Consider the following 224,245-nt stretch of genomic DNA (forward strand, 5'->3'; position numbering starts at 1 on the left):
GAGGGTTCATTCATGCGTTACGACATCGTCACGGCTGGCGCGGCGGATTTCGCGGCGGCAGTACCGGATCTTGCCCAGGTTCTGGCTGCGTGCGTCGCCAACGGGGCCGCCGTCGGCTTCATCCCGCCCCTGGACCTGGACAGCGCCGCCGCCTTCTGGCGCGGGCAGGAAGGGGCCGTGCGGTCGGGGGAGAAGCAGATATTGCTGGCCGTGACGCAAACGGGCCACATCATCGGCACCGTCACCCTGGCGCTGGCACCACAGGTCAACGGCACGCACCGGGCGGAGATTGCCAAGATGCTGGTGCATCCCGATGCGCGGCGTCAGGGGGTGGCGGCCAGCCTGCTGAAACGCGCGGAGGAGGTGGCACGGTCCAAGGGCCGCCGGCTTCTGGTGCTGGACACGCGGGAAGGCGATGATGCCGAACGGCTTTATGCCCGCCTGGGCTGGCAAAGCTGCGGCACCATCCCGGATTATGCCCTGAATGGCGACGGCAGCAGCCACACGACCCATGTCATGTATCGGCAACTGCCCGTAGCGCCCGCCGGCCTGACCATCGAACCGGCCAGCCCCGATGCCCAAGACGCCATCCCCCTGATCGACGCCCTGTCCGCCGATCTGGCCGCCCGTTTCGGCAGCGACGGGCGCGGCGGGCTGGCCGGATGGGACGCGGTGGCAGACCGATCCCTGTTCGCCTTGGCGCGTCTGGACGGGGTGCCCATGGGCTGCGGTGCCGTGCGACCGTTGGAGGGGGAGGTGGCGGAGATTAAGCGCATGTATGCCGTGCCGGGCAGCGCCGGCGTGGGTGCCGCGGTTCTGTCCTTTCTGGAGGATGGGGCGCGGCGGCTGGGCTATCGCCGGCTGGTGCTGGAAACACGCTGGGCCAATGACCGGGCTGTCTCCTTCTACCGCCGCCATGGCTACCGGCTTGTCCCTAACTACGGTTCCTATCAGGGACGGTCGGAATCCGCCTGTTTTGGCAAGATATTGTAGGCCAAACCCACTGCCGCCCGTACAGGTTGACGCAAAGGGCGCATCTGGTCAGGATGCGGCCCAGTGGATACCAGTGTTTGGGGGGAGTGGGAGATGGCACGGCTGACGGATCGCGTGGCCCTGATCACGGGGGCGGGCAACAATATCGGTCGGGCCGTGGCCCTGGCCTTTGCCCGCGAAGGGGCCGACCTGATCCTGCAATATGAGGATGACGCCCAGTCCAATGCCGTCAGCGAACTGTCGCGGGAGGTGGAGCGCCACGGTCGCCGCGTGCTGGCGCTGCGCACCGACGTGACCAATGCCGACGGCGCCTATGGGCTGGTGGAAACCGCCGTCACGGGCCTGGGCCGCGTCGATATCCTGGTCAACAATGCCGGGCTGCGGCCCGCCATCTCCTTCATCGACACCACGGCAGAACAGTTCGACATGGTGATGGCGGCCAATGTGCGCTCGGCCTTCATGATGACGCGCATGATCCTGCCGCTGATGTTCGCGCAGAATTACGGGCGGATCGTTACCACCGTATCGGATGTCGCCTATCACGGCGCCCCCGGCTACACGCTCTATGGCGCCGCCGCCGGTGCGCTGCTGGGCTTCACGCGCAGCCTGGTCCACGATATCGGCCCACGCAACGTCACCGCCAACTGCGTGGCCCCCGGCGCTATCGATCCCAAGGCGGGGTCCGCCGTGGCCCAGGCCGGGGTGGACGCCCTGCGCCGCGCCCTGCCCAGCCAGCGCCTGGGCAGCGTCGATGATGTCACGCCCGCCTATCTGTTCCTGGCGTCCGACGATGCCCACCACATGATCGGCCAGTGCATCAGCCCCTGCGGCGGGGCCGTGATGCTGTAATTACGCATGGATCGGATCATCCGGCCCCGTCAGGTCCGGGTAACCCGTCACCCAGGCATTCCCGTCCTCCACATGGACCCCGGCCCCGAACCGGCGCAGCAGGTCCAGCGCCGGTTCCATCTCCGGCAGCATTGTAACACCCGTCCGCCCCGGACTGTTCAGCCCGGCCAGCAGCAGGCCCATCCCTTCCGCCGCACCCAGCCCTTCATGCAGGGCCGGCAGCGGCCATGGCGTGCCGGTGATGGCACCCGGCAGCAGGTCAGCCCGGCGCAGGGTCAGTCGCGCGCCCACCCGTTCCAGCGCCGGGCGCAGCCCCGCCAGCGACACCGACTCGGCGGCCAGAACGGCTGTGACATCATGCGCAGCCAGCGCGCCGGCCAGCAGCGGCACCGCCCCCGGTCGCGGCCCCAGTTCCAGGACCCGGCCCGGTTCGCGCCATCCACCCATCCCCCTTCCCTGTATCCGCCAGGCCTCCGCCCTCTCAACCATGGCACCAAGGGCCGTCAGAGCATGCGCCAGCGCGTCCAGCCCGTCCGTGTCACGGACATGCACATGCGCGCCGCCCCGCGCCAGGGCGGCCAGGATCAGGGCCAGGGAGGGCAGGTCGATCGCAGACATGATCCGGCCTTCGGTGGAGGATTTATGGGGACCGGGCATAGCATGGACGGACGGCACCGCAAAGCATGCCGGCCCCGTTTCAAAGGCCCCGCATGGCCGCACCACGCGCGAACCGTGACAGTTCCGTTTGACAGGGGCGCGAAGCCATGGCAGATGCGGCCTGAACCGCGGCGCATGTCCTGGCGCGCGTGATTGACGGAGGTATTGCCGTGGCCAAGGCCGAGTGGGGTATCAAGCGCATCTGCCCGAATTGCGGCGGGCGTTATTATGACATGAAGAAGGACCCGCCGACCTGCCCGTCGTGCGGTACCGTGTTCGATCCCGAAGCGCTGCTGAAGTCGCGCCGCGCCCGTCCCATGCCGGTGGAGGACACCAAGAAGGTGGTCGCCCCGCGTGACGATGAGGAAGCGTTGGATACGGAGGTCGAGGAGGAACTGGACGAGGCCGCCGATATCGCCGATGACGATGTCGATGTCGCCGACGCGCTGGAAGCCGACGAGGTCGATGACGGCGTGGTCGAGGACGAGGACGTCCTGTTGGAAGATGCCGACGAGCTGGATGACGGCGACGACATGGGCGAAGTGGTCGATGTCGAGGGTGAGGAGGAGGTCTGATCCTCCGCCATTTGGGCCGGCGATGTCAGAAATCCGTCACCGGCCCGAATTTTCTGCTTGCATCCCTGCGCGAGTTTCTAGATAAACCCGCGCACGGCGCCGACGACCCAGACAGCGCCAAAAGTTTCGGGGCCATAGCTCAGCTGGGAGAGCGCTACAATGGCATTGTAGAGGTCAGCGGTTCGATCCCGCTTGGCTCCACCAAATTCAGAGGCCCCGCCGGTGACGGCGGGGCCTTTGTCGTTTTGGGGTGCGGACAGATGACGGGGCCACTTCGGGCCGGGAGAATGGGGCCACCAAGGCCGATCATCCAGCTTTTCCCCCATCACCGTCGCGATTTTGTCCTGCTCCGGCTCCATTGTTTGCAGATTTGCAAGTAACACCCGCCCAGTGGCTCCATGCCACCGGTCTCGGGCGGCCTTTGCCCTGTTACAATCTTGCCCCTATAAGTGCCGGCCAGGGGCGTTACTTGGTTGTCGAAATCCCAACCCCGAATGGACTAGCCAAAACGGATATGAATTCACGGATCGGCCCCAGGCCGGTCACGGCGAAGCCATGATCGGGCGGGTAAATCCAAATGCAGGGGCGGCAACCATCCTTTGTGGATCGAGAGAAAATGTCTGGTAGCTTGCGGGCGGGTACGCCCAACGATGATACGCTGCTTTCCCAGTCGCCGCGCGACACGCTGGCCGGCGGCGCCGGTGACGATATCTATGATGTCCTGCATTACGGCACCATGGTGCGGGAGCTGCAGGATGGTGGCCACGATGTGGTGGTCACCCATATCGACTACGTCCTCCCCGACTTTGTGGAGGATCTGGTCCTGGACTATGCCACGCGCGGGCATCAGCCCAACCCGGCCAGTGCCGGCGCCCTGATCGGCATCGGCAACCGTATGGACAACACCATCGCGGGCAACGCCCTGAACAATGTCATCAAGGGCATGGTCGGCAATGACACGCTGCTGGGCAATGGCGGCGATGATGTCCTGGAGGGCGGTGACGGCAACGACCTGCTGTCCGGCGGGTCCGGCAATGACACGCTCTATGGCGGGGCCGGCAATGATGACCTGGCCGGCGGCATCGGTGACGATGTCATCATCGGCGGGGCCGGCGATGACCGTATCTTCGGCAATGATGGGCTGGATGTGGTCCGTTATGAAGGGCGCCTGGGCTTCATCGGCGGTGACCATGCCTATATCCGGGACGCCAATGGCGGCATTACCGTCAGCAGCGTGAATGGCGATGGCGTCGACACCCTGACCGGGGTCGAACTGGTGGTGTTCGGCCTGGATGTGCTGGTCAACAGCCTGCCCACGCCCGGCACAGCCCGCACCGGCTTTGACGAGAAGCTGTATCTGTCCATGAATGCCGACGTGGCCAATGCCGTCCGCAATGGCAGCATCGCCAGCGGCCTGGAACATTTCCGCCAGTTCGGGGAACGGGAGGGGCGTGATCCCAATGCCCTGTTCGACACGGACTATTATCTGGCCAACAACAGGGATGTGGCCGCCGCCGTGGCGCGCGGGCAGACCACGGCCTGGTCGCATTACAGCAATTACGGCTGGAAGGAAGGGCGCGACCCGTCGGCCTATTTCAATACCCGCGCCTATCTGGAGACCAATGACGATGTCGGGGCCAGCGGCATGAACCCGCTGCTGCATTTCCTGCATATCGGCGCCGACCAGGGCCGTCTGGCCCAGCTGTCGAACAGCACGCTGGACTGGATCGGGTGACACCATCGCCAGATGGGAACAAAAAAGCCGCGACAACCGCGTCGTTTTGTCCCGCGACAGGGGGCAGAACGGGGCGTAGCAGTGAAGGGTGGCCGTGCCGGTGACCGGGCGGCCATTCCCTTATCCGCGCAGCCGCTTTTATACAGGTGCGTCATGTATGTTGTTTATATGCTGCTGGGCATGCTGGTTGGCCTGCCCTTTGCCGGTGTCTTCTATTACGCCATCTGGATGTTCCTGGCCGGTGGTGATCCCGGCGGCGGGGACAGCAGCCCCTTCTGATCCCCATGCGCCACCTGACGGCCCTGATCCTGACCTTCGCCACGCTGACCATTCCAGGTTCGGCACAGCAGACGCGTGCGCCAGGCGTTGCGGCGGATGACAGCCGCCAGATTGTCGATATTACCGGCCCGCCCTGGAACAGCATCGCGCGGGTACAGACCAATATCGGCGGCAAATGCACCGGCACCGTGATCGGCCCCCGTCTGGTGCTGACCGCCGCCCATTGCCTTTACAATCCCCGCACCCGCCGCTTGCTACAGGCAGGGTCACTGCATGTGCTGTTGGGATATGAGCGGGGGGATTACAAGACCCACCTGACGGTCGATGTCCTGCACGTCCCCGCCGCCTATGATGGGACGAAGCCGGGGGAGAGTGTGCGCCATGACTGGGCCCTTCTGCGCCTGTCGGGGCCGGCGGATGTCCCCGTCCTGGCCCCCGCCCCCCGCGCCGCCGCAGCCGGCGACAGCGTGGCCCTGGCCGGGTTCAGCCAGGATCGTGTGCATCTGCTGATGGCCGACCGGGATTGTGCAGTAACGGCACAAGGCAAACCGGCGGGACCGGGTGGAATGCTGATCTTCCATTCCTGTTCGGCCAGCCGGGGCACCAGCGGCGGGCCGCTGCTGGTCCACACCGATGGGCAATGGCGGGTGGGCGGCGTGAATGTCGGCATTACCGCCCAGGCCGGCAATCTGGCCATCTGGCCCGACGGGCTGGACAGCGCCATCAAGGCGCTTTCTGCACCCTAATACTAACGGTCAAAATTCTTGACCGTTAGCATCCGCGCCGACTGGCGCGGCGGCGGCCCATGCCGCCGAAGCTGAAAATGCCGATGAGTCGGCATTTTCAGCAGCTGGTATAATGCGGGCAAGGCTTTCCCCGCATTGCGGAAATAGCCTATAGTCGCCGCGACGAGTTTTCCCATCGCCCGTGGAAAGAACTGCTGCCTATGCCCGACCCGATGTCCGGCGACGATCTCGACCGTTCCTCCATCCTGTCCGTACCGGTCCAGGTGTCGGTCCGCCTGGGCCGCCGCCGGCTGCGCATCAGCCAGCTTCTGCGCATGGGGGCGGGCGATGTGGTGGATCTGGAGCGCGTGGTGGGCGACCCGGTGGATGTCTATGTCAATGACCGTATGGTGGCGCGGGGTGAATTGGTGGTGGTCGATGGCCGTCTGGGCCTGACCATTGTGGAACTGATGCCCCAGGCCACCCGTGGGCGTGAACCGCTGGGCCCCGGCCCCGGTGAATGACCGGGGCTGTCATGGACAATGCGCCCAAACGCATCCTTCTGATTGATCCGGACGCCGCACTGCGCCAGACCCTGGCCGAACAGCTGGCACAGCAGGAAGGAATGCTGCCTGTGCCTGCGGCCACGGGGGAGGCGGCGCTGGCCATCCTGGCCGATCATGGCGCCGATGCCGCCCTGCTGGACGGGGTGCTGGCCGCTGAAGGCCTGATCCCGGCGCTGCGGGCAGGCGGCCTGACGGGGCCGCTGGTCCTGTTGCTGCCGGCGGGCATGGGCGTGCCGGCGGGGGCGGATGATCATCAGGACAAGCCGATCCGCCTGGGCACGCTGCTGGCCCGGCTGAAAGCGCTGCTGCGTCAGGCGGCGATCGTGCAGGCGGCGACCGCCCTGTCGGTACGGATCGGCCCCTATCATTTCCTGCCGGCGGCCAAGCGGCTGGAAAGGGGGGACGGTACCGCCATCCGCCTGACGGAAAAGGAAACGCAGATCCTGGATCATCTCTGCCGTTGCGGCGGCATGGCCGCGCGGCAGGACCTGCTGGACAATGTCTGGGGCTATGGCGCCGGCATCGATACCCACACGCTGGAAACCCATATCTACCGCCTGCGCCGCAAAATCCGGACGGGCCTGGGCCAAGATCCCCTGCTGCTGCGGGTGGATGGCGGCTATCGACTGACGCTGGAGCCTTTGCCGGCATGACGCCCCCTTCCCGCCGTGCCCTGCTGGCCCTGTTCGCCCTGTCGCCACTCGCCGCCTGCTCATCCGGTCCAAGGCCGGAGGATGAGGAAGGGTTGCCGCCCGACCTTCCGCCCCTGCCGGCGGTGCGGCGCATCGTGCTGTTCCATGCCAAAAGCGGTGAACGCGCGGATGTGGTCTATTTCTACAACAATGCCTATGACCCGCGCGCCATGCAGAAGATCGAACTGCTGCTGCGCGACCGACGGACGGGGCAGGTGGGGCGCATCGACCCGCTGCTGATGGATTTCATGTTCGACCTGTTGCAGCGCACGGGCCTTCCGCCTTCCACGGAGGTACAGGTGACGGACGGGTTCCGTTCCCCCGGCACCAATGCCGATCTGGTGCGCGACAATCCCAATGCCGCCCGCGAAAGCTATCACCTGCAGGGCCGGGCCATGGATTTCAAGGTGCCAGTCCTGCCCGGCCCGGCCCTGGGCGAAATTGCGAAAACCATGCAACGGGGCGGCGCCGCCTATTACCCTTCGACCGGCCATACCCATATTGATACAGGCCCCAACCGCACCTGGAAAACGCGATGAGGCGCTGGCTGCTCGCGCTTGCCATTCTGCTGCCGCTGACCGGGTGCAAACCGGTCCTGACGGCGCGCGTGCCCATCCTGCCCACCGGTAATGAGCTGCCCGCCGGGGCGGTACCCCGCGACCTGCCCACCGGCACCGGCGACACGCTGACCGTCACCGAGGAGAAGATGCGGGTGGGCATGCGCTATGTGGTCAGCGCGCCGGGCGGCCGCGTCGGCTCTATCGCGTTCGAACCCGTGCCCGACATCCCGCTGACCCGCATCCAGGTGCCGGGCGGGGAGGCGCGTGCTGTCTTCCTGGCTCAGGGCCGCGTGACCCAGGCCGGGCTGGAACGGCTGCTGCACGGCACCCGCCATGCCAAGGATCTGGCCCGCACCCTGACCGAGGGCGTGGGCAATGCAGAGGAACACTACCTCTTCGCCTTCTTCGCCCTGATGCGACAGGGCACCGACGCCCCGCGCCTGGCCCTGGTCCAGTGCGGGGTCAGCCATTCCGGCCAGGAACCCATCGCCAAGGCGTTTCAGGCGCAGGCCGCCCGCCAGGGCCTGAAACTGGACGCCGATGGCGACCTGATCCGCCTGCCCAACCGTGATCTGGCCCTGTCGGTGCTGTTCCAGGGCCTGCGCGACGCCCTGGCCAACGGCGACTGCCGCGCGGACTTACCGTTGCAGCTTCCTGATCTGTGACCATGACCTACCCCATTTAAGCACTCGTGACCGCCATTCCACCCGTGTGATGGCGCGCTTCATGTGGTAGGGATACGGCGACCGGCTGCCCATTCCTGGGGGTCGGGTCCGGTGCTTCGCGGATGGAACTGGTCAGGCCATGACGATGATGAGCGGCACCCCGGCCATCGTGCCGGAGGTGGGGCGCAGCCCCGATCCCGCAGCCGGCGCGCGGCGCCTGCTGGCGCGGTTGCGCGATGTCATGGCGGGCAGCGGGTCGGCACAGGACCGGCTCGACAAGATCGTGATGACCATCGCCCATGAGATGGCCGCCGACGTGTGCTCCTGCTACGTCATGCGCGCGGGCGAGGTGCTGGAACTGTTCGCCACCATCGGTCTGAACCCGGACGCCGTGCACAAAACCCGCATGCGGGTGGGCGAGGGTCTGATCGGCGATGTGGCGGCCCATTCGCGACCCATCGCCCTGGCCAATGCGCCCAGCCATCCCAATTTCGCCTATCGTCCCGAAACGGGTGAAGACCCGTTCAATGGCTTCCTGGCCGTGCCAATTGTGCGCGGGGGCCGCGTACGCGGCGTGCTGGCCATCCAGCACAAGGACCGCCGCGATTATGACGAACAGGAAGTGGAGACTTTACAGACCATCGCCATGATCGTGGCCGAACTGGTGGTCGTGGGCGAACTGGTCGACAGCCGCGAATTGTCGGTGGTCAATGATCTGGTCCTGCTGCCGTCGCGCGTGGAGGGCACCAGCCTGAACCGGGGCGTGGGCATGGGCGTGGCCGTGCTGCACCGGCCACAGCTGACCATCCGGCAGATGGTGGCCGATGATCCGGAGGCGGAGCTGGCGCGCCTGAAAGAGGCCGTGACCAGCATGCATTCGGCCATCGATCAGATGCTGATCGCCGTGGGCGAGTCTGACAGCGAACATGCCGAGATCATGCAGACCTACCGCATGGTTGCTGCCGACCGCGGCTGGCTGAACCGCATCCGGGAGGCGATCCGGTCGGGCCTGACGGCGGAAGCCGCCGTACAGCGCGTGCAGGACGACAATTCCACCCGCATGGCACAGGTGGCCGATCCCTACATCCGCGACCGGCTGCTGGACCTGAACGACATCACCAACCGGCTGTTGCAGCATCTGGCCGGAAAGCCTGTCGTGGCCACGGGCGGCACGCTGCCGGATGAGTTCGTGCTGGTGGCCCGCAATCTGGGTCCCGCCGAACTGCTGGATTATGACCGCCGCCGCCTGCGCGGGCTGGTGCTGGAGGAAGGGTCGGCCTACAGCCATGTGGCCATCGTGGCCCGCGCCCTGGACATCCCCGTGGTGGGACAGGCCGCCGACATCCTGCGCCGGGTGGAGCCGCTGGATTTCCTGATCGTCGATGGCGACAATGGTCAGGTCTTCGTGCGGCCTGCCGACGATATCCAGGCCGTGTTCGTGGCCAGTCTGGCCGCGCGCCAGCGCCGGCAGGCCGAATATGCCAAGCTGCGCGAACTGCCCGCCGTCACCCGCGACGGGCAGGATGTGAAGCTGATGCTGAATTGCGGGCTGCTGATCGACCTGCCGCATCTGAAGACGACGGGGGCGGATGGGGTCGGTCTGTACCGCACCGAAATCCCCTTCATGGTCCGCCCCTCCTACCCCGATGTGGCGACCCAGTTCGAGAATTACAGCAAGGTGCTGGAAGAGGCGGGCGGCCTGCCCGTCAATTTCCGCACCCTGGATGTGGGCGGTGACAAGACCCTGCCTTATTTCCCGGAGCTGGGGGAGGAGAACCCGGCACTGGGCTGGCGCGCCATCCGCATCGGTCTGGACCGGCCCTCCATGCTGCGCAAGCAGTTGCGCGCCATGCTGATGGCCGGGGCCGGGCGTGACGTGCGCATCATGTTTCCCATGGTCGCCACGGTGGCCGAATTCATCCAGGCCCGCCGCATCCTGGACCTGGAGGTCAAGCGTCTGAAGGATGCTGGCAATCCGGGTCCGTCCGCCCTGAAGGTCGGCGTGATGATGGAGGTGCCGGCCCTGCTGTTCCAGCTGGACGCCCTGCTGCCGCTGGTCGATTTCATGTCGGTCGGGTCGAACGACATGTTGCAGTATCTGTTCGCCAGCGACCGTGGCAATCCCATGATGAACAACCGCTACGACCTGCTGTCGCCGGCCCTGCTGCGCGTGCTGAAAATGCTGGTCGAAAAATGCGGGGAGGCGGGGGTGACCTTGTCGCTGTGTGGGGAAATGGCCAGCAAGCCGCTGGACGCAATGGCCCTGCTGGGTGTGGGCATGCGCCATCTGTCCATGTCGGCGCCGGCCTTTTTCGAGGTGAAAAGCATGCTGCGCTCGCTGCATGCAGGTGACCTGGCCGCCTATATGGATCAGCTCTATCACCTGCCCGTCCGCAGCCTCCGGCCGTACCTGAAGGCCTATGCGGCTGATCACGGTGTCCGCTTGGGGTAATGCCGGAAGCACCGGGCGCGTGGGTTGCGCGAACCCGCTCCCCGTTGCTAAGAGAAATAGCGTAAGGCACAGGGTCAAAGCCGGCGGGGAACCATGGGCGACCAGTACGGACGACAGCAGGATATGCGCGACATGCGCAATGGCGGTGCGGCCACAACGGCACCGGAGCCAGAGGCGCACCATGCCCATTCGTCGGGCCCCCGCCATGTTGGCGAGGCGCTGAAGGCCCGGCGTGAGGCGCTGGGCTACAGCCTGCCCGATCTGGCCGCCAATCTGCGCATCCGCCTGAACTTCCTGGAAGCAATCGAGGAAGGGCGCTGGTCCGACCTGCCGGGCCACGCCTATTCCACGGGCTTCCTGCGCTCCTACGCCCAGATCGTGGGGCTGGACCCCGGTGCCGTGCTGCTGCGGTTCAAGCAGGATGCGGCAGGGCATGAGCCGGCACCGGAGCTGTATTTCCCCGAACCCGTGAATGAAAGCCGCGTACCCGGCGGGGCCGTACTGCTGATCTCCGCCCTGCTGGCGCTGGGCGTCTATGGCGGCTGGTATGTGCTGTCGGCGGCGGACCGGTCGGTGGGCGATCTGGTTCCGGCCCTGCCGGAACGCCTGTCCAAGCTGATCTATGGCGATGGCACCGTCGTGGAGCCGCCGCCCACCCCCACCACCGTCCTGAACCAGGGACAGGTGGAGGCGCTGGTGGAGGCAGCACCGCCATCGGCACCGGAGGTGGGGTCGGCCACGACGACCGGCCTGCCCGCCGCCCCGCCCATGCCCCCCGCCAGCTCGGCCACGCCGCTGCCCGCCACCGACACCACGCCCGTGGCCCAGGGCCCGGCGACGGAGGAGGATAGCGAGGTGCCGCAGCTGCCCGACCTGGGTCAGGCCCCTGCCCCGACCACAGCGCCTGAACCCGCCACGCCCGATGTGGAGCCGGTGGCCGCCGGTGAGGTATCGGGTACCCCCGCCGCGCCGGCCGCCAACGCCCCGCCCGCGACCACCGAACAGGTGGTGCCCACGGGCCGCGTCTTCGGTCTGGCGGAAGGAAAGGTGCGCGTCACCATCCGCGCGGTGGAGGATAGCTGGATCGAGGTGCGCGACGGCAAGGGCACGCTCTGGGCCTCGCGCGTGCTGCGCCGGGGCGACCTGTTCCGCGCCCCCGACGTGCCTGGCATGGTGCTGAACACCGGCAATGCCGGCGGCCTTGTCGTGTCGGTGGATGGCCGCGACCTTGCCCCGCTGGGCGCCAAGTCCCAGGTATTGCGCAGCGTCCCCCTGGCCCCCGAGGCACTGGCGGCGCGGTAACAGGACACCTGATGCGGATCATCTCGCGCCGGACCCTGAAGGAACATTGGGAGATGCCGGGGCGGGCCGATAGCGAAACGCCGCTGACGGATTGGTACAATATTGTCCGGCGTGCCGATTGGGCCGATACTGCGGCGGTGAAGGCGCAATTCCGGTCAGCCTCCTTCGTTGGTGACCGGGTTGTTTTCAACATTGCCGGCAACAAATACAGGCTGGTTGCCGGCATCGACTATCGCTACCGGACCCTCTATGTGAAGTGGGTCGGCACCCATGCCGAATATGACAGGATCGACGTCAGGGAGGTGTGAGACATGGAAATCCGTCCAATCCGATCCGACGCCGACCATGCGGCCGCCCTTGCCGACATCGACAAGCTGTGGGGTGCCTCACCTGACAGCGATGACGGCGCCCGGCTGGAGGTGCTGCTGACCCTGGTGGAGGCTTATGAGGAGGTCCATCACCCGATCCCGGCCAGCGACCCGGTCAGCGCCATCCTGTTCATGATGGAACAGCGCGGCCTGCGGACCGAAGACCTGGAACCGATGATCGGGCGCGGCAAGGTGGCGGACGTGTTGAACCGTCAGCGCCCGCTGACCTTGCCAATGATCCGCCGGCTTTCCGCCGCGTTGCATATCCCGACCGACATCCTGGTGCGCCCCTACACCGTCAAACGCGCAGCCTGACCCTGAATCCACCGACCAAAAGAGCATCATGAGCCCCAACCACGATCCCGCCGCCCATCGTCCCTGGCGTCAGATTCAGCGCCGCAAGTCCCGTCAGGTGCGGGTCGGGTCGGTACTGGTGGGGGGCGATGCGCCGATCACCGTGCAGACCATGACCAACACGTCCACCGCGGACGCCAAGGCCACGATCGAGCAGATCCGGCGGGCGGAGGAGGCGGGTGCCGATATCGTCCGCGTCTCCTGTCCGGATGAGGAAAGCACGGCGGCCCTGGGTGAGATCGTGCGTGCGGCACAGGTGCCCATCGTGGCCGACATCCATTTCCATTACCGCCGCGCCATCGAGGCGGCAAAGGCCGGTGCCGCCTGCCTGCGCATCAATCCCGGCAATATCGGGTCGGCGGAACGGGTGCGGGAGGTGGTGCAGGCGGCCAAGGACCATGGCTGTTCCATGCGGATCGGCGTCAATGCCGGCAGCCTGGAACGCGAGTTGCTGGAACGCTATGGCGAGCCCTGCCCGGAGGCGCTGGTCGAAAGTGCCCTGACCCATGCCAAGATTCTGGAAGATCATGATTTCCGGGAGTTCAAGATCTCCGTGAAGGCGTCCGACGTCTTCATGGCCGTCGCAGCATATCAGGGACTGGCCGAATCTTGCGATTACCCGCTTCACATCGGCATTACGGAGGCGGGTGGGCTTCGCGCCGGCACCGTGAAATCCTCCATCGGCCTGGGTATGTTGCTCTGGTCCGGTATCGGCGACACGATCCGCGTCTCCCTTTCCGCCGATCCGGTGGAAGAGGTGAAGGTCGGGTATGAGATGCTGAAAAGCCTGGGCCTGCGCCGCCGGGGTGTCACCGTCATTTCCTGCCCCTCCTGCGCGCGCCAGCAGTTCGACGTGATCAAGACGGTGGAGGTGCTGGAAGAGCGCCTAGCCCATATCACCACGCCGCTGACCGTCTCCGTCATCGGCTGTGTCGTGAATGGGCCGGGCGAGGCGACCATGACCGATATCGGCTTCACCGGCGGCGGCAAGGGCACACATCAGGTCTATCTGGGCGGCGTCCCCGCCCACCGCCTGAAGGATGAGGCCATCGTCGACCATCTGGTAAAGCTGGTGGAAGAAAAGGCCGCCGCCATCCGCGCGGGGCAGTGATACCCGATCCCCGCTATTGGCTGTGATCAGCGGTAACGCTTAAGTTTTATGTGCCTGCGGGGGATGTGGACAGGGCCGGAACTGCTGACTTCCGGCTCTGTCCGCGCTATGATGCACATCATCATCGTCAGACCTGCGCCCCCCTTCGCAATTTACCCGCTTTCGCAGCGTTGGGGGGGCGTCATGGAACACCCCCTTGTTTTATGTTTCATTTGGTTGCACGAAGCCGATTCCTGGCCGGAGCAGACCTGTCGCTGCCTCCGAATTCAGCCGGGCTTGGGGATGGGAAACACGCCCTGACGTCCGGCAAGCTCGCGCTATTACAGCCATCCGCGCTTGCGGAAATACCAAAGCGGCAGGACAGCGGACAGCACCATCAGGCCCAGCGCCAGCGGATAGCCGAAGCTCCAGTCCAGTTCCGGCATATGCTCGAAGTTCATGCCATAGATGCTGGCCACCAGCGTCGGCGGCAGGAAGGCGACGGACGCGACCGAGAAGATCTTGATGATGTTGGTCTGCTGGATATTGATCACGCCCAGCGTGGCATCCAGCAGGAAGTTGGTCTGCATGGCCTGGAAGGCCGCATGTTCGACCAGTGAATGCACGTCGCGGCCAATGGTCTTCAGCCGTGATTTCTGGTCCTTGTTCATGCGCGGGCCCGTTACGGTGGTGGCAAAGGCCACCAGCCGTTCCAGGCCGGCCAGACTGTCACGCACCTTCTGCGTCAGGTCGCCGGCGCGGCCCACGGCGGTAATGACGGCGCGCATCGACACGGTGGTGGGTGGACGGCGGCGCACATGGGTACGGTCCACCACCTGATGGCGCGGCGCCTTGGCCCCGTCGCGGATGGCCAGCGTTTCCACTGTCCGGTCCTCGTGATCGGCGAAGACCCTGTGCGACAGCCGGTCCAGATCGGCCGTGACCCGTTCCAGAACGTCGGCGGCCCGGTCCACCACGGCCTCCAGCAGGCCCAGGAACGCCTCAATGGGGCAGGTCACCAGCTCCGGCTGCTTCAGGGCGCGGGCCGCGAAGATGGCGAACCACAACGGTTCGGTATAGCGGATGGTGACCAGCCGGTCCGGCGCCAGCACGAAGGTCAGCAGCCCGCGTTCCAGTGGGCCCGTGGCGGAGCGCACGATGACGGGCGTGGTCATGAAGGCCACCTCCCCCTCGGTATAGAGGCGCGACGAGGTTTCGATCTCGTTGATATCTTCCAGGGTCGGCAGGTCCGCCGACAGCAGGTTGGAAACGGTCAGCCGCTCCATCTCGTCCGGGTGCAGCAGGTCAAGCCAGACCGCGCCCGGGGGAATGGCATCCCCCGGACCCACGGCCTGGGCCGTCAGGCCGCTGGCGTCCCGGACGTAGGCCGTAATCAAAGGCCGATCCCGGCGGGCAGCGGCACACCGGCGCTGCGGCAGGCGGCGGTGACGGTATTGGCCAGCAGACACGCAATGGTCATCGGGCCCACCCCGCCCGGCACCGGCGTGATGGCCCCGGCCACCGACGCCGCCTCGGCATAGCAGACATCGCCGACGATGCGGGTCTTGCCGGCGGCTGCCGCCACCGGATCACGGGCCGGCACGCGGTTGATGCCGACATCGATGACCACGGCCCCTTCCTTGATCCAGTCACCCTTGACCATTTCCGGGCGACCCACGGCGGCGACCAGGATGTCGGCCTCACGGCAGACAGCGGCCAGATCGCGGGTGCGGGAATGGGCGACCGTGACGGTGCAATCGGCCTGCAACAGCAGCTGCGCCATCGGCTTGCCCACGATGTTGGACCTTCCCACGACCACGGCATGCATGCCGCGCAGATCCTTCACCGTATCCTTCAGCAGCATCATGCAGCCCAGCGGCGTGCAGGGCACCAGGGCCGGCAGCCCGACCGACAGGCGCCCGGCATTGACCACATGGAACCCGTCCACATCCTTGGCCGGATCGATGGCCGACAGCACGGCCTGGGTATCGATATGGCCGGGCAGCGGCAGTTGCACCAGGATGCCGTGGATCGACGGATCATTGTTCAGCTGGTTGACCAGCCGAAGCAGCTCATCCTGGCTGGTGGAGGCATCCAGCCGGTGGGTGACCGAATGCATGCCGGCCTCAAGGGTCTGTTCGCCCTTGTTGCGAACATAGATGGCGCTGGCCGGATCCTCACCCACCAGCACGACGGCCAGACCGGGGACCACGGCATGGGTGGTGCGCAACTGCTCCACGGCGGCGCCGATGCGTGCGCGCAAGCCGGCGGCGAAGCCCTTGCCATCGATGATGCGTGCCTCGGCCATATCCGGTCTCCCCGTTCTTTCAACAATAAGGTGGCTACAGCCCGCCCAGCCAGTCACTCAGCCGGGGTATCAGGGCCTCTGTCTCGCCGGCAACGAATAATATCTTTGACCGGTCCGTGCCACCCGCGACGACGCCGATGCTGCTTTTCGGAATTCGCCACGCTTTGGCCAGCAATTCGATGATCGCGGCATTGGCCTTGCCATCCTCGGGCACGGCGGTGACCGCGATCTTCACCTGTTGGCGCCCATCCGCCCCTTCCGCCACGCCCTGTACCGCATTGCGGCTGGCCCGCGGGGTGGCGCGGACAAACAGCCGCACGCCGCCCTGGGCCGGTTCCAGCGGCGGCCGGACAGCCATCAGATGATCCCGTAATTCAAGATCAGGCGCTGGACGAACATCACGATCAGGATCAACACCACGGGCGACAGATCGACCCCACCCAGATTGGGCAGGACATTGCGGATGGGCCGCAGGGCCGGCTCCGTCAACCGGTACAGCACATCAGAGATCATATAGACGGCGCGGTTGCGGGTGTTCACCACATTGAAAGCGATCAGCCAGGACAGGATGGCCGAAATGATCAGCACCCAGACATAAAGATCCAGCGCCACATAAAGGATTTCGGCGACGGTGCGCAGCAGCGGGTCCATGTTCATCCCATGTCCGGTGGGCGGGCGGCGGATACCGCCCCGCATCTGTTGTGGAACGTAATGTCGCGACCCCGCCCTGTCCACCCCCGCGCGGGTCCGCCCCGGATTGGGACCATGGGGCCATGCACCGAAAGTGGGACCGGCCCGTGATGGCATGCTTGACAGGGCGGGGCCGGATACGCATTATCCGCGCCACTTCGGGGGCCTGCCGTTCTGGTGGGTTCATGGTGCGGGGCCGTAGCTCAGCTGGGAGAGCGACGCGTTCGCAATGCGTAGGTCGGGAGTTCGATCCTCCTCGGCTCCACCATTCCTCCGGGTTTCCGATCAGACATGATTTTCGGGTTCGGCAGATGCAGCGCTGTTCCGGCATGGCCGACCTGATATGCTGGTATCCACGCCCTTTGGCGGGAAGACAACAGCATGCCCACTGAAATCCGGCACATCATCTTCACCAATGAAGAGGTGATCCGCGCGGTCGTGGATTATCACCGCCGTTCGGGAAACCCCCTGCCGTCAGGCAGCATCATCCGCCTGGAAATCCAGACGGAGCCGCAGGTGCGCTGCGCCCTGCATATCGGGCTGGATGACGGGGCGCGGCAGGTGCAGTGGATCGACAATCCCACGCTGGCCGCCTGCCTGATCTTTTACTGCATCAATCAGCGCATCCCGCTGCCCACCAAATCGGCCAAGCAGCTGCATATGATGAACGACAAGGTCACCCTGGTTGTTCACAAGAATGCCCAGACCGACCGGGGCGGCGCGCGGGTGGCTTGATTTGACCGGAGCGCCCTATTGTTGCAGTGCGGTGAATATAGACAGCCTGCAATGACGGGCGCACCATGCCTGCCACCTTCCACCATGGCGGTCCCAGCCCCATGATTTCAGGCACGGCAAACCGGTCCGACGATCCCATGCCCCCGCCCGCGGAAAGCACCCCCGCCCTGTTGCAACCCCTGCTGCCTTGGTGGCGGGCGCTGCCCCGCGCCGAAGGGAGTTTGCCGCTCTGGACCGGTGAACTGGTCTTCGATCTGAAGCCCTGGCTGGGCCATCTGCTGATGGCACGGTTCCCGCGTGACGGATCGGGGGCGCATTACACGCTGTACGGTTCGGGGCTGGTCGAATTCACGGGCCGCGACCTGACGGGGCGGGGCCTGCGCGATGCCAGCAAATCAGCGGGTTTCAAGCTGACCGCCGACAGCTATGTGACGGCGCGGCAGACAGGTCGCGCGCATTGGAGCCGGGTCCGCGTCGATCTGCCGGGCGGGGACACGGTGCGCTATGACCGGCTGCTGCTGCCCTTTGCCTGTGCCGATGGCGATGCCCGCGTCCTAGGCGCCATCCGTTTCGACCGCCGCCTGCCCCGGCATTGGGATGCCGATGACATGCGCCTGTCGATCGAGCAGGAGGCATTGCTGGCGTGAGGGGACGACGCCGGGGTTTCCGCGGAGCGGCTTCGCAGCTCTGCGCTACGCCATGTAATGCCCCAGCGACAGGAAGTTTTCCTTCGTCGTGGCATCCACGGGCAGTTCCCGTTCCAGCACCCGTTCCGCCACGCGCGCAGCGATGGCGTCGAAGCCGGTGAGCTGGCTTTCAATGCTGTAACTTCCCCGGCCCGCCCGGATGGTCAACTGCATCCAGCCGCCGGACTTGTCCTTTTTTGTGGAATAGTAGCGCAGCTTCACGCCCGTGATCTGATCCCACCGGACCATGATCATGAAAAAGCCGCTGGGCAGGATCAGACCCTCTTCCGTCACGCGGCAGGCGGCACCCCGCCGGGCCAGCGTCCGTAGCCCCAGCCAGCCGAACAGGCCGGCCCCCGCCAGCAGCGGCACCGCCACCAGCGGGTGGGCATCGAACCCGACCAGGGTGAGCGGGCCCAGCGTCACCGCCAGGCCCCCCGCCGCCCGCAACCCATCGGCCTTCAGCGCATCGGCCGGGTAGCGGCCGAACCCCGGTTCCGTCACTTGGACATCCCGTGGGCGCGCAGGATGAAGGCCTGGGACAAGGCCACTTCCTTCAGCTTGTCGAAGCGGCCCGTGGAGCCGCCATGGCCCGCACTCATCTCCGTCTTCAGCATCAGGACATTGTCGTCGGTCTTGTAGACGCGCAGCTTGGCCGCCCATTTGGCCGGTTCCCAATAGGTGACACGGTAATCATTCAGCCCCGCCGTGATCAGGATCGGCGGATAGAGCCGCTTGGTCACGTTGTCATAGGGGCTGTAGGTCTTCATGACATCATAGATTTCCTTGATATTGGGATTGCCCCATTCCGGATAATCACCCGTGGTCAGGGGCAGGGTATCGTCGAACAGGGTGTTCAGCACATCGACGAAGGGCACATGCGCCACGGCCCCGGCAAACATACCGTCGGATGCCATGTTCAGCACGGCCCCCATCAGGGTACCGCCGGCCGACCCGCCCTCAATGCTGATCTGGCCGGGGCTGGTATAGCCCTGGGCCACCAGGAACTGCGCCACATCCAGGAAATCGTTGAAGGTGTTGGGCTTGTTGGTCAGGCGCCCGGCATCGTGCCAGGGGCGCCCCATCTCCTCGCCCCCGCGTATATGGGCGATGGCATAGACGAAGCCGCGATCCAGCAGGCCGATGCGGTTGGTGGAGAAGCCGGGTTCCATGGCGATGGAGTAGGAGCCATAGCCATAGAGATGCATCGGCGCCTTGCCGTCCTTCTTCACATCCTTGCGATAAACGATGGAGACGGGGATGGGCGTGCCGTCCCGCGCCGGGGCCATCAGCCGTTCGGAAGTGTAGAGCGAGGGATCATAACCGCTGGGGATTTCCTGCACCTTGCGCGTCGTCAGGGTGCGGGCGGCCAGGTCATAGTCGAAGACGGTCGGCGGCGTCACCAGCGAGTGGTAGCGGACGCGGAGCGTGCCCGTCTCATACTCCTCGTTATTCATGCCCGACACGGCGAAGGCGGCATCGGGGAAGGCGATGGTGTGCGATCCGCCCTTATTGTCCAGCACCCAGACCTGCTGCGTGCCGTCCTGCCGGCCGAACACCACCAGCCAGTCCTTGAGTGTCAGCAGACCCGTCAGATATTGCCGGTCGCTGCCGGCCATCACCTCTGTCCAGGATTTCTCCGACCAGTCATTGATCGGGGTCTTCACCAGACGGAAATTCAGATGCTTGTCATTGGACAGGATCCACAGGCTGTCGCCCTGGTCGGCCACGGAATAGAGATGGTTCTCGCGGCGCGGGATCACCGGCTTGGGTTTGTCCGTCGGGTTGTCGGACGGGATCAGCAGGGTTTCGGACGCGACCAGCGTGCCCGACCCGATCTCAATGAAGCGGCCCGACTGGCTTTCGCCGATGCCGACCCACCAGGACGGGTCCTGTTCCTCATAGACCAGGGTACCTGCATCGGCCTTCGCACCCAGGACCGTACGCATCACCTGCTTTGGCCGCTGGCTTTCATCTTTTAGCACATAGAACAGGGTCTTGTTGTCGGCGGCCCAGACCACGGAACCGGACGTGCCGGGGATCGGCTCGCCCACGAACTGATCATTGGTCAGGTCTTTCACGACGATGGTGAAGTTTTCCGAACCATTGTCATCAAAGCTATAGGCGAGATACCGGCCATCGGGGCTGGGTTCCAGCGCCTCGACATCATAGAAGTCCTTACCCTTGGCCAGTTCGTTCACGTCCAGGATGGTCTTCTCAGCACCCTCCGCCTCGCCCTTGGCGCGGCGCACGAAGGTGGGGTGATCCTGCCCGGCGGCAAAGCGCGACTGGTAGATATAGCCACCCCTGGGATAGGGGACGCCGGTATCGTCCTCCTTCACGCGGCCCTTCAATTCGCCGAACAGGCTGGCGCGCAGGCCGTCCTCCTCCTTGCCCAGGACGGTGTCGGTATAGGCGTTCTCCGCCTTCAGGTAATCCAGCACATCGGCGTCATCGACCTTGGGATAATCCTTGTCACGCAGCCAGTCATAGGGATCGACCCAGGTCTCGCCATGGCGCACATGCTCCACGGGCACCTGTTTGGCCACGGGCGGTGCGGGGAACAGGCTCTGGCGCAGCGGGGGCAGGTCGGTGGCGGTCTGCGGGACGGGCATCTCGGCGTTTTTCCTTGGCAAGGTCACATAGGCCAGCGTGGTGGCCCCGACCAGGGCGGCAAACAGGATCAGGATGCCGGGCCGGCGCGGCCCGCCCCCGGAATGATGGCCCGATGACATATGCGACACCCCGATAATGGTTGACGGTTGGCCGCAGGATAGGGCCGCAGATTGGAAGCGCCAATGCTGAAATCCAGGCGGACCCATCATTTAGGGCAGGCATCGGCACCCGAAACGATTTATAGTGGTACCCAATATAGATCGCCGCCCGATCCGGTTCCCGCCGCCAAACGGTGGAACTGGCTGGAGCGGTATACATTTGTTTCAATCTGGTGTTTCGCCAGACATTCAGCAGGAAGCCCGTCCAATGGGGGGCGGGTCGGTCGCATGGCGGCGGATGGAACGGGGTCAGGGCTTTGGTTGATGACGATTTCCTGTTCGCGGAGGATGGCACCCTGAAGGGTGCGCCTGCCGCGCTGCCGGAAAGCCGCCAGCCGGACGGCCCGCCCTGGCGCATCCTGATCGTCGATGATGACGAAGAGGTGCATTCCGTCACCCGCTATGCCCTGCGCAAGGTCCGCTTCCGCGACCGCCCGCTGGAGTTGCTGTCGGCCTATTCGGCGGCACAGGCGCTGACCATGTTGGCGGCAGAGGCTGACGTGGCCCTGGTCCTGCTGGACGTGGTGATGGAGACGGATGATGCCGGCCTGCGTCTGGTCCGCGCCATCCGCGAGGATTTGGCCGATACCGCCATCCGCATCATCCTGCGCACCGGACAGCCGGGTCAGGCGCCCGAGGAACGGGTGATCGTCGATTACGACGTCAATGACTACAAGGCCAAAACTGAACTCACCTCGCAGAAGCTGTTCACGACGGTGATCGCGGCGCTACGCGCCTATGACAGCATCACCACCATCGAGGCCAACCGCCGCGGCCTGCGCCGCATGATCGCGCTGGATGACCGGCTGCGCCCCGATATGGGGATGGAGGCCTATGCCCAGACGGTTCTGGAACAGGCCGGCCCCATCCTGGGTGCCAATGCCTGCGGTCTGGCCTGTGTCGTGGAGGGGGTGGAGGGCTGGTCCATCGGCGGCACCCGTTTCCGGCCCTTGGCCGCCACGGGCCGTTTTAGCGATATGACAGCGGTCCCGGAAGGCAGCCCCCTGCATGAACGGCTGCTGGCCGCCCTGGCCGACCGGCGCACGGGCGTGGCCGGACAGACGGCCACGCTCTACATGCCCGGCCCCGATGGCGGGGCCTTCCTGGCCATTCTGGATTGCGACCGCGTGCTGATGCCGGCAGATGCGGAGATGCTGGGCGTTCTGACGGCCAAGTTCGCGGGTGGGCTGGTCAATCTGGTGCTGTACGAACAGCTGAGCCAGGCCAATACCGACCTGCGCGCCCTGACCCAGACGCTGGAACATCGCGTTGCCGAACGCACCCGCGAGCTGTCGGAAGCCAATGCCAAGCTGGAGACGCTGGCCAGCATCGACAGCCTGACCGGTATTCTGAACCGCCGCCGCTTCATGGAACTGGCGGAGGCGGAATGGGATCGCTGCACCCGCTATGGCCGCGCTTTCTCTCTGTTGCTGCTGGACTTGGATCAGTTCAAGCGCATCAATGACAGCCATGGCCACGCCGCCGGCGATACCGCAATTCGCGTTGCCGCCGAACGGGCGGGCAGCAGCCTGCGCACCACTGATTGTCTGGCCCGGTTCGGGGGGGAGGAACTGGTGGTCATGCTGCCGGAAACCGACCTGCCGGCGGCCCTGCTGGCGGCAGAACGCATCCGCAGCGCCATCGGCACCCATCCTGTCCTGCATGAGGACAAGGCCATCCCGCTGACCACCAGCATCGGCGTCGCCTCCTGGCGGGGGGATACGGAAACGCTGGCCCAATTGCTGGACCGCGCCGATCAGGCGCTGTATCAGGCGAAGCTGCAGGGCCGCAACCGCGTGGAAGCGTCCCGCGTCACCGTTTCCTGAAGGCGTTCATCGACCATGCCCCTGACCGCACCGGCCTTTCCCAGGCCCCTGCACGCTGTTGTCTTCGATATGGACGGGCTGCTGATCGACACGGAACGCCATGTACGTGAGGCGACGCTGGGTGCCGCACTGGATGTGGGGCGGCCCATGGAAGACGATTTCTATGCCGGCATCATCGGTACGCCCTGGCCGGAGACCCTGGCCATGCTGAAGGATTATTTCGGCGGGCAGGACGGGTTCGACCGGTTCCGCGCCCATTTCGTCCCCCGGATGGAGGCCTTGCGCCAGGGGGTGGAGATGATGGCGGGCGTGGTGGAACTGCTGGATCATCTGGACGCGCTGGGCCTGCCCAAGGCGGTGGCGACCTCCACGGGCCGGGAAAAGGCCGATGAACATCTGCGCCATGTCGGCATCCATCACCGGTTCGACGCCATCGTCACCCGCGACGATGTCACGCGCGGCAAGCCACATCCCGAACCGTACCTGACGGCAGCCAGGCTGCTGGGTGTTGATCCCGCCCATTGTCTGGCGCTGGAAGACAGCCATAACGGCATCCGCTCCGCCCATGGCGCCGGCATGATGGCCGTGATGGTGCCCGACCTGCTGCCCGCCACAGACGAGATGCGGTCGCTGGCCATGCATGTGGCGGAAAGTCTGCATCAGGTGCGGGGAATGCTCTAGGCTTTCGTTTTCCTCAAGCGCCGGCACTGTTTTTGGTCAACCCAAAACAGCTCTAAGCCGGCTCCCGACGCTCTTCCGGCGGGGGGATGGGGCGGCCTAGGCGGGCCCAGACGGCGCGGCGTTCGTCGGGCGTCATCACGCCCCAGCGCATGATCTCTTCCAGCAGCCGCTTGCAGCCCAGGCAGGATTGCCGCTTGCGGTCCAGGTCGCAGCGCCGGATGCAGGGGCTGGGCACATAATCGTCGGGATCGGGAACCTGCACCTGGATAACCATCCTAATTATCCCCCCATCGCGGCGGCCAACAGCGCGCCGCTGACAAAGGCAGCCTCTGCCCGCGCCTCCAGGCACCAGTCGCCACAGGCCCCGATGCCCAGCGTGGCATCCAGCAGGAAGCCGTCGGTCAGCGGCCTTGTCGGCAGGGCATAACGCCAGCGATGGGCACTGATCAAGGCCGGATCGTTACCGATGCCCGTTGCGGTGCGGAATGCCGGCAGCAGGGCCGCCGCCACCGCGTCTGCCGCATCCTCCAGATGCCGGATGGACCAGTCGGGAGCGGCATGGGCCACGAAGCTGGCCCCCCCGGCCCGGCCCGGCTTGGCCCCGTCATGGGCGATCCAGGACAGGGGCCGATCCTCTGCCCCTGCACCCGCGACGAAGGCGGCGTCCCAGGCGGGCAGTACTGCCTGATCGAAGCCCAGCATCAGGGCCCAGCACGGGGCCATCACAGCTTCGCCCGCGCGCGCGGCCAGGGCGGGGGCGACGGGCGACAACAGGTCCACGGCCTGGGGCGACGGAACCGCGATGATGACAGCGGCAAACGGCCCTTCCACCACCCCATCCTCCATCCGCAGATGCCAGTCACCGGGCTCGCCTGTGATGGTGATGGCGCGGCGGTTGAAACGGGGGCGGGCCGCATCGGGCAGGCGGGCGATCAGACCCTGGAGAATGCCATTCATGCCGGGCACGCCCACGAACCGTTCCACGGGATGCGGCTCCACCCCGCCTTCGGCAGTCAGGCGCACGATATGCCCGGTCCAGGGCGCGGCATGGCCATCAGCCACCAGCCCGTCCATGACACGGCGCAGGCCGGCATCGCGTACCGTCAGATATTGCCCGCCATGGTCAAAGCGCCAGCCATCGGCCCGCCGCGTGGACAGACGCCCGCCCGGTCCCCGCCCCTTGTCGAACAGGGCGACGGCCATCCCCCGCTGCGTCAACGACAAAGCCGCCGACAGACCGGCAAGGCCGGCGCCGATGATGGCGATGGGGTGGGCGGAGGCAGGGTTCTGCATGATCGTTCCGGTCTGCGGGGATAAGGTGCGGTGCCAGATGGGGTGCCGCCGCCGCGTGTCCAGGGTGTAAAGGCGAGAATCTGTTCGGCTACCGCCCATACTATGCTTGTGCGTCATGGCACCAGGGGCCATGGAATGGTAACAATAGTCCATTCATTGAGGCCGCGAGCAGGCGATGGACGGTACGACCGGCGCAGAACGGCCCCCCACCTCCCCGGACCGCCTTCGGGCGCGTTATCCGATACTGTCCCCCTGGCTGGCTTTGCCGCTGGCACTGGCCGGGATGGCGGCTCTTGCCGTGACCTTGCTGCGGCCCGAAGCGGCCCTGCCCGCCGGGGTCAACCCCTGGCAGCCGGCGGCCCTGGCCTGTGCCGGTCTGGCGGTATTGCTGCTGCTGGCCGTCACCATCCATGCCGCCTGTCAGCAACGATCCCAATCCATCCGCGAACGCCAGGAACTGCGCGACGCCAATGCCGCCCTGGTGGCGCAGGTGACGCGTCAGCAGGCGGTGATGGACCGGCTGGCACAGTCGGAACGCAAATACCGCGAGATTTATGAGACGGCGATGGAGGGGATGTTCACCATCGACATCCCCGGTCGTTTCCTGTCCGCCAACCCCGCCCTGCTGGCCATGCTGCGCTATGACAGCCTGGAGCAATTGCAGGCGGAGGTGCAGGACGCCACCGTCAGTTTCTATATGGATCAGGACAACCGGGAGGCAATCACCCAGGCCCTTCTGACGCAGGAAGAGGTGGGCAGCGTGCCCGTCGAACTGCGCCGCCGCGATGGGGAAGGCTTCTGGGTCGCGATTTCCGCCCGCATCATTCGCAATGCCGATGGCAGGGCCGTGGCCTTCCAGGGCAGCGTGCGCGACATCACGCAATGGCGCCGCGACCGGCAGGCCATGGAGGCAGCATTGGACGCCGCCGAAATGGCCAACCGCGCCAAGTCGGAATTCCTGGCCAACATGACGCATGAGTTGCGGACACCGCTGAACGCCATTATCGGCTTTTCAGAGATCATCGCGACGGAGGCCATGGGGCCGATGGGCCAGCCCGCCTATCGCGAATATGCCCATGATGTCCATGACAGCGGCCAGATGCTGCTGTCGCTGATCAACGACATCCTGGACCTGTCCAAGATCCAGGCCGGCAAGAAGGAATTGTCGGAAAAGCTGGTGGATGTGCCCCGCCTGATCCGGTCCAGCATGCGCCTTGTCGCCGAACGTGCCGACAAGGGCGGGGTGCTGCTGGAGACAGAGATGGAGGCGGAATTGCCGCCCGTGCGCGCCGATGAGGTGGCGTTGAAGCAGATCCTGTCCAACCTTCTGTCCAACGCCGTGAAATTCACGCCCCAGGGCGGCAAGGTGGTCTGCGGCGCCCGGGTGGAGGCCGATGGCGGCATGTCGCTTTATGTCCGCGACAATGGCATCGGCATGCGCGAGGAAGATATCGCGACCGCCATGGAGCCGTTCCGCCAGATCGAGGGCAGCCATTCCCGCTCCGCCGGTGGCGTGGGGCTGGGTCTGCCTTTAGTCCTGGCGCTGGCCCGTCTGCATGGCGGCGACGCCACGCTGGAAAGCACCATCGATATCGGCACCACCGTCACCGTCATCCTGCCGCCCACACGGGTGCAGGCCATGCCCCTGGCCTTCCTGCGCTCCGTCATTCCGGCATAGGCCGGCATAGAGATGTCGGGGACCAAGCCTTCAGGACCTCAACCATCGCCATTTACATCCGATCCCGGATGGATTAGTCTTCGCGCCGAAACAAGCCGGAGCCTGACGCCCATGGATTTGAACCCGCACATCTGACCGCCGCCCCCACCGGGGGCCGTCTCATGTCCGACCTGGGTTCCATCCATGCCGCATTGGCTTGTGGCCGAGGGGCTGTGCTTCACGCATGGTCCTGACCGGCCTTTGATCGACGATCTTTCCTTTTCCATCGCTGATGAACGGGTCGCCCTGCTGGGTGGCAACGGGGTTGGCAAGACGACCCTGCTGCGCCTGCTGACGGGGGCCTTGCAGCCCGCGCGGGGCCATGTCGCCCGACGGGGCCGGCATTTTCATTGGCCGCAACTGACCCAACCGGGGCAGGTGGTGGGCGACCTGCTACCCGATGATCCGGGCCGGGCGGCGGCGTTGGCACGCCTGGGCCTGCCGCCCGACCTGCCGGACGCGCTGCCGCTGGACCGGCTGTCGGGCGGGCAGGTGGCGCGGCTACGGCTGGCGGCCATCCGGTTGAAGCGGCCCGATCTTCTGATCCTGGACGAGCCGGGCAATGACCTGGATGAAGGGGGGCGGGCGCTGCTGTCCGATCTGATCCGGAACTGGCGCGGCGGGTTGCTGCTGGTCAGTCATGAGGTCGGGCTGCTGTCGTTGTCCGACCGTATCCTGGACCTGTCGCCCTTGGGCCTGCGCAGCCATGGTGGGGGCTACCAAGGTTGGCTGGCTGCCAGGGAGGCCGAGCGGCAGGCGGCGGAACGCGCCCTGGCCGATGCCGGCAAACAGGCCCGTCTGGTGCGGAAAACGGCACGGGAGGAGGCGGCCAGGGCCGCGCGACGGGCGCGCACCGGCAAACAGGAAAGGGCACGCGGGTCGAACGCCCCCATCCTGATGGGCATGCGCCGCGACAATGCCGAACGCGCGGCATCGGCCCGGCGCATCAAGGGGGAGCGGCAGATGCAGGCTGCCAGCATGGCGTTGGACCAGGCGCAGGGTCGTCTGCCACCACCCCTGCCACCCCTGGACATGGCCATCGGCCCGTCTGCGGTCCCGGCGGGCAGGGTGCTGCTGCGGGCAGAGGGGCTGTGCCTGTCGCGCGGCGGGCGGGAACTGTGGCGCGACCTGTGCTTAACCATCGCCGGCCCCGCGCGCATCGCCCTGACGGGGCCAAACGGGGCGGGGAAAAGCAGTCTGCTGGACTGTCTGACCGGTTGCCTCACCGCCGATGCCGGCAGCATCACCCGTGCGCCTGGCCTGCGTCTGGCGCGGCTGGATCAACGTCTGGCTGCCGCAACGGATGACACGCCCCTGTCGCTGTCCCGCGCGGCACAGGCGGGGCAGGCGGAGGAGGCGATCCGTGCCGGTCTGGCCCGATTCGGCTTCCGGGCGGGGGCAGCACTGGTGCCACTACGCCTGCTGTCGGGCGGCATGCGGGTGCGCGCACATCTGTGCGCCGCGCTGGGTGGCCCGGTGGCGCCGCAGCTTCTGTTGCTGGACGAACCGGCCAACCATCTGGACCTGGAAGGGCGGGCAGCCTTGCTGGAGGCGCTGAACGCCTATGATGGCGCCGTGATCCTGGTAAGCCATGACCGGGATTTCCGCCGCGCGGTCAACACCGAATGGGAGATCGCGATTCCGGCCTAAAACCAAAGGTAATGCTGCTTACCGGCACGATCGGCCATAAGCGAATAATTACCCTATGTCTGATACAATGTTAACGAGTAAATCATTTGATGGTCATACGACCAACCATTAGTCTCTCCGCATCCTAGCAGGCACGCGGCGCCCATCCCGGCCCGCCGCGTGCCCACCAGCCAAAGCGGAGGGGATGGGAATGAGCGATATCCTGGATATAGCGATTGTCGGTGGCGGCGTGACCGGCACCTATTGCGCCTGGCGCCTGACCGGCGATCAGGGGATCACGGGCGCCAAGGTGGCGATGTTCGAATATAGCGACCGTATCGGCGGCCGGCTTTATACCAAGACCATTCCCGGCATGCCCAACATCGCCGCCGAACTGGGCGGCATGCGCTATATCCCGCCCAGCGAGGATAACGACGCCTCCAACCAGCCGATGGTCAGCAATCTGATCGACGCGCTGGGCCTGCCGTCGCATATCTTCCTGATGGGCAATCCCAAGCCGGGTCCCGACGGGCAGCCCATCGGCGAGAAGGACAACATCTTCTTCCTGCGCGGCAAACACTTGAAGATGAAGGAGCAGTCGGACCCGGACAAGGTACCCTATAACCTGTCCTGGAACGAACGCGGCAAGAGCGTGAACGACCTGCAGGTCTTCGCCTTCGATCTGCTGGTGCCTAAGAACAAGCGCAATTCGCTGGATGCGCTGATGGAAACCACCGTGTTCGGCCACCCGCTCTACACCTACGGTTTCTGGAACCTGATGAGCCAGACCCTGTCGTCGGAGGCCTATCAGTTCATGAAGGATGCCGGCGGCTATGACGCGAATGTCGCCAATGCCAATGCCGTGGCCCAGCTGCCGGCTACCGAATATGCCAATACCAGCGGCTTCAAGGCCATCACCGGCGGCTATCAGCGCCTGCCCCTGACGCTGGCGGAAAAGGCGGCGGCACAGGGCACTGACATCCACATGAACCGCCGTATTTCCCGCATCGAACGCGATCAAGACGGCCTCTACCTGCTGACCGTCGTGGAGACGGAAACGAAGCTGGTCTATGCCGACTTAGGCGGGTTGCGCGAGGTGACCAAGGACAAGGAGGGCATGGAACCCAGCATCGTGAAGGCCAAGGATATCATCCTTGCCCTGCCGCGCCGGTCGCTGGAACTGATCGAATGGGTGGAATGGAAGCAGCCCGACGTGAAGGCCATGGTCAGTTCCGTGCTGATCCAGGACGCGTTCAAACTGCTGCTGGCCTATGATTATCCCTGGTGGGAGGCGCAGGGCCTGGTGGCCGGGCGTTCCATCACCGACCTGCCCGTCCGCCAGATCTATTATTTCGGGACGGAGGAGGATCAGCCGCACGGGGAGAAGGGCAATACCCGTTCCCTGTTGATGGCGTCCTACAATGACATCACCACCGTCCCCTTCTGGAAGGGTCTGGAAAAGGGCGCCCCCTTCCTGGGTCGCCTGCCCGAAGGCGTGAAGGGTGTGGCCAAGGAGAAGTCAGGATCGGGTGAAGAAGGCACGCCCATCCCGCTGGCCGAATGCATCGCCACCGACGCCATGGTCTCCAGCGCGCATTCACAGATCCTGGCCGTCCACGGTCTGGTCGATGTCGATAAGCCCTATTCCGCCATCTATCACGACTGGTCGGGCGACCCGTATGGCGGCGGCTGGCACGAATGGAAGGCGGGTTTCCGCTACGACAAGCTGATGCCCGCCATCCGCCAGCCCGTGTTGAAGGATCGCGTCTTCATCTGTGGCGAGGCCTATTCCAACAATCAGGGCTGGGTCGAAGGCTGCCTGCAGACCGCCGAGCATGTGCTGCTGGAAAAGTTCAACCTGCCCTGGCCCGCCTATCTGGCGCATCTGAAAGACAGCCAAGCAGAGGTTCTTGGACCGTAAGTCATTACTTACGGAAGGGGCGCCCGACAGGCCGGGCGCCCCTTCTTCCCCATCCGGCATATCCGCATTCCTAGCCCACGGGAGATGGCGCCCATGAATCCGCTGCCCACAGATTTCACCGTTTCCGACTATCTGATCCAGCGCCTGCACGAGGTGGGGCTGCGCGATGTCTTCACGGTGCCCGGCGATTATGTCGCCCGCTGGTTTGACTATATCGATGACAAGGCCCGCAATGTCGGCGCGCAGCTGAACCGATTGGGCTGCCGGTCAGAGCTGGAGGCGGGATATGCCGCCGACGCCTATGGCCGCATCAACGGCATTTCGTGCGCTGCCGTCACCTATGGCGTCGGCGCCTTCTCCCTGATCAATCCGGTGGCCGGGTCCTATGTCGAGCGCGTGCCGACGGTCGCCATTTCCGGCAGCCCCGGCACCGGGTCGACCGACCGGCCCTTCGCCCGCACCTACAAGATCCTGCTGCACCATGCGACGGGCAATTACGAGGCCGACCGCGACGCGTATGAGGACATCACGGCGGAAGCCATCATCATCAGCGATGCCGTCGAGGCCCCTTCCATGATTGATGGCGCCCTGGGGGCTGCCCTGTCGGAAAAGCGCCCCGTCTATATCGAGATTTGGCGGCAATTGTGGGACGCCCCCTGCGCCAAGCCGGAGAAGCCCCTGGTCATCCCGGCCTTGCTCGAGGATGCGGATTCCGTGGCCGCCGCCGTCAAGCATGTGGCCGGCCTGATCAAGGAAGCCGCCAAGCCCCTGTTCTGGGGCGGGATCGAGGTGCAGCGTTATGGCCTGCAAAACGGTTTCGCCGACTTGGTGGATCAGACGGGCGTCCCCTATGTCACCAGCCTGCTGGCCAAAAGCCTGCTGGCCGAAACCCATCCCGGCTTCATCGGCACCTATACCGGCCCATCCTCCGACTATTGGACCTATACGACGGTCGAACAGGCCGATCTGGTGGTGGTGACGGGCGACCTGCTGACCGATGATTATGAAGGCTTCGTGGGCAAGGATTTCAGCAGCATGATTGTCGCCTATGACAATCAGGTGCGGGTGGGCGAGGCCTATTATTTCGGCGTGCCGATCAAGAGCTTCATCGAGAAACTGTCCGAAGCGCTGAAGGACACGCCCAAGCGTGAACCCTGGGCCGTGAAGGGGCCGGCGGTGATCGACCCGGATTTCAAGCCCTTCCCGCCGGACATCATCACCTATGCCCGCTTCTTCCAGCGCATGTTGACCTGGGTCGATGCCGACATGACCCTGGTGCCCGATGAAAGCAGCAGCATGTATGTCAGCTGCAACATCCCGGTGAACCGGGCCAATGGCTTTGTGTCGGAAGCGGCCTGGGGCAGCATCGGGTATGCGTCGGCAGCCGCGCTGGGCCTGTCGGTGGCGGCACCGGATGCGCGGCCCGTGGTGTTTGCTGGCGATGGCGGGTTCCAGATGGTGGCGCAGACGGTCAGCACCATGGCCGTCTATAAGCGCAATCCCATCATCTTCGTGATGGCCAACACCATCTATGGCATCGAACAGGCCCTGACCAACGACAAGGCCTATACCGAGGGCCAGCCCTTCAACCCGTTCAACGTCATCCCCTCTTGGGATTACGCGGCCCTGGCCGTGGCGCTGGGTGCCAAGGGCGTGGCCGTAACCACCCTGACGGAGCTGGAAGACGCGCTGTCGACGGTGAAGGCGGATACGCAGTCGGTCTGGCTGGTGCAGGTCAACCTGCCCGCTGACGACATCCCGCAGGAAATCCTGCGCCTGGCCACCAACCAGGGTCCGACCAAGCCGTAAGGTGTTTGGGGCGGGTGCCACCACCCGCCCCCCTTTCTTACACAAACAGCATCTGGTCACCGGGCCGCACCTGGCCCAGCAGGGTGACCATGCCCGTCGTTTCGACATTCAAATCGGGACGCAGTACCGGCTCGCGGATGCCCAGGGCCCGCCAGCCCATCTCACAGGCCAGGAACGCCACGCCTAGCTCGGCACAGGCGGTCAGCAATTCATCGAAGGTACCCACACCGCGATGGGCCAGCGTGTGGTCGCGCGCCTCCGGGCTGGTGCCATCGTCGGAGAAATCCAGCCGTTTCCAGCCTTCGCGGGCCAGCAGGGCCGGCAGGGCGCGCCCGGTAAAAAACAGGGTCACGGGCCGTCCCGTGGCCACGGCGGCGGCGGCGGTGACCAGGGCATAATGCACACGGTCATAGCCCCCGGACTGGATCACCAGCACCAGACCCCATTTACCGTCGGACATGCGAGGGCTCCCCAGCGTGGTTTCACTTATGGTGGGAAAGATCGATGTAGGTCGGGTGGGTGCCGCAGACAGGGCAATCCGGATCACGGCGGATTTTCACGGTCCGGAACCCCGTCTCCAGTGCTGAATACATCAGCAGGCGGCCCGACAGGCTGTCACCGATCCCCAGCAGTTCCTTCAACACCTCGACGGCCTGAAGGCTTCCCATTGTTCCCGCCAGGGCACCCAGAACCCCGCCTTCCGAACAGGACGGGATCATGCCGGGCGGCGGCGGCTCGCGGAAAATGCAGCGATAGCAGGGGTGCGGGTCGCCACAATGCGCCTTGAAGGTGGATAGCTGCCCGTCAAAACGCAGCATGGCCGCACTGACCAGCGTCCTGCCCGCCAGATAGCAGGCATCATTCAACAGGAAGCGGGTCGCGAAATTGTCGGTACCATCGGCCACGACATCATAGCCGGCGATGATGTCCAGAACGTTGGACCGGTTCAGGCGGGTCCGGTGGATTTCCACCTTCACATCCGGATTGATGGCGGCGATACGGCCCGCCGCACTGTCCACCTTGGGCACACCGATGCCGGCGGTATCGTGGATCACCTGACGCTGCAGATTCGACAGGTCCACGGTATCATCATCGACAATGCCGATGCGTCCCACCCCGGCGGCAGCCAAATACAGCAGCATGGGGGCACCCAGGCCGCCCGCGCCGACGATAAGGGCGGACGAAGACAGCAGCTTCGACTGCCCCTCCCCACCCACCTCACGTAGCATGATATGGCGGGCGTAACGGTCGATCTGGCTGTCAGACAGGTCCAGCATAAAGGGCTTCCTCAGGCGGCGAACAGGTCGCGGACGAGAAGATACAGAGGGTGATCGGGTTGCGCCACCAATCGGATGGTCATACCCAGACAGACAACCACCAGCAGCGGCCGCACCAGTTTGGTGCCAAAGCGTAGGGCAGCGTGGCTGCCGGCCCAGGCGCCGATCACCTGTGCCACGGCCATGATCAGTCCGGCCTTCCAGACGATCTGCCCGCCCAGCGCGAACACGCCCAGGCTGACGACGTTGCTGGTGAAGTTCAGCAGCTTGGTATTGGCAGTGGCGCGACGCATGTTCATGCCCAGCAGCGCCACGCAGCCGAGCGCAAAGAAACTGCCCGTGCCCGGCCCGAAAAACCCGTCATAGAAGCCGACCGCGAACCCCACCGTCAGGCTGAAGGCCGGCAGGGTCATGCGCGCCTTTGCCTCCATATCGCCGACCCGTGGGCTCAGCAGGAAATAGACGGCGATGGCGACCAGCAGGATCGGGATCACTGCCGTCATGAAGCCGGTCCCCGTCAGGCGCACCACCATGGTGCCCGTGGCCGACCCGGCAAAGACGCAGGCGACCGGGAACGCCATGGCCTTCAGTTCGATCTGTCCCGCCCGCCAAAAGGTGATGGTGGCCATGGCGGTGCCGAAACTGCCCTGCAACTTGTTGGTGGCCAGTGCCGCCGCCGGCGGCATGCCTGCGGACAGCAGGGCCGGAATGGTGATCAACCCACCCCCGCCGGCAATGGCATCGACAAAGCCGGCCAGCAGTGCGGCACAGGCCAGGAAGACCAGAAGGTCGGTGGTGAGCAGTTCGGTCAAGATCAGGCCCGCGAGCGTGGGGAAAGTACCGCGATACTGTTACGGGGTGCGAGCGATTGGGGGAAGGGCGAAGGGGCAGAGGACAAGCAGTCCCGACAGGGTTGACCATCAAATCTAATAGGACCAACCTTGAGGCTCAGAAGGGGCAGTGCCCAACGGAGTGCCGACCATGCGCGAAATTCAGTCCACCGAAGCGACAGCCCAGCTTTCAGCGATTCTGGACGCGGTCGAGCGTGGCGAGACGGTCGCCATCACCCGGCAGGAACGGCGTATTGCCCGTCTGGTTCCCGAACCAACCCATCACCAGGAACGAGCGGCCAAGGCAGTTGAAGCATTGCGTGCGTTCGGACAACGCAACGGCTCGATCAGCGCTGACGAACTCATTTCTGCCCGACGCGAAGGGCAACGCAGTTGATGCCTTTTGTGCTTGATGCCTCTATGGCTGCCAGTTGGGCCTTCGGGGATGAAAGCTCTACGCTGTCGCAACAGGTATTGATCCGCTTGACCAGGGAATATGCGGTCGTTCCCGCGCTCTGGTGGTTCGAGATGCTGAACATCGTCGCGATGAACGAACGCCGTGGGCGGCTGTCCGCTGACTTGTCCGCCGAGTTTCTGGCCCTGCTTCATGGTCTTGATATCGAGGTTGATCAAAGCACGGATCAGGCCGTGATTTTGTCATTGGTCCGAGAGTACAGGTTGACGGCATATGACGCTGCCTATCTGGAGCCGGCGGTGCGGGAACGACTGCCACTGGCCACATTCGACCGGGAACTGGCCAAGGCCGCACAACAAGCCGGTGTGACGCTGCTGACGGCATGAGCACCGATTACCCTCGCTCCCCGCTCCCGCGTTTGCTAAGAAGGTGGTTCCAGTCGAAATCGGGCGGGATGGCCGGGATGGCGGAACATGGCGCGGATGGGTGGCGGGATGTTGCCCGCCGGGACCGCTGATCCCATGTGTTGGTGATCATGGTCCAGATACATGCAAGCTGTGTCGCCATTGACGGAATGGCCCTGCTGCTGCGGGGGCCGTCGGGGTCGGGCAAATCCGATCTGGCCCTGCGGCTGGTCGATGAAGGGGCGCGGCTGGTGGCCGATGACCGCGTCGATCTGATGTCCGACGGCAAGGGCGGGCTGATCGCCCGCTGTCCACAGCCCATCGCGGGATTGATGGAGGTGCGGGGCCTGGGCGTGCTGCCCGTGCCTGTCATCGATGCCGCCCCTGTAGCCCTGATCGTCGATCTGGGCACGGACGAGGAACGATTGCCCGATCCGGGGTTTGACATCGTGGCCGGTGTCGCCGTGGCGCGCATCCGCCTGAACCCGTTCCATGTCTCCACCCCCGCCAAGCTGCGTCTGGCCATGGCCGCCCTGGCGCGCGGCTGGCCGCTGGTGCCGGGGGAAAATGCCTGGCGCGGGCTGGTGGCTGCCGCGGCCGCGCAGGGCACGCCAGGGGGCCGGGCATGAGCGAGGCCAGCGCGCTGGGTCCCGATGGCCGCCTGCCCATCGTGGTTGCCACCGGCATGTCGGGCGGGGGCCTTTCCACGGCCATGAAATGCCTGGAGGATCTGGGCTATGAGGCGGTCGACAATCTGCGCCTGTCACTATTGCAGCCGCTGGTCAGCCAGCCGCATGACCGGCCCCTGGTGATCGGCATCGACAGCCGTACCCGCGATTTCAACGCCCAGGCCCTGCTGGCCCAGATATCGGAACTGCGCGCCCGGCCCGACCTGCGCATGCGGGTCCTGTTCATGGATGCCCATGCCGATGCCTTGCAGCGGCGTTATACCGAGACGCGCCGGCCCCACCCGCTGGCCGCCGACCGGCCCGTTCTAGACGGCATCGCCACCGAACGCCTGCTGATGCAGCCGCTGCGCGATGCGGCGGACGAGGTGGTGGACACCACCAACTTCTCCGTCCATGACACGCGCCGGCACCTGACGGGCCTGTTCCGGCTGGATGGCGGGCCGGGCCTGTCGATCTTCGTGACCAGCTTTGCCTATCGCCATGGCGTCCCGCGTGAGGCCGATCTGGTCTTTGACGTGCGGTTCCTGGACAATCCGCATTGGGACCCGGTCACCCGCCCCCTGACGGGGCTGGACCAGCCGGTGGCCGATTACATCACCCGCGATCCCGACTGGCCGGAATTTTTCGGCAATCTGACGCGGCTTCTGGAACCCTTGCTGCCCCGCTATGTGCGGGAGGGCAAGCATTACCTGACCATCGCGGTCGGCTGCACAGGCGGTCGTCACCGGTCGGTCTTCACCACCCATCTCCTGGCCCACTGGCTGAAGGAGCGGGGATACAAGGTGGGCGAGGCGCATCGCGATCTCGACCGCAAGGCGCAGGTGCCGCCCGTACCCGAAGATCGGGCGGCCACCGGCACGAACCTGAGGGAAAGCGCATGATTGGCTTGGTCCTTGTCACCCATGGCAACCTGGCTGTGGAGTTCATCGCCGCCATGGAGCATGTGGTGGGCCCACAAAAACAGGTCTGCGCCGTCTGCATCGGACCGGAAGACGACATGGAGCAGCGGCGCAACGACATCCTGGCCGATGTCGCCAAATGCGATACCGGCGACGGCGTCGTTGTCCTGACCGACATGTTCGGCGGCACGCCCTCCAATCTGGCCATCTCCATCATGGACCGCGCCAAGGTGGAGGTGATCGCCGGCATGAACCTGCCCATGTTGATCAAGCTTGCCTCCATCCGCAAGACGGGGGCCGACCTGAAAAGTGCGGTGGCTGCCGCACAGGAGGCGGGTCGCAAATATATCAACGTCGCCTCCGCCCTGCTGTCGGATGGCTGAACCTTTCAACGCGGAAAACAACCCCTGATGAGCGAAAGCATCCTGCCGCCCGACGCGCTGTCCCGCACCGTCACCATCCGCAACCGCCGCGGTCTGCACGCCCGCGCCGCCGCCAAATTCGTGAAGCTGGCCGGTGATTTCGACGCGATGGTAGAGGTGGAGCGCGCCGACAATATTGTATCTGGCGTATCAATCATGGGCCTGATGATGCTGGCCGCCAGCATCGACACCACCATCGATATCCGCACCGCCGGCCCGCAAGCGCGCGAGGTGCTGGACGCGCTGACCAAGCTGGTTGACGATAAGTTCGGCGAAGACTGAAGAAGAACAAGTTCCGGGGAGTAGCCGCCCATGACCACGCGACAGCAGCCGGGCCTGACAGGCACGGAGGCCGGATCCACGGCTGAACGGACCCTGCGCGGCCTGGGCGTATCGCCCGGCATCGCCATCGGCCCCGCCCATGTCATGGAAGCGGGCGCCATCCAGGTGCCCGAATATAATGTCGCCGAAACGGCGGTGGCGGACGAGGTTGCCCGGTTCCATACCGCCGCCGAAAAGGCGCGCCGGCAGCTGGGCAAGCTGAAGGCCAAGGCCGGCACCCTGCCCGCCGATGCCGCCGCCGACATGGCCATCCTGCTGGATGCGCATCAGGCCATGCTGACCGGATCACGCCTGATCCGGGGGGTGGAGCGGCGTATCCGTGCCGAACGCCTGAACGCCGAGTCGGCGGTGCAGCAGGAGATCACGGTCCTGGCGCAGAGCTTTGCCGCCATGGACGATGCCTATCTGGCCGCCCGTGTCGCCGATGTTCGGGAGGTGGGCCGTCGTCTGATCCGCAATCTGATGGAAACGCCCTATCAGGCTTTCTCACGCTTGCCCAACGGCGCCATCATCCTGGCCGAGGAACTGTCCCCCGCCGACACAGCCCTGTTGGACCCGCGCCGCATCGGCGGCTTTGCCACCGTGCTGGGCGGGGCGGAGGGGCATACGGCCATCATGGCCCGTTCCCTGTCGCTGCCCGCCGTCCTGGGCGCCGCCGGCCTGTTGCAGGGGGTGGAGACGGGTGATCTGGTGGTGGTGGATGGGCGCGCGGGCCGCGTCCTGATCAACCCGTCCGAAGATGTGCTGGCCGATTACCGGCAACGTCAGGCCCTGTGGAAGGCCGAGCGGGAGCAGTTAAAGGCCCTGGCCGGCCTGCCCGCCATCACCCGCGACGGCACATCCCTGACCCTGAACGCCAATCTGGAACTGCCGCGCGAGATGGAAAGTGCCCGCGACGCCGGGGCCGCCGGTGTGGGTCTGCTGCGGACCGAATTCATGTACATGAACCGCGAGGACCTGCCGGGCGAAGAGGAACAGTATCAGGAGTTGCGCGACCTGATCATTGCCATGGAGGGCAGGCCCGTCACGGCCCGCACCCTGGATGTGGGCGGTGAAAAGCTGGCGGGTGCGCTGGCCGACCGGTTCGCCACACCGGCCAACCCGGCACTGGGCCTGCGCGCCATCCGCCTGGGTCTGAAAGAACCGAAGCTGCTGGAGACGCAGCTGGCGGCCATGCTGCGGGCCGGGGCGCATGGGCCCATCCGAATCCTAGTGCCGATGATCAGCAACCCGTCGGAAATGCGCAAGGTCCGCGAACTGATGCGCGCCGTGGCCCGCCGCCTGTTGCGCCGGGGCCATGCCATTGCCGACCCGCTGCCGCCGCTGGGCGCCATGATCGAGATACCGGGGGCGGCCCTGGCCGCCGACAGCTTGGCCAGCGTGTCCGATTTCTTCGCCATCGGTACCAATGACCTCATCCAGTATACACTGGCCATCGACCGTGGCGATGAACAGGTCGCCTATCTCTATGACCCACTGCACCCTGCCGTGCTGCGTCTGGTGCAGTTCACGGTGGAGGCGGCGGGACGCGCCGGCATTCCGGTTTCCGTCTGTGGCGAAATGGCAGGCGACCCGCGCTATGCGGCATTGCTTATGGGGCTGGGGGTGCGCGAGCTGTCTATGGCGCCGGGCAATCTGCCCCTGGTGAAGCGCCGGGTGCGCGGCTTGGACCTGCGCGAGGCGACGCGGCGGGCCGGCATGATCATGAGCCAGACCGATGGCGGGCGCATTGCGGCACTGCTGGATGATTTCAACGAAGCGTTGGGGTAAAAGGGATAATTATCCCTATCCGCCCGTACCCATGCGAGGGCCGCCGATGACGCCATGGACCTGTAAAGCGCTCGCCCTGGCCGCCCTTCTGGCCATGACCGGACCCGCCGCTGCCCAGGCCGACCTGACCATCCGGGAGGAACGGTCGGTGACGGTGGATGGCACGCCAGAGGTGTGGCAGGTGGCCTGGCTCGGCCCCGTACGTGATTATTGCGAGGCGGTAAGTCCGGAAGTCGCCATGACCCCCGCCTGTGCCCTTTTCGCCCGTGGACAGGCAGGCCGCCTGTTACTGCGCCGGCTGCGTGGCGGGACTGTGGTGGATCAGTTCGATCCCGCCCCGGCCTTCAAGGGCATGGGGGAAGGTTGGACCGAGGGCTGGTCGCTGCTGCCCCGCCATATGGTGCGCGATGATGATTATGAACGCTGGCTGGAGGATGAGGGGGCATTCCTGCGCGCCGTCCAGGAGCGCCCGACCGCCACCGTTCTGGAACTGTATGATTACAACCGTGACGGCAAGGCTCAGGAATTCCTGATCCGCACAGAAACAGGACCGTCTGGCCGGGGTCTTTATGCCGCTGTCGGCCTGATCGGGGGCAAGCTGGGCTTTCTGCACTCCACCGGTCGGCCCGACCGGGCGCTGGTCCTGCCGCGCGACATCTGGGTGGCGCTGCGCGACCGTGGGGGACCTGTCGCCCAGACAAAGACGGCCTGCGGGGACACGGGGGCATCATTGCGCAGCGAACAGATCCTGACCGCCGCCGATGGCCGGATCGGCGTGAAGGGGCGCGATTATGAATGCGCCCTGGGTACCCCGCCCGTGTTGAAAGCGGAATATGACGGATAGGAATGACGGCCCGGCTTTATTCGCCCCTGCCTTCTCCCGTATGCTGCCCGCCCCTGTTCATGGAGCGTGAGAGCACATGATGCCCCTGCCCGACCGTGCCACCGCCTTCTGGACGCTGGCCCCTGGCAAGGGGGCGCTGTGCCAGCAGGAATTGCCCGAACCCATGGCGGGAGACGTCCTGGTCCGCGCGCTGGCCAGCGGGATCAGCCGCGGGACGGAGGGGCTGGTCTTCCGGGGCGGCGTGCCTGCCGAACTGCACCCCCTGATGCGCTGCCCGTTTCAGGAGGGGGATTTTCCAGGGCCGGTCAAATATGGCTATGCCCTGGTCGGGATTGCCGATTACGGCCCCGCCAATCTGAAGGGACGGCGCGTCTTCTCCCTTCACCCGCATCAGGATGTGGCCGTGATCCCGGTGGAGGGATGCCGCCCCGTACCCGATGCCGTCCCCACTGAACGCGCCATCCTGGCCGCCAACATGGAAACGGCCCTGAACATCCTGTGGGATGGCGGGGCGGCACCCGGACAGCGTATCGCCGTGGTGGGGGCCGGCATTGTCGGCGGGCTGACGGCCTATCTGGCGGCACGCATGCCGGGAGCGGATGTCACGCTGATCGATATCGACCCGGCCCGCGCCGATCTGGCCCATGCCTTTGGCGCCGCGTTCATGACACCGGACAAGGCCGATGGCTTGGATTGCGATCTGGTCATCCATACCAGCGCCAGCGAAAGCGGCCTTGCCACCGCCCTGCGCCTGGCGGGGATGGAGGCCACCATCGTGGAGGCATCCTGGTACGGCGACCGGCCCGTGACGGTGCCGCTGGGCGGTGGGTTCCATGCCGGACGGCACCGCATCATCTCGTCACAGGTGGGCAGGGTCTCCCCCGCCTTCCGCCCGCGCTGGACCCTGTCGCGGCGACTGGACAAGGCCTTGTCGCTGCTGGCTGATCCGGTTCTCGACCTTCTGCTGGGCGCCCGCGTCGATTTTACGGACTTGCCCATGGCCATGGCAGACCTAGCTGGCCTGCCATTCGGATGTCCCGTCGTCCGATATCAGCACTCCGTTCCCTGAAAGGACAGGCATGTATTCCGTGTCGGTGCGTGACCACATCATGATCGCCCATTCCTTTGTGGGGGCGATTTTCGGCCCGGCGCAGGCCCTGCACGGCGCCACCTTTGTCGTGGATGCCGAGTTCCGCCGCCGGCAATTGTCGCCGGAGGGGCTGGTGGTGGATATCGGGGCCGCATCCGCCTTGCTGAAGCAGGTTCTGGCGCCGCTGAATTACAAGAACCTGGACGAGATGCCGGAATATCGCGGGCGCAACACCACGACCGAATATCTGGCGGGCGACATCCACCGCAAGATTGCGGCCGGCATCCGCGCAGGCGCGCTGGGCGCCGACGGGCCGGCACTGGATGGCCTGCGGGTCACCCTGTCGGAAAGCCATACCGCCTGGGGTTCGTATGAAGCGCCGCTGAACGCGGACGCGGCGCGATGATCGACCAGACCCTGCATATCCTCTGCCCCGGCGATATCAACCAGTTGACGGGTGGCTATGGTTATCTGCGCCGGCTGGTGACGGGACTGCGTGATCTGGGGGAAACGGTCATCGTGCATGAACTGCCGGGACCGCATCCCTTTGTCGATGATCCGTCGCGCAATGCCGCCGATGCCATCATGGCGGCCATCCCCGATGGCGCGCCCGTCCTGATTGACGGTCTGGCCCTGCCCGTGGCCGCACATGCCATCTGGGTGGACCGTTACCGCCTGCGTTTTGCCGCCTTGGTGCATCACCCGCTTTATCTGGAAAATGGATTGACGCCGGAACAGGCCGATATCCTGTTCCGTATCGAACGCGATGCCCTGGCCCATATGCGCCATGTCATCGTGCCGTCGCGCACCACGATGCAGGGCGTTATCGGCCTGTCGGTGCCGCCGGCCCGGATCAGCATCGCCAATCCCGGCACCGATCCCGCCGAACCCGCCACGGGCAGCAGCGGCGGTGATGGCCCCACCATTCTGTGTGTCGCCACCCTGACCCCGCGCAAGGGGCATCTGGTGCTGATCGAGGCGCTGGCCCGCGTCAGGCACCTGCCCTGGCAGCTGGTCCTGGTGGGCAGCGACGCCCGCCATCCCGGACAGGCCGCCTCCATCGCCCTGTCCATCGCCGGGCATGGTCTGGCCGACCGGGTGCGGCTGGCGGGTGAATTGTCGGGCCCGGCGCTGAATGCCGAATGGCGCGCGGCGGACCTGTTTACCCTGGTCAGTTTTCATGAAGGCTATGGCATGGTGGCCGCCGACGCCCTGAAACGCGGTCTGCCCTGTATCGTTACCGATGCCGGCGGTCTGGCAGAGGTGGTGCCCCCCGCTGCCGGCGCCGTTGTCCCGCCGGGTGACGTGGCCGCCCTGGCTGCGGCCTTTGAACGGCTGCTGTCCGATCCTGTCGCACTGGACGCGGCCCGCGCAGCGGCACGGCGGGCGGGCGATGGGTTGCCGACATGGCAACATTCTGTGTCATTGATCAGGGGCGGCCTATCCGGCATCCTGGTTTCCTAAGGAAAGTGATCGGACACCGGCATGAACCTTAATTTCGAACCCGACTGGCTGCGCCTGCGCGAACCGCTAGACGAGGCGGCGCGCGCCGTGGGGCTGGCCTGGGCCTTCGGGCGCGTGCTGCCGGCCCATCCCATGATCATCGATCTGGGCGCCGGCACCGGCAGCAATGTCCGGCAGCTGGCCATGAAGCTGGGTCGGGGAGAGCAGGATTGGACCCTGATCGAAAAGGACCGCAAGCTTCTGGCCAAGGCACCGGGGGAGATCGGGCGCTGGGCCGACCGCAATGGCTGGGAACATAAGGAACAGCGCCGCGCCTATATGATCACCTGCGATGACATGGCCGTGCGGGTGGAGATGCGCAGCTTCGATCTGGCGCAGGACCCGGCGGAACTGGGCTTGAACCAATATGACGGGATCACCGCCAAGGCCCTGTTCGATCTGGTATCGCTGCCCTGGCTCGACCGGTTCGTGAAAGAACTGGCCAGTTGCGGCTTCCCGCCCCTGCTGGTGACGCTGACCGTTGACGGGCGCGTGGAGTTTTCCATTGCGGACGAGGATGACGGGTTCGTGCTGGACCTGTTCCACACCCATATGGGCCGGGCCAAGGGGCTGGGCGGACCCGCCCTGGGACCGGCAGCCCCGCAGGCCCTGGCCAACGCCCTGACGGGGGCGGGGTACAAGGTGGAAACGGCCCAGTCCGACTGGAAAATCGGGCCCAAGCAGATCGCCGCCCATCTGGCCATGATCGCCGGCTATGAAAAGGCTGCCACGGAGCAGGACCCCGGCAGCAGCGCCCGCATCGCCGCCTGGGCCACCCGCCGCCGCACCCTGGCCAGCGAACAGGGCGCACGCCTGATGGTTGGCCACCAGGATCTGCTGGCCAAAAGGTAGATCTTAAAACCCGGCCGCAGACGCAGGCGTAAAGCCCTGCGCAGGCGCGGCACGGGACAGGGTGACACGCACCCCATCCTTCCACAGCGCCAGATGCCTTTGCGCATCCGCCGCCGCGTCGATATCCGCCACAACATTGCCGGGCACCAGCAGCAGGTCCGCCGCCGCCCCCTTCACGATGCGACCCCGGTCGGGGAAATCCAGAAGGTCGGCGGCAACCGAGGTCCCGGCCTTCAAGGCGGCCAGCGGGTCCATGCCAAGCGCCACCATGTGACGCAGCTCCTGCGCATTCTCCCCATGGCGGTTACCGGGCGTGCCGGCATCAGTGCCCAACGCCACCACCCCGCCCGCCGCGACAAAGCGGCGAAAACTGTCGAAATGCATGCTGCCGAACCGTTCCGCCTTGGCCCGGACAAAGGCCGGCAGCCGGTCCTTCATCTCCAGCAGGGCCATCATGGCGGACAAGGTGGGGACCAGCCGCACGCCCTTGTCGATCATGATGGCGATCTGCACATCTGTCAGTTCGAACCCATGTTCGATACTGTCCACCCCCGCCGCGACGGCACGGGCAATGCCGCGCGCACCCTGAGCATGGGCCGTGATCCTCAACCCGAAATCATGGGCCATGCCGACGGCGGCGGCCAGTTCGCCCTCTGCCGGGTGCGGGGCTAGCGGGTCGACCCCGCCGGTCAGCACGCCGCCGGTGGCGATCAGCTTGATACAGTCGGCCCCATGTTTGACATTGGTACGCACCCCGCGCAGCCAGTCATTGGGGCCATCGCATTCAATGCCGATCCAGGCCCCATGCCCGCCGGTAATGGTCAGCGCCTTGCCGGCGCAGCGCATGGAAGGGCCGACATGCCGGCCCGCGCGGATGGCTTCGCGGATGGAGATTTCCAGCCATTCCACCCCGCCCAGATCGCGCATGGACGTGATGCCGCCAGCCAGCGTGGCCTGGGCATTCTCCAGCAGGCGCAGGGTCAGGTCGCCCATGGGCCGCTGCCGCAGGGTGGTGACGACATCGCCCGTCGCCTCCAGCGCCAGATGCACATGCGCATCGACGAGACCGGGCATCAGGGTGGCGCCAGAGGTATCGTGACGCGGCCCCGCATAGCCCGCAAAATCCGCCACCGGCGCTACCGAGGCGACACGCCCGTCACTGACCAGCACGCCCAGCCCCGGCTGCGGGGCCGAAAGTCCGTCAAACACCAGACCACCGGACAGAAGCAATTGCTGCGACATGGAAATCTCCCAACCATATCAGACGGATCGCGCGGGACCATCTTGAAGATGATCAACCCGGAGCATCAATGTGCACCAGGCAGTCATGCACCGTGGCAATGATCCGTTCCACATCCAATTCCGTAAGCCGCGGACTCAATGGCAGGCTGATAGTCTGCCGGCCGATCCGGGTGGCGACCGGCGTATCCTGCGGCTGCCAGCCCAACAGTTCCTGATAATAGGGATGTTCGGTCAATGACAGATAGTGCACGCCGACACCGATTCCCGACCGGGTCATGCGTTCCATGAAGCCGTCGCGGGTGATGCCGCAACGGTCTGGATCAATCAACAGCGTGTAGAGATGAAGGCCATGCCGCGTGCCGGGTTCTGGCGGGGCTGGCAGGATGACGGGCAGATCGGCCAGCCCTTGCTGGTAAAGGCTCCAAAGCGCCTGCCGGCGTTGCCAGGCGCTTTCCACCCGGTCCAGCTGGCCAAGGCCGATGGCCGCCTGCAAGTCCATCATGTTGTATTTGAAGCCAGGCGCCACGACCTGATAGTGACGATAGCCACCGTCAGAATACCGGGCCCAGGCATCACGGCTCATACCGTGCAGGGACATCACCTTGATCTGTTCACGCGCAGCCGGCTGACGAGCCAGTACCAGCCCGCCCTCCCCCGTCGTCACGTTCTTGGTAACGTAGAAGCTGAAACAACCGAAATCGCCCAGCGTGCCCATGGGCCGGCCATGATAGGTCGCCTCCACCGCATGGGCACAATCCTCGATCACCGTCAGGCTGTGCCGCGTTGCCAGATCCAGGATGGCATCCATGGCGCAGGGGCGACCAGCCAGATGAACCGGCAGGATCGCCCGTGTGCGTGGGGTGATGGCGTTGGCGATCCTTGCCGGGTCGATATTCATGCTGACCGGATCGACATCCGCCAAGACGGGCCGGGCGCCGACCTGGAGAATGGTGTTAACGGTGGCGCAGAAGGTCAACGGCGTGGTCACCACCTCATCGCCGGGGCCAATCCCGGCAGCCAGCAGGCTGAGATGCAGGGCAGCCGTACAGGAGCTGACGGCGGCCACCTGATCGATGCCCACGCCCTTGAACGCGGCAAACTTCTTTTCAAACCGTTCCACACGCGGGCCCGTACCCAGCCAACCGGATTGCATGACCGCCATCACCTCGGCCACGTCATCCGCTGCGATGTCGGGAGCGCCGAACGTCAGGAAAGGTGTGGTCATGATGACAGGCCAAGGCGATGGCGTAGTTCGGCGCGGGCCATCAGCGGTCGTTCCAGCGGCTCGGCCAGGCGGCAGATGCGGTCGACCAATGTTGCATTGGAGGCTGGCACTGTGCGGCCTTGATCCATCCAGAGATTGTCCTCCAGCCCCACACGCACGCCATCGGCGGCCAGGAGTCCAAGACCGTTGGCCGCCAGCTGGTAACGACCGAGGCCGGCCACGCTGACGATGCAGTCAGGAGGCAGGGCAGCCAGAATGGCCGATAGTTGCAGCAGGTCGGCCTGGGCGCCCGCGATATTGCCCAATAGCACATTGACATAGAGAGGCGGCTTCACCAGCCCCTCCGCCAGCAGAACCCGGGCAAAATTGGCCATTCCCGCGTCGAACACCTCCAATTCCGGCTTGATCCCGCGTTCCAGCATGCGCGCTGCCAGGGCACGGATTGTGGCTGGGGCATTGATGCTGGCGGATTGCGCGAAATTCAGCGAACTGAGCGTCAGGCTGCCCATGTCGGGTTTGGCATCGCCATCCAGATCCAACACCCGTGATCGCGTGGCAAAGCCATTTTCCAACCGGCCGGAAGTGGTGACACCCACCACCAGCTCGCGTCCGCCAGGCAAGGCCCGGATAGCGCTGACCAGCAGACCATAAGGTTCAGGATCACTGGTCTGGACGCTTTCGGCGTCGCGGGCATGCAGATGCACGATCTGCACCCCCTGCGCGATAGCCGTCGCCACATCCGCAAGGATCTCATCATGGGTCAACGGAACATGCGGACTCATCGCCCGTGTGGGAATGACGCCCGTACAGGCCAGATTGATGATCAGGGGGGTGCCGATACGCATACTCATCCGCCTGTCACTTGAAGGGGGGATTTGTCCAGCTTGCGGGCGGGATTGCCAACATAGACGCCGTCATCGTCGGTGCTGCGCGTCACGACGGCACCGGCGCCGACAAAGCCACGGGCACCGATCCGGATATTGTCAATAACGACGGAGCCCACCCCGACGAACGCTTGTTCGCCCACCGTGCTTTCGCCGCCCATCGCCACTTCGGCGGCGACGAAGGCGTGACTCTCCACCGTGCAATGGTGGGAAATATGGGCACCGCTGCGGATGATGCAATTGTCACCGATGCGGGCGAAGGGCTGGATGATGGCATGTTCATAGATCAGCACATTGTCCCCGATCACCAGATCGGGCCACGTGCTGGCCCGGCTCGAAACATAGCTGGCGAAGGTATAGCCACGTTGCCGCGCCGCCTCGAACCGGGCCCGGCGGATACTGTTGATCCGCTGGTAGCCCATGGGGATCAGCAACCGGTAGTCCGACGGCGGGTAATGCGTCTCAAGGTCCTCAAACGGCACCAGCGGCAGACCGTCATAGCGAGTGCCGGCCATGTAGGCGCGGTCAACCGTGAAGGCCACAACCCTGCAGGGGCTGTCATGGTCAAGGCAGAAGCGGGCGAGGCTGGCCGATCGCAGATTGCCAAAAATGACAACAGGTCTGTCGTCACCACCCGGATTATATCCCGGTGCCATGGGTTTCTTCCTTTCATTCATGCCGACCGCCCGCGCAGGCTAATCGATCGCCCCCGCGCCGCAAACTCAATATCAGCGCCTGCTCCAGCGCCTGGGCCGCCGCGGCAGATGACAGATCCAGCCGGGAAGCGAATTGCTGGCGCAGGGTCTCACCGAACCGTCGCCGGGCATCGGGGTCGCGCAGCCACTCTGCCAATGTCGTGAAGAAGGCTTCTTCGGATGGCAAGGCCAGCCGGCCCAGCTTGTCCCCCCCATCCCCGTCGGGCAAGGCTGCAACCGCCAATCCCCGTTCCATCGCCATGGCCACAGACGCCCCGCCGCCCAGCCGTGGCGGATTTACATAGATGTCGGCCATTGCCTGCAGCTCGGCGAGTTGATTGCTGTAGGGAATGAAATGGACGCGGGGGTGGGCCGGGAAATCCGGTTTGGCATGGTCATTTTTGGCACCAACAACCAGCCAATGGGCTGTGGAGTGGTCGTCCAGAAGAGCCAGCATGCGCCGACACCAAGCCGGGGGCATCTCCTGTCTGAGACGCACACCTGCCGTCACCATGACGGGCGCAGTGTCGGGGATGCTTAAGGACGCGCGTGCAAATGCGGTGCCGCTGCCGCTCGGCCAGAACCGGTACGGAAACGGTACTGCACCATCAGCGGTTTCACATTCCATCTGCGCCGATAGCCAGGCATCGACCGGCAAGGCGGGCGGCATGGCATGGGTCGCCATTGCAAGCATCGGATAACACGCGGCCAAGCGGCTCCCCAAGGGAGAGTGATAGCCGATGAAAAGAACCAAATCCGGGCCGAACCTATCGATGGCCTGCCCGATCGCCGACAACCGGTAAGCCAGCGACCGCTGTCGGTTGCCTAGATGCAACATGCCTTTACCGTGACGCAGGCGAAGGCTGTCCGCTTCAAGGCCGGGATCGCGCTGGATTTCGCTGGCACCGAAGAAGAAGTCCTGGAACGGGATGGACATTTCCATGGCGGAGTAGAAGCGTGCATCGTGGCCGAGATCGCTCAGCATGGCCATCAGGCTCAAGCCCATGCTTGTGGCGGCGTGCCGATCCGAAACGATCTGCGGCGTGTACAGCGCCACCTTCAGCGGCTGCTGACCGGCACGGATTGGATGCGGAACAACGCCCTTCAACCGATCCGCCAGCATCGCAATGACACGGTCTGTCTGAGCCACCGCCAGCCATGCGCGCAGGTCTTCATGGTTGGCGGCGGCCATCAATGCATGTGCATAGGCAAGGTTGACGAAACCCATGGCGATATCGGTGGGAGTATCGTCATCCACCAGAGATGCTAGCCGGTGCATCCAACTCTCGTCGCGGACGATATCCAGCAAAGCTGAATATTGCAGCCAGCGCGACCGCTTATCGTCAGCCGGTATCCCGGCCATGGCTTCAGCGATGCGTGCGCGATCTTCTGCGGGTTGAGAGCGGGCCATACCGGCCAGCCGCCGCCAAAGAGCGGTTTCCTGTGGCAACGCCCGGAGCAGGCAAAGAAGATCGTCCGCGAGGTCCATATCTGTTTTCGGTCTCTTTAGGGGGCGCTCAGCGGATATGAGCGCGCTTCAGCGGCTGATGGCGAGTCACGCCAATGTTACCGCCGCAGCAACCTTCAGGTGTGTGGCATCGTGACCGAAGAAATTCACCGCGACAGCTATCGTATCAGCAAACAGGGTGTCCACTCCCCTAAAAGACTATAGACATAAGACGGAAAGCCTATGTCTTTTATCGTGGGTAACGTCAGTGGTTTAAACGGGGCGCCGGGGCCCAACAGAAAGGTGCCAGCGATGAACATAACGGCGTCGTCGCGACATTTCCAGACCACCTGACCAGGTCGACCTTGAAACGATATCGATGTCTTATGCACGGGCCAAACAATAGCAGACTGTCGCTGCCGAGCGTTTTCCTGCCCCGGATTGTCAGGAGCCCCCACCTGCCGCAGGATTGTGACCGACCAGCCCGCTCAACAGCGACAATCACCCGACGGGTTCGAGCGGGCGTACCCACGAAGGGGAACGCTGACCTTCAGGATGCAGGCATCAGGGCGTATCCGCCATGATCGCCGGTGTGGCCAAGGGAACGGCGGATCTGTTGCCCTACCCCCGCGCCAGCATCACCGGCGTGGCATAGGCGCCAATGGGCAGGACACTGGAGGCGCTGTCGCCCAGGCGCTGCAGAACGGCGGACAGGCGGGGATCGTCCAAGGGGACGAAGCCTTCCACCTCCACCAGATGCACCGCACCGCCGCCACCGGGCAGATGGTGGGTGCGCAGCTGCAAGGTGGCGAAGCCAGCCCCTTCCAGCACATCCTTCAACCGGCCCCGGCTGACATCCTGGGTCACTTCCACGGCCAGAAGGGCGCGGTCATCGCCGGTGGCCTCCATCGGTACGGCGGCCAGGACCAGGGCGTCGCCGCCCTCGCGGCCCACGCTCTGCCCCTCAACCCGCAGGAAGGGCAGGCGGGCGATGATGCGCGGGGTCTTGGGATCAGGCGACAGGATGAAACGCCACCAGGGGTCGTTGTCATCTTCCTCCGGCCAGGGGACGACGGCCAGGGTCGCGGTACCTTCGGAGACGGCGCGAAGTGCCGCCATGGGCGTATTGACCGCGAAGGTCGGCGTGGTGGAACCGAAATGGTCGCGCGCATTGTCCCAAAGCGGGCTCTGCGCCTCATTCGCACAGACGACGGCAACAGCCAGCGGACCCTGGATACGGGTCAGGGCGGCGATCATCTCGCGCCACATGCGGACCACGGCTTCCACGGGGAAGGCACCGCTGTGCCGGCCCACCAGATTGCGCACGATCTCCGCCTCGCGACCGGGGCGGATGTGGGGACGGCCGGGCGGTTTCACCTTTGCCACCTCCTCCACCACCTGCGCACGGCGCATGAGCAGCGTATGGATTTCCGCATCGATCGTATCGATCTGGCGGCGCAAGTCGTCCAAGGTCGGTTTGGTGGGCATGGAGGGCCGGTTGTAGGTCCTTCGGGAGGCGGATAGTATTAGGCGGGATGCCCCCCCGAAATCAAAGAAAACATTGACACCCGCCGCCCCCCTTCATAGCTCTTGTCACCCAGCCCGGCACGGCCCCACAGGGCCAGCCACACCGGGTCGCATGACCGGACGGGACAGCCAGCAACCATGAATGTGGCCATCGACGCGACGAGCCAGGACCCCAGCGAAGCCGCCAACTCCGGCCCCGCAGGCTGTATCCGGCTGGGCATGGACAAGCCGCTGGAACTGGATGGCGGCGGCACGCTTTCGGGTTTTCGGCTGGCCTACCGCACCTATGGCAGGTTGAATGCAGACCGTTCCAACGCGGTGCTGGTCTGCCATGCGCTGACCGGCGACCAGTATGTGGCCGAACAGCATCCGGTGACGGGCAAGCAAGGCTGGTGGGACCTGATGGTGGGTCCAGGCCGGCCCGTGGATACCGACCGTTTCTTCGTCATCTGTTCTAATGTCATCGGCGGCTGCCTGGGCAGCGAGGGGCCGAAGGAAACGGATGACGCCACAGGCAAGCCCTGGGCCCTGAATTTCCCCGTCATCACCATCGCCGACATGGTGCGGGCCCAGAAGATGCTGATCGACCATCTGGGCATCGATCAGTTGTTCTGTGTCATCGGCGGGTCGATGGGCGGGATGCAGGTGCTGCAATGGGCCGTCAGCTACCCGGACAAGGTCTATTGTTGCCTGCCTATCGCCACGGCGGCCCGCCACAGCGCACAGAACATCGCCTTTCACGAGGTCGGGCGTCAGGCCATCATGGCCGACCCCGACTGGCGCCTGGGCGATTATCTGAACCAGGGCACAAGGCCGACCAAGGGCCTGTCGGTGGCGCGCATGGCCGCCCACATCACCTACCTGTCCGAACCAGCATTGCACCGGAAATTCGGGCGCAACCTGCAGGATCGCAAATCGATCACCTTCGGCTTTGACGCCGATTTTCAGGTGGAAAGCTATCTGCGCTATCAGGGTATCAGCTTTGTCGAACGGTTCGATGCCAATTCCTATCTCTATATCACCCGCGCCATGGATTATTTCGATCTGGCCGCCGACCATGGCGGGGTGCTGGCCAATGCCTTCCGCGTCACCGGACCCGACGGGCGGCTGACGGGCACGCCGGTCAAGTTCTGCGTCATCAGCTTTTCCAGCGACTGGCTGTTCCCGACCAGCGAAAGCCGGGCCCTGGTTCATGCCCTGAACGCCGTCGCCGCCAATGTCAGCTTCGTCGAGGTGGAGACGGACAAGGGCCACGACGCCTTCCTGCTGGATGTGCCAGAATTCTATCAGGTGGCGCGGGGCTTCATCGAAGGCCACGCGGCGCGGCGCGGCATAGCCGCCAAGGTGGGGTAACAGACCAATGGCCGTGACCTCGCTTCTGCCGCCCGCCGCCATCCGCAGCGATCTGGAAAGCATTGTCGACTGGGTCGAAGCCGGCAGCCGCGTGCTGGATGTCGGCTGCGGCGATGGCGAGCTGCTGCACGCCCTGGTTCACCGCAAGCAGGTGGATGGGCGCGGGATCGAACTGTCGATGGACGGGGTCCGCGCCTCCGTCGCCCGCGGTCTGGCCGTGATCCAGGGCGACGCCGACACCGACCTGAAGGATTATCCCAGCGACGGGTTCGATTACGTGATCCTGTCACAGACCCTGCAGGCCACGCGCCACCCGCGCATCGTGCTGGATCATCTGGTGCGGATTGGGCGGCATGCCATCGTATCGGTGCCCAATTTTGGCTATTGGCGGGTGCGGGCCGATCTGCTGCTGCGGGGGCGGATGCCGGTGACCGACCGTCTGGGCCATGAATGGTACGAGACGCCCAATATCCACTTTTGCACCATCGCTGACATGGTCGCTTTGTGCCAGGATATGGGAGTTACCATCGAACGCAGCCTGATCCTGGGTGCCGATGACCGGGCTGTTCCCGCCCCCGCCGACAGTGTCCGCGCCAACTGGCTTGGCGTGCAGGCGGTCTTCTTGCTGCAACGCAGCTAAGGAAATTACGTTAAACCGATACAGAAGGTTATAAACGTACTTTTCCCCTTGCCCCCTACCGCCTTTGGGTGCAGTCTTTTGTGACGGTTCGGCGGCAAGTGGGTGACAGTACAGCCCCCCAGCGCATTCCCCGCCCGCTTGTCGCCGCGCCGCCCCTTTTCGATCCTGGCCCCCCTTTGCAGGGTGTGCCAGCCCCAAGGATGGGAGGCCCGTAAACATGCTCCGACCCCAACGCGCCTATGCCGACATGGCCGGCAACCTGCGCCGCGCGCGCCAGCGCCTGGAACGGCTGGAATATGTATCGACGGCCCTTATGGGATTGTCGCTGGCCCTGCTTTTGGGTGCGGCGATGATGTGAGGGGTGGGGCGGTTCTCTCCGTGCCGCCATACCCTGTTGAGTTGCCCTGTTCCGTAGGATTTCTGCTAACCTGTACGGCCCCCGGCTCTGCCTGGGGCCGTTTTTCTGTCTGAAGCAGCCGAAGGGATGAACCTCGTGCGCTATCTCTCCTGGATCCTCACCCTGCCGCTGACAGCACTGGCCATCAGTTTCGCCGTGTCGAACCTGACGCCGGTGCAACTGGCACTCTGGCCCCTGGTCGGCACGCTGGAAGCACCGGCCTTCACCCTGGTGCTGGTGACCTTGGTCGTGGGGTTCTTCGCCGGTGGACTGACCGTCTGGCTGGGCCAGCATGCCAACCGCCGCGCCGCCCGCCAGCACCAGGCCCGCGCCGACCGGTTGCAGAAGGAACTGGACGCGGCGCGCGCGGTGAAGCCTGCCGACCTGCCGTAACGCTTGCCAGCCACGGCGCCCTTCCCGCACTATACCTTGAAACAAGTGTTTGAATTTCAGGGAGAGAGACCGCGATGCAGGGTCCGAAGCAGCCAGCCCTGACGCTGGCCGATTATCAGGCGCGGGTGGGCACGGAACTTGGCCGGTCAGACTGGCTGACCGTGGATCAGGGCATGATCGACCGGTTCGCCGACCTGACGGGCGACCACCAGTTCATCCATATCGATCCGGTCCGTGCCGCCGCCACACCGCTGGGCGGTACGGTCGCCCATGGGTTTTTGACCCTGTCGCTGCTGGGCGCCATGGGGATGGAGATGGTGCCACCGCTGACCGGTGCTGCCATGATCATCAATTACGGCTTCGACAAGCTGCGCTTCATCACGCCTGTGCGCAGCGGTGGCCGCATCCGTGGCGCCTTGACCCTGTTGGGCGTAGAGGCCAAGGGTCCCGGCCAGCATTTGATGCGCTATGCCGTCACGGTAGAGGTGGAAGGCGCGAACAGGCCGGCCCTGGCCGCCGAATGGCTGGTCATGATGGTGACCTCGGGCTAGAGCTGTTTGAAACAGCTCCGGCGGCGACTGCCGCCGCGCCGGCGTTTGAGGAATACGAAATGTCCGCGATGCTCCGACCTACAGCGACGCCATGGCCAGCAGAAGACCGGCGCCGATCAGCAGCGCACCCGTCATCCGGTTCAGCCAGCGTTGCGCCACCGGTCCCGTCAGGCGCAGGGCCAGCCCCTTGCCACCCACGGCATAGGTCATGATCCAGCCGAATTCGATGATCAGCATCGTGACCACCAGGATGGTCAGTTGCGGTGCCATCGGCCGCTCCGGATCAATGAATTGCGGGAAGAAGGCGGCCATGAAGACCAGCGCCTTGGGGTTGGACAGCGTGATCAGCAGACCCTGACCCAGCAGCCCCAGTTGCCCCCGCCTGTCGGGGCCTGCCTTCATGGCGGCATCCATATCCGCCGCTTCGTCCCGGATGGGGGCCCGCCAGGCCTGGATGCCCAGCCAAGTCAGATAGGCAACGCCCACCCATTTGAAGAGGGTGAAAGCCAGCGGCGAGGTTTTCAGCAGCACGCCCACCCCCAGCGCCGACAGGCCGGCCAACAGGCCCAACGACAGGCACATGCCGATCCCGCCCCAGGCCGCCCCGGCCAGCCCATGGCGCATGCCCATGGACAGGGCCGACAGCATATTGGGACCGGGCGTGGCCGACAGGAAAAAACAGGTGGTCAGGAAAATGACCAGGGTCTGGGTGGAGATCATCATGCATCCGTACGCGAGGCGCCGTCCATGCCAGCCGTGAACGGATTGGCGGCGGCGCTTGAACCGGAACTGATATGCAACACCTGCTGCGGGAAGGGAATGGTGATGCCATCGGCATCGAATCGCTTCTTCATGCGGCGGTTGAATTCGCGGCCGATCCCCCATTGCTGCCCGGCCCGCGTCTTGATGCGGCCCTTGACCAGAACGGCGCTGTCCTGGAACGCGTCCACACCGGCGATTTCCACGGGCCCCAGGATATTGGCCGCATATTCCGGCTCCGCCTGCATCTGCGCCCCGATATCCCGCAGCACGGCCACCACCTTGTCCGTGTCCACGGCATAATCGACGGTGACGTTCAGGACATAAAAGCTGAAATCCTTGGTGGAATTGGTGACGGTGGTGACGGAACTGAACGGGATGGTGTGAACGGCACCGTCATAACCGCGCAGGCGGATGGACCGTATGGACATGGCCTCCACCCCGCCCGACAGGCCGCCGACGGTGACGCTGTCGCCCACCGCGATCGTATCTTCGATCAGGATGAACAGGCCGGTGATCACATCCTTGACCAGGGTCTGTGCGCCGAAGCCGACGGCCAGACCGATGACACCGGCACCGGCCAGCAGGGGCGCGATATTAACCCCCATTTCCGACAGCACGATCAGCCCCGCCATGGTGACCAGGAAGATGGTCAAGGCATTGCGCAGCAGCGGCAGCAAGGTGCGCATCCGCGCACTGCGCACCAGCCGCGCCCCCTGATCGTCGGTGGCGTTCAGGTAACGCAGGATGGCGCCATTGACCATTTCCCAGACCACCAGGGCCAGGGTCAGCACCACCAGGATGGTCACGGCACTGGACGCCACCCGCTGGCCCAGGTCGGAACCCAGCCAGGACAAGGCATCGGCACCCCAGGCCTGCAACAGCAGCAGCAGGGTGAACAGGGCCAGTACCGCCTGCGCCACCCGGCGAAGGAAGGGCAGGTACCGGTTGGCCCGTTCCTCCAGCCCCGGATAGGCTGTGCGCACATCAGCGGGAACCTTCAGCCCCTGATCCACCAATCGGTCCAGCCCTTCCGACAACAGTCGGGAGACGATCAGGATGGCGCCCGTGACCAGCGTGGCGCGCAGCACGAAATCAAACCCGCCCGCAATCTCCAGCGCCCAAATCAGATAGACTGCACCCAGGTATAAGATGGCCAGTATATGCCAGACATCGGCCAGCCTTTGCCGCACCATCGACAGGGCGGCATGACGGCGGGCCTGGGCCGTGCTGGGCGGCGGTAGGGGTTCATCCCCCGCCGCTTCCCCCGCCAGGACGGCGCGCAAGGCCTCGTCATCCCCGGTGGGGACCGGGTCCGGGCGACCGCGCAGGGTCTGCGCCACCGCTTCACGGTTCTGCAGGATCAGGACGATCAGCATGGCGGTGACCAGCAAGCCCACCAGCTTCAACCAGGCGGCATGAGGCGTGGCGGGCAGGCCCAGCACGCGCATCACCTCGCCCATGAAATAGCCATAGACACCGATAATCGTGACGCGGCGGATCCAGATCAGCAGATATTGCGCGGTTTCATCCGTCACGCGCGCCAGCCGCAGATTAGCTGTCGTAGGGGACAGCAGCACCCGGCTGACCACCAGCACGCCCTGCACGATCAGGCTGGCATTCAGGATGGTCAGGGAGGCCAGCCGCACCGCGCGCGGCGCCTCCGTCGCCGATAACAGGCCAAACCCGGCCAGCGCGAAGGACGCCATGGGCAGCAGGTCGATCACCAGCCGGGCCAGCAGCAACAGAAGTTTGGCCGGCAGGCTCCCCGGCGACCGCGCGCCCAGCGCCTTGCGGGGCCGGACCAGCAGCCAGATCACGGCAAAGCGCGCGGCATAGCCGCCGCCGATAATCCCGGCCAGATGCAGGGCCAGCAGGCCCCAGGCATCGCGCTTGGCCGGATCGGCCACTTGCTGGTTCAGCCAGCGCAGCGCATGCGGTGCGTCGATGACGGCGCGGCTGGCCGCGGCCACCTGCTGGCTGAAAAGGTCGATCCGATCCGACAAAGTATCCAGCGCCCGGCTTCCGATCGTCTCCGGCTCTGCTGCCGGCTTCTCCACCGCCTTCAACGCTTTCAGCTGCGCCAGCAGCGCGTCGCGCTTGGCCGGGTCCTCCAAGGTGGTGATCAGCCGATCAACCTCGGCAGCATTGGGCTTGTCCGCGGCGGGGGCTGCGTTCTGTGCCGGTGCGGGCAGGGTCCCCAACAGGGCCAGGCCGAGAAGCAGGCAGGACAGGAGAAAACGGATCGGGCGGGTCTGCATGGGCAGGTCGGGCCTTCATGTTCCGGAAACCGGGTGGGTCGCGACACCCAACATAGCAATCCTGGCCCGATGTTCCATGGGTAAGGCCATGTGTGTAACGCCTCTCGTCCCGGCACGCCGGTCGCGCTATGTATCTGGCAAAGCAATCCAACAAACCTACGGACGATCCATGTCACCCGCCGATACGCCCGAAAACCCGCCCAACGCCAAGCTGGTGGGCGCCAAGCAGAAATGGGCCGAGGAAGGCCGCCTGATGACGGGTGCCGCCGCACCCCGCGCCGACCGTCTGCCGCCCGGTCAGCGGGAGGTGAAGAACTGGCCGGTGCTGGATCTGGGTATCCAGCCGGAGATCGATCTCGATCAGTGGGAACTGACCATTGATGGGCTGGTGGCCCATCCGACCGCCTGGGGCTGGGCGCAGTTCAAAAGCCAGCCGCCCTTCACCGACGTGTCCGATATCCACTGCGTCACGGCCTGGTCGCGCTATGACAATCACTGGGAAGGCGTCTCGGCCAAGCATATCATGGAGGTGGTGAAGCCGCTTCCGGAGGCCAGACATGTCGTGTTTCATTCCTACGATGGCTACACGACCAATGTGGCGCTGTCGGTGTTTGACGATAACGATGTCCTGCTGGCCCATAGCTGGGAAGGCAAGCCGATCACGACCGAACATGGCGGGCCGGTGCGGGTGATCATCCCGAAATTCTACTTCTGGAAATCCGCCAAATGGGTGAACCGCATCGAATTCGTGGCCGATGACCGCCCCGGCTTCTGGGAAGAACGCGGCTACCACAATGAAGGCGATCCCTGGACCGAACAGCGCTATAGCTGAGCCGGGGTAACCGATTCGGTCCGTTGCCAGATGGCGGCGGCGGGCTTATATTTGGGAGGGTTGCCGGGGTGCTGCTAACACCCCGGCTCCCCCTTAGAACCGGATCACAAGGCGCAGGCTGATGCCGAAGCCTTTGAACACCAGTTCTACGGAACGGGGTTGCTTATTCTCGCTAAGCATCCTTCTCGCTCCTGTGTGGCGGGGGGTGGCCTATCCGCCGCCTGTTACACCACGCGGAATAGAATAGGCGAACGCTGATTCCTCTTGAAGGAACCTATCGGCGTCTCGCCTATTTTTTTGCCTTTAGATCATCTTGCACACGCGGACATCATCCCCTTGAAAAATCCCAAGAAAGAAGCCCCCTTCCCCACCAAGGATCAGGTCCTGGAATTCATCCGGGAAAGCCCCTATCCGGTAGGCAAGCGGGAGATCGCGCGCGCCTTTCACATCAATGGCGATGACCGCATCGCGTTGAAGGAGTTGCTGCGCGATCTGGAAGGGGATGGGACGATCGAGAAGGGCGGCCGCCGCCGTCTGGCCCCGCCGGCCAGCCTGCCGCCCGTGGGCGTGGTGATCGTCACGGGTGTGGATGGCGATGGCGAACTGATTGCCCGACCGCTAAACTGGTCCGACCCGGACCGGGAACCGCCGCGCATCATCATGAAGCCGGAACGGCGCGGCACCCCGGCTCTGGGTGAGGGCGACCGCGCGCTGGCCCGGCTGGCCCGCGTCCGCGATGACCTGTATGAGGGCCGCACCATCAAGAAGTTGGGCGGCGATCAGACGGCGCAGATCGTGGGCGTGTATGAGCAGGGCCCCGATGGCGGCCGCCTGCGCCCCGCCGACCGAAGGGCCAAGGCGGAATTCGTGATCTTGGCCCAGAACGCCATGGACGCCGCCCCCGGCGATCTGGTCGTGGCAGAGGTTCTGCCATCGTCCCGCCATGGCCTGAAACAGGCGCGCGTGGTGGAGGTGCTGGGCGGGATCGACCAGCCCAAGGCCATCAGCCTGATTGCCATCCACCAGCATGGCATTCCGGTACATTTCCCGCCCGCCGCGATTGAACAGGCCGAAGCCGCACAGGAACCCACCCTGTCGGGCCGCACCGACCTACGCGATATCCCGCTGGTCACTATCGACGGGGCCGATGCGCGCGATTTCGACGATGCCGTCTTTGCCGAACCCGATACGGACCCCAACAATACTGGCGGCTGGCACCTTCTGGTCGCCATTGCCGACGTGTCGGCCTATGTCACGCCGGGCAGCCCGCTGGACAAATCGGCGCTGGAGCGCGGCAACAGCTGTTACTTCCCCGACCGCGTCGTGCCCATGCTGCCCGAAGCGCTGTCGAATGAGCTGTGCAGCCTGAAGCCCGGTGTCAACCGCGCCTGTCTGGCCGTCCATATCTGGATCGATGCGGCGGGTCGCATCAAACGGCACCGGTTCGTGCGTGGTCTGATGCGCTCTGCCGCGCGCCTGACCTATGAGCAAGTGCAGGAAGCGTTCAACGGCGCGCCTGATGATCTGACGGGGCCGCTGCTGGACCCGGTCATCCGTCCGCTTTACGGTGCCTATGCCGTGTTGGCGCAGGCGCGGGCCAAGCGCGGGACGCTGGAACTGGACCTACCGGAACGCAAGGTGCGGATCGGGGAGGATGGTAAGGTCGCCGAAATCGGCGTACGCGCCCGGTTCGACAGCCACCGCCTGATCGAGGAATTCATGATCGCCGCCAATGTCGCGGCGGCAGAGGCGCTGGAAGCGCGCGACACGCCCCTGCTCTATCGTGCGCATGCCGAACCGGCCCTGGACAAGCTGGAACCGCTGCGCGAATTCCTGAAGACGATGGGCTACAACCTCGCCAAGGGGACGGTGATGCGGCCCGCCGCCTTCACCAACATCCTGGACAAGGCCAAGGATACGCCGGAGTCCGAGATGATCAGCACGGTCATCCTGCGGTCCCAGGCGCAGGCCGTGTATCAGCCCGACAATATCGGCCATTTCGGTCTGGCGCTGGAACGCTATGCCCATTTCACCAGCCCAATCCGCCGCTATGCCGACCTGATCGTGCATCGCGCCCTGGTCCGCGCATATCACCTGGGTGATGGCGGGCTCAGCGATGAGGAGATGGGCAAGCTGGACAAGATCGGGGAGCAGATTTCCGGCACCGAGCGCCGCGCAGCGGATGCGGAACGCGACGCGCTGGACCGCTATGTCGCCTCATATCTGGCCGACCGTGTGGGGGCGACGTTTAGCGGCAAGATCAGCGGTGTCTCCAATTTCGGCCTGTTCGTCAGGCTGGATGAAACGGGGGCGGACGGGATCGTGCCCGTTTCCACCCTGCCCGACGATTTCTATGACCATGACGAGGTGCATCACTGCCTGCTGGGCCGCCGGCACCGCCGGGTGTTCAAGCTGGGCGAGCGAGTGAAAGTCCGGCTGATCGAGGCAGACGCCATCACCGGCTCCATGGTCTTCCGTCTGCTGAACCAGGACGGGACGGAGATGCCGGGCGGGCGCGGGTCGGGCACGGGGGCATCGCGCCGGGGCCGTCCGGAACGGCGGCGCGAACGGGCAGAGGCCGAACCGTCTGGCATGGATATGCCGAAACCGCCGCGCCGGCGGCGGTAAAGGGGATTTGTTGTTCCCTCAGGTGCCGGGCGGGCGCATCCGCGCCCTTGGCACGCCGCATGGGCGGCGCGGCGGCGGTCGCCGCCGTACCATCTCAAGATGACCGATGGATTACGCCCCCCGGGGTGCCCACAGGATAGTGGCGGCCCCGATCAGGCAGAGGGCTGCACCCGTCAGGTCCCAGCGGTCGGGCCGCTGCCCCTCCACCAGCCACATCCAGGCCAGCGAGGCGGCGATATACACCCCGCCATAGGCGGCGAAGGCCCGGCCCGCCGCATCGGCGGGCACCCGCGTCAGAACCCAGGCGAACAGGGCCAGACTGGCCATGCCGGGCGCCAGCCAAAGGGCCGTGCGCCCATCGCGCGCCCAGGCCCAGAAGGCAAAACAGCCGGCGATTTCCGCGATGGCGGCGACGGCATAGAGCAGGACCGTGCCGCCGGCCACCGGCGCTTCAGCCCTTCTTCAGGACCAGGGTGGACCAGTCACCCAGACGGAAGCGCTTGACCAGACGCAGGCCCTGCGCGCGGTGGGCGTTGATCACCAGCGGTTCCTGACGGTGCAGCAGGCCCGACAGGATGGCGGTGCCGCCCGGAGCCAGGAACCGATCCAGGTCCGGCGACATCCGGGCCAGCGGGCGGGCCAGGATATTGGCGACAATCAGGTCGAACTTGCCATGACGGCGCACCGCCTCGGCGGCATAGCCGTTGGCGGCGTAAAGCTTCACCAGCTTGTGCACGCGGTTCAGCTTCGCATTCTCCGTCGCGATCTCAATCGACAGCTCGTCGATATCCACGCCGATCACCGGCTTATGCGCCAGCTTGGCGATGGCAAACGCCAGAATGCCCGACCCGCAGCCCATGTCCAGCGCGCTGCGAAAACTGCCGCGCCCGCGCGACGCCAGTTCGGAAATGGCCCGCAGACAGCCCTGGGTCGTCGCATGCTCCCCCGACCCGAAGGCCATGGCGGCTTCGATCTGCAGGCCCATCTTGCCCTTAGGCACCGGCTTCTTGTGGTGGCTGCCATGGATGAAGAAGCGCCCGGCCTCAATGGGCGGGAAGGACAGATAGGTCTGGGTCACCCAATCAATGGGGGCCAGCGGCTCCTTGGTCAGTTCCGGCTCATTGATGCCATGTGCGGCGGCCAGCACCGCCAGTTTCAGGCCGATGCGGTTGGTGTCGGGCTCGTTATAGGAGGTGCACTCGATCAGCCACTGGCCGCCCTCCTGCAACTCAAAGGTGGAGACGGCGTCGACATGCGGTTCCACCATGTCGGCGAAAACAGGGACCAGCGCCTCCGGCACCTCAAACGCGACACGCCACATCGGCTGCATGGAACTCTCCGCCCGTATACCTGACAAAACCAAGGTTGATGGCCTTTCTAGTCGCAAAGCCGGCAGCCCGGCAATGGCGCTTTGCGGCGGGGACATCTGCGGTAGTGGCGGGGATTTGGGGGTCCCGACCTTCCGTAAGGGAAGGGGCATGTGGCGGCATTCCCTCCTGCAACCACGCAACAGAACCATCATGGTTTCGACGGAAACACGTCAAATCATTGAAATATAACAATGCTATCCGCCCATTGTGCGCCGCAGCAACCATGCCGGCGACCAAAGGGATGCCCATAATGAACCATCGTCAGCTGATCCTGGGGACCGCGCTCGCCACCTTGTTCGCCGTCTCCCCCACGCTCGCGCAGACCACGGAAGTCGCCGAAGCGGCCCCGATGTTGGAAGAGATCATCGTTTATGGCCGTGGCGAGGCCCGGCAGGTGCAGGGTGTGACCCAGGCCGCCATCGCCCTGGAAGCGCCGGGTACCAGCCCGCTGAAGGCCATTGAGAACCTGCCCGGCGTCAGTTTCCAGTCCGCCGACCCGTTCGGCGCCTATGAATGGTCGACCCGCATTACCATCCGTGGCTTCAACCAGAACCAGCTTGGCTTCACGCTGGATGGTGTGCCGCTGGGCGACATGTCCTATGGCAACCATAACGGCCTGCATATCTCCCGCGCGATCAGCAGTGAGAATATCGATCAGGTGACGGTGGCGCAGGGGGCCGGCTCGCTGGCCACCGCCTCGACCAGCAATCTGGGCGGTACGGTGCAGTTCACGTCCCGCCGTCCAGCCAAGGAAGCGGGTGCCTATATCGCCGGCACCGCCGGCAGCGAAAAGACGGGCCGTGGCTTCGTGCGCCTGGAAACGGGTGAACTGTCCACCGGTACCAGTGCCTATGTCAGCTACACCCGCCAGAATGCCGACAAGTGGAAAGGCAATGGTGTCCAGCGCCAGGACCAGCTGAATTTCAAGGTCGTGCAGAGCGTGGGCGAGGGCGAGATCAGCGCCTGGGTCAACTGGTCCGACCGGGCCGAGAACGATTACCAGGACCTGTCCAAGGAAATGATCGGTCGCCTGGGCTACAACTGGGACAATTTCGCCAAGGATTGGGCCACGGCCCTGCGCGTCGCCGATATCTATAACGGTCTGGCCACCGGCCCCTTCCCGGGCAAGATCACGTCCGTGGATGATGCCTATTATGATGCGGCGGGCCTGCGCGAGGATACGATCGGCGCGGTGAACCTCACCTATCCGCTGACCGACGCGGTGAAGCTGGATGTCACGGGCTATGCCCACAAGAATGACGGCCAGGGCCTGTGGTTCACGCCCTATGTCGTGACGCCGGGTGGGGCGCCGATGTCCATCCGCACCACCGAATATGGCATCGAACGGTACGGTGCCGTCAGCCAGCTGACGGCGGAAATCGGCGATCATACGGTCAGCGGCGGCTTCTGGTTCGAACAGAACGACTTTGCCCATGCCCGCCGCTTCTACGGCCTGAACCGCGCCAGCCCGGGCCGTTCCTCCACGCAGTTCCAGCGCGGGGCCATGGCCACGCAGTGGGAATATGACTTCGACACCGAAACCCGGCAGTTCAACCTGTCGGACAGCTGGAAGGTCATGGATGCCCTGACGGTGACAGCGGGGTTCAAGGCCGTGAAGGTGGAAAACACTGCCAAGACCCTGGTCGGTCCCGTGAAGAACGGTACCATCAAGGCCAAGGACAATTTCCTGCCCCAGGCCGGTTTCGTCTATGAGCTGACCAACGAGCATCAGATTTTCGGCTCCTATGCCGAGAATATCCGCACCTTCGAAAGCTCCAACACGGGCGGCCCCTTCTCCACCAGCCAGGACGGCTTCAACGCCATCCGCAACAGCCTGGAACCGGAAAGCAGCCGGACCATCGAGCTGGGCTGGCGCTTCAATGTCGGCATGGTCCAGGGCGTGGTCGCCGCCTATGACGTGCAGTTCGATGACCGCCTGCTGGCCCTGACCTTGGGGCCGGGGATCGTCGGCAACCCATCGGCGCTCCAGAATGTCGGCGGTGTGTCCACGCGCGGTATCGAAGCGGGTGCGACCGTCGAGGTGACGGACGCCGTCTCCATCGTTGCCTCCTACACCTACAATGACAGCTCCTATGACGACAACGTCCTGGGGGCCAATGGCGCCGTGACGGCGGCGACCGATGGCAAGACCGTCGTCAACGCACCGAAGAACCTGCTGCGCGGCGAGCTGAAGTACGACGACGGCAATCTCTATGCCTCGGCCAGCGCCGCCTATACCGGCAAGCGCTACTACACCTACCTGAACGACGCCTCGGTCGAAGGCTATACGCTGGCGGAAATCAGCGTCGGTTACCGGTTCGAAGGCAATGCCTGGCTGGAAGGCACCGAGCTGCAGGCCAATGTGACCAACCTGTTCGACAAGGAATATGTGTCGACCATCGGTTCCAACGGCTTCACCAACAGCGACCCGACGGGCACGTCCCAGACCCTGCTGGCCGGTGCGCCGCGTCAGTTCTTCGTGTCACTGAAGAAGCAGTTCTGATCTGCCGCTTAGGTCGTCATCCCGACGGACGTCGGGATGACGAGGGGGGCTGCAGCCCCTCTGATTTGCATCGTCTCTCTTCCCTTTTTGAAACTGGGGCGGGCCATGGGTCCGCCCCTTCTTTCTGTCTGGAGGCCCCCATGTCCCGCCCCCTTCTCGACCGCCGCCTGCTGCTGACCGGACTGGCCGCAGCACCACTGGTGGCGCAGACCGTTCAGGCCCAGGCCGTGCGCCGCCTGCCGGAAGCTGCGATGCCCACCCGTATCGCCTTCGGGTCCTGCGCGCACCAGACCAAGGACCAGCCAATCTGGGATGCCATCCTGGCCGCCAAGCCCGACCTGATGATCCTGCTGGGCGACAATGTCTATCTCGACACCCGCAATGTCGATGACATGAAGGCCAAATACGCCATGCTGGCCGCCAAGCAGGGCTTTCAGAAGCTGCGCGACGCGGTCCCTATCGTCGCCACCTGGGACGATCATGATTTTGGCGAGAATGACGCCGGGGCCGACTATCCCATGAAGGCCGATAGCCGGAAGCTGTTCTGCGATTTCTTCGGGGAGGCGCCCGACAGTATCCGCCGCACCCGGCCCGACGGCATCTATGCGGCCTATGAATTTGGCCCCCGGGGCCGGCGGTTGCAGATCATCCTGCCCGACCTGCGCTGGAACCGCACGCCGCTGGCCACCATCGACATGGGCGGCAAGGGCTATGAGGAATGGGCCAAGGCCCGGCATGAGGCGGGGCAAAGCGTTCCCGGCCCCTATGCCCGTCTGCCCGAAGGGGCGGCGACGCAGCTGGGGGAGGCGCAGTGGCAATGGCTGGAAGGGCAGCTGGCACGCCCTGCCGACCTGCGCATCCTGGCCTCGTCGCTACAGGTCGTGTCGGATTTTCCGGGCTGGGAGGCCTGGATCAACTTCACCCATGATCATCAGCGCCTGATCGAGACGATCCGGGAGAAGAAAGCCAACGGCCTGTTCTGCATTTCCGGCGACACGCATTACGCGGAAATCTCAAAGCTGGATTGGAACGTGCCCTACCCGCTCTGGGATTTCACCTCGTCCGGCCTGACGGAGGTCTGGCCCGTGCTGCCGCCCAATGCACGGCGGGTGGGCGAGGCGTACCGTGCCCAGAATTTCGGCCTGATCGAGATCGACTGGGCGGCCAAGCAGGTCGTCATCACCATCCGTGATGTCGGCGGGGCGGAACAGCTGCGTCAGGTGGTGGCGCTGGGGGATCTGCGGGTCTAAAACCCCGGATCGGGGCGCAGGTGAATGACGTCGAGGCCATGGGCCGCCGTCAGACGGTTGGCGACCGTCAGGCGATGGCACTGGCCGTGATCGGCCTCAAAGCACAGAAGGCAGGCGGGTTTGTCCAGCGACAGGGAACCCGCCAGCGCTAGTTCATACTGCGCCTCCGGCCGTGACAGCCCTTCCTCAACGATGGACCAGAATTCGTCCATGCGACCGGCCCGGTTGGCCAGACGCCCTTCCTTGGGCGTGCCCAGCTTTTTCAGGTGCAGATAGTCGATCCCTTCCGCCTCCAGGCTGGCGCGAAGCGGCGATTTGGAGAAACCGGCGCGGCGGGAGGATGGTAGTTCGCGCACATCCAGGAGCAGCCGTACCCCCGCCGCCTTCAACGCCGCGATCACCGCCCCCTGGCTGGCGCCTTCATACCCGATCGTGTGCAGGATCATGGGGTGCTCCTCCGGCTGATCGTCTGGCCCTCACCCTCAGCCCCCCTCCTCCGCATCGGCAAAACGATAGCCGATGCCCGGCTCCGTCTGCACGAAGACAGGCGCGTTGGGATCATCCTCGATCTTCTGGCGCAACTGGCGGACATAGACGCGCAGATACTGCACCTCGTCGGCCTTGGCCGGTCCCCAGACCTCTTTCAGTATCTGGGCATGGGTCAGGATGCGGCCCGCATGCTGGGCCAGAAGCCGCAGCAGATCGAACTCCGTCGGTGACAGATGCAGGCGCTTGCCCGCCTTCTGCACATGCCGGTTGACCATGTCGATTTCCAGGTCGCGGATGCGCAGCAGGGGGCGCCCGCCTACCTGCTGTATCGCATGGCGCTGGGCCGCCCGGATGCGGGCCATCAATTCGCCGGCCCCGAACGGCTTGGTCACGTAATCATCCGCACCTAAGTCCAGGGCCAAAATCTTGTCCTGCTCCCGGTCGCGACTGGACAGCACGATCAGCGGTACCGGGCGTTCACGCTTCAGGGTCGGGATCAGATCCAGCCCGTCCATATCGGGCAGCCCCAGATCCAGCAGGATCAGTTCGGGCAGCGATTGGCGCGCGACGGCGAGGGCCTGGCTCGCGGATGTGGCCTCCACCATCTCCCAGCCTTCCGGGGTGATGATGGTTTTCAGCAGGCGGCGGATCGCCACCTCATCCTCGACCACCAGGATGCGGTGAGGCCGCGTCATTCCGTCGCCTCCGCCATCACCATATCGCCGCGCGGGTCCACGGCCAGGGTCATCTCCAGGCACGCCCCGGGGCCGCCATCGGCCCGGTCGCGCGCCGTCAGGGTGCCGCCCATCGCCTCCACGAAGCCCCGCGCAATGGCAAGGCCCAGGCCGGTGCCGGCGGTGCGGTGGTCCTTTGCCTCCACCCGGAAGAACTTGTCGAAGATGCGGACCCGGGCCTCCTCCGGAATGCCCGGCCCCTCATCCTCCACCCGCAGCTTCACATGCGCCGCGTCGCGCAGGGCCTGGATGCGGACGGCGGTGCCGTGGGGCGCGTATTTGCCGGCATTGTCCAGCAGGTTGAACAGGGCCTGTTCCAGCAGCAGATGATCGCCCTGCACCAGCGGCAGGTCACCCGGCATGCGGATGTCGATCATATGGCCCGTCAGGACCGGCCCTGCCCGGCGCACCGCGCCCGACACGACATCAGCCAAATCGATGGGTTCGCGTTTCAGGTCCAGCGCGCCTGCCTCCAGCCGCGTCATGTCCAGCAGGTTGCGCACGAAGCGGGCCATGCGTTCGGCCTCTCCGTGCAGCGTGTCCAGCATGGATGCCGTCTCCGCCGGATCCAGCCGCCCCTGCCCCGCCTTCAGGCCCGTGACGGTGCCGATAATGGCGGCCAAGGGCGTGCGCAGGTCATGGGACAGGGACGTCAGCATGGCGGAGCGCAGCCGTTCCGTCTCCCCCTCCAGCTTGGCCTGATCGATGGCGCGGACCAGCTTCACCCGCTCAATCGCCACCGCCGCCTGATCCAGCAACGCATCCAGCAGGCGGCGGTCATCGGGCGTCAGCAGGGGGCCGGTGCCGGCATCATCACTGCCGATCCCCGCCACCGCGACCGTCGCGCGTTCGGTGCGCAGCGGCAGGTACAGGCGCTGCGTGCCCGGGAGGGTGGCAGCCCCCCGCCCCGCCGGCTTGCCATTCTCAAACGCCCAGACGGCGGCGGCATGGTCGGCGTTGGAAATCTGGTCATCGGGCGGATAGGCCGAGGCCGGATACAGGCTGGCGGCATTGTCATCATCCGCCGGCAGCATCAGGACGACGCGCAGTTTCAGCATCAGGGCGATCTGATGGCTGGCCGCCCAGAGCAGATCATCCATATCGCCGATCCCGGCCAGCTTGCTGGCAAAGGCTGACAGCTGTGCCGTGGTGCGGGCGCGGATACGGGCGATTTCCGCCTGTTCGCGCACCCGCGCCGTCAACCGGCTGGTCAGCATGGCGACGCCCGTGAAAAAGACCAGCGACCAGATATTGGACGGGTCCCCGATGGAGAAGGTGTAAAGCGGCGGCAAGAAGAAGAAATTATAGGCTGCGACGGCCAGGACCGCCGTGAACAGCGAGGCCAAGAAGCCGTGCAGAACCGCACTGCCCAGCACCGCCATCAGGAACACCAGGCTGATATTCTGCACGCCCAGCCATTCGTCCACCAGGACCCCCGCCCCCAACGCCATGGCGGTGAAGGCGATGCCGGCCAGATAGGCCTTATAATCGGCAGGTTTTGCGGGCGGTCGGGTGGTCACGCGGCGGGCGGCATTGCTGTCGGGGTCGGGCTGTTCGCTGGCGATCACATGCACCGAAATGCCCGTGGCCCGGCGCAGCAGATCATGCACCACCGACCCGTTTATCATCTCAAACCAGCGCGACCGCTGCGACTTGCCGATGATGATCTGGGTGATGTTATGGGCGTGCGCGAAACCGACCAGCGCCTCCGTCACCGTCCGGCCCGGCAGGGTCAGCGCCTCCCCGCCCAGCTGTTCGGCCAGACGCAGCGTATCGGCCACGCGGTCGCGCGCCGCCTCCTCCAGGCGCTGATGCCGGGCGGTTTCCACATAAACGGCTGTGAATGGGGCCTTCAACCGGTCAGCCAGGCGCTTGGCATGCCGCACCAGCCCACCCGCGCCCGGATCATCGGAGATACAGACCAGCAGCCGGTCGCCCGCCGCCCACGGCCCGGCAATGGCGTGGCTGCGCATATAGGTGACCATCTGGTCATCCACCCGCTGCGCCGTGCGCCGTAGCGCCAGTTCGCGCAGCGCCGTCAGATTGCCGGGGGAGAAGTAATGTTTCAGGGCGCGCTGGGCCTGGTCGCGGACATAGACCTTGCCCTCCCCCAGCCGCTTGATCAGGTCGGCGGGGGTGAGGTCGATCACCTCCACCTCGTCCGCGCTGTCGATCACCTGATCGGGCACCGTTTCGCGCACCCGGATGCGGGTGATGCGGGCCACGACATCATTCAAGCTTTCCACATGCTGGACGTTCAGCGTGGTCAGCACATCAATGCCGGCGTCGCGCAGCTCCTCCACATCTGAATGGCGCTTGGCGTGGCGGCTGCCGGGCGCGTTGGTATGGGCCAGTTCATCGACCAGGACCATGGCGGGACGGCGCGCGATCAACCCGTCCAGGTCCATCTCCGACAATTCCTGCCCACGATAGGACAGGGTTTTGCGCGGGAAAACCTCCAGCCCGGCCAGCATGGCGTCGGTTTCCGCCCGCCCGTGGGTTTCAACGACGCCGACCACGATATCGACCCCGTCCTTTTTCAGGGCGTGGGCCGTGCGCAGCATCTCATAGGTCTTGCCCACGCCGGGGGCGGCACCCAGAAAGATTTTCAGCTTGCCGCGCCGTTCAGCCGTTGCTGCCTGCAGCAGGGCGTCGGGGGAGGGCCGGCGCGCGTCATCGGCCATGATGATTACGCCTGCTTGGCATCGATGATGGAGCGGCGAACCGCGCGGGTACGGGTGAACAGCTCATGCAGCTTGTCCCCCTCGCCCCAGCGGATGGCCCGCTGCAGGGCCGTCAGATCCTCGGTAAAGCGCTGGATCACCTCCAGCACCGCCTCCCGGTTGTTCAGGAAGATATCACGCCACATGGTCGGGTCGCTGGCCGCGATGCGGGTGAAGTCGCGGAAGCCGGACGCGCTGAACCGGATCACCTCGGACTGGAGATGGTCTTCCAGATCGGTGGCCGTGCCGACGATGGTATAGGCGATCAGGTGGGGCAGGTGGCTGGTGATGGCCAGAACCCGGTCATGATGGCCGGGTTCCATAATCTCGATCATCGACCCGCAGCCGCTCCAGAAGGCCGACAGCTTGTCCACGGCGGTCTGATTGGTGCCGGGCGTGGGGGTCAGAATGCACCAGCGGCCTTTGAACAGCAGGGCGAAACCACTTTCCGGGCCGGAATGTTCGGTACCGGCCAGGGGATGGCCGGGAATGAAATGCACCCCGTCGGGCACATGCGGGGCGATATCGCGGACCACCGACTGTTTCACCGACCCGACATCGGTGAGGATCGTGCCCTCGCTCAGGTGCGGACCGATGACGGCCCCCAGATCGGCAAAGGCGCCGATGGGCGTGGCCAGCACCACCAGATCGCATTGCGATACCAGGGCGGGATCGGTCCCCGCCTGTTCCGCCAGCCCCAGTTCCAGGACCCGATCGCACACGGCCTGCGACCGGTCCACGCAGACCACGCCGTTTGCCAGTCCCGGATATTCTGCCACGCACCGCGCGATCGACGAACCGATCAGGCCGAAGCCGACGATGGCAACCTTGTTGAACAGCGGGGCGGTCATGGGAGGCAACCTTGCATGCGGAAAAGACAAGACCGAGGTTCACTATCATGTGAACCCCGGTCCCGTGTAGAGTGGATTAGGCGGAGCCGTAATCCGTGGCTGTTCTGTAATCGTGACTGTGGCTCCCTCACCCTCCCATTGGCTGGCGCCAACGGGCCCCTCCCTCTCCCACCTTCGTGGGCGAGGGAAGAAATTTTAGCCCCTCGCCCGTTTACGGGAGAGGGAGGGGTCCGAACGCGCCAGCGTTTGGGAGGGTGAGGGAACAGCGCCCTTACATCTTGAAGGTCAGGCGCGCATAGCCGAACTGGCCCGGCGCGTCATAGGTGGTGGGGTCAAAATTGTTCAGGCCGCAGCTGAAGCAGGCCGGCGGGTCCTTGTCGAAAAGGTTGTTGACGCCAAGGGTCATGCCGATCTTGCTGTCGAACATCGCCGGATACCAGCTGAACTGCACGTCGGTATAAAGACGGTCGTTCAGCTTGTTGACGGCCTGGGTTTCATCCACGCTCTTCACGAAGCGGTTGGTGAGCGAGGCGGAGAAATCATTCTTCGCCCAGTCCAGGATCGCCGTGGCCTTGTACTTGGGGAAGGCCTGATCAGGGCTGCCCTTCTCGGTGCCTTCCCGGTCGATCTTGGAGGTGCCGCTGGTGGCAGGCACCGTCTCCGTATAGTTCAGCAGGAAGGTCTGGTTCAGGCTGAAGCGGAAGGTGCCCAGGTCGCTTTCGGGACCCTGCCAGTTGATGGTGAAATCGATGCCGTCGGTGTCGATGGCGCCGATATTCTGCAACAGGCCGCTGATCTGGTTGATGGCGCCAGAAGCGGTGCGGGTGATGGAGGCACAGGAGAAGGCGTCGTTATTCTGTTCGCAACGGCCCAGGATGGTCTCCGCCCCGATCGGCTGGATCGCGTCCTTCAGAGAGATGTCATAATAGTTCACCTCGAAATCCAGACGGTCGGCCCAGCCCAGTTCCCAGGACGGGCTGAACACGCCGCCAAACACCCAGCTTTCCGAGGTTTCGGGCTTCAGCTTCTTGTTGCCGCCGGTGATGACAGACAGCTGCGGGTTGGCTTGTACATAGGAACCGTTGGCCGGCACGCCATGGGCGATACAGTTGGCACGAACGCCCGCTGCCGCCGCGGTGCCGCCGAACCGGCCCAGCATGTCGGAGCAGGGATCGACCAGTTCCTGGTCAAATCGCGACGGGGTGCCGAACAATTCACCGATGCCCGGCGCGCGGAAACCCTGGCCCCACGAACCACGCAACAGGACGTCTTCGGTGACGCGCCAGTTGACGCGACCGCTATAGGTCGTCTCGCTGCCAAAGGTGGAATAGTCGGAATAGCGAACCGCACCCGACACTTCCAGCAGCTTGGCGATGGGCATTTCGGCGATCAGCGGCACGCGCAGTTCGCCATAGGCCTCGTTCACGTCAAAGCTGCCCTTGGACGGCTGGGCCGGGATGTCGGAACCCAGGCCGGCGGCGACCACGGCATCCGGCTGGAACTCCCCACGCTGGTCACGGTATTCGTAACCCACGGCCAGACCGACGGCACCCGCCGGCATCTGGAACAGATCACCCGACAGGTTGAAGGAGGTGTCGGCCAGACGCTGCTTGCTGCTGTCCTGCTGCGTGAACAGCACGTAATCGATCATCGGCTGGGTGATGGAACCCTGACCGCCGAAGATATTGAACGGCACGCAGGAACCGGTGCAGTTGGCAACGGGACCCAGGGCTTGCGCCAGACGCTGGGCATTCACATTGCCCGTGAATTTCTGCGAGGCGCTGTTGCGGGAGAAGATGGTGTTGACGTCCCAGTACCACTTGTTCTCGCCCAGCATCAGCGAGCCGTCCAGAGTGCCGGACACGTACCAGGTGTTCACTTCCTGCTCATAATGGCGCGGGCCCGCCTCGATGAAGCGGCGACCGATGAAGGCGTAATTGGCCGGGCCATTGGCCCCGCCCGACGACAGGGTGACGCCAAACGGATTGTAGGGGTTGGTGCGGTCGATGCTGATCTGGTCCAGCAGGTTGCCGTTGCCGGCGTCGGGACCCACGAACAGCGGGATGGGGGCGGCCTGGTTGGCGGACTGCCGGTTGTTATAGACCGCCTTCAGACGGAAATTGATGTCGGGCGTGATTTCCTGGGTGACCTGGAAATAGGTGCCCAGACGCTCCGACGGCGCCTGGATATAGTTATAGGGCTGGAAATTGAAGCGGTCGGCGGTGGTGAAGTTCTTGAAGCTGCCAGCCGTGGGGTTCAGCGGGTCGAAGGTCGGACGGCCCGTCAGCACCGCGTTCTTCAAGGTGAGGTTCATGCCCTCGCCCGTCACGGGATTGTTGACGATAAAGCGGCCCAGCGGTGTGCCCGACGAACAGGAACTGTCGCAGGCGGTGACGCCCGGTGTGGGGAACTGCGAGATGGAGCGGTCGCCCGACATCACGCTTTCCTGCTTCACATAGGTCAGGTCGGCCACGATGCTGGTGCCGCCGGAGGTGGCACCCCAGGACAGGTCATATTCCTGCGTAACGCCGTCGCCTTCATCAAAGGCGCCGACCTGCGCGGAACCGGAGAAGCCATCCTGCTTGCGCTTGGTGATGATGTTCACCACGCCGGAAATGGCATCGGAGCCGTAAATGGGCGAGGCACCTTCCTGCAAAACCTCGATCCGGTCGATGATGCCCTTGGGGATCGAGTTCAGATCGGTGGAGGACGGGATGCCCGACGCGGACGCGCCATTGACCCAGCGCAGGCCATCGACCAGCACCAGGGTGCGGCGCGAGCCCAGATAGCGCAAGTCCACTTCCGCCGAACCGGCACCCACGCCGCCGCCATCGGGCGGGTTGCCGAAATTGCCGCTATTGTTGAACTTGCTGTTCAGGCCGCCGCCGGAGATGGGCAGGCGCTGGAGAATTTCGGCGGTGTTGGACAGGCCGGTACGGGCCATGGCCTCGCTGTCGAGCTGTACGATCGGTTGCGTCTGGTTCAGCGGGCTTTGCCGGATACGCGAACCAGTGACGACAATTTCATCCAGTGTATCCTGCGCCGCCGCAGGCATCGCACTGGCGGCGCCAGCCGCCAAAAGGGCAAGCGTCGCCGTCCTGAAAAACAGGCTGTTCTTGGATTGCATTAGGTTCCCCTGTCCGAGAAAGGTTTGTTTTTAAACGCGGTTTCATGCCCGCGCCGCACAGCGTTAACAGATTATCAACCATCTGCGGAAGTCCCATGATTGCAACGGAATCGTATCCTTGGTCACTGTTTCTTTTCTGCATCTAAACAATTGGTACCAGTCATTGCGGCCACCGGTGTCAGGCTGCATACTTGGTTCTGCCCAATAGGGAGGGGGGAACCATGTATAGTGATGAAGAACTCGATGCCGCCGTATCGGCTGGTATCTTGAGCGATCAAAATGTCGCGGGCTTCCGTGACTTCGTGGCCACAAGAAGGGGCCATATCGACGCCCCGGAGCATGAGCGGTTCCGGTTGCTGACCGGGTTCAACGATATTTTCGTTTCGGTCTGCTGCGGCCTGATCCTGGCTGCCGCCGCCTATCTGGGGGGACGGACGCATCCGGCACTGGGCGGGCTGGCCGTGGCGGCCATCAGCTGGGGTCTGGCCGAATATTTCACCCGCCGTCTGCACCTGTCACTGTCCAGCATCGTGCTGCTGATCGGCTTTGCCGGCGGCACCCTGGTGGCCGGCCTGACGGGTCTGTTCGACCTGCTGGGCCTGGAACAGGCGCGTATCCAGAATATGGCCGATGCCGCCGGTGCCATTGCCGGGGCAACGGTTCTGGCCGGGGTCGGTGCCTATGCCCATTGGCGCCGCTTCATGGTGCCGATCACGGTGGCGGCCGGGTCGGCCATCGCCATTGCCGCTGTCGCGGCCCTGGCCGTTCTGGCGGTGCCGTCATTGCGTGACAGCCTGCGGGTGGTGGTGCTGATCGGCGGTCTGGTGATGTTCGCCATCGCCATGCGTTGGGACAGCCAGGACCGGGCGCGCAATACCCGCCGTTCCGACGTGGCCTTCTGGCTGCACCTGTCGGCCTCGCCCATGATCATCCATCCGGTCTTCTCCTGGGTGGGCGCTAATGGGGCGGTACAGATGGTCAGCCCCGGTCTGGCGCTGGCCACCTGCATCGGCACCTATCTGGTGATCGCCCTGGTGTCGCTGGCCATCGACCGCCGGGCCATGCTGGTCTCGGCCCTGGCCTATGTGCTGTATGCGATGGGGCAACTGTTCGCCATGGCGGGCACGGCCAAGGAGATGAACATGGCCCTGGCGGCCCTGGTCATCGGGTCGGGTCTGCTGCTGCTGTCCACACAATGGGAAGCCGCCCGCCGCCTGCTGGTCCCGCACCTGCCGGGCGGCATGCGGGAGATGCTGCCCGTCGCGCGGTGAATGACTTGAAACGGTGATTGTCGGGGCTCGCCTTCTGCTCGACCCGACCTACGGTGACAGATGCCGTAGGTCAGGTTGCGGCGGATGCCGAGCCCTGACTTTTTCTTCTTCAACCCCTTCCATGCGTAACTTCCTTGCCTCACTGCCATGGCGCTATGCTACGCACGGTCCCTTGACCTGACGCAGCAACGCCCGGTCCGGGGTCCCACCCCCCGCCAGGGCAGAGGATTGAAGTGATGAGCAAGCGACGCGACGGCGGCCATGCCGCCAAGGGACCCAGCCAGCGCCAGTTGCGCGTGGGCGAGGAAATCCGCCACATCCTGGCCGATATTTTCCGCCGCGGGGAATTCCGCGATCCCGAACTGATGGACCTGAACGTCACCGTGTCGGAAGTGCGCATCAGCCCCGACCTGAAGAATGCCACCGCCTTTGTCATGCCGCTGGGCGGGTCCAAGCCGGAACTGGTGGCGGCACTCAACCGCGCCTCGGCCTTCCTGCGCACCCAGGTGGCGCATGAAATGCGCCTGCCCTATGCCCCGCGCCTGTCCTTCCAGCTGGATACCAGCTTCGATTACGCGGAAAAGATCGACCGTATCCTGCACGACCCGCATGTCGCGCGCGACATGACCGGCATCGTCAATACCGGCGATGATGCCGAAGAGGACAAGGAAGAGGGCGGGGACCAGAACCATGGCGCGTAAGCGCAAGGGCGTTCCCCGGCATGGCTGGCTGGTACTGGACAAGCCCGGCACCATGACCAGCACCCAGGCGATGGCAAAGGTGCGGTGGATGATGAATGCGGAAAAGGCGGGCCATGGCGGCACGCTGGACCCCATCGCCACGGGCATCCTGCCCATCGCCTTCGGGGAGGCGACCAAGACCGTCCAGTACGCCATGGATGGGCACAAGACCTACCGTTTCGTGATGAAATTCGGGGAGGCGACGGACACCGACGACCGCGCCGGCCAGGTCATCGCCACCAGCGATGTGCGCCCCACGGATGAACAGATCGAAAAGGCGCTGGAGGCGTTCCAGGGCCTGATCAGCCAGGTGCCGCCGCAATATTCCGCCATCAAGGTGGATGGCGAACGCGCCTATGATCTGGCCCGCGAAGGGGAGGCGGTGGAACTGGCCGCCCGTACCGTCCGTATCGACGGTTTCCACCTGACGGGCCGGCCCGACAATGACCATGCCGAATTCGAGGTGGAATGCGGCAAGGGCACCTATATGCGCTCACTGGCCCGCGATCTGGCCCTGGCGGTGGGTACCGTCGGCCATATCACGGTGCTGCGCCGCCTGTCGGTCGGGCCGTTCACGCTGGCCAATGCCGTCACGCTGGAACAGCTGGAGCAGATCGTGGCGGAAGGGGAGCCGGATCGGCTGCTGATGCCCGTCGCGGCCCCGCTTGACCGGTTGCCTGCCATCGACCTGACGCCGGTGGAGGCTGACCGCCTGCGCCATGGTCAGGGCGTGTCGCTGCTGCGCCGGGCCGACCTGGACCGGCTGGAGGCGCTGCGCGGCGCCGGTGGGGAGGAGGGCACGGCACTGGCCCTCACCGAAGGCCGGCCCGTGGCCCTGGTCCGACTGGAGGGGGGCGAGCTTAAGCCCGCCAGGGTGCTGAACCTGTAAGCCAACCCTTACGCTGGCTTCGGTTCGGCGTCCAGGTCGGCGGGCGGTAGTTCAGGCGGGGCGATGGGGGTGGCCTTAGGCGTCAGGGCCACCAGACCCTCCGCGATCATGCCGCGCGCCGTTTCCCGTTCCCCCATGACCACGGTGCTGGCGCCGTTCTGGGTCAGATAGACCACTTCTTCGTCGGCATGGGCGCGGGCGATGATGGACAGGCCGGGATTGGCAACCCGCGTCTGGCGGATGATCTGTCCCGCCTCGAACGAGCCGGGGATGGCAATGAACATCAGGCGGGCGGCGGACAGGTTCAGGGCCGACAGCACCTCGGGCACCACGGCATTGCCCACAACCACCTCCACACCCTGCTCCCGCAGGCTGTCGATCCGCTTCTGATTATCCTCCACCACCAGGAAGGGCACGCCCTCTTCCTTCAGCTTGGCGGAAATCAGGCTGCCGACCCGTCCATGGCCAATGATGATGGCATGGCCGGTCAGGCTGGTGGGCGGGATCGGCTCGCGCGTCGGCTCCACCACGGCGGCGGCGACGACGGCGTCGCCACCGCCGGGTTCCAGCCGGTGGCCGAACTTGTCGATCAGGGTGAACATCACGGGGTTCATCAGGATCGACAGGATGGCGCCGACCAGCACCAGATCCTGACCTTCCTGCGGCAGCAGACCCAGATTGACGCCCAGCGCCGCCAGGATGAAGGAAAACTCACCGATCTGCGCCAGCGAGGCGGAGATGGTCAGCGCGGTACTGCGTGGATGGCCGAAGGCCAGCACAATCAGGTAGGCGGCAATCGACTTGCCGAACACGATGATCAGGACGGTGGCCAGAACCGGCAGCGGCCGTTCGATCAGGATGGCCGGATCGAACATCATGCCGACCGACACGAAGAACAACACCGCGAACGCGTCACGCAGCGGCAGCGATTCCTCCGCCGCGCGGTGCGACAGGGGCGACCCTGAAAGGACCATGCCCGCGAAGAAGGCGCCCAGCGCAAAGGACACGCCGAACAGGGTGGCCGCCCCATAGGCCACGCCCAGCGCAATGGCCAGAACCGCCAGCCGGAACAGCTCCCGCGAACCGCTATGCGCGACCTCGTGCAGGACCCAGGGAATGACACGCTTGCCCACCACCAGCATCAGGGCGACGAAGGCCGCCACCTTGCCTAGCGTGATCGCGATGACCGTGATCAGGTCGGACCCGCTGAGCGCGGGGGTGGCGGCGGCTGCCCCCTCCGCCCCAGACTTGTCGCCCAGCAGCCCGGCCAAGGCCGGCAGCAGCACCAGGGCCAGGACCATGGCCAGGTCCTCAACGATCAGCCAGCCGATGGCGATGCGGCCCCGCTTGCTTTCCACCAGCCGCCGCTCCTGTAGGGCGCGCAGCAGCACCACTGTGGAGGCAACCGACAGGGCCAGACCGAAGACCAGACCGGCCCCGATGCTCCACCCCAGCGCCCAGGACAGGCCCATGCCCATCAGGGTGGCAAGGCCGATCTGGCCGATGGCGCCGGGAATGGCGATGGCCTTCACCGACATCAGATCCTTGACGGAGAAATGCAGCCCCACCCCGAACATCAGCAGGATGACACCGATTTCCGCCAGCTGCGGTGCCAGGTTCATGTCGGCGACATAGCCCGGCGTCCCCGGCCCGATGATCACGCCAGCCAGCAGATAGCCGACCAGGGGAGAGATTTTAAGCTTCTGCGCGATGGCCCCGAAAATGAACGCCAGCGCCAGGGCCGCGACAATCATTGTAATCAGGGGCACATCATGCATGAGAAGCCTGCCTTTCATCCGGGCCAATGACCGGGCAGGGCCTTGACCTCTCAACCATTTGATCCAATATCACCCAATATGGTTGAGACACTGCGGATTGCAACCCGTGCCACATGAACTTTCTTCACGGACGCTTTCTCCCGCGCAATGCCGCGCCGCGCGCGGCCTGCTCGACTGGAGCCAGGAACAATTGGCCCAGGCATCAGGCCTGTCGCGCAGCACCGTCCGCGACTTCGAAAGCGGCCGGCATGAACCGCACCGGGGCAGCCTTGCCCTGCTGCTGCAGACGCTGGCTGAACAGGGTGTGGAACTGGTCGCGGCGGTGGATGGCGCAGGCGAGGGGGTGCGGTTCAGGGTGTGAGGCGAGGTTGCTGCCCTGACCCTCAATCCAGCGCAAACACCATCGCCTTCAGATACTGCGTTTCCGGCAGCAGCGGGTGGACCGGGTGGTCGCTGCCGGCACCGGCGAAGCGCAGGATGCGACCCTGGCGGCCAGCCTCGCCCAGGCCGCGCGCGACCTCCGTATGGAACAAGGGCGGCTCCATATTGTGCGAACAGGACGCCACCAGCAGCATGCCGCCGGGCGCCACCAGACGGGCGGCGGCCTTGGTCATGCGGCGATAGGCGCGGCTGCCGACGGCCAGGTCCTTCTTGGACTTCACGAAGGCCGGCGGATCGGCGATCACCACCTCGAACGTCCTTCCTTCGGCCACCCACTGGTCCATCAGGTTGAAGGCGTCGCCCTTTTCCGCCGTAACGCGGTCGGCCACGCCGTTGGCCTCTGCTGCCTTCATGGCGATGGAAAGCGACAGGGCCGAACGGTCGACCAGGGTGACATGGGATGCGCCACGCTTGGCCGCCAGCACGCCGAAACCGCCGGCATAGGTGTAGAAATCCACCACGCTGCGGCCCTGGCAGAGATTGGCGATGAAGGAACGGTTGTCGCGCTGATCGAAGAACCAGCCCGTCTTCTGCCCTTCCGACAGGTCGGCAAAGAAGGTGGCGCCGTTTTCTTCCAGCGGGATCAGGCCCTGGACGGAGCCCTTCACCACCTTCACCTCTTCCGGCAGCCCTTCATAGGACCGGGCCGTGCTGTCATTGCGCAGCACGATGGCAGACGGGTTCAGCACCTCGTCCAAGGCGGCCAGGATCATGGGCAGGCGGCGGTCCATGGCAACATTGTTGGCCTGCACCACCACGATATCGCCATAACGGTCGATGATCAGGGCCGGCAACCCGTCGCTTTCGGCATGGATCAGGCGATAGAAGGGCCGGTCATAAAGCCGTTCGCGGATTTCCAGGGCGCGGCGGATGCGGCGCACGAAAAACGTCGTGTCGATGGCTTCCGCCGGATCGCGGGTCAGGAAGCGCGCGCAGATCAGGCTGTGCGGATTGAAGGCCGCCAGACCCAGGGTAGCGCCGCCCGCGTCGGTGACGCGGACAATGGACCCCGCCGGCAGCGCCTTGGCCGCCTTGTCCATGTCCACCTCGTTGGAATAGACCCAGGGATGGCCATGCTGCGCGCGCTTATGCCGGCCCGCCTGGATGCGGATCACGGGCAGGGATGCGGGCTTGGGGGCCTGGGTCGGGGTATCGGTGGTCATGGCGGGGGCCGTCGCGGCGGGGATGTCGGTCATGGCGCGGAAAATACCGCCGCCATGCCCTGATCAGCAAGCGCCGTGCCCGCCGATCAGGCCAGCGGTCGGCACAGGCGCAAATCTTCCCGGTAATGGCCATGTTCCAGGGCACGGGCCAGAGCCACCGACACGCTGGTCCCGATGCCTTCCCGCTGCGGCAGGTGCAGATGCACCGCGTTACAGCCCAGATCGCGGGCCACCACATCCATATCGTTCAGCAGGACATCGATGGCGGCTTCCGGCTCGATCAGGTCCAAGGCCAGGAACATGTCGACCTGGAAGACCTTGCCATGCCGGGGGCTGGGCAGGACCTGATAGGCATAGATGCCGTGGATATAGCCATGGTCGCCCTCCACGGTCCGGATGCCGCCCTCTGCGGTACCCAGCAGCAGGCCCGCATAAGTACGCCACGCCTCGCGGTCATCGGCGGCGCGGCCCGTCTGCACCAGGGGCCAGGCCTGATCGATGCGGCGGCGGTCCAGCGGCTTGACGGAAAAACGGTCGGACATGGTCACCCGTTCCGGCGAGATAAGCACGGCGAAGTCTCTGTCTGTCTGAACAAGGCTGCCGTGCGTTTGCACGGACGGTCCCCTATCGTTAACCGATATGCCGATGGTCGCGCTTTGATCTGGATCAAGGCGCGTTCAAGCGGTTGGGCCTAGACCTCTGGATATGTGTTCATCGGCCAACCATTATGAAATCCTTCAATTGGCTGGCGGACATGACTGGAAGTGCTCCACCGGCCTTGTTGCGCGTTGTGGATCGTTTCCAAAAGGCGCATTCTTCCTTCCGGTGGAAAACCGGGGGCGATGCTTATATCGGGGGGCCTCACATGGCGTTGGCTGAACATGCATGCACACGGGAAAGCGCCGTGGCGGCCCGTATCGATGTTGCGCCGTGCAATGCCTGCCCGGTGCGCAGCATGTCGGTCTGCTCCGCCCTGGAAGCGGACGAGTTGAAGCGGCTGGCCGATATCCTGGTGTCGGTGAAGGTCGATGCCGGTCATACCCTGTTTGCCGAGGGGGACGGGGCCGACACCCTGTTCAATGTCACCGCCGGTACCATGAAGCTGTACAAGCTGCTGCCCGACGGGCGGCGGCAGATCACGGGCTTCCTGCTGCCCGGAGATTTCCTGGGCCTGTCGATCAACGACACCTATGCCTATTCAGCCGAGTCGGTGACGCCGGCCACGCTCTGCCGCTTCCCCCGCCGCCGCCTGGAAGGGCTGCTGGAGGATTATCCCAAGATGCAGCGCCGGCTGTTCGCCATGGCGTCCAGCGAACTGGCGGCGGCGCAGGATCAGATGCTGCTGCTGGGCCGCAAGAACGCCAAGGAGCGTATTGCGTCCTTCCTGCTGATGCTGTCGGAGCGGGCCAAGCGGCGCGGCTATGCTGAGAACCCGGTGCATGTACCGATGAGCCGGTCGGACATCGCCGACTATCTGGGCCTGACCACCGAAACGGTGAGCCGCACCTTCACGCAGCTGAAGACCAGCCGCGCGATCTCCCTTCTGGAAGGCGGCAAGGTCCGCCTGAACGATATGGAGACCTTGCAGGAACTTGCCGAAGGGGCGTGAGCCTTCAGGCCGCCGCACCGCGCCGGGCCGCCATGGCGGCTTCCGCCTGCGACAGAAGGTCGGCGAGGATCTCGGCCACGGGCTGTTCCTTGGTGACCATGCCCACCGACTGACCGGCCATCAGCGACCCGTTCTCGACATCGCCATCAATGACCGCGCGCCGCAGGGCGCCGGCCCAGTAATGCTCGATCTCCAGCTGGGCTTCCTTCTGGTCCAGCTCGCCTGCATCGAAGCGCGCGATCACCTCGCGCTGCTTGTCCATGAAGCGCTTGGTACCTTCATTCTGCAGGGCCCGGACGGGGATGACCGGGAAGCGGCTGTCCAGCGCCACGCTGGCCACCGCGTCGCGGGCATTGCCCCGGATGAAGGCCTGCTTGAACTTCGGATGCGCGCGGCATTCGCTGGCGCAGACGAAACGGGTGCCCAACTGCACGCCGGCGGCCCCCATCTCCAGATAGGAGACAATGGCCTCCCCCCGCCCGATGCCGCCCGCCACGAAGACGGGCACATCGCGGATTTCCGGCAGGATTTCCTGCGCCAGAACGGAGGTGGAGACAGGGCCGATATGGCCGCCGGCCTCGCTGCCCTCGATCACGATGGCGTCGGCACCGCTGCGGATCAGCTTCTTGGCGATGACCAGGGCGGGAGCAAAGCACATGACCTTGGCCCCGCCATCGCGCGCCGCCTTGATGGCGGTGGCGGGCGGCAGACCGCCGGCCAGCACGATATGGCCCACCTTCTCTTCCAGGCAAACCTGCACCAGTTGATCCAGCTGCGGATGCAGGGTGATCAGGTTGACGCCGAAGGGCTTGGTGGTCAGGGCCTGGGTGCACCGGATTTCATCGCGCAGCAAATCAGGGGACATGGAACCCGACGCGATCACGCCAAAGCCGCCAGCATTCGAAATGGCCGCCACCAGCCCCCGGTCCGACACCCAGGTCATGGCCCCGCCCATGATGGCAAGGTCAGTGCCCAGATAATCACGGCCCCGCGACCAGAGCTGATCCAGATGATGGCGAGCGGTCATGGTGACGGACCCTTCAATATTTGACTGCCGAATGGTCGGCGTTCACTACCGCCGGTGCTGTGCCCGGTCAAGGGGTGCGCGCCAAATGAAAAGGCCCGGCACCGCTTCCGGAGCCGGGCCTTTACTATGGAAAGAGTAAGAGCTTACGCCTTATCGAGACCATAGGCCGTGTGCAGGGAGCGCAGGGCCAGTTCGGTATATTCCTCGGCGATCAGGACGGAGACCTTGATCTCGCTGGTGCTGATGACCTGGATATTGATGCCACGGTCGGCCAGCGCCTTGAACATGCGCTGGGCGACGCCAGCGTGGGAGCGCATGCCGACGCCGATCACCGACACCTTCACGACGTTCGCGTCCGACACGAGGCGGCGGTAGTTCAGCGTGTCCTTGGACTTTTCCAGCACCTGCACCGCGCGGTCGATATCGGCCTTGCCGACCGTGAAGGTCATGTCGGTGGTGCGGCCATCTTCGGACACGTTCTGCACGATCATGTCGACATTGATGGCGGCATCCGTCAGGGGCCCGAAGATGCGGGCGGCCACGCCCGGCTGGTCTTCCACGCCAATCAGGGTGATCTTCGCCTCGTCCCGGCTATAGGCGATGCCGCTGACCAGTTCCTGTTCCACGATCTCATCCTCGTCCACGACCAGGGTGCCGGGCAGTTCGGAGCCAGCCGCCTGTTCAAAAGTTGACAATACCTGCACCCGCACATGGTGCTTCATGGCCATCTCGACCGACCGCGTCTGCAAGACCTTGGCGCCCAGCGACGCCATTTCCAGCATTTCCTCATACGTGACGCGGTGCAGCTTGCGCGCCGACTTCACGATGCGGGGATCGGTCGTATAGACGCCGTCGACATCGGTATAAATGTCGCAGCGGTCGGCTTTCAAGGCCGCAGCCAGCGCCACCGCCGAGGTATCGGAACCGCCACGGCCCAGCGTGGCGATCCGGCCCGCCTCGGTCACGCCCTGGAAGCCGGCCACGACGCCGACCACGCCCGTGGACATGTTGTCCGACAGGTTCGCGGTGTCGATCCGCTCGATGCGGGACTTGCCATGCGTGTCGTCGGCGATCAGCGGGATCTGCCAGCCCTGCCAGGAGCGGGCGGGAATGCCGATTTCCTGCAGCGCGATGGCCAGCAGGCCCGACGTCACCTGTTCGCCCGAAGCGACGACGGCGTCATATTCAGCCTGGTCATGAACCTTGGCGATCTGCTTGCAGTAATCGACCAGCTGGTTGGTCACGCCCGACATGGCGGAGACGACGACGGCCACCTCGTGCCCGGCATCGACCTCCTGTTTCACCTTTTTAGCGACATTCTTGATCCGCTCGATATCGCCGACCGAGGTGCCACCGAATTTCAGGACAAGCCGCGCCATAACGCCATTCCATCAAGGGTCAGGGTAATTTTCGCAAAGGCTCCGGTGCCGGAGCGGGCTATCCATAACCCGACGCACCATGGGCCGCAAGGCGCGCCCATCGCACTGCACCCATGAAGCGGCGTGGTGCGCGCCCGCGCGTCCTATTGACCCCGCGACAGGCCGTCCCAGCTTTGCTATGCCGTTTGCCGAAGTCCGGGAGAGATGAACCATGAACGCCGCAGCCAACGCCCAGGTCCAGCCCCGCACCACCGTCGATCCGGCAGAGATCGAGCGGTTCAGCCGCATCGCCGCCGAATGGTGGGACCCGGCGGGCAAGTTCCGGCCGCTGCACAAGTTCAATCCCGTGCGTCTGGCCTGGCTGCGCGATGTGATCTGCAAGGCGCATGACCGCGATCCCCATGCCCCCCGTCCCCTGGACGGTATCCGCATCCTGGATGTGGGCTGCGGCGGCGGGCTGCTGTCGGAACCGCTGGCACGGCTGGGCGCGACGGTCACGGGCATCGATGCGGCGGAAAAGAATGTGAAGACGGCGGCAGCGCACGCCGCCGAAACCCGCGTGACCGTCGATTACCGCGCCACGACGGCGGAGGATCTGGCGGCAAGTGGGGAACAGTTCGACGTGGTCCTGGCCATGGAGATTGTCGAGCATGTGGCCGATGTCGACCTGTTCGTGCGTACTATCGCGGGACTGGCCCGGCCCGGCGGGCTGGTCTTCATGGCTACCTTGAACCGCACCGCCAAGAGTTTTCTGTTCGGCATCGTGGCGGCGGAATATGTGCTGCGCTGGCTGCCGCGCGGTACCCATGACTGGAAACGTTTCCTGAAGCCGTCGGAACTGACCGGCACGCTGCGCCGGGCAGGCGTGGAGGTACGGGAGGTCACGGGCGTCGCCTATAACCCCATCTCCGACCGGTTCAGTCTGGCCGCCAAAGATCTGGACGTGAACTACATGCTGTGGGGTACGCGCGGATAAGGGAGGGCGGCAATCGTCCGTCACCACGTCGGGTATCCCCGGAAACAGGCATAATCCTTTCGGTCAGGTTCCAAGCCTTTCCAGTAGGCACGCCGCGCGGCATAGTGGCGCCGTCATTGCGGTATCGAATTGACAGATGTGTTACCGTCCCTTGTCACGTGCCAGGCTGGTCCTGGCCGGTCTGTTGTTCGCGTGCCTGGCCGGGATATTGCCCGCCGCCGGGGCGGATGCCGACCCATGGGGTGATTTCCCGTCGATGGGGTTCACCGATCTGACGGTGGCCGACGGGCTTCCCAACGATACAATCAGTGCAGTGGCCCAGGACAAGGCCGGCCTGATCTGGATCGGGACCTTCGCGGGCCTGGCCCGATATGACGGTTATCGCCTGCATCAATGGGACAGCGACCCGGACGATCCCGACCGTCTGCCGGAGATTTATGTGCGATCGCTGCTGCCCCTGTCGGATGGGGGCATGCTGATCGGCACGGGGGCCGCCGGCCTGGTCCGGTATGATGCCGCCACCAACCATTTCCAGCGGATCAGCGCACAGGACGGGCCCGGCGCCCGCATTTATGCGATGACGGCGGCCCGCGACGGGGCGGACGATGCCGCCTGGATCGTGGCCGATGACGGGCTTTTCCTGTGGCGGGCCGCCGACAATGTCCTGCGCCCGGTACCGTTGCGGGATGTCGCGGGGCAGCCATTGAACCCCAAACTGTTCGCCGTGCTGGAAGAACCCAATGGCGACCTGTGGGTGGGGGGTATGGGTGGCCTGCTGCGCCGGCGCGCGGGCGAGGCGCATTTCACACCCATCAAGGCGACAGGCCCCGCCGCCGACACCGTGAACACGGAAATCTGGGTCATTCACCGCGACCGGGAGGGCCGGTTATGGCTGGGGTCCGGCGATGCCGGTGTCGCCTATCTGATGCCGGACGGCACCGCCCACGCCGTGGCGGGCCTGACCGGACCTGACGGGCTGGCCGGGCGGCGGACAATCCGGTCGATGGTGGAGGTACCGGGCAAGGGACTGTGGATCGCCACCGACGGTGCCGGCCTGATCATCCTGGACCCCATGACAGGGCGGTTGCGGCAGGTGCGCCATGACCCCGTCCTGGCAGGCAGCCTGAATGGCGACCGGCTGCGCCATGCGATGCTGGACCGCACGGGCAATGTCTGGCTGTCCACGGACCAGGGGGTGGAGCGGTATGATCCGCATGCCAACCGGCTGCGGGTGGTGCCGGCCACGCCGCTTTCGCCCATGGCCCTGTCCAATCCCGAAGTCTACACCGCACATACCGACACGCGCTCCCGGGTCTGGCTGGGTCTGGCCAATGGCGATGTCGATGTGCTGGATCTGGCCGCCGGCCGTATCGACCGGTTGCGCCTGCCGCCGCCCAACAATGGTCGCGATGTCCGCGCCCTGGTACCGCTGCCCGATGGTCGTCTGCTGGCCGCCGCGCGCGGTGTGGCCGCCATCGATCCGGTCACCATGACCATCACCCCGTCGACCGTACCCTGTCTGGAAGGACAGATCATCAATGTGATGATCGCGAAGGGGCAGGAGATAATCGCCGGCAGCTTCGACGGGCTGAGCCGTTTCAACATCGGTACGGGCGAGTGCCGGCGCTTCCGCCATGATGCCGCCGACCCCAAAAGCCTTCCCAACGACAATGTCCGCTCCCTGACCATGCTGGGTGACGGAAGACTGGTGGTGGGTACAGCCGGTGGTCTGGCCGTCACCGACGGGCAGGGCGGCTTCCGAAACCATCGGCCCGATGCCGGTGATCCCAACAGCCTGTCGCATGCCTATGTCACCGGCATCGCGGAGGACAGGCATGGACGGCTGTGGCTGTCCACGGCAGGCGGCGGGCTGGTCGTAACGGATGTGGAGGACCTGGGGGGCAAGCCCCGCTTCCGTTCCATCCGCCGCCGCAACGGCCTGCCCCATGACAATATCGGCGGCCTGGGTATTGATGAGAAGGGGCGCGTCTGGTTCACCACCCCGTCGCGCGTCGGCATGCTGGACCCGCAATCGGGCCGTTTCACCCTGCTGGGCGAACGTGACGGCGCCAACCTGAAATTCTACGTGATCCGTGATATCGCCAAGGGGCCGGGCGGACAGATTCTGCTGGGCGGGCTGGGCGGGCTGACTATCCTGGATCCCGATGATGATACCGCGCCGCCACCCGCCGCCGTCCTGCGCGTCACCGGGATGGAGATCAACCATCGGGAGCTGCCGCCGGCCCTGTTGCCGGAAACGGGGCGCCGCCTGTCGCTGGATGCCGCCCAGCGCAACCTGACCCTGGCATTCTCCCTGCTGGATTACCGGGCGCCGGGGGATCTGCGCTACCGCCACCGGCTGGACGGTTTCGACCAGGGCTGGCTGGACAGCGGCACCCGCGCACCGGGCGCCAGCTATACCAACCTGCCCGCCGGTGACTATACCTTGCGGGTGGAGGCATCGCAGGCGGGACAGGACGCGCCGCTGGCCACCTTGTCCCTACCGATCTCCATCGCGCCGCATTGGTATGAAACGCTGTGGGCGCGGCTGGGGATGGGGGTGCTGACCATCCTGGCGGTGTTCGGCATCGTGCAGGCCCGTACCGGGGCCCTGCACCGGCAGCGCAGCCGGCTGGAGGCGGAGATCGCGGACCGCACCCGTGATCTGGTGGCGGCTAATGCGCGGCTGGACATGCTGGCCAGCACCGATCCGCTGACCGGCCTTCTGAACCGCCGTCGTTTCATGGAACTGGCCGCCGCCGAACAGCTGCGCGCCGGGCGGCATCAGCGGCCTTTGTCACTGCTGTTGATCGACCTGGATCATTTCAAGCGGGTGAATGACCAGCATGGGCATCGCATGGGCGATGCCGTTCTGCGCACCGCCGCCGCCATCCTGTCCGGCGCCATCCGGGGGTCCGACCTTGCCGGCCGTTTCGGGGGGGAGGAACTGGTGCTGTTGCTGCCGGAAACCGATCTGGCAGGCGCAGCGGGCATGGCAGAGCGCCTGCGCCAGGCCTTTGCCGCCACCACCACCAGCCTGGATGGCAAGGATGTTCGGGTGACGGCCAGCCTGGGTGTGGCGGCCTGGCGCGGCGCGGGGGAAAGCCTGGATGCCCTGCTGCACCGCGCCGATCAAGCGCTCTATGCCGCCAAGCATGCAGGCCGTGACAAGGTGATGGTCGCCGCAGGGGTGCAGCCGGACTGAATTCGCCACTGTTACCGGCACCACCGCAGCCCCCCCATGACATGGAAGCGTCATACTGGTCTGGACAGCGACCTTCCGTACCGTCATGTTGCGGGCGCACAGTCCGGTCTACCAACCTTCCGTAAATGCGGGGCGCACCATGCTGAAGGACCTGATCGAAGGGTTCCGGGAATTCCGGCGCACGAACTTCAAACAGCAGCGTGGCCTGTTCCGCACACTGGCCTGGGCCGGCCAGAAGCCAAAGGCCGCCCTGATCACCTGCTGTGACAGCCGCGTCGATCCGACCCTGATCTTCGCGGCCCAGCCGGGCGACCTTTTCGTTGTTCGAAACGTCGCCAATCTGGTTCCGCCCTATAAGCCCAACCAGGATTATCACGGCACGTCGGCAGCGCTGGAATTCGCGGTGCGCGAACTGGGCGTGCAGTTGCTGGTGGTCATGGGCCACAGCCAGTGCGGCGGTGTTGCAGCATTGCCCAAGGATCGCAGCGACCAGAAGTCTGACTTTGTCGATCACTGGATGTCGATTGCTGAACCGGCCCTGACCAAGCTGCGCGAAGGGTTGCCGGCTGACGCCGAAACCGACCTGCCGGAACTGGAACGTGCCGTGGTCCGGTTGTCGCTGGACAATCTGCGCACCTTCCCCTGGATCGCGGAAGCAGAGCGTGAAGGCCGCCTGTTGCTCTGCGGCATGCTGTTTGACGTGGCCGACGCCGAACTACATGTGCTGGACAATGCCACCGGGCAGTTCCAGCCCGTATCCCCGCCGCGCCCGCGATTCCATTCCACCCATTCGGCCCTGTCCGCCACCGCTGCCGCCGCTGTTGAAGGCTCAGCGGAAGAGACGGCAGCCCATACATAATCCGGCCATGATCGGCGGCTAGAACATGTCCATGCGCAAGATCATCCTGGGCCTTCTGGCCGTCGCCGCCCTGTCGCTTCCCGCCGCTGCCGCCCCTGCCAAGGGCAAGGCCCCGCCGCCGCCCGCCCTGTCGGCGGAGGAACAGGCCCGTCTACCGGCGGTTGAGGCCTATCTCAACGATATCCGCAGCCTGAAATCGCAGTTCATCCAGTCCAGCGACGATGGCGCCGCTATGGCGACCGGCACGTTCCAGCTGCTGCGCCCCGGGCGCATGCGCATCGATTATGTTGAGAACGGCAATTACATCGTCGCCGATGGCCGCTTCGTCTATTTCTGGGATGCGGAGGTCAAGGAGCAGCAGAACGCCCCCATCGGCAGCACGCTGGCCGATTTCCTGTTGCGCGACAATATCCGCCTGTCTGGCGACGTCACCGTCACCCGCATGGGCCAGGATGACGGCGTGCTGGAGGTCACCCTGGTCCAGACCAAGGAACCCGGCCAGGGCAGCCTGACCCTGGTGTTCGAGGAAAAGCCCTTCGGCCTTCGCAAATGGCGGGTGCTGGATGCGCAGGGCCGGACCACCGAAGTGGCCTTGCAGAACCCGCAATTCGGCGTCAGCCTGGACAAGGACCAGTTCTATTTCCGCGAGGCCGGCCGCCGCCGGGAACGTGATTAAGCTACGGAGCTTGCCCGATGACCCGTTCCGCCAAACCGCTGGTCGGTCTGCCCTGCGACGCGCGTGAACTGGGTCCGCATCCGTTCCATGTCGTGGGCGATAAATATATCCGCGCCGTCAGCCATGGGGCGGGATGCCAGCCGATGCTGATCCCGGCCTTGGGCGACTGGTGGGAGGTAGAGGGGCTACTGGATCGGCTTGACGGGCTGTTCCTGACGGGCAGCCCCAGCAACCTGCACACCGCCCATTATGGCCTGCCCGATGCAATGCTGACCCCGCCGCTGGACCCCGCCCGCGATGCCACCACCCTGCCGCTGCTGAAAGGCGCCCTGGCGCGCGGCATCCCGGTCTTCGCGGTCTGCCGCGGGTTTCAGGAACTGAACGTGGCGCTGGGCGGCACACTTCACCCGCGTATCCAGGAGGTGCCGGGCCGCATGGACCACCGGGAGCCGAAGGAGGCACCGGTGGAGGTGCAATATGCACCCGTCCATCCCGTGATCCTGACACAAGGCGGTGAATTCGCCCGCATCACGGGACAGGCGGAAATGATGGTGAATTCCCTGCATCAGCAGGGGATCGACCGCATTGCCGACGATCTGGCCATCGAGGCGGTGGCGCCAGACGGGCAGATCGAGGGCGTGCGCTATACGGGCGGTCCAGGCTTTGCCATGGGCGTGCAATGGCACCCGGAATGGCGCTTCTGGGAGAATCCGCCCTACGCGGCCCTGCTGACCGCGTTCGGGGATGCCGTCAGGGCATACTCGACACGGTGATCATACCGCGCCCACGCTGACATAGCTCGACACGCCCCTGATATGCTCATCAACCGCCAGACGGTGGGACAGTGGCGGGAAGGCACGCTGGGTGCAATCCAGGCGCGGGCAGACGCGGCAATTGACCCCGATGGGCGTGGCCGCGTCCATGTTGGACAGGTCCAGACCCTCTGCATAGACCAACTGTGCCGCATGGGCCAGGTCGCAGCCGATAGCCACCGCAAACTGCCGCGCCGGCTGTTTCCAGCCGCCGCCCGGCTTCTCCACCGTCCGCACGATGGAAAAGAAGGTAGTGCCGTCCGGCATGCGGGCCAGCTGCGTCTGGATTTCCCCTGGCCGGCGAAAGGCATCATGCACATGCCAACGCGGGCAGGCGCCGCCGAAACGCGCGAAATGAAAGCCGGGTGCCGCACTGAACCGTTTCGACATGTTGCCGGCGGGATCGACGCGGGCGAAGAAGAAGGGCACCCCCTTGGCCCCTGGCCGTTGCAGCGCCGTCAACCGGTGGCAGACCTGTTCAAAGCTGGCGACGAAGCGGCGGGACAGGATTTCGATGTCATACCGCACCTCCTTCGCCGCCGTCAGGAACCGTCCATAGGGCATCATGAGGGCCGATGCGAAGTAATTGGCCAGCCCCACCCGGGCCAGCCGGCGTGATTCCTCATGGCTGAACGACCAGCGTGAGACAGCAGCATTCAGCAATGCCGCCTGCCCCAGCAGGGCCGCCTGGCTGGCCAGTTGGAAGGTGCGGCCCGCCGGGTCCAGCATTTCGGAGATCAGCACACGCTTGGAATGCCGATCATAGCGGCAGATGGCACCGCCCATCACATCGATGGGCATCAGGCGCACCCGCACCCCATGCTTCTTCTGCAAATGCGCCGACAGGGTGCCATAGAGATTGCCGCTGTCCAGATCGCCATCGATCCACAGGCTTTCCGCCGAGATCTCCAGATCGGGAAAATGGTTCTGTTCGGCCTGGAAGAATTCCGACACTTCCTCCTGCGGGAAGGCCTGGGCGCCCATAACCTGCAACTTGTCGCGGTCGGCCACCTTCTCCGCCAGGGCACCCAGATCCTCCCGCGCCTCGCGATAGGCACGGTACATCGACACGATGGCATGGCCCAGATTGGGCGCGGCGGCGGCCACCTCCTTCATGTCCTGGGCCTTGATGTCGCCGGCCTCGAACAGGGGATCGGCAAACACCTCGCGCAGGGACGCCACCAACCGCGTCTCGTCATCTTCGGCAAAGCTGGCCATGTCGATGCCGTAGACGGATGCGATCTTCAGCAGTAGCGGCACCGTCAGCGGGCGCTGGTTGGCCTCGATCAGGTTCAGATAGGAGGGGGAAACCCCGATCTCCTCTGCCATCTGCGCCTGGGTCATTTTCAGGTCACGGCGCAGGCGGCGGACCTTATGGCCCAACATGGCCTTCTTGTCGGACATGGGCTTAGCCTTCCTTACGCGTAATCAGTTTCACCTCGTCCCGATAGCGAAACCGCAGGGCGGACCAGTCATCATCGAGCGCGATCTGGGTGACCGGGATCATGCCTTCGCGGGTCAGGCGGTCCCATCCCGCATCGCGGGAGAGATCGCTTCGGATCGACCCGCTTTTCTTGGGATGCGCCACCCAGAAGGCCCCACCGCGTTTGTAAATCGGCAGCATGCGGTCGGCCAGGGTACCAAGGGCCGCGACATCCACGGCAAAGCCCAGCAGCAGGTCGACCTCGCCATCAGGCCGTTCGGTCGGCAAACCAATGATTTCCCGAAGATTTCCAGGGACATCCAGCATCCAGGACCGCTTGCCCGGCTTGCACCCCAGCTTGTCCGCGATACTCTTCATGGCACCGACCTCCGCCGCTTCACCCTGTCAATTTACAGACTTTACAACATGACAGCAATTGGCATTACAGACTGTGACAGCAATACTATTTTACGAAATTCACTCTATTGATCATTTTATGTCCGGGGTCCATGTTCATCTCAACGGCGCTGCACTGCACACCAAACCCGGTATCGGGAATAAGGTGGCGGAAACAAAAAGCACCCCGCACGAGACACCAGAGAGCCCCACCAGGCCAGGAGTTGAGACATGTCCCCGTTGGACCAGACCCAGAGCATCGATCTCGCCGCCATCCACGCCAAGCGCTATGACGGTATCAAGCGCGACTTCACGGCTGAGGATGTGCGCCGCCTGTCCGGGTCGGTGAAGATCGAGTACACGCTGGCCGAAATGGGCGCCCGGCGCCTGTGGGAACTGCTGCACACCCGCCCCTATGTCCACACGCTGGGCGCGTTTACGGGCAATCAGGCCCTCCAGCACGTCAAGGCCGGCCTGGAAGCCATCTATCTGTCGGGCTGGCAGGTCGCGGCGGATGCCAATCTGGCGGGGCAAATGTATCCCGACCAGTCGCTGTACCCCGCCAACTCCGTCCCGGCCGTCGTGAAGCGCATCAACAATGCCTTCCAGCGCGCCGACCAGATCCAGACGGCAGAAGGCAAGGGCGACACCTACTGGTTCGCGCCGATCATCGCCGACGCCGAGGCCGGTTTCGGTGGCCCGCTGAACGCGTTTGAACTGATGAAGGGCATGATCGAGGCCGGTGCCGCCGCCGTTCACTTCGAAGACCAGCTGGCGTCGGAAAAGAAGTGCGGCCATCTGGGCGGCAAGGTGCTGATCCCGATCCAGCAGTTCATCCGTACCCTCAATGCCGGTCGTCTGGCCGCCGATGTCTGCGGCACCTCCACCCTGGTTGTGGCCCGCACCGACGCCGAGTCGGCCCAGCTGATCACCAGCGACGTGGATGAGCGCGATCACCCCTTCATCGACCGCAATGACCGCACGCCGGAAGGCTTCTTCCGCATCAAGAAGGGGGTCGGCGTCGATTACTGCATCGCCCGTGCCCTGGAATATGCCCCCTATTCCGACCTGATGTGGTGGGAAACCTCCAAGCCGAACCTGGACGAGGCGCGCCGCTTCGCCGAGGCCGTGCACAAGAAGTTCCCCGGCAAGATGCTGGCCTATAACTGCTCGCCCTCCTTCAACTGGAAGGCCAACCTGGACGACGCGACCATCGCCAAGTATCAGGCCGAGCTGGGCGCCATGGGCTACAAGTATCAGTTCGTGACCCTGGCCGGCTTCCACAGCCTGAACCTGGCCACCTTCGAACTGGCCAAGGGCTACAAGGAACGCGGCATGGCCGCCTATTCCGAGATGCAGCAGCGTGAATTCGCTGCCGTCGAGCAGGGCTTCACCGCCGTGAAGCACCAGCGCGAAGTGGGCACCGGTTATTTCGACGCTGTGGCGGTTGCCATCTCGGGCGGCACGTCTTCGACCACCGCCATGAAGGACAGCACCGAGACCGATCAGTTCCATTGACAGGCTCAGAGGTTCCCCCCGAGTGATCCCGGCCTTGGCCGGGGCACTCCGGCGGCGCCCGGCGATTGAGGGAACATTAACAGCTTCGATCCGTCCTTCTTCCTGAACGGAAGGGCGGGTCCGCCGGGGGAAGGGGCTGCATCCTTCCCCCTGGCTCTTGGCCCCCCAGGCTGGCACCTTTCTGCCCCCCTCCGCGCTGGATGGGAGGGGGCGGCGGAAAGCCGGTGGACGGCGCGATGGATCGCCGACCCCGCCGGATCGTACCAGACCCGGGGCCCTTTCAGACAAAGGGTACCAGGCGATGGTGGGCGCTCTCTCCCATCGCCTTCGGGTGTGATTGACGGTTCAGAGGCTTTCATCTGGACCGTCAATCACACACCCCAATAAAGGCTGGGTCCGGCCCGCACCCGGATCTTGGTCTTCGATCCCAGGATAACAACGCACCGTTCCGCCTCCGCGACAGGGGTGGGCGGTGCGTTGTCGTTCCGGGTCCTGCTCACCCCTTTTAAATCAGGAGATGCTCATGGACGGATATACACCCCTTGTCCTGAACGATGAACCGATGGTGACACCGGCCATTACAGAGACAAAAGCCGAATGGGTTGCCGTCCGTGTGGGCGACAGCGTGATGTTCGTCTGGTTTGGGAGAGAAGGGTGAGGGGAGGCTGATCGCCTCCCCTTTTTGGTACGATCTTACTTCCGCCGGGTCAGCTGCCCGACGTCACGCACAGCACCCTTGGCGGCGGATGTGGTCAGGGCGGCATAGGCCTTCAGCGCCTGCGACACGACGCGTTCGCGCGGGGCGGCAGGCTGCCAGGCGTTGACGCCTTTGGCCTCTTCGGCGGCGCGGCGACGAGCCAGTTCCTCATCCGACACGGCCAGATGGATGCGGCGGTTGGGAATGTCGATCTCGATCCGGTCGCCTTCCTCCACCAGACCGATGGTGCCACCCTCGGCGGCTTCGGGGCTGGCATGGCCGATGGACAGGCCCGAGGTACCACCGGAGAAGCGGCCATCGGTGATCAGGGCACAGACCTTGCCCAGACCCTTCGACTTCAGATAGCTGGTCGGGTACAGCATTTCCTGCATGCCCGGCCCACCCTTCGGCCCCTCATAACGGATCAGGACGACATCGCCGGCCTGGATACGGTTGCCCAGAATGGCGCTGACGGCGGCATCCTGGCTTTCGAACACGCGGGCCGGACCGGCGAAGACCAGGGCGGAGGCATCCACGCCCGCCGTCTTCACGATACAGCCTTCTTCCGCCAGATTGCCGAACAGCACCGCCAGACCGCCATCTTTGGAGAAGGCGTTCTCGACAGAGCGGATGACGCCATTGGCGCGGTCCAGGTCCAGTTCCTGGTAACGGCTGGCCTGGCTGAAGGCGACGGTGGTGCGCACGCCACCGGGTGCCGCCTTGAAGAAATGCGCCACCTCGGGGTTGTTGGTCTGCGCCACGTCCCAGCGGGCCAGTGCCTCGGCCAGGCTGTTAGCATCCACGCGCTTCACATCGGTATGCAGCAGGCCGCCGCGCGCCAGCTCGCCCAGGATCGACATGATGCCGCCGGCACGGTGCACATCCTCGATATGCACATCGGCCACGGCGGGGGCCACCTTGCAGATGTTGGGGACGCGGCGCGACAGGCGGTCGATATCCGCCATGGTGAAATTCACCTCGCCCTCATGCGCGGCGGCCAGCAGGTGCAGCACGGTATTGGTGGACCCGCCCATGGCGATGTCCAGCGCAATGGCATTCTCAAACGCCTCGAACGTCGCGATGGAGCGCGGCAGCACGCCGTCATCATCTTGCTCGTAATAGCGCTTGGCCAGACCGACGATGCGGCGACCGGCCTCTTCGAACAGGCCGCGGCGGTCGGCATGGGTGGCCAGAGTGGTGCCGTTGCCGGGCAGCGACAGGCCCAGCGCCTCCGTCAGGCAGTTCATGGAATTGGCCGTGAACATGCCGGAGCAGGAACCGCAGGTCGGGCAGGCCGACCGTTCAATGACCTTCACTTCCTCGTCGCTGTACTTGTCATCGGCCGCAGCAACCATGGCATCGATCAGGTCGATGGCGATTTCCTTGCCCTTCACCTGTGCCTTGCCGGCCTCCATCGGGCCACCCGACACGAAGATGGTGGGGATGTTCAGGCGCAGGGCCGCCATCAGCATGCCCGGCGTGATCTTGTCGCAATTGGAGATACAGACCAGGGCGTCGGCGCAGTGGGCATTGACCATATATTCCACCGCATCGGCGATCACCTCGCGCGAGGGCAGGGAATAGAGCATGCCGTCATGGCCCATGGCGATGCCATCATCCACCGCGATGGTGTTGAATTCCTTGGCGACGCCGCCCACCGACTCCACTTCGCGCGCAACCAGCTGGCCCAGGTCTTTCAGATGCACATGGCCGGGCACGAACTGCGTGAAGGAATTGGCGATGGCCACGATGGGCTTGCCGAAATCCTCGTCCTTCATGCCTGTGGCGCGCCACAGGCCACGGGCGCCGGCCATGTTGCGGCCATGGGTGCTTTTGCGGGAACGAAGCTGCGGCACGGGGGTATTCCTTCAGGCTTGTTCGAAGATTTCAAAAAATGATCGCTGATGGACAGAATAATATGAATGCGGTCGCCAAACCGCATCCAACATTCCTGCAACCCGTATATGCCCCCGCTGGGGAGCGCTTCAAGCCGCTCGGGCCAGGGCGGCGCGGCGGCGGACCAGCCGTTCGGCGAATTCCGACAGGCCGATCAGCAGCACCATGCCCAACAGCAGCCAGACCGGCAGCACCACCAGCCCCAGATGCTGTGCCAGCCAGCCCAGCGCCCCCGGAATCAGGGTGGCCCCGGCGCCCGCCGCCGTCATCTGGAACCCCACCGCATGCGGGGCGATGGCATCACCGACACGAAGAGGCGTGAGGGAAACGAGCGTGGGGAAGGTGGGGGCAAGGCCAAAGCCCAGCCCCAGTGCTGCCGCCATGCCCACGGCGGGCGTGGGGAACCAGGCGAACAGCAGGGCCGACACCAGGGCAATGGCAAGGCCGGCCCGCAAGGCATTGAAGGGGCGCACCCGCGCCGTCACCTGCCCGAACACCAGCCGCCCGAAGGTCAGCGCGCCCCAGTACAGGCCCGCGATAGTACCGGCAGTACCGACATCGATCCCGTGCTGGCGCGTCAGCAGCGTGAACAGCCACTGACCCGCCGCCATCTCCACCCCGCAATAGACCATGAACAGGGCGACATTCAGCCAGATCACCGGATGGCGCAGGGCATCGGTGAAGGGGGCAATGGCCGTCGCCTCGCCATTGCTATCGCCCCCTGTATCCTTGCCTTCCTCCCACCGCCGCATGGTCACCAGGAACATCACGGCCATACCGGCCAGGATCAGGGCGATCAGGGCATAACCCCAGCGCCAGCCGGCGCCCATGGTGATGGAAGCCGTCATCAGCAGCGGCCCGGCGGTGGCACCCAGGCCCCAGGACCCATGCAGCCAGTTCATGACGCGGGGGGAGAAACGGCGGGCGCCATAGAGATTGATGCCCGTATCAATGGCCCCGCTGGCCAGCCCGCCCAGGATGGCGGCAGGGATCAGCAGATAGAAGGATGGGGTGAGGGCATAGGTAGCCAGACTGACGACCATGGCAGCGCTGCTGACCGTCAGCACGACACCCAGGCCCATGCGGCGCACGATGCTGCCGCCCGCCAGACCAGAGAACAGGTAACCACCGGTGCCGCAGATCAGCAAAATGCCAAGATTGCCCAACGGCCGGTCAAAGGTTTCACGGATGAAAGGCCATGTCACGCCGGGCAGCCCATCCGGCAGGCCGAGGCTGATGAAGGCCAGGAACGCCATGGCGATCAGGGCGGCAGGCAAACTGGAACGGGGGCGGGAAGGGGTCATGATCCGCGGGGCAGGGGGCGATGCCGGCCATGCGCAACGGGTCAGGCCGAACCGGGAGGAGGCCGGTAATGGAATCGATATCATGCCCGTGAAGCCTGCGGCAAGACGGGGGCCGGTATGGCTGAACCCCGCTCAGCCCCTTCGCCAGTCTGGACAGGCACGCCCGGCCCGCCTAATCCTGTTGCCTTCCGTCACCGACGCTCCGAGGCCCTCCCCGTGCGTATTGCCACCTGGAACATCAACTCCGTCCGTCTGCGCATCGACATTGTCGGCAAGCTGCTGGACGAACAGCAACCCGACGTCCTGTGCCTGCAGGAAACCAAGGTGGTGGACGACGCCTTTCCGCGCGGGGAGTTCAAGGCGCGCGGGTATGAGCATATCCATATCCATGGGATGAAGAGCTATAACGGCGTCGCCATCCTGTCGCGCATCCCCTTCACGTCGCGCGACATCCGCCATTCCTGCGGCAAGGAGGATTGCCGCCACGTCCTGGCCACGCTGGAAAACGGGGTGGAGATCCACAATCTCTATATCCCCGCCGGCGGTGACATCCCCGACCCTGCGCTTAACGACAAGTTCGCCCACAAGCTTCAGTTCCTGGACGAGATGCAGGCCTGGTTTCAGGAGAAGCGGTCACCCGATCAGCCCATGATCCTGGTGGGTGACCTGAACATCGCGCCCCTGGAACATGATGTCTGGTCGCACAAGCAGCTGCTGGACGTTGTCTCCCACACCCCGATTGAGGTGGAGAAGCTGACAGCGCTGCAGAACAGCCTGAACTGGGTCGATGCGGTCCGCCATTTCGTGCCGGCGGATCAGAAGCTCTACAGCTGGTGGTCCTACCGCGCAGCGGACTGGAACCTGTCCAACAAGGGCCGCCGCCTGGACCATATCTGGGTCACCCCGCCGCTGGCGCCCTCCCTGAAGGGCCAGACCATCCTGCGCGAGGCGCGGGGATGGGAGCCGAAGCCCAGCGACCATGTCCCGGTCATTGTGGACCTGGATATCTGATCGTCTCGCCCTCACCCTCCCAAACGCTGACGCGTTCGGGTCCCTCCCTCTCCCACGTTCGTGGGCGAGGGAGGGGCCCATTGGTGCCAGCCAATGGGAGAGGGTGAGGGCGACAAGGCCCTCAGTCACACGTGCAGGCGTGTCGGCAGCCGGATGCTGACCGTCGTGCCCTGGCCGGGCTCGCTGTCGATGGACAGCGAGCCGCCATGCAGTTCCACCAGGGACTTGGCGACCGGCAGGCCCAGGCCCGTGCCCTCGCCAGCGCGGGCCAGATGGCTGTTGATCTGCCGGAACGGTTCCAGCGCCAGGGCCACCTCTGTCGGTGTCATGCCACAGCCGGTATCGGCCACCTGCATCACCATGTAATCGTCGGGCCAGAGCGGGTCACGTTCCACCGCGACCGTGATGGTGCCGCCGGACGGTGTATATTTCACGGCATTGTTGATCAGGTTCAGCAGCACCTGCCTGATTTTCATGGCGTCGGCGCGCAGGTGTGGTGCCTTTTCCCCGGTGGAGACGACACGCAGGTCCAGCGCCGCCGCCTCCACCCGCCCGCGCATCAGGCGCACGCATTCCGCCGCCAGCTTAGGCAGGTCCACGACCTCCAGCCGCAAATCCATCTTGCCGGCCTCGATCTTCGACAAATCCAGGATGTCATTGATCAGGGCCAGAAGATGCAGGCCGGAACCCCTGATATCCTCGGCATATTCGGCATATTTCGGGTTGCCCATAGGCCCGTGGATGCGGTGAACCATCACCTCAGCAAAGCCGATGATGGCGTTCAAGGGCGTGCGCAGTTCATGACTGGCCACCGCCAGGAACTGTGATTTTGCCGCCGTCGCCTGTTCCGCCTCGGCCCGTGCCAGCCGTGCCGCCGTCTCGCTGGCTTCCAGCTTGGCGACATAGCGGCGGACCAGAACCACCAGGGCCAGCACCAGGAGGGTGCCGAACACGCCCTGCAGCAGGATCTGGTTTCGGAACTGACGGTAGGGCTGCAGGACATGGTCCATGTCTTGGCCCACCGACACCAGCAGACGGGTGCCGGGCAGCAATTCGTAACTGGCGATACGGTCCTCGCCATCAATGGGGCTGACGGCGCGGATGATGCCATGGCCGTCGCCTTCGCGGGCCGCCCCGACATCGGGCAGGTCGGGATAGGACTGACCCACGATACCGGGGGTAGAGGCACCGCGCGCATAGACGGTGCCGTCCAGGTCCATCAGGGTGGCGATGGCGCCCAGGTCCAGATCGACCGCGCTGAAAAAGCCCGCGAAATATTCCGACAGAACATCGCCCACCACAACGGCGATCAGGCTGCCATCGGGCGCCTCCACCCGCACCCAGAAGGGGATGGAGGACATCAGCGGTGTGCGCCCGATGATGGGCTTGCCAAAGCCCAGGCGCGGCGATCCCGGTTCCGTCGCCTGCCGGAAATAATCGCTGTCGGACATGTCCAGACCAACTGCGCCGGGCCGTGTCGCGTCCACCACGATGCCGCGCGCATCCATGATGCCCAGGAATTTCGACACCCGGTCCAACCCCGCCACGCGCCGGCGCATCACCTCCAGATCGGCGGGATATCCCGCCTCCACCCGGTCGGACACTTCCTGGAGAAGCTGTTGCACCTGGCTGACGGTACGGCTGACATGCTGACCGAAGGCGCGGGTCAGGTTGGCCGTGTCACGCTCGGCATCGGCCAGGGCGTCAAGATAGGAGGAATGGATCTGCCAGCCGACAAGCAGCCACAACCCGCCCAGCACCATGGCCGAAAGCAGGTTGATGCCGGTACGGCCCAGCAGGGCCATCGAGCGGCCGGAGCGGCCACCCCTGTCTCGGGTTTGCTGTCCCATCAAGGGGTTCTATAGCATGCCGCAAAGACAACGTCACGCCACCGCCAGTTCGCCCGTCAGTTGCAGCATCAGAGCCAGGTCCGCGTCGCGCGACAGGCGGTGGTCACCATCCTTGACCAGGGTGACGCACACATCGTCACTCTCCAATGCTGCCGCCAGATCCAGGCTGGTCTGCCAGGGAATGTCAGGATCGCGCTGCCCATGCAGCAGGCGGACAGGGCAGCGGATGGGGATAGGGTTGCTCCCCTTGGCCAGCAGCAGATGCGACTGCGCCTCATCCAGCAGATGCTGCGTGATCGGGTAACCGGCGGGGTCATAGGCCGATGGCGCGATGAACCTGCCATGCCGTTCCAACGCTTCCAGCTCCACCAGCCCCAGGCGCGGGCGGATCATGCGTTCGGTAAAGTCGGGGGCCGGGGCAATGCCCAGCAGCCCCGCTACCCGATCAGGCCGGGCCAAGGCCAGCAGCAGCGCGATCCAGCCGCCCATGGAGGACCCGACCAGGATCTGCGGCCCCTGCGCCACCCGGTCCAGCACGGCCAGGGCATCATCGCGCCAGCGGCCGATGGACCCGTCCTCCCACTTGCCGCCGCTGGCGCCATGGGCATGGTAATCGAAGCGGATGAAGGCCCTTCCATGGGCGCGTGCCCAGCGTTCCAGCGCCACCGCCTTGGCGCCACCCATGTCGGACCGGAAGCCGGTCAGGAAGATGATGCCCGGCCCTGCACCCGGGCTCTGGCGATAGGCTATGGCGGTTCCGGCCCGATCCAGGCTATGTATCGGCACCTCGCCTTCCATGGCTGCCCCGTTCATTCGTTCGAAATTCCGCCCATGCCGCCCCAAGCTGACGCCGGCACCGTAGCCGGCACCCTAGACGGCGATGTGACGCCGGACAATCCCGGCCTTGATGCCGCCAGCCTGTTCGGCGGTGGCAAGCCCGTTATCCTGCAGGTGATCCCCACCCTGGTCACGGGTGGTGCGGAGCGTGGCTGCATTGATATGGCAGCCGCTATTCAGCGCGCGGGCGGCACGGCCATCGTGGTTTCCGCCGGCGGACAGATGGCGCGTGAGCTGGACCGGTATGGGGCCAAGCATATCCAACTGCCGGTGCAGTCCAAGAACCCGCTGACCATGCGGCGCAACGCGGCCAGGCTGACGGACATCATCAAGCAGCATGGCGTCGATCTGATCCATGCCCGGTCCCGCGCGCCTGCCTGGAGCGCCTATTGGGCGGCCAAGCGCACGGACATCCCCTTCGTCACCACCTTCCACGCGCCCTACAATTTCAAGGGCCGGGTTAAGAAATGGTACAACAGCGTCATGGCCAAGGCCGACCGCATCATCGCCGTGTCGGGCTTCGTCTATGAGCATGTGGCCACTGAATATGGCGTCGGGGCCGACCGCCTACGCCTGATCCATCGCGGTGTCGATGTCGATATCATGTCGCCCGACAAGGTGACCCAGGCCCGCATGGCGCAGCTGATCCAGCAATGGCGCCTGCCGGAGGATCAGCGCATCGTGCTGTTGCCCGGTCGCCTGACCCGCTGGAAAGGGCAGGGAGTGCTTATCGAGGCCATATCCCGCCTGGGGCGCAGCGATGTGCGCGCCGTTCTGGTCGGTGATGAACAGGGCCGCGACCATTATCGCCAGGAACTGGAAGACCATATCCGCCGCCTGAACCTGGGCGGGCAGGTCACCATCGCCGGCCACTGCAACGACATGGCGGCGGCCTATATGCTGTCCGACGTGGTGGTGAATGCGTCGGTCGAACCCGAAGCCTTTGGCCGCGTCATTGCCGAGGCCCAGGCGATGGGCCGCCCAGTGATCGTGTCCGATCTGGGGGCGGTCAAGGAAACCGTCATCAACGGCGAAACCGGTCTGGTGGTGCCCCCCAACGATCCCGACGCCCTGGCCGGCGCCATCCGCGCCGCCCTCGACCTCGACCCGTTGCAGCGTCAGGCGGTCGGCCTGGACGGCATGCGCCATGTGCGGGCCAACTTCACCAAGGCGGGCATGTGCGCCGCCACGCTGGCGGTCTATGCGGAGTTGCTGGGGTGAGTTGCCTGTCAGGAGGGCCGTTCAGACCACGATCAGCAATTGGAACTCCTGCATTTATGGCCTGCATCTGATACAATCTGTCTATTCTCACCAGATCCACATCCACCGCCCGGCAATGCCGCTGCCATGCGGAGCGGGTGGGGCAATGGCCGTGAAACACAGCCTCATTTTGTGTTGCATGATGTTTCACCTGGGTGTCGCGAAACCCGCCTTTTGCATTTTTCTCCGCCTGAATCCCGCCTTGATTGCCGTGTAAGCAGCGACGCTGTCCGAGGGGCGATCCGCCCGGCCTTGCCTAGTGCCGGCTTTTTTGCTCTAAGGATGGCTTAAACTTTCCGCTGGCGTTATCCGGGTGGTCTTCCCATGTCCTTGCGTGCCCTGTCCGTGATTGGTCGTTCCGCCCTGTTGGGCGCCCTGGCGCTGGGTCTTTCCGGCTGCGGCGCGCTGGACAGCCTGGGTTTCGGCGGGGAGCCTGAGGCCCCCAACACCCAGATCCTGCGCCAGAACAATGGCGGGGCTGCAGGCATGAACGCTGCTGCCCGCCCCGCCGGCACCGTGACGGTCAACGCCTTCCTGTGGCGCGCCGCCCTGGATACCGTAACTTTCATGCCGCTGGTTCAGGCCGACCCCTATGGCGGCGTCATCCTGACCGACTGGTACAGCCCGCCGGCCACGCCGAGCGAGCGGTTCAAGGTCAATCTCTACATCCTGGACGCGGCGCTCCGCGCCGATGGCGTGCGCGCCACCGTGTTCCGCCAGGAACTGAAGGGTGGTGTCTGGATCGACGCGCCGGTGACGGCGGAAACCGGCACGCAGCTGGAAGACACGATCCTGACCCGCGCCCGTCAGCTACGTCAGCAGTCGGCTGCGCCCAGCAACTGACCCCGTTTCCGGCAGTTTGCGGTTCAGCCATGCCAAGGCCGGCCTTCGCCGGCCTTCGGCGTTTATGATAGTGATCGCAGAGCGATATTCCGAGCCGCCGGGCATCGGCCCCTGTCACGGGTGACGCCCGGCGAAGCGACACCCGTTCGACAGGTTCCGACCCATGTCCCGCTATAATGTCCGCGAAACCGAAGCCAAGTGGCAGTCCGTCTGGGAAGAGCGCCGCAGCTTCGCCGTCACCGCCGATCCGTCCAAGCCCAAGACCTATGTGCTGGAGATGTTCCCCTATCCGTCGGGGCGCATCCATATGGGCCATGTGCGCAACTACACGATCGGCGATGTGATCGCTCGCTATAAGCGCTCCAAGGGTTTCAACGTCCTGCACCCGATGGGCTGGGACGCGTTCGGCCTGCCGGCGGAAAACGCAGCGCTGGAGCGTAATACCCACCCCGGCACCTGGACGTACGAAAACATCAAGGCCATGCGCGGCCAGTTGAAGACCATGGGTCTGGCCATCGACTGGGACCGCGAGATTGCCACCTGCCGACCGGAATATTACCGGTTCGAGCAGAAGATGTTCCTGGATTTCCTGAAGGCCGGCCTCGCCTATCGCAAGGAAAGCTGGGTCAACTGGGACCCGGTCGACAATACCGTTCTGGCCAATGAGCAGGTGATCGACGGGCGCGGTTGGCGCACGGGTGCCTTGGTGGAAAAGCGCAAGCTCTCCCAGTGGTTCCTGAAGATCACGCATTTCGCGGACGAGCTGCTGTCGGCCATCACCACGCTGGACCGCTGGCCCGAAAAAGTCCGCATCATGCAGGAGAACTGGATCGGCAAGTCCACGGGCTGCCGCTTCTTCTTCCAGCTTTCCGATGGGCATGCCGATCTGGAGGTGTTCACCACCCGTCCGGACACGCTGTTCGGTGCATCCTTCGTGGCGATCAGCCCCAACCATCCGCTGGCCGGCAAGCTGGCCGAGAGCGATGCAGGTCTGGCCGAGTTCATCGCCGAATGCAACCGCATGGGCACCAGCGAAGCCACGCTGGAACAGGCGGAAAAGAAGGGCTGGCGCACGCCGGTGACGGCGGAGCATCCCTTTGTGAAGGGCTGGAATCTGCCCGTCTATGTCGCCAATTTCGTGCTGATGGAATATGGAACCGGCGCCATCTTCGGCTGCCCCGCCCATGATCAGCGCGACCTGGACTTCGCGCGCAAGTACGACCTGCCCGTGAAGCCGGTGGTGGTGCCCGATGGCGAGGACCCGGCGACCTTCGCTGTGGGGATTGAGGCCTATACCGGCCCCGGCAGCATCCGCAATTCCGACTTCCTGGACGGTCTGTCTGTGGAAGAGGGAAAGAAGGCCGCCGTCGCGAAGATCGAGGGCCTGCAGCGCGGGCAGGGGACGACCATGTTCCGCCTGCGCGACTGGGGTGTTTCCCGTCAGCGTTACTGGGGCTGCCCCATCCCCATCATCCATTGCGCCGATTGCGGCGTGGTGCCGGTGCCGGAAGAGCAGTTGCCCGTCACCCTGCCCGCCGACGTGACCTTTGACGCGGCTGGCAACCCGCTGGCCCGCCACGCCACCTGGAAGCATGTGAAGTGCCCCTGCTGTGGCAAGGATGCGGAGCGGGAGACGGACACGTTCGACACGTTCATCGAGTCGAGCTGGTATTTCCTGCGCTTTGCCGACCCGCGCAACGAGCAGGTGGCCTTTGATAAGGAGCTGGTGAAATACTGGCTGCCCGTCGATAATTATATTGGCGGTATCGAGCATGCGGTCCTGCACCTGCTCTATTCCCGCTTCTGGACCCGCGCGCTCAGCCATGTCGGCTATCTGGATCTGCCGGAGCCGTTTGGCGGGCTGTTCACCCAGGGCATGGTGACGCACGCAACCTTCCAGGATGCCGATGGCAAGTGGGTCTTCCCCGTGGATGTCGATATCCAGGGGACCAAGGCCACCAAGATCGCCGACGGTTCCCCTGTCACGGTCGGCCCCGTCATCAAGATGTCGAAGTCCAAGAAGAATGTCGTGGACCCGGAAGGCATCATCGGCAGCTATGGCGCCGATGCCGCGCGCCTGTTCATGATGTCGGACAGCCCGCCCGACCGCGATCTGGAATGGACCGAGGCCGGGATTGACGGTGCCTGGCGCTATATCAACCGCCTGTGGCGTCTGGTGACGGAACCGGGCTTTGCCCTGCCCGCCGCTGATACCGCTGCGCCGGGAAGCTTTGGGACCGAAGCCACCGCCCTGCGCCGCGCCGCGCACAAGGCAGCCGCTGCCGTGGGTGAGGATATCGAGGGCTATCGTTTCAACAGTTCCGTCGCCAAACTGCGCACCTTCACCAATGCACTGGGTGACGCCCTGTCGAAGATGGCGGCCAAGGGCGAGGTACCGGCGGACGAGGCCTGGGCCGCGCGGGAAGCGCTGGAATATATGGCGCAGATCGTACAGCCCGTGATGCCGCATCTGGCCCAACAGATGTGGGAAGAGCTGGGCCATGGTGACCTCCTGGTTGACCGTACCTGGCCCGTCTCCGATGCCGCCCTGCTGGTGGATGACAGCGCGACCGTGGCCGTGCAGGTCAATGGCAAGCTGCGCGCCACCCTGACCCTCGCCCGCGACTGTGCGGAAGCCGTGGCGCGGGAGGCGGCACTGGCCGATGTGAATGTGCAGCGGGCCATGGATGGCAAGGAGCCGCGCAAGATCATCGTGGTGCCGAACCGCATCGTGAATATTGTTGTGTGAGTTTATGGGTCGGAAGGTTGAGGCTTGGTTCAACCTTCCGGCCTGTTTCCCGTAGGTTCTTGGCTAAAGAACCGCAAATTTCTTGAACCAAGCCTCAACGAGGCGTGCCATGGCCCAGCATTTCCCCCGTCTTGCCACCGCCCTGCTGCTGGCCCTCATGCCGGCGGTGCTGGGGGCCTGCGGTTTCAAGCCGGTCTATGGCACAGCGTCCCATGACAGCGCCGTGGGCGCGGCGCTGGCCAATGTACAGATCGACCCGATCGTGGACCGCAACGGTCAGGTCCTGCGCAATAACCTGATTGACCGGTTCTATACCGATGGCCGGCCCGCCAATGCACGCTACCGTCTGGCTGTCGCACTGTCGGCGACGGAGGAGGAGCTGGGTATTCAGAAGGATGCGACCGCCACCCGTGCGCGGCTGCGCCTGCAGGCCAGTTACGAGCTGATCGAGATCAGCACGGGCCAGGTGGTCTATCGCACCTTCTCCCGCTCCATCGTCAGCTTTAACCTGCTGGACAGCCAGTTTGCCGTGCTGGCCACGCGTCAGGACGCCTATGATCGTGGCCTAACCGAACTGGCGGACGATATCCGCACGCGCCTGTCGCTCTATTTCGCGCGCGATAAGCAGTAAGGGGAGGGGGCGTTGAAGGTTCAGCCGAAGAACGCCGACGCCTTTGCCAAGCGCCCGCCGCCGGCCACGCGGCTGGTCCTGCTCTATGGTCCCGATGCCGGTCTGGTGCGGGAACGCGCCAAGACCGCCGCGCAATCGGCCTGTCCCGACCTGTCCGACCCGTTCCGCGTGACTGAAATGAAGGCCGATCAGGTGACCGCCGACCCGGCCCGCTTAGGCGATGAGCTGTCGGCCATGGCCCTGACGGGTGGGCGGCGCGTGGTGCGCGTCCGTGATGCCGACGACAAGCTAGCCGTGACCGTCACTGCTCTGCTGAAAAGCTTTCCTGGCGGCGACACGCTGCTGGTGATCGAAGCCGGCGAGCTGGATGCCCGTTCCAAGCTGCGCAAGGCCGTGGAGGATGCCGGTGACATCGCCGGCGCCATCGCCTGCTATGTGGAGGGCGAGGAGGAACTGGCCGGCACCATCGGGCGCATGATGGCCGACCATGGGCTGCAGATTGATCCCGACGCGCGCGACTGGCTGGCCGGCAATCTGGTCGGTGACCGGTCGATGGCGCGGGGAGAGATCGACAAGCTGGCGATTTACATGCTGGGGCAGAAGCGGGTGACGTTGGAGGATGCCCGCGCGGTCATCGGCGACAGCGCCGCGCTCGACCTGGATGAACCGGCCCAGGCGGCGGCGGGTGGCGACATGGCGGAGGTGGACCGATCCTTACGCCGCCTTTATGCCGATGGTACCGCCACCGTGGCTATCCTGCGGGCCGCCCAGCGCTATTTCCAGCGACTGCACATGGCCGTGGCCCATGTCGCCAAGGGGCAGACGCCACAGGCCGCCGTAAAGGCCCTGCGCCCGCCCGTGTTCTTCAAGCTGGAACCCATCCTGACAGCCCAGATCCGTAACTGGACCTTGCCCAAGCTGCATCAGGCCCTGGACCGGCTGCAGGAGGCGGAGGCGGAGTGCAAACGCACCCATATGCCGGATGAGACCATCTGTTCGCGCGCCTTCTTCCAACTCGCCCAGCTGGCGCGGCGACCTAACTGAACCGCCGGTCACGGCGATGGAGAGCCCCTCATGAACATCGTCATGCTGCTCTATCCCCGCCTGACCCAACTGGACCTGACCGGCCCGTTTGAGGTGTTTGCCCGCCTGCCGGATGTGACGATCATCCTGGCCGGCAAGAGCCTCGACCCCGTGACCGACAGCGGCGGCCTGCGCCTGCTGCCCACCCATACGCTGACCGAAGCGCCCCAGGCCGACATCCTGTTCGTCCCCGGCGGGCCGGGGCAGCTGGACCTGATGGATGACGAAGAGGTGCTGGACTTCCTGCGCGCACAGGCGGCCGGGGCGCGGTACGTCACGTCGGTCTGCACCGGCTCCCTGGTCCTGGCCGCCGCCGGCCTGCTGACCGGCTACCGCGCCACCTGTCACTGGATGTCCCTGGAACAGCTATGCCTGTTCGGCTGTACGCCATCGGAAGACCGCGTGGTCGTGGACCGCAACCGCGTCACAGGCGGCGGCGTCACGTCGGGCATCGACTTCGCCCTGCACCTGACGGCCCTGCTGTTTGACCAAGACCGCGCCGAACGCACCCAACTCTCCATGGAATACAACCCCGTCCCGCCCTTCAACACCGGCCATCCAAACAGCGCCGATCCCGCGATGGTGGAGGCGATGCGGACACGGGCGGCGGGCCTGCAGGAAAAGCGCTGGGTGGCCGCAAGGGCTGCGGCGGCTAGGTTGGGATTGACGGCGCCGCCAGACAAAAACTCGTGAGCTGGTACTGTTCTGGATAGGTTTTCGAGAAGTCCGATTAAAATTTCGGGGAACACCCCCGGTTCAGACAAATTCTCGTGAAGCTCAACAAGAATTTGTGGCACGCTGTCGCCACAGACAAATTCTCATCGGCTTCGCCCCATGCCACACCGCCTGACCGGGAATGAACGCTACGCCGGCCAAATGGGCCTGCGCCACCGCTTTGGCTTGCGCGTGCCGGAGCCGTTCACAATCTCTATCGTGGGAGCAGGGCAGCGTCGCAGCCATACTCAGCCAATCCATCAGATAGAACGCTACCCAGTCAGTTACGACAAGGGCGACGACGCCATCAGCGACCTGAAATTCGCCATCCGCTATGAGCCGTTGGAACTGGGCCTGCTGAAAGCCGCCTTCAGGGCGATGGGGCCAGAACCATTGGAAGATTGGGTCCGGCGGGAACCATCCGGGCAGTTCGCACGGCGTGCTTGGTTTTTGTATGAGTGGTTACTAGGCGAAAGGCTCAACTTGCCTGATGCGACAATCGGCAAACATGTCGGGGTGCTGGACCCCGCGCTACAGATCGGGCTTTATGGAAAACCCTCTCGGCGCCATCGGATTGAGAATAACCTGATTGGGACGCCTGCGCTGTGCCCAACCGTCCGGGTAACGGCAAACTTGAAGGAACTGCAGGCCCTCAACCTCTCAGCACAGGCTAAGAAGCTCCTGGCTGATGCTGATCCACTCATGGTTCTGCGGGCCGTGAACTATATCTACAGCAAGGAGACAAAAAGCACCTTCGCCTTGGAGCGAGAGGACGTGCAGGGATCAAAGGCTGACCGGTTTGTCGCGGCGCTGCAGAACCGGGATAATGCCGACATCGCCTCTGAAGCCGGTCAGACCGCCCTCAACAACCTGATTATCGGCGATTCCCGATATACCGTCACAGGTTGGCGGGAAGAACAGAACTTTGTTGGCGAAAATAGACTAGACAGTCATAACAAAGTTCACTTCATTCCGCCAAGGGCCGAAGACGTTAAATCCTTGATGCTGGGGCTAAAGGACCTTCTTAGGTGTCACCAAATTTCTAAAGACCTACTTTATTGGACTGCAGAACGAAAATTATCACCCGATGAGAGGGAATGGTTAGCTCCAGGACCGTCTCCACATGTTTCGCCCACAGTAGTGTGCGCATTGGCCAGCTTTGCCTTCGTTTTCATCCATCCCTTCATGGATGGCAACGGCCGGCTCCACCGTTTCATTATCCACGATATGCTGGAGCGGTTTGGCTTCACCCCGCCCGGCATTGTCATCCCGGTATCAGCCGTGATGCTGCGGGACCGCCGCGCCTATGATGAAGCGCTTGAACGCTTCTCCGCGTCCATCATGCCCTATATCGACTGGCATTGGCGCGATGATGGCAAGGGCGGGTTTGAGGTGGTGGTGGAGAATGACACCGCCGATCTCTATCGCTATTTCGACGCCACGCCGCAGGTTGAGTATCTCTATCGCTGTATCAAAGAAGCCATCGAGGTCGATCTGCGCAACGAGCTGACCTATGTCGCGCAGTTCGACCGGGGGCTGCGCGCGCTCAACGATCTGAGTGCGATGCCCGACCGCAAGGCGCAGTTGTTCGTCAATCTGGTCATCAGCAATGGCCGCATCGGCGCCGATAAGCGGCAGCGGCATTTTCCGGAACTGACGGATGAAGAGATAGAGCGGTTCGAGGAGGCCGTCAGGGCCGCCAAGGAGGCCGCTACACCGCCACCCGATGACCCGCCGCCGTCAGGGCATTGATCGCTGCGTCCAGCGCCTCTGCCCGGACCAGCACATAATCCGTGTCATAGGTGGCGATGGCGAACAGGCTGATGCAGGCATGGGCCAGCGGGACCGTCAGGGCGGCCAGGATGCCGGTCAGGGCGAAATCCAGGGGTCCTTGCACCTTCAGCGCCCGCCACGGCCCCACGGCCACCACATCGCCCGGAACACGGTCCTGGCGGACCACGATGGACAATTCCTCGTCCGTGCGCGTGATGCTGACAAAGCCCGGACCCGCCGCCCAGGCGGGCAGGGCGGCATTAAGGGCCAGGCGGCAGACGGCCAGATGGTCGGGCAGCAGCGTAAGGGGCAGGGACGGCATCAGGCCCCAGCCGGCAGCTTCACCGGCTCTTCATAGGAGATGACAACGGCGACGCGCCAGCCGGCATCATCATCGCGGCGCAGGACGTAGGAGGTGGAAAACCGCATGATCTCCGCCCGGTCGGCGGAACGCAGCAGCCACAGCACCTCCGCCCGCGCCAGATTCTCACCGCACGGCCAGGCCCAGACCGCCGCCGGCACGGGCCAGGCCAGACCGATATGGCGATAGGTATCCAGCATGCCATCGACATAGGCGCGCATGGCGTCCGGGTCGCCATGCACGATGGGCTTGGCCGCCGTCAGGACCGTCAGGGGTTGATCGAACAGGGCCGACACGCGGTCTGTGTCATAGGCGGCGAAGGCAGCGCTGTAGCCGTTGAAATAGGCGGCGGCTTCGGCGCCGATCTGGCTGCTGTCGGTCATTCTTCTCCCCGGGATTGTTTTCGATGTCGCATGCGCTTCGCTTATGCGACCTACGTGAAGATTGTAGGTCGCATAAGCGAAGCGCATGCGACACCCCCACTCACCGCTTCAAAATGCGGTTCAGCACACTGTCCAGCTGATCCAGCGTGCGATAATGGATCTGGAGGCTACCCTTCTTGCCGGTGCCACTCAGTGTAACCTTAAGGCCCAGGGCCAGGGACATTTCCCGTTCCAGCGCCACCGTATCGGGCGCCTTGTCCTTCACGGCCTTGGTCAGGACCAGCGGTTCCGCCGACATCTGCTTCACCAGCGCTTCGGTCTGGCGGACATTCAGTTCGCGCTTGATGACTTCCTGCGCCGCCGCCATCGGGTCGGGCGCAGTCAGCAGGGCGCGGGCATGACCCATGGACAGGCTGCCATCCTGGACCAGGGCCTTCACATCGTCCGGCAGGGCCAGAAGGCGCAGCATATTGGCGACATGCGACCGGCTTTTGCCGACCGACCGCGCCAGATCCTCCTGCGTGTGGTCGAACTCATCCATCAGGCGCTTATAGCCTTCCGCCTCCTCGAGCGGCGTCAGGTCGGAGCGCTGGATATTCTCGATCAGCGCGATTTCCAGCGCTTCACGGTCGGTCAGGGTGCGGACCAGGACCGGCACTTCGTGCAAACCGGCCAGCTGTGCCGCACGCCAGCGGCGTTCGCCGGCGATGATCTCATAGCTGGCATTGCCCGGCGTAGCGGCGGGGTCTTTGCGCACCAGCAGCGGCTGCAGGATGCCGCGCTCGCGTACACTTTCGACGAGTGCGGTCAACGCCTCCTCGTCAAAGCGGCGGCGCGGCTGGAACTTGCCGGGATGAACCTGATCAATGGGCAGCAACCGGGTCAGGCGGACACGGTCCACCTGCTGCTCTTCCTCCGTCGCCGCCACCTCCCCGAACAGGGCGGACAGGCCACGGCCCAGGCCGGTGCGGGAGTTATTCTTTCTCGGTTCATCCATAGGCCAACTGCCGCTTCCGCTCGCGCTTCAACATCTCGCCCGCCAGATGGATATAGGCCTGTGCACCCGCCGACTTGTGGTCGTAGAGCAGCACCGGCTTGCCATGGCTGGGCGCCTCGGACACCCGCACATTGCGGGGGATCACCGTCTCATAGACCTTTTCCCCGAAGAAGCCACGCACATCGGCGGCCACCATGTCGGACAGGTTATTGCGACGGTCGAACATCGTCAGGACCACGCCGTTAATATCCAGCATGGGGTTGAAGGCGCGCTTCACGCGCTCAATGGTACGGATCAGGTGCGACAGCCCTTCCAGGGCGTAGAATTCGCACTGCAGGGGCACCAGCACGGCATCCGCCGCCGCCAGCGCATTAAGCGTCAGCAGGCCCAGGGCCGGCGGGCAATCGATCAGGATATAGTCGAACCCGCCCGACGATTTCTCCAGGCTGTCCTTCAGCCGGAATTCGCGGCGCTCGACATTGACCAGCTCAACCTCGGCGCCTGACAGGTCCACATTGGCCGTCACCACCCACAGGCCGGGGACGCTGGTAGCCACCGCGACCTCTTCCACCGTCAGGTCGGCGAACAGCAGGTCATAGATACCGAATTCACGGTTGCTCTGCGGGATACCCAGACCGGTGGAGGCATTGCCCTGCGGATCATTATCGATGATCAGCACGCGCTTGCCACAGGCGGCCAAGGCCGTCGCCAGATTGATGGTGGTCGTGGTCTTGCCCACACCGCCCTTCTGGTTGGCAAGGGCGATGATACGGGCACGATGGGCGGGGAGGGTGGTCTGGGCGGCGCTCGGCACTGTCGTTCAACCTCTGTCGTTCGGCTTGTGGCGAGACCGCTTAGCGCGGTGCAAGGTCACTGATACGCAGAACGGTGCCGGCCGGGTCGGTCTGGCTGGGGAACCGCTCAACCCGCATATTCCAGGAATCCTGCACCGCGGTCAATTCATCCTCGGCTGTCCTGCCCTTCGGAAATAGGCAGGTGCCACCCGGTTTCAGCATTCCGTGCGCCCAGGGCAGCAACAGGGTCAGTTCCGCCAGGGCACGGGCCGAAACGACATCGGCGGGGGGCGTGTCCGCCACCTCGATCCGCACGGGATGCACGGTGGCAGGCGCGCCCGTCACCCGGGCCACTTCGCGCAGGAAGGCGGCCTTGCGCACATCCGATTCGACCAGATGCACCTCCGGCACGCCCAGGATCGCCAGGACAAGACCGGGGAAACCGGCGCCGGAACCAAGATCGACCAGCACCTTCGTCCCCTCCGGGATCAGGCTGAAAACCTGCGCGCTGTCGGCCAGATGCCGCGACCAGAGATCGTCCAAGGTCGTCTTGGAGACCAGATTGATGGCCGGGTTCCATTTCTGCAAATGGGCCGCATAGACCTCCAGCTTCGCCAATGTTTCACGTGAAACACCGAAGCGGGACTGGAACTGTTGCGGGCTCATCGGTGGCGGTCCCGGCGGGCGGGGCATGGGCGGCAGCTTGAGCGGTTTAGACGGTTTACGCGGCGCCACGGTCGCCCCCACGCTTCTTGACATGCCGCAACAAGGAGGTGAGTGCAGCCGGCGTCATACCCGGAATACGGGCAGCCGCCCCCAGCGTGGCGGGACGCGTGGCCTTCAGCTTCTGGCGGATTTCCGTCGAAAGGGAGGCGATGCTGTCGGGGTTCAGATCGGCAGGCAGTTCCAGCGCCTCATCCTTGCGGAAGGCGCGGATATCCGCCTCCTGCCGGTCCAGATATCCCGCATACTTGCCATCAATCTCCACCTGCTCCGCAATGTCGGGCGACAGGGATGAGAGTTCTGGCCAGACCTGACACAGACGCGGGAAGTCGATCTCGGGATAGCGCAGCAGGTCCAGCGCGTTACGCCTCACGCCATCCTTGTTGATATGCAGCCCGTGCTTTTCCAGCTCGTTCGGCGTAGCCGACAGGCCTGTGACCAGATCGCGGGCATGCGCCAGGGCCTGCTTCTTCTCCGCCCAATGCGCCTGCCGCCGGCTGCCCACCAGACCGATGGCCAGGCCACGGTCGGTGAGACGCTGGTCGGCATTGTCGGCACGCAGCAGCAGGCGGTATTCAGCCCGGCTGGTGAACATCCGGTAAGGCTCAGACGTGCCGCGCGTGATCAGATCATCAATCAGCACACCGATATAAGCCTCCGCCCGGTCAAGGACGAAGGGTGCCGAACCAGTCACGGCCAACGCCGCATTGACGCCCGCAATCAGCCCCTGTGCGGCTGCTTCCTCATACCCCGTGGTGCCATTGATCTGCCCGGCCAGAAACAGGCGGGGCAGGCGGCGGGTTTCCAACGTCCGGGTCAGTTCACGCGGATCAACATAATCATACTCAATGGCATAGCCGGGCCGGATCATGCGCACATGTTCCAGGCCGGGGATGTTCTTCAGAATATCCAACTGTACATCGCGCGGCAGGGAGGTGGAGATGCCATTGGGATAGACCGTGTCATCATCCAGACCCTCTGGCTCCAGGAAAATCTGGTGCCGTTCCTTATCGGCAAAGCGAACGACCTTATCCTCCACGCTGGGGCAGTAGCGGGGACCCACCCCCTCAATCTGACCCGAATACATGGGCGCGCGGTGGATATTGTCGCGGATGATCCGATGGACCTCCAGCGTGGTGTAGGTGATGGCGCAGTCGATCTGCGGCGTCGTGATGCGGTCGGTCAGGGTGGAGAAGGGCGGGGGCGGATTATCGCCCGGCTGCATCTCCAGCCCTGCCCAATCAATGGTCTTGCCATCCAGGCGCGGAGGCGTGCCCGTCTTCAGCCGGCCCAGGTTAAAGCCCAACTTCTCCAGCGTCAGGGACAGGCCGATGGCGGGTTCTTCACCCACACGGCCCGCGGGGATCTTCTCCTCCCCGATATGGATCAGACCACGCAGGAAGGTGCCGGTGGTCAGGACCACGGCGCCGGAGCGAATTTCACGCCCGTCACCAGTCACGATGCCGGCGCAGGCGCCAGAGGCATCGATGATCAGATCCTCGGCGGCGGCGGCAATGATGTCCAGGTTGGGCTGTTCAGCCAGCGCCTTCTGCATGGCCTGACGGTACAGCTTGCGGTCGGCCTGGGCGCGCGGCCCCCGCACGGCCGGTCCCTTGGACCGGTTCAGGATGCGGAACTGAATACCGCCCTGGTCCGTCACCCGGCCCATGACACCATCCAGCGCATCAATCTCGCGCACGAGATGCCCCTTGCCCAGGCCACCGATGGCCGGGTTGCACGACATCTCGCCAATGGTTTCCGTCTTGTGGGTCACCAGCGCCGTACGGGCCCCCGCACGCGCCGCCGCGGCCGCCGCCTCGCATCCCGCATGGCCGCCGCCAACCACGATCACATCATAGTGCTGCATGGGGCGGGAAGATAAGCGCGCGCGGCGCTCTAGTCAAAGGGCAGGGGCGCATGGGGCACCGTCACTTCCCGATGCAGAAATCGCGGAAGATCACGTCCAGCAGATCCTCCACATCCACCCGACCCGTGATGCGTCCCAGGGCGCGGACGGCCAGACGCACATCCTCCGCCGCCAGTTCCGGCAACGGGGCCTGCAGCGCCCGATGCAAATTCTCCCGACATTCCTCCAGCGCCGACCGATGGCGGGCACGGGTCAGGGCAGGGGCGCCGGAGGGGGCGTAGCGGGCGGCAACAGCCTGTTCCAGGGCCGCCAGCAGGGCAGGCACACCCTCTCCGGTGCGGGCCGAGATCGGCAGGATGGGGCGACCAACCAGCGGTGCGACAGCGCCGGGCAGGTCGGCCTTGTTCATCACCAGGATGGCGTCATCATCGGCCAGGGCCAGGGTGGCCGGGTCAGGCAATTCACCGCCATCAAAGACCAGCAGTTTCAGATCGGCCTTGGCCGCCCGGTCCAGGGCGCGGCGAATGCCCTCTGTTTCCACCAAATCGGCGGCATCGCGCAGGCCCGCCGTATCGGCCAGCAGGACGGGGTAGCCACCCAAATCCAACTGCACCTCAATCACATCACGCGTCGTGCCGGCCTGGTTCGACACAATGGCGACATCGCGTCGGGCAATTGCATTCAGCAGGCTGGATTTGCCGGCATTGGGCGCGCCCAGGATGGCAATTGAGATACCGTCGCGCAGCCGCTCCCCACGGCCCTGATCGGCCAGATGCGCCGACAATTCGGCCACCAGCCCCACCACTACCGGCCGCACGGCATCGGACAGGCCCCCGGGCAGATCCTCATCCGGGAAGTCGATATCGGCCTCCAGATGCGCCAGCGCGCGGGTCAGGCGGTGACGCCAACCGTCATAGAGCTGACCCAGCGCGCCTTCCATCTGGCGCAGCGCCTGACGCCGCTGCGCCGCCGTTTCGGCATCTACCAGATCGGCGATGGCCTCCGCCTCCGTCAGGTCCAGCTTGCCATGCTCGAAGGCACGGCGGCTGAATTCCCCCGGTTCGGCCACGCGCAGGCCTAGACCCGTCAAGGCTTGCGTCGCCGCCGACAGGACGGCACGGCCACCATGCAGATGCAGCTCCACCACATCCTCACCCGTGAAGCTGCCGGGGGTGGGAAAGGACAGGACCAGGGCCTTGTCGAACAGTTCGCCCGTGACCGGGTCACGCAAGCCCACCAATGCCGCCTGTCGCGGCGGGGGTAGGGGCCGGCCCGTCAGCCGCGACAGCACCGCACCGGCATCAGGGCCGGAAATGCGGATTACCTGCACGCCGGCGCGACCGGGGGCAGAGGCCAGGGCGAAGATCGTATCGGCGCGCATCAAGCGTGTTTCACGTGAAACATCAATCAGCCGCCGCCCGGCGGGCGACGATATCGGCGGGCAGCTTGTCGGTGGGCTGCAGCATCAGCCGGTCAACGCGCTTACCCTCCACCAGATGGGTTTGCAGCACCTCATCCACATCCGCCTTGCTGGTCACGGCGTACCAGACACCCTCGGGATAGATGACCAGGACGGGGCCCAGCTCGCAGCGATCCAGGCAGCCGGCATTATTGATGCGTACCGCCTTGCCGAGGCCCAGGCCGGTGGCCTTCTTCTTCATATAGTCGCGCAGCTCATCCCCGCCCTTCTCGCGGCAGCAGCCACGGGGGTGTCCAGCCTCCCGCTCATTGGTGCAGACAAAAACATGGGCGCGGTAATAGGGCGCGGGATCGGCCTTCACGTCGTCACTCACTTCTTACCATCCTTTGTCGGTGCGCCACCCATGGCGCTGGACATCTGTGACCACATCATTTTCTGAAACTGCTCGATGCCCTGCAGCCCCACGGGCAGCCAGGTCTTCATCATGGTTTCCGGGTCCATGGCCTTCATATTAGCCGACATCTGATCCTGCAATTGCTGCATCAGGGCCGTCTGCATGGGCTGCACATCCGGCAGGCCCAGGAAGGTCCGCGCCTCTTCCGGTGTGCAATCGATATTGATGGTCACCTTCATGGCTTCCGGCCTCCCTCTGATCTGGCGCGATTTTTCCCGTACCCTGGGTTTGACACAAGGATAAACTATCTGTTCTTCACAGGCCCGTCATGGATTGGCGTCATGATGGGCAGACCCGGCAAAGGATGAGACATGGCCACGCCCCCGAACAGCGCCCATCGCGGTGCTGGCAATCTGCTGCACCGGGAAACCAGCCCCTATCTGCGCCAGCACATGGACAATCCCGTGGACTGGATGGCATGGGGTGCGCAAGCGCTGAACAAGGCGAAGGCGGAGGGGAAGCCCATCCTGCTGTCGGTCGGCTATGCCGCCTGTCACTGGTGCCATGTCATGGCCCATGAAAGCTTTGAGAACCCCGCCATTGCCAGCCTGATGAACAAGCTGTTCATCAATATCAAGGTCGATCGGGAGGAACGTCCCGACCTGGACCATATTTATCAGCAGGCCTTGAGCTTGTTGGGTCAGCAGGGCGGCTGGCCGCTGACCATGTTCCTGACGCCCGATGGGCACCCGTTCTGGGGTGGTACCTATTTCCCGCCGGAGCGGCGTTGGGGCCGACCGGGCTTTCCAGAAGTGTTGCAGATTGTTGCACAGACCTTTGCGGAAGAACCGGCGAAGGTGGAGCGCAATGTCCAAGCCCTGACCAGTGCCATGGATAATCTGGCCGCCGGACGACCGGGGGATGCTATCACCCCTGACACCCTGATCCAGGTGGCTGACAGGCTGGTGCGTGAGGTAGATCCCGTCTGGGGCGGGATCGGCAATGCACCGAAATTCCCGCAGCCGGGCATTTTCGACCTGCTGTGGCGTGCGTTCCGTCATACGGGGCGGCAGCAATTCGCCACCGCGACGATCCAGACAGTGACGCGCATGGCCCAGGGCGGCATCTATGACCATCTGGGTGGCGGCTTCGCCCGTTACTCCGTGGATGCGGAATGGCTGGTCCCGCATTTCGAAAAGATGCTTTACGACAATGCCCAGCTGATCGACCTGATGCTGACCGTGTGGCAGGAAACGCGCGATCCGCTGCTGCAGGCCCGGATTACCGAAACGGCCGATTGGGTCCTGGCTGAGATGGTGGCAGAGGATGGAGGCTTCGCCGCCTCCCTGGATGCCGACAGCGAGGGGGAGGAGGGCAAGTTTTATGTCTGGACCGACGGAGAAATCCGCCGCCTGATGCCCGCCGATGATGCCGACCTGTTCTGCCGCATCTATGGCGTGATGGTGGAGGGCAACTGGGAAGGCCACACGATCCTGAACCGCATGCATGAGAACGGTCTGGCGGATGCAGGCACCGAGGCCATTCTCGCCCGCTGTCGCACCATCCTTCTATCGGCCCGTGCGGGGCGGGTGCGACCCGGCTGGGACGACAAGGTTCTGGCCGATTGGAATGGCCTGATGATTGCGGCTCTGGCACGGGCCGGGGCCGTTCTGGACCGGGCAGATTGGCTTTCGGCGGCCACCCGTGCCTTCGGTTTTGTCGTCGACCGCATGTCCACCGCTGATGGACGCCTGCTGCATTCATTCCGCGATGGGCAGGCACGCCATCGCGGCACCCTGGAGGACCATGTCAACATGGCACGGTCCGCCATCACCCTTTATGAGGTGACGGGGCAGGGTGCTTATCTAACCCAGGCCATCAGCTGGCTGGAGAAGGTGGAACGACATTTCCATGATGATGGCGACGGCGGCTATTTCATCACGGCGGATGATGCCGATGATCTGATCCGCCGCCCGCGACATGCCCATGACAATGCCGTTCCCGCCGGCAATGGCACCCTGGTCGGGCTGTTCAGCCGTCTATGGCTGCTGACGGGGGAGGATATCTGGCGGCAGCGGGCCGATGCCCTGATCACCGCGTTCGCCGGCGAAGTAGGGCGGAACTTCTTCCCGCTTGCCGGGTTCTTGAACGGCGTGGATCTGCGTCTGCATGGCCAGATGCTGGTGATTGTCGGTGACGCGGACGATGCCAGGACCGCCGCCCTGCGCCGCGTGGCGCTGGAGAAATGGCATCCAAATCTCGTCCTGCTCTGTCGCGGAGCGAATGATCCGATACTGCCCCCGCATCATCCCGCCGCAGGCAAAAGCATGGTTAAAGGCCATGCGACCGCTTATCTTTGTCAGGAACAGCATTGTTCGGCCCCCGTGACGGCGGCCACAGACCTTGCCGCCCTGCTGGGCGGATGATCCCGCTCCATTTCATCTGTCGATTACAAGGAAGGATATCCCGATGCCCGACGTTTCGATCCAGTCGTCCGATGGCAGCTTTGGCGCCTATCTGGCCGCCCCGGCCAGCGGCAAGGGCCCGGCCATGATCATCATCCAGGAAATTTTTGGCGTTAACGCCAACCTGCGCGCCATTGCGGACAAATATGCCGCCGCCGGCTATTTCGCTATCGCACCCGACCTGTTCTGGCGGCAGGAACCGGGCGTGCAGATCACCGATCAGAGCGAAGCCGAATGGCAAAAGGCGTTTCAGCTCTATCAGGGTTTCAACGAGGTGAAGGGGGTGGAGGATCTGGCCACCACCCTGTCCTTCATCCGTCAGTATCCCGGCGTCACGGGCAAGGTCGGCTGCGTCGGTTTCTGCCTGGGTGGCAAGCTGGCTTATCTGATGGCAACGCGCACCGATATCGATGCCTCCGTCTCCTATTACGGGGTCGGCATCGACAAGGATATCGGGGAAGTGTCAGCCATCACCAAGCCGCTGCTGCTGCACATCGCGGGTCAAGACGGGTTCGTACCACCGGAGGCGCAGAACGCCATCAAGGAGGCTGTGGCCGGCAATTTCCTGGTGGAGGTCCATGTCTATCCCGAACGCGACCACGCCTTCACGCGCATCGGCGGCAAGCATTACCATGATGGCGATGCGCAACTGGCCCATGGCCGCTCTGCCGAGTTCCTGAAGAAGCATCTGGGCTGATTGCCCATCGCCGGGATGCGCCCCATCGCATCCCGGCCCCCCATTTCCAAGGTCACATCATGACGAACGCCATCCTTGTCGAACAGACGGGCGGGCCAGAGGTTCTGCGCTGGCATAAGGTGCAGATCGGCAAACCGGGTCCGGGCCAGGCACTGATCCGGCATACCGCCATCGGCCTGAACTTCATTGATGTCTATTTCCGCACCGGCCTGTATCCCGCCCCCTTACCCTTCACGCCGGGCATGGAGGGGGCGGGGATTGTGGAAGCGGTGGGCGAGGGGGTGACCGGCCTCGCACCCGGCGACCGGGTCGGTTATGGCCAATCGCCGCTGGGTGCCTATGCCGAGCATCGGCTGATCCCGGCGGACAAGCTGATCCTTCTGCCCGACTGGCTCAGTGATGAGGTTGCAGCCTCCATGCTGCTGCAGGGCTTGACGGCGCAGTATCTTCTGCGTCAGACGTTCCACGTGAAACAGGGCGATATTGTCCTGATCCATGCCGCCGCCGGCGGGGTGGGTTCCATTGCCTGCCAATGGGCAAACGCCTTGGGTGCCATCGTCATCGGCACGGTGGGATCGGCGGAGAAGGCGGCGTTGGCAACCGCCAATGGCTGCCACCATGTCATCCTTTATCGCGACGAGGATGTGGTCGCCCGCGTACGTGAGGTCACGGGCGGGCAGGGCGTTGACGTCGTCTATGACGGTGTCGGCAAGGATACGTTCGACCGCTCTCTGGATTGTCTGCGCCGACGCGGCCTGATGGTCAGCTATGGCAACGCCTCCGGTGCGGTACCGCCCTTTGATATCGGCGTGTTGAACCGCAAGGGCGGCCTGTTCCTGACCCGGCCATCGGTACAGCATTATGCCGGCACACGGGACGAATTGGTGTCCATGGCGGACGATCTGTTCGCCGTGGTGAAGGCAGGACAAGTGAAGGTGCAGGTCAATCAGCGTTTCGCCCTGCGCGACGTGGCCAACGCCCACCGCGCACTGGAAGCACGGGCAACCACCGGCGCGACGGTCCTGATCCCTTGATCACACGCTCCTGATCCAGCCTTCCACCACCTGCTCCAGTACAGTCAGAGGTACCGACCCATTGCCCAGGACGGTATCGTGGAAGTGTTTGATATCGAAGCGGCTGCCCAGCCGCTTCTTCGCCCGCTCCCGCAGTTCCAGTATCTTCTGCATGCCGACATAATAGGCGCAGGCTTGGCCGGGATAGACGATGTAGCGGTCAACCTCCCGCTCCGCCACCTCCCGCGTGAAGGCGGAATTGGCCACGAAATAGTCGATGGCCTGTGCCCGCGTCCAACGCTTGGCATGGATGCCCGTATCCATGACCAGACGCAGCGCCCGCCACAGGGAGAAGGTCAGGCGCCCGAAATCGGAATAGGGATCGGCATAGAAACCCAGCTCCTTGGGCAGCCGTTCCGAATAAAGGCCCCATCCTTCGACATAGGCGGTGTGGAAATCATGCCGGCGGAAGTCCGGCAGGCCCGTCACCTCCTGCGCCAGGGCGATCTGCATATGGTGGCCGGGAATACCTTCATGGAAGGCCAGAACCTCCATCTGCCAGATCGGCATCTCCTTCATATTGGACAGGTTGACATAATAGATGCCGGGGCGGGACCCGTCGGTCGCCGGCTGGCTGTAGCGAGCGATAGTGGAACTGGCTTCGCGGTAGCGCTCAAACCGCTGCACCACCAGCGGGGCCTTGGGCTTCAGGTTGAACTGCCCGTCCAGCACGTCCTTGACCCGATCCAGGATCAGATTGGCCCCCTTGATATAGGCCTCACGGCCCGCATCATCCTCTGCGAAATAGAACTGGCGGTCGGTGCGCAGGAACTGGTTGAAGGCTTGAAGATCACCCTTGAAGCCGACCTTGTCCTTGATCGTTTCCATCTCTGCATGGATGCGCTTCACCTCCGCTAGACCCAGCACATGAACATCTGAGGCCTTCAGGGGCAGGGTGGTATGGCGGGACAAGCAATGCTGATAATAGGCGTTGCCATCGGGCAGCTTCCACACCCCGTCGCGATCATCGGCCTTGGCCAGTAAGCCTTCCATGGCGCTGGCCAGACGGGCCCAGGCGGGCGCAAAGCGGGCGGAGAGCAGGTTCTCCGCCTCTGCCACCAGTGCCGCCTTGTCGGCGGCCGGCAGGTCCAGTGCCTCCACCTTGCGCCGGAAGCCGGCCAGCAGCGCCGTCTCCTGCCCCCCACCCGACACAAAGGGCCGGCCCGTCAGCACGGCGCGGGTAGCCGCCAGCGCCTTCTCCATGGAAAAGCGTGGGGCGATCACGCCCTTGTCAGCACGTTCCTGCAGCGCCTGGATCAACTGATCAACGGGCTGATCGATGCGGGTCACGCGCGCCAGCCAGGCCTGTGCCCCCACCTTGTCCCGGATCGGGTGATAGGTGGTCAGGGTGTCGATGATCTCACTGTGGCGGCCATTAAAATGGTCGGCGGGATAGTCATTCCCGCGCCAGCGCGCAGCCGCCAGCTTCGCCTCTGCCTGATATTCCCACAGCGCCTTGTTCAGCCGCCCATTGGCGGACAGTTTCGCATCGGGGAAGTCACGGCGCAGGGTGGCAAGATCGGCCCGCAGGGCCGCGTCATCGGCGGCCAGGGCAGCATCAGACAGATCGTCCCAGGCCCCCTGATCACCCGGAAGCCCCAGGGAGGTACGCAGTTCCGGAGATTTTGCGGCCTGGCGGGCAAAGCATTCGGCAAAGAATGCGTCCAGGGCCGGGTCGGTCCCGGTGGCCTGCGCCGGCCCGCTCAACATACCGCCGGCGATGCTCCAGGCGGCCAGACCGCAGCAGGAACAGAAAAAGCCACGGCGACCGATGACCGGTTGATTGCCGCTTCCACCCATTACCCACCCCCTTGTTCTTCAGGCAAGGAAGAGTGGCGCAAGCGATGTGGGACGGCAAGGGGGCGCAGGCCATTGCCCGCGCCCCTAAGCGCTTCACCGTGTGGCGGCGAAGCGTATTTCCATCGCATCCCAGAGGGTGGCTTCCAGGGCCGAACCGTCCAGGCGGTTGATCTCCTGAATACCGGTCGGGCTGGTGACATTGATCTCCGTCAGATAGTCACCAATCACATCGATCCCGACGAACAACAGGCCCTGCTGACGTAGGGTTGGGCCGATGGCCTCGCAAATTTCCTGCTCGCGCTTGGTCAGCACGGTCTTGCCCGCACTGCCGCCAGCATGGAAATTGGCCCGCGCCTCTCCATCTTGCGGGATGCGCGATACGGCCCCGGCGGGCTTGCCATCGATCAGGATGATGCGCTTATCGCCCTTGCGGATTTCCGGCAGGTATTTCTGCACGATGATCGGCTCGCGATAGAGCTGGGTGAAGGTTTCCAGCAGCGCACCCAGGTTCTCATCATCCGGTTTCACGTGAAACACACCGGAACCACCGTTGCCGAACAAGGGCTTAACGATAATGTCCTTCCATTCCGCACGCGCGGCCAACACCTCATCGCGCGACGAGGTGATGACGGTCGGGGGCATCAGGTCGGGGAAATGCGTGACGAACAGCTTTTCCGGCGCATTGCGGACGGCAGCCGGGTCATTCACCACCAGCGTCTTTGGATGGATATGTTCCAGCAGGTGGGTGGCGGTGATATAGGCCATGTCGAAGGGCGGGTCCTGGCGCATCAGCACCAGATCCATGGTCGACAGGTCGATCACCTCTGCGGCACCCATACTGTGATGATTACCGCGTTCGCGCCGCACCTGCATGGGCCGCACCTTGGCAAACAACTTGTTGCCACGCAGGGCCAGGTCGCGCGGATGGTAATGCCACAGGGCATGGCCACGGCGCTGCGCCTCCAGCGCCATCATGAAGGAACTGTCAGTATCGATATTGATGGACTCGATCGGGTCCATCTGGATGGCGACCTTCAGGGTCATGTCGGGTTGTCTCCGGCCAGCGGAAAGGAAGATGGCGGCAAGAAAGCATAAGCGCCGCGCCGACGCCATGCGCCGCATCACAGGGCAGGGGTTTAATTCAGACGGCCCCGAAGCTGCTTCAGCAGGCTGCGCGTATGGTCCAGCAGTTGGGGAGAGGCACCGCGTGCCTCACCAATACGCAGGAAATTCTCAAAGGCCTGGATGCCGGCCGTCAGCTTGCCCAGATGGGCATTCAACAGGCCGGATTCACGCCACAGGCCAATATGCTGGGGCGCGAACAGCAGCATATCCTCAATGACCGCCAGCGCCTTGTCGGGCTGATCCGTCGACAGGTGGCGGAGCTTCAGATTGTTCTGCAGGCGCAGAAGAACCTCACGGTTCGAGACCGGGGCGTAATGATCGGGTGTCAATTCGGATTCCAGACCCGCCGTCTGCTTCAGCATATCACGCAGTTCGCGCGGACCACGCGGAGAGGCACCGTCGAACGGATCGATGATCTGACGCCCGCCACCATGGTCCAGCCGCAGCAGGAAATGGCCCGGAAAGTTCAGGCCCAGCATGTCCCAACCCTGAGCCCGCGCCGCCGACATCAGCAGGATGCCAAGCGAGACCGGCAGGCCCCGGCGCCGGTCAATGACGCGAATCAGGTTGGCATTCTGCAAGTCTTCATAGGTTTCGCTGTCGCCGGCATAGCCATGCTGCGCCAGCAGCCGGCCCAGAGCCGTGACACGGTCGGGCAGTCCATCAGGCACATTCCGCATCAGGGCGCCCAGATCGGCGCCCAAGGCGGCCAGATGGGCGCGATAGGGGGTAAGATCGGTGGGGTGGTCCAGAACAGCCAGCGCCAGGGCCGCTTCCGCCACGTCAATATCACTGTCATCCGCCTCACCGAGGCGGCGCAGATAGTCCAGGGCCTGTTGGCGCGGCGTCACGGGCGGGAGGCTCGCTTGCTGGGGTCAACCGCGCTTCCCATAGCGCAGCCAGGGGCGGGGTGTCGAGCGGGAAGGAACGCCTGTCCGATTTGTTCTTCGTCCCTCTCGGGTCAGACCGGCGCATTGCCATGTTGCGCAGGTAAGGGCATTCGCCGTAGATAAACGCTCGTCCCGATATAAGGTTAAGGGGCGTTAACCAATAACCATGGTTTCTGGAACAGAGACGATGTCGATGACGACAACGGTCGCCAAGAATTTGGACAGCGAAGCCGCAGGCTCCCGCGTAAGGCAAACGCCCAAAAGCATTGCCACGCATCAGCGGATAATTGAGGCGGCCATCCGTTGCTTTCTGGATATCGGGTACCATCGCACCACCACGTCAGAGATCGCCAAGCAGGCGCGGGTGACGCGGGGCGCGGTGCAGTATTACTTCCCCACGACCCCGGAAGTGCTGCGCGCCACCGTCGATCACATCATCCAGCATTTCACGGCGGAATATCTGGCCGCCACGGCCAATGTCGCGCATGAGGGGCGGGAAGGGCTGGATCAGGGCATCGACGCGCTATGGCATGCCGCGCACAGCCCGCTCTGGACTGCGTGGAAGGAGTTGGAGGCCGCCGCCCGCACCGATGCGGAACTGGCCTCCATCATGGGTCCGGCCAAGGCCGCCTTTGCCGCACGCTGGGAACAAACGGCAAAGGACCTTTACGGCTCCTTCCTGGTGGCCGATCCGGTGAAGTTCGAGATGGGGCGACACCTAGCCTGGCAGTTCCTGCAGGCACTCGCCAGCAGCCGTTTTGCGCCCAGCGCCGAGGATAATGACGTTAAGGTCCGGCTGTTGACGGAGTTCAAGGTACTGATGCGGCAGTATTGGGGTCTGACAGGCTGAAGTCCGGGCTATTTTTCCAGGATTTTCAGCCCTGCCACACCGGCCAGGATCAGCAGAACACAGAAGATGCGGCCAGGATCGAACCCTTCGCGGGCCATGATCATGCCGGCCAGCACAGCACCAGCACTGCCGATCCCGGTCCAGACGGCATAGGCGGTACCCAGGGGCAGGCCGCGCATGGCCAGCGACAGCAGCCACAGGCTGATACCCAGACAGATAAGGGTCACAAGGGTGGGAAGGGGACGGGAGAAACCGTCACTGGCCTTTAAACCGACGGCAAAGCCGATTTCGAACAGGCCGGCGAACAACAGATAAACCCAAGCCATGGAGCATTCTCCATCGCGGAAGGGTCGTCCCCACCATCATCTAAAATCCGGCCAGGGTCGTCCCCGGCGGCCAGTATCGTGATGATACCGATATCTCTGCTGATATTGGGCAGGCGATCCCGCCCTGCAACCCGGCTTTGGGGCATGGCTTCTATGCCACTTCTGCCCAAAGTCGTAGGGAATCTCCAAGAAAACTGTTTGCGCAGAAAGACTTACCCTTGCGCGGGCGGCCCGGCTGGGGCAATCTTCCCTTGGTAAACAAGGTGGCCACAGGCCCTGACCTTCGGCTTGGCCGCCTGTCGGTGGCGGAAGGTCGGGTCCCGGAAGGCTCCACGTCCCAGGGGGGATTGACAGGCATGACCAAGTCGGAACTGATCCAGCGACTGGCCGAACGTAATCCGCATCTCTATCAGCGCGACGTGGAGAAGATCGTCACCACGATCTTTGATGAGATCACAGAGGCACTTGCCCGCGGCGACCGGGTCGAGCTGCGCGGCTTCGGTGCCTTTTCCGTAAAGCGCCGCGATGCCCGCACGGGCCGCAACCCGCGCACGGGCGAAAGCGTTGACGTCGATGAGAAGGTGATCCCCTTCTTCAAGACCGGCAAGCAGCTGCGTGAGCGTCTGAACACCGACGAATGATCGGACCCGATATCCGGGCATGAAAAACCCCGTCAGCCTGAATGGCTGACGGGGTTTTTCGTTTTTGCACCGGGTATAGCCGGTTCACAGAACCTGGCAGACATCCTCGAAATCGAACCGCGGGCTGCGGTCAAACAGGGTTCCAGGATCACCGTAACCCAGATTGCAGATGAAATTGACCTTGAAGCGGCCATCGGCAAAGAACTCGGCATTGACCTTACCCTGGTCGAAACCGGACATCGGGCCGCAATCCAGGCCCACGGCACGGGCCGCCAGCATGAAATAGGCACTCTGCAGGCTGCTGTTCCGGAACGCAGTCTCGAACGCCAGTTCGGGATTGGCGAACCAGGGACGTGCATCAACATGCGGGAACAGACGCGGCAGGTGCTCAGCAAACTGCGTGTCATAGGCCAGGATGGCCGTCACCGGCGCCGACATGGTCTTGGCCAGATTGCCGGCAGACAGGGCCGGGCGCAGACGTTCCTTTGCTTCTGCCGTCGTCAGGAAAACAATGCGCAGCGGGCAGCAATTGGCGCTGGTCGGACCCCAGCGTAGCAGATCATGGATCTGGCGCAGCGTATCATTGCTGACCAGCTTGTCGGTGAAGCTGTTGAAGGTACGGGCCGTGCGGAACAGCTGATCCAGCGCGGTATCGGAAAGCGGGTTGCTCATTCGTCACAATCCTTTGGCATGCGGGCCACTCATGTCCGTGATATCGGCCATCACAGCATGAGTGGCAAGCCACAAGACGCTATAGGACGGGACGAAAGGCGATTACCGGCGAAGACTGGCCGGAACGACCCCGTGATCGCGGGCCATTTCGGCACGCGTGCGGGGGCCCAGCACCTCTTCCATCTGATCCGCGCTCAACACCGCCCGGTCAAAATCGGCCAGGGAATTGACACGGATCAGGGAACGGATGGTACGGACATAATCCTCCCCCCGCTCCGAATAGGCACCCAGCGCATTGACCAGCATCAAGCCGTCAATGGGCTTGTCCTGCGTGCGCAGACTGGCGCGCATCTGACGGAACTGGGCATAGGCACGGTGGGTGTTGAGGTTATGGATATAGCTTTCCACGCTTCCCTTCGGATCATCGAAGGATTTGAAGCGGTGGGTTTCGCCCTGCCGGCGGTTACGGGGTACGATCCCCTCATCCTCCGCCTTGAAGGTCAGCTGCCCATAAAGCGCATTGCCCTTCTGGGCAAAGCGCGAGGTACCCCAGCCGCTCTCCTCCGCCGCCTGGGCCAGCGCCAGGGAGACGGGCACCACATCCACCCGCTGCAACAGGGCCTTGGTGTTGATCTCGCCATCGGCATTCAAGCCATAGCGCACAGCCACCTCCGCCAGCCAGCGTCGGTCCTGCGGTGCCAGAGCCTGGCCACCCTGCTTCACGGCATGCAGCCGGCGCAGCCGCTCGCGGTCCTGTTCAATACGCTCATTGGCCATCAGGATCAGCGGCAGCAGGGTCTTAACGAACAGCGCCTTGCGGTCGTCGCTGCTTTCCAACGAGGTCATACCCGTCGGAAGGTCGGTCAGAACCAGACGCGGCACCGCCGTTTCCCCGCTGCGTACCGCTTCGATCCGGTATTCGCGGGAATGAAACAGGTCAAGCGTGGCCTTGGCGTCCAGTTTGAAGGACGGGTCGTGGCGCGTCGTGGCGGATGCCATCTCCACCGTGAAGCCCGGATCCGGGCGCAGCACAGGCAGCAGGAATTCCCGCGCCGTCCGGTCCATGGACCGGCTGGAAGCGCTGATGAACACGGTGGAAGGCAGAATAACGGTGAGCAGCAGAAACAGGGCGGACATGCCCCATATGCGGGCAGCCGTAGCGCGGGGGCTATCAAAGCCCTCGTTCGCGTCTGTCAGCATGTTTTTTCAATCCCTTACAGTCCAAGCCGAAAGGACGGGTATCGCCGCCACATCATCATGGCGCGCGTCCGTCATTTTGCCGGAGCAAACTCCGCACTTTGGCCGTTGGCCCTGAATAAGGCCGGCCTAACAGTGTCAGAGGCAATCCCTGCGGCGGCCCCTTCCTGGGTTGCACCGCCGCCAGGGCATCATGCCGGTGGGGTCTAATTCCCCCGCAAAGGGGCCCCAACCCCCCGGCACGCCATCTGTACACGCATCATATCCCAACCCATTGCGACCGAATTGAGGCGCAATTCCGAGGTTGGAGAAGGAACCTTATCGGATTTGCTGCACCTCGACAACCTCGGGAATGTAATACCGAAGCATATTCTCGATGCCCGACTTCAGGGTCGCCGTGCTGCTGGGGCAACCGGCGCAGGCCCCCTTCATGGCCAGATAGACGACCCCGTTCTCAAAACCATGGAACGTTATGTCGCCGCCATCCTGGGCCACCGCCGGGCGCACCTTGGCGTCCAGCAGCTCCTTGATCTGGGCGACGATCTCATCGTCATCCTCGTTCACCTGATTGTCGTCCGCCTTGACCTGGGTCAAGACGGGCTTGCCGGTGGCGAAATGTTCCATGATGGCGCCCAGGATACCGGGCTTCATCACATACCAGTCGCGGCTGTCATCCTTGGTCACAGTGACAAAATCACCGGCCAGGAAAACCCGCGTCACGCCATCAACCTGGAAAAGCCTGTCAGCCAGGGGCGACCGAGCCGCGGCATCGGTCGCGTCGGTGAAATCGGCGGTACCGGTGCCCAGAACATCGCGGCCAGGCAGAAACTTCAGCGTGGCCGGGTTCGGGGTGTCTTCGGTCTGAATGAACATCGGTGATAATCCTGATCATGCCTCAGGGGCTTACCCCGAACTTGGGGCCAAAGCCCGGCATAATCAAGCCATGGTCTGCCCATGCATGGCAGCCACCGCCATGCGCTTGTGAGGGCAATGACCATGAGTATCGGGGCAAAGCCGCCGTCCAAAACCTGAACAGACACCGGCACGCCCCGCCAGGGCCTGACGCACCAGCGGCGCCAGATCAGCCCCTTCGGCCAGGGCCGGGCGGGCCAAGGTCAGCGACAGGATACCCGATGCCGCGGCCAGATCCCGCCATTCATCCAGATAATCGCCCCAGCCGGCGCGGACCAGCGGCCAGGGCGACAGAGGCAGGATGGACAGGGCCGGGCAGCGTGTCCGCCGGATGGCCTGTTCCACTGTCGGCAGGCCCGCATCATCAAAGCCCGTCACATCCAGCCGCGCCACATCAACCCGGCCTGCAGGCAGGTCCAGCAAGCGCGATAGCTCCGCCGCCAGGCGGTCCATCTGCCAGCCCAGCGGATCACCCCCGGACCAGCCCAGCCCCGGCATGACCAGCAGCAGCGATCCTGCCCCGCCCGGCACCATCACCTCCCGCGCGCGGGTCACCAGGGTTCGCAAAAGGGCAGGGTCAGTGGGATGGCAGCATAGGGTACTGGCCACGACATCCAGCCCTGCCGCCTTGGCGGCACGGTCCCAGGCCTGCAGCGCGATGCCATTCAGACCGCCGGAAAACAGCGGCGATGGCGGCAGCAAGACCAGACGGTCAGGCCGGAAGGCGGCAACATCATGGGCGATGGCGATGGGTGATGGCGGCGCGAACAGACTGGCGGTGAAGACCCGCACAACCCCTTCACCCCACAGGGCATTCTCCAACTCCGTACCCATCGGATCTTCCGCCGGGCTGGTCAGGTCATCCAAGAGGAAATGCCGGGCCATCCGCCGCGCACGCAGGCCCAGCAATGGCCGCATGGGCAGAGAGGGCGGGTCCTGTCGCTGCGCGGCCAGCAAGGCCTGCAGGTAAGGCAAAACCAGCCCATCTGCCGCCGGCTGGCCCGGCTGCATAAGAACGACGGCGATACGGTCCCGAAAGGAAGCTGTCACCACCGGCACACAAATTGTGGGATCGCGGAATCAATCCCTTGTGGCAGGTTTCCAGTCCCGGATCAACCCAGCCAAACGAGATACGTTTTCCGGCGGTGTTTCCTTGATAATCCCGTGACCCAAGTTGAAAATGAAGGGTCCGTTGCCAAGAGTTTCCAGCAGATCAAGGACGGCGCGGTCCATCTCCTCCCCGCCGGCGATCAGCAGGACAGGGTCCAAATTGCCCTGCACGGCGACCTTGCCCTGCAGGTGCTGGGCGGCCCAGGCAGCCGGCACACCAGGGTCCAGCGACACGGCGTCGACGCCCGTCTGCTCGACAAAGCTTTCCAGGTTCAGGCCGGCCATACGGGGGAAGCCGATGATGGGCGTGCCCGGATGCCGTTCCTTCAGCGCCGCCGTGATCCGCCGCGTCGGGGCCACGACAAAGCGCTGGAAATCGGCGGCGGACAGGGCACCGGCCCAGCTGTCAAACAACTGCACCAGTTCAGCGCCGGCCTTGATCTGCATCGACAGATATTCAACCGTCGCTTCGACCAGGATGTCGATCAGCCGGTTAAAGCCGACAGGGTCAGTATAGGCGAAGCGCTTCACATGCGCATATTCCTTCGATCCACCCCCTTCAACCATGTAGCAGGCGACGGTCCAGGGCGAGCCGGCGAACCCGATCAGGGCCGTCCGTTCATCCAGGGAGGCCCGAATGCGTGACACCGTCTCGTACACGGGTGCAGCTTTCCGGTGAAGCCCGTCCAGATCCAGCTTCAGCAGGCCTTGCTGGTCCCGGATGGCGTCGAGCACCGGGCCTTCACCTTCCGCGAACCGCAAACCCTGTCCCAGAGCGTGCGGGATGATCAGGATGTCAGAGAACAGAATGGCCGCATCCATGCCATAACGGCGCAGCGGCTGCAGCGTCACTTCACAAGCCAGCTCTGGGTTCATGCACAGGTCCAGGAAGCCGCCGGCCTGTGTCCGCACCTGCCTATATTCGGGCAGATACCGCCCTGCCTGCCGCATCAGCCAGAAGGGCGGCGGCGTTTGGGGCACGCCGGCCAACGCGGCCAGCATCTTCTTTTGCGGAACGGCGGAGGTAGCGGTCATGTATCCAACCCAGGTCACGAATGCAGAGCGTGCCAAACCTTATCCCAACCCCTCTCTTAAAACTTAACTTTTTTATAGAAAGGATTGAGGAGGTAGTGGGTCCTGTGGATAACGGGAATTCATATTTGTCCGCATTTTTGTCCACAATCCGAGTGCATCGCGCAGGGTGTGGAAAAAAATTGTGGAAAACTTTATGGAGTTTGCTGCAAGAGGCGCGGAAATGCTGGTTTCCCAGGGATCATTGCGATATGGGGACAATCCATCTGGCCCACCCGATTCGTCCTTGATTCTCAGGCAAACAAGCAGAGTTAATCCCAGATCGGGCAGCAGGGCAGATAAGTACGGGCTTGCCAGGGATGGAAAAGCCCGGCTACGCCTTTTGTGCCCGTTCACGCACATCCGTCCCCGACATATCCCCAGGAGCGGTCCACAGGATGCACCCCGGCGATCATCATGGTGGCCATATCAAGCCACCGTCCGTACCCAGGAACTTCCACCTGCATCTGGTTTCCGATGCGACGGGGGAGACGATTAATTCCGTTGCCCGCGCCTGCGTCAGCCAGTTCGATCAGGTGCACCCGGTCGAGCATTTCTGGAATCTGGTTCGCACCGAACGGCAGCTGGACATGGTGCTGGAAGGTATCCGGGAGCATCCGGGTCTGGTGATGTTCACCCTGGTGAATGAGAAACTGCGCCATAAGCTGCAGGATACCTGCCGGGAACTGGGCATCCCCAGCATCTCCGTCCTGGACCCGCTGATCAATGCGCTGGGTAATTATCTGGGCCTGCAGAGCCAGTCGAAGCCGGGGCGCCAGCATGCCCTGACCGCCGAATATTTTGGCCGCATCGACGCCATGGATTTTGCCCTCAATCATGATGATGGGCAAAGCGCCTGGGGCCTGCATGATGCTGACGTGATCCTGGTGGGTGTCAGCCGGACATCGAAGACGCCGACCTGCATCTATCTGGCCAATCGCGGCATCAAGGCCGCCAATATCCCCTATGTGCCCGGCTGCCCCCTGCCGCCGGAGCTGGATCAACTGACCCGACCCCTGATCGTGGGTCTGACCAAGGACCCTGAACGGCTGGTACAGATCCGGCGCAACCGTCTGAAACTGCTGAACCAGGGCGACGACACCTCCTACACCGATCCCGAACGCGTGCGGGAGGAGTTGCTGGAGGCCCGGCGCCTGTTCACGCGCAAGGGCTGGGCTGTCATCGATGTCTCCCGCCGGTCGATCGAAGAAACGGCGGCGGAGGTGATGATGCTGTTCGCCCGCCGCCGGCCACAGGCGGCTGCGGCCATCGACAGTATCAAGGGTGATGAATGATGCCGGCCTCTTTGACGACTGAACCTATCATTCTGGCCTCTGCCAGCGCCTCACGCCGCCGCATGCTGGAAGCAGCGGGGGTAGAGGTGCATGCCGAAGCGGCCCGTGTGGATGAGGAAGAGATCAAGCTGTCCGGAAAGGCCGCCGGCATGAAGCCGCCGGAGGTGGCGGAAGCGCTGGCTGATCTGAAAGCCTCCAAGCTGGCGCGCAAATATGTTGGCGCCTATGTCGTAGGCGGCGACCAGATGCTGGAATGCGACGGTCGCTGGTTCGACAAGCCGGTGGACCGGGCCGACGCCGCCAGCCATCTGCGCCTGCTGTCGGGGCGCACACACACGCTCTATTCCGCTGTGGTCGTGTTCCATAATGGCACCCGCGTCTGGCACCATATCGACCATGCCACCCTGACCATGCGCGCCCTGTCTGACGCCTTCATCGACCGTTACCTGGATGCCGCCGGTGATGCCGTTCTGTCCTGTGCCGGCTCATATCAGGTGGAAGGGCTGGGCGCGCAGTTGTTCAACAAGGTGAAGGGTGATCATTTCACCATTCAGGGTCTGCCACTGCTGCCGCTGCTGGATTTCCTGCGCGTGCGCAAGCTGTTGCCGGCCTGACAGGAGAGTATCTGAATGTTGACGGGGAAGGGGCTGATCGCCGGGGTCATGGGCTGGCCCATCGGTCATTCGCGCAGCCCGCTGCTGCATGGGTTCTGGCTGCGCCATTATGGGATCGACGGTGCCTATGTGCCGCTGGCCGTACCGCCGGATCGGGCCGAACAGGCCATCCGTGCCTTGCCCGCCATGGGATTTCGCGGCTGCAACGTCACCATCCCGCACAAGGAAGTGGCGTTCCGCATCGTTGACCGGCTGGACAGCAGCGCGCGGCGCATCGGCGCCGTCAACACCATCATCGTGGCTGATGATGCAACCTTGGAAGGCCGCAATACCGATGGGTTCGGCTTCTGGGAAAATCTGGTTGCCACCGCACCGGCCACTTGGTCCGTGACACGTGGCCCGTCGGTGGTGCTGGGGGCCGGTGGTGCGGCGCGGGCCGTCGTGGTGGCGCTGCTGGATGCGGGTGCGCCGGAAATCCGGCTGCTGAACCGTACCCAGGCACGGGCCGCCGAAATCGCCGCCGATCTGGGCGATCCGCGCATCAAGGTCGGGGCCTGGGATGGGCGCGATGCGGCGCTGGATGGGGCCGTGCTGCTGGTCAATTCCACCAGCCAGGGCATGAATGGCTATCCCCCTCTGGAAATTAACCTGTCGGCCCTGCCGACCGAGGCCATCGTCACCGATATCGTCTATGTCCCGCTGGTGACGCCCTTGCTGGCCGCCGCTGCGGCGCGGGGCAATCCTGTCGTGGATGGGCTGGGCATGCTGCTGCATCAGGCCCGACCCGGCTTTCACGCCTGGTTTGGCACCGATCCGCAGGTGACAGACGATCTGCGCCGCTTCGTTCTGGACCCGCGATGATCATTCTGGGCCTGACCGGTTCCATCGGCATGGGAAAATCCACGGCGGCCAGCATGTTGCGCCGCCTGGGCTGTCCCGTCCATGATGCCGATGCCAGCGTCCACCGGCTTTATGCAAGGGGCGGCAAGGCGGTCCCGGCCATCCAGGCTCTGTTTCCCGATGCTGTGAAGAATGGGGCCGTCGACCGTGCCGCCCTGGCCGCCGCCGTTCTAGGCAAACCGGAAGCCCTGAAACGGCTGGAGGCGGCGGTGCATCCGCTGACCCGTGCGGATGCCGATGACTTCCTGAAACGCTGTGCCCGGCGTGGTGTGCGGGTGGCCGCCATGGACATCCCGCTTCTCTATGAAACGAAGGGGCAGCGGCGGGTGGATGCCGTGATCGTGGTGACGGCACCCGCCTGGCTGCAGCGTCAGCGCGTGCTGGCCCGGCCCGGCATGAATGCCGCGAAACTGGCCAATATCCTGGCCAGGCAGGTGCCGGACGCGGAAAAACGCCGGCGGGGGGATTTTGTCGTGCCTACAGGTTTGGGCCGGCGCTTGACGCTGCTGCACCTGCGCCGCATCGTGGCGGCCGTGAAACAGCGTCAGGGCCGCGTCTGGTCGCCCGTTCGAAAGGTTTGATGGCAATGCGCGAGATCGTGCTGGATACCGAAACCACCGGCATCGACCCGTTGAACGGCGACCGCATCGTCGAAATCGGCTGTGTGGAACTGTTCAACCATATCGCCACGGGACAGCACTACCACACCTACCTGAACCCCGAACGCGACATGCCGGCAGAAGCCGAAGCGGTACATGGCCTGTCAGCTACTTTCCTGTCTGACAAGCCGGTCTTTCCCGCCGTGGTCGGGGATTTTCTGGATTTCATCGGCGATGCGCAGCTGGTGATCCATAATGCCACGTTCGATATCGGCTTCCTGAACATGGAACTGGTGCGGATCGGCATGCCGAAGCTGATCAATCCGGTCGTCGATACCGTGAAGATCGCGCGCAAGCGCTTTCCCGGTGCGCCGGCCAGCCTGGACGCGCTTTGCCGCCGGTTTGAGATCGACAATTCCAACCGCACCCTGCACGGCGCCCTGTTGGACAGCCAGTTGCTGGCCGAGGTCTATCTGGAACTGATGGGCGGGCGTCAGCCGGATCTGGTGCTGGCCGGCGGACCCGTGGCAACGCAGCCCGGGCTGGATGCGGGTCCTGCCCGGATTACCCGCACCGCTCGTCCGCCGCGCCCGCACGCGCCCCTGCCCGACGAACTGGCCGCACACGAGGCCTTTGTGAAAGGGCTGAAGAACGCCGCCTGGCTGGCTTGACGGCCCCTCAATCGCCGGGCGGGCGCATCCGCGCCCTTGGCTACGCCGCATGAGCGGCGCGGCGGTAGTCACCGCCGTACCAACGGTCAGAAGGTCTGACCGTTGGTATATTCCCGGATTGGACCCCGATGTTTCATGTGAAACACGGGTATGGTTGTAGCGTCCCACGATAACAAGAATGGAACAGCGATCCATGCGTCACCGCCTTTCCCGTCGTCAGTTGCTGGCCGGTTCGGCTGGTCTGGCGCTTGCTGCTGCAACCCCGCTGCCCGCCTTTGCGCAGGGTCTGCCAGGCCCCCTGTCGCTGACCGATGCGGCCAAGCCGAAGAACAAGGGGGACGCTGCCGCCCTTCACGCCTTCTTCGCAGAAGTGTATGAGGCCGACCTGTCCCTGTCGCCCGAAACCCAGACGCAGCGCGGTCGCAAGACCGGTTATGACCGTTGGGATGATGGCAGCGACGCCTTTGCCGAGGCATCCGTTGCCCGCACCCGTCAGGCGCTGGATCTGCTGCGCCAGGGTTGGGATGCCGGGCAGCTTGGCGCCACCGACCGGCTGAATTTCCGCCTGTTCGAGGCGCAGTGCGAGGCGGAGATCGAGGCGCATCGCTGGCGCAATCACCGCTATCCGATCAACCATCTCTATGGCCGGCACACCGGCATCCCCAGCTTCCTGGCCAATCAGCACCGGATTGATGATGTCTCCGACGCGCGGGCCTATCTGGCGCGTCTGAACGGCGTGTCGGCCGTCATCCAGAATGTCATCCGGCGCGGGGAGGATGCGGCCGCGCGCGGCGTGGTGCCGCCCAAATTCTCGCTCGCCAAGATGCGGCCCGATATCCGCTCCGTCATCACCGGTGCCCCGTTCGACCAGGGCCCGGACAGCGCGCTTTATGCCGATTTCAAGAAGAAGGTCGGCGCCCTGTCCATCGCGCAGGGTGAGAAGGACAAGCTGGTGGCCGAGGCCGCCCGTATCCTGACCACCAAGGTCAAGCCCGCCTATGAGGCGCTGGACACCGCCGTGGCCAAGCTGGAGGCGGCGGCCACTCATGATGATGGTGTCTGGAAGCTGCCGGATGGCGATGCCTATTACCGGTTCTGCGTGAAGAACAGCACCACCACCGACATGAGCCCGGATCAGATCCACGAACTGGGCCTGAAGCATGTGGCGCTTCTGCAGAAGGATATGCAGGGCATCATGCGGCAGGTGGAATTCCATGGCACCCTGCAGGAATTCTTCGAACATCTGCGCAATGATCCGAAATTCTATTTCAATGGCGATGAGGAAGGCCGTGCCGCCTATCTGGCCCATTGCGAGAAACTGATCGCGGATTATTCCAAGCGTCTGGACGAATGGTTCATCACCAAGCCCAAGGCGCCCGTCATCGTGAAGCGGGTCGAACCCTATCGTGAGAAATCGGCCCCGCCGGCCTTCTATAACCCGCCCTCGCCCGATGGATCGCGGCCCGGCATCTTCTACGCCAACCTCGCCAATATGCGGGAAATGGCGAAATGGCAGGCCGATGCCATCGTCTATCACGAGGCGATCCCCGGCCATCACATGCAGATCGCCATTTCCCAGGAACTGGGCGATGTGCCGGATTTCCGGCGCTACAGCTTCTTCGGCGCCTATATCGAGGGCTGGGGCCTGTATGCCGAACGCTTGCCCAAGGAATATGGCTTCTACCAGGACCCCTACGCCGATTTCGGTCGCCTGACGACACAGGTCTGGCGGGCCGTGCGGCTGGTCGTGGATAGCGGCATCCATGCCAAGCGCTGGACCCGTGAACAGGCCATCGATTATTTCGTGGCCAACACACCGCTGAACCGGGAGCAGGTGATCCGCGAGATCGACCGCTACATCGTCAATCCCGGTCAGGCCACCAGCTATTATGTCGGCATGCTGAAGATCCTGGACCTGCGCGATCGGGCGAAACAGGCGCTGGGGGCGAAGTTCGACCTGCGCGCCTTCCATGATCTGGTGCTGCGCACCGGGGCGGTACCGTTGGATGTGCTGGGTGAACAGGTTGAGGCTTGGATCAAGAAAGCCTGATCCGGATGGTGGCGGTTGACGATCCCGTCGTCTGCCGCCACCATGCCCATCTCGCACTGCAACATGGATGGCGTCCCCATGACCCGGCTGATCCCCGCCCTTCTGGCTTTCCTGCTGCTGCTGGCGCCGGCGCGGGCGGAATTGCTGGATGCCACACCGCGCACCGCCGTGATGTCGGCCTTCGCGCCCGAACTGGTCACCCTGCTGGCCAGCACCAAGGATAAGAGGGTGATTTCCGTGCATGGCGTGGATTTCACGCTGGGCACATTGGCGGGCCGCCCGGTGGTTCTGGTCCTGTCAGGCGTCAGCATGGTGAATGCCGCCATGACGACGCAGATGCTGCTGGACCGGTTCAAGGTCGACGCCCTGCTGTTCAGCGGCATTGCCGGCGGTCTTGACCCGCATCTGCATATTGGTGACGTGGCCGTGCCCCGCCGCTGGGGCCAGTATCTGGAAAGCCATTTCGTGCGCGAAGGCGCGGATGGAACCCTGAAGCCCGTGCCCTGGGCCAGCCTGCCCTATCCCGCCTATGGCGTGATCCAGCCGTCGAACGCCTATGTCCGCGTACCCGGCAAGGCCGAACCAATCCGTAAATTCTGGTTCGAGGCGGATGCAGGCCTGATGGCCCTGGCCGAGAAGGCGGTGGCCGGGGTGAAGCTGGATAAATGCGCTGCAAACAAGACCTGTCTTGAGACAAGCCCCAAGATTGTCATGGGCGGCGACGGGGTGTCGGGTCCCGCCTTCATGGATAATGCCGGCTGGCGTGCCTATTTGAACGGCACCATCGGGGCCAAGGTGGTGGATATGGAAAGTGCCGCCGTGGCGCTGGTCGCCGAACAGAATGGCGTGCCCTACATCATCTTCCGGTCCGTATCCGATCTAGCCGGTGCCGACCCCGATGAAAACCGCATCCCCACCTTCATGGCGCTGGCCTCCAGCAACGCCGCCAAGCTGGTGACGGCGATGCTGGAGGCGATGCGGTTCAGCGCGCCGCCTGCTCCATGAAGGTCGCCATTTCGATGTCCAGTCGGCTGATGCCGCCGACATCGTGGGTGTTCAGCGTGACGTCGACGCGGTTATAGACATTGAACCATTCGGGATGGTGGTCGATCTTGTCGGCCAGAATGGCGACGCGCGTCATGAAGCCGAACGCCTCGTTGAAGTCCTTGAAACGGAAGGTCTTCACAATGGCGGCCTGATCGGCGCGCAGGGTCCAGCCGGGCAGGGTGCCCAGGGACGCCGTCACGGCATCATTATCCAGTTTCGGCGGGCGGCCTGTTTGGGCTTGCGTCATCTCTTCCTCCTGATCAGGATTTGTTGGCCTGTAGGTGGACCGGGGCGGCGGCGGCGTCAAGCCGCCATCGCCCATCCAACCCCTTTGCCCTGACCGGTATCCCATGACCTCGCTTCGCCGCTTCACCACCGCTCCCACCCTGGCCGAGATGGAAATCATCGCCGCCCGCGCGGCGGAGGCCATTCCCGACGCCCTGCGCAGCCATGTTCGCAATGTCCTGATCCGGGTGGAGGATTTCCCCGACGAGGAGACGGAGCGCGAAATGGGCCTGGAAAGCCCGTTTGATCTGCTAGGTCTCTACCATGGTGTGGGCATGCCCTGGCAGAGCGTGACGCAGCCGCGCCTAGAACCGGACCTGATCTTCCTCTATCGCCGGCCCATCCTGGATTATTGGTGCGAGACGGGAGAGGACCTGGATCATCTGGTTCGCCATGTCCTGATCCATGAGATCGGGCATCATTTCGGCTTCAGCGATGCCGATATGGAGGCTTTGGAGGCGGAGGTTGAGTAATCAACGCTCGCAGCATGCCCTCCGCATTTCTGAAGTACGGGCCGACTATTCATAAGGCCTGACGCTGACTTCCCATAAATCGGGCCAGGAATTCTGGAATCCCGGGGAAACCAAGATGCGTGCCAGCCGTTGTTTGGCGGCCATCAGAAATGATCCAAAGGCCGCGCACCGGGAGAGATGCGCCCCTGGCCGGTCTCGCCTGCGTACCGTCCGCTGGTCACCGACCACTGCAACTTACCCATGATTGATTTTGATTGATCTGGTCATATGACGTGACATATAGGTTTATGTGTCTGCATATTGATTTATGCCGACATGTCCCGTTCATGTCCAGTGGGGAGGCACCCGTGCCGCCGCGTTCAAAGCGTTTCTCCGGTGAAGACCTGCCCGATGGCAGCAGCACCCTGGTCATCCGCAACGTCGTCGTTCTGGGCAAGCGCACCAGCCTGCGCATGGAACCGGAAATGTGGGACGCGCTGTCGGATGTCGCGGTGCGTGAAGGACATAACGTCCACGACATCTGCACTCGCATCGTGGAGAAGAAGCCCGCCGCCGCGTCCCTGACGGCGGCGATCCGGGTTTTCCTGGTGAACTATTACCGGCTTGCCGCGACGGAAGAGGGTCATGCCAGGGCAGGGCACGGGCAGGGCAATGCCGACATCATCGTCGCCGCCCTGTCTATGTATAACCCGCCGGCTGCCCCGGTGGGATGACTACTAGAAGATGAATAAATAATAGTGTAGGCGGTCTATTTTCCGGCTTGGACGAAGCAGGTGCAGGTGCCGTGGGCATAAAGTTTGCCATCGTCGCGGCCCACCACCCGGCCCTCGGCCAGCATCAGGGTACGACCGGCATTGATCACCTTGCCTTCCACCCGCACCATGCCGGCATCACGCAGGATGGGGCGCAGGAAGCTGACTTTCAGGTCCACGGTGCCGTAGCCGGCCCCGGCGGGCAGCATGGTATGGACCGCACAGCCCATGGCACTGTCCAGCAGCGTGGCCGCGAACCCGCCATGGACGGTGCCCAGCGGGTTCAGCACATGGTCGCCCGGCTCCCCTTCAAACACCACGCGGCCTTCCTCCACCTCGCCCAGCAGCAGGCCCATGCCCAGGGTCGCGGCCATGCTGGGCGCCGGCAGGTCGCCGCGCGCGATCATCCGGATGATCTCGATCCCCGGCAGGCGGGTCAGCAGGGCAGGGTCCAGGGGGCGGGCGTCCCAGTCATAGGTGCGGCTGCGGCGGGTCATGTCGGCATCCATCAGGGTTAAGCATAAAAAGAACGAACGGTCGTATTATACGTGACGAACAGGTTGGGTCAACCATTCCCGGAACACATCGCTTCGCCGCATTGTGGAGCGGTATTCTCTAGCGTAGGGTGCAGATAACAAAATCACCAATGCCGGTTTTCGGGGCCAACGACCAATGACCAACACGAGCACGCCCGCCCGCGATGTGGAGTTCCTGCGCAAGGAATTCCAGCTTCACCGTCAATGGCTTGACGGCAAGGGCGGTCGGCGCGCTGAACTGGCCTTCCAGGACCTGTCGGGCCTGACGCTGAAGGGCGCGCGTCTGGCGGAGGCCAAGCTGGCCGGGGCCAACCTGTCGGGTTGCAACCTGGAAGGTGCGGATCTGGCCCGTGCCGATCTGTTCGGCGCCGATCTGGAAGGGGCGGAACTGACCAGCGCTAACCTGTCGGGTGCCGACCTGCGCGGCGCAAATCTGCACCGCGCCACCCTGAACGACGTCATTCTGCGTGGCGCCGATTTCCGGTCGGGCACGCTGTCCGATAGCAGCGGGGCCACCAAGCGTGATGGCGCCGCCGTCCTGACGGAGGCGCGGCTGGAACGTGCCATCCTGTGTTCGGCGAAGCTGACGGGATGCGACCTGACGGGTGCGGACCTGATGGATGCTGATCTGGCCGGGGCCGACCTGTCGAAATGCGTGATGCTGGGCGTCGATTTGACGGGCGCCAATCTGATGGGCGCGCAGCTGGCGGGTACCATGGTGGACAGTGAGATGCTGTCGCGCGGCAAGCATCTGCCCGAAGGTGTGACCACCATGATCGCCTCACCCAGCCGGCGGCGCATTCCGTCGGCGGAGCTGTCGGCCATGATCGACGCCCATGAACAATGGATCGAAACTGGCGGGGCCAAGGGCGCACGCCTGGATCTGGACATGGCGGAACTGGACCCGCTGGTCCTGCATGGCCGCAACCTGGCCGGTGCCCGCCTGCGCCGCTGCCGTCTGGTTGCCGCCGATTGGGCCGATAACCGGCTGGAAATGGCCGATCTGTCCTATAGCGACCTGACGGAGGCTGTGCTGGACGGGTCTGTTCTGTCGGGAGCCACCTTGCGCCGGGCCAACCTGTCGGGTGCGCATCTGGCCGGCGTGGACCTGACGGCCAAGACCTTGTCGGGAGGGCGCAGCTGGCCCGCCAATCTGGACGGCGCCATCCTGCGCGGTGCCGACCTGACCAATGCCATCCTGTCCGGGGCTATCCTGCGCAAGGCCGATCTGGCGGGCGCCATCGTCACCGGCGTCAATATGCGTGGCGCCGATCTGGCGGGCGCCACCCGCGCCGGCGATGGCGATGCCAAGCAGCGCCGCCGCCTGCGCCGTTTCGTGCAGCCGCCCCTGGCCGTGGGCAGCCGCAAGGGAACGGCCCGCACCCGCAACTGGTCCTTCGGCGGGATGGCCATCGATGCCGATCCCGCCCTTTATCAGGAAGGTGAACTGGTCACGCTGCTGGTGGCCGCCCCGGGGGCGGGTGACCCGGTTCCGGTGCAGGCGCGGGTCATGGCGCTGGACGCCGCCACCCGTTCCGTGTCAGTGAAATTCGAGCCGCTGACGCCCGAGCTGAAGACCTATCTCAACGGGCTGGTGGCGCCGCGTTATCGCTTGGCCTGAGGGTTTGCCATGCCGCCGCTGTTTTCGTCCCTGACGTTGCTTGATGGGGTGGCGTTCATCTGGTTCGTGCTGCTTTGGTGGGGCTATGGCTGGCTGACCGACCGCCGCCAGGGGTCACCCACCAGCCTGAACCAGCATATGCTGCGCATCCGCATCCGCTGGATGACCAACATGCTGTACCGGGACAACCGGGTGATGGACAGCATGCTGATGGGCCACCTGATCCACAGCGTCTCCTTCTTCGCCTCCACCACGGTCCTGGTGCTGGCGGGTCTGCTGGGCGTGCTGGCCTCATCCGACAGTGCCTATAAGGTGGTGATGGAACTGGGTTTCACGAACCCCACCGACCGGACGGTGTTCGAGGCCAAGTTGCTGCTGCTGCTGGCCATCTTCGTCTACAGCTTCTTTTCCTTCACCTGGGCCGTGCGGCAGTTCAACTACACGATCGCGCTGATCGGTGGTGCGCCGCTGGATCCGGGGGAAGAGGCGCTGACGACTGCCAAGGCGGCGGCCAAGATGATGACGCTCGCCATCACCAGCTTCAATCGCGGCCTGCGTGGCTATTACTACGCTTTCGCCAGCCTGGGCTGGATGATCCACCCCTATGCCTTCATCGCGCTGGTGGCGCTTGTCACCTACGTCCTATGGCGTCGTCAGTTCCGCTCCGCCGCCTTCGACGCCGTCGCCCGCTATTCCGCGCACGGCATGGGCGAGCGGCCGGTGGGCGGAAAAAGCCAGGGTGGGATGTGAGGGCAGGGGAAGGGGATATTGAACTATGTCCGATGGCCTGAATATTCCAGTTTCTGAGAAAATGCTTAAAGATATAGGTAGTGCAATAGTACATTGGACTTACTTGGAGATGCTCCTTGATTTAATTATCTGGAGGATCCTGAACATCGATTCAAAACATGGGGTATTAATCACTGGTCGACTCGACTCAAGGCCGAAATGTGAAATGTTATTTTCTCTTATTAACATGAAGGAAAGGCCTAAAGAAGAAATTGATAAACTTAGGTTAGCAATTAAATCTGTGAGCGATGCTTCTGGTGATAGGAACCTTTTGGCGCATGCCGCAATAGTTAAAGAAGACGAAAATCACGAAATTCATCTATTGACTTTTCGAGGAAAGAATGCCGGGAAAAGGAACCCGGTTAATGAAAAAATAATCGAAGCAATGTCTGAAAGAATAAAAAATGCACGTACCTCACTTTGGCAGTGGGCTATTAATTATGGGTATTTAGATATAGAGTTTAGATAACCAAATAAACTTATTAATGTTTTGCGAATTTTACCCATAACGCCGCCCAGCCTCAATGGTCAGGCCCAGGCCGACGGCGCCAAACTTGTCGCCTTCAACGATCCGGGCCTCGGGCACGGCACCCGTGATGGCGCTGCGCACGGCGGGCAGCAGGGTGGAACCGCCGGTCAGGAAGATGGCATCCACCTGATCCCCGCGTAAGCCCGCCTGACGCAGGCAGTCTTTGGTCATGGCCGCCAGCCTTTCCACCGGATCGGCCACCGCATTCCCCAGACGCCCGCGGGTGGACGGCGCCTCCAGACCCTTTTCGACCAGTGACAGGTCGATGTCGTGGGTGTTCGATCCCGACAGGGCGATCTTTGCCTCTTCGACCTTCATGGCCAGCGCATGGCCCAGATGCTCCTCCAGCACTGTGACCAGCCGGCGGATCAATTGCGGGTGCTTTGCCTCCTTCACCAGCCGTTCTACATCGGTCAGAACAGCGGGGCTGTAGAGGAAGTTGATCTTGGCCCAGGTGGCCAGATCGACATAAAGATGATTGGGCGTCAGCAGCCCCTGGCGCAGCAGGGGGGAGCGGTAGCCCAGATGCGGCATCACCGCCTCCAGGCTCAACAGCCGGTCGAAATCGGTACCGCCGATGCGTAGACCGTCATTGGCCAGGATGTCATCGGCGCGTTCCGCCCGCCGAGCCCTATCCGGCCCGATGCGTACGATGGAAAAGTCCGATGTACCGCCGCCGATATCGGCGATCAGGGCGATCTGTTCGGCATTGATCTGTGCCTCATAGGCCAGCGCCGCCGCGATTGGTTCATATTGAAAACTGACATCAGCAAAGCCGCTGGCCCGTGCAATGTCGGCCAGGGCGTTTTCCGCCCGCTGATCGGCGGCGTCATCGCCATCCACGAAATGCACAGGGCGGCCATGGACCACATGGGTCAGTTCCCGGCCGCAACGCCGCTCACCCTCTTCCTTGATATGGCGAATGACCAGGCCGATGACCTCGCGGAAGCCCACGCGGCGGCGGCCCAGCAATGTTTCTTCATCAATCAGGCTGGTGCCCAGCACGGATTTGATGGATCGCATCAGGCGCCCATCGCCACCCGCTACATAGGCATTGATGGCCGCGCGGCCAAAGGCGGGGCGGTGGGTCTCGAAATCGAAGAAAATGGCACTGGGCAGCGTCTCATGGTCGCCTTCCAGCGCCAGCATGCGGCTGCCCGCCTCATCCGCCACGCCCAGCGTGGAATTGGAAGTGCCGAAATCCAGCCCGCACGCCACCATGATCCTGAACCCTTCAATCCGGCAAAAGGGGCGAGGTTGTAAGAGGCGGGGCCGGTCGCGTCAAGCACCTATCGACTCGGAATAAGGAAAGATGCGTAAAAGGAAGCAGGAAAGCCGGGGCTTTGCGCCCACCCCTTCGACCATTATGCTACGGCTCCCTGATCCCGTCGTTCCGTTCGGTGCCCATGACCCCGTTTGGCAACCGTGTCCGCCAGCTCCGTGCCGAAAAAGGCGTCAGCCTGAAGCAGATGGCGGATGAGCTTGAAATCTCCTCGGCCTACCTGTCGGCGCTGGAACATGGGCATAAGGGCCTGCCGTCACCCATGCTGCTGCGTCAGATCTGCACCTATTTCGGGTTGATCTGGGACGCGGCGGAGGAGGTGGAGCGGCTGGCGGCTTTGTCCGATCCGCGCATTACCGTGGATACGGCGGGCCTGACACCTGACCATACGCTGGTCGCCAACCTTCTGGCGCGCGATATTGCGCGGCTGACCCCGGCACAGCTATCGGCGCTGCTACGGCTGCTGGGCCGAGAACAGGCGGCCTTGACGCAGGTATAAGGCGCATTTATCGAATGAGTATGTCCATCCCCCTCGCCTTGGCGCGCGGGATGGTCCATATGTTGGCGGATCATTCGCCATGAGAACCGGATCGGAGACGACGGACATGCCATCCCGCCTCGAACAGCTTTGCGTCCAGAAGGGCCTGAAGATGACTGAACAGCGCCGCGTCATCAGCCGCGTGCTGTCGGACAGCCAAGACCATCCGGATGTCGAGCAGGTTTACCGGCGGGCCGTGGAGATTGATCCGCATATCTCCATCGCCACCGTCTATCGCACCATGCGCCTGTTCGAGGAAGCCAATGTCATCGAACGGCTGGATTTTGGCGATGGCCGCGCCCGCTATGAAGAGGCGCGCGAGGAACATCACCACCATCTGATCGATGTGCAGACGGGCGACGTGGTGGAGTTTTCCAGCGAGGAGCTGGAGAAGATCAAGGAGAAGATCGCCGATGAGCTGGGCTATCGCCTGATAGGTCACCGCCTGGAACTGTATGGGGTGCGCAAGGACCGTCCCATCGTGGAGCGAACATATGTTCCCGGTGGCCACGGCTCCAAGGTCTGACCCGATGGGCCGGGACATTCCCAAGGAATTTCTGGGCCAGCCCTGTGCGGACCATCCGGCGGCGGGCAGTGGCGATTGCTGCCGTTCCGCCGTCACCCGCGCCTATCGCGAAATGCGGTCGCGTGGTGTGCCGGATACGCATTGCCTGGACGTCGCCATGGCAGTCTATCAGTGGCACCACCCGGAAGCGGAGGCCGTATCAAGTGCGGCCATCGTCGGATCCTGGGTTCTGGGCCAGACCCGGCACTGAGGCTGGGTCACACTTCAATGAATTCCTGGTCCTGAACCGCGTGTCAGAGCAGCGTATTCAGGACCATCGCGATGAAGGCTGCGACGGACAGGACCGTGGCGGCTTCGATCGCGCTGACACCGTCCTTCAGGAAGGCACCGAAACCGGACAGGACTTCATCAGCGTCATGGGCGGCGGCGTTGATATAGGCGGACATGGGGTTTCTCCTTGATCTCGATAATGTCGGGGGGAAGGTGTCGTTGGCTTACAGCATCACATGCAGGCTGAGCGTCATCAGGGCGCCGATGGCCAGAACGGCGACCGCTTCGATCATGTCGGCGGCGGTCGGCAGCGAGGCGAAGAAGCTTTCCACGATGTTGTCATCGGCGGCTTCGATCTGGTTCGTCAGGCTGGTCATCTTCATCTCCGTGGGTTCATGTCTTTCGATGACCCTGTATCAGCAAAGACTGTGCCAACCGGTATTTTTGCATATTCTGGAAAATATACGGGCACATTGAGAGCAAATTTGGCTATAAAGTGACAGAAGAAGCCAAATGATGGCGGATCGGTGACGGGGCCATCGCGATGATTGTTCGAAAATGAACAGGGACGGGTGCCGGACTGTCCGCCAATGGACGTTTGCCCCAACAGTGCCGCCCAATCGCCCGAACGGCGTGATGCAACCCTGTCATGCATTGGCATGGGGGCGTTTGTCCGCTGCCTTTCGCCCCAGAGGCCATTCAGGAAATTCGAAGGGGTGGCATGAAGCGCCCTCAGAATCTGGACAAACCCTGCCGTTCATAGCAGCCTGAACCCAAGAAAAAGGCCCCCGCACTGCTGTCGTGCGGGGGCCTCAATCTTACAGAAGTGTCAGGCCGCCGGCATGTCTGCCGTCGGCGCTTCCGGTCACTCGCCAAACACGCGGCGGAAGATCGTGTCCACATGCTTGGTGTGGTAGCCCAGGTCGAAGGCGTCGTCGATGGCGGCCTCCGTCAGGTGCTTCATCACCTCGGCGTCGGATTTCAGCATGGTGCGGAAATCCTTGCCTTCCAGCCAGACCGGCATGGCATTGCGCTGTACGGCGCGATAGGCGTCTTCGCGGCTCATCCCCGCCTGGGTCAGGGCCAGCAGCATGCGCTGCGAATTATGCAGGCCGCCCAGCATGTCCAGGTTCTTCTGCAGGTTCTCCGGATAGACCACCAGCTTGTCGATCATGCCGGTGGCGCGGGCCAGGGCGAAATCCAGGGTCACGGTGGCGTCGGGGCCGATCATGCGCTCGACGGAGGAGTGCGAGATATCTCGCTCATGCCACAGGGTGACATTCTCCAGCGCCGGGGTGACATAGCCGCGTACGATACGGCTCAGGCCCGACAGGTTTTCCGACAGCACCGGGTTGCGCTTGTGCGGCATGGCGCTGCTGCCCTTCTGGCCGGGCGAGAAATACTCTTCCGCCTCGCGCACTTCGGACCGCTGCAGATGGCGGACTTCGGTCGCCAGATTGTCCAGGCTGGCGGCGATCACGCCCAGGGTCGCGAAGAACATGGCATGGCGGTCGCGAGGGATCACCTGGGTGGAATGCGGCTCCACGGTCAGGCCCAGCTTTTCGGCCACATATTCTTCCACGAACGGGTCGATATTGGCGAAGGTGCCGACGGCACCCGAAATAGCGCAGGTGGCAATCTCGGCCCGGGCGGCCAACAGGCGCGTCTTGTTACGGGCAAAGGCTGCGTAGTGGCCGGCCAGCTTCACGCCGAACGTCGTCGGTTCGGCATGGATGCCGTGGCTGCGGCCAATGGTGGCCGTGTACTTATGTTCCAGCGCGCGGCGCTTCAGAGCGTCCAGCAGCTTGTCCAGGTCAGCCAGCAGCAGGTCGGCAGCCTGAGTCATCTGCACCGCCAGACACGTATCCAGCACGTCAGAGCTGGTCATGCCCTGGTGGACGAAGCGTGCCTCCGGCCCGACATGTTCGGCCAGGTTGGTCAGGAAGGCGATGACGTCATGTTTGGTCTCGCGCTCGATCTCATCAATGCGGTCGATCTCCCAGGCGCCGCGGTCCCACACGGCCTTGGCGGCGTCCGCCGGGATCACGCCCAGCTTGGCCTGCGCGTCGCAGGCATGGGCTTCAATCTCGAACCAGATGCGGAACCGGTTCTCCGGGTCCCAGATGCGGGTCATTTCGGGGCGGGAGTAGCGGGGGATCATGTCGGTCGGCCCTGGCGCGTGGAAAGGTGGCGGGAAAGGCGAGGCGGACCATAAGGGCAAGTCGCGACCCTGACTAGTGCCGCGCCTGACAGGGTGCCATGCCCGCCACCTGTGGCAGCCGCGCCACGCCATTTCAGGGATCGCCACCCCCACCCAAAGGTCGGGGTTACAGTTTTGTGACAAACCCCGCCACTCTGTGCCTGTATTGATGTGCTGGCCAATATTGATCGGGTCGATCCCATCATCGGCCTAAATCATTCGCATGGCACATCATTGATGACCTTGCCGTGTACCTGCCCGGATTGGTGAAGCACCCGACATCTTTGCCCGTGCCGGGAGCGCCCCGTCATGAATACGTCATCCAAATGCAATGAACGAGTGCCCCGCCACGGGGCCGCCCATGGGAGGATTTGCTGATGAGAGTGTCACCCCGGATATCCGCCGCCCTTCTGGCCGGTGCCGCCCTGTTCGCCGTTTCCGCGTCCTCCGCCATAGCCCAGCAGGCGCCGGCCCAGGCCAGCGAAGTCGAGGCGTTGCGCGCGCAGGTCCAGGCCCTGATGGCACGGATTGATAAGCTGGAAAAGGCACCGAGCACGCCCGCCGGCCCGCCCGCCAGCAAGGATGCGCCGCTGGTATCCGCCGACGCCTTCAAGGCACCGCAGGTGACGCAGTCGGGTAACGGCAAAGTGAAGCTGATGCTGTCCGGTCAGATTGGCCGGGCTGTGCAGTTCGCCGATGACGGTTACGATAATGATACCATGTTCGTCGACAATTCCCAGGCCTCCACCCGCATCCGCGTGGCCGGCACGGCCAAGCTGGATGATAATTGGACAGCCGGTTCCGATATCGAGTTCGAGACCAGTTCCGGTTCATCGCGCACCACGGGCTTTGGCACTGATGCCGGCGCCTTCTCCGTGAACGAGCGCAAGGCCGAATTCTGGGTTCAGCACAAGAATTTCGGTCGCATCTGGGTGGGGCAGGGCGATACGGCCACCAATGTGACGTCAGAGGTGGATCTGTCCGGCACTGCGACACTGGTCAGCCACACCGATATCGGTTCCCTGTTCGGCGGCGTGTTGTTCCGCAACAAGGCGAACCGGGCCGCCGGCCCCAATATCAACAGCGTCTTCAATAATTTCGACGGGTTGAGCCGTGACGACCGTGTCCGCTACGACACCCCCACCTTTGGTGGCTTCATGCTGTCCACCAGCTTCATCGAAGGCGGGGCCACCGATTTCGCCGGTCGCTACACGGGCAAGATCGGCACCACGGAAGTGTCGGGCGCCATTGGCCATGTCAATAATGACAGCCGCACCGGCTTCGATACCCAGACCAACGGTTCCATCTCCGTCAAGCTGGCCAATGGCTTCAACGTGACGGCCGCTGGCGGTACCCGCGATATCGGTCCGCGCGACAGCGACTTTTGGTATGGCAAGCTGGGCTACCTGGCCAATGTCACGGGCCTTGGCAACAGTTCCTTCGTCATCGACTATCTGGTCCAGGAAGATTTGGCCATTGCCGGTGGCGATGCCAAAGCCTGGTCGGTCGGCTATGTGCAGACGATTGATGCCTTCGCCACCGACTTTTATATCAGCTATCGCAACCATTCCTATGACACGCGGACCGTCAAATATAAGGACATCAATGGTGTGATATCGGGCGCGCGCGTCCGCTTCTGATCCCTTCTGCTGACGTCACCGCATCCCGGTCGGTCGCGGTTTGGCCCGGTTTCCGCATGATCTGTGCGGGGACCGGGCCTTATCGTTGGCCCGATCCGTTGTTGACCCCTGTTCCAATCATGCTATGTCCCCTGTCTGTGTCTGTTGAAGGTTGGATCGATGGAAGCGGGTGAGGCGGGATTGGGCGGCTGGAAACTGGCCTTGGTGGTGCATGCGGCCCTGACCCTGGCGGCCCTCTGGCCAGCCCGCCGCCTGATGCAGCGAGCGGGCTTGCCCATGGCCTGGATCGTCTGGCTGGCGCTGCCTTTATTTGGATGGGCCGTGTTCGCCAGCCTTCTTGCCTTCAGGACATGGCCCAACCTGCCGCCGCGCCCGGAAAAGCTGCATCCGCGCGAACGACTGAAGCGGCAACGGGCCAAGGAACAGGCCGCGAAGGGGGAGGGCTGAACCATGCCGCGCTATGGCGATCTGGTGGATATGCTGTTCTTCCTGCCGGGCTGGGCTTCCATCCTTGTGGTCGTGCTGACCATTACCTGGACCGTCTGCATGGTAGGCATCGCCCTGGGCAAGACGGGGCGCAACCCGCTTTGGGCTATGGCGGTCTTCCTGTTCTTCCCGCTTCTGACCGTGGGGCTGTGGATTGTGGCGCTGTCGCGCTGGCCCCGGCTTGACCAGAAGCCATGAGGGCAAGGTCCCTTCATCCCTATCTGGATCATCCCGGTCCTATCCCCTTCGCCCATCGCGGTGGCGGCCTTGAAGCGCCGGAAAACAGTCTGGCGGCCTTCGCACGCGCCATCGACCTTGGTTATCGCTATATCGAAACCGATGTACAGGTGACGGGGGACGGGCAACTGGTCGTCTTCCATGATCCCGTGCTGGAGCGCCTGACCGATGGTCAGGGCCGTATCGGCGATCTGCACTGGTCCGCCATATCACAGGCGCGGGTGGCGGGTCGGGAACCGATCCCGCTGCTGGATCAGGTCCTGGAGACCTGGCCGGACCTGCGCCTCAATATCGATCCCAAATCCGATGCAGCGGCGCATGCGCTGGTCACGGCATTGCGCCGGCATAACGCGTTGGATCGCGTGTGTGTCGGTTCCTTCTCCGGTGCCCGGCTGGCACGGTTGCGGTCGGACCTTGGGGCCGATCTTTGTTCTTCTGCCGGTCCGTGGGAAGTGGCGCGGGTTTGGGCCGTTGGCCATGGCCTGCCGCTGTCGGCCCCAGCGGGCCCGCACTGCCTGCAGGTGCCCGTACGGCACAAGGGGCTGACCGTAGTCACCCCCGGCCTGATCCGCGCGGCCCACGCACGCGGGCTTTGCGTCCATGTCTGGACAGTGGACGAGGCGGCGGAGATGGAACGCCTGCTGGATATGGGTGTGGACGGCATCATCACTGACCGCCCGACACTGCTGCGCGACGTCATGTCCCGCCGGGGCCAGTGGCCTCAGGGGTTTACACGCTGAACAGCAGTCGTGCCTCGGCACCAGTACCCGTGTCCTTCATCCGGAAATCACCGCCAAGCTGCTGCGTCAGCAGCCGCACCAGCCGCAGGCCCAGGCTAGGCACGGTTGCCGCGTCGAAACCGGGCGGCAGACCTTTGCCATCATCGGTGACGGACAGCTCCACCCGGTTGCCTTCCGCCATCCGGGCCGCAACCCTAACCGATCCTTTCTGACGGTCCACGAACGCATGTTCCAGGCTGTTGCTGACCAGCTCGGCCACCACCAGGGCGGCGGGGATGATCTTTTCCGACGGCAGGGGCAGGGCGGTCGCATCCACCGCCACTTTGATGCCGGCCGGCGCACCCGCCCGGGCCACATCCTCCACCAGCTCCGACAAGAAGCCGGCGAAATTGCCGTGGCTGTTTTCCGGATCGTGCAGGCGGCGCTGGATCTTGCCGATGGTGGCCAACCGCGTGGCTGCATCGGTCAGGGCGCGGCGCGCCTTCTCATCCGTGACGTCGGCCTTTTGCAGGGCCAGCAGGGCAGAGACGATCTGAATATTGTTGGAGACGCGGTGCTGAAGCTCAGCGAACAGGACGGCGCGGTGGGCGGCCAGTTCGCTGGCCTCCTGCTCCGCCTTCTTGGCGCGAGCCCGCTCCTGCCGCACCCTGGCCAGCGCGATGTTCATCACATGGATGATGGCGATATCGATGGCGACGATCAGGACAAAGAAGCCCAGGGCCAGCGCGCTGGGCCTGTCCAGCCCGAACCCGTCGGGCGGGATGAAGAAATACCACGCGGCGAGCGCCGACAGAACGGCCACCAGGATGCCGGGCCACAGGCCCGCAAAGAAGGCGGTCAGGATGACGGCAGGAAAGAAGGTCAGGAACGGAAAACCCGGCGGCAAGGCCGCCTCCGCCGTCCAGCGCACCACCAGGGCAAGGCCGAAGGCCAGCAACGCGAAACCATAGGCGAAGAGCGGTGAGCGTCTGCCGGTTTCAATCGCGAGAAGGAGCGCCATCAGGACCGGCCTTGGCCAAGCGGTGATTTTCTCGCGGAACCATAACAACATTCCGGGGTGCCGTCGTGGTGGTAATCATAGCGGCGAGGTCCGGGTACCACCGCGAACGGTATCAATGTTGTCCCCCATCGGGCGGCATGCGTTCCGTCACTTCCCTATGCACCGTCTCATCATGGCCGCTGCGGCTGGAGAAGAAGACCAGCGCCATCAACCCGCCACCCACCACCAGGGAGCCCAGAATCCCAAGGCCCAGCGCGATAAACCCATGCAGGCTGATCCCCTGTTCCGGTCCGCCGCCGCCCATCGCGTTCCACGCCATGACGCCGCCGACCGCCGCCGCCAGCAGCATGGCCAGTAGGCAGACGATCATCAAAAGGCCTCCGCGGCTCATCTTGCACCCTCTTCATTTGTCACAGGTGACGTCGTGCGATATGGGGCTTGTCGCTGTTGCCGGCCAGCCCCCATGCGGATGCGGGCCTCATGGTCTGGACAGGTGCCATCGCCCCCGATAACTTCCGTGCCCGGTTCAACCTGTTAGCGCAACGGATATTACCCATGAAGAGCGGCGTGAAGAAAGTCGTGCTGGCCTATTCGGGCGGCCTCGACACCTCGGTGATCCTGAAATGGCTGCAGGAGACCTACGCGTGTGAGGTCGTGACCTTCACCGCCGATCTCGGCCAGGGTGAGGAGCTGGAGCCTGCGCGCAAGAAGGCCGAGTTGCTGGGCGTGAAGCCGGAAAACATCTTCATCGACGATCTGCGTGAAGAATTCGTGCGCGACTTCGTGTTCCCGATGTTCCGCGCCAACACGCTGTATGAAGGCACCTATCTGCTGGGCACCTCCATCGCCCGTCCGCTGATCGCCAAGCGCCAGATTGAGATCGCCCGTCAGGTCGGTGCCGATGCCGTGGCACATGGCGCCACCGGCAAGGGCAATGATCAGGTCCGGTTCGAATTGGGCTATTACGCGCTGAAGCCCGATGTGACGGTGATCGCACCGTGGCGCGAATGGGACCTGAACAGCCGCACCCAGCTGCTGGAATTCGCCGAGAAGCACCAGATCCCCATCGCCAAGGACAAGCGTGGCGAGGCCCCGTACAGCACGGACGCCAACCTTCTGCACATCTCCTACGAAGGCAAGGCCCTGGAAGATCCCTGGGTGGAAGCCGACGAGGACATGTACACCCGCTCCGTCGCCCCGGAAAAGGCGCCGGACGAGGCCGAATATGTCGAGATCGAGTACGAGAAGGGTGATGCCGTCGCCGTGAACGGCGTGCGCCTGACCCCGGCGGCCCTGCTGACGGAACTGAACCGTCTGGCTGGCAAGCATGGCATCGGTCGTCTGGATCTGGTGGAAAACCGCTATGTCGGCATGAAGAGCCGCGGCGTTTATGAGACGCCGGGCGGCACCCTGCTGTCGGTGGCCCATCGCGGCATCGAGAGCATCACGCTGGACCGTGAGGCGCTGCACCTCAAGGACGAGCTGATGCCGCGCTATGCCAAGCTGATCTATAACGGCTTCTGGTTCAGCCCGGAGCGTGAGGCGCTGCAGGCCCTGATCGACAGCACCCAGCAGCGGGTGAATGGTGTCGTTCGCCTGAAGCTGTTCAAGGGGTCGGCCCGCGTGGTGGGCCGCAAGAGCCCGAACAGCCTGTACCGCCTGGATTATGTGACGTTCGAGGCTGACAGCGTCTATAACCAGAAGGACGCCGAAGGCTTCATCAAGCTGAACGCGCTCCGCCTGCGCCTGAACAGCATCGCCAAGGGTCTGTAAGAAATTTGTGTCGCATGCGGGCTGACGCCCTTGTGCGACCTACGTTTTTCGTAGGTCGCATAAGCCCGGAAGGGCGCATGCGACATTTTCATTTTAAGGGTTGATCCCTTCCACCGGTTTCAGGACCGCTCCCTCGGACAGGTCGATCAGGAAACGGTCGGCCAGGATGTGGCGGAACGCCGCCTCGTCCGTGATCTGCATCTCCTCCACCAGTTCACCCTGCAGCCGTCGGCGGTAGAGGCCGTTCAGCAATGTATGGCGCTCCGTCAGGGTGGTGCGGGCGGCCACACGGTTCTGCACGAAACGGGAGGCGGGATGGGTGGACGTATAATGGTTGCCGAAGATCAGGTCGTATTCCACGACCTCTTCCTCCCCGAACCAGTAAAGCCCGAACCAGCCGCCATCGCGCCAGACCTCCAGTTCCCATCCCGGTGACCAGTCGGAAGCACGCAGGCGCCAGCGATCCCCGGCGCTGTCATACTCCCCCGCAACCAGGGGCAGGGGTTCGGCCAGACACGATCCGCCAAACCCGACATCGCAGACATGGCCCTGCCCGGCGATAGTGACCAGCAGCATCAGATGGCTGCGCCCGCCAGGATCACCCCCCATCCGCACCCGCGCCACGCGCCGCGTGACAGCGAACCCGATGGCTGTCAGCGCCATGGCAAGCAGGCTGTTCTGCTCAAAGCAGTAACCGCCCCGCCGCCGCCCCACCAGCTTGGCCAGGATGGCATCGGGTTCCAGCCGGATGGGCAGGCCCATCTGGATATCCAGGTTTTCGAACGGAATCGCGCCGGCATGGGCGATATGGATGGCGCGCAACGTTGCCAGATCGGCAAAAGTCTGGCCGTCATGGCCGATGCGGGCCAGATAGGATTCAAGGTCGAACGGATCGGAATGATTGTCGGACATGGTGGCCGGCATCCTGGCAAATCGGGAAAGCATCCATCCCTTAAGCCAGGGTGGGTTGACCCCACCAGCCCGAAAGCGTCCTCATGACATGAAGCGGCAGGGTCAGCAGGAGCCTGCAACGCGGCGGTTGGCCAGATCGTTCGGTGCCGCTGCGGCGCTCGTTGCGGCGGCCTTGCGCCGAGCCTTGGCGGCGTCATCGGCAGCCAGGGCTGCAAGGGCCAGGAATTCGGCCAGATCGTCCATCTGGCTGCGGCGGGCATCGCGCACCAGACTTTCCAGGCAGCGCTTGATGGCCATCGCCACTTCCGGCGCCGGTTCGTCCCCAACCAAATCCTGATTGTTCATTGAACAGTCCATCGGTTCCGCCCCCCTGTCGACGGCTTCGGGCCCTGTTACAGAGCCATCCTTATCCAATGGAATCGATGCTAAAGCGTTTCCATAAAGAAATATAGATATAAACGTATTAATTTTTAGCGGTAATAAGTATAACTTAGAAAGTTGCTTGGCCGCCCAAGCAAAAATGGTTGCCTCATGTCGGGCGCAACCATAGAGATGTATGCGTTACTTAAACGTCATATGAACATGTTTACTCCCAGGGAAGGGATCGCGATGTCTGCACACGCATTGCTCTGGACCCTCCCGTGACGCCGCTGACACCGCGCGGTTCCGGCATCGCTGCCTTGACGAAATTGTCAATGCCGTTACGAAGGCAGGACAGTTGCGGACTTCGGCGCTCCTGCCTATATCTGCTTTGCGCCAGGACGGTGGCCCGTCCCGGAGATCAACAATGGGGACCATATCGCGGTGCTTAGGGCTGCGGGCGGTCTGCCGAACAAGAGAGGTCGTCATGAGCAAGGTTATCGGTATCGATCTGGGCACCACGAATTCCTGCGTGGCCGTCATGGAAGGCACACAGGCCAAGGTTATCGAGAATGCCGAAGGCGCGCGCACCACGCCGTCCATGGTCGCCTTCACCCCCGGTGGTGAACGGCTGACGGGACAGCCCGCGAAGCGCCAGGCCGTCACGAACCCCGACAACACCCTGTTCGCCATCAAGCGCCTGATCGGCCGCCGCTTCGATGATCCGGTGACCAAGAAGGACGCCAATCTGGTCCCGTACAAGATCGTGTCAGGCGGCAATGGCGACGCCTGGGTTGAAGCCCAGGGCGACAAGTACAGCCCCAGCCAGGTTAGCGCCTTCATCCTGCAGAAGATGAAGGAGACCGCCGAGGCTTATCTGGGTGAAAAGGTCACCCAGGCCGTCATCACGGTTCCCGCCTATTTCAATGACAGTCAGCGTCAGGCCACCAAAGATGCCGGCAAGATCGCCGGCCTGGAAGTGCTGCGCATCATCAACGAGCCGACGGCCGCCGCCCTTGCCTATGGCATGGAGCGCAAGGGTGCGGGCACCATCGCCGTGTACGACCTTGGCGGCGGTACCTTCGACGTGTCGATCCTGGAGATCGGTGACGGCGTGTTCGAGGTGAAGTCCACCAACGGCGACACCTTCCTGGGCGGTGAGGATTTCGACGGCAAGATCATCGATTACCTGGCCGAAGAGTTCCAGAAGGAGCAGGGCATCGACCTTCGCAAAGACCGTCTTGCCCTGCAGCGCCTGAAGGAAGCGGCTGAAAAGGCCAAGATCGAGCTGTCCAGCTCCGTCCAGACGGAAGTCAACCTGCCCTTCATCACGGCCGACGCGTCCGGTCCGAAGCACCTGAACATCAAGCTGACCCGCGCCAAGCTGGAAGCCCTGGTGGAAGATCTGGTCCGCCGCACCGTCGGCCCCTGCCAGGCCGCGCTGAAGGATGCCGGCCTGAAGGCGTCGGAAGTGGATGAGGTGATCCTGGTCGGCGGTATGACCCGCATGCCCAAGATCATCGAGACCGTGAAGCAGATTTTTGGCAAGGAGCCGAACCGGGGCGTGAACCCCGACGAGGTGGTGGCCATCGGTGCGGCCATCCAGGGCGGCGTCCTGAAGGGCGACGTCAAGGACGTGCTGCTGCTGGACGTTACCCCGCTGTCGCTGGGTATCGAAACGCTGGGTGGCGTGTTCACCCGTCTGATCGACCGCAACACGACAATCCCGACCAAGAAGTCCCAGGTCTTCTCCACGGCGGAAGACAACCAGTCTGCGGTGACCATCCGCGTGTTCCAGGGTGAGCGCGAAATGGCCGCCGATAACAAGATGCTGGGCCAGTTTGACCTGATGGGCATTCCGTCCGCCCCGCGCGGCGTGCCGCAGATCGAGGTGACCTTCGACATCGACGCCAATGGCATCGTCAATGTCGGCGCAAAGGACAAGGCCACCGGCAAGGAGCAGGTGATCCGCATCCAGGCGTCGGGTGGTCTGTCGGACAGCGACATCCAAAAGATGGTGAAGGACGCCGAGGAGCATGCGGCGGACGACAAGAAGCGCAAGGAACTGGTGGAAGCCAAGAACCACGCTGACGGTCTGATCCACTCCACCGAGCGGACCCTCAAGGAGAATGAGGACAAGATCGCCGCCGCTGACAAGTCCGCCGTCGAAGCCGCCATCGCCGATCTGAAGTCGGCCATGGGTGGTGACGATCCGGCGGCCATCAAGGCCAAGACCGATGCCCTGGCTCAGGCCAGCATGAAGATCGGCGAGGCCCTGTACAAGGCTGGTCAGGAAGGTGGCGCCGCCGACGGCGCTTCTGCCTCCGCCTCCAACGCCGGCGATGATGACAATGCCGGTGGTGAGAAGGTGGTGGACGCCGACTTCGAGGAAGTCGACGACCGCAAGAAGAACTGACGCCGTTTGACCCCCATTTCGGGGGCGGGACAGCCGTTCCAAGTCTGGCGCTGGCCCGCCCGGTTTACCCGGGCGGGCCTGTTGCTTGACAGGAATGTTGATGATTTGGCTTCCAATCCGGGTACGGCGCCACTGACAGGCCGGCCGGACCGGATGCGAAGGGACAGAGGCCACCATGTCGAAGCGCGATTATTACGAAGTTCTCGGCGCCCCGAAAAACGCCAGCGCCGACGACCTGAAAAAGGCCTATCGCAAGCTGGCCATGCAGTATCACCCCGACCGCAATCAGGGTGACAAGACGGCCGAGCAGAAGTTCAAGGAAATCAACGAAGCCTATGATTGTCTGAAGGACGAGCAGAAGCGAGCCGCCTATGACCGGTTCGGCCATGCCGCCTTTGAAGGTGGTGGTGGGCGCCCAGGTGCGGGCGGGGCTGCCGGTGGCTTTGATTTCGGTGGCGGCTTCGCTGACATCTTTGACGAGATGTTCGGGGAGTTCATGGGCCGCGGCGGGCGCGGCGGCCAGACCAACAATCGCGGCAACGATCTGCGCTACAACCTGGAAATCAGCCTGGAGGATGCCTTCAAGGGCTCCGCCACCCAGGTGCGCGTACCGACCAGTGTGATGTGCGATCCCTGCGGCGGGTCGGGTGCGGAGGCGGGCAGCAGCCCCACCACCTGCGGCACCTGTAACGGGGCCGGCAAGGTGCGGGCCCAGCAGGGCTTCTTCACCATCGAACGTTCCTGCCCCACCTGTAACGGGGCCGGCCGCGTTATCAAGGACCCGTGCCGCCATTGCGGTGGCCAGGGTCGCGTGCGCAAGGAAAAGACCCTTCAGGTCTCGATCCCGGCGGGCGTGGAGGATGGTACCCGTATCCGTCTGGCGGGCGAAGGCGAGGCGGGATTGCGTGGCGGCACGCCAGGGGATCTCTATATCTTCCTGTCGATCGCGGCTCACCGCTTCTTCCAGCGTGACGGAGCCAATCTGCATTGCCGGGTGCCCATCCCCATGACCACGGCGGCGCTGGGCGGAACCATTGAGGTACCGACCATCGATGGCAGCCGGGCCAAGGTGAATGTCCCCGCCGGCACCCAGACGGGCCATCAGTTCCGCCTGAAGGGCAAGGGCATGAGCGTCCTGCGCAGCCCGCAGCGCGGCGACATGTACATCAATGTCATGGTCGAAACGCCCGTGAACCTGACGAAGCGCCAGCAGGAATTGCTGCGCGAATTCGAAAAGGACGCCTCGGAGAACGGCCAGAATCCCGAGTCGGAGGGCTTTTTCGCCAAGGTGAAAGAGTTCTTTGCGGATTTGAAGGATTGATCCGTCATCGTAGAGCGGATTAGGCGGCAGCCGTAATCCGCGGTACACCGTCACCGTTGCTCCGCGGATTACCCTGTCGCTAATCCGCTCTACGAATTACCGGACCCCTTCATGAGCTTCGCCCGCGCCATCGCCACTGTCGGCGGCATCACCATGGTCAGCCGCGTGCTGGGCTTTGTGCGCGACATGCTGCAGGCCCGGTTTCTGGGTGCGGGCATGGAGGCGGATGCCTTCTTCGTGGCCTTCCGCCTGCCCAACCTGTTCCGCTCGCTGTTTGCCGAAGGCGCCTTTACGGCGGCCTTCCTGCCGCTCTTTGCCGGAGCGATGGAGAAGGAAGGCAAGGATGCGGCCAAGGGGCTGGCCGAAGAGGCTTTGTCCGTCATGGTCGCCATCTTGATGATTTTCTCAATCATCATGGCGCTTGCCATGCCCTGGGTGGTGGCGGTCCTAGCCACCGGGTTCCATGATAATCCGGCGCAGTTCAAGCTCGCTATCTCGCTTTCCCACATCACCTTTCCTTATCTGACGCTGATTTCTATCACGGCTCTGTTTGGGTCTATCCTCAATGCCGTGGGCCGGTTCGGGCCGTTTGCAGCGGCACCGGTGCTGCTGAATATCGTGCAGATCACGGGTCTGCTGCTGTCGGGGCCGCTGGGCATCGGGGCGCATTGGATGCTGGCCTATGGCGTGCCTGTGGCGGGTCTGGCGCAGATGGTCTGGATGATCCTGGCTGCCAAACGGGCCGGCATGGGGCTGTCCCTGCGTCGTCCGCGCCTGACGCCGCGCGTGAAGAAGCTGTTCGCCCTGCTGGCGCCCGGCATCCTGGGGGCGGGCGTCTATCAGTTCAATTTGCTGGTTGGCACCAACCTTGCCTCCTGGCTGCCCACGGGGGCGGTGTCGCATCTGCAATATGCCGACCGCCTGAACCAGCTGCCCATGTCGGTGATCGGGGTGGCGGTGGGCACGGCCCTGCTGCCGCTGCTGTCGCGGCAGATGGTTGCCGGCGACCATGACGGGGTGAAGGCCAGCCTGTGCCGGGGCCTGGAATTCGCGGCCCTGTTCGGCCTGCCGGCGACCGTGGCCCTGCTGACCATTCCCGCCCCGCTGGTGCATGTGCTGTTCAAGGGCGGGGCCTTCACGGCGGCGGATGCGACCGCCACGTCGGCGGCGCTGCAGGCCTTTGCCATCGGTATACCGGCCTTCATTGTGGCCAAGATCCTGTCCTCGGCCTATTTCGCCAAACAGGACACGAAGGGGCCGGTGCGTATCGCCATCGTGGTGCTGATTGGCAATGTCCTGGTCTCGCTGGCTTTGATCGAACCGTTGGGCCATGTCGGGCTGGCCCTGGCGCCGGGTCTGACGGCCTGGCTGAATGTAGTGCTGCTGGCCATCGGCCTGCGCCGCCGGGGTCTGCTGACGCTGGATGCACGGCTGAAAAGCCGGCTGTGGCGCATGGCGCTTGCGGCCCTGGGCCTGGCGCTGGCCGGTATCGGGTTGACAGAACTGCTGGCGAAATCGCTGTTCGTGGGTGCAGCACTGGAACGGATCAGCGCCCTGGTGGCCGTGATTACCGGTGCATCACTGACCTATTTCGCGCTTTGCTTCCTGTTGGGCGCCACCCGCCTTTCGGAGATCAAGGGGCTGCTGCGCCGGGGTGGGAACACGCCCGCCGCTTGACCCGGGCTGTCCGCCCGCGCGATACAGACGGCCCGGCATTTCGCCTTCCACAAGCGACCGATAGAGACCTCAAGCGATGAGCCTTATCTTTTCCGGCATGCAGCCGACCCGCCAGCTCCACCTCGGCAATTATCTCGGCGCGCTGAAGAACTGGGTGAAGCTGCAGAACGACATGGACGCCATCTTCTGCGTCGTCGATCTGCACGCCATGACCATCGATCATGACCCCGAAACCCTGCGGAACAATATCCGCGAGGTGGCGGCTGCCTACATCGCGGCGGGGATCGATCCGGACAAGAACATCCTGTTCAACCAGTCGTCGGTGTCCGGCCATGCCGAACTGAACTGGATCCTGACCTGCCACACGCCGCTGGGCTGGCTGAACCGCATGACCCAGTTCAAGGAAAAGGCGGGCAAGCAGAAGGATAATGCCGTCCTGGGCCTCTATGCCTACCCCGTGCTGATGGCCGCCGACATCCTGCTGTACAAGGCCACGCATGTGCCGGTGGGCGAGGATCAGAAGCAGCATCTTGAACTGGCCCGCGACATTGCTGGCGCCTTCAACCGCTATTACAAGGCCGACGGCTTCTTCCCCCTGCCGGAACCGCAGATCCTGGGCGAGGCGACGCGGGTGATGAGCCTGCGCGACGGCACCAAGAAAATGTCGAAGTCGGATGAGAGCGAGTATAGCCGCATCAACCTGACCGATGATGCCGACACCATCGCGCTCAAGATCCGCAAGGCCAAGACCGACCCGGAACCCCTGCCCGAGACGGTGGAGGACCTGGAAAAGCGGCCAGAAGCCAACAATCTGGTCACCATCTATGCCGCGCTCTCCGACACGACACGCGCCGCCGTGCTGGCCCAGTTCGGCGGGCAGCAGTTCAGCGCCTTCAAGGGTGCGCTCGCCGACCTATCGGTCGCCAAGCTGGCCCCCATCGCGGGTGAGATGAACCGGCTGCTGGGCGACAAGGCCGAGTTGGACCGGCTTTTGAAGAAGGGTGCCGACCGCGCCGGTGAAATCGCAGCGCGGACGGTGAATGAGGTGAAGGATCTGGTGGGTCTGGTGCGGTTCTGATCCTCAAAACCCATCCCCTTTTTGTTACGCCGCCTTCTTCTTCACCTTCGTCGCCTTTGCCGGTTCCGGCTCTCCCTCCGGTTCGGTCAGGGCGTTCAGAAGCGCATGGCGGATTTCGGCCAGCTTGCGTTCATGCGTGACCTTCAGGCCGAAAACATCCTTCACATAGAACACGTCGATGGCGACGTTGCCATATGTGGAGATTTTGGCCGACGCGATCTGCAAATTCGCCTGGGTCAGGGTGCGGGTCAGCAGATAGAGCAGGCCGGGACGGTCGCGGCCATTCACCTCGATCACGGTGTGATTGCCGGTCACCGTATTGTCGACCAGAACGCGCGGTGGCACCTTGAAGGCGCGGGAGCGGGCGGTCTGCGGCGGGCGGCGACGGTCCAACTCGTCGGCCAGCCGCAATTCACCGGCCAGAACCTTGTCCACCATCACCGACAGCCGGGCCAGTTTGTCCCCGCTGTCGAACGATCCGCCGCCGGCGGCCTGCACCGTGAACACGTCCAGCGCCATGCCATTGGTCATGGTGAAGATGCGGGCATCCATGATGTCGGCCCCGGCCAGCGCCAGGGCACCGGCAAGGCGGGAGAACAGGCCCGGATGGTCGGCGGTATAGACCGTCACCTCCGTCACCACGCGCCCCCGGTCGATACGGGTATCCAGGGTCAGCGGGGCCTTTGTGCGCTCCGCCTCCCGGATCAGGCGGGCATGGTGGGCCAGCGTCGGAATGTTCAGCGACAGCCAATAGCCCGGATAGGCGCGCGCCATATGGGCATCGATATCGGCGGCGGGCCAGTCGGCCAGTTGCGCGCGCAGGGCTGCCTGGGCTGCGGTTACGCGGCTGTCGCGGCCCTCCGTTCCCACGACGCCGGACATCCGCTCCTCGCTGCGGCGGTAAAGCTGACGCAGCAAAGTGGCCTTCCAGCCATTCCAGCGGCCCGGTCCCACGGCCCGGATATCGGCCACCGTCAGGCAGAGCAGCAGCTTCAACCGTTCCGGTGACTTCACCAGATCGACGAACTTCGTGATGGTATTCTCATCATCCAGGTCGCGCTTGAAGGCGGTGTCGGACATGGCCAGGTGCCAGCGCACCAGCCAGACCACGGTTTCCGTCTCTTCCTCCGTCATGCCCAGGCGGGGACAGAGTTTTTCGGCGACCTTCGCGCCCAGGATGGAATGGTCACCCCCGCGCCCTTTGGCGATGTCATGCACCAGCATGGCGACATAGAGCGCGCGGCGCGACGAGACGGTATGGATGACCTCCGACGCCAGCGGCACCTCTTCGGTCAGGGCGCCTTTCTCCACCTGATGCAGGATGCCGACCGCGAACAGCGTATGCTCGTCCACCGTGAAATGGTGGTACATGTCGAACTGCATCATGCCCACGATGCGCCCGAAATCCGGCACGAACCGGCCCAGCACGCCCGCCTCGTTCATGCGGCGCAGCGCGACCTCCGGGTCCTTCTTCGATGACAGCACTTCCAGGAACAGGCGGTTGGCCTCCGCGTCCTCGCGCAGTTTCGGCCCGATGCTGGACAGGGCGCGGGTGATGGCGCGCAGGGCGTTGGGATGGATATCCAGATCATTTTCCTGCGCCACATGGAACAGGCGGATCATGTCGATGGGCTGATCCTTGAAATGCCGTTCGGACTTCACGTTCAGACGGCCGGCATCCAGGGTGAAGCCGTTGAAATCCGCCCCGCGCTGGAACCGCTTGCGCAGGAAGGCGAAGCGCGGGGCGCGCTTGCTTTCCTGTTCCAGCGTGGCGCAGAAGATGCGGGTCAGGTCGCCCACATCCTTGGCGATCATGAAATAATGCTTCATGAAGCGCTCAACCGCGTTCTTGCCGGCATGTTCGGTATAGCCCAGACGCCGCGACATCTCCGTCTGCAGATCGAAGGTCAGCCGGTCTTCCTGGCGGCCTGTCAGGTAATGCAGCTGGCAGCGGGCGGCCCACAGAAAACTCTCAGCCTTGGCGAAGCGCTGCGCCTCCTCCGGCGTCAGCACGCCCTTGGCAACCAGCCCCTCCACCTCGTCCACCTGATAGGCGTATTTGGCGATCCAGAACAGGGTCTGCAGGTCGCGAAGCCCGCCCTTGCCCTCCTTGATATTGGGTTCCAGCATGTAGCGGCTGTCGCCGACCTTGCGGTGGCGCTCGTTCCGCTCCCCCATCTTGGCTTCGATGAAGGCGGTGACACTGCCGCTCGCGGCCACTACATCCTTGGTGAACCGCCGGCGCAGCTCATCGAACAGGGTCTTTTCGCCCCACAGGAAGCGGGCTTCCAGCAGGCTGGTGCGGATGGTCATGTCGTCCAGCGACAGGCGGATACATTCATCCACCGACCGCACCGCATGCCCCACCTTCCAGCCCAGATCCCAGAGCAGGTAGAGCATATATTCCACCACCTGCTCCACGCGCGGCGTGCGCTTATAGGGCAGCAGGAACAGCAGATCGACGTCGGAGAAGGGGGCCATCTCGGCGCGGCCATAGCCGCCGATGGCGACGATGGCCAACCGTTCGCCCTTAGTCAGTTCTGCGGTGGGATAGACATGGTCCAGTGTGAAATCGGCCAGCGCCTGCACGATGCCGTCGGTCAACTTCGCCGTCTGGTGGACGCAGTCATCACCACGGTGCGACGCCTCGAACCGGCTGCGGATAGCCGCGCGGCCTTCGGCCAATATCTCTTTCAGCAGGGACAGCAGCGGCCCACGCAGCCGGTCGATGCTGCCATCATGCGCCTCGGCCAGGGCATTCAGCCGTTTGGCGATGCTGGTCCGACCGGGTATGGGGGGCTGACGCGTGCCATCTGACCGGCGGGAGGTGCCTTCGGTCGGGGCGGTGCTGTTGCTGCGGGGCGGGGCGGGGGGAATAGTATCTGGCATCACACGGGTTCCGGGACTGTCCCTGCGCGACAGTATGGCACGAAACATCCGTCCAGGCTTGGGCCTTCCGTATACGAACAGCCCCATAACCCCCTCCCGATGATGATTTTATCGCGTCAGGTGCGGTCAGCCCTCTCCGGCAGCACTCAGCAGCCGGCGGGCATTCTCATTGGTGGCGCGGTGATAGGGGGCCAGGCCGCGTCCGCCCAGCCGCGAGGCTTCCAGCGCCATGCGGCCACAGGCGATTTCCGCGGCATTCAGGCTGGTCTCGACATAATCGCTGGCCGCACCGCCATAACGGATGGGGTCGGGCGGGGCCGCCATCTCCATCCCGGCCTGGGCGGTGGCCGTCACCTGCTGCGCCAGCCATTCCATCCAGACATCGGAAAAGGCCCACAGGCCGGATGCCAGGGCGCGCTGGGCCTCCAGAGCGGCATCCAGCTTTTCCCACACCATGGTGGTGAATTCGGGGTCCTGAAGGCGGGCCGGATCGAACCCGGCAGCGGCCAGCCGGACGGCGCGCAGACCGATTGTTTGCTGCGCTGCCCACAAGGTCTCGCCCAGGACCATGGCCGTCGCCGTCAGTTCGGCCGCGACCTCCGCCCCACGGGCGGCCAAGGGTGTCGGGGTTTCCCGCATCATCATCCGTCCCCTTCTTCAGGCAGGGGAGGTACCCCCGCCATGACAGGGTACAGAGTGTCATGTTGCGATGCAACATACCCTGCGGCGGGTGGTCGCGCTGCGGTAACCGCCGCCTTGCCGACCATCACCCGCCATCATCGTCGGCATTACGTCCTGGCGTCCTCATCCGGCGTCAGGGCTTGGATCGATAAGGCGTGTACCCGCTCGGCCAGTTCCGCCGACACGGCGCCATACACCAGACGCTGGCGTGCCACGCGCCCCAGCCCCTCGAACCGGTCCGAGACGATGACCACATCGAAATGCGTTTCGCCGCCCGGCTGGTCGGCGCCCGCATGGCCGGCATGATGGTGCGAGACATCCTTGATGCTCAGGCTTTGCGGGTTTAGAGCCTCTGTCAGCTTGTCCCGCATGCGGGTCGCATAGATTGCCATTCTCATATCCAGGGCCGGTTCGGCCCGTGCCAGGGGTGGGACATGGCCAACAGGTAGTGGATCATCATGCCGGATACCAGCCCGCCGACGCCGGCGGCGACGAAGAAAGCCCAACTGGTGACGCGGCCCATGGCCGTCACCCTGCTGGTGCTGGTCATCCTGCTCTGGGGTGTGAACTGGCCTGTCATGAAGCAGGTGGTGGGCCATATGCCGCCCATCAGCTTCGTCGCCTCGCGACTGCTGCTGGGTGCTGTCTCACTGCTGATCTTTACTGCCGCCCTGCGGCAACTGCGCCTGCCGCCCAGGGCCGATCTGCCCGTCATCCTGTCGGTAGGTGGGTTGCAGATGGGGGTGTTCACCTTGCTGGTCACCATCGCGGTCCAGTATGTGCCGGCGGGCCGGGCCGGTATCCTGGCCTATACCACCCCGCTCTGGGTGGTACCGCTGGCCCTGATCTTCCTGAAGGAAAAGGTGGGCTGGGCCAAGGCCGGCGGGCTGCTGGTCGGCCTGTCCGGGGTGGCGGTGCTGTTCAATCCGGCGGCTTTCGACTGGACACAGCGGCCCGTGCTGCTGGGCAACGGGCTGCTGATGCTGGCGGCCCTGATCTGGGCCTGCAACATCGTGCATGTGCGCCGCCACCGCTGGGTGGGCACGCCGCTGCAATTGGCGCCCTGGCAGATGATGCTGGCGGCGTCGCTGGCCACCATTGCCGCCCTGGTGACGGAGGATCAGTCGCATATCGACTGGTCGGGACAGCTGGTGGTTCTGCTGATCTATAATGGTCCCATCGCCACCGCCTTCTGTTTCTGGGCTATGGTCACGGTCAACCGGGCGCTGCCGGCCATCACCACCTCGCTGTCAGTCCTGGGTGTGCCGGTGGTGGGGCTGCTCTCCTCGGCCCTGTGGCTGCGGGAACCCCTGACCATGACCAATCTGGTGGGGTTGGGCCTGATTGGTGGTGGGCTTGTGCTGGTAGCCCTGTCTGAGCGGCGGACATAGGCTTTTCGCCTCGTCAAGTCCGGTGCGACTGCATGGCAGGCAGACGCGCAACCGGGAACGCGCATTATCGGCGTCCTTGTCAGCGTCAAGCTTGCCACCCATACTCTGCCGGCTATGCAGAAGAACCGGCCCAATCTTTCCTTTGACTACCGGGAGGCACCGCGCACCCATCTGCGCGCGTGCGATCATCCCGGCTGCCGGGAAGCGGGGGAACATCGGGCACCTAAGGGCCGGGACAAGCTGAACGAATATTACTGGTTCTGCCTGGACCATGTCCGCGACTACAACAAGTCGTGGGACTTCTACGCCGGCATGACCCAGGACGAGATTGAGCGTCATGTGCGCCAGGACACGACCTGGCAGCGCCCCTCCTGGCCCATGGGCGACTGGCGCACGCATGAACGGCGCACCCGCGACAAGGTGTTCAATGGCGGCTTCGCCTTTGGCGCCGACTGGTCGGGAGAGGAAGGCGAAACCCGCCGGAACGCCCCGCGCCCCAAGCCCCGCACGGCGGAGGAAGAGGCGCTGACGGTACTGGAGCTTCCGCCCGACGCCGATTTCGCCACCATCAAAGCCCGCTACCGCCAGCTTGCCAAACAATATCACCCCGACGCCAATGGCGGGGCGAAAGAGGCGGAGGAGCGGTTGAAATCCATCAACCAGGCCTACACAACCCTGAAGGCCGCCTTTGGCGGACAACAGCCCGACCAGGCCTGACAGACCCCTGGCATCAGAGATCAGAAGCAGCGCAAGAATGGCACCCGACATGGTTTCCAACAGCACGGCCACCCATCCCGAACTGCCCGACATCACCGTGTCCGTGCGCGAGGTTTTCGGCATCGACAGCGACATGCGTGTCCCGGCCTTTTCCGTTGCCACGGAACATGTGCCGGAGCGGGACAAGGCCTATCGCTTCGACCGCGAGACGACGATGGCCATCCTGGCCGGCTTCGCCTACAACCGCCGTGTCATGATCCAGGGCTATCACGGCACCGGCAAGTCGACCCATATCGAACAGGTCGCGGCCCGACTGAACTGGCCCTGCATCCGCGTCAACCTGGACAGCCATATCAGCCGTATCGACCTGATCGGCAAGGACGCCATCGTCCTGCGCGACGGCAAGCAGGTGACGGAATATCGCGAAGGCATTCTGCCCTGGGCGCTTCAGCACGCCTGTGCCGTTGTCTTCGACGAATATGATGCCGGTCGCCCCGACGTGATGTTCGTGATCCAGCGTGTGCTGGAGCTGGAAGGCAAGCTGACCCTGCTGGACCAGAACAAGGTCATCCGCCCGCACCCGGCCTTCCGCCTGTTCGCCACGGCCAACACGGTCGGCCTGGGCGATACGACGGGCCTTTATCATGGTACCCAGCAGATCAACCAGGGCCAGATGGACCGCTGGAACATCGTGGCGACCCTGAATTACCTGCCGCATGCCGACGAGGTGCGGATCATCCTGTCCAAGGTGCCGGATTACGACACGGATGAACGGCGCGGCACCGTGGCCGCCATGGTCCGTCTGGCCGAAATGACCCGCAGCGGCTTCATCGCCGGTGACATTTCGACGGTGATGAGCCCGCGTACCGTGATCACCTGGGCCCAGAACGCGGCGATTTTCGGCGGCGATGTTGGTTTTGCCTTCCGTGTTTCCTTCCTGAACAAGTGTGACGAGGTCGAGCGCGCCACCGTTGCGGAATATTATCAGCGCTGCTTCGGCCAGGAATTGCCGACGGGTGCATTCAAGGGCACACTCGTCTAAGCATAAACCTCTGAAGATTTACAAGGCGGCTGCATCAACGATGTGGCCGCCTTTTTCATTCAGCTATTTATTTGCAAAACTGCAATGAATTAACATGTTTAACATTCAATCTGTCTAGAAGGCTTTTCGACTCTGCCTTTCGTATTATCGATTGGTTGCGGCGCGGCAATTGCCCGCGCATCAAATATCCGTTATTGTATGTCTTGGGGCATGTATTGTTACTTTGGAGAATGCGACGATGAAGAAGTTTGGATTGGGGGTGGCCGCACTGATGTTGGCCGCTCAGCCGTTCGTGGCCGGTATTGCCATGGCCCAAGCTGCACCGGCGGGTGATGCGCAGGCTGGTGCGGCGACGGCGACTGCCGATGATGCCAATAAGGAAATCTGCAAGGGCGAAAAGCCGACGGGCACCCGTCTGGCCAAGAAGAAGGTTTGCCGCACCAAGGCGGAGTGGGACGAGTTCTACCGTCTGCAGCGCGCCGAGACGGAGCAGATGCAGCGTAACGATATGGCGATCAAGACGCCCAAGGGCTGATCGCATGTCGCGCGATGGCGGGCCGCGATGGGGCGGCCCGTATCGACGGCAGGGGCGGTACGCCGCTCCCGTCGTTGTCCATCGGGCATGACATGACCGGGCCTGGGCAAACCCATCAACAGGGGAGGAAGCACATGCGCGGTTCTGTATCCTTTGTTCTGGCCTTGGCCCTTACGGCTGCAACGGCCTTTGTCGCCCAGGCCCAGTCGGGCAGCGGGCAGGCGCCAGCGGCAACGACCGCATCGGAAGCCGACAAGCAAATCTGTAAGAAGGAAAAGGAGACGGGAAGCCGTCTCGCCGCCAAGAAGGTGTGCCGCACCAAGGCGGAATGGGATGAGTTCTACCGCCAGCAGCGGGCGGAGACCGAGCAGATGCAGCGCAACGACGCCGCCTCAAAGACGCCTAAATAACCCGTTTCTCCCGCCCGTCATGATCGGGACGGATAGGCGACCCTGGCAAAATGGTTGGGTATGATCACACCCATCCGTTATTGTTGCTGTGCGCCCTGTCGATGCGGGCGGATGGAACAGTGACGGATCATGACCCAGGAAAGCCCCCTTGAGACCTTCAAGCGCGCCACCACCGCCACCGTGCGGGCCCTGGCGGACCGCAAGGATCTGGTGGTGGGCTTCTCCTCTGAACCTGCCGGTGTGGCGGGAACACGGGTACGGGTACCGCTGCCGCCCCGCGACCTGAACCCACGGGAACTGGCGCATGTGCGCGGGTCGGCGGATGCTGCGGCCCTGCGCCTGCGCCACCACAACGCCGCCATCCATGCCAACCGCATGCCGGTCAGCGAGCAGGCCCGCCTGTCGTATGAGGCGCTGGAACAGGCGCGGGTGGAGGCGATCGGCGCCACCCAGATGCGGGGCGTAGCCGGCAATCTGGCCGCCAACCTGGAGGAGAAGTACCGCAAGGCGGGTTTCGACCGGCTGAACGATCCTGAACAGGTGCCGGTACCGGATGTGCTGCGGCTGCTGGCGCGCGAAGCCATGACGGGTGCGCCACCTCCGGAAAGTGCGCGCGCCGCTGTCGATCTCTGGCGGCAGAAGGTGGCTGACAAGCTGGGGACCGGTTTGGACAAGCTGTCGGGCGTCATGGAGGACCAGGACGCCTATGCCAAGGCTGTCCGTCGTCTGCTGTCCGACATGGATATGGAAGTGGGGGCCGAGCCGGAAAGCGACGAGGGCGAGCAGGACAATGCGCCTGAAAGCCCCGATGCCGGCGACAGCGACAAGGAGATGGACAGCCAGGGCGGCCAGCAGCAATCCGGCGAAGATCAGTCGCAGGAAATGCAGGAGCAGCAGCAACAGCAGCGCCGCTCCGAAGAGGCCGCTGAGGGCGAGGATGGCGAGAAGGCCGAAGGCGAACTGAGCGAGGGCGAAGGCTCCGAAGAGCCGGGCAATCCCGGACAGCAGCCGCGCCCCGAACGGTCCCGCAACGAACCCGATGCCGGCACCTACAAGCCTTACACCACCGCCTTTGATGAGGTGGTGGACGCCGCTGACCTGTGTGACCCCGATGAGCTGACCCGCCTGCGTCTGATGCTGGATCAGCAGCTTCAGCACCTGCAGGGCGTGATCTCCAAGCTGGCCAACCGGTTGCAGCGCCGCCTGCTGGCCAAGCAGACACGGTCGTGGGAATTCGACCTGGAAGAAGGCATGCTGGACGCGGCGCGTCTGGCCCGTGTTGTCATCAACCCGACGGTGCCCCTGTCTTTCAAGCGCGAGAATGAGACGGATTTCCGCGATACCGTCGTCACCCTCCTGATCGACAATTCCGGCTCCATGCGCGGCCGCCCCATCTCCATCGCGGCGATGAGCGCCGACATCCTGTCGCGCACCCTGGAACGCTGTGGCGTAAAGGTGGAAATCCTGGGTTTCACGACGCGCGCCTGGAAGGGTGGGCAGTCACGCGAACGCTGGATCGCGGCTGGTAAGCCGCCGCAGCCGGGCCGCCTGAACGATCTGCGTCATATCATCTACAAGGGGGCCGATGCCCCCTGGCGCCGCGTGCGCCGCAATCTGGGCCTGATGCTGCGCGAAGGCATCCTGAAGGAGAATATCGACGGCGAGGCGTTGATGTGGGCGCATCAGCGACTGCTGGGCCGCCCTGAACAGCGCCGCATCCTGATGGTGATCAGCGATGGCGCGCCCGTGGATGACAGCACCCTGTCGGTCAATAACGGCTCCTACCTGGAAAAGCATCTGCGCGCCGTCATCGACTGGATCGAAACCAAAAGCCCGGTCGAACTGGTGGCTATTGGCATCGGCCATGACGTCACGCGCTATTACCGGCGCGCCGTCACCATCATCGATGCCGAACAGCTGGGCGGCACCATGATGGAAAAGCTGGCGGAACTGTTCGACGAGGATAGCCGTCGTGGCTGGGGCGCTGCCCCACGCCGTGCGGCGGGCGGTCGGCGTTGATTTCAGGCGGGGAAATGTGGCGCGCCCGGCAGGACTCGAACCTGCTGCCTCCAGTTTAGGAAACCGGCGCTCTATCCTGATGAGCTACGGACGCCAACCACGCCCCCCATATAGCGGCAATCGCGCCGCCGGGAAAGCCCCCATGGACCGGTTCCAGGGGGGCTTCCGGCAGGGTCACTTCTTGTAGGCGAGGCGCAGATTGCCCCAGCGGCGGCCGGCGACGATGATGGGGGCGTCAACCTCCTTCATGCGCACAACCTGCCCGCCGCCCATATCGCGCATATAGGCCTGCATCAGGAAGGGGCGGCTATTGCGGCTGGCGGCCATGCCGGCCCGGTCGTCAAAAATGCGGCGGTTGCGGCAATGGCCGATATTCCAGTCACGGTCACCGGGTCGCGGCGCCTCGCTGAATTTGGCGTTATGGGTGGGCAGATAGCCGATGCCTGTCACTGCCGCGCAGAACTGCACCGACGGGTCAAGCTTCAGGACCGGCTCCTGGATGGCGGGGAACAGTTGATCCGTCAGGGCCGTAAAGGGGGCGATGAACTGTTCGGGGTCAGATCCCGGTACCAGATGCAGTTCGGTGGAGAACAGATCATCCTCGCTGATCCTCCCGGCGGCCAAGGCTTCCGACAGGGCAACCCCCAGCTTCGCGGCTGTGTCCTGTGCAGCAGTCACGAACAGCGACTCGGCATTCACGAGTTGCTGAACGAAGCCGTTCAGCGCCTCCTGCTCCTGCGCACGCGGTTCGAAATTCACATGCAGACCCAGCTCGCTGGAACCCACCAGCCGCGTTGACAAGGTGCCCAGACCGGCCAAAGTCAGCTGTGCCCGTGCGCCGGGATCGACCTTCAGCCCCGCCGGCATGGTCAGCAGTGCGCCATCCACCGATAGGTCCAGCACCCGGATATCCCAGTTGCCACCACCGGATGCCAGACGGGCGGGCAGGTCGGTGGGGATACGGTCATTGCCGCGCCGGTCGCCGGCCACCGATTGCCGCAGGGTGGTCAGCAGCCGTGTGCGCAGGGCGGAGACCGACCGCTGGGTATCGCCGACCCGCGCCTGAACCTCCCCCGTCACCTGACTGGCCTCGTCCACATCGCCGCTGATCCTTGCCACACTCTGGCTGACCTGGGCGGCACCGCTGGCCGATTCCTCGGCATTGCGACCGATCTCGGCACTGGCGGCGGACTGCTCCTCCACGGCGGCGGCGGTGGCCGTCGCCGTGTGATTGATCTCCTCCACCACGCGGATCACGGCATTGATGCCATCGACGCTGCCTTCCACGGCGGCATGCACGGCCTCGATCCGCTTGGCGATATCCTCGGTCGCATTTCGGGTCTGGTTGGACAGGCTTTTCACCTCCGATGCGACAACCGCAAAGCCCTTGCCGGCATCACCGGCGCGTGCCGCCTCGATCGTGGCATTCAGGGCCAGAAGGTTGGTCTGCTCCGCGATTTCGGCGATCAGGCCGACAACCGCGCGGATCTCGCCCGTCGCTTCAGACATGCGGGAGACGGCCCCCTGCGCGTCGCGGGCGCTGGCGACGGCGCGGGCCACGACCTGATTGGACAGGCTGGCCTGCCGTGCGATCTCGGTCCCCGAAACCCCCAACTCCTCCGTCGCGGCGGCCACATTCTGGGCATTGGCCGATGTCTGTTCAGCGATCGAGGACAGCAGTACGGCATTTTCTCGCACCGACCCGATGGCATGGCTCAACTGATCCATGCCGCCCACCACGCGCTGACAGCTCTGTTCCACACCCTGCCATGTGGCAATCAGGTCGGTTTCGATAGCGTCGCAGGTCTCCAGCAGACGCTGGCGCGTCTCGGCCCTTGACTTGGCCTCCGCCACTTGTCGCTCCTCCCGCGAGAAGGCCAGTTTGGCGCGGGTGGCGCGCAACTGCCCGAACACGCCCTTGAATTCCCGCGCTTCGGGCATGTCGATGGGCTGGTCCATACGTCCGGCAGCAATGGCGTCGAAGGCGTTGCGCATGGCGGCCATGGGCCGGCGGATGGTCAGCAGCAGCCACAGACCGGCAGCGATGGTGACAGCCAGACCCAGGGGACCGATGATCCATTGCACCAGCAGCAGGGTGGCATGCTCCCTTTCGCTCTCCGCCAGGGCTTCCGGCCCGTGCGCCAGCTGGATTTCGGCCAGCTGGCTGATGATGTCGGAGACGGGGTCGATGGTCTGGTACAGTTTCTCCTTCACCAGCTGGTCCAGGGCGGCGCGGTCCTGCGCCTTCATGGCGGCTTGCAGGGCATCGACGGTGCGGTCAGCGGTCCCCAGCAGGGGTGTCACCCTGGCGATCAGGGCCCGTTCATCATCATCCATGTCCGACCCGGTGAAATCCGCCCATTCACGGCGGATATCGGCATGGGCCTTGTCAATGGATTTGATGCCTTCCTCCCAGGTGAAGTTGCCGTTGCGGACCTTGTGCGAGGCGTCGACGATGAAGACGGCATAGGCATCCGACACGATCTTCAGCCGGCGCATATGCACGACGGCCTCCTCGTTCAGATGCGCGATACGTTCGTGCCCATCATCGGCGGCCTTCATGCCCATGCCGCCGATCACCAGCTGCAGCAACAGCATCAGCGTGAAGACCACGACCAGCCGTCCGCGCACGGAATTGAGCCAGTGCCCGGCCATGGCCAGCAGGCCCGTCCCCTGTACACTGCCGCCCCGCACCTGACGGTTTCCGGCGTTGCCGCTGCGCATCGCGCCATAAAGACTTTCCGCCATGGCGACATCGGCCCGCGACGGCTTCGACCGGATGGAGATGTAGCCCGTGACCTGCCCATCCTCCAGCATCGGGGTGACATTGGCCCGGACCCAGTAATGATCCCCGTTCTTGCACCGGTTCTTGACCAGCCCTTCCCAAGGGCGGCCCGCCTTCACGGTGGCCCAAAGGTCGGCGAACGCCTCCTTCGGCATGTCGGGATGGCGGATGACATTGTGCGGCGCGCCCAGCAGTTCCTGTTCGGAAAAGCCGCTGATGGCGATGAAGGCATCATTGACGAAGATGATACGGCCGCCGGTATCGGTCTTCGACACCAACAGGTCGCCATCCGTCATCTCCACTTCCCGGTTCGTGACGGGACCATTGCTGCGCATGCCGGCTCCATAAGGCAAATTTCCGGATGGGCGACAGATTGGTTCCAAGTGGATACGAAGAAAAATGGTTTGGATACAAAATCAAACCGCTTCAGCTTCGATATCACCAAACCAAAGGACCGCATCTCGGGGTATGATTTTGGATATCAGGCCATCTTCTGGCCATCGTGGTTTCCACAATGACTGTCGATGACATGCTTATGCGGAAATTTACGGCATTTTATTAAACAGGCTACGCAGTCACTCCTATCCAGTTGGATAGTTCATAAGTACTAATCACCCCAGCAACCGGGCCAGTACGGCGTTCAACCGCTCCCGCCCGTCGATTGTGGCGGCCAGAATGGGGCCGCGCTGTTCCAGCATGCCATGGCGGACCAGGCCGTCCAGACGGGAGGCATTGATCCAGTCCGTCAGCGGCTTGCCCGTTTCCGCCGCCAGCCGTTCCAGCGACACACCCTCCGACAGGCGTAGCCCCATCATCAGCATCTCGGTCAACCGGTCGGCATCGGCCACGGCTTCGAACGGTTTGGCGCCGGTGCCATTGGCCAGCGTCCGCTCCAGCCAGATCTCCGGCGCGCGGTGGGTGCGGGTGGCGACCTTGCCCTGGCCGGGCAGGGTCAGGCGGCCATGCGCCCCCGGCCCGATGCCGACATAATCGCCATAGCGCCAGTAGGTCAGGTTATGGCGGCTTTCCTCGCCGGGTCGCGCATGGTTCGACACTTCATAGGCGGGCAGGCCGGCGGCGTTCAGCACCTCCTGCGTCGCCGCATAAAGCTCTCCCTGTACCTCCTCCTCCGGCAGGACCAGCTCGCCACGGGCGTGCAGCATGTGGAACTGCGTACCTTCCTCAATGGTCAACTGGTAAAGCGACAGATGCCCGACGGCATGGTCCAGGGCACGCGACAATTCCTCCCGCCAGGCCGCCACGGTCTGGTCCGGCCGGGCATAGATCAGGTCGAAGCTGTATCGGGGGAAGATGGCGCGGGCCAGACCGATGGCGGTCAACGCCTCATCCGCCGAATGCCGCCGGCCCAGGGCCTTCAGGTCCGCCTCATTCAGGGCCTGGATGCCCAGGCTGACGCGGTTGACCCCGGCGGCGCGGAAGGCACGGAACTTGTCGGCCTCCACGCTGGTCGGGTTCGCCTCCAGCGTCACTTCCGTCCCGGCGGGCAGGCCCCAGCGTTCATCCGCGCGCTTCAGAATGGCTTCCACGGTGGAGGGCGGCATCAGCGACGGGGTGCCGCCGCCGAAAAAGACGGAAGTCAGGGTGCGGCCCGGCGTCAGATCAGCGAAATGATCCAGTTCGCGCAGCATGGCCTCGGCCCAGCGCGGCTGATCCACCCTTTCCCGGACATGGGAATTGAAGTCGCAATAAGGGCATTTGGACGCGCAGAACGGCCAATGCACATAAAGCGCGAAACCCGGATCGGGCGGGGTACGCATCAACATACTTCCTATTCCAGCACTTTGGCCTCGAACCCGCAAAGATCACGGACGATGCAGGTGGGGCAATCCGGCTTGCGCGCCTTGCAGACATAACGCCCGTGCAGGATCAGCCAATGGTGCGCGTTCAAGCGCCAGGTCTTGGGCACGCGCTTCAGGAGGGCCTGCTCCACCGCATCGACATCCTTGCCGGGCGCCAGACCGGTTCGGTTGGAGACGCGGAAAATATGGGTATCGACGGCGATGGTCGGCTCCCCAAAGGCGGTGTTCAGGACAACGTTAGCCGTCTTGCGCCCCACGCCCGGCAGTTCCTCCAGATCCTCCCGCCGCCTCGGCACCTCGCCGCCATGCTTGGCCAGCAGGATCTCGGACAGCTTGATGGTGTTGGCGGCCTTGTTCTTATAAAGGCCGATGGTCTTGATATGGTCGCGCACCACCGCCTCGCCCAGGGCCACCATGGCCGTCGGATTGTCGGCCTTTTCGAACAGCGCCCGGGTCGCCTTGTTCACGCCGACATCGGTGGCCTGGGCCGACAGAACGACGGCCACCAGCAATGTATAGGGGTTGGAATATTCCAGCTCCGTCTTCGGTTCCGGATTGGCCTCCGACAGGCGGCGGAAGAATTCGTCGATGGCGGCGCGCTTCAATTGGGGGCATCCGGGCGGGGGCAGGGGTGGGCTTAACATAGTCGGCGGGACAGCCTGTCGCAATCGCCCCACCTTGCCGGGCTGCTGTCGGCGTCCTATCGTCTGTGTCATGAATGATGCGGTCGCCCCATCAACCGATGGCACGGTCCTGTTCCGGGCTGTGATCCATCCCCATCGCAGCCTGAGCCCCGTGGGGTTCCGGCGCCTGATGTGGTGCGTCGGCGGGTTGAGCCTGGGGGCTGGCGTCGCCTTCTACCTGTCGGGGGCCTGGCCCGTCATCGGCTTCATGGGGCTGGATGTCGCCATCCTTTACTGGGCGTTCAAGGCCAGTTACCGGAGCGCCAGTGCTTACGAGACGGTGGAGCTGACCGACAGGGCGCTGACGGTGGAACGCATCGACCCATCGAACCGGCGGCAGGTCTGGACCCTGGCACCCGGCTGGCTGCGCGTGCATCTGGATGAACCGATGCGGCCCGGCAGCCAGATCACCCTGGCCAGCCATGGCAGGCATCTGGTGGTGGGCAGCGACCTGTCACCCGATGAACGCCGGGACTTTGCCGATGCCCTGCGCGATGCGCTGGAACGCTGGCGCGGCCTCAGGTGATGGCGTCCAGCTGTTCATCCGACAGGTAGCCCGGCACGACGGTGACGGGGATGCGCAGGCTGCCCGACATCTGACCCACCACGAAGCTGATCAGCGGGCCCGGCCCGCCACGCCCCGTGCCGGCGGCCAGCACTAGGATGGAGATGCTGGGCTCCTCCTGGATCAGCTTCATCAGCTGCTCGCTGGCCTGCCCGTCGCGGATATAGAGCATGGGCATGGAGCCGGCGATATCCACCACCTCCTTGGCCAGCCGCTGCATCAGCTGCTCCGCCTCTTCCCGCTGCTCCTGCTTCATCAATTCCTCGATGGCGCCCCAATGCTGCAGCTCCGACGGCGGGATGACATGCAGCAGGGCGACGCGGCCCCCCGTGGTGCGGGCGCGGCGGGCGGCGTAATGCAGGGCGACGGTCATTTCCTCCGTCTCGTCCACGACGACCAGGAAGATACGGGTCTTGTCGGTCATGGTTGCCTCTCCCCGAAGGCCATTATGATTTGCGGAAGACGATCCCGGCCAGCCAGCCCGATGTTACGGCCAGCATGATGCCCAGGATGGCGTAGAAGACGGAATTGCGCTGTGCGAATTCAAAGACATTTGCGGAGAAGCCGATCTTGGAGACCAGCAGCGGCGTGGTCTGTGCGCTGACCACATCGCCGTCGCGGATCAGGAAGACCGACGCGGTATAGGTGCCCGTGGCCACATTGGCCGGAAAGAAGATACGGGTGCGGAACAGGCGCTGGCCCAGGAAGGAAACCTCCCCCACCTCCGTGGTGTACAGCCCCGCCCGCTGCTTGTTGCGGATCAGGGCGGCGCGGAATTCGGCCAGTTTTTCGGGCGGCAGCTTGGCCTTTTCCGGCAGCAGCCGGACATAATCCAGCCCGATCTCATGCCGTTGCAGCACAGTCGGCGGCACCACGCCATCCAGCGGGGCCGTCACCGCGACATTGTAATAGGCGGGCACCCGCGCGAAGGCCACATCCTCCACATTCATCCAGATGCCGGCCACGCGATCCTTGCGCCGCACGGTCACCTCACCCTCCGGCCCCTGCACCACGACCGCGACATCGCCATCCCCGTCCACGGCGCCGAACAGCACCACATCGGTGCCGGTAAAGCCCGTGGTGATGGCGATCAGGTGGCTGGACAGGTCGGCGACCAGTGACTGTGCCCAGGCAGGCCGTGCCGCCTGCCACAGGCAGAAACCGGCCAGCAGCGCCAGGGGCAGGGCCAGAAGGCGGCGGTTGCGGCGCGTCATGTCATCACCGGCAGGGTGATGGAGAACAGATCCTCCGGCCGCACGATCAGGTCCACGGCCAGCTTCACGGCCACGGCCAGCACCATCAGGGCCAGAAGTGCACGCGCCTGCTCACCCCGCAGCTTGGCCCCGGCGCGGGTCCCGAACTGTGCCCCGATCACCCCGCCGACCAGCAGCAGCAGGGCCAGCACGATATCGACCGTCTGGTTGCCCACCGCCTGCAGAAAGGCGGCCAGACCCGTGGTGAAGATGATCTGGAACAGTGAGGTTCCGGCCACCAGGGCGGTGGGCATGCCCAGGATATAGATCATGGCCGGGACCAGCAGGAACCCGCCGCCGATACCCATGATCGCCACCAGCACCCCACCGACAAAGCCGATGAAGGCCGGCAGCAAGGCAGAGATGTAGAGGCGCGAGCGGGGGAAGCGCATCTTGAAGGGCAGGCCGTGCAGCCAGGTATGGTGATGCAGCTTGGACCGCACGGGCACGCCGCGCCCCTTCACAATGGCCCGCACGCTTTCCGTCAGCATCAGGGAACTGACGGTGCCCAGGAACAGCACATAGGAAAGCGAGATGACGAGGTCGATATGGCCCAGCTTCTGCAACAGGCCGAACAGCCAGACGCCCAGTCCGGTGCCGATGGCACCGCCGATCAGCATGACGCAGCCCAGCTTCACATCGACATTGTTGCGCCGCCAATGGGCCAGCACACCGGAGACAGAGGCGCCCACCAGTTGATTGGCCTGGGTGCCCACGGCGACGGCGGGTGGCACGCCGATGAAGATCAGCAAGGGCGTCATCAGAAAGCCGCCGCCCACCCCGAACAGACCCGACAGGAACCCCACGCCGCCACCCAGCATCAAGATCAACAGGGCGTTGACCGAGATTTCGGCAATGGGAAGATAAATCTGCATGATCCCGGTTATTCCCTTGGGCGGGGGCGGGTGATGATGGTCAGTGCATGCTACCGGCTTTCACGGGAAGGGGGAAGCAAATGCGTTTCCTGCCAAGGTCATTCAAACCGGCGGCCCGCTAGCCCTAGGCCCGCGTGCAACAAGATGAAACAAAAAACAAGGGGTTGTTGCATGGCTTTCATCGGACAGGTTTTGGGAAAACAAACCTATCACAATGCCGCGATACGCGCCAGGATGATGCGGGCTGCCTGTTCCAGCCGTTCAGGTTCCATACCGGTGCGGTGGCCGCGATCTCCGGGTTTCAGCCCGTCGGGGAAGGGCGGGACATGGATGAAACCGGCGGGCAGGCCGGGCTGCCAATGGCGCATCCCGAAGAACAGGTGATTGCAGATATAGCCGCCGGCATCGCGGCTGGTTTTCACGGGAAAGCCGCCCGCATCCAGATCATCGATGATGGCGTCCAGCGGCAGGGATGACCAATAGCCCATGGGGCCATCCGCAGCGATGGGCCGGTTGCGGCGGATCACACCGTCATTATCGGGGGCGGTCGCGTCATCCAGGTTCAGGGCCAGCCGTTCCGGGCGGATCAGGTCGGTGTCATAGGCAAGGCCGAACATCACCACGGCATCGGGCCGGTATTCGGCCACGGCGTCCTTCAACGCCGGGACCGCACCGGAAAAGGTGACGGGCAGGCGCACGCCCGTCACATCCGCCCCGGCCACATTGGCCCCGTTCAACCGTTCCGCCAGCCAGGCCGTGGGGTTCACGGCATGGCCCAGAAAGGGCGCGAAGCCCGTGACCAGGATGCGCGGCATGCCGGATCAGAGACCCAGTTCGGTCAATGCCGACAGCAGGTCGCGCGGCTGCGCGAAGCCGGTATGGCCCGACTGGTCCGGCGCGCCGATGACCAGCAGCCGTTCCGCCGCCGCCGCCACACCCAGCTTGCCGGCATGGGCGTTCATGTCGTCGCGCGACGGCAGCTTGTCGATGCTGCCATGGCCATAGACGAGCAGCGGCAGCACCTTGGTGCCCGGCTGCTGCTGTTCGACCAGGGCGGACGCGGCCAACAGGGCACGCCAGCAGGGTGTGCGTGCCGCTGCCGGCTTGTCCCCGTCGGCAGGGGCGGCCATGTCGGCGGCATCCGCACCCAGGGTCCAGGTACGGCCACACAGATCCTCGGTCGCCAGCAGGGCGGTGATCGGGGTGCCGGCGCGGGATGCGGTGGCGACCGCCACGATGCCGGAACCCTTGGCCACCTGCGGCGACCGCACCGTCTGATCGAAGGTGCGCGACAGGGTGGACAGAACCGCCTCCACCGTCTGTGACAATGCCTTGTCACCGGCGGGCAGCGACAGGCGGTGCCATGCGCCGAACACCAGGGCGGCCACGTCCGCCTGTGCCGGGGCGGCGGCCACGGGTGCGGGGGGAACAGCGGGGACGGCAGGGGCCGGCGCCTCGGCGGCGGGTTGATCCTCCAGCGCCTTCAGGCGGCGTTCCAGATCGGCCAGGGCCTGACCGCTGGCGGGCGTGGGGCGGTTTTCCAATGCGGCCAGACGGCGCGACAGCTCGGCCAGGGCAGGGCCATGGTCGGGGGCGGCGGGCGTTGCCGCCACCGGTGCTGCGGCGGGTGCGTCATCGCCGGGCGTGCCCTTGCGGATATCGCTACGGATATCGCGGACATCCAATTGCAGGTCGCGGACGGCACCCACGACGCGCAGGATGCTGTCATGGACCTGACTGATGATGGCTTCGAACTGATCATGGCCGACGAAGCCGCCGGTGGGCATGGGCAGGTTCGGGCCTTCGCCCCCCTGCGCCATGGTCTGGCGTGCCGCCGCGATCCAGCTTTCCAGGCCGGCGACGCGGTTCAGCAGCTCCGACGCCGACTTGGCGACGCGGTCCAGTTCCTCCGGATAGCGGGTCACCTGCTGGCTGACCACACCGGTCAGATGGGCCAGACGTTCGCGCAGCTCCTGGATGCTCTGCCCCAGGGCGTTGATCTTCATCGTTTCCGGCAGCTGCACCACGGCGGAATGCATGGCAGCCAGATCTGAGCGGAAATCACGCAGGCGCGAGCCGACATGGTGGGCCAGATCGCGGACAATGGTTTCCGCGTAATCGAACGGATCGACACTGTCCTGCACTTCCCCGGTCAGGGGTGCGCCTGTGGCCCCCGTCTCCACCGGCTTGCGCGCGTCGGTGGTGTCGCTGGACGGCATGCTCATGGGGCGGCCTCGCTGGAGGAGAAAGTGTCGGTCAAGGATGCCAGCAGACGGGCGCGGCGTGCCTCCGCATCCTGGCGGTCCAGGCGGGGCAGGCCTGCGGGTTCCGGCGGCGGGGCCACCGGTGCCTGGGCAGGACGCGTCGGTTCGGCCTGAACCTTGGCAGGTTCGGGGGCGGGTTCGGGCCGGCGTGGTTCCACCGCTGCCGTTGTCACTGCCGCTGCCGGGGTTGGCGCCGGCGTCTTTGGAGCGGCGGCAACGGGCTCTGGCACCTTTAGGGTCGGAGCGGGGGCGGGTTCTGCCGGCTTCGGCTCCACGGGCTTGACGTCCGGAAGCTTCAACGCGGCGGGTTTGGGTTCCGGGGCCTTCGCCTCGGGAGATTTTACCTCCACCGGCTTGGTTTCCGCCGGTTTCGGTTCCGTCGCCTTTCCGTCCGCCAGGGCAGGCGCGGAAACGACCGTCGCCTTGGGCGGCACGGGCGTGGGCACCAGGGGCTTGGCGGGGGCCGGGGGAATGGGTTTGGATACCAGCGGCGGTGCCGTGGTCAGGCTGGGCGCGCTTGGACCGGGCGGGGCCGGGTTGGCGGAGCCCAGGCTGGGCACCGCCAAGCCGGACACCGACGGCATCGATCCCTCACCGGCGCGCGGCAACAGCGAGGTCAGGGGCGGCAGGATAGGGGCGTTGGGCGGCACCAGCGGCGCACTGCGGCTGGCCGGTTCCGGAATGGCACCACCCGCCAGATCGGTCAGCAGCTTGCGCAGGGCGGCGGCCTTGGCGCCCTTTAATATCTCGCTGCGGGCCTGGGCGCGCTGGATCAGGCCGGGTTCGGCGGACAGCTGCAGGAAATTCACCTGATCCGCCGTCAGGCTTTCCAACCGCCAGGTCAGATCATCCAGCACATCCTGACCGGTCACGAATCGGTTCAGCGACTCGATGGTTCCGGTCACCACGGTCGCGTCCCGCACAGCGCGGGAGGAGAAGACGGGGCTTTTGCCCGGCCCGCCGGGAATAGCATGGGCCTCCAGGCTGGACATCTGCAAATCCGGCTCAGCCGGTTGCTCGGCGGGCGGGGCCGCATCGGTCTGCGTTTCCGCAATTGCCGGCGGGATCGGGGCGGGGCGGGGCGGTTCGGCACGCTGCCCGGTCAGACGACGAAGAAGGGAGCCTAGCATCGCGCACTCCGCCATCCCCGGTCAGGGGACGGACCCATAGCGCCAGCCACCGGCGAAGCGCCCGGCGCATCCGGCAAAGTGGCTGGCACAAAGCATTCGATCCACATGGTCCGGGCAAACTCCGAGCCTGAACATTCTTTTGCCATTATCGTTATCACGTCCCAGGCGCCCGACGCAATTTCGCTGCGGATCAATAAGCTAGGTCCTTTGTCGCTTTTGATCAACGCCGGTGCAAACGCGGTACCTCCGACCCTGAATTCCGCTGTTGCCAGTTCGGATACGTCCACGGCATGCTGTTTCCTGTCCTTGTCTTTTGACTCAGCGCAATTACCGGCAAACCTCAACGCAATATTAACCTGTACGCACCTATGTGATCCCTCGCACCGACGGGTGTTACGTCATCTGCTTTTCTCTTTTCCGGCTTTTCCCTTTCCCTGAACATTGGTCCTGATCCTGATGCTGGTCCCTCCCGTCCATGGATGGCACGCCCCACAGTCGCTGATCGCGGCGGGTGGCGACGCATCCGGTGAGCGTCTGGATCTGGTGCAGCCGCATGGCTGGCTGATGGTGCTGGACGCAGGCGACCGCAGGCTGGTGCAGGCTGGTGCCAACCTGCCGGCCTTGCTGGGCATACCGGTAGAACAGGCGCTGGGCCGGACGGTTGCGGATCTGCTGGGTCCCATAGCGGCGCGGGCGCTGGACCGTGCCATCGCCCAGGCCGGTGCCGATGCCATCGGGCCGGTGCCGCTGCGTGTGGATCGCGGCGGGCAGAAGCTGCGCCTGATCGCCCATGGCCATTGGGATGCGGGCGGCCTGGTCCTGGAGATGGAGCCTGCAACCCGGCTGGGCGATGCGGGCATGATCAATGCCGGCTTTGGCGCTGCCATCCGCCGGTACCGTCATATTGTGGATATCGGCGATCTGGCCCAATCCGTAGTGCAGGATCTGCGCCGGCTGACCGGTTATGACCGGGCGCTGTTCGTGCGGATGGTGGATCAGGGGCCGGTGCAGGTGCTGGCCACCGCCACGGTACCAGGGGCCGATGCGGGTGCCGATATCGGCTTTGTGCCGCTGCGACCGCTGGAAACCTCGCTGCTGGAACTGAATCGCGCCCGTGTCGTGTTCGACATGCAGGCAGAGCCGGTGCCGCTGGTGCCGCCTGTCAACCCGCAGACAGGCGTGCCCGTCGATCTCAGCCGCGCCAGCCTGCGCCAGCCCACCCGCCTGTTCCAGGGCCACGCCCTGCGCCGCGATGTGCGCGGCGTGCTGGCGGTGACCTTGCTGGTCGGCGGTCGACTGTGGGGCTATCTCTGGTGCGAAAGCAATGATGCCTATGCGGTCAGCCCGTCCATCCGCGCCTTGTGCGAGGCGCTGGGCGAGATCGTGGCGGCGCAGGTCGCCGCCCTGGATGAACGGGCCGCCGTGGCCGCGCGCACGGTGGCCGCACGCGGGCTGACCCGCCTTGGCCGGCTGCTGCGTCAGGGTGTGCAGCTGACCGATGGCCTGATCGCGGCCTATCCCGTGATCCGGGAGGTACTGCCCCATGACGGGGCCGTCGCCGGGATCGAAGGCAGCCATTGGTCCAGCCATGATCTGGCCACCCTGTCCCACTGGCAGGAACAGCTGGGCCTGGAAGGGGCGTCGCGGCGCGAAGGCATCGTCTGGCGCGGTCCCGTTCTGGGCATCGATGTGCCGGACGGGATCGTCGTGCTGCTGCGCGGGGCCGGCCAGGGTTGGAGCCATGGCGAGCTGGAGGTGGCGCAGGAACTGCACCACCTGCTGGCCGAACGGCAGGCCGAGATCTATCGCCGCCGGACGGAACAGCAGCTGCACGTCATGGCCAATTTCGACCGGGTGACGGGCCTGCCCAACCGCACGCATCTGCTGCATGCCCTGCAGCAGGCGCTGGGCGTGGAGACGGAGATTGCCGTCACCGTCATCGGTCTGGACCGGTTCCGCGCGCTGAAGGCGACGCTGGGCGAGGCGGATGCCCATGCCCTGCTGGCCGCCGTGGGCCGCCGGCTGCGCGATTGTGTGCCGGCAGATGACCTTCTGGGCCGCATCGACACGGGCGAATTCGCTGTCCTGTCCTTTGATCAGGAGGCGGGGCGTGTCGATGATCTGGCCCATGCCGTGCGTGACGCCCTGCGCGCGCCACTGTCGGTGTCCGGGCGGGAAATGTTCGTGACGGCCAGCCTGGGCGTGGTGCCCAGTGCCGAGGGCGGGGGCGACGCCGCCGCCTTGCTGCGCGATGCGGAGATTGCCAGTGCGGAGGCCGAGGCGGCGGGCGGTGGTGGCCGGCGCGTGTTCGACGCGGCCATGCGCGCGCGCCTGACCGAACGCCACATCATCTATGACAAGCTGCGTCAGGCCATCTATTTCAGCAATGGCGTGCGGCCCGTCTTTCAGCCCATCGTGCGGCTGGCCGATGGTGAACTGGCGGGGTTTGAGGCGCTGGCCCGCTGGACCGATGCCGAACATGGCCCCATTCCGCCCACCACCTTTGTGGCGGTGGCGGAGGAAACGGGCCTGATCGTGCCGCTGGGCAACCATATATTGGTGCAGTCCTGTCGCCAGATTGCGAAATGGAACCGGGGCCGGGCCGATAATCCGCTCTATGTCTCCGTCAACCTGTCGCCCTATCAGCTCGACCCCTCGCGCCTGGATATCGTGCGCTGGGTGACGGGTGTGCTGGAGATGACCGAATGCCGGCCGGAATGGCTGCGCCTGGAAATCACCGAAAGCGGGCTGATCGGGCAGGGGGGAGACGCCATCGCCATCCTGAAGGGCCTGCGCGATCTGGGCATCGGGCTGGCCATCGATGATTTCGGCACGGGCTATTCCTCGTTGGCCTATCTTCAGAACCTGCCGGTGGACACGATCAAGATCGACCGCAGCTTCGTGACTGCCATGTCGCGCGACGACAAGGGCAAGGCCCTGGTCAGCGCCATCCTGCATATTGCCGGCATCATGGAATTCGGCGTCATCGCCGAAGGGGTGGAGACGGAGGGGCAGGAGGCGCTGCTGCGGCAGATGGGCTGCGACCGGGCGCAGGGATACCTGTTCGCCAAACCGCTGGAGGCCGACATGGCCACGGCGCTGGTTCATCATGCCATCGCCATGCCGGGTCAGGCCGTGGCCGATCTGCGGACATTGCGGGCCGGGCGCTGGGGCTGATCGTTCTGCGCTGGATCAAATCAGCGCAGGAACCGTTGGCAGCGGTGTGAAAACCGCAGGTCCCATGCTACATAGGGACCATCATGCATCGTTTCGCCAATCCCGCCCGTTTCCTGCGTCTGGCTGCCCTGATCCTGCCCTGGGTCTCGGTCCTGTCCGCCATCCTGTTCGCCGCCGGGTTGTATCTGGCGCTGTTCGTCAGTCCGGAGGACTATCAGCAGGGCGACACGGTGCGCATCATGTACGTGCATGTGCCCGCCGCCTGGATGGCCATGTTCACCTACAGTTCGATGGCCGTTGCGGCGGCCTGTGCGCTCGTCTGGCGCCATCCGCTGGCAGAGGTTTACTCCAAGGCCGCGGCCCCGCTGGGCGCGGGCTTCACCCTGCTCTGCCTGGTGACGGGCAGCCTGTGGGGGGAGCCGATGTGGGGCACATGGTGGGTGTGGGATGCACGACTGACCTCTGTCCTGATCCTGTTCTTCCTGTATCTGGGCTATATGGCGCTGGTCGATGCCTTTGATGATCCGCAGCGCGGGCACCGGGCCGGGGCAATCCTGCTGCTGGTGGGCGCCATCAATGTGCCCATCATCAAATTCTCCGTCGACTGGTGGAACACGCTGCATCAGCCGGCATCGGTGCTGCGCATGGACGGGCCTGCCATCCATGGCGACATGCTGTGGCCGCTGCTGATCCTGGCGCTGGCCTTCAAGACTTATTTCGCGGCGACCGTCATTCTGCGCATGCGGGCCGAACTGGCGGAACGCAAGATCCAGACCCTGCGTCTGACCCAGGCCGGGGGGGTGTGACAGGATGGCCGACTTTTTCCACATGGGCGGATACGCCATCTATGTCTGGTCCAGCTATGGTCTGGCGCTGCTGGTCCTGGTGGGCCTGCTGCTGGCCAGCCTGGGCACACTGCGCCGCAAGGAACGCCTGCTGCGCAGCCTGGAACAGACATTGCCGCGCCGCCGCCGCCGGGCCGGTGCCGGTGACGCGGGTGGGGAGGAAAAGCCATGATGACGCGCAAGAAGCGCCGCCTCTATATGCTGCTGCTGGCGCTGGCCGGTCTTGGCACCGCCACGGCCCTGACCCTGACCGCGTTCGAGGAGAATGTGGCCTTCTTCTTCTCACCCTCCGATCTGGCGACCAAGCCGCCGGGCGACAAGCGGGTGCGCGTCGGCGGGCTGGTTGAAGGCGGGTCGGTGGTGAAGGTGGATGACGGTGTCTCCACCCGCTTCACCATCACTGATACGGCCCATTCCGTGACCATCACCACCGACCGCCCCCTGCCCGACCTGTTCCGTGAGGGCCAAGGCGTGCTGGTCGAAGGCCGCATGGGCTCCGACGGCGTCTTCGTGGCGTCGGAGGTGCTGGCCAAGCATGATGAGAAATACATGCCCAAGGAAGTGGCCGACGCCCTGAAAGCATCGGGCCAGTTCAAGCCGGAATTGCCGGGAAAACCGGTCTATGAGGCGGGGAAGTAACTGACCTTTTGTCAGGTTTTTGCGGTCAAGCAGCGAGACGGACATGATCCCCGAGATCGGACATTACGCCCTGGTTCTGGCCCTGCTGCTGGCGGTGGCGCAGTCGGTGATGCCGCTGGTCGGGGCGGCCCGCCGCGATGTCGCCTGGATGGAGACAGGGCGCATGGCGGCCTTTGCGCAGTTGGCCGCCATCACCATCTCCTTTGCGGCCCTGATGCAGGCGCATGTCGTTTCCGACTTCTCCGTCCAGAATGTGGTGAATAACAGCCACAGCCTGAAGCCCATGCTGTACAAGGTGGCGGGCGTGTGGGGGAACCATGAAGGCTCCATGCTGCTCTGGGTCTTCATGCTGGCCCTGTTCGGGGCGGCGGTGGCCGGGTTCGGGCGCAATATTCCGCCGACGCTGAAGGCCCGCGTGCTGGGCGTGCAGGGCCTGATCGGGGTCGGGTTCCTGCTGTTCATCCTGGTGACCAGCAATCCGTTCGCCCGTGTCTATCCGGCGCCGTTCGACGGCAATGACCTGAACCCGCTGTTGCAGGACCCTGGCCTCGCCTTCCACCCGCCCTTCCTCTATCTGGGCTATGTCGGTTTCTCCGTCGCCTTCTCCTTTGCGGTCGGCGCCCTGATCGAGGGGCGGGTTGATCCGGCCTGGGGCCGCTGGGTGCGGCCCTGGACGCTGGTGGCCTGGACCTCGCTGACCATGGGCATCGCCATGGGTTCCTGGTGGGCCTATTACGAGCTGGGCTGGGGCGGCTGGTGGATGTGGGACCCGGTGGAAAACGCCTCCCTGATGCCCTGGCTGGCGGGGACCGCCCTGTTGCATTCCGCCATCGTGGTGGAAAAGCGCGACGCGCTGAAGACCTGGACCATCCTGCTGGCCATCCTCACCTTCTCACTTTCGCTGCTGGGCACCTTCCTGGTGCGCTCAGGCGTGCTGACGTCGGTCCATGCCTTTGCCGTTGATCCGCAGCGCGGGGTGGCGGTGCTGGGCCTGCTGATCCTGGCCACGGGCGGCGGGCTGCTGCTGTTCGCACTGCGGGCGCATGCGCTGAAGATCGGTGGGCTGTTCGCGCCGCTCAGCCGGGAAGGCGCGCTGGTCATGAACAATCTGCTGCTGTCGGTATCGGCGGCGGTGGTGCTGATCGGCACCCTGATGCCGCTGCTGCTGGATGCGTTCGGGCACAAGATTTCGGTGGGTGCGCCCTATTACAATTTCATCACGCCCTTCCTGACCATCCCGCTGATCCTGGTGATGGCGCTGGGCCCGTTCATGCCGTGGAAGCGGGCGGATCTGCCGGGCGTGCTGTCGCGCATGTGGGTGGTGGCGCTGCTGACGCTGGTGTCGGTGATGCTGGCTTTGTGGCTGGCGGGCGTGAAGCCGGTGATGGCGCTGGTCGGCATCGCCATGGCCGCCTGGGCCGGGTTCGGTGCCCTGTGGGAAGTGGCCGAACGCGTGAAGCTGTTCCGGGTGCCGTTGGCCGACAGCCTGTCCCGTGCCAGAGGCCTGCCGCTGGGCGCCTGGGGCACGTCGGTGGCTCATGCCGGCATGGGCATCGCCATTGCCGGCATGGTGGGCACCACCTTCTGGCTGGCCGAGGATGTGCGGGTGATGAAGCTGGGCGACAAGGCCAGCATCGCCGGGTACGAACTGGTGCTGGACAAGGTCGAGGACCTGAATGTCGCCAATTACCGCACGGAAATGGGCCATTTCAGCGTCAGCCGCGATGGCGCCCCCATTGCCCGGATGAAGGCGGAGCGCCGCTGGTATCCGGTGGCCAAGATGCAGACGACGGAAGCCGCCATCTACACCACCTTCTATTCCGATCTGTATGTGGTGCTGGGAGAGGAGAACGGGGCCGGCGGCGGCTGGGTGGTCCGGCTGTATCACCATCCGCTGGTGCCCTGGATCTGGATCGGGTCGCTGATCATGGTGCTGGGCGGCTGTCTCAGCCTGTCTGACCGGCGGTTGCGGGTGGGGGTTCCGTCCCGCCGCGCGGCTCCCGTCTCTCCCGCCCTACAACCTGCCGAATAAGAGCATCAGCATGAGCGCCGTTACCCGTCACCGCCTGCTGCTGCTGCTGCCGCTGGCCGTCTTCCTGATCCTGGGTGGCTATTTTGCCCTGGGTCTGACCCGCGACCCGTCGATCCTGCCCTCCATGCTGATCGACAAGCCGGCGCCGGTTTTCGCCCTGCCGGGCTTGTCGGAGGGGGAGAAGGGCCTGTCCAATGCCGACCTGACGGGCAAGGTGCAGCTGATCAACGTCTTCGCCAGCTGGTGCGCGCCCTGCCGCGTGGAACACCCGCTGCTGATGCGGCTGGCCAATGAGCAGGGCGTGACCATCCACGCCATCAATTACAAGGACAAGCCGGAAGCGGCGAAGGCCTTCCTGGCGCAGATGGGCAACCCCTATACCGCCATCGGTGCCGACAAGGATGGGCGTGTGGCCATCGATTTCGGCGTCTATGGCGTGCCGGAAACCTATGTCATCGACCGCCAGGGCCGCGTGCGCTACCGCCATGTCGGGCCGCTGATGCCGTTTGACGTGGACGAAAAGATCCTGCCCATGATCCGGGAGCTGTCGAAATGAGGGGTGGGGCTTTCGCCGGGGTGACGAAACGGGCGGCAGGCTGGATGGCCGCCACCGTGCTAGCCGCCACCCTTTCCCTTCCCGCCCTGGCGGTGATGCCGGACGAGAAACTGGCCGATCCCGTGATGGAGGCCCGCGCGCGGGAGATTTCCAAGGAATTGCGCTGTCTGGTCTGTCAGAACCAGTCCATCGATGACAGCAATGCTGACCTTGCCCGCGACCTGCGCGTGCTGGTGCGCGAACGGCTGGTGGCCGGGGACAGCAATGAACAGGTCCTGGCCTATGTCCATGACCGCTATGGTGATTTCGTGCTGCTGCGCCCGCCGGTAACAGGTTACACGGCCCTGCTTTGGGGCGGGCCGTTCGCCCTGCTGCTGCTGGCCGGTTTCGGCACCGCGCTTTATATGCGCCAGCGCCGCCGGGATGTGGATACCATGCCGGCCCCCGCCCTGACGGCAGAGGAAGAAGCGCGGTTGGCGGCCCTGTTGAATGATGACAAGCCGGGGGTTGGGCGATGATCGGTTTCTGGCTGGTCGCAGCCGCCCTGACGGCGCTGGCCCTGCTGCCCCTGCTGCGCACCCTGCTGCGCCCGCCCCCGCCGCTGGAAGGCGCGGCGGAGTTTGCGCGCGGCGTCTATGCCGCACAGGTGGCGGAGATCGAGCGTGACCTGAAACGCGGCATCCTGTCCGATGATCAGGCCCGCGCGGCACGCGCCGAGGTGGGCCGCCGCCTGCTGTCCGTCGCGGATGAGGCGGCGGGGGTCAAGGTGGAGGCCCTCGCCAAACCGGCACAGCGCACAGCCCTGGTGCTAACCCTGCTGCTGCCCTTGGCGGCGCTGGGCGTCTATCTGCCGCTGGGTCAGCCCAACTTGCCGGCCGTGCCCTTTGCCACCCGGCCGCCGGAGGCACCCGTGCCGCCGCAGGTGATGGAGGCCGTCGCCAAACTGGAAGCGGCATTGAAGGATAATCCCGACGATGTCGGCGCCTGGGGCCTGCTGGCCCAGACCTATGGCGCCATGAGCCGGCCTGCCGATGCCGTCAATGCCTGGCGTCAGGTCCTGCGCCTGTCGCCCGGTAATGGCAGTGTGCAGGGCGCGCTGGCCGAGGCTTTGACCGTCGCCGCCGATGGCGTGGTGGGGGAAGAGGCGGTGCGCCTGTTCACCGAGGCGGTGGCCGCCGACCCCATGGATGCGCGCGCCCGGTACTATCTGGGCATGGCGCGTATTCAGGCGGGTGACATTCGTGGCGCGCTGGACCGCTGGACCGCCCTGGTCGCCGACAGCCCTGCTGATGCGCCCTGGCTGCCCACGGTGCGGGCCCGCATCCATGATGCCGCCACCCAAGTTGGCCTGGACCCCATCGCCATTACCCCATCGCCCAAGCCGGCCAGCGCTCCGTCGCCGGCGGCGGCGCCGGGTAGTGGCGGGGCCGCCCCCGCCCTGTCGCCCGAACAGATGCAGGCCATGGCGGGGATGAGCCAGCAGGACCAGCAGGCCACCATCAACAGCATGGTGGACGGGCTGCAGGCCAAGTTGAAGGATAATCCCGGCGACGCCGATGGCTGGATGCGGCTGGCCCGTGCGCGGGAGGTGCAGGGCAATTTGGACGCTGCGCGCGACGCGCTGCGCGGTGCCGTGAAGGCCGATCCCAAGCGGTTGCAGGCCTGGCTGGATCTGTCGCGCCTGACGGCCCCCGACGACGCGCAGACCCAGGGCAGTGCGGAATTCCTGGACGCGATGGCCAAGGTTCTGGACCTGGCGCCGGACAATCCGCAGGCGCTCTATTACCTGGGGCAGCAGGCCGCGAATGAAGGCAAGAATGACCGGGCGCGCGATCTGTGGGGACGGCTGCTGAAACAGCTTCCCGCCGATGCGCCGCAGCGGCCGGAACTGCAACGGCGCATGGACAGCCTGAAATAGGTCTGTTCCCCTATTGTTCTTGAAATGCATCTGGGGCATCCTGCGGTATTGATGCGATCCGCAGGACCCATGATGACCGCGATCACGCTGCCGCAGGCGCTTTCCTTCCGGCTGGACCGTCAGCACCTGACAAGGCCGGCGGCGGACGCCCTGATCGCGGCGCGGACCCTGATCGGGGCGCAGGCGCAGGTCCATTCCGCCGCCATCCTGCAATTGCGGGCGCGCAGCGCGGCGGGGACGGCGGATGGCGATATCGACCGCGCGCTTTATCAGGATCGCAGCCTGGTGAAACTCTGGGCGCAGCGTTCCACCCTGCATCTGACACCTGCCGCCGACCTGCCCATGATCCTGGGCCTGCGCCGGGAATATGTCGCCGGTTACCATAATTGGTATGCCAAGGAAGGGTTGAGCCTGGATCAGGTCGACACGCTGGTCGCGGCGGTGGTGCAGGCGTTGGAACAGGGCGCGCATAGCCGCATGGACCTGTCACGCCGGCTGGTGCCGGAATTGGGCGAATGGGCGCGACCCATGCTGGAACATAGCTGGGGCGGGATCATCAAGCTGGCCTGCGCGCTGGGCCATGTCTGCCACGGGCCGGCGGACAAGGGCGATGGCGAGGGGGCGCGCGAGGCCCTGTTCGTGCATCTGGCGCAATGGCTGGGCCACGCGCCTGTGGTGCCGGACGCGCGCACGGCCATGGCCGATCTGGCCCGCCGCTACCTTGCCGTCTATGGCCCGGCCACACCGGCAGATTTCAAGAAATTCGTGGGCTTCTATGCCGGGCCGGCGCAACAGGCCTTTGCCGATCTGGGCGGGGAGATCGTGCCGGTAACGCTGGCGGGCAAGAAGGCTTATGTGCTGGAACGCGACATGGCCGACCTGCTGGCCGCGGAACCGGCGGAGGGGCAGATCAGCGTGCTGGGCCTGTTCGATCCCTATCTCCTGGCCCATGCCGATACGGGCCAGTATCTGGAGGACCGGTTCCGGCCCGCCGTGTACCGCGTGGCCGGCTGGATCAGCCCCGTGATCCTGCGCCAGGGCCGGGTGGTCGCCACCTGGTCGCATAAACGTGTGGCGGGGCCAAAGGGCAAGGGCGCCTGGGAGGTGCAGGTCACGCCGCTGGAACGGGTCTATAAGAAGGAATTGCCGGCGATTACGCGGGGGTTGAGGCTGCTGTCGGGTGGGCTGACGGTAGCGGTGACGGGGGTTTGAGGGGGGAACGTCTGGCCCTCACCCTCCCATTGGCTGACGCCAATAGGCCCCTCCCTCTCCCACGTTCGTGGGCGAGGGTAGAATTCTGCTCCTCGCCCGCTTGGCGGGAAAGGGAGGGGCCCGAACGCGCCAGCGTTTGGGAGGGTGAGGGAGCCACGCCAGCCGCAAAAAAGGCCGGAGGATCGCGCCCCCGGCCCTGATCGCCCCGCCCCGGTCATCGGCGGGAGGGTGGACGGTCTGTTTACGCGGCGGTACGGATACCGGCGCGCACGACCTTTTCGTCCACCTGGTCGGCGAACTGGGTGAAGTTGGCCTCAAACCGGCGCGCCACCTCATGCGCGGTGGCGTCAAAGGCCGACTTGTCGGCCCAGGCGTTGCGCGGCATCAGCACATCTGCCGGCACCCCATCACACCCTTCCGGCACGGCCAGACCGAAATTCGGTTCCGGCTTGTGGCTGACGGTGGCCAGCTTGCCCGACAGCGCGGCGTTCACCAGGGCGCGGGTATGACCGATCTTCATGCGGCTGCCGGTGCCATAGGCGCCGCCCGTCCAGCCGGTATTGACCAGCCAGCAATTGGCGCCATGGGTTTTGATCTTCTCGCCCAGCAGCTTGGCATAGACGGTCGGATGACGCGGCATGAAGGGGGCGCCGAAGCAGGTGCTGAACGTCGCCTGCGGCTCCGTGACGCCCTTTTCCGTGCCGGCCACGCGGGCCGTGTAACCGGACAGGAAATGGTACATGGCCTGTTCGGACGACAGTTTGGAAATGGGCGGCAGCACGCCGAACGCATCCGCCGTCAGCATGATGATGTTCAGCGGCTGACCACCCAAACCTGTCGCCGATGCGTTCGGGATGAAATCGATCGGGTAGGAGGCGCGGGTGTTTTCCGTCAGGCTGGCATCATCCAGGTCCAGTTCCCGGCTCTGCGGGTCCATGACGACATTTTCCAGGACCGTGCCGAAGCGGCGGGTGGTTTCGAAAATTTCCGGCTCGGCCTCTGCCGACAGGCGGATGACCTTGGCATAGCAGCCGCCTTCGAAATTGAAGACGCCGCGGTCCGACCAGCCATGTTCATCATCGCCGATCAGGGTGCGCGAACTGTCCGCCGACAAGGTGGTCTTGCCCGTACCCGACAGGCCGAAGAAGATGGCCGTGTCGCCATTGGCGCCGATATTGGCGGAGCAATGCATGGGCAGCACGCCCTGGCCCGGCAGCAGGAAATTCAGGATGGAGAAGATCGACTTCTTGATTTCCCCGGCATAGGAGGTGCCGCCGATCAGGACCAGCCTGCGCTTGAAGTTGATCACCACGAACACGTCGGACCTCGTGCCGTCACGTTCCGGCACGGCCCGAAAATCGGGGGCCTGGAGCACGGTGAAGGCCGGTTCAAACGCCATACGGTCCTTCAGGGGCGGGCGGATGAACATGTTCTGGGCAAACAGATTGTGCCAGGCATGCTGGGTCACGATGCGCACGGGCAGGCGGTAGGCGGCGTCGGCCCCGGCATAAAGATCCTGCACGAAGACCTCGCGGTCCTGCAGAAAGGCCGTGACGCGGGCATGCAGCCGGTCGAACGCCTCTTCCGTGAAGGGCTTGTTGGGACCCCACCAGATATCGTCGGCGGTGGTCTCTTCCTTCACTGTGAACTTGTCGTTGGGCGACCGGCCCGTATGCTGGCCCGTGATGGCGACCAGGGCGCCATCCTTGGACAGCTTGGCCTCGCCACGGCGCAGAGCCTGCTCATACAGCGCGCCGGCGCTCAGGTTCCAGTGGGCGGCCTTCAGATTGGTCAGGCCCAGATAATCCAGACCGTAGCTGCTGATGACGGGACCGGTATGTTCCACGTTGGGTTTCTCCCTCTCCAGTGTCGACTTTGGACGCCGTCCCCTTTTGGTGGGGATCGCCCTCGGTAGTGCCGGAAAGGTCGCTACGGGGCATTTTATGTAACGGCGCCGATAGCATTACCGTTCCTGCCCCCCATACGCAAGCCCAAGGCCCCCGCGACAGGCATGCGCGCGGGGCAGGACGCAGAGGATCGGATCAGCGCAAACGCGGGCGCTCAACCCCCAGGGCGGGGCAGGCGCGGGAGAGCTTACCCGTTGATTGTGCAGATATTATCGCCTCTGACAGGGCGGCGGCGCTGCGCCGGATGGTGGCACCGCGGCTGGGGTCTGCGCGGTCGATGGCCTTGGCCGCTTCATCCTGGAAATCCGGTAGTGCCCCTGAAGGCGTTTCACCGGCATTCACCCGGTCCAGCAGCCGCGCGATGCTGCCAGCATAGAGATCATTGACCGTATCGGGACCCACCGGGTCCCCGGCCAGGGCGGCCAGTTCCTCGCGCGCGGCGGCGGCATCGCTGATGTAATTGTCGCGGAACCGGTCGCATGCCTCCACCAGCCGGTCCTTCTCCAGCCGCAGATGGATAGTGGTAGAGGGGGAGCAGGCGCTACAGAGCGGGGGATAGGCCTCAAACCGGGTCAGGAACCCGGTCAGGATGATGTCGGGCGACGATCCTGTCACCTCGCGCAGGGCGATATCCGGGTCGGGCGGGGTCAGCATCACCAGCTTGTCGCCGGTCAGCAGCAGCGGCACCAGCGTTTCGCACCCCATGCAGGACCCGCCCGTCGCCGCCTCGATCAGCAGCAGCGGACCCCATTTGGTGGCCACCACCGCATCTTCCGACGGGCTGACGAAACGCTGAACGGGCGGCAGGTCCAGGCTGGCGACAGGTTTGGGGGCGGCCTTGCCCGTGCGGTGATAAAGGCTGATGCGGGTGGAAACCCCGCCCTCCGGCTCCGCCGTCGGGTCCAGGCAGGGCCGCCAGCCCACCACCACCCACTCTCCGCCCGTGGTCGTTGCCGACCGCCCGACGCCAGTCAGGGCCAGGGTGGGTTCGGCAATCCCCTCTGCCGCCAGGGCCGCCGCCATCTCCGCCTCCTCCGCCGACTGGCATTCCGCCACGGGGCGGGCAAAGGCGGTGGGGGAGAGAAGGCAGAGGGTCAGGGTGGCCGCGAGCAGGGGGAGGCGCATAGGAAGAACCCGGTTGTGGAGCCTCTTCCTTGTGCATCATCACGCCCCGCTTTGCGAGGGGGTGCCTCAGGCGGGATGGGCGCCGGCCTTGCCCGCCAGTTCCAGCGCCTTGACCAGGGCGTCATCGGCTTGTGTTTCCACATCCGGGGTCACGCCCTGGCCTTCCCAGCCCCAGTCATTGTCGGGGTTGTAGGTGCGGCCTACGGGGATGAAGGCGCCGAAACGCTCACCCACCGGTTCCACCCCGCCATAATGGCCGGCGCCATACGTCTTTTCCCCCACCAGGGTGGCGCGTTTGGTGCGCTTGAAGGCCAGGGCCAGATGTTCGGCGGCGGACGCGCTGCGCCGTGAGGTCAGGTAGTAGACCGGCACGGATTGCAGGCGCATCTCCGTCAGGTCGGGGGTGACCGTATGATCCTGCCGCACGATGCCGCCGGGGGCGACGCGGTTGACTAGCGAGGCGAAGGAGGGCATGCCGCGCGCAAAGGCAGAGGCGCGGGTATCCATGCGGACCAGGGTGGTCGGCTGCGCATAAAGCAGGGGCAGGATGGCATCCATCTCTGCCAGCCCACCACCCCGGTGCGGGCGGGCATCGATGATCACGGCCTTGGCCTTGCCGGCATTGTCCAGAAGGAAGCCCCGCGCCCGGGCGATCATCCCCTCGTCCCCCATGAAGGCGTTGAAGCGCAGATAGGCGACATCGCCGATCATCTTCACCTCTTCCAGGCCCGGTGGGCCATTGGCCTTGGTGCTGGCCGGGGCGTCGGGGGCGGGCTTGCGCGGGGCGCGGCTGGCGAAAACCTCCTGCGGGGCCAGACGCAGATGGCCATCCTTGGCCACGGCCTGCAGGTCGGCGGTCACCTTTTCCCCAAAGGCGGTGGGGTCGGTCAGGTCGGCATAGGCATCGGCGTCCGCCTTCTGACGCAGCAGGGTCGCGTACCGGGTGCCGATATCGGGAAAGACGAAGTTGTTCTCCAGACTGTCGGCCAGATCGCGCAGCACCGCCTGACGTTCCGTCCTGTCCATGGCTTTCACCGGGGCCGATGCCGGCGCGCCGTCGGGTGCCGTCTGGGCCAGGGAGGGAAGGGTCAGGGCGCTGGTGGTGGCCAGGGCGAGGGCGAGGAAATGGCGGCGCTGCATCATGGGCTTTCTCCGGTCCGGTGCCTTATGGCATGGGACGGGTCAAAGCATCCGGCGTGCCAGGGCGTAAGCATCTGTAATCGCGTATTTTTCATGAGATCAGGCACTGTCCGTTTCCGAACGCATGTCCGAAACCGGACAGTGCCTGTCCGGTCAGGGCAGCAGGGGCGTGCTGTCGCTGGCTGGGCGCATCAGGTCGACCTGACCGGCGGCGTTCACGCTGAACAGCCAGACCATGGACTGATTCTGGAACTGAACCCGATAGCGGCGGCGGTCCCCGCCATCGGGCGTGGTGGCCTTTTCCATCAGGCGGATGGACTGGACAGGGCCGGCGGCGGTCAGCAGGGCGCTGCCGAAATCCTGGAAAAACCCCTGCATGCCCTTGCCCGCCTCATCGGTGAAGCCGGTCTTGTCCATGGCACCCCTGGCCGCGCTGTCCAGGGCGCGGCGCAGCCGTTCGGTCATTTCCGGCCGATCATCGGGCAGCATGCGGGCGCGGTCGGGCACATAACGGGCGGCAACCCCATCGGCCAGCATGGGATAGAGCCAGCGCTGATTGGTCAGCACCATAATGGTCAGCCGATCATCGGGCAGGCGCAGGATATCGGCCAGCGCCGGCCCGCCGCTATGTCCCACGGCCCCATGGCCCAGCAGGTCACGTTTCGTCCAGCCGATGGCGAAATCGCCCGGCTTGCCATTGCTGAACGCCGGGGCGGTCCACAGGCGCTGCCACGCGGCGACGGGCAGGGCATCCCCCCTGTCGATGGCCTGGGCGAGATGGACCAGATCATTCAGGCTGACCAGCAGGCCGCCAGCGGCATAACCGGCGGGGGTATAGCCGAAATCATCGCGGGCCTGCCGGCCCTCCCGGAAGACATGGATGCCCACGGCCCGGTCCTTCCAGGTCCCGCCCGTCTCCGTGGGAAAGCCGCTTTCCCCCATGCCCAGCGGGGCCAGCGCCCAGGTGCGCAGGGCGGCGGGGAAGGGCTCACCCGCCAGTTTTTCGATCAAGGCCTGCAGAACCACGAAATCAGTGAAGCCATAGCGTGACCGGCTGCCCGGCTCATAGGCCAGCGGGGTCTTCATGGCCACCGCCACGATATCGGCGGTGCTGGCATCCCGCCCCAGGCCCAACCGGTCCTCCAGCCCCGAAGAGTGGGTGGCCAGTTGCCGGATGGTGATGCGCGACCAGCTTTCGGGTGCGTCGGGGAAATGGCGGCGCAGGTCATCATCCAGCGACAGCCTGCCCGCCTGTTCCAGCCGGCCCAGTGCCACGCCCGTCAGCATCTTGGTGGCCGATGCAATCTGGAACGTGTGCGTGGGTTCCAGGTTGGTGCGGGCAAAGGCGTCGGCGACGCCATAGGTCGCCATCTTTTCCACCTTGCCATCCCGCACCACGGCCAGCGCCACACCCGGCGTGTGGGTGCGCTGCATGAAGCCCAGGATGTAATCATCCACGGCATCGGCCAGGGCGGCGGGAACGATCAGGCTGGCGGCGGTGGCCAGCAGCAGGGCAAGGCGGCGGAAGGGGCGGCGGGCGGGCAGGAACATGGGTCACGACGGGGAACAGGTTGCGCTGTTCCCAGCATGCGGAATGACGCGCCTGTGTGAAAGCTTCCAGGCAGGGGTGACGGGACCAATCCGGTGGCGCGGCGCGGAGCCTGCCGTGATGTCAGCCCTTATTCCGCGCCCGCGCCACCAGTCGCATCAGTTCCGCCCGTGCCATGTCGGCGTCGCGGATGCGGGTGATAAAGGGCAGGCGGGTGGTCAGGGAGCCGGTGGACAGGTCGCAGCCATCGGGATCGATCCCGATCAAGCGCCAATCGCCTGCCGGCTGGTCCAGAAGCCGGGTGGCATAGAGGGCCAATGCGTCGGCATGGTCCTGGTTCATATGGGCCACGATATCGTCATGACGCGGCGCCAGATCCTGCCAGTCGGCGGGCGGCAGACGCAGCAGGTCGGGTTCCAGGCTGTGGATGCGCCCGAACCCGGCCACCATATGGCCCCGTTTCGCCGCCACCCGCCACAGGGCGAAATCGCGGAAGCCGGCATAAGCGCGAGATGATGGGTGGCGGGCGATGAACCGTTCCAGCAGCATGGCATCCCCCGTCCGTTCCGCCACGCCCTGCACCGACAGGCGCGGACCGGTCAGGCGGTCGGCATGGCCCGCCGTCGCATCGAACAGCAGGCCGCAGCGGCCATCGGCCTCCAGATTGCGGGTATGTTCGGCCAGACGGGAGATCAGGAGCAGGGGGCTGGCATCCAGGTCAAACGCCACCAGCACCAGCGACGGGCTGGGCCAGCCTTCCATCCCGCCCTCCATGCCGGGCCGCGACAGGGTGGCCAGCGTCGCCTGCACCGCACCCCGCATCAGGGTGCGGGCGGCGAGGCCGATATCGTCGGGCCTCCCCATTGCCTCCTGACCTTCGCCAACCGCCATAAGACATCCCTTTCTGTTCTTGTTCCCTATTCTTGTTCCCTAAGGCGCCGGGCGCCGACCTGACGAATGGTCAGACACGCTCACCATTCGTCTTAAGGCCGTTCTATGTCGTCACGACACTTCCCCGCGCCGCATTGATGACATATTGAAAGGGCAGTTGGATTTGGCAAAGCCGGTCCTTCGGAAGTAATACCGAAGAGAGCGCCCGCAGGCTGGAGAAGAAGCGTGTCCCAAGTGATCGCCCTGGTCGATGACGACCGCAACATCCTGACGTCCGTGTCCATCGCGCTGGAAGCCGAAGGCTATGAGGTTCGCACCTATGGCGACGGTGACGAGGCGCTGCGCGGCATCACCTCCCGCCCCGTTGACATGGCCGTGCTGGACATCAAGATGCCGCGCATGGACGGGATGGAGCTGCTGCAGCGCCTGCGCCAGACCACGCAGATGCCCATCATCTTCCTGACCTCCAAGGATGATGAGACGGACGAGCTGCAGGGCCTGCGCATGGGGGCCGACGACTACATCAAGAAGCCGTTCAGCCAGCGCCTGCTGATCGAGCGCATCAAGACCCTGCTGCGCCGGACTGAGCTGGCGCAGGGCAAGGGCACGGCCCCCGATCCGGGCCAGACCCTGGTGCGCGGCGAGCTGGTGCTGGATGGCGCCCGCCATCTCTGCACCTGGAAGGGCAAGGAGATCGACCTGACGGTCACCGAATTCCTGCTGGTCAAGGCGCTGGCCATCCGTCCCGGCCATGTGAAGAACCGCGATCAGCTGATGGATGCCGCCTATGGCGAGCATATCTATGTCGATGACCGCACCATCGACAGCCACATCAAGCGCCTGCGCAAGAAGTTCAAGGTCGTGGACGACGATTTCCAGCAGATCGAGACGCTGTACGGCGTTGGTTATAAGTATAAGGAATAAGGGGTGGAACGCCCGTTCGGCGACAAGGCTGGCGGCGGGAAGGCAGCGGCGGAAACGCCCGCCCGGCGGCGGGTGCGGCATTTCTCGCCCCTGACGCTGCGCATCCTGGCGGTCAATATGCTGGCGCTGGCCATCCTGCTGGGGGGCCTGCTCTACCTGTCCACCTATCAGCAATGGCTGATCGACAAGGAACTGTCGGCCCTGTCGACGGAGGCGAAAATCTTCGCCGGTGCCTTGGGCGAAGGTGCCATGCAGCCTGCGACGGACGAGTTCAACGAGCCGACAAACCAGCTATCCTATGAGCTGGCGCGGCAGATGGTGCGGCGCTTGGTGGAAACGACCGACACCCGTACCCGCCTGTTCGCGCCCAATGGCGAACTGATCGCCGACAGCCGCGTGCTGGGCGGGCCGAAGGGGACGGTGCAGATCGAAGAGTTGCCGCCGATGCGCGACGGCAACCGCCTGACCGAGATCGGCATCGCCATCTATGATTACATCGTCAATGCCGTGCCGGAGCGTGAGCATCTGCCAGCCTATCCCAGCGAGAAGGACCCGACGGCGGAGAGCTATACCGACGTGATGAAGGCCCTGGCGGGCGAGGTCGGCAATAATGTCTGGCGCATCGGCCGGGCCGATGGCCGTTCCGACATGGTGCTGACGGTGGCGGTGCCGGTGCAGCGCTATAAGAAGGTGTTGGGGGCCGTTTATATCTCGCGCTCGGGCAAGGCGGTGGATGTGGCCGTGCGGGAATTCCGCATGGATATCTTGCGCCTGTTCGCCATCACGCTGGGCGTGACGGTGCTGCTGTCCTTCTATCTGGCGGGCACCATCGCCCGGCCCATCCGCCGTCTGGCCCAGGCCGCCGACGAGGTGCGCCATGGCCATGGACGGCAGGTCACCATCCCCGATTTCTCCCGCCGCCGGGACGAGGTGGGGGATCTGTCGGGCAGCCTGCGGGAGATGACGGATGCCATCTGGAACCGCATGGATGCCATCGAGCGCTTTGCCGCCGATGTGGCGCATGAGATCAAGAACCCACTGACCAGCATGCGCAGTGCCGTAGAGACGGTGCAGCGTGTGAAGACCGATGAGCAGCGTCAGCGGCTTCTGTCCATCATCCACCATGATGTGCAGCGTCTGGACCGGCTGATCAGCGATATCTCCAATGCCAGTCGCCTGGATGCCGAACTGTCGCGTGCACGCGCCGAACCGGCGGATGTGGGCCAGATGCTGACCATGCTGGCCAATATCCATGATGCCACCCTGGGCAATGCCGAAGCCCTGCGTGAAGCGGCTGCGGAGGCTGGCGGGGAGGTCAGCGACGCGTCCGCCCCGGTCCGGGTGGAGGTGGAGATGCCCAACACCAAGTCCGGGCTGGTCGTGCCCGGGCTGGAGGGCCGCCTGACCCAGGTGTTCCAGAACCTGCTGTCGAACGCGCTGTCCTTTTCCCCGCCCGGCGGGGTGGTGCGGTTCAAGGTGCGGTCCCTGCCCGACCGGGTGGAGATCACGTGTGAGGATCAGGGGCCGGGCATCCCGGAGGGCAAGCTGGACGCCATCTTCGACCGTTTCTACAGCGAACGCCCCAAGTCGGAAGCCTTTGGCAAACATTCCGGCCTGGGCTTGTCCATCTCCAAACAGATCATTGACGCCCACCAGGGCCGGATTTTCGCGGGCAATATCAAGGGCGCGGATGGCACGGTCCAGGGCGCGCGGTTTACGGTGGTGCTGCCGCGGTAGAGGCGATCACCCCGCCGCCTGACGCCGATCCCGGGCAATGTCGAGGAAAACCTCCTCCAGATTGTCGCGGCCATAGCGGGACAGAAGATCGGCGGGGGTGCCCCGATCCACGATGCGTCCGCCCTTCATCATCAGCACGCCATCGCATAGCCGCTCCACCTCCGCCATATTGTGGCTGGCCAGCAGGATGGTGGCCTTGGTGCGGGCGCGGTAGCGTTCCAGGAAGCCGCGCACCCAATCGGCAGTATCGGGGTCCAGGCTGGCCGTCGGTTCATCCAGCAGCAGCAGTTCCGGGTCGTTCAGCAAGGCCTTCGCCAGCGCCACGCGCGTCTTCTGCCCCGCCGACAGGTTGCCCGACGGGCGGTTCAGGATGGTGGTTAGGTCCAGTTCGTCGGCGATGCGGGCGATCCGGTCTTTTAGATGCGTCAGGCCATAGAGATGGCCATAGACGGTCAGGTTCTCCCGCACGGTCAGGCGATGGGGCAGGTCGACATAGGGGCTGGAGAAATTCATGCGCGGCAGCACGCGGTAGCGTTCCGTCAACATATCATGACCCAGCACCCGCACCGTGCCCGATGTCGGCAGCAACAGCCCCAGCAGGATGGAGATGGTGGTGGTCTTGCCCGCCCCATTGCCACCCAGCAGAGCCACCGTTCCACCCGCCGGCACCTCGAAGCTGATGGCGTCCAGCGCGGTATGCGCGTCGAACCGTTTGGTCAGCATATCGACCTGGATGGCGGCAATGGCGGTACGGGGGACATCCAACGGCATGGGAACGGCTTATGGTCTTTCTGCTGGGGGGGAACTAGATTGCCCTCTGCTCCTTCCGGGCGGGACGTTCAAGAGCATGGGATATGGGGATGAGCGACGCAATCACCAATAGTGCCAGTACGATTCAGGGGGGACGTTCCGGCCCGGCCCTTGCCGCCGCCGAGGGGCGGGTCAGTGCCCGCACCCTGATCACCATCCGCTGGATCGCGGTGGCCGGGCAGTTCGCGACCCTGACCACGGTCATGGCCCTGTTCGAATTCGAACTGGCGCTGGCCCATGCGCTGGCCGGGGTGGCCGTGTCGGTGCTGGTCAATCTCTATGCCGCGCGGCGGGTGGCGGCCCATCCGTTCCTGGATGACCGGGAAGCCGCCCTTTATCTGGCCTATGACATGGTGCAGCTCACGGTACTGCTCTATCTGACGGGCGGCCTGGACAATCCCTTTGCCGTGCTGATGCTGGCGCCGCTGACAGTGGCGGCCAGCACACTGGGCCGGGCGGCGGTGATCCTGCTGGCGGCCTTGGCCGTCTGCTGCTTCACGGGCCTGGCCCTGGTCGCCATGCCGCTGCCCTGGCCGGGGGTGGAGCCGGCGGGTCTGCCGCCGCTTTACCGGTTCGGGGTATGGGCGGCGCTGACACTGTCGGCGGGCTTCATCGCGGCTTATCTGTTCCAGGTGGCGGACGGGGCGCGGCGTCTGTCAGGTGCCTTGAATGCCAGCCAGGATGCCCTGGCGCGGGCACAGCGGGCCTCTGCCGTCGGTGCCCTGGCGGCGGCGGCGGCGCATGAGCTGGGCAGTCCGCTGGGCACCATTGCCGTGGTGGCCAAGGAACTGGCCCGCGATATCCCGCCCGATAGCCCGATTGCCGAGGATGTGGCCCTGCTGCAAAGCCAGGTGGCGCGCTGCCGCGACATCCTGGCCGAACTGTCGCGCCGGCCCGGCGACACGGGCGGGGCGGAACCGATCGTGCCCCTGGCCGCCTTGATCGAAACGACGGCGGCGCCTTATGTCCGCCACGGCATCGAGCTGAAGATCGAAACCGTGGCAGAGCCGGAGGACGGCGCGCCACAGGTGCAGTCGGTGCCAGAAATGGTGCATGGGCTGGCCAATATCCTTCAGAACGCCATGCAGTTCGCCGCTGAGCGCGTGACGGTCACGACGGACTGGACCGCCCCCGGCCTGACCCTGACGGTGCAGGATGACGGGCCGGGATATCCCGCAACCGTCGTGGGGCGTCTGGGCGAACCCTATGTCAGCGGGCGCAACCCGGCCGCGCGGGAAGCGGCGGGCAATATGGGCCTGGGCCTGTTCATCGCGCAGACCCTGCTGGAACGGTCCGGCGCGTCCGTTCGCTATATGAATGGCAGGGCTGGCGGTGCCGTGGTGGTCATTCGCTGGAAACATCCTACATTCACCGTGTAGAAAGCTTTGTGATCTAAAAAGAACGCCCAATCGAAGAAGGGATCCCGGAACCATGACGGATGCGGCGCTGGAAGCCGGCGAACAGCCGAAACTGACCTTCACGGGCGATGCCTCGCGCTCCCTGCTGATCGTGGATGATGATGCGCCCTTCCGCACCCGGCTGGCCCGCGCCATGGAACGGCGCGGCTTCGATGTGGTCGCTGTCGACAGCGTCAATCTGGGGATCGAGGTGGCGCATGAAAGCGCGCCGCGCTTCGCCGTCGTTGATCTGCGCCTGGGCGACGGGTCGGGCCTGGATGTGGTCAAGGCCCTGCGCGATGCGCGGCCGGAGGCCCGCGTGGTTGTGCTGACCGGGTACGGCAATATCGCCACCGCCGTCGCCGCCGTGAAGTTCGGCGCCGTCGATTACCTGCCCAAGCCGGCGGATGCCGATGCCGTGGAAGCAGCGCTGCTGACCGATGGCCCCCTGCCGCCGCCACCGGAAAGCCCGATGTCCGCCGACCGCGTCCGCTGGGAACATATCCAGCGCGTGTTCGAACAGTGCGACCGCAATGTCTCCGAAACCGCCCGCCGGCTGAAGATGCACCGCCGCACTTTGCAGCGCATCCTGAACAAGCACGCGCCCAAGGCCTGACCGGCAAAGGCCGAAGCACTGGCGGCGGTGACGGGTCACGCGCTATCCTGCCGATCCCGTCCCGCCGCCCGATGTGCTTCATGACCGACCTTCACAGCCTGATCGACGCGCTTGCCGGTTCCCGCATCCTGGTGGTGGGGGATATCATGCTGGACCGGTTCACCCGGGGCCGGGTGGAGCGTGTGTCACCGGAAGCGCCCATCCCCGTGCTGCGCGTTCTGAATGAGGCCACGATGCCGGGTGGTGCCGGCAATGTCGCGGCCAATCTGGCCGCCCTGGGGGCCAGGACACAGCTTGTATCGGTGGTCGGGGATGATGCGGCGGGCCGGGAATTGTCGGCCCTGGTCGCCGGTCTGCTGGGTTCTGCCGACGGCATCCTGACCGTGGCGGGCCGCCCCACCACCACCAAGACCCGCTTCATCGCGGGTGGGCAGCAATTGCTGCGCGCCGATGCGGAAACGGATGCGCCGATGGCCGATGCCGATGGTGCCCGCCTGCTGGCCCTGGTGGCCGAACGGCTGCCCGATGCCGGCATCTTGGTCCTGTCCGATTATGGCAAGGGCGTGCTGACGCCCGAACTTACGGCCGCCATGATCGAACTGGCCCATGCCGCCGGTGTGCGGGTGCTGGTCGATCCCAAGGGGCGCGACTATCGCCGCTATCGCGGGGCCTTCTGCATCACCCCCAATGCCGGCGAGTTGGCCGAGGCGACGGGCATGCAGGCGCGCGACGATGCCGGCGTCATCGCGGCCAGCCGCGCCCTGCTGTCCGATTGCGGCATCGGGGCCGTGGTCGCGACCCGCAGCGAGCAGGGGATGAGCGTGGTGCCCGCCGATGGCCCTGTCATCCATCTGCGCGCCCAGGCGCGTGAGGTGTTCGATGTCTCAGGTGCTGGCGATACGGTCGTCGCCGTGCTGGCCGCCGCCATCGCGTCGGGGGCCGGTCTGGCCGATGCCGCCATGCTGGCCAATATTGCCGCCGGCATTGTGGTGGCCAAGGTGGGCACGGCAACGGTGCGGCCATCCGAACTGCGCGATGGGGCCGGCCTGACCCTGGCCACGGGGCAGGGGGGCAAGCGGGTCACGCTGGACCGTGCCGTCGAACAGGCGGAACGCTGGCGCCGGCAGGGCCTGCGCGTCGGTTTCACCAATGGCTGCTTTGACCTGCTGCATCCGGGCCATGTCAGCCTGATCGCCCAGGCGCGTGCTGCCTGTGACCGGCTGGTGCTGGGCCTGAACAGTGATGAAAGCGTGCGCCGTCTGAAGGGCCCGACACGACCCGTGCAGAACGAGGCCTCGCGCGCCACGGTCCTGTCGGCGCTGGGCGATGTCGATCTGGTGGTGGTGTTCGGGGAGGATACGCCGCTGGACCTGATCCGCGCGCTGCGCCCGGATGTGCTGGTCAAGGGGGCCGATTACACCGTGGATACGGTGGTCGGGGCCAAGGAAGTGCAGGGCTGGGGCGGGCGTGTGGTCCTGGCGGAACTGACCGAAGGGCAGAGTACCACCGGCACCATCGCCCGCATGAAATGAGACACCCGCCGATTATTGCAAACTCAGCGGCTCCATATCGTGCTGACGCACGGTGGCGAAGGCCACGTCCTGGCGTTCGACAAAGGTCAGGATCGTGCCGTCGGCGGCATGGATCGCGTAACCGGGCTTGCCCTCATTCTGGGTCGGCTTCACATAGGCCAGGTCGTTGACGCCGAAGGCGGCGAAATCCTTGGGGCTTAACCGGCGCAGATACTGAATGGTCGGATTCATGTCCCCGCAAACTCCACGTCATTTCCCTGCTTGCGTATGGCAGGGCCAAAAGGATGGTCGCCCCCTCATTTAGGCGACCAACCGTTGAAATATGGTTTACGGATTGTGACATCGTCCATTTTCCGCACAGTGGCGGATGGGCGATGTCACCTTGGTCAAAGTGGCCTCAACCCCGGCGGTCGGGAGAGACGTCGATCGTATGCGGGGCGTCGCCATTGCCATTGTCGCCCTTGCCGATCTTGATGGTGCGCACCTTCGGCTCTGGGATGGGGCGGCGCAGATCCACATTCAGCAGGCCGTTATCCATGTTGCAGCCCACGACCTCGATCCCTTCGGCCAGGACGAAACTGCGCTGGAACTGCCGGGCGGCGATGCCGCGATGCAGATAGATACGGTTCTTGTCGTCGGCCTGCTTACCCCGGATGACAAGCTGGTTGTCCTCCATCTGCACCTGCAGATCGTCGGGCGTGAAGCCGGCCACGGCCAGGGTGATGCGCAGCCCGTCAGGGCCGGTCTGTTCGATATTGTAGGGCGGATAGCCTTCGTTCGCGTTCTTGGCGATACGGTCCAGCGTGCGTTCAAACTGGTCAAAACCCAGAAGAAACGGACTGTTGAACAAGGAAAGGCGGGTGGTCAATTCGGGTCCCCTCATGATCGAGCTGGGCCGGGGTCGCTGCCCCGTCACCCCGACGGCCCAGATAGGCACCGCCGATGGTGTGGTTACGTATAAATGGGTACTGCACCCCAACGGTCAAGACAAGTCCCCACACCGCCCCGGCCAATCCCCAGAATCTGTGGATAAGTCTGTGAACGGGGCCGGAGTCGCCCCCCTGTTTGCGCGCATGGTTCTGGGCATGATTAAAAAATAGGCAGATTCGGGACAAGACTTTTCATGTGCCGGGTGCCATGTCCAGCCATGCCCGGTGAAGGCGCCTAGACCGAAAGGGGCAGGAACGGGTCTGACCCTATCCTTTCGCTCTGCTTTCGCCCCTGTGCCTTTCCCGTCACTATCGTGGCGAATTGGTCATTGTGCTTCGGCGAATGACCTATATTGCCAGGAACCGGTCATGGCGGACCGGAGGCCGGAAAGGAACGGGCGTGGAAGCCATCAATGAGATGATCTTCCTGGCGGGGCTGATGCTGTTGCTGTCCATCCTGGCCGGCCGCGTCTCCTCGCGGCTGGGCGCGCCGCTGCTGCTGGTCTTCTTGGGCCTTGGCATGCTGGCGGGGGAGGATGGGCCGGGGCGCATCCATTTCGGTGATTTCAAGCTGGCCTATCTGATGGGGTCCACGGCCCTGGCCGTCATCTTGTTCGATGGCGGGCTGCGCACCCATGCCGAGACGTTCCGGCTGGCCCGCTGGCCGGCCTTCAGCCTTTCCACGGCGGGCGTGCTGATCACCACCCTGGTGACGGGCGGGCTGGTCTGTCTGGTCATGGGGGTGGGCTGGAAGGAAGGGATGCTGGTGGGAGCCATCATCGCCTCCACCGATGCGGCGGCGGTATTCTTCCTGCTGAACCTGCGCGGTCTGGCGCTGCGCGGGCGTATTTCGGCAACGCTGGAGGTGGAGTCCGGTCTGAACGATCCGATGGCGGTGCTGCTGACCCTGCTTTGCGTGACGGCCCTGACGACGCCGGGGGAACTGGAGCCGGTGCATCTGCTGCTGGAACTGGTCCGGCATATTGTCGGCGGTGTGCTGTTCGGGCTGGGTGCCGGCTTCGCGCTGGTCTGGCTGGTCAACCGGCTGGATCTGGCTGACGGGCTGTACCCGATCCTGGCCTTGTCCTTTGCTCTGTTCGTCTTTGGCGGGGCACAGGCGGCGGGCACATCGGGCTTCATGGCGGTCTATCTGGCGGGCTTCATCCTGGGCAACCGGCCACATAAGGCCGACCGTCTGATCCGCCGCTTCCATGATGGTCTGGCCTGGCTGGCGCAGATCGGGTTGTTCGTGATGCTGGGCCTGCTGGTCACGCCCTCTACGCTGGGCCCCTATATCGTGCCGGGAACGCTGATCGCCTTTGGCCTGATGCTGATCGCCCGACCGCTGGCCGTGTTTGCCTGTCTGGTGCCGTTCCGGTTCACCCTGGCAGAAAGGACCTATATTTCCTGGGTGGGCCTGCGCGGGGCGGTGCCCATCGTGCTGGCCGCCATGCCGATCCTGGCCGGTGTGCCAGGGGCGCAGGCCTATTTTGCGGTGGCCTTTGTCGTTGTGCTGCTGTCGCTGCTGATCCAGGGCTGGACGGTCGGTCCTGCTGCCCGCCTTCTGGGCCTGCTGGCCCCGCCGCAGCCGGAGGCGCCGTCACGCGCCGATGTCGACCTGCCCGATGGGGCGGGACAGTTGGCCGTGTTCACAGTCGCCCGCGACAGCGAGGCGGCGCGGCGCGGCAAGGGCAAGCTGATCATCCCCGAAACGGTCCAGCTTCTGGCCCTGATCCAGAATGGCCGCCCCGTGCGGCCCGAAGATGCCAACCGGTTGCAGCCCGGTGATACCGTTCTGGCCATGGGCGACGGATCGGCCCTGGCCGTCATGGACCGGATGTTCGGGCGCCGCATCGAGGCCTTTGATGAGGATCGGCCCGCCGGTGACTTCCAGATCGCGGGCGATATGCCGGCCATGGCGGTGGGCGGCATGTATGGGTTCGATGCCGGGGACGATCCGGCGGTGACCCTGTCCACCCTGATCCGTCGCCGCCTGGGCCATGATCCCTCGCTGGGGGACCGGGTGCGGGTGGGGGAGATGGAGCTGATCGTGGTCAGCCTGCAAGGCGGCGAGGTCGATGTGGTCGGCATCGACCTGACCCCGCCGGCCACGGGCTGGGCCGGCTTGCGCGACCAGCTGCGCGCCGCCGGTCAGCGCATCCGCCGCCGTCTGGCCAATCCTATGCGCCGGCAGGCCGTGGGCGGGGATTGAGCATCCTTTCATTTTCCTCAATCGCTGGCGCTGCACCCGCAGCTCGGGCTTACGCGGCATGGGCCGCGCGGCGGCAGTCGCCGCCGAAAACAGCGGGAATTGGACCCATGATATTTTGGGGCCAATTTGATCAAGGCCTTGACCTGGAATGCCATGCAGGCACCCTGTTCCCATCGGACATGAATAATAAACGGGTATGTCTCCATGATCTCTCGTCGTCATCTGCTGGCGCTGGGCGGTGGTACCGCCGCGGCGGCCCTGCTGCCGTCTGCTTTCGCCCCGGCGCTCGCCCAGGAAGGGCCGGCGGACAAGGCGCTCTACGCCTTCTTCGCCGAAACATTCGAACGCGACGTTGCGCAAAGCCCGCTGCGCGCCATGCAACTGGGCCGCAAGACCCAGTATGATCAGCTGGATGATGTCAGCGATGCGCGGGCCGCCGCCGATATTGAGCAGAACAGGCAGGATCTGGCGCGTCTGGCCCGTGATTTCCCCGATGACAAGTTGTCGCCACAGGCCCGGCTCTACGCCCGTCTCTTCCGGGAACGGGCTCAGGATGAGATTGATGATTTCCGCTGGCGTCATCACCAGTACCCGCTGACCCTGGTTAGTGGTCCGCATGTGAACCTGCCCGTGCAGATGATCAATCAGCACAAGGTGGAAAGCCGCGCCGACGCCGAGGCCTATATCGCCCGGCTGCGGCAGTTCCCGCGCTATTTCGGGCAGGTGGAGGAAAGGCTGCGCGCGGCGGATGCCGCCGGTGTGCTGCCGCCCCGCTATTTCTTCCCTGATCTGATCCAGACCTGCCGCAACCAGATCAAGGGCCAGCCCGTGGAGCCGCAATCCACGGCGGAGGCCCCGCTTTTCACCGATATCAAGGCCAAGATCGCCAAGCTGGACCTGCCCGAGGCGGACAAGGCCGCCTTGCTGGAACAGGCGGCGGATGCCATGCGCACCGGCGTGGCGCCGGCCTATCTGTCGCTGATCAAGTGGCTGCAGGGGGCGGCACCCCGGTCCAATCCCGACCATGGCGTCTGGCGCCTGCCCGACGGTCAGGCCTTCTACGCCTCCTGCCTGAAACGCTGGACGTCGCTGCCGCTGACGGCGGATTACATCCATTCCACCGGTCTGGCCGAGGTCAAGCGCATCCATGGCGAGATGCGGGCCATCATGAAGCAGGTCGGCTTCAAGGGCGATCTGGCGGCCTTCTTCCAGTTCACGCGCCAGGATGACCAGTTCTACTATCCCGACAGTGCCGAAGGCCGGGCCGCCTATCTGAAACAGGCCGCCGATTATGTCGATGCCATCCGGCCCAAGCTGGATCTGGTCTTCAACCTGAAGCCCAAGGCACCGATGGAGGTGCGGGCCGTGGAGTCCTTCCGGGAGAAATCCTCCCCCGGCGCCTTCTATAACGGCCCCTCACCCGATGGGTCGCGCCCCGGCATCTATTATGTGAACCTGTCCAACATGCGCGCCCGGTCGCGCATCGGGCTGGAAACTTTGTCCTATCATGAGGGCATTCCCGGCCATCACATGCAGGTGGCCATTTCCCAGGAATTGTCGGGCGTGCCCGATTTCCAGAAGTTCGGCGGCGGTTACTCGGCCTATGGCGAGGGTTGGGCGCTCTATACCGAGTATCTGGCCAAGGAGATGGGCTTCTTCCAGGATCCGTATAATGACTATGGAAGGCTGGAAGCGGAGCTGATGCGGGCCATCCGGTTGGTGGTGGATAGCGGCCTGCATGCCAAGAAATGGACCCGGCAGCAGGCCATCGACTATTTCACCACCAATTCCGCCTTGGACCCGGGTGGGGCCGCGCGGGAGATCGACCGCTATATCGGCTGGCCCGGCCAGGCCACCAGCTACAAGATCGGCATGCTGAAGATCCTTGAACTGCGCGAGGCCGCCAGGAAGCGGATGGGGGCGAGGTTTGACATCAAGGGTTTCCATGACACGATCCTGAAGAATGGCCGCATGCCCCTGACCCTGCTGGCTGAACAGGTTGAGGCTTGGTCCAAGGCGTGAAGGCCTGAAACCGGGCGGGACAGGTCATAACCCGCCCGGATTTGGACCTTTCCCATTGAGGCTTGTCTCAATTGGCAGCCTGCAAAGGTCCGATAACCGCCAGCGCACCTTGGGGCGGCGTGATAGGGGTAGGCCTCGTTTGTGACGGAGCCTGCCCCCATGCGCCTGACCCTTTCCACGCTTGCCACTCCCATCGGCACTGCCCTGATCGTGACGGATGGGGCGGGCGCGTTGCGGGCCTTGGATTTCGAGGATTACCGGCCCCGCATGGACCGGCTGCTGCGCCGGCATTATGGGGTGGTGGAGCTGGGCGATGGGCCGGTGCCGTACGCGGTCGCTCAGGCGCTGACCGCCTATTTCGATGGCGACCTGACGGCGCCGGACCGGCTGCCTACGGCCACCAACGGGACCGATTTTCAGCGGCTGGTCTGGACGGAACTGCGCCGGCTGCGGCCTGGCGAGACCGTGAGTTATGGCACAATGTCAGCCCGGATCGGCCGGCCTGCCGCCGTGCGGGCCATGGGGTTGGCCAATGGTGCCAACCCCATCGCCATTGTCGTGCCTTGCCACCGCGTCATCGGGGCCGATGGCTCACTGACCGGCTATGGCGGCGGGCTGCACCGCAAGGAATGGCTGCTGCGGCATGAGGGGGCGTTGATCACGCCCTGACCCATCGCGCAGGATGGCGGCCAGCAGGTCGAACTCAATCTTCTCTGCCTTTCGGAAGCGCACGCAGCCCTTGCCATGGTCCAGCTTTGCCCAGGCCTCCTCATGCTGCGGCGGGACCGTGACGCCGGTCAGATAGACGGACACGTATTGTTTCTGGCTGGCAAAGGCGATGATGGCCTTGCCGTCCACACTATAGACGGGCATGCCCCACTGCATCCCTTCCACATGGCCCGGCAGATTGGTGCGCACCATCTGGCGCAGCTTTTCCAGCCAGGGACGGCGGGCGGGGTCGGCATCGGCCAGGAAGGTGTCGACGTCAGCGGCCTTTGACTGCACCATGATTGTGGTTCCCCCCTTATCACCCCGTTGATGGAACGGCCAAAGCCGGCCCCCGTCAATGGGCAGCATGGCAGGAAAGCCGGGCCGCCGCTTGACAGGGGCACAGTGCTTGGCCCCCATAGGGCCATCATGCCCCGCGATCCCGCCCCCCGTCCGAAAACCCTTCGCCATGTCCGCGATCTGGCTGATCATGGCTTGGCGGCCCCTGCCGATCTGCCCGTGCTGGAACAGGTGGCAGCGCAGTTTGCGGTGGCCGTGACGCCTTCCATGGTCGATCTGATTGACCCGACGGATCCGAACGATCCCGTGGCCCGTCAATTCCTGCCCGATGCGCGGGAACTGGATATCAAGGACGAGGAACTGGCCGATCCCATCGGCGATGATCCGTTCACGCCCGTGAAGGGGATCGTCCATCGCTACAAGGATCGGGTGCTGCTGAAACCGGTCCATGCCTGCCCCGTCTATTGCCGCTTCTGCTTCCGCCGCGAGATGGTGGGGCCGGGCTCGGATGCGCTGAACGCGGACGAATTGGACGCCGCCATCGCCTATATCGCGGACAACCCGGAGATCTGGGAGGTCATCCTGACGGGTGGCGATCCCATGATCCTGTCGCCGCGCCGCATGGCCGAGATCATTGGGCGGCTGAACGATATCCCGCATCTGGGACTGGTCCGCATCCATACCCGCGTGCCCGTGGTGGACCCGGCGCGGGTGGATGCCGACATGGTGGCCGCATTGAAGGGGCCGCGCATTCCCACCTGGGTGGTCCTGCACAGCAATCACTGGCGGGAGTTTGGCGAGGAAGGGCGGGCGGCCATCGCCCGGCTGGTCGATGCCGGCATCCCCATGCTGGGGCAAAGCGTACTGATGCGCGGCGTCAATGACGATGTCGAGACACTGACCCGTACCTTCCGCACCATGATCAGCAACCGCATCAAGCCCTATCACCTGAACCATGGCGACCTGGCCAAGGGCACCAGCCATTTCCGCACGACCGTGGCGGAGGGCCGGGCCCTGATCAAGGCGCTGCGCGGCGATGTGTCCGGCCTGTGCCAGCCCACCTATATCCTGGACATCCCCGGCGGGCACGGGAAAGTGCCGCTGACCGACAGCTATCTGACGCCGGTAGGAGAGGGCGTATGGATCGTCGAGGACCCGCGCGGGGGTAAGCGGCCCTATCAGGGGTAAGTGTTACAGCAGTGCTGACAGATGGGAGTGCGTCACCACCAGCCGATCGCCCTGCCGTGTCAGAACCCAGGAAAATTTGATATTGGTGGGGATCGTCTTGCCATTCGGGCCTGTGATGGTGCCGGTAGCCTTGCCCACGACCAGGTGATGGGTCGGTCCCAGCCCCTCATCATGCAGCCGTTCAAAATTCAGGGCGAATTTGAAGCCCTGGTCGCATTGTTTCTGGAAATCATCGACATCCGGCCCCCTGGCCAGACCGCCCCGCATGCCCATTCCTGTCATCTGGTCGCCCATCAGGCCACGCAGCAATGGGACATCGCAGGTCTGGAACGCCCGTTGGTACTGCGTGATGACGGATGCAACATCGGTCGCGTTCAGGGTGTTCTGCGCCAGGGCGGCCGGGGCCGTAAGGCCCGACAGGATCAAACCGAACAGAACGCCGCGCAGAAGACGCATAATTCAACCCATTCCCACCCGTATAGGAAGTAGGAATAGTAGCCTATATCCGGTGAATGTCCAGAGATTTGGTGGCCTTTGTCACCCCACCACGAAATCCAGGCCGATATCGAAATTCTTCACCGAATGGGTCAGCCAGCCCAGGCTGATCAGGGTGACGCCCGTCTCCGCGATGGCGCGGATCGTGTCGGGGGTGACGCCGCCCGACGCCTCGGTCACCATGCGGCCCGCCACCATCTCCACGGCGCGGCGCAGGGTGGCGGGGTCCATATTGTCCAGCAGAACGGCATCAACCTTCAGGTCGATCAGATCGGCCAACTGATCCAGATCATCCACCTCCACCTCGATCTTCACCATATGGCCGGCGCGGGCGCGGGCGCGCTCCACGGCGGCGCGCAGGCCGCCGGCGGCGACAAGATGGTTGTCCTTGATCAGGACGGCGTCATCGAGCGCGAAACGGTGATTGCCGCCGCCGCCGACGCGCACGGCGTATTTCTCCAGCGCGCGCAGGCCGGGCGTGGTCTTGCGGGTGCAGACGATCTGCGCGCCGGTGCCGTCGATCCGGTCGGCCAGCCGCCTCGTCTCGCTGGCGATACCGCACAGTCGGCCCAGCAGGTTCAGTGCCGTCCGTTCGCCCGACAGGATGGGGCGGGCCAGCCCCTCCACCGTGGCCAGCGTGGTGCCCGGCGCGATGCGGTCCCCGTCCTTTACGTGCCGGGTGATGGACAGGGTTGGGTCCAGCAGGGTGAAGGCGTAGAGCGCCGCATCCAGGCCGGCGCAGACCCCCTCATGGCGGGCATTGAACAGGGCCGTGGCCGTGGCGTCGGGCGGCACACAGGCATCGGTGGTCAGATCGCCCGCCATGCCCAGATCCTCGGCCAGGGCCGTGCGGATCAGGGCTTCATATTGGATAGGGTAGAGGGGCAGGGTCATCACATCACCGGCAGGGGGGAACGGGGCGGGGCCACGCGGATGCGGGGCTGCGGACCGGACAGGGTCAAACGTTGGCGGTGGCGCCATTCGGCGCGGGCTTCCGGCCAGTCCGACCGCTGATGCGCGCCCCGGCTTTCCTGCCGGTTCAAGGCGGCGCGCGTGATCAGGATGGCGGTCAGCAGACGATTGCGCAGCTCGCCCGACAGGCGGATGGCGGCGTGGTCTTGCACCCCGACCTCCAGGTCAAGGCCGGCCTCCAGCGCCTCCAGCTCTGCCAGGGCGCAGGACAGGCCGATGCCATCGCGCAGCAGGCCCACGCTTTCAGCCATGATATCGGCGGCCTGCACCGATACGGCGGCGGCCTGCACGCTGGGCGTCATGGTGGCGGGCAGGTCGGGCAGGGCGATGGGGCCGGGGCGCGGGGGCGAGGAGGCCAGGATGGCATCCGCCGCGCGTTCGGCAAAGACCAGCGCCTCCAGCAGCGAATTGCTGGCCAGACGGTTGGCCCCATGCACGCCGGTGCAGGCGACCTCACCGGCGGCATAGAGGCCGGGGATGCTGGTCCGCCCATCCTGATCGGTGACCACGCCACCCATGTGATAATGGGCGGCGGGGGCCACGGGGATGGGCAGGCGGGCGGGGTCCAGCTTGGCCGCCGCACAGATGCCGGCCACGGTCGGGAACTTGGCGGCTCCGCCATCGGCCCACAGGGCGCGCAGATCCAGATAGACCGGCAGGCCATTGGCGATGCGCCCGCCAATGGCCTTGGCCACCACATCGCGGGGCGCCAGCTCGGCCAGGGGATGGGCCTTCAGCATGAAGCGCCCGCCATGTTCATCCAGAAGATGGGCCCCGGCCCCGCGCAAGGCCTCTGTCAGCAGCGGCACCTGACCGGTGCGCGTACCGGCGAGCGCGGTGGGGTGGAACTGCACGAATTCCAGATCGGCCAGATCGGCCCCGGCGCGGGCGGCCAGGGCGATGCCGTCGCCCGTCGCCTCCACCGGGTTGGTGGTGTGGCGGTACAGCTGCCCGATGCCGCCGCAGGCCAGCAGCACGGCCCCGGCGCGGTGGAAGACCCAACCTTCTTCGGCATGATGGGCCAGGACACCGGCCACGCCATGGCGGCCCATGACCAGATCCCAGACGAAGGCACCGGTCTGTACCTGAATATGCGATGCCGCCCGGACGCGGGCCGACAGGTCGGCCATCAGGGTCCGGCCCGTGGCATCGCCACCGGCATGCAGGACACGGGCCGCCCCGTGTGCGGCCTCACGGCCCAGACACAGACGCCCGCTGGCCTCCCGGTCGAAGGGCAGGCCCCGGTTGATCCAGCGGGTCAGGCGCTTCGCCCCCTCATCGGTCAACAGGGCCGCCATTTCCGGGTCGGTCAGACCGGCCCCGGCCGCCACGGTGTCGGCGGCATGTTCGGCGGGATCATCGGCGGGGTCGATGGCCGCCGCAATCCCACCCTGTGCCCAGTTGGATGAACCGCCGGGCAGGTCATCGGTCTTGGTCAGCAGGGCCACACGCAGCGGAGCCAGCGACAGGGCACCCACCAGCCCGGCCATGCCGGACCCGATGACGATCACGTCGCTGTCACGAAGCTGCATTTTTATTTGCTCCCTCAGGCGCCGGGCGCCGCCATCCGGCGGCTTGGCTTACTTCTTGCCAACTGCCAGCATCCGCTCCACGGCCAGCTTGGCGCGGGCGCTTACCGCCGGGTCGACATGGACCTGGGGCTGCATGGTTTGCAGGCTTTCCAGGATGTTCGACAGGGTGATGCGGCGCATATGGGGGCAGAGATTGCAGGGGCGGACGAATTCGACCGCCGGGTTGGTGGCCGCCAGATTGTCGGCCATGGAGCATTCGGTGATCAGCAGCACGCGCTTGGGCTGCTGGCCCTCCACATAATCCTGCATCTTGGCGGTGGAGCCGACGAAATCCGCCTCCGCCAGCACGTCAGGCGGGCATTCAGGGTGGGCGATGATGGTGATGTCGCCCTTGAATTGGGTCCGGTAGGCGCGCAACTGCTCACCCGTGAAGCGCTCATGCACCTCGCAATGGCCCTTCCAGGCGATGACCTTCTTGGTCGTCTGGGTCGCCACCCATTTGGCCAGATACTCATCGGGAATGCACAGGACCTCGTCACCGGGCAGGGAATTGATCACCTCCACCGCGTTGCCCGAGGTAATGCAGACATCGCTTTCGGCCTTCACGGCGGCGGATGTGTTGACATAGGTGGCGATGGGCACGCCCGGATAGCGTTCGCGCAGCAGGCGGACATCGGCGGCCGTGATGCTGTCGGCCAGCGAGCAGCCGGCATCCATGGCGGGCATCAGCACGGTCTTTTCCGGCGACAGGATCTTCGCCGTTTCCGCCATGAAATGCACGCCGGCCAGGACGATGACATCGGCATCGGTTTCGGCGGCCTTGCGCGCCAGCAGCAGGCTGTCGCCCACGATGTCGGCCACGGTGTGGAAAATCTCCGGCGCCTGATAGTTATGGGCCAGGATGACGGCGTTGCGCTCTTTCTTCAGCCGGTTGATGGCGGCCACCAACGGGGCATGGAAGGGCCATTCCACCTCCGGGATCACGCCCTTGACCCGGTCATAGATCGGCTTGGTGGCCTCGGCCACTTCAGGGCTGTAGGACAGGTCGAGGGGGGCGGACATGGCGGCGGCTCCGGCAGGGACTTATGCTCGATTTGAGCATTACTCTCCCTTATGCTCGCGCAGAGTATAAGGGGTGTCAAGCCCGTGTCGGCGTGGCGTCACGCATCCGTCACAGTTCGGACCGGTGGGATTCGCATGTGTGCGGCGCAACATCGTTACGTGGGAGGGGCGCAGCTGCCCCTCAATTCACCGCCATCAGGCCCCGGAACAGGCTGGTGGCGTCGGTACCGTTCAGGGTGACCTGACCTGTGGGCGTGATGGTCAGGGCGTATTGGTGGGTGGTGCCTTCCGGTCCCGGTTCGGGGCGGCCAAGGCCCTGGAGCGCGTAAAGGCCGATGGCCAGCGTGGCGCCGTTGGCGCCCATCGATTGGTTGATGCCGGTGATGATCTTGTCCACGCCGCGCAGCGACAGGGTGGCGTTCCCCGTCACGCCGCTGGCATTTCCGGGGCCGAAGCGGAAATCGCCCTGGCCCAGGATGGTGGAGTTGGGGTTCCAGAGGGTGAGTTTGGACAGTTTGATGGCACTGCCCGCCGCCGCCAGGGCCGGGGTCCAGCCATCCGCCGGCTTGGCCCCGGTCAAGAGCGCCCTGGGCAGGGATGTGCTGGTCAGATTGATGCTGGCGCGGGCGGGCAGCAGGTCAGGGGACAGGCGGGCACCGGTATGGCTTAACCCGGCATGGGTCCAGTCCAGGGCCAGGGATGCCTTGGCCGATGACAGGCCGGACAGGGTCAGTTTGCCCTTGGCCGTTTCCAGCGCGCTGCGCGTGCCATCGTCGCGTACCTGACGAAAGCCGGCGATATCGGCGGAAAGGTCGGCATTGCGGGCGATGCGGTCCAGATGGGCGCGGTCGCCGCTGGCCAGCAGATCGCCCATGCGGCGCATGTCCAGACCGTCGGCCCCGCCATCCAGGCGCAGACGCTGTACCGCCAGCCGGTCGATGCCCATCGGGTCCTTCAAGGACAGGGCGTCCAGCGCCAGCGACACACGCCCGCTCCACACCCCATCCTTCATGGATTTGGGCGTCAGGATCAGGCGCAGGGCCGACAGGCTGCCGGTACCGGCCCCCAAGGCGGGCTTGAAGGTCGCATTGCCGATGTCGAGATCGGCGGAGAGAAGCGAGCGGCCATCGCCGCTGATGGCCAGCGTCAGGTTCTGCCGGGCGAGTGCGATGTCGCCCAGGCGGAAGCCGTTGCCGCCATAGAGCGTCAGGCCCTGCGGCAGGCGCAGTTTCAGCTGCCACGACCCGTCGGGGCGGGGGGTGGCGTCGCCTTCCACCAGCGGGGCCTCCACCATCCAGCCATCATTGGCGGCCAGCCGCAGGATGGGGATGCGCAGTTGATACAGGCCGGCCTTTTCCGTCACCGCCACATCGGGCACGCGTTCCACATGCAGCCGGTCGTGGCTGCCGGCTGATTCCGACAGGCGGCGGGTCAGCATATCCTTCAGGGACGCCGCCTGTTCCGGGCTGGCCCCGGCGGGGGCGGCGAGGGAGAAGGCGAGGATGGCGAGGAGGAGCAGCGCTTTCTTCATGCCTGATGATCTGACCCGCACAGATGGCTTTTCCATGGCCGGGCTTGCATTATCACAGGCGTCCGCCCATGGATAAAAACCATGAATGCTCATTCATCCTCTGCGGCGGGACTGGCCACGGTTGGGACTGGCCGGGTGCTGGCGGTCCTTGGACCCACCAATACCGGCAAGACCTATCTGGCCATGGAACGCATGGCGGCCCATGCCACGGGCATGATCGGCTTTCCGCTGCGTCTCTTGGCGCGCGAAAACTATGACAAGCTGGTGCGGATGAAGGGGGCCAATCACGTGGCCCTGGTGACGGGGGAAGAGAAGATCATCCCGCCGGCCCCGCGCTATTGGGTCTGTACGGTCGAAAGCATGCCGCTGGAACGCCAAGTGGCGTTCCTGTGCGTGGATGAGATCCAGCTTTGCGCCGATGGGGAACGCGGCCACATCTTCACCGACCGGCTGCTGCATGCGCGCGGTGGGGAGGAGACGATGTTTTTAGGGTCGGACATGATCCGGCCCTTGATCCAGAAACTGATCCCCAAGGTGGAGATCATCACCCGCCCGCGCTTTTCCAAGTTGAGTTTCGGGGGGCACAAGAAGCTGACCAAGCTGCCGCCGCGCAGCGCCGTCACGGCCTTTTCCGTGACGGAAGTCTATCAGCTGGCCGAGATGGTGCGGCGGTCGCGCGGGGGCACGGCGGTGGTGATGGGGGCGCTATCCCCCCGCACCCGCAATGCCCAGGTGGCCATGTACCAGGCGGGCGATGTCGATTATCTGGTGGCGACAGATGCCATCGGCATGGGCCTGAACATGGATGTCGACCATGTCTGGTTCGCCCGCATGAACAAGTTCGACGGGCAGCGTCCCCGCCGCCTGACGGCACCGGAGGTGGCGCAGATCGGCGGGCGCGCGGGCCGGCACCAGACGGATGGTACCTTTGGCACCACCTGGGACTGCTCCCCCCTGGATGATGATATCGTGCAGGCGGTGGAGAACCATACGTTCCCGCCGCTGCAACAGTTGAGCTGGCGCAACAGCGAGTTGGATACGCGGTCGGTGGAGGGCTTGCTGCGCAGCCTGGAGGCGCCATCGCCATCGCCCCTGTTGATCCGTGGCCGGTCCGCCGATGATGTGGAGGCGCTGAAGGCGCTGGCCGGCGACACAGAGGTCATGGGCCTGACGCGCCGTCCGCGCGGGGTGAAGATGCTGTGGGAGGTCTGTCAGGTCCCCGATTTCCGCAAGACCATGACGGACGCGCATACAAGGCTGCTGGGCCAATTGTACCGTCACCTGATGGCACCGGGCGGGCGGCTGCCCACCGATTTCGTGGCCGGGCAGGTGCAGCGGCTGGACAATCTGAACGGCGATATCGACACGCTGGTGTCGCGCATCGCCCATATCCGCACCTGGACCTATATCAGCCACCGCGCCGATTGGGTGGCCGATCCCAAGCATTGGCAGGGGTTGACGCGCGGCATTGAGGACCGGTTGTCGGACGCGCTGCATGAGCGGCTGACGCAGCGCTTTGTCGATAAACGCTCGGCAGGGCTGGTGAAATCGCTGCGCGACGGGCGCGACCTGACGGGGTTTGTCACCAATGACGGGACGGTGATGGTGGAAGGCCATGCGGTGGGGGCGCTGCGGGGCCTTGGCTTTGAAATGCAGGCCGATGTGGGGGAGGATGACGCCCCCACCCTGATGACCGCCGCACGCCGGGCCCTGCGTGAGGAGATTGCGCGCAGAGTGGCGGCGTTGGAGGCGGCGGGGGACGATGCCTTCGCGCTGGGTCCCGACGGGGTGCTGCGCTGGGACGGGGTGGAGGTCGGGCGGCTGATACCGGGGGAGCGGCTGCTGTCGCCGGGGGTGCGGGTGCTGCGCGATGATCTGCTGGAGGGGGGGCAGCGGGAACGGGTGAGGGGGCGGCTGCTGGGGTTCGTGGGGACCCGTGTGCGCGCCGATCTGGCCCCGCTGGTCCGGCTGGAAGCAGCCGAGATCAAGGGGGCGGCGCGCGGGGTGGTGTTTCAGTTGTCGGAGGCCGCCGGAATATTACCGCGTGAGGCGGTGGCGGGATTGCTGCCGGGGATCGACAAGGCGGAACGGGCGGCGCTGGAACGGCTGGGCGTGCGGTTCGGGGTGGGGCAGATATTCCTGCCGGGCCTGATTAAGCCGCGAGCCGCCGCCATGCTGGGCCTGCTCTGGGCGGTGCGGCAGGGGCTGCCGCTGCCGGTGTCGTTGCCGCCGCCGGGGCGGATTTCGGTGGCGCGGGAGGGGACGGACGACGGTCTGTTGCGGGCCGCCGGCTATCTGCCGCTGGGGCCGCGGGCCGTGCGGGTGGATATGGCGGACCGGTTGATGCAAGTGATTGCCGACCGGTCAGGCGATGGGCGGTTGATCGACCTGTCGGGCCTGGCCCCGCTGGCCGCCTGTTCGAACGCCGAGGTTCCGGCCATCCTGACGGCGCTGGGCTGGCGCTTGCGGAAAAAGCCGCCATTGGTGGAAGGGCAGGAGCCGGCGCCCGATATCTGGGTCCGGCGCAAGCCGGAGGTACCGGTGGCCCAGGCGGTGGAGAGGGTGCGCGTGGATGCCGATAATCCCTTTGCCGCCCTGGCCGGTCTGAAGGAAAAGATGCTGGCGGTACCGGCCCCGGTGCGGGCCGGACGGCGGCGGCGACGCGGGGGGAAGGGGGCAACGCCATGACCGAACTGTTGCCCCTGCTGCGCGATGCTGAACAGCGCCTGATGGCATTGGGCGTGGAGGAGGCGCGGCTGGACCTGCTGTATCTGGCCGAACGGGCCTTTGGCATTCCCGTTTCCCGCCTGCGCCGGCCCGACGGGTTGACGGGCACGGCGGAACAGGTGGCGGCGTTCAACGCGTTGGTCGACCGGCGGGCGGCGCGCGAACCGGTGCAGCGTATCCTGGGCGATTGGGAATTCTGGGGCCTGACCCTGGCGCTGGGTCCCGAAACCCTGATCCCCAGGCCCGATACGGAAACGCTGGTGGAGGGGGTGTTGAAGGCCTGCCCCGACCGGGCGCGGCCCTGGCGCATCCTGGACTTAGGGACAGGCACGGGGGCCATCCTGCTGGCGCTGCTGAGTGAGTATCCGGCGGCGTTCGGGGTGGGGGTGGATCTGTCGCCCGACGCGGCGGCGGTGGCGCAGGCGAACGCGGTGTCGCTGGGCCTGTCGGCGCGGGCTGCGTTTGTGGCGGGGTCGTGGGTGGAGGCGCTGGGCGGCAGGTTCGACATTATTGTCTCCAACCCGCCCTATATCCCCGACGCCGATATTGCGGGGCTGGCACCGGAGGTGGCGCGGTTTGAGCCGTGGCGGGCGTTGGCCGGCGGGGCGGATGGTCTTGACCCCTATCGCCATCTGGTGCGGGTGCTGCCGCCGCTGCTGTCGCCCGGCGGGCTGCTGGGGTTTGAACATGGGGCGGATCAGGGGCCGGCGGTGGCGGACCTGATGCGCGGGGCCGGGTTTAAGGATGTCGTCAGTTTGCGCGACCTGGGTGGACGCGACCGGGTGGCCATGGGCCGGGGTTCTGGCCACGATTGACGGGCCTGCCGTACCCTCCCTATCCTCCCCCTCCCCAGACAGGCCGGCGGATGCGCACGGCGGATCGGTGAAGGAGGGGGAGGAAATGTTCAGCCATGTCATTCTCGGTGCCAATGATATCGAGGCATCGAAGGCCTTCTATGATGCGACCCTGGCGGCGCTGGGCATCGCGCCCGGCACTTACGATCCCAAGGGCCGGGTCTTCTACCGCACGCCCACGGGCGTTCTGGGCCTGACCAAGCCCCTCAATGGCGAGCCGGCCACCGGTGCCAATGGCGGCACCATCGGGTTCGGCGCCAAGTCGCCGGAAGAGGTGGATGCCTGGCACACCGCCGGCATCGC

General features: G+C 64.7%; 214 protein-coding genes and 3 tRNA genes (2 of these 217 running past the window's edge). 124 read left to right on the forward strand and 93 right to left on the reverse strand.

Going from position 1 to position 224,245, the window contains the following annotated elements:
• The 3 genes from ACT6Q8_RS17360 to ACT6Q8_RS17370 all read left to right on the forward strand — a co-directional run.
• Positions 1-2, forward strand: a 2-nt sliver of a protein-coding gene (locus tag ACT6Q8_RS17360) for a helix-turn-helix domain-containing protein (protein ID WP_444733580.1). Its footprint begins 559 nt before the window's first position; just 2 of its 561 coding nucleotides fall inside the window; its start codon lies beyond the left edge, outside the window; only part of the stop codon is in view: it crosses the left edge, with 2 bases visible at positions 1-2.
• 10 nt (positions 3-12) lie between these two features.
• Complete coding sequence (locus ACT6Q8_RS17365; RefSeq protein WP_444733579.1) at positions 13-993, forward strand: GNAT family N-acetyltransferase; 981 nt, start codon at positions 13-15, stop codon at positions 991-993.
• Positions 994-1,086: 93 nt separating this feature from the next.
• Complete coding sequence (locus ACT6Q8_RS17370) at positions 1,087-1,842, forward strand: SDR family NAD(P)-dependent oxidoreductase (protein WP_444733578.1); 756 nt, start codon at positions 1,087-1,089, stop codon at positions 1,840-1,842.
• Here the strand turns inward: ACT6Q8_RS17370 and ACT6Q8_RS17375 are convergent, their stop codons facing one another.
• Positions 1,843-2,460: a hypothetical protein gene (locus ACT6Q8_RS17375; RefSeq protein ID WP_444733577.1), complete on the reverse strand. Its 618-nt coding sequence runs from the start codon at positions 2,458-2,460 to the stop codon at positions 1,843-1,845.
• 209 nt (positions 2,461-2,669) lie between these two features.
• On the opposite strand from ACT6Q8_RS17375, the gene ACT6Q8_RS17380 reads away from it, so the two are divergent.
• From ACT6Q8_RS17380 to ispG, 14 genes are all read left to right on the forward strand, one after another.
• Positions 2,670-3,074 carry a TIGR02300 family protein gene (locus ACT6Q8_RS17380; RefSeq protein ID WP_444733576.1) on the forward strand — a complete coding sequence of 135 codons (405 nt, stop codon included), beginning with the start codon at positions 2,670-2,672 and terminating at the stop codon, positions 3,072-3,074.
• 128 nt (positions 3,075-3,202) lie between these two features.
• A tRNA-Ala gene (locus ACT6Q8_RS17385) sits at positions 3,203-3,278 on the forward strand.
• A gap of 412 nt (positions 3,279-3,690) precedes the next feature.
• Positions 3,691-4,809, forward strand: coding sequence for a calcium-binding protein (locus ACT6Q8_RS17390; RefSeq protein ID WP_444733575.1), 1,119 nt, complete (start codon positions 3,691-3,693; stop codon positions 4,807-4,809).
• A 153-nt stretch (positions 4,810-4,962) separates the two neighbouring features.
• Positions 4,963-5,088 (forward strand): hypothetical protein, encoded by a 126-nt coding sequence (locus ACT6Q8_RS17395; protein WP_444733574.1) that lies wholly within the window; start codon positions 4,963-4,965, stop codon positions 5,086-5,088.
• 5 nt (positions 5,089-5,093) lie between these two features.
• Complete coding sequence (locus ACT6Q8_RS17400) at positions 5,094-5,834, forward strand: trypsin-like peptidase domain-containing protein (RefSeq protein ID WP_054168128.1); 741 nt, start codon at positions 5,094-5,096, stop codon at positions 5,832-5,834.
• Between the two features lie 200 nt (positions 5,835-6,034).
• Positions 6,035-6,337 (forward strand): flagellar motor switch protein FliN, encoded by a 303-nt coding sequence (gene fliN / locus ACT6Q8_RS17405; protein WP_054168127.1) that lies wholly within the window; start codon positions 6,035-6,037, stop codon positions 6,335-6,337.
• The gene (locus ACT6Q8_RS17410; RefSeq protein WP_444733573.1) at positions 6,334-7,032 is read left to right on the forward strand and encodes a response regulator transcription factor; all 699 of its coding nucleotides are present in this window, start codon (positions 6,334-6,336) and stop codon (positions 7,030-7,032) included. The genes fliN and ACT6Q8_RS17410 overlap by 4 nt, the downstream gene beginning before the upstream one ends.
• Entirely contained in the window at positions 7,029-7,610 is a 582-nt protein-coding gene (locus ACT6Q8_RS17415; RefSeq protein ID WP_054168125.1) for a YcbK family protein, read from the forward strand. Before ACT6Q8_RS17410 ends, ACT6Q8_RS17415 begins: the two co-directional genes overlap by 4 nt.
• A complete protein-coding gene (locus ACT6Q8_RS17420; RefSeq protein ID WP_444733572.1) occupies positions 7,607-8,296 on the forward strand; it encodes a hypothetical protein in 690 nt (229 codons plus the stop codon). Before ACT6Q8_RS17415 ends, ACT6Q8_RS17420 begins: the two co-directional genes overlap by 4 nt.
• Before the next feature lie 148 nt (positions 8,297-8,444).
• The gene (ptsP, locus tag ACT6Q8_RS17425) at positions 8,445-10,748 is read left to right on the forward strand and encodes a phosphoenolpyruvate--protein phosphotransferase (protein WP_054168123.1); all 2,304 of its coding nucleotides are present in this window, start codon (positions 8,445-8,447) and stop codon (positions 10,746-10,748) included.
• Positions 10,749-10,841: 93 nt separating this feature from the next.
• Positions 10,842-12,050: a helix-turn-helix domain-containing protein gene (locus tag ACT6Q8_RS17430; RefSeq protein ID WP_082372309.1), complete on the forward strand. Its 1,209-nt coding sequence runs from the start codon at positions 10,842-10,844 to the stop codon at positions 12,048-12,050.
• An 11-nt stretch (positions 12,051-12,061) separates the two neighbouring features.
• Positions 12,062-12,358: a type II toxin-antitoxin system HigB family toxin gene (locus ACT6Q8_RS17435; RefSeq protein WP_444733571.1), complete on the forward strand. Its 297-nt coding sequence runs from the start codon at positions 12,062-12,064 to the stop codon at positions 12,356-12,358.
• 3 nt (positions 12,359-12,361) lie between these two features.
• Complete coding sequence (locus ACT6Q8_RS17440) at positions 12,362-12,733, forward strand: helix-turn-helix domain-containing protein (RefSeq protein ID WP_444733570.1); 372 nt, start codon at positions 12,362-12,364, stop codon at positions 12,731-12,733.
• Between the two features lie 28 nt (positions 12,734-12,761).
• Complete coding sequence (ispG, locus tag ACT6Q8_RS17445) at positions 12,762-13,883, forward strand: flavodoxin-dependent (E)-4-hydroxy-3-methylbut-2-enyl-diphosphate synthase (RefSeq protein ID WP_054168119.1); 1,122 nt, start codon at positions 12,762-12,764, stop codon at positions 13,881-13,883.
• A gap of 320 nt (positions 13,884-14,203) precedes the next feature.
• Here ispG and ACT6Q8_RS17450 read toward each other — a convergent pair whose 3' ends face one another.
• Genes ACT6Q8_RS17450 through ACT6Q8_RS17465 form a run of 4 tightly spaced genes read right to left on the reverse strand, consistent with a single transcriptional unit; the run spans position 14,204 to position 16,821 of the window.
• Positions 14,204-15,259 carry a magnesium transporter CorA family protein gene (locus tag ACT6Q8_RS17450; RefSeq protein ID WP_444733569.1) on the reverse strand — a complete coding sequence of 352 codons (1,056 nt, stop codon included), beginning with the start codon at positions 15,257-15,259 and terminating at the stop codon, positions 14,204-14,206.
• Positions 15,256-16,170, reverse strand: a complete 915-nt coding sequence (gene folD, locus ACT6Q8_RS17455; protein WP_444733568.1) for a bifunctional methylenetetrahydrofolate dehydrogenase/methenyltetrahydrofolate cyclohydrolase FolD — start codon at positions 16,168-16,170, stop codon at positions 15,256-15,258. Before folD ends, ACT6Q8_RS17450 begins: the two co-directional genes overlap by 4 nt.
• A gap of 34 nt (positions 16,171-16,204) precedes the next feature.
• Positions 16,205-16,528 (reverse strand): DUF167 family protein, encoded by a 324-nt coding sequence (locus tag ACT6Q8_RS17460; RefSeq protein ID WP_444733567.1) that lies wholly within the window; start codon positions 16,526-16,528, stop codon positions 16,205-16,207.
• Positions 16,528-16,821, reverse strand: a complete 294-nt coding sequence (locus ACT6Q8_RS17465) for a YggT family protein (RefSeq protein WP_156344601.1) — start codon at positions 16,819-16,821, stop codon at positions 16,528-16,530. The genes ACT6Q8_RS17460 and ACT6Q8_RS17465 overlap by 1 nt, the downstream gene beginning before the upstream one ends.
• A 231-nt stretch (positions 16,822-17,052) precedes the next feature.
• On the opposite strand from ACT6Q8_RS17465, the gene ACT6Q8_RS17470 reads away from it, so the two are divergent.
• From ACT6Q8_RS17470 to ACT6Q8_RS17480, 3 genes are all read left to right on the forward strand, one after another.
• A tRNA-Ala gene (locus ACT6Q8_RS17470) sits at positions 17,053-17,128 on the forward strand.
• 113 nt (positions 17,129-17,241) lie between these two features.
• Complete coding sequence (locus tag ACT6Q8_RS17475) at positions 17,242-17,595, forward strand: hypothetical protein (protein ID WP_054168115.1); 354 nt, start codon at positions 17,242-17,244, stop codon at positions 17,593-17,595.
• Positions 17,596-17,660: 65 nt separating this feature from the next.
• A complete protein-coding gene (locus ACT6Q8_RS17480) occupies positions 17,661-18,242 on the forward strand; it encodes a hypothetical protein (protein ID WP_054168114.1) in 582 nt (193 codons plus the stop codon).
• 45 nt (positions 18,243-18,287) lie between these two features.
• Here the strand turns inward: ACT6Q8_RS17480 and ACT6Q8_RS17485 are convergent, their stop codons facing one another.
• Both ACT6Q8_RS17485 and ACT6Q8_RS17490 read right to left on the reverse strand, forming a co-directional pair.
• Complete coding sequence (locus tag ACT6Q8_RS17485) at positions 18,288-18,785, reverse strand: hypothetical protein (protein ID WP_444733566.1); 498 nt, start codon at positions 18,783-18,785, stop codon at positions 18,288-18,290.
• Entirely contained in the window at positions 18,782-21,016 is a 2,235-nt protein-coding gene (locus ACT6Q8_RS17490; protein ID WP_444733565.1) for a S9 family peptidase, read from the reverse strand. The genes ACT6Q8_RS17485 and ACT6Q8_RS17490 overlap by 4 nt, the downstream gene beginning before the upstream one ends.
• A 296-nt stretch (positions 21,017-21,312) precedes the next feature.
• Between ACT6Q8_RS17490 and ACT6Q8_RS17495 the strand changes: the two genes are divergently transcribed.
• Positions 21,313-22,881 (forward strand): diguanylate cyclase, encoded by a 1,569-nt coding sequence (locus ACT6Q8_RS17495; protein WP_444733564.1) that lies wholly within the window; start codon positions 21,313-21,315, stop codon positions 22,879-22,881.
• Between the two features lie 15 nt (positions 22,882-22,896).
• Complete coding sequence (locus tag ACT6Q8_RS17500; RefSeq protein WP_444733563.1) at positions 22,897-23,562, forward strand: HAD family hydrolase; 666 nt, start codon at positions 22,897-22,899, stop codon at positions 23,560-23,562.
• Positions 23,563-23,614: 52 nt separating this feature from the next.
• Here ACT6Q8_RS17500 and ACT6Q8_RS17505 read toward each other — a convergent pair whose 3' ends face one another.
• Positions 23,615-23,836 carry a DUF1289 domain-containing protein gene (locus ACT6Q8_RS17505; protein WP_444733562.1) on the reverse strand — a complete coding sequence of 74 codons (222 nt, stop codon included), beginning with the start codon at positions 23,834-23,836 and terminating at the stop codon, positions 23,615-23,617.
• A 5-nt stretch (positions 23,837-23,841) separates the two neighbouring features.
• Entirely contained in the window at positions 23,842-24,855 is a 1,014-nt protein-coding gene (locus ACT6Q8_RS17510) for an NAD(P)/FAD-dependent oxidoreductase (RefSeq protein ID WP_444733561.1), read from the reverse strand.
• 175 nt (positions 24,856-25,030) lie between these two features.
• On the opposite strand from ACT6Q8_RS17510, the gene ACT6Q8_RS17515 reads away from it, so the two are divergent.
• The 4 genes from ACT6Q8_RS17515 (at position 25,031) to ACT6Q8_RS17530 (ending at position 31,931) form a co-directional block, all read left to right on the forward strand.
• A complete protein-coding gene (locus ACT6Q8_RS17515; protein ID WP_444733560.1) occupies positions 25,031-26,533 on the forward strand; it encodes a PAS domain-containing sensor histidine kinase in 1,503 nt (500 codons plus the stop codon).
• A 183-nt stretch (positions 26,534-26,716) separates the two neighbouring features.
• A complete protein-coding gene (locus tag ACT6Q8_RS17520) occupies positions 26,717-28,222 on the forward strand; it encodes an ATP-binding cassette domain-containing protein (RefSeq protein WP_054168107.1) in 1,506 nt (501 codons plus the stop codon).
• Positions 28,223-28,412: 190 nt separating this feature from the next.
• Positions 28,413-30,122, forward strand: coding sequence for an FAD-dependent oxidoreductase (locus ACT6Q8_RS17525; protein ID WP_054168106.1), 1,710 nt, complete (start codon positions 28,413-28,415; stop codon positions 30,120-30,122).
• A 93-nt stretch (positions 30,123-30,215) separates the two neighbouring features.
• Positions 30,216-31,931: an alpha-keto acid decarboxylase family protein gene (locus tag ACT6Q8_RS17530; RefSeq protein WP_444733559.1), complete on the forward strand. Its 1,716-nt coding sequence runs from the start codon at positions 30,216-30,218 to the stop codon at positions 31,929-31,931.
• Between the two features lie 37 nt (positions 31,932-31,968).
• Here ACT6Q8_RS17530 and ACT6Q8_RS17535 read toward each other — a convergent pair whose 3' ends face one another.
• From ACT6Q8_RS17535 to ACT6Q8_RS17545, 3 genes are read right to left on the reverse strand one after another with little or no spacing between them, the layout of a single operon-like run.
• Positions 31,969-32,391 carry a DsrE family protein gene (locus ACT6Q8_RS17535; RefSeq protein ID WP_444733558.1) on the reverse strand — a complete coding sequence of 141 codons (423 nt, stop codon included), beginning with the start codon at positions 32,389-32,391 and terminating at the stop codon, positions 31,969-31,971.
• Positions 32,392-32,413: 22 nt separating this feature from the next.
• Positions 32,414-33,205, reverse strand: coding sequence for a HesA/MoeB/ThiF family protein (locus tag ACT6Q8_RS17540; RefSeq protein ID WP_444733603.1), 792 nt, complete (start codon positions 33,203-33,205; stop codon positions 32,414-32,416).
• A gap of 14 nt (positions 33,206-33,219) precedes the next feature.
• Entirely contained in the window at positions 33,220-34,020 is an 801-nt protein-coding gene (locus ACT6Q8_RS17545; protein ID WP_444733557.1) for a TSUP family transporter, read from the reverse strand.
• Between the two features lie 169 nt (positions 34,021-34,189).
• Here ACT6Q8_RS17545 and ACT6Q8_RS17550 point away from each other — a divergent pair, with 169 nt between their 5' ends.
• The 12 genes from ACT6Q8_RS17550 (at position 34,190) to ACT6Q8_RS17605 (ending at position 43,268) form a co-directional block, all read left to right on the forward strand.
• Positions 34,190-34,435 (forward strand): type II toxin-antitoxin system Phd/YefM family antitoxin, encoded by a 246-nt coding sequence (locus ACT6Q8_RS17550; protein WP_444733556.1) that lies wholly within the window; start codon positions 34,190-34,192, stop codon positions 34,433-34,435.
• The gene (locus tag ACT6Q8_RS17555) at positions 34,435-34,839 is read left to right on the forward strand and encodes a type II toxin-antitoxin system VapC family toxin (RefSeq protein WP_444733555.1); all 405 of its coding nucleotides are present in this window, start codon (positions 34,435-34,437) and stop codon (positions 34,837-34,839) included. The genes ACT6Q8_RS17550 and ACT6Q8_RS17555 overlap by 1 nt, the downstream gene beginning before the upstream one ends.
• 149 nt (positions 34,840-34,988) lie before the next feature.
• Positions 34,989-35,486 (forward strand): HPr kinase/phosphorylase, encoded by a 498-nt coding sequence (locus tag ACT6Q8_RS17560; RefSeq protein ID WP_444733554.1) that lies wholly within the window; start codon positions 34,989-34,991, stop codon positions 35,484-35,486.
• Entirely contained in the window at positions 35,483-36,427 is a 945-nt protein-coding gene (rapZ, locus tag ACT6Q8_RS17565; protein WP_054168100.1) for an RNase adapter RapZ, read from the forward strand. The genes ACT6Q8_RS17560 and rapZ overlap by 4 nt, the downstream gene beginning before the upstream one ends.
• Positions 36,424-36,828 carry a PTS sugar transporter subunit IIA gene (locus tag ACT6Q8_RS17570; RefSeq protein WP_054168099.1) on the forward strand — a complete coding sequence of 135 codons (405 nt, stop codon included), beginning with the start codon at positions 36,424-36,426 and terminating at the stop codon, positions 36,826-36,828. Before rapZ ends, ACT6Q8_RS17570 begins: the two co-directional genes overlap by 4 nt.
• A 27-nt stretch (positions 36,829-36,855) precedes the next feature.
• Entirely contained in the window at positions 36,856-37,149 is a 294-nt protein-coding gene (locus ACT6Q8_RS17575; protein WP_444733553.1) for an HPr family phosphocarrier protein, read from the forward strand.
• Between the two features lie 30 nt (positions 37,150-37,179).
• Positions 37,180-38,979 carry a phosphoenolpyruvate--protein phosphotransferase gene (ptsP, locus tag ACT6Q8_RS17580; protein WP_054168097.1) on the forward strand — a complete coding sequence of 600 codons (1,800 nt, stop codon included), beginning with the start codon at positions 37,180-37,182 and terminating at the stop codon, positions 38,977-38,979.
• A 46-nt stretch (positions 38,980-39,025) separates the two neighbouring features.
• Positions 39,026-39,823 (forward strand): hypothetical protein, encoded by a 798-nt coding sequence (locus ACT6Q8_RS17585; protein ID WP_444733552.1) that lies wholly within the window; start codon positions 39,026-39,028, stop codon positions 39,821-39,823.
• Positions 39,824-39,899: 76 nt separating this feature from the next.
• Entirely contained in the window at positions 39,900-40,892 is a 993-nt protein-coding gene (locus tag ACT6Q8_RS17590; protein ID WP_156344595.1) for a zinc-dependent alcohol dehydrogenase, read from the forward strand.
• A 10-nt stretch (positions 40,893-40,902) separates the two neighbouring features.
• Positions 40,903-41,319, forward strand: a complete 417-nt coding sequence (locus ACT6Q8_RS17595) for a 6-pyruvoyl trahydropterin synthase family protein (protein ID WP_054168095.1) — start codon at positions 40,903-40,905, stop codon at positions 41,317-41,319.
• Positions 41,316-42,377: a glycosyltransferase family 4 protein gene (locus tag ACT6Q8_RS17600; RefSeq protein WP_444733551.1), complete on the forward strand. Its 1,062-nt coding sequence runs from the start codon at positions 41,316-41,318 to the stop codon at positions 42,375-42,377. Before ACT6Q8_RS17595 ends, ACT6Q8_RS17600 begins: the two co-directional genes overlap by 4 nt.
• A 21-nt stretch (positions 42,378-42,398) precedes the next feature.
• Positions 42,399-43,268 carry a hypothetical protein gene (locus ACT6Q8_RS17605; RefSeq protein ID WP_054168093.1) on the forward strand — a complete coding sequence of 290 codons (870 nt, stop codon included), beginning with the start codon at positions 42,399-42,401 and terminating at the stop codon, positions 43,266-43,268.
• 3 nt (positions 43,269-43,271) lie between these two features.
• On the opposite strand, the gene ACT6Q8_RS17610 is transcribed toward ACT6Q8_RS17605, so the two are convergent.
• The 6 genes from ACT6Q8_RS17610 to ACT6Q8_RS17635 all read right to left on the reverse strand — a co-directional run bounded on the left by ACT6Q8_RS17610 (position 43,272) and on the right by ACT6Q8_RS17635 (position 50,249).
• Complete coding sequence (locus tag ACT6Q8_RS17610) at positions 43,272-44,510, reverse strand: amidohydrolase family protein (protein WP_444733550.1); 1,239 nt, start codon at positions 44,508-44,510, stop codon at positions 43,272-43,274.
• A 52-nt stretch (positions 44,511-44,562) separates the two neighbouring features.
• Positions 44,563-45,735 carry a DegT/DnrJ/EryC1/StrS family aminotransferase gene (locus ACT6Q8_RS17615; protein ID WP_054168091.1) on the reverse strand — a complete coding sequence of 391 codons (1,173 nt, stop codon included), beginning with the start codon at positions 45,733-45,735 and terminating at the stop codon, positions 44,563-44,565.
• Complete coding sequence (locus ACT6Q8_RS17620) at positions 45,732-46,586, reverse strand: 3-keto-5-aminohexanoate cleavage protein (RefSeq protein ID WP_444733549.1); 855 nt, start codon at positions 46,584-46,586, stop codon at positions 45,732-45,734. Before ACT6Q8_RS17620 ends, ACT6Q8_RS17615 begins: the two co-directional genes overlap by 4 nt.
• The gene (locus ACT6Q8_RS17625) at positions 46,583-47,275 is read right to left on the reverse strand and encodes an acetyltransferase (RefSeq protein WP_054168089.1); all 693 of its coding nucleotides are present in this window, start codon (positions 47,273-47,275) and stop codon (positions 46,583-46,585) included. The genes ACT6Q8_RS17620 and ACT6Q8_RS17625 overlap by 4 nt, the downstream gene beginning before the upstream one ends.
• A 13-nt stretch (positions 47,276-47,288) precedes the next feature.
• Positions 47,289-48,803 (reverse strand): hypothetical protein, encoded by a 1,515-nt coding sequence (locus ACT6Q8_RS17630; protein WP_156344593.1) that lies wholly within the window; start codon positions 48,801-48,803, stop codon positions 47,289-47,291.
• Positions 48,804-49,382: 579 nt separating this feature from the next.
• The gene (locus tag ACT6Q8_RS17635) at positions 49,383-50,249 is read right to left on the reverse strand and encodes a chorismate mutase (RefSeq protein ID WP_054168087.1); all 867 of its coding nucleotides are present in this window, start codon (positions 50,247-50,249) and stop codon (positions 49,383-49,385) included.
• 177 nt (positions 50,250-50,426) lie between these two features.
• On the opposite strand from ACT6Q8_RS17635, the gene metX reads away from it, so the two are divergent.
• The 5 genes from metX to ACT6Q8_RS17660 all read left to right on the forward strand — a co-directional run bounded on the left by metX (position 50,427) and on the right by ACT6Q8_RS17660 (position 53,622).
• The gene (gene metX, locus ACT6Q8_RS17640; protein WP_054168086.1) at positions 50,427-51,641 is read left to right on the forward strand and encodes a homoserine O-acetyltransferase MetX; all 1,215 of its coding nucleotides are present in this window, start codon (positions 50,427-50,429) and stop codon (positions 51,639-51,641) included.
• A gap of 7 nt (positions 51,642-51,648) precedes the next feature.
• A complete protein-coding gene (gene metW, locus ACT6Q8_RS17645) occupies positions 51,649-52,281 on the forward strand; it encodes a methionine biosynthesis protein MetW (RefSeq protein WP_054168085.1) in 633 nt (210 codons plus the stop codon).
• 217 nt (positions 52,282-52,498) lie between these two features.
• The gene (locus ACT6Q8_RS17650) at positions 52,499-52,639 is read left to right on the forward strand and encodes a hypothetical protein (protein WP_156344592.1); all 141 of its coding nucleotides are present in this window, start codon (positions 52,499-52,501) and stop codon (positions 52,637-52,639) included.
• Between the two features lie 126 nt (positions 52,640-52,765).
• On the forward strand, positions 52,766-53,071 hold the full coding sequence (locus tag ACT6Q8_RS17655) for a LapA family protein (RefSeq protein WP_054168084.1): 306 nt from the start codon (positions 52,766-52,768) through the stop codon (positions 53,069-53,071).
• 74 nt (positions 53,072-53,145) lie between these two features.
• Positions 53,146-53,622 (forward strand): MaoC family dehydratase, encoded by a 477-nt coding sequence (locus tag ACT6Q8_RS17660; RefSeq protein ID WP_054168083.1) that lies wholly within the window; start codon positions 53,146-53,148, stop codon positions 53,620-53,622.
• A gap of 78 nt (positions 53,623-53,700) precedes the next feature.
• Here the strand turns inward: ACT6Q8_RS17660 and ACT6Q8_RS17665 are convergent, their stop codons facing one another.
• Positions 53,701-54,345 (reverse strand): LysE family translocator, encoded by a 645-nt coding sequence (locus ACT6Q8_RS17665; RefSeq protein ID WP_444733548.1) that lies wholly within the window; start codon positions 54,343-54,345, stop codon positions 53,701-53,703.
• Positions 54,342-56,642, reverse strand: a complete 2,301-nt coding sequence (locus ACT6Q8_RS17670; protein ID WP_444733547.1) for a mechanosensitive ion channel domain-containing protein — start codon at positions 56,640-56,642, stop codon at positions 54,342-54,344. The genes ACT6Q8_RS17665 and ACT6Q8_RS17670 overlap by 4 nt, the downstream gene beginning before the upstream one ends.
• A 169-nt stretch (positions 56,643-56,811) precedes the next feature.
• Here ACT6Q8_RS17670 and ACT6Q8_RS17675 point away from each other — a divergent pair, with 169 nt between their 5' ends.
• Both ACT6Q8_RS17675 and rnr read left to right on the forward strand, forming a co-directional pair.
• Positions 56,812-57,474, forward strand: coding sequence for a sulfite oxidase-like oxidoreductase (locus tag ACT6Q8_RS17675; RefSeq protein ID WP_444733546.1), 663 nt, complete (start codon positions 56,812-56,814; stop codon positions 57,472-57,474).
• Positions 57,475-57,810: 336 nt separating this feature from the next.
• On the forward strand, positions 57,811-60,102 hold the full coding sequence (gene rnr, locus ACT6Q8_RS17680) for a ribonuclease R (protein WP_444733545.1): 2,292 nt from the start codon (positions 57,811-57,813) through the stop codon (positions 60,100-60,102).
• A gap of 111 nt (positions 60,103-60,213) precedes the next feature.
• Here rnr and ACT6Q8_RS17685 read toward each other — a convergent pair whose 3' ends face one another.
• Positions 60,214-60,546, reverse strand: a complete 333-nt coding sequence (locus tag ACT6Q8_RS17685) for a YnfA family protein (RefSeq protein WP_054168081.1) — start codon at positions 60,544-60,546, stop codon at positions 60,214-60,216.
• Between the two features lie 7 nt (positions 60,547-60,553).
• Entirely contained in the window at positions 60,554-61,432 is an 879-nt protein-coding gene (locus ACT6Q8_RS17690; RefSeq protein ID WP_054168080.1) for a 50S ribosomal protein L11 methyltransferase, read from the reverse strand.
• 290 nt (positions 61,433-61,722) lie between these two features.
• On the opposite strand from ACT6Q8_RS17690, the gene ACT6Q8_RS17695 reads away from it, so the two are divergent.
• The gene (locus ACT6Q8_RS17695; RefSeq protein ID WP_054168079.1) at positions 61,723-63,975 is read left to right on the forward strand and encodes a TonB-dependent receptor; all 2,253 of its coding nucleotides are present in this window, start codon (positions 61,723-61,725) and stop codon (positions 63,973-63,975) included.
• A gap of 140 nt (positions 63,976-64,115) precedes the next feature.
• Positions 64,116-65,225 (forward strand): alkaline phosphatase D family protein, encoded by a 1,110-nt coding sequence (locus tag ACT6Q8_RS17700; RefSeq protein WP_054168078.1) that lies wholly within the window; start codon positions 64,116-64,118, stop codon positions 65,223-65,225.
• On the opposite strand, the gene ACT6Q8_RS17705 is transcribed toward ACT6Q8_RS17700, so the two are convergent.
• The 5 genes from ACT6Q8_RS17705 to ACT6Q8_RS17725 all read right to left on the reverse strand — a co-directional run bounded on the left by ACT6Q8_RS17705 (position 65,222) and on the right by ACT6Q8_RS17725 (position 73,149).
• The gene (locus tag ACT6Q8_RS17705) at positions 65,222-65,671 is read right to left on the reverse strand and encodes a DUF488 domain-containing protein (protein WP_444733544.1); all 450 of its coding nucleotides are present in this window, start codon (positions 65,669-65,671) and stop codon (positions 65,222-65,224) included. The two genes, ACT6Q8_RS17700 and ACT6Q8_RS17705, sit on opposite strands and share 4 nt — an antisense overlap.
• 36 nt (positions 65,672-65,707) lie before the next feature.
• On the reverse strand, positions 65,708-66,409 hold the full coding sequence (locus ACT6Q8_RS17710; protein WP_444733543.1) for a response regulator: 702 nt from the start codon (positions 66,407-66,409) through the stop codon (positions 65,708-65,710).
• Entirely contained in the window at positions 66,406-69,132 is a 2,727-nt protein-coding gene (locus ACT6Q8_RS17715; protein ID WP_444733542.1) for a DUF4118 domain-containing protein, read from the reverse strand. The genes ACT6Q8_RS17710 and ACT6Q8_RS17715 overlap by 4 nt, the downstream gene beginning before the upstream one ends.
• A 5-nt stretch (positions 69,133-69,137) precedes the next feature.
• The gene (locus tag ACT6Q8_RS17720) at positions 69,138-70,022 is read right to left on the reverse strand and encodes a prephenate/arogenate dehydrogenase family protein (RefSeq protein WP_444733541.1); all 885 of its coding nucleotides are present in this window, start codon (positions 70,020-70,022) and stop codon (positions 69,138-69,140) included.
• A 271-nt stretch (positions 70,023-70,293) separates the two neighbouring features.
• On the reverse strand, positions 70,294-73,149 hold the full coding sequence (locus ACT6Q8_RS17725; RefSeq protein WP_444733540.1) for a TonB-dependent receptor plug domain-containing protein: 2,856 nt from the start codon (positions 73,147-73,149) through the stop codon (positions 70,294-70,296).
• Positions 73,150-73,370: 221 nt separating this feature from the next.
• Here ACT6Q8_RS17725 and ACT6Q8_RS17730 point away from each other — a divergent pair, with 221 nt between their 5' ends.
• The 3 genes from ACT6Q8_RS17730 (at position 73,371) to truB (ending at position 76,049) form a co-directional block, all read left to right on the forward strand.
• The gene (locus tag ACT6Q8_RS17730) at positions 73,371-74,420 is read left to right on the forward strand and encodes a hypothetical protein (RefSeq protein WP_444733539.1); all 1,050 of its coding nucleotides are present in this window, start codon (positions 73,371-73,373) and stop codon (positions 74,418-74,420) included.
• Positions 74,421-74,656: 236 nt separating this feature from the next.
• Positions 74,657-75,121, forward strand: coding sequence for a 30S ribosome-binding factor RbfA (gene rbfA / locus ACT6Q8_RS17735; RefSeq protein ID WP_444733538.1), 465 nt, complete (start codon positions 74,657-74,659; stop codon positions 75,119-75,121).
• Positions 75,111-76,049: a tRNA pseudouridine(55) synthase TruB gene (gene truB / locus ACT6Q8_RS17740; RefSeq protein ID WP_054168070.1), complete on the forward strand. Its 939-nt coding sequence runs from the start codon at positions 75,111-75,113 to the stop codon at positions 76,047-76,049. Before rbfA ends, truB begins: the two co-directional genes overlap by 11 nt.
• Positions 76,050-76,057: 8 nt before the next feature.
• Here the strand turns inward: truB and ybaL are convergent, their stop codons facing one another.
• Positions 76,058-77,827 (reverse strand): YbaL family putative K(+) efflux transporter, encoded by a 1,770-nt coding sequence (gene ybaL, locus ACT6Q8_RS17745; protein ID WP_444733537.1) that lies wholly within the window; start codon positions 77,825-77,827, stop codon positions 76,058-76,060.
• A gap of 106 nt (positions 77,828-77,933) precedes the next feature.
• Between ybaL and ACT6Q8_RS17750 the strand changes: the two genes are divergently transcribed.
• Positions 77,934-78,188, forward strand: a complete 255-nt coding sequence (locus tag ACT6Q8_RS17750) for a helix-turn-helix domain-containing protein (RefSeq protein WP_444733536.1) — start codon at positions 77,934-77,936, stop codon at positions 78,186-78,188.
• 22 nt (positions 78,189-78,210) lie between these two features.
• On the opposite strand, the gene ACT6Q8_RS17755 is transcribed toward ACT6Q8_RS17750, so the two are convergent.
• Both ACT6Q8_RS17755 and ACT6Q8_RS17760 read right to left on the reverse strand, forming a co-directional pair.
• Positions 78,211-79,464 carry a class I SAM-dependent rRNA methyltransferase gene (locus ACT6Q8_RS17755; RefSeq protein ID WP_444733535.1) on the reverse strand — a complete coding sequence of 418 codons (1,254 nt, stop codon included), beginning with the start codon at positions 79,462-79,464 and terminating at the stop codon, positions 78,211-78,213.
• A gap of 53 nt (positions 79,465-79,517) precedes the next feature.
• Positions 79,518-79,973, reverse strand: coding sequence for a hypothetical protein (locus tag ACT6Q8_RS17760; protein ID WP_156344590.1), 456 nt, complete (start codon positions 79,971-79,973; stop codon positions 79,518-79,520).
• Positions 79,974-80,386: 413 nt separating this feature from the next.
• Here ACT6Q8_RS17760 and ACT6Q8_RS17765 point away from each other — a divergent pair, with 413 nt between their 5' ends.
• Positions 80,387-81,040, forward strand: coding sequence for a Crp/Fnr family transcriptional regulator (locus ACT6Q8_RS17765; protein WP_245924227.1), 654 nt, complete (start codon positions 80,387-80,389; stop codon positions 81,038-81,040).
• A gap of 4 nt (positions 81,041-81,044) precedes the next feature.
• Here ACT6Q8_RS17765 and ACT6Q8_RS17770 read toward each other — a convergent pair whose 3' ends face one another.
• On the reverse strand, positions 81,045-82,067 hold the full coding sequence (locus ACT6Q8_RS17770) for an NAD(P)H-dependent flavin oxidoreductase (protein ID WP_054168066.1): 1,023 nt from the start codon (positions 82,065-82,067) through the stop codon (positions 81,045-81,047).
• 143 nt (positions 82,068-82,210) lie between these two features.
• Positions 82,211-83,446 (reverse strand): aspartate kinase, encoded by a 1,236-nt coding sequence (locus tag ACT6Q8_RS17775; RefSeq protein WP_054168065.1) that lies wholly within the window; start codon positions 83,444-83,446, stop codon positions 82,211-82,213.
• A 211-nt stretch (positions 83,447-83,657) separates the two neighbouring features.
• Between ACT6Q8_RS17775 and ubiG the strand changes: the two genes are divergently transcribed.
• The 5 genes from ubiG (at position 83,658) to ACT6Q8_RS17800 (ending at position 89,935) form a co-directional block, all read left to right on the forward strand.
• Positions 83,658-84,422, forward strand: a complete 765-nt coding sequence (gene ubiG, locus ACT6Q8_RS17780) for a bifunctional 2-polyprenyl-6-hydroxyphenol methylase/3-demethylubiquinol 3-O-methyltransferase UbiG (RefSeq protein ID WP_444733534.1) — start codon at positions 83,658-83,660, stop codon at positions 84,420-84,422.
• Positions 84,423-84,573: 151 nt separating this feature from the next.
• The gene (locus ACT6Q8_RS17785) at positions 84,574-87,627 is read left to right on the forward strand and encodes a ligand-binding sensor domain-containing diguanylate cyclase (protein WP_444739413.1); all 3,054 of its coding nucleotides are present in this window, start codon (positions 84,574-84,576) and stop codon (positions 87,625-87,627) included.
• 139 nt (positions 87,628-87,766) lie between these two features.
• Positions 87,767-88,486, forward strand: coding sequence for a carbonic anhydrase (locus tag ACT6Q8_RS17790; protein ID WP_082372300.1), 720 nt, complete (start codon positions 87,767-87,769; stop codon positions 88,484-88,486).
• 31 nt (positions 88,487-88,517) lie between these two features.
• Positions 88,518-89,162 carry a LolA family protein gene (locus tag ACT6Q8_RS17795; RefSeq protein WP_444733532.1) on the forward strand — a complete coding sequence of 215 codons (645 nt, stop codon included), beginning with the start codon at positions 88,518-88,520 and terminating at the stop codon, positions 89,160-89,162.
• A 17-nt stretch (positions 89,163-89,179) separates the two neighbouring features.
• Positions 89,180-89,935, forward strand: a complete 756-nt coding sequence (locus ACT6Q8_RS17800; RefSeq protein WP_054168061.1) for a gamma-glutamyl-gamma-aminobutyrate hydrolase family protein — start codon at positions 89,180-89,182, stop codon at positions 89,933-89,935.
• Here ACT6Q8_RS17800 and ACT6Q8_RS17805 read toward each other — a convergent pair whose 3' ends face one another.
• Complete coding sequence (locus ACT6Q8_RS17805; protein ID WP_444733531.1) at positions 89,936-91,378, reverse strand: helix-turn-helix domain-containing protein; 1,443 nt, start codon at positions 91,376-91,378, stop codon at positions 89,936-89,938. It lies immediately after the preceding gene.
• A gap of 4 nt (positions 91,379-91,382) precedes the next feature.
• Positions 91,383-91,775: a hypothetical protein gene (locus tag ACT6Q8_RS17810; protein ID WP_444733530.1), complete on the reverse strand. Its 393-nt coding sequence runs from the start codon at positions 91,773-91,775 to the stop codon at positions 91,383-91,385.
• A 249-nt stretch (positions 91,776-92,024) separates the two neighbouring features.
• On the opposite strand from ACT6Q8_RS17810, the gene aceA reads away from it, so the two are divergent.
• Together aceA and ACT6Q8_RS17820 are read left to right on the forward strand one after the other, a co-directional pair.
• Positions 92,025-93,311: an isocitrate lyase gene (gene aceA / locus ACT6Q8_RS17815; RefSeq protein ID WP_054168058.1), complete on the forward strand. Its 1,287-nt coding sequence runs from the start codon at positions 92,025-92,027 to the stop codon at positions 93,309-93,311.
• A 523-nt stretch (positions 93,312-93,834) separates the two neighbouring features.
• Entirely contained in the window at positions 93,835-93,969 is a 135-nt protein-coding gene (locus ACT6Q8_RS17820; protein WP_444733529.1) for a hypothetical protein, read from the forward strand.
• Between the two features lie 35 nt (positions 93,970-94,004).
• Here the strand turns inward: ACT6Q8_RS17820 and ilvD are convergent, their stop codons facing one another.
• Both ilvD and ACT6Q8_RS17830 read right to left on the reverse strand, forming a co-directional pair.
• Complete coding sequence (ilvD, locus tag ACT6Q8_RS17825) at positions 94,005-95,864, reverse strand: dihydroxy-acid dehydratase (RefSeq protein WP_444733528.1); 1,860 nt, start codon at positions 95,862-95,864, stop codon at positions 94,005-94,007.
• 129 nt (positions 95,865-95,993) lie between these two features.
• A complete protein-coding gene (locus tag ACT6Q8_RS17830; RefSeq protein ID WP_444733527.1) occupies positions 95,994-97,208 on the reverse strand; it encodes an MFS transporter in 1,215 nt (404 codons plus the stop codon).
• 216 nt (positions 97,209-97,424) lie between these two features.
• On the opposite strand from ACT6Q8_RS17830, the gene xth reads away from it, so the two are divergent.
• Complete coding sequence (gene xth / locus ACT6Q8_RS17835; RefSeq protein ID WP_054168055.1) at positions 97,425-98,219, forward strand: exodeoxyribonuclease III; 795 nt, start codon at positions 97,425-97,427, stop codon at positions 98,217-98,219.
• Between the two features lie 125 nt (positions 98,220-98,344).
• Here the strand turns inward: xth and ACT6Q8_RS17840 are convergent, their stop codons facing one another.
• Positions 98,345-100,069 carry a sensor histidine kinase gene (locus tag ACT6Q8_RS17840; protein ID WP_444733526.1) on the reverse strand — a complete coding sequence of 575 codons (1,725 nt, stop codon included), beginning with the start codon at positions 100,067-100,069 and terminating at the stop codon, positions 98,345-98,347.
• A gap of 33 nt (positions 100,070-100,102) precedes the next feature.
• Entirely contained in the window at positions 100,103-100,882 is a 780-nt protein-coding gene (locus tag ACT6Q8_RS17845) for an alpha/beta hydrolase (protein WP_444733525.1), read from the reverse strand.
• An 18-nt stretch (positions 100,883-100,900) separates the two neighbouring features.
• On the opposite strand from ACT6Q8_RS17845, the gene ACT6Q8_RS17850 reads away from it, so the two are divergent.
• The 7 genes from ACT6Q8_RS17850 (at position 100,901) to ACT6Q8_RS17880 (ending at position 109,938) form a co-directional block, all read left to right on the forward strand.
• Positions 100,901-102,127, forward strand: a complete 1,227-nt coding sequence (locus ACT6Q8_RS17850; RefSeq protein ID WP_444733524.1) for a glycosyltransferase family 4 protein — start codon at positions 100,901-100,903, stop codon at positions 102,125-102,127.
• 363 nt (positions 102,128-102,490) lie between these two features.
• Positions 102,491-103,009 (forward strand): DUF3576 domain-containing protein, encoded by a 519-nt coding sequence (locus ACT6Q8_RS17855; RefSeq protein ID WP_054168051.1) that lies wholly within the window; start codon positions 102,491-102,493, stop codon positions 103,007-103,009.
• 163 nt (positions 103,010-103,172) lie between these two features.
• Entirely contained in the window at positions 103,173-105,758 is a 2,586-nt protein-coding gene (gene leuS / locus ACT6Q8_RS17860) for a leucine--tRNA ligase (RefSeq protein ID WP_444733523.1), read from the forward strand.
• 109 nt (positions 105,759-105,867) lie between these two features.
• Positions 105,868-106,389: an LPS assembly lipoprotein LptE gene (gene lptE / locus ACT6Q8_RS17865; protein WP_054168049.1), complete on the forward strand. Its 522-nt coding sequence runs from the start codon at positions 105,868-105,870 to the stop codon at positions 106,387-106,389.
• Between the two features lie 12 nt (positions 106,390-106,401).
• Positions 106,402-107,433 carry a DNA polymerase III subunit delta gene (gene holA / locus ACT6Q8_RS17870; RefSeq protein ID WP_444733522.1) on the forward strand — a complete coding sequence of 344 codons (1,032 nt, stop codon included), beginning with the start codon at positions 106,402-106,404 and terminating at the stop codon, positions 107,431-107,433.
• Between the two features lie 30 nt (positions 107,434-107,463).
• The gene (locus ACT6Q8_RS17875) at positions 107,464-108,165 is read left to right on the forward strand and encodes a DJ-1/PfpI family protein (RefSeq protein ID WP_444733521.1); all 702 of its coding nucleotides are present in this window, start codon (positions 107,464-107,466) and stop codon (positions 108,163-108,165) included.
• 141 nt (positions 108,166-108,306) lie between these two features.
• Positions 108,307-109,938 carry a Fic family protein gene (locus ACT6Q8_RS17880; protein ID WP_082372296.1) on the forward strand — a complete coding sequence of 544 codons (1,632 nt, stop codon included), beginning with the start codon at positions 108,307-108,309 and terminating at the stop codon, positions 109,936-109,938.
• On the opposite strand, the gene ACT6Q8_RS17885 is transcribed toward ACT6Q8_RS17880, so the two are convergent.
• From ACT6Q8_RS17885 to ACT6Q8_RS17925, 9 genes are all read right to left on the reverse strand, one after another.
• A complete protein-coding gene (locus ACT6Q8_RS17885; protein ID WP_444733520.1) occupies positions 109,898-110,281 on the reverse strand; it encodes an ACT domain-containing protein in 384 nt (127 codons plus the stop codon). The genes ACT6Q8_RS17880 and ACT6Q8_RS17885 overlap by 41 nt on opposite strands.
• Positions 110,281-110,703, reverse strand: a complete 423-nt coding sequence (locus ACT6Q8_RS17890; RefSeq protein WP_054168044.1) for a DUF6841 family protein — start codon at positions 110,701-110,703, stop codon at positions 110,281-110,283. The genes ACT6Q8_RS17885 and ACT6Q8_RS17890 overlap by 1 nt, the downstream gene beginning before the upstream one ends.
• 100 nt (positions 110,704-110,803) lie before the next feature.
• On the reverse strand, positions 110,804-111,700 hold the full coding sequence (locus ACT6Q8_RS17895) for a ParB/RepB/Spo0J family partition protein (RefSeq protein ID WP_054168043.1): 897 nt from the start codon (positions 111,698-111,700) through the stop codon (positions 110,804-110,806).
• On the reverse strand, positions 111,693-112,514 hold the full coding sequence (locus ACT6Q8_RS17900) for a ParA family protein (protein WP_444733519.1): 822 nt from the start codon (positions 112,512-112,514) through the stop codon (positions 111,693-111,695). The genes ACT6Q8_RS17895 and ACT6Q8_RS17900 overlap by 8 nt, the downstream gene beginning before the upstream one ends.
• 40 nt (positions 112,515-112,554) lie before the next feature.
• Entirely contained in the window at positions 112,555-113,160 is a 606-nt protein-coding gene (gene rsmG, locus ACT6Q8_RS17905; RefSeq protein ID WP_444733518.1) for a 16S rRNA (guanine(527)-N(7))-methyltransferase RsmG, read from the reverse strand.
• 55 nt (positions 113,161-113,215) lie between these two features.
• Positions 113,216-115,084 (reverse strand): tRNA uridine-5-carboxymethylaminomethyl(34) synthesis enzyme MnmG, encoded by a 1,869-nt coding sequence (gene mnmG, locus ACT6Q8_RS17910; RefSeq protein ID WP_444733517.1) that lies wholly within the window; start codon positions 115,082-115,084, stop codon positions 113,216-113,218.
• 61 nt (positions 115,085-115,145) lie between these two features.
• Entirely contained in the window at positions 115,146-116,465 is a 1,320-nt protein-coding gene (gene mnmE / locus ACT6Q8_RS17915) for a tRNA uridine-5-carboxymethylaminomethyl(34) synthesis GTPase MnmE (protein WP_054168039.1), read from the reverse strand.
• 22 nt (positions 116,466-116,487) lie between these two features.
• Positions 116,488-116,877, reverse strand: coding sequence for a (2Fe-2S) ferredoxin domain-containing protein (locus ACT6Q8_RS17920; protein WP_054168038.1), 390 nt, complete (start codon positions 116,875-116,877; stop codon positions 116,488-116,490).
• Positions 116,874-117,137 (reverse strand): DUF6489 family protein, encoded by a 264-nt coding sequence (locus ACT6Q8_RS17925; RefSeq protein WP_054168037.1) that lies wholly within the window; start codon positions 117,135-117,137, stop codon positions 116,874-116,876. The genes ACT6Q8_RS17920 and ACT6Q8_RS17925 overlap by 4 nt, the downstream gene beginning before the upstream one ends.
• A gap of 132 nt (positions 117,138-117,269) precedes the next feature.
• On the opposite strand from ACT6Q8_RS17925, the gene ACT6Q8_RS17930 reads away from it, so the two are divergent.
• Genes ACT6Q8_RS17930 through ACT6Q8_RS17940 form a run of 3 tightly spaced genes read left to right on the forward strand, consistent with a single transcriptional unit; the run spans position 117,270 to position 121,094 of the window.
• Positions 117,270-119,324 carry a thioredoxin domain-containing protein gene (locus tag ACT6Q8_RS17930; protein ID WP_444733516.1) on the forward strand — a complete coding sequence of 685 codons (2,055 nt, stop codon included), beginning with the start codon at positions 117,270-117,272 and terminating at the stop codon, positions 119,322-119,324.
• Between the two features lie 43 nt (positions 119,325-119,367).
• A complete protein-coding gene (locus ACT6Q8_RS17935) occupies positions 119,368-120,060 on the forward strand; it encodes a dienelactone hydrolase family protein (RefSeq protein WP_054168035.1) in 693 nt (230 codons plus the stop codon).
• A gap of 59 nt (positions 120,061-120,119) precedes the next feature.
• The gene (locus tag ACT6Q8_RS17940; protein ID WP_444733515.1) at positions 120,120-121,094 is read left to right on the forward strand and encodes a quinone oxidoreductase family protein; all 975 of its coding nucleotides are present in this window, start codon (positions 120,120-120,122) and stop codon (positions 121,092-121,094) included.
• On the opposite strand, the gene ACT6Q8_RS17945 is transcribed toward ACT6Q8_RS17940, so the two are convergent.
• The 3 genes from ACT6Q8_RS17945 to ACT6Q8_RS17955 all read right to left on the reverse strand — a co-directional run bounded on the left by ACT6Q8_RS17945 (position 121,095) and on the right by ACT6Q8_RS17955 (position 124,909).
• Entirely contained in the window at positions 121,095-122,933 is a 1,839-nt protein-coding gene (locus tag ACT6Q8_RS17945) for a DUF885 domain-containing protein (RefSeq protein WP_444733514.1), read from the reverse strand.
• Between the two features lie 93 nt (positions 122,934-123,026).
• A complete protein-coding gene (gene gshB, locus ACT6Q8_RS17950; protein ID WP_054168032.1) occupies positions 123,027-123,977 on the reverse strand; it encodes a glutathione synthase in 951 nt (316 codons plus the stop codon).
• Positions 123,978-124,069: 92 nt separating this feature from the next.
• Positions 124,070-124,909, reverse strand: coding sequence for a SirB1 family protein (locus ACT6Q8_RS17955; RefSeq protein ID WP_054168031.1), 840 nt, complete (start codon positions 124,907-124,909; stop codon positions 124,070-124,072).
• A 226-nt stretch (positions 124,910-125,135) separates the two neighbouring features.
• Between ACT6Q8_RS17955 and ACT6Q8_RS17960 the strand changes: the two genes are divergently transcribed.
• The gene (locus ACT6Q8_RS17960; protein ID WP_054168030.1) at positions 125,136-125,798 is read left to right on the forward strand and encodes a TetR/AcrR family transcriptional regulator; all 663 of its coding nucleotides are present in this window, start codon (positions 125,136-125,138) and stop codon (positions 125,796-125,798) included.
• A gap of 8 nt (positions 125,799-125,806) precedes the next feature.
• Here the strand turns inward: ACT6Q8_RS17960 and ACT6Q8_RS17965 are convergent, their stop codons facing one another.
• Positions 125,807-126,124, reverse strand: coding sequence for a DMT family transporter (locus ACT6Q8_RS17965; protein WP_444733513.1), 318 nt, complete (start codon positions 126,122-126,124; stop codon positions 125,807-125,809).
• Positions 126,125-126,480: 356 nt separating this feature from the next.
• On the opposite strand from ACT6Q8_RS17965, the gene ihfB reads away from it, so the two are divergent.
• On the forward strand, positions 126,481-126,765 hold the full coding sequence (ihfB, locus tag ACT6Q8_RS17970) for an integration host factor subunit beta (protein ID WP_054168028.1): 285 nt from the start codon (positions 126,481-126,483) through the stop codon (positions 126,763-126,765).
• 84 nt (positions 126,766-126,849) lie between these two features.
• Here ihfB and ACT6Q8_RS17975 read toward each other — a convergent pair whose 3' ends face one another.
• The 5 genes from ACT6Q8_RS17975 to hemE all read right to left on the reverse strand — a co-directional run bounded on the left by ACT6Q8_RS17975 (position 126,850) and on the right by hemE (position 131,691).
• Positions 126,850-127,437 carry a malonic semialdehyde reductase gene (locus ACT6Q8_RS17975; RefSeq protein WP_444733512.1) on the reverse strand — a complete coding sequence of 196 codons (588 nt, stop codon included), beginning with the start codon at positions 127,435-127,437 and terminating at the stop codon, positions 126,850-126,852.
• Between the two features lie 102 nt (positions 127,438-127,539).
• Positions 127,540-128,574, reverse strand: a complete 1,035-nt coding sequence (locus ACT6Q8_RS17980) for a glucosaminidase domain-containing protein (protein WP_054168026.1) — start codon at positions 128,572-128,574, stop codon at positions 127,540-127,542.
• Between the two features lie 378 nt (positions 128,575-128,952).
• Entirely contained in the window at positions 128,953-129,507 is a 555-nt protein-coding gene (locus ACT6Q8_RS17985) for a NifU family protein (protein ID WP_054168025.1), read from the reverse strand.
• A 63-nt stretch (positions 129,508-129,570) separates the two neighbouring features.
• Positions 129,571-130,596, reverse strand: coding sequence for a ferrochelatase (locus ACT6Q8_RS17990; RefSeq protein ID WP_444733511.1), 1,026 nt, complete (start codon positions 130,594-130,596; stop codon positions 129,571-129,573).
• Positions 130,597-130,626: 30 nt separating this feature from the next.
• Entirely contained in the window at positions 130,627-131,691 is a 1,065-nt protein-coding gene (gene hemE / locus ACT6Q8_RS17995; RefSeq protein ID WP_444733510.1) for a uroporphyrinogen decarboxylase, read from the reverse strand.
• 434 nt (positions 131,692-132,125) lie between these two features.
• Here hemE and ACT6Q8_RS18000 point away from each other — a divergent pair, with 434 nt between their 5' ends.
• The 7 genes from ACT6Q8_RS18000 to ACT6Q8_RS18030 all read left to right on the forward strand — a co-directional run bounded on the left by ACT6Q8_RS18000 (position 132,126) and on the right by ACT6Q8_RS18030 (position 138,861).
• Entirely contained in the window at positions 132,126-133,022 is an 897-nt protein-coding gene (locus ACT6Q8_RS18000; protein WP_054168022.1) for a pyruvate, water dikinase regulatory protein, read from the forward strand.
• Positions 133,023-133,033: 11 nt separating this feature from the next.
• Positions 133,034-133,636 (forward strand): Maf family protein, encoded by a 603-nt coding sequence (locus ACT6Q8_RS18005; RefSeq protein WP_444733509.1) that lies wholly within the window; start codon positions 133,034-133,036, stop codon positions 133,634-133,636.
• A gap of 15 nt (positions 133,637-133,651) precedes the next feature.
• Positions 133,652-134,497: a shikimate dehydrogenase gene (locus tag ACT6Q8_RS18010; RefSeq protein ID WP_444733508.1), complete on the forward strand. Its 846-nt coding sequence runs from the start codon at positions 133,652-133,654 to the stop codon at positions 134,495-134,497.
• The gene (gene coaE / locus ACT6Q8_RS18015) at positions 134,494-135,117 is read left to right on the forward strand and encodes a dephospho-CoA kinase (protein WP_054168019.1); all 624 of its coding nucleotides are present in this window, start codon (positions 134,494-134,496) and stop codon (positions 135,115-135,117) included. The genes ACT6Q8_RS18010 and coaE overlap by 4 nt, the downstream gene beginning before the upstream one ends.
• A 5-nt stretch (positions 135,118-135,122) precedes the next feature.
• On the forward strand, positions 135,123-135,806 hold the full coding sequence (gene dnaQ / locus ACT6Q8_RS18020; RefSeq protein WP_444733507.1) for a DNA polymerase III subunit epsilon: 684 nt from the start codon (positions 135,123-135,125) through the stop codon (positions 135,804-135,806).
• A gap of 193 nt (positions 135,807-135,999) precedes the next feature.
• Entirely contained in the window at positions 136,000-137,856 is a 1,857-nt protein-coding gene (locus ACT6Q8_RS18025) for a DUF885 domain-containing protein (RefSeq protein WP_444733506.1), read from the forward strand.
• A gap of 78 nt (positions 137,857-137,934) precedes the next feature.
• A complete protein-coding gene (locus ACT6Q8_RS18030; protein ID WP_444733505.1) occupies positions 137,935-138,861 on the forward strand; it encodes a 5'-methylthioadenosine/S-adenosylhomocysteine nucleosidase in 927 nt (308 codons plus the stop codon).
• Here the strand turns inward: ACT6Q8_RS18030 and ACT6Q8_RS18035 are convergent.
• Positions 138,839-139,150, reverse strand: a complete 312-nt coding sequence (locus ACT6Q8_RS18035) for a 4a-hydroxytetrahydrobiopterin dehydratase (RefSeq protein ID WP_054168016.1) — start codon at positions 139,148-139,150, stop codon at positions 138,839-138,841. The two genes, ACT6Q8_RS18030 and ACT6Q8_RS18035, sit on opposite strands and share 23 nt — an antisense overlap.
• Before the next feature lie 103 nt (positions 139,151-139,253).
• Between ACT6Q8_RS18035 and ACT6Q8_RS18040 the strand changes: the two genes are divergently transcribed.
• Both ACT6Q8_RS18040 and ACT6Q8_RS18045 read left to right on the forward strand, forming a co-directional pair.
• Positions 139,254-139,661 (forward strand): metallopeptidase family protein, encoded by a 408-nt coding sequence (locus ACT6Q8_RS18040; RefSeq protein ID WP_054168015.1) that lies wholly within the window; start codon positions 139,254-139,256, stop codon positions 139,659-139,661.
• A 347-nt stretch (positions 139,662-140,008) separates the two neighbouring features.
• On the forward strand, positions 140,009-140,374 hold the full coding sequence (locus ACT6Q8_RS18045) for a ribbon-helix-helix domain-containing protein (RefSeq protein ID WP_444733504.1): 366 nt from the start codon (positions 140,009-140,011) through the stop codon (positions 140,372-140,374).
• Positions 140,375-140,409: 35 nt separating this feature from the next.
• Here the strand turns inward: ACT6Q8_RS18045 and ACT6Q8_RS18050 are convergent, their stop codons facing one another.
• The gene (locus ACT6Q8_RS18050) at positions 140,410-140,910 is read right to left on the reverse strand and encodes a PaaI family thioesterase (RefSeq protein WP_054168157.1); all 501 of its coding nucleotides are present in this window, start codon (positions 140,908-140,910) and stop codon (positions 140,410-140,412) included.
• A gap of 175 nt (positions 140,911-141,085) precedes the next feature.
• Here ACT6Q8_RS18050 and ACT6Q8_RS18055 point away from each other — a divergent pair, with 175 nt between their 5' ends.
• The 3 genes from ACT6Q8_RS18055 to ACT6Q8_RS18065 are packed head-to-tail and all read left to right on the forward strand — an operon-like array spanning position 141,086 to position 143,828.
• A complete protein-coding gene (locus tag ACT6Q8_RS18055; RefSeq protein ID WP_054168013.1) occupies positions 141,086-142,570 on the forward strand; it encodes a pentapeptide repeat-containing protein in 1,485 nt (494 codons plus the stop codon).
• A gap of 9 nt (positions 142,571-142,579) precedes the next feature.
• Positions 142,580-143,320 carry a DUF599 domain-containing protein gene (locus ACT6Q8_RS18060; protein ID WP_054168012.1) on the forward strand — a complete coding sequence of 247 codons (741 nt, stop codon included), beginning with the start codon at positions 142,580-142,582 and terminating at the stop codon, positions 143,318-143,320.
• A 25-nt stretch (positions 143,321-143,345) separates the two neighbouring features.
• The gene (locus tag ACT6Q8_RS18065) at positions 143,346-143,828 is read left to right on the forward strand and encodes a hypothetical protein (RefSeq protein WP_444733503.1); all 483 of its coding nucleotides are present in this window, start codon (positions 143,346-143,348) and stop codon (positions 143,826-143,828) included.
• A 30-nt stretch (positions 143,829-143,858) separates the two neighbouring features.
• Here ACT6Q8_RS18065 and ACT6Q8_RS18070 read toward each other — a convergent pair whose 3' ends face one another.
• Positions 143,859-145,109 carry an Hsp70 family protein gene (locus tag ACT6Q8_RS18070; RefSeq protein ID WP_054168011.1) on the reverse strand — a complete coding sequence of 417 codons (1,251 nt, stop codon included), beginning with the start codon at positions 145,107-145,109 and terminating at the stop codon, positions 143,859-143,861.
• 185 nt (positions 145,110-145,294) lie between these two features.
• Here ACT6Q8_RS18070 and ACT6Q8_RS18075 point away from each other — a divergent pair, with 185 nt between their 5' ends.
• From ACT6Q8_RS18075 to ACT6Q8_RS18085, 3 genes are all read left to right on the forward strand, one after another.
• Complete coding sequence (locus tag ACT6Q8_RS18075) at positions 145,295-145,669, forward strand: helix-turn-helix domain-containing protein (protein WP_054168010.1); 375 nt, start codon at positions 145,295-145,297, stop codon at positions 145,667-145,669.
• Between the two features lie 106 nt (positions 145,670-145,775).
• Positions 145,776-146,234, forward strand: a complete 459-nt coding sequence (locus tag ACT6Q8_RS18080) for a Fur family transcriptional regulator (RefSeq protein WP_054168009.1) — start codon at positions 145,776-145,778, stop codon at positions 146,232-146,234.
• Between the two features lie 4 nt (positions 146,235-146,238).
• Complete coding sequence (locus tag ACT6Q8_RS18085) at positions 146,239-146,484, forward strand: hypothetical protein (protein WP_102112566.1); 246 nt, start codon at positions 146,239-146,241, stop codon at positions 146,482-146,484.
• Between the two features lie 43 nt (positions 146,485-146,527).
• Here the strand turns inward: ACT6Q8_RS18085 and ACT6Q8_RS18090 are convergent, their stop codons facing one another.
• The 3 genes from ACT6Q8_RS18090 to purB all read right to left on the reverse strand — a co-directional run bounded on the left by ACT6Q8_RS18090 (position 146,528) and on the right by purB (position 148,665).
• Positions 146,528-146,680 carry a hypothetical protein gene (locus ACT6Q8_RS18090; protein WP_156344586.1) on the reverse strand — a complete coding sequence of 51 codons (153 nt, stop codon included), beginning with the start codon at positions 146,678-146,680 and terminating at the stop codon, positions 146,528-146,530.
• Positions 146,681-146,728: 48 nt separating this feature from the next.
• Positions 146,729-146,881 carry a hypothetical protein gene (locus ACT6Q8_RS18095; protein WP_156344585.1) on the reverse strand — a complete coding sequence of 51 codons (153 nt, stop codon included), beginning with the start codon at positions 146,879-146,881 and terminating at the stop codon, positions 146,729-146,731.
• 488 nt (positions 146,882-147,369) lie between these two features.
• On the reverse strand, positions 147,370-148,665 hold the full coding sequence (gene purB / locus ACT6Q8_RS18100) for an adenylosuccinate lyase (RefSeq protein WP_444733502.1): 1,296 nt from the start codon (positions 148,663-148,665) through the stop codon (positions 147,370-147,372).
• A 416-nt stretch (positions 148,666-149,081) separates the two neighbouring features.
• On the opposite strand from purB, the gene ACT6Q8_RS18105 reads away from it, so the two are divergent.
• The 4 genes from ACT6Q8_RS18105 to ACT6Q8_RS18120 all read left to right on the forward strand — a co-directional run bounded on the left by ACT6Q8_RS18105 (position 149,082) and on the right by ACT6Q8_RS18120 (position 151,807).
• Positions 149,082-150,344 (forward strand): hypothetical protein, encoded by a 1,263-nt coding sequence (locus ACT6Q8_RS18105; RefSeq protein WP_156344584.1) that lies wholly within the window; start codon positions 149,082-149,084, stop codon positions 150,342-150,344.
• 159 nt (positions 150,345-150,503) lie between these two features.
• Positions 150,504-150,791, forward strand: coding sequence for a hypothetical protein (locus ACT6Q8_RS18110; RefSeq protein ID WP_054168005.1), 288 nt, complete (start codon positions 150,504-150,506; stop codon positions 150,789-150,791).
• Positions 150,792-150,794: 3 nt separating this feature from the next.
• Entirely contained in the window at positions 150,795-151,028 is a 234-nt protein-coding gene (locus ACT6Q8_RS18115; RefSeq protein ID WP_054168004.1) for a hypothetical protein, read from the forward strand.
• Entirely contained in the window at positions 151,025-151,807 is a 783-nt protein-coding gene (locus ACT6Q8_RS18120; protein WP_444733501.1) for a glycerophosphodiester phosphodiesterase, read from the forward strand. Before ACT6Q8_RS18115 ends, ACT6Q8_RS18120 begins: the two co-directional genes overlap by 4 nt.
• Here ACT6Q8_RS18120 and ACT6Q8_RS18125 read toward each other — a convergent pair.
• Complete coding sequence (locus ACT6Q8_RS18125) at positions 151,797-152,807, reverse strand: sensor histidine kinase (RefSeq protein WP_444733500.1); 1,011 nt, start codon at positions 152,805-152,807, stop codon at positions 151,797-151,799. The two genes, ACT6Q8_RS18120 and ACT6Q8_RS18125, sit on opposite strands and share 11 nt — an antisense overlap.
• A 112-nt stretch (positions 152,808-152,919) precedes the next feature.
• Positions 152,920-153,177 carry a hypothetical protein gene (locus ACT6Q8_RS18130; protein WP_444739414.1) on the reverse strand — a complete coding sequence of 86 codons (258 nt, stop codon included), beginning with the start codon at positions 153,175-153,177 and terminating at the stop codon, positions 152,920-152,922.
• A 185-nt stretch (positions 153,178-153,362) separates the two neighbouring features.
• Here ACT6Q8_RS18130 and ACT6Q8_RS18135 point away from each other — a divergent pair, with 185 nt between their 5' ends.
• Positions 153,363-154,580, forward strand: coding sequence for an argininosuccinate synthase (locus ACT6Q8_RS18135; RefSeq protein ID WP_054168156.1), 1,218 nt, complete (start codon positions 153,363-153,365; stop codon positions 154,578-154,580).
• Between the two features lie 93 nt (positions 154,581-154,673).
• Here ACT6Q8_RS18135 and ACT6Q8_RS18140 read toward each other — a convergent pair whose 3' ends face one another.
• On the reverse strand, positions 154,674-155,492 hold the full coding sequence (locus tag ACT6Q8_RS18140; protein ID WP_444733499.1) for an arylamine N-acetyltransferase family protein: 819 nt from the start codon (positions 155,490-155,492) through the stop codon (positions 154,674-154,676).
• A 102-nt stretch (positions 155,493-155,594) separates the two neighbouring features.
• Positions 155,595-155,837, reverse strand: coding sequence for a hypothetical protein (locus ACT6Q8_RS18145; protein WP_054167999.1), 243 nt, complete (start codon positions 155,835-155,837; stop codon positions 155,595-155,597).
• A gap of 502 nt (positions 155,838-156,339) precedes the next feature.
• On the opposite strand from ACT6Q8_RS18145, the gene dnaK reads away from it, so the two are divergent.
• The 4 genes from dnaK (at position 156,340) to trpS (ending at position 162,344) form a co-directional block, all read left to right on the forward strand.
• Complete coding sequence (gene dnaK, locus ACT6Q8_RS18150) at positions 156,340-158,268, forward strand: molecular chaperone DnaK (protein WP_054167998.1); 1,929 nt, start codon at positions 156,340-156,342, stop codon at positions 158,266-158,268.
• Between the two features lie 175 nt (positions 158,269-158,443).
• Positions 158,444-159,589: a molecular chaperone DnaJ gene (gene dnaJ, locus ACT6Q8_RS18155; RefSeq protein WP_054167997.1), complete on the forward strand. Its 1,146-nt coding sequence runs from the start codon at positions 158,444-158,446 to the stop codon at positions 159,587-159,589.
• Positions 159,590-159,700: 111 nt separating this feature from the next.
• Positions 159,701-161,266, forward strand: a complete 1,566-nt coding sequence (murJ, locus tag ACT6Q8_RS18160; RefSeq protein ID WP_054167996.1) for a murein biosynthesis integral membrane protein MurJ — start codon at positions 159,701-159,703, stop codon at positions 161,264-161,266.
• Between the two features lie 76 nt (positions 161,267-161,342).
• Positions 161,343-162,344: a tryptophan--tRNA ligase gene (gene trpS, locus ACT6Q8_RS18165; protein ID WP_054167995.1), complete on the forward strand. Its 1,002-nt coding sequence runs from the start codon at positions 161,343-161,345 to the stop codon at positions 162,342-162,344.
• A gap of 24 nt (positions 162,345-162,368) precedes the next feature.
• Here trpS and ACT6Q8_RS18170 read toward each other — a convergent pair whose 3' ends face one another.
• The 3 genes from ACT6Q8_RS18170 to ACT6Q8_RS18180 form a co-directional block, all read right to left on the reverse strand.
• The gene (locus tag ACT6Q8_RS18170; protein WP_082372289.1) at positions 162,369-165,233 is read right to left on the reverse strand and encodes a [protein-PII] uridylyltransferase; all 2,865 of its coding nucleotides are present in this window, start codon (positions 165,231-165,233) and stop codon (positions 162,369-162,371) included.
• Positions 165,234-165,359: 126 nt separating this feature from the next.
• Complete coding sequence (locus tag ACT6Q8_RS18175; RefSeq protein WP_444733498.1) at positions 165,360-165,878, reverse strand: hypothetical protein; 519 nt, start codon at positions 165,876-165,878, stop codon at positions 165,360-165,362.
• A gap of 143 nt (positions 165,879-166,021) precedes the next feature.
• Positions 166,022-166,306 carry a BolA family protein gene (locus ACT6Q8_RS18180; protein WP_054167993.1) on the reverse strand — a complete coding sequence of 95 codons (285 nt, stop codon included), beginning with the start codon at positions 166,304-166,306 and terminating at the stop codon, positions 166,022-166,024.
• 66 nt (positions 166,307-166,372) lie between these two features.
• Here ACT6Q8_RS18180 and ACT6Q8_RS18185 point away from each other — a divergent pair, with 66 nt between their 5' ends.
• From ACT6Q8_RS18185 to cobT, 6 genes are all read left to right on the forward strand, one after another.
• A complete protein-coding gene (locus tag ACT6Q8_RS18185) occupies positions 166,373-167,305 on the forward strand; it encodes a DMT family transporter (protein ID WP_444733497.1) in 933 nt (310 codons plus the stop codon).
• Positions 167,306-167,419: 114 nt separating this feature from the next.
• Positions 167,420-168,022: a J domain-containing protein gene (locus ACT6Q8_RS18190; RefSeq protein WP_054167992.1), complete on the forward strand. Its 603-nt coding sequence runs from the start codon at positions 167,420-167,422 to the stop codon at positions 168,020-168,022.
• Between the two features lie 37 nt (positions 168,023-168,059).
• The gene (cobS, locus tag ACT6Q8_RS18195) at positions 168,060-169,064 is read left to right on the forward strand and encodes a cobaltochelatase subunit CobS (protein WP_054167991.1); all 1,005 of its coding nucleotides are present in this window, start codon (positions 168,060-168,062) and stop codon (positions 169,062-169,064) included.
• A gap of 238 nt (positions 169,065-169,302) precedes the next feature.
• Complete coding sequence (locus tag ACT6Q8_RS18200) at positions 169,303-169,599, forward strand: hypothetical protein (protein ID WP_054167990.1); 297 nt, start codon at positions 169,303-169,305, stop codon at positions 169,597-169,599.
• 134 nt (positions 169,600-169,733) lie between these two features.
• Positions 169,734-170,009, forward strand: a complete 276-nt coding sequence (locus tag ACT6Q8_RS18205) for a hypothetical protein (RefSeq protein WP_156344583.1) — start codon at positions 169,734-169,736, stop codon at positions 170,007-170,009.
• Between the two features lie 129 nt (positions 170,010-170,138).
• Complete coding sequence (gene cobT, locus ACT6Q8_RS18210; protein WP_444733496.1) at positions 170,139-172,028, forward strand: cobaltochelatase subunit CobT; 1,890 nt, start codon at positions 170,139-170,141, stop codon at positions 172,026-172,028.
• Between the two features lie 17 nt (positions 172,029-172,045).
• Here cobT and ACT6Q8_RS18215 read toward each other — a convergent pair.
• The 4 genes from ACT6Q8_RS18215 to nth form a co-directional block, all read right to left on the reverse strand.
• Positions 172,046-172,122 (reverse strand) — tRNA-Arg (locus tag ACT6Q8_RS18215).
• An 80-nt stretch (positions 172,123-172,202) separates the two neighbouring features.
• The gene (locus tag ACT6Q8_RS18220; protein ID WP_444733495.1) at positions 172,203-175,148 is read right to left on the reverse strand and encodes a methyl-accepting chemotaxis protein; all 2,946 of its coding nucleotides are present in this window, start codon (positions 175,146-175,148) and stop codon (positions 172,203-172,205) included.
• 276 nt (positions 175,149-175,424) lie between these two features.
• Entirely contained in the window at positions 175,425-176,591 is a 1,167-nt protein-coding gene (hemW, locus tag ACT6Q8_RS18225) for a radical SAM family heme chaperone HemW (RefSeq protein ID WP_444733602.1), read from the reverse strand.
• An 11-nt stretch (positions 176,592-176,602) separates the two neighbouring features.
• Positions 176,603-177,238 (reverse strand): endonuclease III, encoded by a 636-nt coding sequence (gene nth, locus ACT6Q8_RS18230; protein ID WP_444733494.1) that lies wholly within the window; start codon positions 177,236-177,238, stop codon positions 176,603-176,605.
• A 109-nt stretch (positions 177,239-177,347) separates the two neighbouring features.
• Here nth and ACT6Q8_RS18235 point away from each other — a divergent pair, with 109 nt between their 5' ends.
• A complete protein-coding gene (locus tag ACT6Q8_RS18235) occupies positions 177,348-177,842 on the forward strand; it encodes a DUF2244 domain-containing protein (RefSeq protein ID WP_054167984.1) in 495 nt (164 codons plus the stop codon).
• Here the strand turns inward: ACT6Q8_RS18235 and ACT6Q8_RS18240 are convergent.
• The 6 genes from ACT6Q8_RS18240 to ACT6Q8_RS18265 all read right to left on the reverse strand — a co-directional run bounded on the left by ACT6Q8_RS18240 (position 177,835) and on the right by ACT6Q8_RS18265 (position 183,403).
• The gene (locus tag ACT6Q8_RS18240) at positions 177,835-178,305 is read right to left on the reverse strand and encodes a universal stress protein (RefSeq protein ID WP_054167983.1); all 471 of its coding nucleotides are present in this window, start codon (positions 178,303-178,305) and stop codon (positions 177,835-177,837) included. The two genes, ACT6Q8_RS18235 and ACT6Q8_RS18240, sit on opposite strands and share 8 nt — an antisense overlap.
• Before the next feature lie 22 nt (positions 178,306-178,327).
• Entirely contained in the window at positions 178,328-179,095 is a 768-nt protein-coding gene (locus ACT6Q8_RS18245) for a TIGR02186 family protein (RefSeq protein WP_054167982.1), read from the reverse strand.
• Positions 179,092-180,009 (reverse strand): sulfite exporter TauE/SafE family protein, encoded by a 918-nt coding sequence (locus tag ACT6Q8_RS18250; protein ID WP_054167981.1) that lies wholly within the window; start codon positions 180,007-180,009, stop codon positions 179,092-179,094. Before ACT6Q8_RS18250 ends, ACT6Q8_RS18245 begins: the two co-directional genes overlap by 4 nt.
• 209 nt (positions 180,010-180,218) lie before the next feature.
• Positions 180,219-180,824, reverse strand: coding sequence for a pyroglutamyl-peptidase I family protein (locus ACT6Q8_RS18255; protein ID WP_054167980.1), 606 nt, complete (start codon positions 180,822-180,824; stop codon positions 180,219-180,221).
• Between the two features lie 6 nt (positions 180,825-180,830).
• A complete protein-coding gene (locus ACT6Q8_RS18260) occupies positions 180,831-182,234 on the reverse strand; it encodes a hypothetical protein (protein WP_444733493.1) in 1,404 nt (467 codons plus the stop codon).
• Complete coding sequence (locus ACT6Q8_RS18265; protein WP_444733492.1) at positions 182,231-183,403, reverse strand: hypothetical protein; 1,173 nt, start codon at positions 183,401-183,403, stop codon at positions 182,231-182,233. The genes ACT6Q8_RS18260 and ACT6Q8_RS18265 overlap by 4 nt, the downstream gene beginning before the upstream one ends.
• A gap of 456 nt (positions 183,404-183,859) precedes the next feature.
• Here ACT6Q8_RS18265 and ACT6Q8_RS18270 point away from each other — a divergent pair, with 456 nt between their 5' ends.
• The 9 genes from ACT6Q8_RS18270 to ACT6Q8_RS18310 all read left to right on the forward strand — a co-directional run bounded on the left by ACT6Q8_RS18270 (position 183,860) and on the right by ACT6Q8_RS18310 (position 193,782).
• Entirely contained in the window at positions 183,860-186,580 is a 2,721-nt protein-coding gene (locus ACT6Q8_RS18270; RefSeq protein WP_444733491.1) for an EAL domain-containing protein, read from the forward strand.
• 83 nt (positions 186,581-186,663) lie between these two features.
• A complete protein-coding gene (locus tag ACT6Q8_RS18275) occupies positions 186,664-187,386 on the forward strand; it encodes a heme ABC transporter permease (RefSeq protein ID WP_054167976.1) in 723 nt (240 codons plus the stop codon).
• Positions 187,387-187,390: 4 nt separating this feature from the next.
• Positions 187,391-187,597 (forward strand): heme exporter protein CcmD, encoded by a 207-nt coding sequence (gene ccmD, locus ACT6Q8_RS18280; RefSeq protein ID WP_054167975.1) that lies wholly within the window; start codon positions 187,391-187,393, stop codon positions 187,595-187,597.
• Positions 187,597-188,064, forward strand: a complete 468-nt coding sequence (gene ccmE / locus ACT6Q8_RS18285) for a cytochrome c maturation protein CcmE (protein WP_054168153.1) — start codon at positions 187,597-187,599, stop codon at positions 188,062-188,064. Before ccmD ends, ccmE begins: the two co-directional genes overlap by 1 nt.
• 43 nt (positions 188,065-188,107) lie before the next feature.
• Positions 188,108-190,096 carry a heme lyase CcmF/NrfE family subunit gene (locus tag ACT6Q8_RS18290; RefSeq protein ID WP_054167974.1) on the forward strand — a complete coding sequence of 663 codons (1,989 nt, stop codon included), beginning with the start codon at positions 188,108-188,110 and terminating at the stop codon, positions 190,094-190,096.
• Positions 190,097-190,106: 10 nt separating this feature from the next.
• The gene (locus ACT6Q8_RS18295) at positions 190,107-190,652 is read left to right on the forward strand and encodes a DsbE family thiol:disulfide interchange protein (RefSeq protein WP_054167973.1); all 546 of its coding nucleotides are present in this window, start codon (positions 190,107-190,109) and stop codon (positions 190,650-190,652) included.
• A gap of 44 nt (positions 190,653-190,696) precedes the next feature.
• Positions 190,697-191,170, forward strand: a complete 474-nt coding sequence (locus tag ACT6Q8_RS18300) for a cytochrome c-type biogenesis protein (RefSeq protein WP_444733601.1) — start codon at positions 190,697-190,699, stop codon at positions 191,168-191,170.
• On the forward strand, positions 191,167-192,570 hold the full coding sequence (ccmI, locus tag ACT6Q8_RS18305; protein WP_444733490.1) for a c-type cytochrome biogenesis protein CcmI: 1,404 nt from the start codon (positions 191,167-191,169) through the stop codon (positions 192,568-192,570). The genes ACT6Q8_RS18300 and ccmI overlap by 4 nt, the downstream gene beginning before the upstream one ends.
• Positions 192,571-192,639: 69 nt before the next feature.
• A complete protein-coding gene (locus ACT6Q8_RS18310; RefSeq protein WP_444733489.1) occupies positions 192,640-193,782 on the forward strand; it encodes a winged helix DNA-binding domain-containing protein in 1,143 nt (380 codons plus the stop codon).
• A gap of 241 nt (positions 193,783-194,023) precedes the next feature.
• Here the strand turns inward: ACT6Q8_RS18310 and ACT6Q8_RS18315 are convergent, their stop codons facing one another.
• From ACT6Q8_RS18315 to ACT6Q8_RS18335, 5 genes are all read right to left on the reverse strand, one after another.
• Positions 194,024-195,628: a phosphoenolpyruvate carboxykinase gene (locus ACT6Q8_RS18315; RefSeq protein WP_444733488.1), complete on the reverse strand. Its 1,605-nt coding sequence runs from the start codon at positions 195,626-195,628 to the stop codon at positions 194,024-194,026.
• A gap of 196 nt (positions 195,629-195,824) precedes the next feature.
• Complete coding sequence (locus ACT6Q8_RS18320; protein WP_444733487.1) at positions 195,825-196,814, reverse strand: hypothetical protein; 990 nt, start codon at positions 196,812-196,814, stop codon at positions 195,825-195,827.
• A 66-nt stretch (positions 196,815-196,880) separates the two neighbouring features.
• Positions 196,881-197,957, reverse strand: a complete 1,077-nt coding sequence (locus tag ACT6Q8_RS18325) for a S41 family peptidase (protein WP_444733486.1) — start codon at positions 197,955-197,957, stop codon at positions 196,881-196,883.
• A 150-nt stretch (positions 197,958-198,107) separates the two neighbouring features.
• On the reverse strand, positions 198,108-199,505 hold the full coding sequence (locus ACT6Q8_RS18330) for a serine hydrolase domain-containing protein (protein ID WP_444733485.1): 1,398 nt from the start codon (positions 199,503-199,505) through the stop codon (positions 198,108-198,110).
• 121 nt (positions 199,506-199,626) lie between these two features.
• A complete protein-coding gene (locus ACT6Q8_RS18335) occupies positions 199,627-200,394 on the reverse strand; it encodes a HugZ family pyridoxamine 5'-phosphate oxidase (RefSeq protein ID WP_444733484.1) in 768 nt (255 codons plus the stop codon).
• A gap of 225 nt (positions 200,395-200,619) precedes the next feature.
• Here ACT6Q8_RS18335 and ACT6Q8_RS18340 point away from each other — a divergent pair, with 225 nt between their 5' ends.
• Together ACT6Q8_RS18340 and ACT6Q8_RS18345 are read left to right on the forward strand one after the other, a co-directional pair.
• Positions 200,620-201,318: a response regulator transcription factor gene (locus ACT6Q8_RS18340; RefSeq protein WP_054167965.1), complete on the forward strand. Its 699-nt coding sequence runs from the start codon at positions 200,620-200,622 to the stop codon at positions 201,316-201,318.
• A gap of 3 nt (positions 201,319-201,321) precedes the next feature.
• Entirely contained in the window at positions 201,322-203,055 is a 1,734-nt protein-coding gene (locus tag ACT6Q8_RS18345) for a stimulus-sensing domain-containing protein (protein ID WP_054167964.1), read from the forward strand.
• A 6-nt stretch (positions 203,056-203,061) separates the two neighbouring features.
• On the opposite strand, the gene ACT6Q8_RS18350 is transcribed toward ACT6Q8_RS18345, so the two are convergent.
• On the reverse strand, positions 203,062-203,826 hold the full coding sequence (locus ACT6Q8_RS18350; RefSeq protein WP_444733483.1) for an ABC transporter ATP-binding protein: 765 nt from the start codon (positions 203,824-203,826) through the stop codon (positions 203,062-203,064).
• Between the two features lie 89 nt (positions 203,827-203,915).
• On the opposite strand from ACT6Q8_RS18350, the gene ACT6Q8_RS18355 reads away from it, so the two are divergent.
• The 3 genes from ACT6Q8_RS18355 to rfaE1 all read left to right on the forward strand — a co-directional run bounded on the left by ACT6Q8_RS18355 (position 203,916) and on the right by rfaE1 (position 207,410).
• The gene (locus ACT6Q8_RS18355; RefSeq protein WP_444733482.1) at positions 203,916-205,244 is read left to right on the forward strand and encodes an ActS/PrrB/RegB family redox-sensitive histidine kinase; all 1,329 of its coding nucleotides are present in this window, start codon (positions 203,916-203,918) and stop codon (positions 205,242-205,244) included.
• A 52-nt stretch (positions 205,245-205,296) separates the two neighbouring features.
• Entirely contained in the window at positions 205,297-205,878 is a 582-nt protein-coding gene (locus ACT6Q8_RS18360; RefSeq protein ID WP_082372285.1) for an ActR/PrrA/RegA family redox response regulator transcription factor, read from the forward strand.
• Positions 205,879-205,958: 80 nt separating this feature from the next.
• Positions 205,959-207,410, forward strand: a complete 1,452-nt coding sequence (rfaE1, locus tag ACT6Q8_RS18365) for a D-glycero-beta-D-manno-heptose-7-phosphate kinase (protein ID WP_054168149.1) — start codon at positions 205,959-205,961, stop codon at positions 207,408-207,410.
• A 12-nt stretch (positions 207,411-207,422) separates the two neighbouring features.
• On the opposite strand, the gene ACT6Q8_RS18370 is transcribed toward rfaE1, so the two are convergent.
• Complete coding sequence (locus tag ACT6Q8_RS18370; protein WP_054167962.1) at positions 207,423-207,641, reverse strand: DUF1150 family protein; 219 nt, start codon at positions 207,639-207,641, stop codon at positions 207,423-207,425.
• Between the two features lie 166 nt (positions 207,642-207,807).
• Entirely contained in the window at positions 207,808-208,278 is a 471-nt protein-coding gene (locus tag ACT6Q8_RS18375; RefSeq protein WP_054167961.1) for an Hsp20 family protein, read from the reverse strand.
• 461 nt (positions 208,279-208,739) lie between these two features.
• On the opposite strand from ACT6Q8_RS18375, the gene ACT6Q8_RS18380 reads away from it, so the two are divergent.
• From ACT6Q8_RS18380 to ACT6Q8_RS18390, 3 genes are all read left to right on the forward strand, one after another.
• A complete protein-coding gene (locus ACT6Q8_RS18380) occupies positions 208,740-210,551 on the forward strand; it encodes a potassium/proton antiporter (RefSeq protein ID WP_082372318.1) in 1,812 nt (603 codons plus the stop codon).
• Between the two features lie 204 nt (positions 210,552-210,755).
• Complete coding sequence (locus ACT6Q8_RS18385) at positions 210,756-212,573, forward strand: DUF885 domain-containing protein (RefSeq protein WP_054167960.1); 1,818 nt, start codon at positions 210,756-210,758, stop codon at positions 212,571-212,573.
• A 159-nt stretch (positions 212,574-212,732) separates the two neighbouring features.
• Complete coding sequence (locus ACT6Q8_RS18390; RefSeq protein WP_444733481.1) at positions 212,733-213,242, forward strand: methylated-DNA--[protein]-cysteine S-methyltransferase; 510 nt, start codon at positions 212,733-212,735, stop codon at positions 213,240-213,242.
• On the opposite strand, the gene ACT6Q8_RS18395 is transcribed toward ACT6Q8_RS18390, so the two are convergent.
• Complete coding sequence (locus tag ACT6Q8_RS18395) at positions 213,165-213,581, reverse strand: iron chaperone (RefSeq protein WP_444733480.1); 417 nt, start codon at positions 213,579-213,581, stop codon at positions 213,165-213,167. The genes ACT6Q8_RS18390 and ACT6Q8_RS18395 overlap by 78 nt on opposite strands.
• A 129-nt stretch (positions 213,582-213,710) precedes the next feature.
• Between ACT6Q8_RS18395 and ACT6Q8_RS18400 the strand changes: the two genes are divergently transcribed.
• Positions 213,711-214,769, forward strand: a complete 1,059-nt coding sequence (locus ACT6Q8_RS18400) for a lysine-2,3-aminomutase-like protein (protein WP_444733479.1) — start codon at positions 213,711-213,713, stop codon at positions 214,767-214,769.
• 3 nt (positions 214,770-214,772) lie between these two features.
• Here ACT6Q8_RS18400 and ACT6Q8_RS18405 read toward each other — a convergent pair whose 3' ends face one another.
• The 5 genes from ACT6Q8_RS18405 to ACT6Q8_RS18425 all read right to left on the reverse strand — a co-directional run bounded on the left by ACT6Q8_RS18405 (position 214,773) and on the right by ACT6Q8_RS18425 (position 220,361).
• The gene (locus ACT6Q8_RS18405; protein WP_444733478.1) at positions 214,773-215,225 is read right to left on the reverse strand and encodes a nuclear transport factor 2 family protein; all 453 of its coding nucleotides are present in this window, start codon (positions 215,223-215,225) and stop codon (positions 214,773-214,775) included.
• A gap of 81 nt (positions 215,226-215,306) precedes the next feature.
• The gene (nadC, locus tag ACT6Q8_RS18410; protein ID WP_444733477.1) at positions 215,307-216,158 is read right to left on the reverse strand and encodes a carboxylating nicotinate-nucleotide diphosphorylase; all 852 of its coding nucleotides are present in this window, start codon (positions 216,156-216,158) and stop codon (positions 215,307-215,309) included.
• Positions 216,158-217,768, reverse strand: a complete 1,611-nt coding sequence (locus tag ACT6Q8_RS18415; protein ID WP_082372284.1) for an L-aspartate oxidase — start codon at positions 217,766-217,768, stop codon at positions 216,158-216,160. Before ACT6Q8_RS18415 ends, nadC begins: the two co-directional genes overlap by 1 nt.
• Positions 217,769-217,816: 48 nt before the next feature.
• Entirely contained in the window at positions 217,817-218,830 is a 1,014-nt protein-coding gene (nadA, locus tag ACT6Q8_RS18420; RefSeq protein ID WP_444733476.1) for a quinolinate synthase NadA, read from the reverse strand.
• Between the two features lie 181 nt (positions 218,831-219,011).
• Positions 219,012-220,361 carry a hypothetical protein gene (locus ACT6Q8_RS18425; RefSeq protein ID WP_444733475.1) on the reverse strand — a complete coding sequence of 450 codons (1,350 nt, stop codon included), beginning with the start codon at positions 220,359-220,361 and terminating at the stop codon, positions 219,012-219,014.
• A gap of 81 nt (positions 220,362-220,442) precedes the next feature.
• Here ACT6Q8_RS18425 and ACT6Q8_RS18430 point away from each other — a divergent pair, with 81 nt between their 5' ends.
• The 3 genes from ACT6Q8_RS18430 to ACT6Q8_RS18440 all read left to right on the forward strand — a co-directional run.
• Positions 220,443-223,049, forward strand: coding sequence for a helicase-related protein (locus ACT6Q8_RS18430; protein WP_444733474.1), 2,607 nt, complete (start codon positions 220,443-220,445; stop codon positions 223,047-223,049).
• On the forward strand, positions 223,046-223,903 hold the full coding sequence (gene prmC, locus ACT6Q8_RS18435) for a peptide chain release factor N(5)-glutamine methyltransferase (protein WP_444733473.1): 858 nt from the start codon (positions 223,046-223,048) through the stop codon (positions 223,901-223,903). The genes ACT6Q8_RS18430 and prmC overlap by 4 nt, the downstream gene beginning before the upstream one ends.
• An 85-nt stretch (positions 223,904-223,988) precedes the next feature.
• Positions 223,989-224,245: the 5' portion of a VOC family protein gene (locus ACT6Q8_RS18440; RefSeq protein ID WP_444733472.1), read on the forward strand. Its footprint extends 127 nt past the window's final position; 257 of the gene's 384 nt are visible here — the first part of the coding sequence; its start codon is at positions 223,989-223,991; its stop codon lies off the right edge, out of view.

The sequence above is a fragment of the Niveispirillum sp. genome, from assembly GCF_052437035.1.
Taxonomy (GTDB): domain Bacteria; phylum Pseudomonadota; class Alphaproteobacteria; order Azospirillales; family Azospirillaceae; genus Niveispirillum.

Excerpts from the sequence above, each read along its gene's own strand:
- ACT6Q8_RS17715 (WP_444733542.1), bottom strand. The coding sequence starts at position 69,132 with ATGGCCGATGACGCGCGCCGGCCCTCCCCCGACGCCCTGCTGCAGGCA.
- ACT6Q8_RS17460 (WP_444733567.1), bottom strand. The coding sequence starts at position 16,528 with ATGGCTGTCCGGCCGCCGCTGGAACCGGCCCAGGGCGGCGTGCGGCTG.
- ACT6Q8_RS17590 (WP_156344595.1), top strand. The coding sequence starts at position 39,900 with ATGATGCCCCTGCCCGACCGTGCCACCGCCTTCTGGACGCTGGCCCCT.
- ACT6Q8_RS18260 (WP_444733493.1), bottom strand. The coding sequence starts at position 182,234 with ATGAGCATGCCGTCCAGCGACACCACCGACGCGCGCAAGCCGGTGGAG.
- ACT6Q8_RS18325 (WP_444733486.1), bottom strand. The coding sequence starts at position 197,957 with ATGATGCAGCGCCGCCATTTCCTCGCCCTCGCCCTGGCCACCACCAGC.
- ACT6Q8_RS17800 (WP_054168061.1), top strand. The coding sequence starts at position 89,180 with ATGACCCGTTCCGCCAAACCGCTGGTCGGTCTGCCCTGCGACGCGCGT.
- ACT6Q8_RS18255 (WP_054167980.1), bottom strand. The coding sequence starts at position 180,824 with ATGCCGCGCATCCTGGTCACGGGCTTCGCGCCCTTTCTGGGCCATGCC.
- ACT6Q8_RS18245 (WP_054167982.1), bottom strand. The coding sequence starts at position 179,095 with ATGACGCGCCGCAACCGCCGCCTTCTGGCCCTGCCCCTGGCGCTGCTG.
- ACT6Q8_RS17965 (WP_444733513.1), bottom strand. The coding sequence starts at position 126,124 with ATGGCTTGGGTTTATCTGTTGTTCGCCGGCCTGTTCGAAATCGGCTTT.
- ACT6Q8_RS17720 (WP_444733541.1), bottom strand. The coding sequence starts at position 70,022 with ATGACCGCCCCGCTGTTCAACAAGGTTGCCATCGTCGGCTTCGGCCTG.
- cobT (WP_444733496.1), top strand. The coding sequence starts at position 170,139 with ATGACCCAGGAAAGCCCCCTTGAGACCTTCAAGCGCGCCACCACCGCC.
- prmC (WP_444733473.1), top strand. The coding sequence starts at position 223,046 with ATGACCGAACTGTTGCCCCTGCTGCGCGATGCTGAACAGCGCCTGATG.
- ACT6Q8_RS17675 (WP_444733546.1), top strand. The coding sequence starts at position 56,812 with ATGTCACCCGCCGATACGCCCGAAAACCCGCCCAACGCCAAGCTGGTG.
- ACT6Q8_RS17390 (WP_444733575.1), top strand. The coding sequence starts at position 3,691 with ATGTCTGGTAGCTTGCGGGCGGGTACGCCCAACGATGATACGCTGCTT.
- ACT6Q8_RS17585 (WP_444733552.1), top strand. The coding sequence starts at position 39,026 with ATGACGCCATGGACCTGTAAAGCGCTCGCCCTGGCCGCCCTTCTGGCC.
- ACT6Q8_RS17755 (WP_444733535.1), bottom strand. The coding sequence starts at position 79,464 with ATGACCGACATCCCCGCCGCGACGGCCCCCGCCATGACCACCGATACC.
- ACT6Q8_RS17600 (WP_444733551.1), top strand. The coding sequence starts at position 41,316 with ATGATCGACCAGACCCTGCATATCCTCTGCCCCGGCGATATCAACCAG.
- ptsP (WP_054168097.1), top strand. The coding sequence starts at position 37,180 with ATGACCACGCGACAGCAGCCGGGCCTGACAGGCACGGAGGCCGGATCC.
- truB (WP_054168070.1), top strand. The coding sequence starts at position 75,111 with ATGGCGCGTAAGCGCAAGGGCGTTCCCCGGCATGGCTGGCTGGTACTG.
- ACT6Q8_RS18310 (WP_444733489.1), top strand. The coding sequence starts at position 192,640 with ATGATGACCGCGATCACGCTGCCGCAGGCGCTTTCCTTCCGGCTGGAC.
- ACT6Q8_RS17705 (WP_444733544.1), bottom strand. The coding sequence starts at position 65,671 with ATGATCCTGCACACGATCGGGTATGAAGGCGCCAGCCAGGGGGCGGTG.
- ACT6Q8_RS17650 (WP_156344592.1), top strand. The coding sequence starts at position 52,499 with ATGCTCCGACCCCAACGCGCCTATGCCGACATGGCCGGCAACCTGCGC.
- ACT6Q8_RS18090 (WP_156344586.1), bottom strand. The coding sequence starts at position 146,680 with ATGTCCGCCTATATCAACGCCGCCGCCCATGACGCTGATGAAGTCCTG.
- ACT6Q8_RS17620 (WP_444733549.1), bottom strand. The coding sequence starts at position 46,586 with ATGAGTATGCGTATCGGCACCCCCCTGATCATCAATCTGGCCTGTACG.
- ACT6Q8_RS17845 (WP_444733525.1), bottom strand. The coding sequence starts at position 100,882 with ATGAACGGGGCAGCCATGGAAGGCGAGGTGCCGATACATAGCCTGGAT.
- ACT6Q8_RS17555 (WP_444733555.1), top strand. The coding sequence starts at position 34,435 with ATGCCTTTTGTGCTTGATGCCTCTATGGCTGCCAGTTGGGCCTTCGGG.
- hemW (WP_444733602.1), bottom strand. The coding sequence starts at position 176,591 with ATGCGTACCCCGCCCGATCCGGGTTTCGCGCTTTATGTGCATTGGCCG.
- ACT6Q8_RS17690 (WP_054168080.1), bottom strand. The coding sequence starts at position 61,432 with ATGCAGCCGATGTGGCGTGTCGCGTTTGAGGTGCCGGAGGCGCTGGTC.
- ACT6Q8_RS18060 (WP_054168012.1), top strand. The coding sequence starts at position 142,580 with ATGCCGCCGCTGTTTTCGTCCCTGACGTTGCTTGATGGGGTGGCGTTC.
- ACT6Q8_RS18185 (WP_444733497.1), top strand. The coding sequence starts at position 166,373 with ATGCCGGATACCAGCCCGCCGACGCCGGCGGCGACGAAGAAAGCCCAA.
- ACT6Q8_RS17880 (WP_082372296.1), top strand. The coding sequence starts at position 108,307 with ATGCCACACCGCCTGACCGGGAATGAACGCTACGCCGGCCAAATGGGC.
- ACT6Q8_RS17765 (WP_245924227.1), top strand. The coding sequence starts at position 80,387 with ATGTCGGTCTGCTCCGCCCTGGAAGCGGACGAGTTGAAGCGGCTGGCC.
- ACT6Q8_RS17415 (WP_054168125.1), top strand. The coding sequence starts at position 7,029 with ATGACGCCCCCTTCCCGCCGTGCCCTGCTGGCCCTGTTCGCCCTGTCG.
- ACT6Q8_RS18220 (WP_444733495.1), bottom strand. The coding sequence starts at position 175,148 with ATGCGCAGCAATGGTCCCGTCACGAACCGGGAAGTGGAGATGACGGAT.
- purB (WP_444733502.1), bottom strand. The coding sequence starts at position 148,665 with ATGATCCCCCGCTACTCCCGCCCCGAAATGACCCGCATCTGGGACCCG.
- ptsP (WP_054168123.1), top strand. The coding sequence starts at position 8,445 with ATGAGCGGCACCCCGGCCATCGTGCCGGAGGTGGGGCGCAGCCCCGAT.
- ACT6Q8_RS17850 (WP_444733524.1), top strand. The coding sequence starts at position 100,901 with ATGCCGCCCCAAGCTGACGCCGGCACCGTAGCCGGCACCCTAGACGGC.
- ACT6Q8_RS17550 (WP_444733556.1), top strand. The coding sequence starts at position 34,190 with ATGCGCGAAATTCAGTCCACCGAAGCGACAGCCCAGCTTTCAGCGATT.
- ACT6Q8_RS17960 (WP_054168030.1), top strand. The coding sequence starts at position 125,136 with ATGTCGATGACGACAACGGTCGCCAAGAATTTGGACAGCGAAGCCGCA.
- ACT6Q8_RS18370 (WP_054167962.1), bottom strand. The coding sequence starts at position 207,641 with ATGAATCCGACCATTCAGTATCTGCGCCGGTTAAGCCCCAAGGATTTC.
- ACT6Q8_RS17925 (WP_054168037.1), bottom strand. The coding sequence starts at position 117,137 with ATGAAGGTGACCATCAATATCGATTGCACACCGGAAGAGGCGCGGACC.
- ACT6Q8_RS17730 (WP_444733539.1), top strand. The coding sequence starts at position 73,371 with ATGTATAGTGATGAAGAACTCGATGCCGCCGTATCGGCTGGTATCTTG.
- ACT6Q8_RS18010 (WP_444733508.1), top strand. The coding sequence starts at position 133,652 with ATGTTGACGGGGAAGGGGCTGATCGCCGGGGTCATGGGCTGGCCCATC.
- ACT6Q8_RS18395 (WP_444733480.1), bottom strand. The coding sequence starts at position 213,581 with ATGGTGCAGTCAAAGGCCGCTGACGTCGACACCTTCCTGGCCGATGCC.
- ACT6Q8_RS17935 (WP_054168035.1), top strand. The coding sequence starts at position 119,368 with ATGCCCGACGTTTCGATCCAGTCGTCCGATGGCAGCTTTGGCGCCTAT.
- ACT6Q8_RS18085 (WP_102112566.1), top strand. The coding sequence starts at position 146,239 with ATGGGCCGGGACATTCCCAAGGAATTTCTGGGCCAGCCCTGTGCGGAC.
- ACT6Q8_RS17945 (WP_444733514.1), bottom strand. The coding sequence starts at position 122,933 with ATGGGTGGAAGCGGCAATCAACCGGTCATCGGTCGCCGTGGCTTTTTC.
- ACT6Q8_RS17710 (WP_444733543.1), bottom strand. The coding sequence starts at position 66,409 with ATGACGCGGCCTCACCGCATCCTGGTGGTCGAGGATGAGGTGGCGATC.
- rfaE1 (WP_054168149.1), top strand. The coding sequence starts at position 205,959 with ATGACCGACCTTCACAGCCTGATCGACGCGCTTGCCGGTTCCCGCATC.
- ACT6Q8_RS17560 (WP_444733554.1), top strand. The coding sequence starts at position 34,989 with ATGGTCCAGATACATGCAAGCTGTGTCGCCATTGACGGAATGGCCCTG.
- ACT6Q8_RS17760 (WP_156344590.1), bottom strand. The coding sequence starts at position 79,973 with ATGTCCGACCGTTTTTCCGTCAAGCCGCTGGACCGCCGCCGCATCGAT.
- ACT6Q8_RS17395 (WP_444733574.1), top strand. The coding sequence starts at position 4,963 with ATGTATGTTGTTTATATGCTGCTGGGCATGCTGGTTGGCCTGCCCTTT.
- trpS (WP_054167995.1), top strand. The coding sequence starts at position 161,343 with ATGAGCCTTATCTTTTCCGGCATGCAGCCGACCCGCCAGCTCCACCTC.
- ACT6Q8_RS18025 (WP_444733506.1), top strand. The coding sequence starts at position 136,000 with ATGCGTCACCGCCTTTCCCGTCGTCAGTTGCTGGCCGGTTCGGCTGGT.
- ACT6Q8_RS18240 (WP_054167983.1), bottom strand. The coding sequence starts at position 178,305 with ATGACCGACAAGACCCGTATCTTCCTGGTCGTCGTGGACGAGACGGAG.
- ACT6Q8_RS18270 (WP_444733491.1), top strand. The coding sequence starts at position 183,860 with ATGCTGGTCCCTCCCGTCCATGGATGGCACGCCCCACAGTCGCTGATC.
- ccmI (WP_444733490.1), top strand. The coding sequence starts at position 191,167 with ATGATCGGTTTCTGGCTGGTCGCAGCCGCCCTGACGGCGCTGGCCCTG.
- ACT6Q8_RS18080 (WP_054168009.1), top strand. The coding sequence starts at position 145,776 with ATGCCATCCCGCCTCGAACAGCTTTGCGTCCAGAAGGGCCTGAAGATG.
- ACT6Q8_RS18110 (WP_054168005.1), top strand. The coding sequence starts at position 150,504 with ATGGAAGCGGGTGAGGCGGGATTGGGCGGCTGGAAACTGGCCTTGGTG.
- ACT6Q8_RS18065 (WP_444733503.1), top strand. The coding sequence starts at position 143,346 with ATGTCCGATGGCCTGAATATTCCAGTTTCTGAGAAAATGCTTAAAGAT.
- ACT6Q8_RS18075 (WP_054168010.1), top strand. The coding sequence starts at position 145,295 with ATGACCCCGTTTGGCAACCGTGTCCGCCAGCTCCGTGCCGAAAAAGGC.
- ACT6Q8_RS18115 (WP_054168004.1), top strand. The coding sequence starts at position 150,795 with ATGCCGCGCTATGGCGATCTGGTGGATATGCTGTTCTTCCTGCCGGGC.
- ACT6Q8_RS18035 (WP_054168016.1), bottom strand. The coding sequence starts at position 139,150 with ATGACGCAAGCCCAAACAGGCCGCCCGCCGAAACTGGATAATGATGCC.
- ACT6Q8_RS17840 (WP_444733526.1), bottom strand. The coding sequence starts at position 100,069 with ATGGGACAGCAAACCCGAGACAGGGGTGGCCGCTCCGGCCGCTCGATG.
- ACT6Q8_RS17435 (WP_444733571.1), top strand. The coding sequence starts at position 12,062 with ATGCGGATCATCTCGCGCCGGACCCTGAAGGAACATTGGGAGATGCCG.
- cobS (WP_054167991.1), top strand. The coding sequence starts at position 168,060 with ATGGCACCCGACATGGTTTCCAACAGCACGGCCACCCATCCCGAACTG.
- fliN (WP_054168127.1), top strand. The coding sequence starts at position 6,035 with ATGCCCGACCCGATGTCCGGCGACGATCTCGACCGTTCCTCCATCCTG.
- ACT6Q8_RS18320 (WP_444733487.1), bottom strand. The coding sequence starts at position 196,814 with ATGCGCCTCCCCCTGCTCGCGGCCACCCTGACCCTCTGCCTTCTCTCC.
- ACT6Q8_RS18430 (WP_444733474.1), top strand. The coding sequence starts at position 220,443 with ATGAATGCTCATTCATCCTCTGCGGCGGGACTGGCCACGGTTGGGACT.
- ACT6Q8_RS17505 (WP_444733562.1), bottom strand. The coding sequence starts at position 23,836 with ATGGTTATCCAGGTGCAGGTTCCCGATCCCGACGATTATGTGCCCAGC.
- ACT6Q8_RS18400 (WP_444733479.1), top strand. The coding sequence starts at position 213,711 with ATGCCCCGCGATCCCGCCCCCCGTCCGAAAACCCTTCGCCATGTCCGC.
- ACT6Q8_RS18130 (WP_444739414.1), bottom strand. The coding sequence starts at position 153,177 with ATGATCGTCTGCCTACTGGCCATGCTGCTGGCGGCGGCGGTCGGCGGC.
- rapZ (WP_054168100.1), top strand. The coding sequence starts at position 35,483 with ATGAGCGAGGCCAGCGCGCTGGGTCCCGATGGCCGCCTGCCCATCGTG.
- rbfA (WP_444733538.1), top strand. The coding sequence starts at position 74,657 with ATGAGCAAGCGACGCGACGGCGGCCATGCCGCCAAGGGACCCAGCCAG.
- ACT6Q8_RS17695 (WP_054168079.1), top strand. The coding sequence starts at position 61,723 with ATGAACCATCGTCAGCTGATCCTGGGGACCGCGCTCGCCACCTTGTTC.
- leuS (WP_444733523.1), top strand. The coding sequence starts at position 103,173 with ATGTCCCGCTATAATGTCCGCGAAACCGAAGCCAAGTGGCAGTCCGTC.
- ACT6Q8_RS17655 (WP_054168084.1), top strand. The coding sequence starts at position 52,766 with ATGAACCTCGTGCGCTATCTCTCCTGGATCCTCACCCTGCCGCTGACA.
- ACT6Q8_RS18140 (WP_444733499.1), bottom strand. The coding sequence starts at position 155,492 with ATGTCCGACAATCATTCCGATCCGTTCGACCTTGAATCCTATCTGGCC.
- ACT6Q8_RS18120 (WP_444733501.1), top strand. The coding sequence starts at position 151,025 with ATGAGGGCAAGGTCCCTTCATCCCTATCTGGATCATCCCGGTCCTATC.
- ACT6Q8_RS17370 (WP_444733578.1), top strand. The coding sequence starts at position 1,087 with ATGGCACGGCTGACGGATCGCGTGGCCCTGATCACGGGGGCGGGCAAC.
- ACT6Q8_RS17500 (WP_444733563.1), top strand. The coding sequence starts at position 22,897 with ATGCCCCTGACCGCACCGGCCTTTCCCAGGCCCCTGCACGCTGTTGTC.
- ACT6Q8_RS18415 (WP_082372284.1), bottom strand. The coding sequence starts at position 217,768 with ATGCAGCTTCGTGACAGCGACGTGATCGTCATCGGGTCCGGCATGGCC.
- ACT6Q8_RS17375 (WP_444733577.1), bottom strand. The coding sequence starts at position 2,460 with ATGTCTGCGATCGACCTGCCCTCCCTGGCCCTGATCCTGGCCGCCCTG.
- ACT6Q8_RS18070 (WP_054168011.1), bottom strand. The coding sequence starts at position 145,109 with ATGGTGGCGTGCGGGCTGGATTTCGGCACTTCCAATTCCACGCTGGGC.
- ACT6Q8_RS18355 (WP_444733482.1), top strand. The coding sequence starts at position 203,916 with ATGAGCGACGCAATCACCAATAGTGCCAGTACGATTCAGGGGGGACGT.
- ACT6Q8_RS17635 (WP_054168087.1), bottom strand. The coding sequence starts at position 50,249 with ATGCCCACCAAACCGACCTTGGACGACTTGCGCCGCCAGATCGATACG.
- ACT6Q8_RS17525 (WP_054168106.1), top strand. The coding sequence starts at position 28,413 with ATGAGCGATATCCTGGATATAGCGATTGTCGGTGGCGGCGTGACCGGC.
- ACT6Q8_RS17890 (WP_054168044.1), bottom strand. The coding sequence starts at position 110,703 with ATGACCGACAGCAGCCAGATCGGCGCCGAAGCCGCCGCCTATTTCAAC.
- ACT6Q8_RS17980 (WP_054168026.1), bottom strand. The coding sequence starts at position 128,574 with ATGTCCGCCCTGTTTCTGCTGCTCACCGTTATTCTGCCTTCCACCGTG.
- ACT6Q8_RS17440 (WP_444733570.1), top strand. The coding sequence starts at position 12,362 with ATGGAAATCCGTCCAATCCGATCCGACGCCGACCATGCGGCCGCCCTT.
- mnmE (WP_054168039.1), bottom strand. The coding sequence starts at position 116,465 with ATGCGCGCCGATACGATCTTCGCCCTGGCCTCTGCCCCCGGTCGCGCC.
- ACT6Q8_RS17490 (WP_444733565.1), bottom strand. The coding sequence starts at position 21,016 with ATGTCATCGGGCCATCATTCCGGGGGCGGGCCGCGCCGGCCCGGCATC.
- ACT6Q8_RS17615 (WP_054168091.1), bottom strand. The coding sequence starts at position 45,735 with ATGACCACACCTTTCCTGACGTTCGGCGCTCCCGACATCGCAGCGGAT.
- ACT6Q8_RS17885 (WP_444733520.1), bottom strand. The coding sequence starts at position 110,281 with ATGCCGTCCCTGCCCCTTACGCTGCTGCCCGACCATCTGGCCGTCTGC.
- dnaQ (WP_444733507.1), top strand. The coding sequence starts at position 135,123 with ATGCGCGAGATCGTGCTGGATACCGAAACCACCGGCATCGACCCGTTG.
- ACT6Q8_RS17670 (WP_444733547.1), bottom strand. The coding sequence starts at position 56,642 with ATGCAGACCCGCCCGATCCGTTTTCTCCTGTCCTGCCTGCTTCTCGGC.
- dnaJ (WP_054167997.1), top strand. The coding sequence starts at position 158,444 with ATGTCGAAGCGCGATTATTACGAAGTTCTCGGCGCCCCGAAAAACGCC.
- ACT6Q8_RS17830 (WP_444733527.1), bottom strand. The coding sequence starts at position 97,208 with ATGACCCCTTCCCGCCCCCGTTCCAGTTTGCCTGCCGCCCTGATCGCC.
- ACT6Q8_RS17625 (WP_054168089.1), bottom strand. The coding sequence starts at position 47,275 with ATGGCACCGGGATATAATCCGGGTGGTGACGACAGACCTGTTGTCATT.
- ACT6Q8_RS17595 (WP_054168095.1), top strand. The coding sequence starts at position 40,903 with ATGTATTCCGTGTCGGTGCGTGACCACATCATGATCGCCCATTCCTTT.
- ccmE (WP_054168153.1), top strand. The coding sequence starts at position 187,597 with ATGACGCGCAAGAAGCGCCGCCTCTATATGCTGCTGCTGGCGCTGGCC.
- ACT6Q8_RS17475 (WP_054168115.1), top strand. The coding sequence starts at position 17,242 with ATGCCCACTGAAATCCGGCACATCATCTTCACCAATGAAGAGGTGATC.
- folD (WP_444733568.1), bottom strand. The coding sequence starts at position 16,170 with ATGGCCGAGGCACGCATCATCGATGGCAAGGGCTTCGCCGCCGGCTTG.
- ACT6Q8_RS18200 (WP_054167990.1), top strand. The coding sequence starts at position 169,303 with ATGAAGAAGTTTGGATTGGGGGTGGCCGCACTGATGTTGGCCGCTCAG.
- ACT6Q8_RS18295 (WP_054167973.1), top strand. The coding sequence starts at position 190,107 with ATGAGCGCCGTTACCCGTCACCGCCTGCTGCTGCTGCTGCCGCTGGCC.
- ispG (WP_054168119.1), top strand. The coding sequence starts at position 12,762 with ATGAGCCCCAACCACGATCCCGCCGCCCATCGTCCCTGGCGTCAGATT.
- ACT6Q8_RS17570 (WP_054168099.1), top strand. The coding sequence starts at position 36,424 with ATGATTGGCTTGGTCCTTGTCACCCATGGCAACCTGGCTGTGGAGTTC.
- ACT6Q8_RS18125 (WP_444733500.1), bottom strand. The coding sequence starts at position 152,807 with ATGGCGCTCCTTCTCGCGATTGAAACCGGCAGACGCTCACCGCTCTTC.
- ACT6Q8_RS18135 (WP_054168156.1), top strand. The coding sequence starts at position 153,363 with ATGAAGAGCGGCGTGAAGAAAGTCGTGCTGGCCTATTCGGGCGGCCTC.
- ACT6Q8_RS18385 (WP_054167960.1), top strand. The coding sequence starts at position 210,756 with ATGATCTCTCGTCGTCATCTGCTGGCGCTGGGCGGTGGTACCGCCGCG.
- ybaL (WP_444733537.1), bottom strand. The coding sequence starts at position 77,827 with ATGCATGATGTGCCCCTGATTACAATGATTGTCGCGGCCCTGGCGCTG.
- rsmG (WP_444733518.1), bottom strand. The coding sequence starts at position 113,160 with ATGAGCCCGCAACAGTTCCAGTCCCGCTTCGGTGTTTCACGTGAAACA.
- dnaK (WP_054167998.1), top strand. The coding sequence starts at position 156,340 with ATGAGCAAGGTTATCGGTATCGATCTGGGCACCACGAATTCCTGCGTG.
- ACT6Q8_RS17515 (WP_444733560.1), top strand. The coding sequence starts at position 25,031 with ATGGACGGTACGACCGGCGCAGAACGGCCCCCCACCTCCCCGGACCGC.
- ACT6Q8_RS17400 (WP_054168128.1), top strand. The coding sequence starts at position 5,094 with ATGCGCCACCTGACGGCCCTGATCCTGACCTTCGCCACGCTGACCATT.
- ACT6Q8_RS17660 (WP_054168083.1), top strand. The coding sequence starts at position 53,146 with ATGCAGGGTCCGAAGCAGCCAGCCCTGACGCTGGCCGATTATCAGGCG.
- ACT6Q8_RS17985 (WP_054168025.1), bottom strand. The coding sequence starts at position 129,507 with ATGTTCATTCAGACCGAAGACACCCCGAACCCGGCCACGCTGAAGTTT.
- gshB (WP_054168032.1), bottom strand. The coding sequence starts at position 123,977 with ATGACCCTGAAGGTCGCCATCCAGATGGACCCGATCGAGTCCATCAAT.
- ACT6Q8_RS18360 (WP_082372285.1), top strand. The coding sequence starts at position 205,297 with ATGACGGATGCGGCGCTGGAAGCCGGCGAACAGCCGAAACTGACCTTC.
- ACT6Q8_RS17775 (WP_054168065.1), bottom strand. The coding sequence starts at position 83,446 with ATGGCGCGGCTTGTCCTGAAATTCGGTGGCACCTCGGTCGGCGATATC.
- ACT6Q8_RS17510 (WP_444733561.1), bottom strand. The coding sequence starts at position 24,855 with ATGCAGAACCCTGCCTCCGCCCACCCCATCGCCATCATCGGCGCCGGC.
- ACT6Q8_RS18000 (WP_054168022.1), top strand. The coding sequence starts at position 132,126 with ATGCACCCCGGCGATCATCATGGTGGCCATATCAAGCCACCGTCCGTA.
- ACT6Q8_RS17895 (WP_054168043.1), bottom strand. The coding sequence starts at position 111,700 with ATGGATGAACCGAGAAAGAATAACTCCCGCACCGGCCTGGGCCGTGGC.
- ACT6Q8_RS18405 (WP_444733478.1), bottom strand. The coding sequence starts at position 215,225 with ATGCGTCTTCTGCGCGGCGTTCTGTTCGGTTTGATCCTGTCGGGCCTT.
- ACT6Q8_RS18275 (WP_054167976.1), top strand. The coding sequence starts at position 186,664 with ATGCATCGTTTCGCCAATCCCGCCCGTTTCCTGCGTCTGGCTGCCCTG.
- ACT6Q8_RS17605 (WP_054168093.1), top strand. The coding sequence starts at position 42,399 with ATGAACCTTAATTTCGAACCCGACTGGCTGCGCCTGCGCGAACCGCTA.
- ACT6Q8_RS18350 (WP_444733483.1), bottom strand. The coding sequence starts at position 203,826 with ATGCCGTTGGATGTCCCCCGTACCGCCATTGCCGCCATCCAGGTCGAT.
- ACT6Q8_RS18050 (WP_054168157.1), bottom strand. The coding sequence starts at position 140,910 with ATGACCCGCCGCAGCCGCACCTATGACTGGGACGCCCGCCCCCTGGAC.
- ACT6Q8_RS17975 (WP_444733512.1), bottom strand. The coding sequence starts at position 127,437 with ATGAGCAACCCGCTTTCCGATACCGCGCTGGATCAGCTGTTCCGCACG.
- ACT6Q8_RS18205 (WP_156344583.1), top strand. The coding sequence starts at position 169,734 with ATGCGCGGTTCTGTATCCTTTGTTCTGGCCTTGGCCCTTACGGCTGCA.
- ACT6Q8_RS17410 (WP_444733573.1), top strand. The coding sequence starts at position 6,334 with ATGACCGGGGCTGTCATGGACAATGCGCCCAAACGCATCCTTCTGATT.
- ACT6Q8_RS17535 (WP_444733558.1), bottom strand. The coding sequence starts at position 32,391 with ATGTCCGACGGTAAATGGGGTCTGGTGCTGGTGATCCAGTCCGGGGGC.
- nadA (WP_444733476.1), bottom strand. The coding sequence starts at position 218,830 with ATGTCCGCCCCCCTCGACCTGTCCTACAGCCCTGAAGTGGCCGAGGCC.
- ACT6Q8_RS18170 (WP_082372289.1), bottom strand. The coding sequence starts at position 165,233 with ATGCCAGATACTATTCCCCCCGCCCCGCCCCGCAGCAACAGCACCGCC.
- ubiG (WP_444733534.1), top strand. The coding sequence starts at position 83,658 with ATGAACGCCGCAGCCAACGCCCAGGTCCAGCCCCGCACCACCGTCGAT.
- ACT6Q8_RS18095 (WP_156344585.1), bottom strand. The coding sequence starts at position 146,881 with ATGACCAGCCTGACGAACCAGATCGAAGCCGCCGATGACAACATCGTG.
- ACT6Q8_RS17630 (WP_156344593.1), bottom strand. The coding sequence starts at position 48,803 with ATGGACCTCGCGGACGATCTTCTTTGCCTGCTCCGGGCGTTGCCACAG.
- metW (WP_054168085.1), top strand. The coding sequence starts at position 51,649 with ATGGCCGTGACCTCGCTTCTGCCGCCCGCCGCCATCCGCAGCGATCTG.
- nadC (WP_444733477.1), bottom strand. The coding sequence starts at position 216,158 with ATGACCCTGCCCCTCTACCCTATCCAATATGAAGCCCTGATCCGCACG.
- murJ (WP_054167996.1), top strand. The coding sequence starts at position 159,701 with ATGAGCTTCGCCCGCGCCATCGCCACTGTCGGCGGCATCACCATGGTC.
- ACT6Q8_RS18145 (WP_054167999.1), bottom strand. The coding sequence starts at position 155,837 with ATGAACAATCAGGATTTGGTTGGGGACGAACCGGCGCCGGAAGTGGCG.
- mnmG (WP_444733517.1), bottom strand. The coding sequence starts at position 115,084 with ATGCAGCACTATGATGTGATCGTGGTTGGCGGCGGCCATGCGGGATGC.
- ACT6Q8_RS18330 (WP_444733485.1), bottom strand. The coding sequence starts at position 199,505 with ATGTTCCTGCCCGCCCGCCGCCCCTTCCGCCGCCTTGCCCTGCTGCTG.
- ACT6Q8_RS17805 (WP_444733531.1), bottom strand. The coding sequence starts at position 91,378 with ATGTCCGACAAGAAGGCCATGTTGGGCCATAAGGTCCGCCGCCTGCGC.
- ACT6Q8_RS17790 (WP_082372300.1), top strand. The coding sequence starts at position 87,767 with ATGCTGAAGGACCTGATCGAAGGGTTCCGGGAATTCCGGCGCACGAAC.
- ACT6Q8_RS17820 (WP_444733529.1), top strand. The coding sequence starts at position 93,835 with ATGGACGGATATACACCCCTTGTCCTGAACGATGAACCGATGGTGACA.
- ACT6Q8_RS17930 (WP_444733516.1), top strand. The coding sequence starts at position 117,270 with ATGGCCACGCCCCCGAACAGCGCCCATCGCGGTGCTGGCAATCTGCTG.
- ACT6Q8_RS17665 (WP_444733548.1), bottom strand. The coding sequence starts at position 54,345 with ATGATGATCTCCACCCAGACCCTGGTCATTTTCCTGACCACCTGTTTT.
- ACT6Q8_RS18390 (WP_444733481.1), top strand. The coding sequence starts at position 212,733 with ATGCGCCTGACCCTTTCCACGCTTGCCACTCCCATCGGCACTGCCCTG.
- ACT6Q8_RS17610 (WP_444733550.1), bottom strand. The coding sequence starts at position 44,510 with ATGTCGCAGCAATTGCTTCTGTCCGGTGGTCTGGTGTTTGACGGACTT.
- ACT6Q8_RS18425 (WP_444733475.1), bottom strand. The coding sequence starts at position 220,361 with ATGAAGAAAGCGCTGCTCCTCCTCGCCATCCTCGCCTTCTCCCTCGCC.
- hemE (WP_444733510.1), bottom strand. The coding sequence starts at position 131,691 with ATGACCGCTACCTCCGCCGTTCCGCAAAAGAAGATGCTGGCCGCGTTG.
- ACT6Q8_RS18040 (WP_054168015.1), top strand. The coding sequence starts at position 139,254 with ATGACCTCGCTTCGCCGCTTCACCACCGCTCCCACCCTGGCCGAGATG.
- ACT6Q8_RS17465 (WP_156344601.1), bottom strand. The coding sequence starts at position 16,821 with ATGGACCCGCTGCTGCGCACCGTCGCCGAAATCCTTTATGTGGCGCTG.
- ACT6Q8_RS17700 (WP_054168078.1), top strand. The coding sequence starts at position 64,116 with ATGTCCCGCCCCCTTCTCGACCGCCGCCTGCTGCTGACCGGACTGGCC.
- ACT6Q8_RS18250 (WP_054167981.1), bottom strand. The coding sequence starts at position 180,009 with ATGCAGATTTATCTTCCCATTGCCGAAATCTCGGTCAACGCCCTGTTG.
- ACT6Q8_RS18105 (WP_156344584.1), top strand. The coding sequence starts at position 149,082 with ATGAGAGTGTCACCCCGGATATCCGCCGCCCTTCTGGCCGGTGCCGCC.
- ACT6Q8_RS17520 (WP_054168107.1), top strand. The coding sequence starts at position 26,717 with ATGCCGCATTGGCTTGTGGCCGAGGGGCTGTGCTTCACGCATGGTCCT.
- lptE (WP_054168049.1), top strand. The coding sequence starts at position 105,868 with ATGGCCCAGCATTTCCCCCGTCTTGCCACCGCCCTGCTGCTGGCCCTC.
- metX (WP_054168086.1), top strand. The coding sequence starts at position 50,427 with ATGAATGTGGCCATCGACGCGACGAGCCAGGACCCCAGCGAAGCCGCC.
- ACT6Q8_RS18265 (WP_444733492.1), bottom strand. The coding sequence starts at position 183,403 with ATGCTAGGCTCCCTTCTTCGTCGTCTGACCGGGCAGCGTGCCGAACCG.
- ACT6Q8_RS18300 (WP_444733601.1), top strand. The coding sequence starts at position 190,697 with ATGGCCGCCACCGTGCTAGCCGCCACCCTTTCCCTTCCCGCCCTGGCG.
- coaE (WP_054168019.1), top strand. The coding sequence starts at position 134,494 with ATGATCATTCTGGGCCTGACCGGTTCCATCGGCATGGGAAAATCCACG.
- ACT6Q8_RS17875 (WP_444733521.1), top strand. The coding sequence starts at position 107,464 with ATGAACATCGTCATGCTGCTCTATCCCCGCCTGACCCAACTGGACCTG.
- ACT6Q8_RS17795 (WP_444733532.1), top strand. The coding sequence starts at position 88,518 with ATGCGCAAGATCATCCTGGGCCTTCTGGCCGTCGCCGCCCTGTCGCTT.
- ACT6Q8_RS18290 (WP_054167974.1), top strand. The coding sequence starts at position 188,108 with ATGATCCCCGAGATCGGACATTACGCCCTGGTTCTGGCCCTGCTGCTG.
- ACT6Q8_RS17810 (WP_444733530.1), bottom strand. The coding sequence starts at position 91,775 with ATGAAGAGTATCGCGGACAAGCTGGGGTGCAAGCCGGGCAAGCGGTCC.
- ihfB (WP_054168028.1), top strand. The coding sequence starts at position 126,481 with ATGACCAAGTCGGAACTGATCCAGCGACTGGCCGAACGTAATCCGCAT.
- ccmD (WP_054167975.1), top strand. The coding sequence starts at position 187,391 with ATGGCCGACTTTTTCCACATGGGCGGATACGCCATCTATGTCTGGTCC.
- ACT6Q8_RS18055 (WP_054168013.1), top strand. The coding sequence starts at position 141,086 with ATGACCAACACGAGCACGCCCGCCCGCGATGTGGAGTTCCTGCGCAAG.
- ACT6Q8_RS17770 (WP_054168066.1), bottom strand. The coding sequence starts at position 82,067 with ATGACCGCTCGCCATCATCTGGATCAGCTCTGGTCGCGGGGCCGTGAT.
- ACT6Q8_RS17855 (WP_054168051.1), top strand. The coding sequence starts at position 102,491 with ATGTCCTTGCGTGCCCTGTCCGTGATTGGTCGTTCCGCCCTGTTGGGC.
- ACT6Q8_RS17530 (WP_444733559.1), top strand. The coding sequence starts at position 30,216 with ATGAATCCGCTGCCCACAGATTTCACCGTTTCCGACTATCTGATCCAG.
- aceA (WP_054168058.1), top strand. The coding sequence starts at position 92,025 with ATGTCCCCGTTGGACCAGACCCAGAGCATCGATCTCGCCGCCATCCAC.
- ACT6Q8_RS17430 (WP_082372309.1), top strand. The coding sequence starts at position 10,842 with ATGGGCGACCAGTACGGACGACAGCAGGATATGCGCGACATGCGCAAT.
- ACT6Q8_RS18175 (WP_444733498.1), bottom strand. The coding sequence starts at position 165,878 with ATGATGATGCGGGAAACCCCGACACCCTTGGCCGCCCGTGGGGCGGAG.
- ACT6Q8_RS18030 (WP_444733505.1), top strand. The coding sequence starts at position 137,935 with ATGACCCGGCTGATCCCCGCCCTTCTGGCTTTCCTGCTGCTGCTGGCG.
- ACT6Q8_RS18335 (WP_444733484.1), bottom strand. The coding sequence starts at position 200,394 with ATGGCGGTTGGCGAAGGTCAGGAGGCAATGGGGAGGCCCGACGATATC.
- ACT6Q8_RS17725 (WP_444733540.1), bottom strand. The coding sequence starts at position 73,149 with ATGCAATCCAAGAACAGCCTGTTTTTCAGGACGGCGACGCTTGCCCTT.
- ACT6Q8_RS18235 (WP_054167984.1), top strand. The coding sequence starts at position 177,348 with ATGAATGATGCGGTCGCCCCATCAACCGATGGCACGGTCCTGTTCCGG.
- ACT6Q8_RS17575 (WP_444733553.1), top strand. The coding sequence starts at position 36,856 with ATGAGCGAAAGCATCCTGCCGCCCGACGCGCTGTCCCGCACCGTCACC.
- ACT6Q8_RS17365 (WP_444733579.1), top strand. The coding sequence starts at position 13 with ATGCGTTACGACATCGTCACGGCTGGCGCGGCGGATTTCGCGGCGGCA.
- ACT6Q8_RS18190 (WP_054167992.1), top strand. The coding sequence starts at position 167,420 with ATGCAGAAGAACCGGCCCAATCTTTCCTTTGACTACCGGGAGGCACCG.
- ACT6Q8_RS17420 (WP_444733572.1), top strand. The coding sequence starts at position 7,607 with ATGAGGCGCTGGCTGCTCGCGCTTGCCATTCTGCTGCCGCTGACCGGG.
- ACT6Q8_RS18180 (WP_054167993.1), bottom strand. The coding sequence starts at position 166,306 with ATGGCAATCTATGCGACCCGCATGCGGGACAAGCTGACAGAGGCTCTA.
- ACT6Q8_RS17940 (WP_444733515.1), top strand. The coding sequence starts at position 120,120 with ATGACGAACGCCATCCTTGTCGAACAGACGGGCGGGCCAGAGGTTCTG.
- ACT6Q8_RS17480 (WP_054168114.1), top strand. The coding sequence starts at position 17,661 with ATGCCTGCCACCTTCCACCATGGCGGTCCCAGCCCCATGATTTCAGGC.